This is a genomic window from Nitrospira sp. M1, assembly GCF_965152605.1.
This window is the reverse complement of record NZ_OZ224217.1, coordinates 4,053,490-4,282,710: the sequence shown is the minus strand read 5'-3', so window position 1 is coordinate 4,282,710 and position 229,221 is coordinate 4,053,490. Positions and strand designations below refer to the sequence as shown.

The 229,221-nt window shown below is 48.2% G+C and carries 218 protein-coding genes, 7 tRNA genes and 2 other RNA genes (1 of these 227 only partly in view); 85 read left to right on the top strand and 142 right to left on the bottom strand.

Annotated elements, in window-relative coordinates:
• The 13 genes from ACWHX8_RS19285 to ACWHX8_RS19225 form a co-directional block, all read right to left on the bottom strand.
• Positions 1 to 290, bottom strand: the 5' portion of a protein-coding gene (locus tag ACWHX8_RS19285; RefSeq protein ID WP_447969763.1) for a hypothetical protein. The gene continues 148 nt to the left of window position 1, outside the view; 290 of the gene's 438 nt are visible here — the first part of the coding sequence; the start codon lies at positions 288 to 290; its stop codon lies off the left edge, out of view.
• A 131-nt stretch (positions 291 to 421) separates the two neighbouring features.
• Positions 422 to 1,852 carry a c-type cytochrome gene (locus tag ACWHX8_RS19280; RefSeq protein ID WP_447969762.1) on the bottom strand — a complete coding sequence of 477 codons (1,431 nt, stop codon included), beginning with the start codon at positions 1,850 to 1,852 and terminating at the stop codon, positions 422 to 424.
• Between the two features lie 74 nt (positions 1,853 to 1,926).
• Positions 1,927 to 3,330 (bottom strand): MBL fold metallo-hydrolase, encoded by a 1,404-nt coding sequence (locus tag ACWHX8_RS19275; RefSeq protein ID WP_447969761.1) that lies wholly within the window; start codon positions 3,328 to 3,330, stop codon positions 1,927 to 1,929.
• A 33-nt stretch (positions 3,331 to 3,363) separates the two neighbouring features.
• Entirely contained in the window at positions 3,364 to 4,359 is a 996-nt protein-coding gene (locus tag ACWHX8_RS19270; RefSeq protein WP_447969760.1) for a hypothetical protein, read from the bottom strand.
• A gap of 17 nt (positions 4,360 to 4,376) precedes the next feature.
• Complete coding sequence (locus tag ACWHX8_RS19265) at positions 4,377 to 4,826, bottom strand: cytochrome c (protein ID WP_447969759.1); 450 nt, start codon at positions 4,824 to 4,826, stop codon at positions 4,377 to 4,379.
• Between the two features lie 76 nt (positions 4,827 to 4,902).
• Positions 4,903 to 5,421 (bottom strand): DUF1264 domain-containing protein, encoded by a 519-nt coding sequence (locus ACWHX8_RS19260; protein ID WP_447969758.1) that lies wholly within the window; start codon positions 5,419 to 5,421, stop codon positions 4,903 to 4,905.
• An 87-nt stretch (positions 5,422 to 5,508) separates the two neighbouring features.
• The gene (locus ACWHX8_RS19255) at positions 5,509 to 5,697 is read right to left on the bottom strand and encodes a hypothetical protein (RefSeq protein ID WP_447969757.1); all 189 of its coding nucleotides are present in this window, start codon (positions 5,695 to 5,697) and stop codon (positions 5,509 to 5,511) included.
• A 60-nt stretch (positions 5,698 to 5,757) separates the two neighbouring features.
• A complete protein-coding gene (locus tag ACWHX8_RS19250) occupies positions 5,758 to 6,351 on the bottom strand; it encodes a rhodanese-like domain-containing protein (RefSeq protein WP_447969756.1) in 594 nt (197 codons plus the stop codon).
• 697 nt (positions 6,352 to 7,048) lie between these two features.
• Positions 7,049 to 7,393, bottom strand: coding sequence for a DUF5615 family PIN-like protein (locus ACWHX8_RS19245; protein WP_447969755.1), 345 nt, complete (start codon positions 7,391 to 7,393; stop codon positions 7,049 to 7,051).
• Positions 7,393 to 7,809, bottom strand: a complete 417-nt coding sequence (locus ACWHX8_RS19240) for a DUF433 domain-containing protein (protein ID WP_447969754.1) — start codon at positions 7,807 to 7,809, stop codon at positions 7,393 to 7,395. Before ACWHX8_RS19240 ends, ACWHX8_RS19245 begins: the two co-directional genes overlap by 1 nt.
• A gap of 101 nt (positions 7,810 to 7,910) precedes the next feature.
• A complete protein-coding gene (locus tag ACWHX8_RS19235) occupies positions 7,911 to 9,299 on the bottom strand; it encodes a sigma-54 interaction domain-containing protein (RefSeq protein WP_447969753.1) in 1,389 nt (462 codons plus the stop codon).
• Positions 9,300 to 9,458: 159 nt separating this feature from the next.
• Positions 9,459 to 11,186: a hypothetical protein gene (locus tag ACWHX8_RS19230; protein WP_447969752.1), complete on the bottom strand. Its 1,728-nt coding sequence runs from the start codon at positions 11,184 to 11,186 to the stop codon at positions 9,459 to 9,461.
• Between the two features lie 91 nt (positions 11,187 to 11,277).
• Complete coding sequence (locus ACWHX8_RS19225) at positions 11,278 to 11,733, bottom strand: hypothetical protein (RefSeq protein ID WP_447969751.1); 456 nt, start codon at positions 11,731 to 11,733, stop codon at positions 11,278 to 11,280.
• A gap of 357 nt (positions 11,734 to 12,090) precedes the next feature.
• On the opposite strand from ACWHX8_RS19225, the gene ACWHX8_RS19220 reads away from it, so the two are divergent.
• Positions 12,091 to 12,264 (top strand): hypothetical protein, encoded by a 174-nt coding sequence (locus ACWHX8_RS19220; RefSeq protein WP_447969750.1) that lies wholly within the window; start codon positions 12,091 to 12,093, stop codon positions 12,262 to 12,264.
• A 219-nt stretch (positions 12,265 to 12,483) separates the two neighbouring features.
• Here ACWHX8_RS19220 and ACWHX8_RS19215 read toward each other — a convergent pair whose 3' ends face one another.
• Together ACWHX8_RS19215 and ACWHX8_RS19210 are read right to left on the bottom strand one after the other, a co-directional pair.
• On the bottom strand, positions 12,484 to 12,618 hold the full coding sequence (locus ACWHX8_RS19215; protein WP_447969749.1) for a hypothetical protein: 135 nt from the start codon (positions 12,616 to 12,618) through the stop codon (positions 12,484 to 12,486).
• Complete coding sequence (locus tag ACWHX8_RS19210) at positions 12,611 to 12,931, bottom strand: hypothetical protein (protein WP_447969748.1); 321 nt, start codon at positions 12,929 to 12,931, stop codon at positions 12,611 to 12,613. The genes ACWHX8_RS19215 and ACWHX8_RS19210 overlap by 8 nt, the downstream gene beginning before the upstream one ends.
• A 234-nt stretch (positions 12,932 to 13,165) precedes the next feature.
• Here ACWHX8_RS19210 and ACWHX8_RS19205 point away from each other — a divergent pair, with 234 nt between their 5' ends.
• On the top strand, positions 13,166 to 13,516 hold the full coding sequence (locus tag ACWHX8_RS19205) for a hypothetical protein (protein ID WP_447969747.1): 351 nt from the start codon (positions 13,166 to 13,168) through the stop codon (positions 13,514 to 13,516).
• A gap of 420 nt (positions 13,517 to 13,936) precedes the next feature.
• Entirely contained in the window at positions 13,937 to 14,122 is a 186-nt protein-coding gene (locus ACWHX8_RS19200; protein ID WP_447969746.1) for a hypothetical protein, read from the top strand.
• Between the two features lie 389 nt (positions 14,123 to 14,511).
• On the opposite strand, the gene uvrA is transcribed toward ACWHX8_RS19200, so the two are convergent.
• A complete protein-coding gene (gene uvrA, locus ACWHX8_RS19195) occupies positions 14,512 to 17,019 on the bottom strand; it encodes an excinuclease ABC subunit UvrA (protein WP_447969745.1) in 2,508 nt (835 codons plus the stop codon).
• A 204-nt stretch (positions 17,020 to 17,223) separates the two neighbouring features.
• Here uvrA and ACWHX8_RS19190 point away from each other — a divergent pair, with 204 nt between their 5' ends.
• Positions 17,224 to 17,775 carry a hypothetical protein gene (locus ACWHX8_RS19190; RefSeq protein ID WP_447969744.1) on the top strand — a complete coding sequence of 184 codons (552 nt, stop codon included), beginning with the start codon at positions 17,224 to 17,226 and terminating at the stop codon, positions 17,773 to 17,775.
• Between the two features lie 161 nt (positions 17,776 to 17,936).
• Positions 17,937 to 18,950, top strand: coding sequence for a Holliday junction branch migration DNA helicase RuvB (gene ruvB, locus ACWHX8_RS19185; protein WP_447969743.1), 1,014 nt, complete (start codon positions 17,937 to 17,939; stop codon positions 18,948 to 18,950).
• A gap of 93 nt (positions 18,951 to 19,043) precedes the next feature.
• Here the strand turns inward: ruvB and ACWHX8_RS19180 are convergent, their stop codons facing one another.
• The 3 genes from ACWHX8_RS19180 to leuC form a co-directional block, all read right to left on the bottom strand.
• Entirely contained in the window at positions 19,044 to 21,050 is a 2,007-nt protein-coding gene (locus tag ACWHX8_RS19180; protein WP_447969742.1) for a cation:proton antiporter domain-containing protein, read from the bottom strand.
• A gap of 270 nt (positions 21,051 to 21,320) precedes the next feature.
• Entirely contained in the window at positions 21,321 to 21,941 is a 621-nt protein-coding gene (leuD, locus tag ACWHX8_RS19175; RefSeq protein ID WP_447969741.1) for a 3-isopropylmalate dehydratase small subunit, read from the bottom strand.
• A gap of 53 nt (positions 21,942 to 21,994) precedes the next feature.
• Positions 21,995 to 23,398 (bottom strand): 3-isopropylmalate dehydratase large subunit, encoded by a 1,404-nt coding sequence (leuC, locus tag ACWHX8_RS19170; RefSeq protein ID WP_447969740.1) that lies wholly within the window; start codon positions 23,396 to 23,398, stop codon positions 21,995 to 21,997.
• A 548-nt stretch (positions 23,399 to 23,946) separates the two neighbouring features.
• Here leuC and mreB point away from each other — a divergent pair.
• The 9 genes from mreB (at position 23,947) to ACWHX8_RS19125 (ending at position 36,036) form a co-directional block, all read left to right on the top strand.
• Positions 23,947 to 24,990: a rod shape-determining protein MreB gene (mreB, locus tag ACWHX8_RS19165; protein ID WP_447969739.1), complete on the top strand. Its 1,044-nt coding sequence runs from the start codon at positions 23,947 to 23,949 to the stop codon at positions 24,988 to 24,990.
• 15 nt (positions 24,991 to 25,005) lie between these two features.
• Complete coding sequence (gene mreC, locus ACWHX8_RS19160) at positions 25,006 to 25,884, top strand: rod shape-determining protein MreC (RefSeq protein WP_447969738.1); 879 nt, start codon at positions 25,006 to 25,008, stop codon at positions 25,882 to 25,884.
• Positions 25,885 to 25,893: 9 nt separating this feature from the next.
• Complete coding sequence (locus tag ACWHX8_RS19155) at positions 25,894 to 26,400, top strand: hypothetical protein (RefSeq protein WP_447969737.1); 507 nt, start codon at positions 25,894 to 25,896, stop codon at positions 26,398 to 26,400.
• Positions 26,401 to 26,453: 53 nt separating this feature from the next.
• Complete coding sequence (mrdA, locus tag ACWHX8_RS19150; RefSeq protein WP_447969736.1) at positions 26,454 to 28,337, top strand: penicillin-binding protein 2; 1,884 nt, start codon at positions 26,454 to 26,456, stop codon at positions 28,335 to 28,337.
• Positions 28,309 to 29,445 carry a rod shape-determining protein RodA gene (gene rodA, locus ACWHX8_RS19145; RefSeq protein WP_447969735.1) on the top strand — a complete coding sequence of 379 codons (1,137 nt, stop codon included), beginning with the start codon at positions 28,309 to 28,311 and terminating at the stop codon, positions 29,443 to 29,445. Before mrdA ends, rodA begins: the two co-directional genes overlap by 29 nt.
• A 96-nt stretch (positions 29,446 to 29,541) precedes the next feature.
• Positions 29,542 to 31,104, top strand: coding sequence for an Rne/Rng family ribonuclease (locus tag ACWHX8_RS19140; protein ID WP_447969734.1), 1,563 nt, complete (start codon positions 29,542 to 29,544; stop codon positions 31,102 to 31,104).
• Between the two features lie 18 nt (positions 31,105 to 31,122).
• Positions 31,123 to 32,244 (top strand): DNA-processing protein DprA, encoded by a 1,122-nt coding sequence (gene dprA / locus ACWHX8_RS19135; protein ID WP_447969733.1) that lies wholly within the window; start codon positions 31,123 to 31,125, stop codon positions 32,242 to 32,244.
• Between the two features lie 38 nt (positions 32,245 to 32,282).
• Positions 32,283 to 34,718, top strand: coding sequence for a type I DNA topoisomerase (gene topA / locus ACWHX8_RS19130; RefSeq protein WP_447969732.1), 2,436 nt, complete (start codon positions 32,283 to 32,285; stop codon positions 34,716 to 34,718).
• Positions 34,719 to 35,325: 607 nt separating this feature from the next.
• The gene (locus tag ACWHX8_RS19125) at positions 35,326 to 36,036 is read left to right on the top strand and encodes a PEP-CTERM sorting domain-containing protein (protein WP_447969731.1); all 711 of its coding nucleotides are present in this window, start codon (positions 35,326 to 35,328) and stop codon (positions 36,034 to 36,036) included.
• A 225-nt stretch (positions 36,037 to 36,261) separates the two neighbouring features.
• Here the strand turns inward: ACWHX8_RS19125 and clpX are convergent, their stop codons facing one another.
• From clpX to ACWHX8_RS19105, 4 genes are all read right to left on the bottom strand, one after another.
• A complete protein-coding gene (gene clpX / locus ACWHX8_RS19120) occupies positions 36,262 to 37,521 on the bottom strand; it encodes an ATP-dependent Clp protease ATP-binding subunit ClpX (protein WP_447969730.1) in 1,260 nt (419 codons plus the stop codon).
• A gap of 27 nt (positions 37,522 to 37,548) precedes the next feature.
• A complete protein-coding gene (clpP, locus tag ACWHX8_RS19115) occupies positions 37,549 to 38,175 on the bottom strand; it encodes an ATP-dependent Clp endopeptidase proteolytic subunit ClpP (protein ID WP_447969729.1) in 627 nt (208 codons plus the stop codon).
• A 105-nt stretch (positions 38,176 to 38,280) separates the two neighbouring features.
• Positions 38,281 to 39,600 carry a trigger factor gene (tig, locus tag ACWHX8_RS19110; protein ID WP_447969728.1) on the bottom strand — a complete coding sequence of 440 codons (1,320 nt, stop codon included), beginning with the start codon at positions 39,598 to 39,600 and terminating at the stop codon, positions 38,281 to 38,283.
• 138 nt (positions 39,601 to 39,738) lie between these two features.
• Positions 39,739 to 39,821: transfer RNA gene (locus tag ACWHX8_RS19105), tRNA-Leu, on the bottom strand.
• Positions 39,822 to 40,019: 198 nt separating this feature from the next.
• Here ACWHX8_RS19105 and ACWHX8_RS19100 point away from each other — a divergent pair.
• From ACWHX8_RS19100 to recR, 8 genes are all read left to right on the top strand, one after another.
• Entirely contained in the window at positions 40,020 to 40,265 is a 246-nt protein-coding gene (locus tag ACWHX8_RS19100) for a hypothetical protein (RefSeq protein WP_447969727.1), read from the top strand.
• A gap of 24 nt (positions 40,266 to 40,289) precedes the next feature.
• A complete protein-coding gene (locus ACWHX8_RS19095; RefSeq protein WP_447969726.1) occupies positions 40,290 to 41,105 on the top strand; it encodes a hypothetical protein in 816 nt (271 codons plus the stop codon).
• 213 nt (positions 41,106 to 41,318) lie between these two features.
• Positions 41,319 to 41,408, top strand: a tRNA-Ser gene (locus tag ACWHX8_RS19090).
• A gap of 91 nt (positions 41,409 to 41,499) precedes the next feature.
• Complete coding sequence (locus ACWHX8_RS19085; RefSeq protein WP_447969725.1) at positions 41,500 to 41,874, top strand: VOC family protein; 375 nt, start codon at positions 41,500 to 41,502, stop codon at positions 41,872 to 41,874.
• Positions 41,875 to 41,899: 25 nt separating this feature from the next.
• Positions 41,900 to 41,999, top strand: an RNA gene (gene ffs, locus ACWHX8_RS19080) — signal recognition particle sRNA small type.
• An 83-nt stretch (positions 42,000 to 42,082) separates the two neighbouring features.
• On the top strand, positions 42,083 to 43,900 hold the full coding sequence (gene dnaX, locus ACWHX8_RS19075) for a DNA polymerase III subunit gamma/tau (protein WP_447969724.1): 1,818 nt from the start codon (positions 42,083 to 42,085) through the stop codon (positions 43,898 to 43,900).
• Entirely contained in the window at positions 43,900 to 44,226 is a 327-nt protein-coding gene (locus tag ACWHX8_RS19070; RefSeq protein WP_447969723.1) for a YbaB/EbfC family nucleoid-associated protein, read from the top strand. Before dnaX ends, ACWHX8_RS19070 begins: the two co-directional genes overlap by 1 nt.
• A gap of 18 nt (positions 44,227 to 44,244) precedes the next feature.
• On the top strand, positions 44,245 to 44,883 hold the full coding sequence (gene recR, locus ACWHX8_RS19065; RefSeq protein WP_447969722.1) for a recombination mediator RecR: 639 nt from the start codon (positions 44,245 to 44,247) through the stop codon (positions 44,881 to 44,883).
• Positions 44,884 to 44,967: 84 nt separating this feature from the next.
• Here the strand turns inward: recR and ACWHX8_RS19060 are convergent, their stop codons facing one another.
• On the bottom strand, positions 44,968 to 45,492 hold the full coding sequence (locus ACWHX8_RS19060) for a hypothetical protein (RefSeq protein ID WP_447969721.1): 525 nt from the start codon (positions 45,490 to 45,492) through the stop codon (positions 44,968 to 44,970).
• Here ACWHX8_RS19060 and ACWHX8_RS19055 point away from each other — a divergent pair.
• Positions 45,470 to 45,850: a hypothetical protein gene (locus ACWHX8_RS19055; protein ID WP_447969720.1), complete on the top strand. Its 381-nt coding sequence runs from the start codon at positions 45,470 to 45,472 to the stop codon at positions 45,848 to 45,850. The two genes, ACWHX8_RS19060 and ACWHX8_RS19055, sit on opposite strands and share 23 nt — an antisense overlap.
• A 103-nt stretch (positions 45,851 to 45,953) precedes the next feature.
• On the opposite strand, the gene ACWHX8_RS19050 is transcribed toward ACWHX8_RS19055, so the two are convergent.
• The 11 genes from ACWHX8_RS19050 to ACWHX8_RS19000 form a co-directional block, all read right to left on the bottom strand.
• Positions 45,954 to 46,550: a class II aldolase/adducin family protein gene (locus tag ACWHX8_RS19050; protein ID WP_447969719.1), complete on the bottom strand. Its 597-nt coding sequence runs from the start codon at positions 46,548 to 46,550 to the stop codon at positions 45,954 to 45,956.
• A gap of 309 nt (positions 46,551 to 46,859) precedes the next feature.
• Positions 46,860 to 47,765 (bottom strand): TraB/GumN family protein, encoded by a 906-nt coding sequence (locus ACWHX8_RS19045; protein ID WP_447969718.1) that lies wholly within the window; start codon positions 47,763 to 47,765, stop codon positions 46,860 to 46,862.
• Positions 47,766 to 47,954: 189 nt separating this feature from the next.
• Positions 47,955 to 48,557: a nitroreductase family protein gene (locus ACWHX8_RS19040; RefSeq protein ID WP_447969717.1), complete on the bottom strand. Its 603-nt coding sequence runs from the start codon at positions 48,555 to 48,557 to the stop codon at positions 47,955 to 47,957.
• A 32-nt stretch (positions 48,558 to 48,589) separates the two neighbouring features.
• The gene (locus ACWHX8_RS19035) at positions 48,590 to 49,186 is read right to left on the bottom strand and encodes a hypothetical protein (protein ID WP_447969716.1); all 597 of its coding nucleotides are present in this window, start codon (positions 49,184 to 49,186) and stop codon (positions 48,590 to 48,592) included.
• 78 nt (positions 49,187 to 49,264) lie between these two features.
• Positions 49,265 to 49,642, bottom strand: coding sequence for a response regulator transcription factor (locus tag ACWHX8_RS19030; RefSeq protein ID WP_447969715.1), 378 nt, complete (start codon positions 49,640 to 49,642; stop codon positions 49,265 to 49,267).
• Positions 49,643 to 49,940: 298 nt separating this feature from the next.
• Positions 49,941 to 51,947: a response regulator gene (locus tag ACWHX8_RS19025; RefSeq protein WP_447969714.1), complete on the bottom strand. Its 2,007-nt coding sequence runs from the start codon at positions 51,945 to 51,947 to the stop codon at positions 49,941 to 49,943.
• Positions 51,948 to 52,325: 378 nt separating this feature from the next.
• Complete coding sequence (locus ACWHX8_RS19020) at positions 52,326 to 53,528, bottom strand: ABC transporter permease (protein ID WP_447969713.1); 1,203 nt, start codon at positions 53,526 to 53,528, stop codon at positions 52,326 to 52,328.
• Entirely contained in the window at positions 53,525 to 54,733 is a 1,209-nt protein-coding gene (locus ACWHX8_RS19015) for an ABC transporter permease (RefSeq protein WP_447969712.1), read from the bottom strand. The genes ACWHX8_RS19020 and ACWHX8_RS19015 overlap by 4 nt, the downstream gene beginning before the upstream one ends.
• A gap of 33 nt (positions 54,734 to 54,766) precedes the next feature.
• On the bottom strand, positions 54,767 to 55,480 hold the full coding sequence (locus ACWHX8_RS19010; RefSeq protein WP_447969711.1) for an ABC transporter ATP-binding protein: 714 nt from the start codon (positions 55,478 to 55,480) through the stop codon (positions 54,767 to 54,769).
• 296 nt (positions 55,481 to 55,776) lie between these two features.
• Positions 55,777 to 56,931: an efflux RND transporter periplasmic adaptor subunit gene (locus tag ACWHX8_RS19005; RefSeq protein ID WP_447969710.1), complete on the bottom strand. Its 1,155-nt coding sequence runs from the start codon at positions 56,929 to 56,931 to the stop codon at positions 55,777 to 55,779.
• A 71-nt stretch (positions 56,932 to 57,002) separates the two neighbouring features.
• On the bottom strand, positions 57,003 to 58,508 hold the full coding sequence (locus ACWHX8_RS19000; RefSeq protein WP_447969709.1) for a TM0106 family RecB-like putative nuclease: 1,506 nt from the start codon (positions 58,506 to 58,508) through the stop codon (positions 57,003 to 57,005).
• A 219-nt stretch (positions 58,509 to 58,727) separates the two neighbouring features.
• Here ACWHX8_RS19000 and ACWHX8_RS18995 point away from each other — a divergent pair, with 219 nt between their 5' ends.
• Both ACWHX8_RS18995 and ACWHX8_RS18990 read left to right on the top strand, forming a co-directional pair.
• Positions 58,728 to 59,855: a Rieske 2Fe-2S domain-containing protein gene (locus ACWHX8_RS18995; RefSeq protein ID WP_447969708.1), complete on the top strand. Its 1,128-nt coding sequence runs from the start codon at positions 58,728 to 58,730 to the stop codon at positions 59,853 to 59,855.
• A 292-nt stretch (positions 59,856 to 60,147) separates the two neighbouring features.
• Positions 60,148 to 60,744: a Tll0287-like domain-containing protein gene (locus ACWHX8_RS18990; protein WP_447969707.1), complete on the top strand. Its 597-nt coding sequence runs from the start codon at positions 60,148 to 60,150 to the stop codon at positions 60,742 to 60,744.
• A gap of 103 nt (positions 60,745 to 60,847) precedes the next feature.
• On the opposite strand, the gene ACWHX8_RS18985 is transcribed toward ACWHX8_RS18990, so the two are convergent.
• The 7 genes from ACWHX8_RS18985 to ACWHX8_RS18955 all read right to left on the bottom strand — a co-directional run bounded on the left by ACWHX8_RS18985 (position 60,848) and on the right by ACWHX8_RS18955 (position 69,597).
• Entirely contained in the window at positions 60,848 to 62,263 is a 1,416-nt protein-coding gene (locus ACWHX8_RS18985; RefSeq protein WP_447969706.1) for an SEL1-like repeat protein, read from the bottom strand.
• Positions 62,264 to 62,908: 645 nt separating this feature from the next.
• The gene (locus ACWHX8_RS18980) at positions 62,909 to 63,331 is read right to left on the bottom strand and encodes a response regulator (RefSeq protein WP_447969705.1); all 423 of its coding nucleotides are present in this window, start codon (positions 63,329 to 63,331) and stop codon (positions 62,909 to 62,911) included.
• Between the two features lie 516 nt (positions 63,332 to 63,847).
• Complete coding sequence (locus ACWHX8_RS18975) at positions 63,848 to 64,555, bottom strand: response regulator transcription factor (protein ID WP_447969704.1); 708 nt, start codon at positions 64,553 to 64,555, stop codon at positions 63,848 to 63,850.
• A gap of 9 nt (positions 64,556 to 64,564) precedes the next feature.
• Positions 64,565 to 67,543, bottom strand: coding sequence for a PAS domain-containing sensor histidine kinase (locus ACWHX8_RS18970; RefSeq protein WP_447969703.1), 2,979 nt, complete (start codon positions 67,541 to 67,543; stop codon positions 64,565 to 64,567).
• Positions 67,544 to 67,904: 361 nt separating this feature from the next.
• Positions 67,905 to 67,978 (bottom strand) — tRNA-Gln (locus tag ACWHX8_RS18965).
• Between the two features lie 62 nt (positions 67,979 to 68,040).
• On the bottom strand, positions 68,041 to 68,703 hold the full coding sequence (locus ACWHX8_RS18960; protein ID WP_447969702.1) for a class I SAM-dependent methyltransferase: 663 nt from the start codon (positions 68,701 to 68,703) through the stop codon (positions 68,041 to 68,043).
• A gap of 141 nt (positions 68,704 to 68,844) precedes the next feature.
• Entirely contained in the window at positions 68,845 to 69,597 is a 753-nt protein-coding gene (locus tag ACWHX8_RS18955; protein WP_447969701.1) for an alpha/beta hydrolase, read from the bottom strand.
• Positions 69,598 to 69,702: 105 nt separating this feature from the next.
• Between ACWHX8_RS18955 and ACWHX8_RS18950 the strand changes: the two genes are divergently transcribed.
• The 4 genes from ACWHX8_RS18950 to ACWHX8_RS18935 all read left to right on the top strand — a co-directional run bounded on the left by ACWHX8_RS18950 (position 69,703) and on the right by ACWHX8_RS18935 (position 74,806).
• A complete protein-coding gene (locus ACWHX8_RS18950) occupies positions 69,703 to 70,509 on the top strand; it encodes a symmetrical bis(5'-nucleosyl)-tetraphosphatase (protein WP_447969700.1) in 807 nt (268 codons plus the stop codon).
• A gap of 353 nt (positions 70,510 to 70,862) precedes the next feature.
• Entirely contained in the window at positions 70,863 to 71,192 is a 330-nt protein-coding gene (locus ACWHX8_RS18945) for a hypothetical protein (protein WP_447969699.1), read from the top strand.
• Positions 71,193 to 71,594: 402 nt separating this feature from the next.
• Complete coding sequence (locus tag ACWHX8_RS18940; protein ID WP_447969698.1) at positions 71,595 to 72,503, top strand: ABC transporter substrate-binding protein; 909 nt, start codon at positions 71,595 to 71,597, stop codon at positions 72,501 to 72,503.
• A 26-nt stretch (positions 72,504 to 72,529) separates the two neighbouring features.
• Positions 72,530 to 74,806, top strand: coding sequence for an ATP-binding protein (locus tag ACWHX8_RS18935; RefSeq protein WP_447969697.1), 2,277 nt, complete (start codon positions 72,530 to 72,532; stop codon positions 74,804 to 74,806).
• A gap of 41 nt (positions 74,807 to 74,847) precedes the next feature.
• Here the strand turns inward: ACWHX8_RS18935 and ACWHX8_RS18930 are convergent, their stop codons facing one another.
• From ACWHX8_RS18930 to ACWHX8_RS18920, 3 genes are all read right to left on the bottom strand, one after another.
• On the bottom strand, positions 74,848 to 76,263 hold the full coding sequence (locus tag ACWHX8_RS18930; RefSeq protein WP_447969696.1) for a sigma-54-dependent transcriptional regulator: 1,416 nt from the start codon (positions 76,261 to 76,263) through the stop codon (positions 74,848 to 74,850).
• Between the two features lie 358 nt (positions 76,264 to 76,621).
• Positions 76,622 to 77,599, bottom strand: coding sequence for a hypothetical protein (locus tag ACWHX8_RS18925; protein ID WP_447969695.1), 978 nt, complete (start codon positions 77,597 to 77,599; stop codon positions 76,622 to 76,624).
• Positions 77,583 to 78,164 carry a D-sedoheptulose-7-phosphate isomerase gene (locus tag ACWHX8_RS18920; RefSeq protein ID WP_447969694.1) on the bottom strand — a complete coding sequence of 194 codons (582 nt, stop codon included), beginning with the start codon at positions 78,162 to 78,164 and terminating at the stop codon, positions 77,583 to 77,585. Before ACWHX8_RS18920 ends, ACWHX8_RS18925 begins: the two co-directional genes overlap by 17 nt.
• A gap of 20 nt (positions 78,165 to 78,184) precedes the next feature.
• On the opposite strand from ACWHX8_RS18920, the gene ACWHX8_RS18915 reads away from it, so the two are divergent.
• The 5 genes from ACWHX8_RS18915 (at position 78,185) to lipB (ending at position 82,656) form a co-directional block, all read left to right on the top strand.
• A complete protein-coding gene (locus ACWHX8_RS18915; RefSeq protein WP_447969693.1) occupies positions 78,185 to 79,636 on the top strand; it encodes a TIGR02710 family CRISPR-associated CARF protein in 1,452 nt (483 codons plus the stop codon).
• A 25-nt stretch (positions 79,637 to 79,661) separates the two neighbouring features.
• The gene (locus ACWHX8_RS18910; RefSeq protein WP_447969692.1) at positions 79,662 to 80,054 is read left to right on the top strand and encodes an acyl-CoA thioesterase; all 393 of its coding nucleotides are present in this window, start codon (positions 79,662 to 79,664) and stop codon (positions 80,052 to 80,054) included.
• A gap of 252 nt (positions 80,055 to 80,306) precedes the next feature.
• Positions 80,307 to 80,720, top strand: a complete 414-nt coding sequence (locus tag ACWHX8_RS18905; RefSeq protein ID WP_447969691.1) for a Fur family transcriptional regulator — start codon at positions 80,307 to 80,309, stop codon at positions 80,718 to 80,720.
• Positions 80,721 to 80,764: 44 nt separating this feature from the next.
• Complete coding sequence (locus ACWHX8_RS18900; RefSeq protein ID WP_447969690.1) at positions 80,765 to 81,844, top strand: cytochrome-c peroxidase; 1,080 nt, start codon at positions 80,765 to 80,767, stop codon at positions 81,842 to 81,844.
• Positions 81,845 to 81,936: 92 nt separating this feature from the next.
• Positions 81,937 to 82,656 carry a lipoyl(octanoyl) transferase LipB gene (gene lipB, locus ACWHX8_RS18895; RefSeq protein ID WP_447969689.1) on the top strand — a complete coding sequence of 240 codons (720 nt, stop codon included), beginning with the start codon at positions 81,937 to 81,939 and terminating at the stop codon, positions 82,654 to 82,656.
• A gap of 113 nt (positions 82,657 to 82,769) precedes the next feature.
• Here the strand turns inward: lipB and ACWHX8_RS18890 are convergent, their stop codons facing one another.
• The 10 genes from ACWHX8_RS18890 to ACWHX8_RS18845 all read right to left on the bottom strand — a co-directional run bounded on the left by ACWHX8_RS18890 (position 82,770) and on the right by ACWHX8_RS18845 (position 90,814).
• Positions 82,770 to 83,504: an SDR family NAD(P)-dependent oxidoreductase gene (locus tag ACWHX8_RS18890; protein WP_447969688.1), complete on the bottom strand. Its 735-nt coding sequence runs from the start codon at positions 83,502 to 83,504 to the stop codon at positions 82,770 to 82,772.
• Positions 83,505 to 83,882: 378 nt separating this feature from the next.
• Positions 83,883 to 84,176, bottom strand: a complete 294-nt coding sequence (locus tag ACWHX8_RS18885; protein ID WP_447969687.1) for a type II toxin-antitoxin system RelE/ParE family toxin — start codon at positions 84,174 to 84,176, stop codon at positions 83,883 to 83,885.
• Positions 84,154 to 84,414, bottom strand: a complete 261-nt coding sequence (locus ACWHX8_RS18880; RefSeq protein ID WP_447969686.1) for a type II toxin-antitoxin system ParD family antitoxin — start codon at positions 84,412 to 84,414, stop codon at positions 84,154 to 84,156. Before ACWHX8_RS18880 ends, ACWHX8_RS18885 begins: the two co-directional genes overlap by 23 nt.
• 309 nt (positions 84,415 to 84,723) lie before the next feature.
• Positions 84,724 to 85,482, bottom strand: coding sequence for a TIGR04282 family arsenosugar biosynthesis glycosyltransferase (locus tag ACWHX8_RS18875; RefSeq protein ID WP_447969685.1), 759 nt, complete (start codon positions 85,480 to 85,482; stop codon positions 84,724 to 84,726).
• The gene (locus ACWHX8_RS18870; protein ID WP_447969684.1) at positions 85,466 to 86,164 is read right to left on the bottom strand and encodes a TIGR04283 family arsenosugar biosynthesis glycosyltransferase; all 699 of its coding nucleotides are present in this window, start codon (positions 86,162 to 86,164) and stop codon (positions 85,466 to 85,468) included. Before ACWHX8_RS18870 ends, ACWHX8_RS18875 begins: the two co-directional genes overlap by 17 nt.
• Before the next feature lie 63 nt (positions 86,165 to 86,227).
• On the bottom strand, positions 86,228 to 86,683 hold the full coding sequence (locus ACWHX8_RS18865; protein ID WP_447969683.1) for a hypothetical protein: 456 nt from the start codon (positions 86,681 to 86,683) through the stop codon (positions 86,228 to 86,230).
• Positions 86,677 to 87,840 (bottom strand): 2'-deoxycytidine 5'-triphosphate deaminase, encoded by a 1,164-nt coding sequence (locus ACWHX8_RS18860; protein ID WP_447969682.1) that lies wholly within the window; start codon positions 87,838 to 87,840, stop codon positions 86,677 to 86,679. The genes ACWHX8_RS18865 and ACWHX8_RS18860 overlap by 7 nt, the downstream gene beginning before the upstream one ends.
• Complete coding sequence (locus ACWHX8_RS18855; RefSeq protein ID WP_447969681.1) at positions 87,840 to 88,967, bottom strand: KamA family radical SAM protein; 1,128 nt, start codon at positions 88,965 to 88,967, stop codon at positions 87,840 to 87,842. The genes ACWHX8_RS18860 and ACWHX8_RS18855 overlap by 1 nt, the downstream gene beginning before the upstream one ends.
• 54 nt (positions 88,968 to 89,021) lie before the next feature.
• Positions 89,022 to 89,270 (bottom strand): glutathione S-transferase N-terminal domain-containing protein, encoded by a 249-nt coding sequence (locus tag ACWHX8_RS18850; RefSeq protein WP_447969680.1) that lies wholly within the window; start codon positions 89,268 to 89,270, stop codon positions 89,022 to 89,024.
• Positions 89,271 to 89,362: 92 nt separating this feature from the next.
• Positions 89,363 to 90,814, bottom strand: coding sequence for a hypothetical protein (locus ACWHX8_RS18845; RefSeq protein WP_447969679.1), 1,452 nt, complete (start codon positions 90,812 to 90,814; stop codon positions 89,363 to 89,365).
• A 291-nt stretch (positions 90,815 to 91,105) separates the two neighbouring features.
• Between ACWHX8_RS18845 and ACWHX8_RS18840 the strand changes: the two genes are divergently transcribed.
• From ACWHX8_RS18840 to ACWHX8_RS18820, 5 genes are all read left to right on the top strand, one after another.
• The gene (locus ACWHX8_RS18840; protein ID WP_447969678.1) at positions 91,106 to 91,702 is read left to right on the top strand and encodes a YkgJ family cysteine cluster protein; all 597 of its coding nucleotides are present in this window, start codon (positions 91,106 to 91,108) and stop codon (positions 91,700 to 91,702) included.
• A gap of 7 nt (positions 91,703 to 91,709) precedes the next feature.
• A complete protein-coding gene (locus tag ACWHX8_RS18835) occupies positions 91,710 to 92,663 on the top strand; it encodes a phosphatidylglycerol lysyltransferase domain-containing protein (RefSeq protein ID WP_447969677.1) in 954 nt (317 codons plus the stop codon).
• Between the two features lie 87 nt (positions 92,664 to 92,750).
• Positions 92,751 to 93,563: an AAA family ATPase gene (locus ACWHX8_RS18830; protein ID WP_447969676.1), complete on the top strand. Its 813-nt coding sequence runs from the start codon at positions 92,751 to 92,753 to the stop codon at positions 93,561 to 93,563.
• 362 nt (positions 93,564 to 93,925) lie between these two features.
• Entirely contained in the window at positions 93,926 to 96,994 is a 3,069-nt protein-coding gene (locus ACWHX8_RS18825) for a PAS domain S-box protein (protein WP_447969675.1), read from the top strand.
• A gap of 18 nt (positions 96,995 to 97,012) precedes the next feature.
• Positions 97,013 to 97,771: a response regulator gene (locus tag ACWHX8_RS18820; protein WP_447969674.1), complete on the top strand. Its 759-nt coding sequence runs from the start codon at positions 97,013 to 97,015 to the stop codon at positions 97,769 to 97,771.
• Between the two features lie 57 nt (positions 97,772 to 97,828).
• On the opposite strand, the gene ACWHX8_RS18815 is transcribed toward ACWHX8_RS18820, so the two are convergent.
• Complete coding sequence (locus ACWHX8_RS18815) at positions 97,829 to 98,140, bottom strand: STAS domain-containing protein (protein ID WP_447969673.1); 312 nt, start codon at positions 98,138 to 98,140, stop codon at positions 97,829 to 97,831.
• A 301-nt stretch (positions 98,141 to 98,441) separates the two neighbouring features.
• On the opposite strand from ACWHX8_RS18815, the gene ACWHX8_RS18810 reads away from it, so the two are divergent.
• From ACWHX8_RS18810 to ACWHX8_RS18800, 3 genes are all read left to right on the top strand, one after another.
• Positions 98,442 to 98,780 carry a pentapeptide repeat-containing protein gene (locus ACWHX8_RS18810; protein ID WP_447969672.1) on the top strand — a complete coding sequence of 113 codons (339 nt, stop codon included), beginning with the start codon at positions 98,442 to 98,444 and terminating at the stop codon, positions 98,778 to 98,780.
• 205 nt (positions 98,781 to 98,985) lie between these two features.
• On the top strand, positions 98,986 to 99,864 hold the full coding sequence (locus tag ACWHX8_RS18805; protein WP_447969671.1) for an HAD family hydrolase: 879 nt from the start codon (positions 98,986 to 98,988) through the stop codon (positions 99,862 to 99,864).
• A 255-nt stretch (positions 99,865 to 100,119) separates the two neighbouring features.
• The gene (locus tag ACWHX8_RS18800; protein ID WP_447969670.1) at positions 100,120 to 100,749 is read left to right on the top strand and encodes a hypothetical protein; all 630 of its coding nucleotides are present in this window, start codon (positions 100,120 to 100,122) and stop codon (positions 100,747 to 100,749) included.
• A gap of 37 nt (positions 100,750 to 100,786) precedes the next feature.
• Here ACWHX8_RS18800 and ACWHX8_RS18795 read toward each other — a convergent pair whose 3' ends face one another.
• Together ACWHX8_RS18795 and ACWHX8_RS18790 are read right to left on the bottom strand one after the other, a co-directional pair.
• The gene (locus ACWHX8_RS18795) at positions 100,787 to 102,439 is read right to left on the bottom strand and encodes a DEAD/DEAH box helicase (RefSeq protein ID WP_447969669.1); all 1,653 of its coding nucleotides are present in this window, start codon (positions 102,437 to 102,439) and stop codon (positions 100,787 to 100,789) included.
• A gap of 303 nt (positions 102,440 to 102,742) precedes the next feature.
• Positions 102,743 to 102,976 carry a FitA-like ribbon-helix-helix domain-containing protein gene (locus ACWHX8_RS18790; RefSeq protein WP_447969668.1) on the bottom strand — a complete coding sequence of 78 codons (234 nt, stop codon included), beginning with the start codon at positions 102,974 to 102,976 and terminating at the stop codon, positions 102,743 to 102,745.
• Positions 102,977 to 103,319: 343 nt separating this feature from the next.
• Here ACWHX8_RS18790 and ACWHX8_RS18785 point away from each other — a divergent pair, with 343 nt between their 5' ends.
• The 3 genes from ACWHX8_RS18785 to ACWHX8_RS18775 all read left to right on the top strand — a co-directional run bounded on the left by ACWHX8_RS18785 (position 103,320) and on the right by ACWHX8_RS18775 (position 105,497).
• Positions 103,320 to 104,441 carry a hypothetical protein gene (locus tag ACWHX8_RS18785; RefSeq protein WP_447969667.1) on the top strand — a complete coding sequence of 374 codons (1,122 nt, stop codon included), beginning with the start codon at positions 103,320 to 103,322 and terminating at the stop codon, positions 104,439 to 104,441.
• Positions 104,442 to 104,715: 274 nt separating this feature from the next.
• Positions 104,716 to 105,165 (top strand): hypothetical protein, encoded by a 450-nt coding sequence (locus tag ACWHX8_RS18780; protein WP_447969666.1) that lies wholly within the window; start codon positions 104,716 to 104,718, stop codon positions 105,163 to 105,165.
• An 8-nt stretch (positions 105,166 to 105,173) separates the two neighbouring features.
• The gene (locus ACWHX8_RS18775; protein ID WP_447969665.1) at positions 105,174 to 105,497 is read left to right on the top strand and encodes an HNH endonuclease signature motif containing protein; all 324 of its coding nucleotides are present in this window, start codon (positions 105,174 to 105,176) and stop codon (positions 105,495 to 105,497) included.
• A 526-nt stretch (positions 105,498 to 106,023) separates the two neighbouring features.
• Here the strand turns inward: ACWHX8_RS18775 and ACWHX8_RS18770 are convergent.
• From ACWHX8_RS18770 to ACWHX8_RS18705, 14 genes are all read right to left on the bottom strand, one after another.
• On the bottom strand, positions 106,024 to 106,317 hold the full coding sequence (locus ACWHX8_RS18770) for a type II toxin-antitoxin system RelE/ParE family toxin (RefSeq protein WP_447969664.1): 294 nt from the start codon (positions 106,315 to 106,317) through the stop codon (positions 106,024 to 106,026).
• Positions 106,314 to 106,607 carry a type II toxin-antitoxin system ParD family antitoxin gene (locus tag ACWHX8_RS18765; protein ID WP_447969663.1) on the bottom strand — a complete coding sequence of 98 codons (294 nt, stop codon included), beginning with the start codon at positions 106,605 to 106,607 and terminating at the stop codon, positions 106,314 to 106,316. The genes ACWHX8_RS18770 and ACWHX8_RS18765 overlap by 4 nt, the downstream gene beginning before the upstream one ends.
• A 746-nt stretch (positions 106,608 to 107,353) precedes the next feature.
• Positions 107,354 to 107,644, bottom strand: coding sequence for a hypothetical protein (locus ACWHX8_RS18760; RefSeq protein WP_447969662.1), 291 nt, complete (start codon positions 107,642 to 107,644; stop codon positions 107,354 to 107,356).
• Complete coding sequence (locus ACWHX8_RS18755) at positions 107,641 to 108,309, bottom strand: nucleotidyl transferase AbiEii/AbiGii toxin family protein (protein ID WP_447969661.1); 669 nt, start codon at positions 108,307 to 108,309, stop codon at positions 107,641 to 107,643. The genes ACWHX8_RS18760 and ACWHX8_RS18755 overlap by 4 nt, the downstream gene beginning before the upstream one ends.
• Positions 108,310 to 108,505: 196 nt before the next feature.
• Positions 108,506 to 110,140 (bottom strand): B12-binding domain-containing radical SAM protein, encoded by a 1,635-nt coding sequence (locus ACWHX8_RS18750; protein ID WP_447969660.1) that lies wholly within the window; start codon positions 110,138 to 110,140, stop codon positions 108,506 to 108,508.
• Between the two features lie 5 nt (positions 110,141 to 110,145).
• Positions 110,146 to 110,913 (bottom strand): bifunctional demethylmenaquinone methyltransferase/2-methoxy-6-polyprenyl-1,4-benzoquinol methylase UbiE, encoded by a 768-nt coding sequence (gene ubiE, locus ACWHX8_RS18745; RefSeq protein ID WP_447969659.1) that lies wholly within the window; start codon positions 110,911 to 110,913, stop codon positions 110,146 to 110,148.
• A 135-nt stretch (positions 110,914 to 111,048) separates the two neighbouring features.
• Complete coding sequence (locus ACWHX8_RS18740) at positions 111,049 to 111,858, bottom strand: hypothetical protein (RefSeq protein WP_447969658.1); 810 nt, start codon at positions 111,856 to 111,858, stop codon at positions 111,049 to 111,051.
• Positions 111,859 to 112,073: 215 nt separating this feature from the next.
• A complete protein-coding gene (locus tag ACWHX8_RS18735; protein WP_447969657.1) occupies positions 112,074 to 112,613 on the bottom strand; it encodes a hypothetical protein in 540 nt (179 codons plus the stop codon).
• 258 nt (positions 112,614 to 112,871) lie between these two features.
• Positions 112,872 to 114,053, bottom strand: a complete 1,182-nt coding sequence (locus tag ACWHX8_RS18730) for a hypothetical protein (protein ID WP_447969656.1) — start codon at positions 114,051 to 114,053, stop codon at positions 112,872 to 112,874.
• Positions 114,054 to 114,205: 152 nt separating this feature from the next.
• Entirely contained in the window at positions 114,206 to 115,333 is a 1,128-nt protein-coding gene (locus ACWHX8_RS18725; RefSeq protein ID WP_447969655.1) for an acyltransferase family protein, read from the bottom strand.
• Positions 115,334 to 115,506: 173 nt separating this feature from the next.
• Entirely contained in the window at positions 115,507 to 116,367 is an 861-nt protein-coding gene (locus tag ACWHX8_RS18720; RefSeq protein ID WP_447969654.1) for a class I SAM-dependent methyltransferase, read from the bottom strand.
• Positions 116,368 to 116,448: 81 nt separating this feature from the next.
• On the bottom strand, positions 116,449 to 117,648 hold the full coding sequence (locus tag ACWHX8_RS18715) for a glycosyltransferase (protein ID WP_447969653.1): 1,200 nt from the start codon (positions 117,646 to 117,648) through the stop codon (positions 116,449 to 116,451).
• 92 nt (positions 117,649 to 117,740) lie between these two features.
• Complete coding sequence (locus ACWHX8_RS18710) at positions 117,741 to 119,615, bottom strand: ABC transporter ATP-binding protein (RefSeq protein WP_447969652.1); 1,875 nt, start codon at positions 119,613 to 119,615, stop codon at positions 117,741 to 117,743.
• A gap of 231 nt (positions 119,616 to 119,846) precedes the next feature.
• Positions 119,847 to 122,444, bottom strand: coding sequence for a glycosyltransferase (locus ACWHX8_RS18705; RefSeq protein WP_447969651.1), 2,598 nt, complete (start codon positions 122,442 to 122,444; stop codon positions 119,847 to 119,849).
• 660 nt (positions 122,445 to 123,104) lie between these two features.
• Between ACWHX8_RS18705 and ACWHX8_RS18700 the strand changes: the two genes are divergently transcribed.
• Complete coding sequence (locus tag ACWHX8_RS18700) at positions 123,105 to 123,641, top strand: redoxin domain-containing protein (protein ID WP_447969650.1); 537 nt, start codon at positions 123,105 to 123,107, stop codon at positions 123,639 to 123,641.
• 91 nt (positions 123,642 to 123,732) lie between these two features.
• Here ACWHX8_RS18700 and ACWHX8_RS18695 read toward each other — a convergent pair whose 3' ends face one another.
• Complete coding sequence (locus ACWHX8_RS18695; protein WP_447969649.1) at positions 123,733 to 124,089, bottom strand: TfoX/Sxy family protein; 357 nt, start codon at positions 124,087 to 124,089, stop codon at positions 123,733 to 123,735.
• Between the two features lie 418 nt (positions 124,090 to 124,507).
• On the opposite strand from ACWHX8_RS18695, the gene ACWHX8_RS18690 reads away from it, so the two are divergent.
• On the top strand, positions 124,508 to 125,218 hold the full coding sequence (locus tag ACWHX8_RS18690) for a DUF2490 domain-containing protein (protein ID WP_447969648.1): 711 nt from the start codon (positions 124,508 to 124,510) through the stop codon (positions 125,216 to 125,218).
• 75 nt (positions 125,219 to 125,293) lie between these two features.
• Here the strand turns inward: ACWHX8_RS18690 and ACWHX8_RS18685 are convergent, their stop codons facing one another.
• Together ACWHX8_RS18685 and ACWHX8_RS18680 are read right to left on the bottom strand one after the other, a co-directional pair.
• A complete protein-coding gene (locus tag ACWHX8_RS18685) occupies positions 125,294 to 126,268 on the bottom strand; it encodes a hypothetical protein (RefSeq protein ID WP_447969647.1) in 975 nt (324 codons plus the stop codon).
• Positions 126,269 to 126,654: 386 nt separating this feature from the next.
• Positions 126,655 to 127,053 carry a response regulator gene (locus tag ACWHX8_RS18680; protein WP_447969646.1) on the bottom strand — a complete coding sequence of 133 codons (399 nt, stop codon included), beginning with the start codon at positions 127,051 to 127,053 and terminating at the stop codon, positions 126,655 to 126,657.
• Between the two features lie 357 nt (positions 127,054 to 127,410).
• Between ACWHX8_RS18680 and ACWHX8_RS18675 the strand changes: the two genes are divergently transcribed.
• Positions 127,411 to 127,707: a hypothetical protein gene (locus ACWHX8_RS18675; protein ID WP_447969645.1), complete on the top strand. Its 297-nt coding sequence runs from the start codon at positions 127,411 to 127,413 to the stop codon at positions 127,705 to 127,707.
• 102 nt (positions 127,708 to 127,809) lie between these two features.
• Here ACWHX8_RS18675 and ACWHX8_RS18670 read toward each other — a convergent pair whose 3' ends face one another.
• Entirely contained in the window at positions 127,810 to 128,322 is a 513-nt protein-coding gene (locus ACWHX8_RS18670; RefSeq protein WP_447969644.1) for a hypothetical protein, read from the bottom strand.
• A 733-nt stretch (positions 128,323 to 129,055) separates the two neighbouring features.
• Between ACWHX8_RS18670 and ACWHX8_RS18665 the strand changes: the two genes are divergently transcribed.
• The 3 genes from ACWHX8_RS18665 (at position 129,056) to ACWHX8_RS18655 (ending at position 132,419) form a co-directional block, all read left to right on the top strand.
• Positions 129,056 to 129,373 carry a hypothetical protein gene (locus ACWHX8_RS18665; protein ID WP_447969643.1) on the top strand — a complete coding sequence of 106 codons (318 nt, stop codon included), beginning with the start codon at positions 129,056 to 129,058 and terminating at the stop codon, positions 129,371 to 129,373.
• A 322-nt stretch (positions 129,374 to 129,695) separates the two neighbouring features.
• The gene (locus ACWHX8_RS18660) at positions 129,696 to 132,152 is read left to right on the top strand and encodes an efflux RND transporter permease subunit (RefSeq protein WP_447969642.1); all 2,457 of its coding nucleotides are present in this window, start codon (positions 129,696 to 129,698) and stop codon (positions 132,150 to 132,152) included.
• 45 nt (positions 132,153 to 132,197) lie between these two features.
• Positions 132,198 to 132,419, top strand: a complete 222-nt coding sequence (locus tag ACWHX8_RS18655) for a DUF4177 domain-containing protein (RefSeq protein WP_447969641.1) — start codon at positions 132,198 to 132,200, stop codon at positions 132,417 to 132,419.
• 71 nt (positions 132,420 to 132,490) lie between these two features.
• On the opposite strand, the gene ACWHX8_RS18650 is transcribed toward ACWHX8_RS18655, so the two are convergent.
• A complete protein-coding gene (locus ACWHX8_RS18650; RefSeq protein WP_447969640.1) occupies positions 132,491 to 132,829 on the bottom strand; it encodes a YegP family protein in 339 nt (112 codons plus the stop codon).
• A gap of 253 nt (positions 132,830 to 133,082) precedes the next feature.
• Between ACWHX8_RS18650 and ACWHX8_RS18645 the strand changes: the two genes are divergently transcribed.
• Positions 133,083 to 133,925 carry an aldo/keto reductase family protein gene (locus ACWHX8_RS18645; RefSeq protein WP_447969639.1) on the top strand — a complete coding sequence of 281 codons (843 nt, stop codon included), beginning with the start codon at positions 133,083 to 133,085 and terminating at the stop codon, positions 133,923 to 133,925.
• Positions 133,926 to 133,947: 22 nt separating this feature from the next.
• On the top strand, positions 133,948 to 134,829 hold the full coding sequence (locus ACWHX8_RS18640; protein ID WP_447969638.1) for a DNA ligase: 882 nt from the start codon (positions 133,948 to 133,950) through the stop codon (positions 134,827 to 134,829).
• 25 nt (positions 134,830 to 134,854) lie between these two features.
• Here ACWHX8_RS18640 and ACWHX8_RS18635 read toward each other — a convergent pair whose 3' ends face one another.
• Positions 134,855 to 135,517, bottom strand: coding sequence for a hypothetical protein (locus tag ACWHX8_RS18635; RefSeq protein ID WP_447969637.1), 663 nt, complete (start codon positions 135,515 to 135,517; stop codon positions 134,855 to 134,857).
• Positions 135,514 to 136,842 carry a hypothetical protein gene (locus tag ACWHX8_RS18630; protein ID WP_447969636.1) on the bottom strand — a complete coding sequence of 443 codons (1,329 nt, stop codon included), beginning with the start codon at positions 136,840 to 136,842 and terminating at the stop codon, positions 135,514 to 135,516. Before ACWHX8_RS18630 ends, ACWHX8_RS18635 begins: the two co-directional genes overlap by 4 nt.
• A gap of 353 nt (positions 136,843 to 137,195) precedes the next feature.
• Here ACWHX8_RS18630 and ACWHX8_RS18625 point away from each other — a divergent pair, with 353 nt between their 5' ends.
• Both ACWHX8_RS18625 and ACWHX8_RS18620 read left to right on the top strand, forming a co-directional pair.
• Positions 137,196 to 137,552, top strand: coding sequence for a TRL domain-containing protein (locus ACWHX8_RS18625; RefSeq protein WP_447969635.1), 357 nt, complete (start codon positions 137,196 to 137,198; stop codon positions 137,550 to 137,552).
• Positions 137,549 to 138,046, top strand: coding sequence for a hypothetical protein (locus ACWHX8_RS18620; RefSeq protein ID WP_447969634.1), 498 nt, complete (start codon positions 137,549 to 137,551; stop codon positions 138,044 to 138,046). Before ACWHX8_RS18625 ends, ACWHX8_RS18620 begins: the two co-directional genes overlap by 4 nt.
• A 151-nt stretch (positions 138,047 to 138,197) precedes the next feature.
• Here ACWHX8_RS18620 and ACWHX8_RS18615 read toward each other — a convergent pair whose 3' ends face one another.
• Positions 138,198 to 139,082, bottom strand: coding sequence for an alpha/beta hydrolase (locus tag ACWHX8_RS18615; RefSeq protein WP_447969633.1), 885 nt, complete (start codon positions 139,080 to 139,082; stop codon positions 138,198 to 138,200).
• Between the two features lie 263 nt (positions 139,083 to 139,345).
• Between ACWHX8_RS18615 and ACWHX8_RS18610 the strand changes: the two genes are divergently transcribed.
• From ACWHX8_RS18610 to ACWHX8_RS18600, 3 genes are all read left to right on the top strand, one after another.
• The gene (locus ACWHX8_RS18610) at positions 139,346 to 141,007 is read left to right on the top strand and encodes a fumarate hydratase (RefSeq protein WP_447969632.1); all 1,662 of its coding nucleotides are present in this window, start codon (positions 139,346 to 139,348) and stop codon (positions 141,005 to 141,007) included.
• Between the two features lie 348 nt (positions 141,008 to 141,355).
• Positions 141,356 to 141,607 (top strand): type II toxin-antitoxin system Phd/YefM family antitoxin, encoded by a 252-nt coding sequence (locus ACWHX8_RS18605; RefSeq protein ID WP_447969631.1) that lies wholly within the window; start codon positions 141,356 to 141,358, stop codon positions 141,605 to 141,607.
• The gene (locus ACWHX8_RS18600) at positions 141,604 to 141,858 is read left to right on the top strand and encodes a Txe/YoeB family addiction module toxin (protein WP_447969630.1); all 255 of its coding nucleotides are present in this window, start codon (positions 141,604 to 141,606) and stop codon (positions 141,856 to 141,858) included. Before ACWHX8_RS18605 ends, ACWHX8_RS18600 begins: the two co-directional genes overlap by 4 nt.
• Before the next feature lie 226 nt (positions 141,859 to 142,084).
• On the opposite strand, the gene ACWHX8_RS18595 is transcribed toward ACWHX8_RS18600, so the two are convergent.
• A complete protein-coding gene (locus ACWHX8_RS18595) occupies positions 142,085 to 142,837 on the bottom strand; it encodes an SDR family oxidoreductase (protein ID WP_447969629.1) in 753 nt (250 codons plus the stop codon).
• 190 nt (positions 142,838 to 143,027) lie between these two features.
• Here ACWHX8_RS18595 and ACWHX8_RS18590 point away from each other — a divergent pair, with 190 nt between their 5' ends.
• Entirely contained in the window at positions 143,028 to 143,606 is a 579-nt protein-coding gene (locus tag ACWHX8_RS18590; protein ID WP_447969628.1) for a TVP38/TMEM64 family protein, read from the top strand.
• A 51-nt stretch (positions 143,607 to 143,657) separates the two neighbouring features.
• Here the strand turns inward: ACWHX8_RS18590 and ACWHX8_RS18585 are convergent, their stop codons facing one another.
• Entirely contained in the window at positions 143,658 to 144,683 is a 1,026-nt protein-coding gene (locus ACWHX8_RS18585) for a metal-dependent hydrolase (RefSeq protein ID WP_447969627.1), read from the bottom strand.
• A 325-nt stretch (positions 144,684 to 145,008) separates the two neighbouring features.
• On the opposite strand from ACWHX8_RS18585, the gene ACWHX8_RS18580 reads away from it, so the two are divergent.
• Complete coding sequence (locus tag ACWHX8_RS18580) at positions 145,009 to 145,551, top strand: FKBP-type peptidyl-prolyl cis-trans isomerase (protein WP_447969626.1); 543 nt, start codon at positions 145,009 to 145,011, stop codon at positions 145,549 to 145,551.
• Between the two features lie 176 nt (positions 145,552 to 145,727).
• Here the strand turns inward: ACWHX8_RS18580 and ACWHX8_RS18575 are convergent, their stop codons facing one another.
• Together ACWHX8_RS18575 and ACWHX8_RS18570 are read right to left on the bottom strand one after the other, a co-directional pair.
• Positions 145,728 to 146,768 carry a PKD domain-containing protein gene (locus tag ACWHX8_RS18575; RefSeq protein ID WP_447969625.1) on the bottom strand — a complete coding sequence of 347 codons (1,041 nt, stop codon included), beginning with the start codon at positions 146,766 to 146,768 and terminating at the stop codon, positions 145,728 to 145,730.
• 170 nt (positions 146,769 to 146,938) lie between these two features.
• The gene (locus ACWHX8_RS18570; protein WP_447969624.1) at positions 146,939 to 148,114 is read right to left on the bottom strand and encodes an NnrS family protein; all 1,176 of its coding nucleotides are present in this window, start codon (positions 148,112 to 148,114) and stop codon (positions 146,939 to 146,941) included.
• A gap of 236 nt (positions 148,115 to 148,350) precedes the next feature.
• Here ACWHX8_RS18570 and ACWHX8_RS18565 point away from each other — a divergent pair, with 236 nt between their 5' ends.
• Both ACWHX8_RS18565 and ACWHX8_RS18560 read left to right on the top strand, forming a co-directional pair.
• Positions 148,351 to 149,058 (top strand): ABC transporter permease, encoded by a 708-nt coding sequence (locus tag ACWHX8_RS18565; RefSeq protein ID WP_447969623.1) that lies wholly within the window; start codon positions 148,351 to 148,353, stop codon positions 149,056 to 149,058.
• Positions 149,059 to 149,393: 335 nt separating this feature from the next.
• Positions 149,394 to 149,885 carry a group I truncated hemoglobin gene (locus tag ACWHX8_RS18560; protein WP_447969622.1) on the top strand — a complete coding sequence of 164 codons (492 nt, stop codon included), beginning with the start codon at positions 149,394 to 149,396 and terminating at the stop codon, positions 149,883 to 149,885.
• A 36-nt stretch (positions 149,886 to 149,921) separates the two neighbouring features.
• Here the strand turns inward: ACWHX8_RS18560 and ACWHX8_RS18555 are convergent, their stop codons facing one another.
• Positions 149,922 to 150,803, bottom strand: coding sequence for a vitamin K epoxide reductase family protein (locus tag ACWHX8_RS18555; protein ID WP_447969621.1), 882 nt, complete (start codon positions 150,801 to 150,803; stop codon positions 149,922 to 149,924).
• Between the two features lie 149 nt (positions 150,804 to 150,952).
• Here ACWHX8_RS18555 and ACWHX8_RS18550 point away from each other — a divergent pair, with 149 nt between their 5' ends.
• From ACWHX8_RS18550 to ACWHX8_RS18540, 3 genes are all read left to right on the top strand, one after another.
• Positions 150,953 to 151,645, top strand: a complete 693-nt coding sequence (locus ACWHX8_RS18550) for a transposase (RefSeq protein ID WP_447969620.1) — start codon at positions 150,953 to 150,955, stop codon at positions 151,643 to 151,645.
• Positions 151,646 to 151,730: 85 nt separating this feature from the next.
• The gene (locus tag ACWHX8_RS18545; RefSeq protein ID WP_447969619.1) at positions 151,731 to 153,371 is read left to right on the top strand and encodes an acetolactate synthase large subunit; all 1,641 of its coding nucleotides are present in this window, start codon (positions 151,731 to 151,733) and stop codon (positions 153,369 to 153,371) included.
• A 608-nt stretch (positions 153,372 to 153,979) separates the two neighbouring features.
• Entirely contained in the window at positions 153,980 to 154,657 is a 678-nt protein-coding gene (locus tag ACWHX8_RS18540) for a GDSL-type esterase/lipase family protein (protein WP_447969618.1), read from the top strand.
• Positions 154,658 to 154,859: 202 nt separating this feature from the next.
• Here ACWHX8_RS18540 and ACWHX8_RS18535 read toward each other — a convergent pair whose 3' ends face one another.
• The 6 genes from ACWHX8_RS18535 to ACWHX8_RS18510 all read right to left on the bottom strand — a co-directional run bounded on the left by ACWHX8_RS18535 (position 154,860) and on the right by ACWHX8_RS18510 (position 164,183).
• Complete coding sequence (locus ACWHX8_RS18535; protein ID WP_447969617.1) at positions 154,860 to 155,855, bottom strand: NAD(P)H-quinone oxidoreductase; 996 nt, start codon at positions 155,853 to 155,855, stop codon at positions 154,860 to 154,862.
• Between the two features lie 256 nt (positions 155,856 to 156,111).
• Positions 156,112 to 156,435, bottom strand: a complete 324-nt coding sequence (locus ACWHX8_RS18530) for a P-II family nitrogen regulator (RefSeq protein ID WP_447969616.1) — start codon at positions 156,433 to 156,435, stop codon at positions 156,112 to 156,114.
• A gap of 32 nt (positions 156,436 to 156,467) precedes the next feature.
• Positions 156,468 to 159,710: a DUF2309 domain-containing protein gene (locus ACWHX8_RS18525; RefSeq protein ID WP_447969615.1), complete on the bottom strand. Its 3,243-nt coding sequence runs from the start codon at positions 159,708 to 159,710 to the stop codon at positions 156,468 to 156,470.
• A 12-nt stretch (positions 159,711 to 159,722) separates the two neighbouring features.
• Positions 159,723 to 160,799, bottom strand: coding sequence for a proton-conducting transporter transmembrane domain-containing protein (locus ACWHX8_RS18520; RefSeq protein ID WP_447969614.1), 1,077 nt, complete (start codon positions 160,797 to 160,799; stop codon positions 159,723 to 159,725).
• 31 nt (positions 160,800 to 160,830) lie between these two features.
• On the bottom strand, positions 160,831 to 162,525 hold the full coding sequence (locus ACWHX8_RS18515; RefSeq protein ID WP_447969613.1) for an NADH-quinone oxidoreductase subunit 5 family protein: 1,695 nt from the start codon (positions 162,523 to 162,525) through the stop codon (positions 160,831 to 160,833).
• 830 nt (positions 162,526 to 163,355) lie between these two features.
• Positions 163,356 to 164,183, bottom strand: a complete 828-nt coding sequence (locus ACWHX8_RS18510; RefSeq protein ID WP_447969612.1) for an SPFH domain-containing protein — start codon at positions 164,181 to 164,183, stop codon at positions 163,356 to 163,358.
• Positions 164,184 to 164,756: 573 nt separating this feature from the next.
• Here ACWHX8_RS18510 and ACWHX8_RS18505 point away from each other — a divergent pair.
• The 4 genes from ACWHX8_RS18505 (at position 164,757) to ACWHX8_RS18490 (ending at position 166,651) form a co-directional block, all read left to right on the top strand.
• The gene (locus ACWHX8_RS18505) at positions 164,757 to 165,179 is read left to right on the top strand and encodes an SCP2 sterol-binding domain-containing protein (protein WP_447969611.1); all 423 of its coding nucleotides are present in this window, start codon (positions 164,757 to 164,759) and stop codon (positions 165,177 to 165,179) included.
• A gap of 91 nt (positions 165,180 to 165,270) precedes the next feature.
• The gene (locus ACWHX8_RS18500) at positions 165,271 to 165,543 is read left to right on the top strand and encodes a hypothetical protein (RefSeq protein WP_447969610.1); all 273 of its coding nucleotides are present in this window, start codon (positions 165,271 to 165,273) and stop codon (positions 165,541 to 165,543) included.
• Between the two features lie 63 nt (positions 165,544 to 165,606).
• The gene (locus tag ACWHX8_RS18495; protein ID WP_447969609.1) at positions 165,607 to 166,149 is read left to right on the top strand and encodes a hypothetical protein; all 543 of its coding nucleotides are present in this window, start codon (positions 165,607 to 165,609) and stop codon (positions 166,147 to 166,149) included.
• 28 nt (positions 166,150 to 166,177) lie between these two features.
• Complete coding sequence (locus tag ACWHX8_RS18490; protein ID WP_447969608.1) at positions 166,178 to 166,651, top strand: HEAT repeat domain-containing protein; 474 nt, start codon at positions 166,178 to 166,180, stop codon at positions 166,649 to 166,651.
• A gap of 105 nt (positions 166,652 to 166,756) precedes the next feature.
• Here the strand turns inward: ACWHX8_RS18490 and ACWHX8_RS18485 are convergent, their stop codons facing one another.
• Positions 166,757 to 166,921 carry a hypothetical protein gene (locus ACWHX8_RS18485; RefSeq protein ID WP_447969607.1) on the bottom strand — a complete coding sequence of 55 codons (165 nt, stop codon included), beginning with the start codon at positions 166,919 to 166,921 and terminating at the stop codon, positions 166,757 to 166,759.
• A gap of 41 nt (positions 166,922 to 166,962) precedes the next feature.
• Between ACWHX8_RS18485 and ACWHX8_RS18480 the strand changes: the two genes are divergently transcribed.
• Positions 166,963 to 167,352, top strand: coding sequence for an STAS-like domain-containing protein (locus ACWHX8_RS18480; RefSeq protein WP_447969606.1), 390 nt, complete (start codon positions 166,963 to 166,965; stop codon positions 167,350 to 167,352).
• A gap of 148 nt (positions 167,353 to 167,500) precedes the next feature.
• Here ACWHX8_RS18480 and ACWHX8_RS18475 read toward each other — a convergent pair whose 3' ends face one another.
• The 13 genes from ACWHX8_RS18475 to ACWHX8_RS18415 form a co-directional block, all read right to left on the bottom strand.
• Entirely contained in the window at positions 167,501 to 167,917 is a 417-nt protein-coding gene (locus tag ACWHX8_RS18475; RefSeq protein WP_447969605.1) for a PIN domain-containing protein, read from the bottom strand.
• Positions 167,886 to 168,149: an AbrB/MazE/SpoVT family DNA-binding domain-containing protein gene (locus tag ACWHX8_RS18470; protein ID WP_447969604.1), complete on the bottom strand. Its 264-nt coding sequence runs from the start codon at positions 168,147 to 168,149 to the stop codon at positions 167,886 to 167,888. Before ACWHX8_RS18470 ends, ACWHX8_RS18475 begins: the two co-directional genes overlap by 32 nt.
• Positions 168,150 to 168,392: 243 nt before the next feature.
• Entirely contained in the window at positions 168,393 to 168,812 is a 420-nt protein-coding gene (locus ACWHX8_RS18465) for a hypothetical protein (RefSeq protein ID WP_447969603.1), read from the bottom strand.
• A 45-nt stretch (positions 168,813 to 168,857) separates the two neighbouring features.
• Positions 168,858 to 169,904, bottom strand: coding sequence for a PIN domain-containing protein (locus ACWHX8_RS18460; protein ID WP_447969602.1), 1,047 nt, complete (start codon positions 169,902 to 169,904; stop codon positions 168,858 to 168,860).
• 753 nt (positions 169,905 to 170,657) lie between these two features.
• Positions 170,658 to 170,825: a hypothetical protein gene (locus ACWHX8_RS18455; protein WP_447969601.1), complete on the bottom strand. Its 168-nt coding sequence runs from the start codon at positions 170,823 to 170,825 to the stop codon at positions 170,658 to 170,660.
• A gap of 467 nt (positions 170,826 to 171,292) precedes the next feature.
• Complete coding sequence (locus tag ACWHX8_RS18450) at positions 171,293 to 171,559, bottom strand: HigA family addiction module antitoxin (protein ID WP_447969600.1); 267 nt, start codon at positions 171,557 to 171,559, stop codon at positions 171,293 to 171,295.
• Positions 171,560 to 171,583: 24 nt separating this feature from the next.
• Complete coding sequence (locus ACWHX8_RS18445) at positions 171,584 to 171,874, bottom strand: type II toxin-antitoxin system RelE/ParE family toxin (RefSeq protein ID WP_447969599.1); 291 nt, start codon at positions 171,872 to 171,874, stop codon at positions 171,584 to 171,586.
• Between the two features lie 393 nt (positions 171,875 to 172,267).
• A complete protein-coding gene (locus tag ACWHX8_RS18440) occupies positions 172,268 to 172,540 on the bottom strand; it encodes a UPF0175 family protein (RefSeq protein WP_447969598.1) in 273 nt (90 codons plus the stop codon).
• 67 nt (positions 172,541 to 172,607) lie between these two features.
• Positions 172,608 to 172,895 carry a hypothetical protein gene (locus ACWHX8_RS18435; RefSeq protein ID WP_447969597.1) on the bottom strand — a complete coding sequence of 96 codons (288 nt, stop codon included), beginning with the start codon at positions 172,893 to 172,895 and terminating at the stop codon, positions 172,608 to 172,610.
• Between the two features lie 210 nt (positions 172,896 to 173,105).
• Positions 173,106 to 173,181 (bottom strand) — tRNA-Lys (locus ACWHX8_RS18430).
• A 276-nt stretch (positions 173,182 to 173,457) separates the two neighbouring features.
• Positions 173,458 to 173,533 (bottom strand) — tRNA-Arg (locus ACWHX8_RS18425).
• A gap of 163 nt (positions 173,534 to 173,696) precedes the next feature.
• Positions 173,697 to 174,611: a hypothetical protein gene (locus ACWHX8_RS18420; RefSeq protein WP_447969596.1), complete on the bottom strand. Its 915-nt coding sequence runs from the start codon at positions 174,609 to 174,611 to the stop codon at positions 173,697 to 173,699.
• A 4-nt stretch (positions 174,612 to 174,615) separates the two neighbouring features.
• On the bottom strand, positions 174,616 to 176,688 hold the full coding sequence (locus ACWHX8_RS18415; protein ID WP_447969595.1) for an ATP-dependent helicase: 2,073 nt from the start codon (positions 176,686 to 176,688) through the stop codon (positions 174,616 to 174,618).
• A gap of 157 nt (positions 176,689 to 176,845) precedes the next feature.
• On the opposite strand from ACWHX8_RS18415, the gene ACWHX8_RS18410 reads away from it, so the two are divergent.
• On the top strand, positions 176,846 to 177,709 hold the full coding sequence (locus ACWHX8_RS18410) for a hypothetical protein (protein WP_447969594.1): 864 nt from the start codon (positions 176,846 to 176,848) through the stop codon (positions 177,707 to 177,709).
• A 225-nt stretch (positions 177,710 to 177,934) separates the two neighbouring features.
• Positions 177,935 to 178,354 (top strand): hypothetical protein, encoded by a 420-nt coding sequence (locus tag ACWHX8_RS18405; RefSeq protein WP_447969593.1) that lies wholly within the window; start codon positions 177,935 to 177,937, stop codon positions 178,352 to 178,354.
• 71 nt (positions 178,355 to 178,425) lie between these two features.
• Here the strand turns inward: ACWHX8_RS18405 and ACWHX8_RS18400 are convergent, their stop codons facing one another.
• From ACWHX8_RS18400 to ACWHX8_RS18315, 18 genes are all read right to left on the bottom strand, one after another.
• Positions 178,426 to 179,283, bottom strand: coding sequence for a HEAT repeat domain-containing protein (locus ACWHX8_RS18400; protein WP_447969592.1), 858 nt, complete (start codon positions 179,281 to 179,283; stop codon positions 178,426 to 178,428).
• Positions 179,284 to 179,479: 196 nt separating this feature from the next.
• The gene (locus ACWHX8_RS18395) at positions 179,480 to 179,692 is read right to left on the bottom strand and encodes a hypothetical protein (protein WP_447969591.1); all 213 of its coding nucleotides are present in this window, start codon (positions 179,690 to 179,692) and stop codon (positions 179,480 to 179,482) included.
• 501 nt (positions 179,693 to 180,193) lie between these two features.
• Positions 180,194 to 180,655 carry a c-type cytochrome gene (locus tag ACWHX8_RS18390; RefSeq protein WP_447969590.1) on the bottom strand — a complete coding sequence of 154 codons (462 nt, stop codon included), beginning with the start codon at positions 180,653 to 180,655 and terminating at the stop codon, positions 180,194 to 180,196.
• A gap of 278 nt (positions 180,656 to 180,933) precedes the next feature.
• A complete protein-coding gene (locus ACWHX8_RS18385; protein ID WP_447969589.1) occupies positions 180,934 to 181,233 on the bottom strand; it encodes a c-type cytochrome in 300 nt (99 codons plus the stop codon).
• A gap of 159 nt (positions 181,234 to 181,392) precedes the next feature.
• Positions 181,393 to 182,298: a helix-turn-helix domain-containing protein gene (locus ACWHX8_RS18380; RefSeq protein WP_447969588.1), complete on the bottom strand. Its 906-nt coding sequence runs from the start codon at positions 182,296 to 182,298 to the stop codon at positions 181,393 to 181,395.
• Between the two features lie 93 nt (positions 182,299 to 182,391).
• Positions 182,392 to 183,306, bottom strand: coding sequence for a PfkB family carbohydrate kinase (locus ACWHX8_RS18375; protein ID WP_447969587.1), 915 nt, complete (start codon positions 183,304 to 183,306; stop codon positions 182,392 to 182,394).
• Between the two features lie 25 nt (positions 183,307 to 183,331).
• Positions 183,332 to 184,207, bottom strand: a complete 876-nt coding sequence (mtnP, locus tag ACWHX8_RS18370) for an S-methyl-5'-thioadenosine phosphorylase (RefSeq protein ID WP_447969586.1) — start codon at positions 184,205 to 184,207, stop codon at positions 183,332 to 183,334.
• Positions 184,208 to 184,243: 36 nt separating this feature from the next.
• Positions 184,244 to 185,257: a tRNA (adenosine(37)-N6)-dimethylallyltransferase MiaA gene (miaA, locus tag ACWHX8_RS18365; protein WP_447969585.1), complete on the bottom strand. Its 1,014-nt coding sequence runs from the start codon at positions 185,255 to 185,257 to the stop codon at positions 184,244 to 184,246.
• Positions 185,258 to 185,288: 31 nt separating this feature from the next.
• Positions 185,289 to 187,100, bottom strand: coding sequence for a DNA mismatch repair endonuclease MutL (mutL, locus tag ACWHX8_RS18360; protein WP_447969584.1), 1,812 nt, complete (start codon positions 187,098 to 187,100; stop codon positions 185,289 to 185,291).
• 65 nt (positions 187,101 to 187,165) lie between these two features.
• Positions 187,166 to 188,029, bottom strand: a complete 864-nt coding sequence (gene ybgF, locus ACWHX8_RS18355; protein WP_447969583.1) for a tol-pal system protein YbgF — start codon at positions 188,027 to 188,029, stop codon at positions 187,166 to 187,168.
• 234 nt (positions 188,030 to 188,263) lie between these two features.
• Positions 188,264 to 190,111: a hypothetical protein gene (locus ACWHX8_RS18350; RefSeq protein ID WP_447969582.1), complete on the bottom strand. Its 1,848-nt coding sequence runs from the start codon at positions 190,109 to 190,111 to the stop codon at positions 188,264 to 188,266.
• A gap of 38 nt (positions 190,112 to 190,149) precedes the next feature.
• On the bottom strand, positions 190,150 to 191,157 hold the full coding sequence (locus tag ACWHX8_RS18345; protein WP_447969581.1) for an OmpA family protein: 1,008 nt from the start codon (positions 191,155 to 191,157) through the stop codon (positions 190,150 to 190,152).
• A 47-nt stretch (positions 191,158 to 191,204) separates the two neighbouring features.
• Entirely contained in the window at positions 191,205 to 192,554 is a 1,350-nt protein-coding gene (gene tolB / locus ACWHX8_RS18340) for a Tol-Pal system beta propeller repeat protein TolB (protein WP_447969580.1), read from the bottom strand.
• Positions 192,551 to 194,101: a TonB family protein gene (locus ACWHX8_RS18335; RefSeq protein WP_447969579.1), complete on the bottom strand. Its 1,551-nt coding sequence runs from the start codon at positions 194,099 to 194,101 to the stop codon at positions 192,551 to 192,553. Before ACWHX8_RS18335 ends, tolB begins: the two co-directional genes overlap by 4 nt.
• 14 nt (positions 194,102 to 194,115) lie before the next feature.
• The gene (locus tag ACWHX8_RS18330; RefSeq protein WP_447969578.1) at positions 194,116 to 194,556 is read right to left on the bottom strand and encodes a biopolymer transporter ExbD; all 441 of its coding nucleotides are present in this window, start codon (positions 194,554 to 194,556) and stop codon (positions 194,116 to 194,118) included.
• The gene (locus ACWHX8_RS18325) at positions 194,553 to 195,257 is read right to left on the bottom strand and encodes a MotA/TolQ/ExbB proton channel family protein (protein WP_447969577.1); all 705 of its coding nucleotides are present in this window, start codon (positions 195,255 to 195,257) and stop codon (positions 194,553 to 194,555) included. The genes ACWHX8_RS18330 and ACWHX8_RS18325 overlap by 4 nt, the downstream gene beginning before the upstream one ends.
• 116 nt (positions 195,258 to 195,373) lie before the next feature.
• Positions 195,374 to 195,451 (bottom strand) — tRNA-Asp (locus tag ACWHX8_RS18320).
• A gap of 133 nt (positions 195,452 to 195,584) precedes the next feature.
• Positions 195,585 to 195,660: transfer RNA gene (locus ACWHX8_RS18315), tRNA-Val, on the bottom strand.
• Between the two features lie 189 nt (positions 195,661 to 195,849).
• Here ACWHX8_RS18315 and ACWHX8_RS18310 point away from each other — a divergent pair.
• Positions 195,850 to 196,641: a tetratricopeptide repeat protein gene (locus ACWHX8_RS18310; RefSeq protein WP_447969576.1), complete on the top strand. Its 792-nt coding sequence runs from the start codon at positions 195,850 to 195,852 to the stop codon at positions 196,639 to 196,641.
• 32 nt (positions 196,642 to 196,673) lie between these two features.
• Here the strand turns inward: ACWHX8_RS18310 and ACWHX8_RS18305 are convergent, their stop codons facing one another.
• Both ACWHX8_RS18305 and ACWHX8_RS18300 read right to left on the bottom strand, forming a co-directional pair.
• Positions 196,674 to 198,620 (bottom strand): LysM peptidoglycan-binding domain-containing protein, encoded by a 1,947-nt coding sequence (locus tag ACWHX8_RS18305; protein WP_447969575.1) that lies wholly within the window; start codon positions 198,618 to 198,620, stop codon positions 196,674 to 196,676.
• A gap of 342 nt (positions 198,621 to 198,962) precedes the next feature.
• Positions 198,963 to 199,301 carry a 4a-hydroxytetrahydrobiopterin dehydratase gene (locus ACWHX8_RS18300; RefSeq protein WP_447969574.1) on the bottom strand — a complete coding sequence of 113 codons (339 nt, stop codon included), beginning with the start codon at positions 199,299 to 199,301 and terminating at the stop codon, positions 198,963 to 198,965.
• A gap of 234 nt (positions 199,302 to 199,535) precedes the next feature.
• On the opposite strand from ACWHX8_RS18300, the gene ACWHX8_RS18295 reads away from it, so the two are divergent.
• From ACWHX8_RS18295 to ACWHX8_RS18275, 5 genes are all read left to right on the top strand, one after another.
• Entirely contained in the window at positions 199,536 to 200,117 is a 582-nt protein-coding gene (locus ACWHX8_RS18295; RefSeq protein WP_447969573.1) for an outer membrane beta-barrel protein, read from the top strand.
• A gap of 549 nt (positions 200,118 to 200,666) precedes the next feature.
• On the top strand, positions 200,667 to 201,092 hold the full coding sequence (locus tag ACWHX8_RS18290; RefSeq protein ID WP_447969572.1) for a GNAT family N-acetyltransferase: 426 nt from the start codon (positions 200,667 to 200,669) through the stop codon (positions 201,090 to 201,092).
• A 22-nt stretch (positions 201,093 to 201,114) separates the two neighbouring features.
• Positions 201,115 to 201,444 carry a hypothetical protein gene (locus ACWHX8_RS18285; protein WP_447969571.1) on the top strand — a complete coding sequence of 110 codons (330 nt, stop codon included), beginning with the start codon at positions 201,115 to 201,117 and terminating at the stop codon, positions 201,442 to 201,444.
• 920 nt (positions 201,445 to 202,364) lie between these two features.
• A complete protein-coding gene (locus ACWHX8_RS18280) occupies positions 202,365 to 202,925 on the top strand; it encodes a hypothetical protein (protein ID WP_447969570.1) in 561 nt (186 codons plus the stop codon).
• A gap of 433 nt (positions 202,926 to 203,358) precedes the next feature.
• Positions 203,359 to 204,111, top strand: coding sequence for a Tll0287-like domain-containing protein (locus tag ACWHX8_RS18275; protein WP_447969569.1), 753 nt, complete (start codon positions 203,359 to 203,361; stop codon positions 204,109 to 204,111).
• Positions 204,112 to 204,179: 68 nt separating this feature from the next.
• On the opposite strand, the gene ACWHX8_RS18270 is transcribed toward ACWHX8_RS18275, so the two are convergent.
• The 3 genes from ACWHX8_RS18270 to ssrA form a co-directional block, all read right to left on the bottom strand.
• Positions 204,180 to 204,623, bottom strand: coding sequence for a MauE/DoxX family redox-associated membrane protein (locus tag ACWHX8_RS18270; RefSeq protein ID WP_447969568.1), 444 nt, complete (start codon positions 204,621 to 204,623; stop codon positions 204,180 to 204,182).
• Between the two features lie 401 nt (positions 204,624 to 205,024).
• Entirely contained in the window at positions 205,025 to 205,606 is a 582-nt protein-coding gene (locus ACWHX8_RS18265; protein ID WP_447969567.1) for a DUF4926 domain-containing protein, read from the bottom strand.
• 426 nt (positions 205,607 to 206,032) lie between these two features.
• Positions 206,033 to 206,383, bottom strand: a transfer-messenger RNA (tmRNA) gene (gene ssrA, locus ACWHX8_RS18260).
• A 286-nt stretch (positions 206,384 to 206,669) separates the two neighbouring features.
• Between ssrA and ACWHX8_RS18255 the strand changes: the two genes are divergently transcribed.
• Positions 206,670 to 207,752: an ATP-binding protein gene (locus ACWHX8_RS18255; RefSeq protein WP_447969566.1), complete on the top strand. Its 1,083-nt coding sequence runs from the start codon at positions 206,670 to 206,672 to the stop codon at positions 207,750 to 207,752.
• A 23-nt stretch (positions 207,753 to 207,775) separates the two neighbouring features.
• Positions 207,776 to 208,096 (top strand): quaternary ammonium compound efflux SMR transporter SugE, encoded by a 321-nt coding sequence (sugE, locus tag ACWHX8_RS18250; RefSeq protein ID WP_447969565.1) that lies wholly within the window; start codon positions 207,776 to 207,778, stop codon positions 208,094 to 208,096.
• Between the two features lie 40 nt (positions 208,097 to 208,136).
• Here sugE and ACWHX8_RS18245 read toward each other — a convergent pair whose 3' ends face one another.
• The 6 genes from ACWHX8_RS18245 to ACWHX8_RS18220 form a co-directional block, all read right to left on the bottom strand.
• A complete protein-coding gene (locus ACWHX8_RS18245; protein WP_447969564.1) occupies positions 208,137 to 209,999 on the bottom strand; it encodes a GTP-binding protein in 1,863 nt (620 codons plus the stop codon).
• A gap of 2 nt (positions 210,000 to 210,001) precedes the next feature.
• Positions 210,002 to 210,802: a sulfate adenylyltransferase subunit CysD gene (cysD, locus tag ACWHX8_RS18240; protein WP_447969563.1), complete on the bottom strand. Its 801-nt coding sequence runs from the start codon at positions 210,800 to 210,802 to the stop codon at positions 210,002 to 210,004.
• Complete coding sequence (locus ACWHX8_RS18235) at positions 210,799 to 211,878, bottom strand: anthranilate phosphoribosyltransferase (protein WP_447969562.1); 1,080 nt, start codon at positions 211,876 to 211,878, stop codon at positions 210,799 to 210,801. Before ACWHX8_RS18235 ends, cysD begins: the two co-directional genes overlap by 4 nt.
• Positions 211,879 to 212,078: 200 nt before the next feature.
• Complete coding sequence (locus tag ACWHX8_RS18230; protein ID WP_447969561.1) at positions 212,079 to 212,804, bottom strand: phosphoadenylyl-sulfate reductase; 726 nt, start codon at positions 212,802 to 212,804, stop codon at positions 212,079 to 212,081.
• A gap of 30 nt (positions 212,805 to 212,834) precedes the next feature.
• Entirely contained in the window at positions 212,835 to 215,330 is a 2,496-nt protein-coding gene (locus tag ACWHX8_RS18225) for a sulfurtransferase TusA family protein (RefSeq protein ID WP_447969560.1), read from the bottom strand.
• Positions 215,331 to 215,443: 113 nt separating this feature from the next.
• Positions 215,444 to 215,899 carry an RrF2 family transcriptional regulator gene (locus ACWHX8_RS18220; RefSeq protein ID WP_447969559.1) on the bottom strand — a complete coding sequence of 152 codons (456 nt, stop codon included), beginning with the start codon at positions 215,897 to 215,899 and terminating at the stop codon, positions 215,444 to 215,446.
• 528 nt (positions 215,900 to 216,427) lie between these two features.
• Between ACWHX8_RS18220 and ACWHX8_RS18215 the strand changes: the two genes are divergently transcribed.
• Both ACWHX8_RS18215 and ACWHX8_RS18210 read left to right on the top strand, forming a co-directional pair.
• Positions 216,428 to 216,604: a hypothetical protein gene (locus ACWHX8_RS18215; protein WP_447969558.1), complete on the top strand. Its 177-nt coding sequence runs from the start codon at positions 216,428 to 216,430 to the stop codon at positions 216,602 to 216,604.
• A gap of 253 nt (positions 216,605 to 216,857) precedes the next feature.
• The gene (locus tag ACWHX8_RS18210; protein ID WP_447969557.1) at positions 216,858 to 217,151 is read left to right on the top strand and encodes a hypothetical protein; all 294 of its coding nucleotides are present in this window, start codon (positions 216,858 to 216,860) and stop codon (positions 217,149 to 217,151) included.
• Positions 217,152 to 217,229: 78 nt separating this feature from the next.
• On the opposite strand, the gene ACWHX8_RS18205 is transcribed toward ACWHX8_RS18210, so the two are convergent.
• From ACWHX8_RS18205 to ACWHX8_RS18195, 3 genes are all read right to left on the bottom strand, one after another.
• Positions 217,230 to 217,646 (bottom strand): hypothetical protein, encoded by a 417-nt coding sequence (locus tag ACWHX8_RS18205; RefSeq protein ID WP_447969556.1) that lies wholly within the window; start codon positions 217,644 to 217,646, stop codon positions 217,230 to 217,232.
• A 125-nt stretch (positions 217,647 to 217,771) separates the two neighbouring features.
• Positions 217,772 to 218,650 carry a class I SAM-dependent methyltransferase gene (locus ACWHX8_RS18200; protein ID WP_447969555.1) on the bottom strand — a complete coding sequence of 293 codons (879 nt, stop codon included), beginning with the start codon at positions 218,648 to 218,650 and terminating at the stop codon, positions 217,772 to 217,774.
• Positions 218,643 to 219,794, bottom strand: a complete 1,152-nt coding sequence (locus tag ACWHX8_RS18195; RefSeq protein ID WP_447969554.1) for a 4-phosphoerythronate dehydrogenase — start codon at positions 219,792 to 219,794, stop codon at positions 218,643 to 218,645. The genes ACWHX8_RS18200 and ACWHX8_RS18195 overlap by 8 nt, the downstream gene beginning before the upstream one ends.
• A gap of 146 nt (positions 219,795 to 219,940) precedes the next feature.
• Here ACWHX8_RS18195 and bcp point away from each other — a divergent pair, with 146 nt between their 5' ends.
• Complete coding sequence (gene bcp, locus ACWHX8_RS18190; RefSeq protein ID WP_447969553.1) at positions 219,941 to 220,516, top strand: thioredoxin-dependent thiol peroxidase; 576 nt, start codon at positions 219,941 to 219,943, stop codon at positions 220,514 to 220,516.
• A 101-nt stretch (positions 220,517 to 220,617) separates the two neighbouring features.
• Here bcp and ACWHX8_RS18185 read toward each other — a convergent pair whose 3' ends face one another.
• The 4 genes from ACWHX8_RS18185 to murJ form a co-directional block, all read right to left on the bottom strand.
• The gene (locus ACWHX8_RS18185) at positions 220,618 to 222,189 is read right to left on the bottom strand and encodes a sensor domain-containing diguanylate cyclase (protein WP_447969552.1); all 1,572 of its coding nucleotides are present in this window, start codon (positions 222,187 to 222,189) and stop codon (positions 220,618 to 220,620) included.
• Between the two features lie 1,089 nt (positions 222,190 to 223,278).
• A complete protein-coding gene (locus ACWHX8_RS18180) occupies positions 223,279 to 223,845 on the bottom strand; it encodes a hypothetical protein (protein WP_447969551.1) in 567 nt (188 codons plus the stop codon).
• A 95-nt stretch (positions 223,846 to 223,940) separates the two neighbouring features.
• Positions 223,941 to 224,405, bottom strand: coding sequence for a D-aminoacyl-tRNA deacylase (dtd, locus tag ACWHX8_RS18175; RefSeq protein WP_447969550.1), 465 nt, complete (start codon positions 224,403 to 224,405; stop codon positions 223,941 to 223,943).
• 30 nt (positions 224,406 to 224,435) lie between these two features.
• Positions 224,436 to 226,037, bottom strand: coding sequence for a murein biosynthesis integral membrane protein MurJ (murJ, locus tag ACWHX8_RS18170; RefSeq protein WP_447969549.1), 1,602 nt, complete (start codon positions 226,035 to 226,037; stop codon positions 224,436 to 224,438).
• Positions 226,038 to 226,312: 275 nt separating this feature from the next.
• Between murJ and ACWHX8_RS18165 the strand changes: the two genes are divergently transcribed.
• Both ACWHX8_RS18165 and ACWHX8_RS18160 read left to right on the top strand, forming a co-directional pair.
• Complete coding sequence (locus ACWHX8_RS18165) at positions 226,313 to 227,854, top strand: fused MFS/spermidine synthase (protein WP_447969548.1); 1,542 nt, start codon at positions 226,313 to 226,315, stop codon at positions 227,852 to 227,854.
• 132 nt (positions 227,855 to 227,986) lie between these two features.
• Positions 227,987 to 228,652 (top strand): CAAX prenyl protease-related protein, encoded by a 666-nt coding sequence (locus tag ACWHX8_RS18160; RefSeq protein ID WP_447969547.1) that lies wholly within the window; start codon positions 227,987 to 227,989, stop codon positions 228,650 to 228,652.
• A gap of 56 nt (positions 228,653 to 228,708) precedes the next feature.
• Here ACWHX8_RS18160 and ACWHX8_RS18155 read toward each other — a convergent pair whose 3' ends face one another.
• Positions 228,709 to 229,050 carry a hypothetical protein gene (locus tag ACWHX8_RS18155; protein WP_447969546.1) on the bottom strand — a complete coding sequence of 114 codons (342 nt, stop codon included), beginning with the start codon at positions 229,048 to 229,050 and terminating at the stop codon, positions 228,709 to 228,711.
• Between the last annotated feature and the right edge of the window lie 171 nt (positions 229,051 to 229,221).

Genomic DNA, 229,221 nt, shown 5'->3' with positions numbered 1-229,221 from the left:
ATAAGGCCGATCCCATCACCTGGGTTTCCTACCTTTTCATGAAATGGATCACGAAACCCTGCAAAGTAACTTGGATTTTGCTGGCCTCCTAAAATGTTCACTGCGCGTTGCATATGGGTTCGAACCCACGCACTGCCTTTTCGATGGGGGCCCAGCGCCTTCTCTGCTTCGGTGAGAGCGAGCTCCATTTGGGTATGCGTCTTTTCAATTAACGGCTTGATCTTGGCTTTCCAGTCGTCCGTTGCCAAGGATGGCCCTGCAAGACTCAATGCGAATGCGACGACCATCATACAGATGCCCCATTTGAAACCGTCTGTTTTTTACATGTGAGATCCATGTCGCTCTCCTTTTTGTGGTAAATGAATAATGTTGATGAATGTTCAAACATTTGAACAGTGAACCCGTTATTTTCGTCATTCTCTTATTGAGCAAGGTGCCTCAGATAATGAATGAGCTGCCAGATTTGATTATCCGGCATTCCCGGAAAGGCCATCATGCCTGTACCGGGTGAGCCATTTTTGATGATCCAAAACATCTGTCCATCAGAAATATCCTTCATGGTCTTTCCGCAGGTAAAGTTCCGAGGGTGTGGATTTAATGCCGCGCCCATTGGGCCGTTACCATCACCTTTGTCTCCATGACATTGTTTGCAGGCCAAGGGCTGTGCCGTTTCGTGAAACAGTTTTTCACCAGCCTTGATATTTTCCGGTGAACTCGGCAAGGGGTTCGTCAGCTTTCGAAACTTGCCTGGCGCTTGCTTGGTGTTACGTGGTTGTGGGCATACCCCTGATGGTCCGCCTACTGCTGACGCTGTGCTTGCGGTTTCGGGTGCACCTTTAAACGTGGTCTTTAAATAGGCAATCACATCGGCCACACCTTGCTTTCCGCCGATTGTCAGTCCCCAGTAAGGCATCAATGATGACTTCCCAACGCCTTTCCCACCGTAATAAATCACGTTATACAGATAATCGAGAGGAATTTTGTCAAAGGGAATATTGGCATGAACTGCCGGTTTGGGTTCTAACCCTGACGCCGCCGGGCCATCGCCCTTCCCTTCGGCCCCATGACATTGGGCACAGTACTCTTTGTATATCTGCGCTCCGTTTTCGACACGAGGATGGTCAAATTCCTCGCTTTTCCAAGGTTCGTAAAAGGGAAAGTCCTCGACGCCGCGTGTCGCAATAAACCCGGTGACATACCGGAGGCCGAGCTCACTCACATCGCCCACAAATTCCCCGCTGTGCGGGACGAAGTCCGGGGGATTGGAGTTAAAGCGATAGATCCAGTCGGCTTTGAGTCTTTGGCCCGAATTAAAAAACGATGTGCTTTGTGGACCGCCGGTCTGTTTCCCATCCACCATGATCTGGTGACAGCCGATGCATGAATGCTGCTTAAAGATTTCCTCCCCAAACTTTGCTTCTTGTTTGCTAAACGTGGCCATATCAATGGCGTTGTTCTTGACGCGTGGATCTTGGAGGTGTGTCTCGATGTATTCAGCTAGCGCTTGGGCTTCTTCGTCAGACACGGTCATGTGAGGCGTTGGCTTTTGGCTCTGATCCCATCGATATGACTTCTGGTACATCGTCGGCTCTTTGCCCGTTAGCCAATCGATCATCCAGTCTTTTTGAAATTTGCTGCCAGCCCACATGAGGTCTGGGGCCTGTATTTCAAATCGGCTTTGAGCTTGTCCTTTAATTTTGTGACACGTTGAGCAAACTGTGGTCAGCGTTTTTTCAGCCTGCTGCTGGTCGGCGGCCAACAGGGGTGTTCCGCTACCGAGTATGAGCAGGGCACTGCTCATACCTACTCGAACATAATTTAAAAATTGGTTGGATGACGACGCGACATACATGATTCTGACCTCCTAGTGATCAAAAGCGATGATGGAGAATCCCGCATAACGGTCTTCTGTTTACGGTTTCGTTGTTACCGAACTGTTGCGGTCGGTTCTGATTGAATTTTCCCCCAGGCTTCAATGCCTCCAACGAGATCCATGACATTGGTGATGCCATGTTTTTCCAAGAGACTGGCGGCGATCGACGAGCGATACCCCGATGCACAATGCACCACGATTTGCCGGTTTCGAGTCACTTCATCAACGCGTTTCTCTAGATGATTCACCGAAATATTCACGCTGCCGCTAATTTGTTTGCCCTTCCACTCCTGTTCATTCCGGACATCAAGCACAAGCGGGGGCTCAGCCGTTTGTAACTCTTCTGCTAGCATCTGGGCGGTCATTCGAACGGTGCGATCTACGAGGTCAACACGATGAGACAAGGCTTCCATTCCACCTCGCAAATACCCTGTGACCTGATCAAACCCAATTCGACCTAATCGCGTTGCGGCTTCGGGTTCACGTCCTGGTTCAGCAATAATGACAATACGCTTTTGAGGCGAAAGGATGATCCCAGCCCACGTCGCGAATTTACCGCCGAGCCCAATGTTTATGCTTCCCTTCAGATGTCCACCGGCAAAATCTGCTGGGTCACGGACATCCAATATGTGAGCCCCGGAGTTTTGTAATTGGAGCACATCGTCAAGGGTTAAGGGTTTCAGTTCTTCTTCCAGAACCTGATCAAGTGTTGGCCGTTCAGTCCGATTGAGCATAGCGTCATGACTGAAATATTTTGGGGCTTCTGGTTGGTTCGCGGTCACGAGTTGTATGAATTCATCTTTCTTCATTGGCTGTAAGGCATAATTGTATCGTCGTTGTATTGCCATGGTGGAAAAGGTGTCAGTGCTCAGATTTTTTCCACACATCGATCCGGCTCCATGAGCAGGATACACAAGCGTTTCGTCGGGTAACGGTAGAAGTTTGTTCTGTAAGGAGTCATACAACATCCCCGCTAACTCATCGGCGCTGACTCCCACTGAAGCCATGAGGTCTGGGCGTCCCACATCGCCAATGAACAATGTATCCCCGGTAAGTACCGCGTAGGGGATGGAACCGCTTTTCTTCAAATCATAGACGAGGATGGAAATGCCTTCTGGTGTATGCCCAGGAGTCTCAAGTATCTGAAGCTGGACTGTTCCAAGCTCTACGCGTGCGCCATCCTTGACTGATCGAAACTGAAAGTCAGCCTGGGCTCTAGCCCCGAGACAAATTTCTGCCCCTACTCGATCGCGCAACTCCAGATGTCCAGCCACGAAATCAGCATGGAAATGCGTGAGAAAAACGTAGCGAATCTCTAATTGCTGTTCTTTAGCATCTTTGACATATTGATCAATGTCTCGTTGTGGGTCGACGATGACTGCAGTCCGTGTTTCTTCGTCTCCAATCAAAAACGACGCATGCGCTAAACACTCTAAATAGTATTGCCTGAATATCATGGGAGGCCTCCTGCAATGACAGTCATTTGAGAATTAAAATTGATATGCCCCACCGATCCACACATTGCTATCAATAATCGTGCTTGGCTCAAAACTCGCCTTGCGCTGTGAGCGTTGATAGCCGACCGTGATCTGTACCGCTGTTGATAATTGATGTTTGACCTCAATGTCCCCTTGCCAGACATCTTCCGTTCCGCCGTTCCGTTCATCCCCAGCAAGGTCACTCGTCGAATTGTTCCGTTCGTAATGAAGGGCCAACCCCAAGATCGTATTCTCATACACGTCAACTTCCAGTTCCGTTGAGGCATAATGGTTGATGTAGGACACATCGTCACGAAATTGAGGCTGATGACGTCCGTCCGCGAGCCCTCGTTCAAAATGATAGCCTACCGTCAACGCTATCCCTGGTCGTAGTTCCCAATCCACGTGAGGCCCGATGGTCCAAAAGTGGGTATCTCGTTGCTGAAAGTCTGCGTTGTATAAACGAACGCCATAACGTCCCAACATGCGAAGTATGAGGTTATCTACAATTTCTTGCTCAATGGTCCCCGTCCAAAAATACGTGGTCACCCGTTCCTCCGCCAAGTTTTCACTTTCAGCTCGTCGATTCGTATTGTTCCCTAAACATAGATTCGGACCATAGTGATATTGCAGGCCTAGTGTCGTTTTTGAGGGCAATGTCTGTTTAAGTTGGACGCCATACGTGCCGTGAGTGAAACGCGAGTGCTCCTCAAAGACAAATCCCTGTCCACGAACAGTTAACGTCGTGGTCCCTAATTGAGAGGTAAACGTCTTTCCGACTGTAAGGACTGGCTCGAATACCACATCGTCCCCTTGATCGGTCATATCGATGACCGGTTGCGTCGGGTCTTCCTGTAACGACAGTCGTTGGGCGGCAGAAAAGAGGCTCACATCATCCGTATAAAAGACCGTCCCTTCCAGGTTGAGAGTCCATTCCGCTTTTGCGACTTCCCAAAACCCGATCGTCAAGAACCAGAGTGAAAAAAGAAAAACAGGAGTCTTCATCATGACTCATGGCATTCTTGTCAATCATGCTTCCCAAATGATCGTACGTACAAAAGGATGTGCCACGCCTCATCTTCCGTGAGGACTAATGGAATAAATGACGCCATATCGGTTCCTGGGCTCCCGTTTTTTAAAATCCAAAACAGTTCGCCATCTGTGCGTGCCGCCTGCCAAGCCGTATCTGTGAAGTTTCGGGGTAGTTTTCCGACAAGTCCCGGGATCTTGCCTAGACCTTTGCCGTCGCGGCCGTGGCATGTCACGCAAAAGGCTTTTCCCTCAAAAATCTTTTTCCCTTGTGCAATGGTTTCCGGTGATGATGCAAAGGGGTTCTGCCAGGATCGGGCTTCGGCTATTTGATCCTGCGGCACTCTGGGTTTCAATACGTCTGGATTGGCGGCCCCGCTGCTCATTGGCCAAAGGCTTTGAGCCAGAAGAGCACACACCCATAGCGTTCCTATTGTCCTAGGCATCACGAATACTCCTTACTAATTATGTGTTTGAGAGAACACAGGGAGAGCGTTCTGCTGCTCTCCCTGTGTTGTGGGGTTACTCTGTTCGAAAGACGTGTCCGAGCGAGGTGGGCGTTGAGACCGTTCCATCCGGGACTACCTGACCTTTGCCCCAGAGGTGGATGATCACGCCATCAGTTTTCCCAGCAGCTTCCGCCAAGGCTTTGACTTTGGCAGGATCTTCAACGTCGAGGATTTGAACGCGTCCGGTATCGATTTCAACTTGGTGATCATGGAAGGCTCGATTCCATTGAACTAACGGAACATTTTTTCTCGCAAGTTCTTTTGAAATAAAATACTCAATAGCCACAAGTTTCGCGTTGGCGTCGGTGGATTCGTATAGCTGACATTGCAGCAACTCATCTGAAATACCTTTGCAATAATGATGGTACGGTCCACCGACGGTACCATCTGCCATCATATGCGGAGCCTGGATATGAATATCATATCCATCGGTTGGCGCACTCCCTCCACTCATCGCGGGTGTCGTCATACAGCCCATGGCCAAAAAACTTAGAGCACAGAGATACATGACTGAACGAATTGATCGACGCATCGCAACCTCCTTGAAATAATAAATGAAACCTATCCGGCCCTCGGTCACACTCCTACGAGTATAGATGTTTTCATCGATGTTCCCAAATTACGCCACATTTTCTTTTTCTGATGTGAGGTACTTTCCCTTGGCCTCGGATAGCCGTTTTTGTAACACCAATGGATCAACGGATGATCCGCAGTTCAGGCAGCGCCAAATTGGCAAGTCAAAGATTGCCTCGTCTGGCCCGTATAATCGATCAAATATCATTAAGCCTTCGCATCGTGTGCATTTCATGATCTATCCTCCTTCTTCCTTATATTGTCAGACATACTCCGTTTTGCATCCTTGATCATCTCAGAGAACTACGCCTTCTCTTAATACCGGAGTTCTACGATTGTATGGCAATCTGGCCAATATCATGCCCATCAAACAGGAGTCGGTCCACCCGGCATGAATTAACCCAATTCCCGCTGCCGCCGGTACAACTAAGAGCCATGGATTCACCAATACCCCTAAGATGACTCCCGTCACGATCATCATTCCCGCACCGAGTCGAACTTGCCGTTCGAGTGACATCCCTTGTTTGCCGCGGATGACAGGCTTTCCGTCGGCAGTCCACTGTGTTATTCCGCCTTCTAAAATGCGGGTATTACGGATTCCATGAGCGGCTAACTGCTTATGCGCAAGTTTCACACGATTCTGAGTTCGGCAAACAAGCGTGAGTTCTTTGTAATTCTTGGCTGCCTCTACTAGTTCAGGTAAGGACGATTCCAGTTCAGTCAAGGGGATGTTCTTCGAATGAGGAATATGAACTTCTTCAAACTCGCCAGGCGTCCGGACGTCTACGATTAACTGGCTTGTGAAAGGGGTAGGATTCTGGTTCGAAGGAATATTGCCTTGTAATCCTTCTTGATGGAGGAGGTCTCGATCTTTCGTGAGTGTTTCCATGTATTCTTCCTTTTCACTTGCCTATTGTTTAGAAATTTTCCTACTCCTATGTATTGAGCAATGTATATGCCAAAGTCTTGTGTATGTTTTTATGGAATTAATTAAATAAAATCAATTGTTTATGTTGTGGTTGGCTTTTGTGATACCATGGCGTTAACAGTAAAACGTTAACTCGTTAACTTAACATTTTACTGTAATGGAAACGGAGGCTGAAGCCTTTGTCTGTACCGAGCGATATTGTGCGGAGTTCGGTTATAGCCGTTCCAGTTATGGAATCGGTTACATGTCGACCTACGGAATGCTGGTTATAGCCGTTTCAAATAACTTCCGCTGGTGGAAACGTTGTACCGCGCTGAGTTCGTTGTATTTTCCTGTTTGGAACGTATTTGGATTCGCTATAACCCTTCGTTATTGAACCGTCAACCGTCTGCCTGGCATCCAAGCGGGCATAACCTTCATCATGATCAGTTGTATCGCGCAGGGTTCGTTGATCAACCTCAGCTGGAACGTATTTAGTTTCGCTATAAAAGGTGAGAAGGTCTAACTCACGTCGCTCGTAATCCAAAACTTTTGAAGTTTTTTCCAAGGCGTCACGTGACTGACTCACAATAATTTAGCGGACTCGAGTTGGCGGCCATTGGTTTTGTGTAAGGCTGAGAGCACAAGATTTTGTTTTTCTTTATAGGTAGGTCTGTCCTTACAAAAAGTCCACGGTGTAGGGTGGAAGGCCTTGGGGATGCTTGGTAGCGTAGTTGGCAAGGGCCTTTGCCAACATACCAAATTGGTCTCCGGGAAATGTATAGGGAACGATTAAGACACCATGATGAGGTTTTTGCGTGTGAAAAGCTTGAAGGGTTAAGGAAATAAAATCGTTCCGATTTCTTGTTACGACACAACGCTGTTCCTCATTGGCTCGCATTAATTGTTGGGCATCAGACAATCCTTCGGCCTTGACCTCGTGCGCACTCACTGCATTGACACCTTTGGCACGCAATCGTTCAGCAATTTTCTGACTTAAATCTTCATCAAGATAAAACTTCACTATTTCTGAGAGATGAGAGCAGGAAATCGCTCGGCTAGTTGTTCTTGAGTCCAATTCCGATTGGCAACCATCGATTCTTGTATTTCTTTTGGATAGGTAGCGTAAAATCCTAGGGCAGCTCTCAATTGGGTTTCAGGCAGCCAATGGTATGATTTACGTAGGCGAGAGAGATCTTGATGAACACTATCGTAGACGGCAATCACTTCCCAAACATCAAGCCCTGTGCCGGCAATATGGGCCCGCCTCCCAGATGGACCATCAACAAATACGATTCCGGGACATCGTCGCATTTTCACAGCTTCGTTGACGAGTTCGTTGACCATTGCTGTAAAGTCACGCCCCGAAGCTTTGGCCATATCTTGAATAGGTTCCGCAATTTCCTTTGGAATGCGAAGACTTTTTTGAACTGTGGACATTCCTCACCTCTTTTTTATGGGATGCATTGCATTATTGTATAATACAGTGAAATGCACTGACCATCAAGTGGCATCATGTCCAATACTTAATTCCCTTGGGATTAGGAGCGTAAGGAGGCCTGAATTCCGTACTTTTGGAGTTTCTTCCAGAGAGTGACCCGGCTCATACCGAGTAATTTGGCGGCCTCGAGTTTTCGGCCGTTGGTTTGGTGAAGTGCTGAAAGGATTCGGTCCCGTTCTTGGTCATGTTCTGCTGAGAGGACCGGTGAGGATGTTGTCGGCGAAGATTTGCAGTCAGGCAGTCGAATTTCAGATGGGAGGTCCAAAAGGGTTAAGCAATCTCCTTCGACAGTGACAAAGGCATGTTCAATGGCATTGCGTAATTCTCGTACGTTTCCGGGCCATGAATATTTGACGAGGTGCTGCATGGCATCTTGCGCCATGTCGGTGACGGAACGCTGATAAATTATTGCGTACTCCCCGATGAAATGGTTCACCAGTAATGGAATGTCCTCTCTCCGTTCTCGCAGGGGTGGCATGGTGATCTCAAACACGCGAATGCGGTAGTAAAAGTCTTCACGTATGTCGCCGGAGGCCAGTGCTTTCTTCAATTCCTTGTTGGTTGCAGTGATCAGCCGTACGTTGACTTTGATCGCACGTTCATCGCCTACACGACGGACTTCTCCTTCTTGTAAGACTCGAAGGAGTTTGAGCTGAAGCAGCGGGCTGGTATCTCCGATTTCATCTAAAAATAATGTTCCACCGTCTGCAGCTTGAAACACGCCGACCTTATCGCGAATGGCTCCGGTAAACGCCCCTTTGACATGTCCGAAGAGTTCACTTTCTAACAAGGTCTCAGGAATCGCCGAACAATTAATGGCGAAAAATGGCTGATTTTTTCGACTACTGAGTGCATGGATGGCTCGAGCTGCTAGTTCCTTTCCCGTCCCTGATTCTCCTGTGACCAAGACCGACACGTCGCTTTGTGCGGCGAGACGCAGTCGGCGAAACACCTCCTGCATGACTTGGCTTTTCCCGACCAGTTGCTGAAAGGCATCACGGGACTTGGTTTGTTCTTCCAGGACCGCGATCTTTTCATTACTCAGAATAAATGCGGTTAAATCTGTAAATGTTCCGACCGCTCCTATTACGGTGCCTTCTTCATTGCGAAGGACAGAGACATTGCCATAGAGATAGAGTTCACGACCGTCTTTTCCAAGGACTTTGCATTCTTGATTGCAGATGCCCCAAGGGTAGGGTGTCGGGTTCTCCAAAAACTCTGTGAGCTTGCTAAACCCTTTACAGGTCTGGCCTTCCAGGACATGACAGGATTGTCCGATAACATCCTGGCTCGCATACCCGGTAATCCGCGCAGCTCCTGCGCTCCAGGCGACGATGTGCCCCTGGGCATCAACCGTGAACACGCCATCGGCCATGACATCTACCATGTTGCTTAAGATGCCAGGGTTTTTTCTAAAATCCAGTTCCATAGACCGTATCCCTGTAGAGTCAACTTCGTAGGGAGCGTACAGTTCTGTAGAGACTATACCGTATTCAGGTTCTTTCAAACCAAAACGGTCCTTCCCTATTCGGAAAGGACCGTCCTGGAAATTGGCCAAAAGTTGCCAATCGAATGGTTGAGACAAAGGCTATTTGGCCGCGACTAACGATTGGAAGGTCGGGTCGGTGTTGACAAATCCTTTGAGGGTGTCATTGTGGAGCATGTAGTCCCACGCTTCAGGCGTGGCCCCAGGTATTTGATCAAACCAATCACGTGACTGCGTTAAGAGGTCGACCATGGATTTTTTGTCGAGTGGAACACGAAACGCCAAGCTGTATGCCATGGCATACGTTGCGGTAAATTTTTCAAGTGGGTCTTCGGTCAATTCAAGCGCGGTACTCGCTTCTTCATACCCTTTGGTTAAGTCGGGGTCATCAAAGTGCCGATTCCACGCCACTTTGCCTATTCGTGACCACGCTAATTCCAGTAATAATCTGGCTCGAAGTTCTTTCTGGTCTTCAGGAATTTCACTCAGTAATTCTTGAGGTGAAGAAATCGAGGCCCGTTGATCGTTCGTCCATTGATACGCAATGCCTAAACGACGACGGTTTTCAAAGTCACCAGGTTGAAGGGACGACAAGACTTCCATGACCGGGATCATCCGATATAAATAGTCTGCTGCTTGGGGTTCAGTTTTGCCGCCCATTCCCATATCTAGGGATAAATCCATCCGATCAGTTTGCGATTGAACGGTCCAGTACAATTCATTAAACCGCTGAGCCAGGAGCTTCTTTTCGATGTGTACCCCGTGATTCCGTTCCCCGTAAGTCAGCAATCCGTTGTACAAGCGGTCTGCAAACACTTGCAGAGCGTCTTGATATCGTGGATTGACGAGCAATATCCGATTGAGCAACATCAAGGACTCTTCCTGGTTCGAGGTGGTCTTTGCTTCCTCGAGTCCTGCTTGTAGCGCATCTGGTGCGTCACCGGGGCCCCACCATTCGGTGGAGTGAGGCGCATACCCGCCAGCTTCGATTACAAAGGGGATGGTGGTGCCATGTGGTCCCTCCAACGGAATATCCAAAACCGCCTCATTCACAGGGAATCCTAATTCCTTGAGATTCGACAGGACGACCCATTTGACCTTCACGGCCTTCACAATGCCTTGTGGTTTTTTATAAGGCACTGCCCAGTCTTCCGCCCCTGACGCATTGGAAACCGGGGACGTCATGGGATTGGGGTAGGTAATTCGAACAGTCACTAAACTCGTTGGCGTGGCAAGGACAGGGTCACTCTCTTGAACCTTAAAGGAGGCATGAGGGATCGGGCCTACACTCAGTTTTTCCATGGAAAAGGGCGCGTCAGGTTGAAGAACCGAGATTTGATGCATGACAAAAAAGGATGGTGGTAATTGTCGGCTTCCTGTCTCAGCGATAAAAAATCGTTGAAAGTCTTCAAAGTCGACCACACGTCCTTTCCCTGGCCACACCGCGTCGAGTGCACGATCTTCCTGTTGAATCGCGCGGCTGTGTGCGTCTTCGCGGCGTTGGGTACACCAATCATAGACAGGATCCGTATCGGCAGGAAATTGGTCGTCAATAAGCTTACCATCTTGTTTCATCTTATAGAGGCAGACAAAGTCGTGTTGCCCTGCAACAATTCCATTGTCTTGAGATACCGCTTCGGCGTATTTTTGGACGGTGGTGAACAGCTGAGTGTCGTCCATTGCCGAGCTGTTCGCTACCCAGGCCAGTTGCCCCACGCTAATGAGGCTCATGGCGATTATCCATGTCACGAATCGGGAGTATTGATTACATTGATGGATCACTGGCATATGACATTTCCAAGATGCTTCTTGGTGTAAAGTCTCTTTCATCGACCGCAACTCCTTCCAACATATCGTTTGTACTTTGTCCTTACAGACCCTCTTATCACACTGCAAACCCTGGACTCTACCATACCCCTTCTTACTCCTGCACTACTATGATGCCCTGCATCACATGTCCTGGAAGATCACAAAGAAAGGGGTAGGTGCCGGTATTTTCTGGCGTAAACGAAATTTCCGTTTGACCGATCGGAGGCAGGAGGACACGGAGGAGGCCTTTGTTCCCAAATTGAGGGGCACCATTGCCGCTTACGTTATGTGTCGTTCCGAGGAGCAGTCCGACAGGTACAAACGCATGGAGTTCGGCATCTTTGTTCCGCAATATTATTCGAGTTTTTTGGCCGAGTTGTAAGGAAATCCTGTCAGGCTCAAACTTTCGGGTTTTGACATCGATGATGATATCGGTTGTCGGTGGGGTAGCCGTAGGAGGATTCGCTGCGAATACAGTCGGTTCCCCACCCCCGCTTATTGCGACGGTCAAAAACGTCATTATCAGGAGCGATTGTATGAAATGTGCATTCTTCCCAGGCATAGGCATAACTTCTCATTCTCCGTTATCTCAATATTTTTAGGTATTTGGGTTACGCTTTCTTAATTATATCCGGCGGGCTCCGAAATACGGAAGAGAACGTACGTTCCCATCACCGGGGTGTACAAATTCCGGCATACGCAATTGTTGAAGATGATAATCACAAATTGGGGGGAACCCGATAGAAACCGTATGACTGGTAGAGGAGGAGTCGCTGAAGACCGATTAAATTTGAACAAAACGACGGACGTGAAGTCAGCATGCGTGGTCCACCAAAAATCTCAAGAATCCTCTACTGACACCGATAACCCATGTAGAAAGAGCAGTCAAGGCTGTCATCATAAACATATAATAAAGAGTCGGCATATGTTTGGAAATTCAGTGGAGTTAGTTGTTGTCGGTTTCATCTTATTCCTGGGTATTTTTCTTTATGGCTGGATCGACTATCGTCGAACAATCCGCGTTGGAAATTTCGGGCTGGCCATGGTGAAAAGTCGCCTTAACGATACCCGTCAGCCTACTCGCACCCGTCGCCGGTAATCCTGTCGGCTATTCTGATTATTCGTGCGCAGACCTGCTGGGGCGTGACACAGGATAGTTCACCGAGACAGGCGCGTGTGAATTTCCTGGAAAGAAGATGGCAAAGCCCTCGTCCTGAGACCTGTCACGCGTAATTGAGCGACATGTCGCTCGCAAATGCCGTGGCTTATTCGAGAATCCGTTTTCGACCCTCTCCACCCCAGAAAAGTGTTTCGTCCTTCACTCTGACACCACGAACAGACCACTTTCATCGGAATCCTCACGCTTGACTTGAGTGTCAGCCTGAGAGGAAGCAATATAAGTTCCACGGTAATCATAATGGAAAAAATCTTTATATTCTATATAGTTACTCATAGATTTTCCTACTAGGAGCGTTAAATGCAGCCTCGATGAGTAGGACCAAATCATACAGGGTGAATCGTTTTCGATACAGGGACATGAGGATTATAGGCAAGGTCGATGTGCATGCTTTAAATTTCTTCTTCATGGGTGACGTCTTTGTCCCGGCCTGAATGTTGTAGTGACAGCCGAAATGTCGAACTAAGGTCACACGGCCTAACTCTTTGTTGATACGGTTGATTGTATTCAAAGCAAGAGCCCAGTATACTTGCAAGGTTATGAGCATACGAAATCGAGCCGGGGATTGGCAGCCAATGACGCTCGCCATCACTCCTGAGATGTGTGGAGTGTGTGGAGAGGGACTATCAAGAAATTTTACCTTGCTGCGGGGGGGATGGGAACGCTGTACGTTATGTGAGCGATTTGTTCACCATAGTTGTTTAGTCAGCGGAAAAATTTCTTTTTTAAAAGTACGCCCCAGGGTTTGTCTGTCATGTCAATCTGCATCAACTAGTTCCATGTCCGTTGCGCCTCAGGATCCTCACGCTTCGGCGCTCAAGTCATGAAGTCAGATGCACACGTTTCTTCCCTGATGGCCCCACGCCAAGGCTATAGCGCAATTTTCATTCGGTTCATCATTGCTCCCTTGCTTGGCCTGTTTAGTGGGTTTCATACGATGGACTTTATTGTGGGCGGCATCTACACCTGGCCGCAAATGAGCCGAGTCTTTGCGATGACGTTGGCGATTGTGATTCTCTCCTATGAGTTTGTGTATAAAGAACATCGGGAAGAGTCGACCGGTCGGCAGGGTTCATTGAGCCAACAGGGGCTGAAGTCTATTCTGTACTTCTGTGTGCTTCCGTATATGGTGGGCGTACTGGTCTTACTGTCTCTTGTGATTGTGGCTCAATAGACCATGGTGACGTCGTAATAGACATTCCTGACGTGCCTGCTCTTCTTGTGTGACGTCTTCGGGTTATAGCCGATTCCATGAACTTCCGTACTCTTGACACGTTGGATATCGCGTTGAAAGTCCTTACTTGGACACCTGTAATCGAGACATAAGAAACAGCCAGGTCGCAACCATGACTGCCCGTCAGGCCCATATAGTTCGCCCAACAACCGTGTCCAAGGCCACCTGTAATGGAGATATGCGTAGCCAGAACGATCACAACAACGATTACCTTTCAGGTGCAACCGGGTCGTTCAACGACCGTGTCCAAGCATACTGATGTATATGTGGATTCGCTATAACATGTTCAAAAATTGCCTTGAGGCCTGTGGGTTTACCAGAATTCTTGGCTGTGATTTTTCTTTTGATTAGGAGTGCGATATGAAGAATGTAGATATGAAGGTAGAGGGAAATACGTTGACGATTACGGTTGATCTTTCAAAAGACTTTGGTCCATCGTCTTCTGGAAAAACAACGATTATTGCGACGACTGAAGGGAATGTCAGCATTCCAGATCGAGAAGAGGTCAAGATTGGTTTGAATATTTATACGAAAAAGTCTTCGTAATCAATTAGTGCGACTCCAAATAATTTCCACTCAATGATTCCAACTCACAACATGATCTCATAGGTCTCGACGGTTGTAAGGTATGTGAGACGGCTATAACGTCCATTCGTTATAGCCGTGCCAATATGCTTCCGTCTGTGCGACGTGTGTTTTTGCGCTGTGCACATGATGTACATTCGGCTGGAAGTTATTTGGGTTCGCTATAGCCGTTTCAATTATAGCGTAACCGTATAACTCTAAGCCGAATTGATATCACGTACAAAGCGCAACCACATATGTCGTAGGAGCAAAAGATGAAAGGTACGGCTATAACTTCCGCATGTTTGAAGTTAGTAATCACGCGGGGTTAGTTCATCGACCTCAACTGGAACGTATTTGGATTCGCTATATTATTGAAATTCCTCCCGCAACGCGCGCCCTGTCCATGACTTTTCGACACTTATAATGTGAGCAGGTGGTCCTTCCGCGACGATTGTGCCTCCTCGAATGCCTCCTTCCGGACCCAAATCGATCACCCAATCCGCATTGCGTATGACATCCAGATTGTGCTCAATAATTAATACGGTGTTCCCGGATTCAACCAGGCGATTGAGCACTTCAAGGAGTCGTTGGATATCGGCAAAATGTAACCCGGTTGTTGGTTCGTCAAGAATATACAACGTTTTTCCCGTTGCGCGTTTTGATAGTTCTTTGGAAAGCTTAACTCGCTGTGCCTCGCCGCCTGACAATGTTGTGGCAGATTGCCCAAGCTTAATGTATTGCAGGCCGACATCGGCCAATGTTTGTAATTTGGTTCGAATGGATGGGAATGGCGCAAAGAATTCCAACGCTTCTGCCACGGTCATGTTCAAAATATCCGCGATCGTTTTTCCCTTGTACAATACATTCAGTGTCTCTCGATTATATCGTTTGCCTTTGCAGGCTTCGCATGTCACATACACGTCTGGTAAAAAATGCATTTCTATCTTGATTAATCCGTCTCCTTGACAGGTCTCGCATCGTCCGCCTTTGACGTTAAAACTATACCGTCCGGGTTTATATCCGCGAACTCGCGATTCAGGTAAGTTGGCAAACAGATCTCGAATGAAACTAAACAGTCCTGTATAAGTCGCTGGATTGGATCGTGGTGTTCTGCCGATCGGGGATTGATCGATATCGATGACTTTATCTAAGGTCTGGACACCTTTCAGGCTCTGGCATCCGTCGATTTTTGGTTTTTTCTGATAGAGCAGTTGCGACAGAGAATGAAACAGGACTTCGATGATTAAGGTGCTCTTTCCTGATCCTGAAACCCCAGTGACACAGGTCAAAAGTCCGAGAGGGATATTAGCGGTGATCGATTGAAGATTGAATTTATTCGCTCCCACGATACTCAAGGTGCCCTTCGCAGAACGTTGACGAGCCGGAAGGGAAACCTGAAGCGTTCGTTGGAGATATTTTCCGGTCAACGAATTGGAATTGTTCATGATCGCTTTGGGTGTTCCTTGGGCGATCAGGTATCCTCCTTCAACCCCTGCTCCCGGTCCTAAATCCAGTAGATGATCGGCTTCCAACATGGTCTCCGAGTCATGTTCGACCACGACGACGGTATTGCCCATGTCTCGAAGACGAAGCAACGTTTGGAGTAGGCGTTGATTGTCGCGTTGATGGAGTCCAATGCTCGGTTCGTCAAGTATGTAGAGGACTCCAACGAGTCCGGAGCCGATTTGTGTAGCCAGTCGAATACGTTGTCCTTCCCCGCCTGAGAGCGACCCGGCTGGACGATCAAGCGTGAGATATTCCAAGCCAACATTGATGAGGAAGTCCAATCGTTCTCGTATTTCTTTAAGAATCCGTTGGCCTATCAAGCGGTCGCGGTCACCTAATGGGAGGGCGTCGACAAAGTCAGCAGTATCCTGAACGGAGAGTTTTGTCACATCGGCAATAGACTGATCGGTAATTTTAATCGCCAAGCTTTCCGGCCTGAGTCGAGCGCCTCCGCAGGTTTGACAGGGATCTCGATGTGAATAATCCTCATGCTCAGGGCACATTCCGGTCATCGTGACTCCAATGCCATCGCATGCTGGACAGGCTCCGTGTGGGCTGTTGAATGAAAAGACTCGTGGAGTGATTTCCGGGTAACTGACTCCACATCGAATGCAGGCTGAATGTTCGCTATAGAGTGTGACCTGATCGTTGTCCGTGAGGATTCCAACTAATCCCTCGGCAAGCTTCAGTGCTGATTCGATTGAATCAGCTAGCCGTCGAGCGAAGGCTTCGTCGGCTTTCATGATCAGGCGATCTACCACAATTTCGATCGTGTGCTTCTGTTGTTTTTTTAACTTGATGTCTGTTGAAAGTTCGGTCATCTGTCCGTCAATGCGCGCTCGGATATAGCCGGCTCGTCGAGCATTGAGCAGTTCTTTGCGGTACTCCCCTTTTCTTCCCCGCACAATCGGGGCGAGAATTTGAAATTTTGTCCCAGTTGGAAGAAGCTGGATGGTCTCAACCATTTGCTGTGCCGACTGGGCGGTGATGGGGTCTCCGCATTGATAGCAAAATGGTCGGCCAATGCGTGCATAGAGAAGTCGAAAGTAGTCATAGATTTCTGTCACGGTGCCGACAGTGGAGCGGGGATTCCGACTCGTATTCTTCTGTTCTATGGAGATTGCGGGAGAGAGTCCTTCAATGGAATCAACATCGGGCTTGCCCATTTGTTCGAGAAACTGACGGGCGTAGGCGGAGAGCGATTCGACGTAACGACGTTGTCCTTCAGCATAAATGGTGTCGAAGGCCAATGATGACTTTCCTGACCCGCTCAGACCTGTAATAACCACTAGTTGATCGCGAGGGATTTCGAGGTCAAGGTTTTTGAGATTATGCTCGCGAGCTCCTTTAATGGTGATGTAGCCACTCATACATTCTAGAGTATACCATAGGACCGTAGACAGGTTTTGTCAGGGTGTCGACACCCGATCTGCCTCATTATTGACCGGACCTGGGGTGTTAGATACAATCGTTTTGAGCGTCTCCCCAAGGCAGGGTGACAGCTTGAGATCGTTCATGCCGCGTTTCCTCAACCATATTTCTGGAATTCTTATTTATTATTCTGGGGGCTACACATGACTCATGGAACTTACAAGTTTTTTGTTAGTGCGCTGATAGCCGGCCTCATGCTTCAGGCTTCTTTGGCTTTTGCGGCTCGGTATGAACTCACTCGCAACAGTGTCCAAGACCCTGAAAGTATCGACGCGGTAGAAGTGTCGTTATATCAAGTGAAATTGGGTGACCCCGAAACTACAGCCGTTGAGTTATTACTTGAAGAGAAGATTGCCGGAATTCGTGCCGAACAAGAAGGCACATTTATTTTGCTTTGGGACAAGAGTAAGCCGACCGGCGCAATGGCTGGCGTACGTATTGTTGACGGGAAAGTCGATTTAATTTTTATGAACGATCGGTTTAGCCATAAAGTGCGTGGAATTTTTCGTACTGTTCTGACGTCTAAAACCGCTCAAGAAATCCGTGAATTACTCGGTAATGAAGATTTTAAAAATGAGACCTTGATGGGTGCCAAACTTCTCTATGAAGAAAAAGGCTTCCTCGTGAATTTTCTTGATAGTAGCGTGAACGTTGAATTTTGTTTAGGCTGCTCCGATTTGTACAACTCATTTTGAGTTGAACGTCTCGCGGTAAGAGACGATACAATTTTCTCATTTTTCTCATTCAAGAATCCGTTTCCTTCCGCTAAGAGAGGAGTCCTTCTTCAGTGTGAACCTCCTCGTGTTTCAGCCTGTCAGCTCGTTGAAGCCAATATTTTCATTGGACCATCACTGCCATGAGTGAACGATTTCTCTCAACTCAGGCTCTTGAAGATGATCAGGGTCTTGAAGGTACGCTACGCCCTCAAAGTCTACGGGACTATATTGGCCAGCCACGCATGAAAGAGTCGCTGCGCGTGTGTATTGAAGCGGCCTCTCGACGGGGTGAAGCCCTCGATCATGCTATTTTTTATGGACCGCCAGGACTTGGGAAAACGACGATTTCCCATGTGATCGCCAATGAAATGGGGGGTACGATTCGTTCGACCTCCGGCTTGGTTCTTACACATGCGGGTGATCTCGCTGCCATCTTAGCTAATCTCCAACCACGAGACGTCTTGTTTATTGATGAAATCCACCGATTGCCTCCTGCTGTCGAAGAGGCACTCTATCCTGCCATGGAAGACTTTCAAATTGATCTGGTCATCGGTCAGGGGCCATCCATGCGGACCATGAAACTCGATCTTCCTCCCTTTACGCTTGTCGGTGCGACAACAAGGGCTGGTTCGCTGACTTCTCCACTCCGTGAGCGATTTGGGTTGGTCTATCGGCTTGACTTCTATTCTCCAGAAGAATTGCAATTTATCGTTACGCGAACGGCAGGACTTCTCGGTATTGAGATTAAGCCGGAAGCGGCTGCGGAAATTGCTCGCCGGTCACGGGGAACGCCACGAATCGCCAATCGGTTGATTAAACGGGCACGAGACTTTGCCGAGGTTGAGGCTGCGGGTGTTTTGACTCAAGTCGTAGCACGAGATGCCTTGACCTGGCTGGGCATTGATGATGCCGGACTCGACGAAATGGACCGAAAAATACTCTTAACAATTATCGAAAAATTTAAGGGTGGTCCTGTTGGAGTCGAAGCCATTGCTGCCGCAGTTCAAGAGGAAAAAGTCACCATCGAAGATGTCTACGAACCGTTTCTTATCCAATCCGGATATCTTGATCGCACAGCTCGTGGACGACAGGTCACGGATCTGGCACGCAAGCATTTTGGAGAATCTCACGGCCTCTTTTCACATCTCAGCTGAAACCTATCCTGCCCTCGCCAGAACAAATTCTAAAAGACGACTCTTGACCGTGGAACCCAGGGACAGTGTTCGTATTTCTGAAGAGTATACACTTTACGTCGGTAATATCGTTTGTATGTCAGAGATGAGTGCGATGGCTTTATGAATTTGTTCCCGAGATCCAAGAAGCACGAGGATATCTCCAGCTTCAAGAATGGTTTCGTTGGAGGGTTTGGACTGGGTGATGCCGTTTCGTGTCATGGCGACGACGACGGCTCCCGTTTTTCGCTGTATGGCTGTTTCCAGGAGTGAATGGCCCAGAGCAGGTGAGTCTTCCTCTACTCTCCAGGTCTCCACCTCCACATCGGCAAATCCACCTTTTCGAAAACGATGCGCCAGCGCCGGCAATTCTTCTCTCCGCAAAAGGGCGTATCCTTCACGTCGAATTTCTTCGGCCTTTTCAAAAATCATCGGCTTAGGAATTTTATAGCACTGCAAGACCAGCGTGAAAATTTCTATAGACGTTTCAAACTCTTCGGGTATGACTTCATTGGCCCCTAAGTCATGGAGTTCTTCTAATTCTTTCAAGTATCGAGTTCGGACGACAATATGAATGTGCGCATTCAGTTCACGAGCCAGTTGGACCGTTCGCCGAACGCCAAATGGATCCGACGTTGCGATCACAATGGCGCGTGCCTGTTCGATTTGAACCTGTTTCAGCACGGTTGGATTCGTGGCATCCCCATATTGAATGTGCACACCAAGGCCTTTGGCGGCATGAACCAGGTCGGCTCCGATGTCCAGGACAAGATAGGGAATTTCCATGTCTCGAAGAACGCGCGCCAAATTCCGTCCATTCAGTCCATAGCCCACAATGATGACATGGTCCTTAATTTTGAGGGGAGCTGAGGCGAGCACGCCAGACTCCTTGTGTCCAAACCAATGATGGACTCCTTGGAGCGCTTCTGCACGTTTGGCGAGTTTTGGCGCCCATTGAATGAGGAACGGGGTGATGATCATTGAAAGGACACAGACCGAGAGAAAGATGTTGTAGGTTTCCGCCTCAAGGAGGAGAGCTTGTCTTCCTTCTTGCGCAAGAATAAACGCAAACTCTCCAACCTGCGCTAACGCCACGCCAGTCAGAATTCCCGATCGTACTGGTGCGCCTGCGGCGAGGGCCGCACCAGCAGCGGTCAGAAACTTTGCAAGCAGCACCACGATGACCAAACCTAGGATCAGGACTGGGTGTGAAGCAATGACACGAAGATCAATCAGCATACCGATTGAGACAAAAAACAAGCTATTGAAGCTGTCTCGAAACGGAAGAACCTCAGCGAGTGCTTGATGGCTGTATTGAGATTCTGAAATCAGAAGTCCCGCTAAAAAGGCTCCAAGAGCGAGTGAAAGACCCGTCAGAGACGTGAGCCAGGCTGTTCCTAATCCTAAGACAATGATGGTGAGGAGAAACAGTTCTCGACTCCTAGTGCGCACAATATGTTCTAAGAGGTTTGGTGTGATGACTCGAGCCGCGACGACAATGAGTGTGACCACCATGGCAGATTTGATTAAGATAAATACGATGGCACTCATATCTCCTGCCTGGTCGTTTCCCAACAGTGGTGTAATCAAAATCATCGGAACCACGGCCAAGTCTTGAAAGAGCAGGATGCCAATCGTTGAACGGCCATGATGGGTATCCATTTCCCCCCGTTCCCCCAAGGCTTTGAGCACAATGGCTGTGCTACTCAAGGATAAGAGCCCGCCCCAAAAAATGGTTTCCTGAACGGAGAGTCCGATAACAACTCCTCCAATCGCTACGCACAGTAACACCCCGAATATCTGGACTGGACCACTGATAAGCAGCACTCGCCTTGAGGCTTTGAGCTGAGCAAGCGAAAACTCGATGCCAATGGTAAAGAGGAGCAGAATCACTCCAATTTCTGCCAGAACTTTAATCTGCTCGCGATCTGAAATTAAATTAAGGCCATACGGGCCGACAAGTGTTCCAGCAACAAGAAAGCCTGCAATAGAAGGTAGCCGGAGTTTTTGAAATAAAAAGACGACACCGATAGACACAGAGAAAATAATGAGGACATCTTGCAGGATGGAATGTTCAGGCATAGATTATTCGCTTGTTGTCACGTCGCGGAAGAAGGTTTCGGAAATAGTGTGCGTCATGCAAGTGTTATGGCCATGCAACACGAATGCTTGTGTGCGCCTTGCATCGTCATCTACAGGGCATGCGGCAGTAAGCCACAAGTGATGTTTTTCCTAGGCTAACCGTATCGTATTCAGATTCTAAAGAAAAGGATGCGAGGAATGTCTGACGGCCGTCAAAGGTACAAAGACCTTGAAGAAGAGGCTTTTGCCAATGGTGACGCAGAACGTAGGTTAGGCCATATCCTGATATAACCAAGGAGCTTCTTTGAGACGGCGGACTTCGTACGCATGGATCGCCTCGTGGCTTTGCAAGGTCAACCCTATGGCATCAAGCCCCTTGAGGAGAGAGTCTTTTCGAAACGGGTCAATGGCAAAAGTGTAGCGATCGCCATCGGGCAGAATCACTTGCTGTTCAGGGAGGTCGATGGTAACGGAATACGGTTTATGCCTGGCTTCACGATCAAACAGAGTTTGGACTTCTTGCGCGTTTAGCGTAACGGGTAAGATTCCATTTTGAAAACAGTTGTTGTAGAAAATATCGGCAAAACTTGGAGCAATGATGCAACGAAATCCATAGTCTAGCAATGCCCATGGTGCATGCTCTCTGGAAGACCCACAACCAAAGTTCTCGCCCGTTAAGAGAATAGTGGCTTTCTGATATCTGGGTTGATTGCTGAAGAACTCAGGGTCTGGAGTTCCGCCAGAGGTTTGCCGCCAATCAGCAAAGAGGCCTTCTTTCAATCCTGTTCGGTGAATCGTCTTGAGATATTGCTTGGGAATAATTTGGTCCGTGTCGACATTCAGTCGATTCAGTGGCGCTACTAATCCGGTATGAATGCTAAAAGGTTCCATATGTGACAACACCAGTCAAGAAAGATGAAATGATGAAAACGTCTACGTCAGATTTATGCCCAGTGGCGGATATCGGCAAAATGTCCTTCGATGGCCGCGACGGCTGCCATGGCAGGCGACACAAGATGTGTGCGCGAGCCTTTTCCCTGACGGCCTTCGAAATTCCGATTGCTTGTTGAGGCGCATCGTTCTCCAGGTTTGAGCACATCAGCATTCATGGCTAAGCACATGCTGCAGCCAGCTTCTCGCCATTCAACGCCAGCCTCAAGGAAAATTTGATCAAGCCCTTCTGTTTCAGCTTGTTTTTTGATGAGGCCAGACCCAGGTACCACCATGGCATGAACGCCAGAGGCGACTCGTTTGCCGGAAAAGTATTTTGCCGCGATTCTGAGATCTTCAATTCGAGAATTCGTACATGACCCAATAAATACACGGTCAATTTTAATATCCTGGATTGGTGTTCCAGGTTGTAAGTCCATATACGTGAGGGCTTGCTCCGTGGCATTCCGGGTTTTTTCATCAGGAAATTCTTTGGGATCGGGGATTTTTCCATCGACTCCCGTTACCATCCCTGGGTTAGTCCCCCAGGTGACTTGTGGGGCAATAGCCTCTCCACGCATTTCAATGATCTGATCATAGCGGGCATCTGGGTCGGTTGTGAGGTCTTGCCAGTGTTGTGTGGCTTGCTCAAGAAGGTGGCCCTTGGGCGATAGCGGTCGACCTTGAACATACGAGAGAGTCGTGCCGTCAGGGGCGATCAAGCCTGCTCGGGCCCCGCCCTCAATGGACATGTTACAGAGCGTCATTCGTCCTTCCATAGAAAATGATCGGATCACGGATCCCGTGTACTCAATGACATGGCCTGTTCCGCCACCTATGCCAATTTTGCCAATGATGGCTAAGATGACGTCTTTCGGGGAGCAGAATTCAGAAAGTGTCCCATCGACACGGACTTCCATCGTCTTGGGTTTTTTTTGAACAAGACATTGTGTGGCTAAGACATGTTCGACCTCAGAGGTGCCGATGCCAAAGGCCAAGGCCCCAAATGCTCCATGAGTCGATGTATGAGAATCGCCACAGACGATGGTCATGCCGGGTAAGGTCAGTCCTTGTTCTGGTCCGATCACATGAACAATGCCTTGACGAACATCATTCATGTCGAACAAGGTAATTCCAAATTCTTGGCAATTATCGGACAGCGTTTCGACTTGCTTGGCGCTCATAGGGTCGACAATCCCCAGTCGACGATCCGTTGTCGGAATATTATGATCGGGAACGGCTAGGGCTGCTGCGGGACGTCGAGGTCGACGACCAGCCATTCTCAATCCTTCAAAGGCTTGAGGGGATGTCACTTCATGGACAAGGTGGCGATCAATATACAGCAAGGTTGTGCCATCAGCGTCTTCTTGTACAACGTGCTGATCCCAAATTTTCTGAAAGAGTGTTTTAGCTGACATGGGCGATCCTAACGCTTGGGAAAATTATTGTGATTCTAATAACCCAATTTCCATATCTCTGGCAAGTAGGAGGGCCATCATGCATGCAGGTCTTTGGACATGCATGGTGCGAAAATCTTTTCGCAGAGTATGCACATGAAACATTCTTTCTTTGTCATAACTTATGGGATTTGCTATATTATCATCGACGACTGAGTTCAGGTGTATTGCCAGAGCTCTGCCAGGGCCTACTATTGTGTTTAGAAGCCAATCCGTTCACCAGTCTCATCCATCCTGGTCGCTTGTCCACAGCTCCAAATTTCATAAATGGTTGATACTTCGTCAATCGTAACCGTTGAGACTGAAGCGTTCATCCTATGTAAGTGAGGGGCGTGTGTTGGGTTTTTTTTGAATGGATGTCGATTCTTTGTTCTGAGATGTCTGGATGTCAAGCCTAATGACGCTGAGTAGTTTCAGTGAAAAACGGTGAGTAACGAATCAAGATGCAGAGGCATGGTCTTCACGACTCTCATGTTCTGTATGCGCGAGTGTGAGAAGGAACGTTTCGCATGGGATTTATAAGTAATTTTCTGAGTTTATTGTCGAGTGATATGGCGATTGACCTTGGCACGGCTTCAACGCTCATCTACATGAAGAACAAGGGCATTGTGTTGAATGAAGCCTCTGTTGTCGCCGTTGAAAATCCAGGGAATACCGTGCTTGCTGTTGGTGAAGAAGCCAGAAAAATGATTGGCCGGACGCCTGGGAATATTGTGGCGATTCGACCAATGCGAGAAGGCGTCATTGCAGACTTTGATATGACAGAGCAAATGCTTCGCTATTTTATTCACAAAGTCCATAAGCGTCACACGCTTGTCCGGCCACGAATTGTCATTGGCGTTCCCTCGCGTATCACGCAGGTTGAGCAGAGAGCGGTCAAAGAGTCGGCTGAACTCGCAGGTGCTCGAGAGGTCTATCTTATTGAAGAGCCTGTGGCGGCCGCCATTGGCGCGGGGCTTCCAATTACGGAACCTTCGGGAAACATGGTGGTCGATATTGGCGGCGGCACCACGGATATTGCGGTGATTTCTTTGGGAGGCATTGTGTACAGCGAGTCCGTTCGGGTCGCTGGAGACCAGATTGATTCTGCGATTATCAGTTACCTGAAACGAGAATATAGCCTCTTAATCGGTGACCATATGGCGGAACGCATTAAAATGGAAGTGGGGTCGGCCCATCCGTTTCCTGAAAAAAAACAAATGGCCGTCAAGGGTCGGGATCTTATTTCCGGGATACCGCGAACCATATTAATTAACGATACAGAGGTGCGAGACGCATTGCAGGATTCGATTGCCACGATTGTCGGAGCGATTCGGTTGGCGCTGGAGAATACGCCACCTGAACTCGCAGGGGATATTATCGATCGTGGGATTGTGCTGACAGGTGGTGGGTCCCTCTTACAGGGCCTCGATGCCCGGCTGCGTGAAGAAACCGCACTGCCTATTGTGACCGTTGACGATCCACTCACGTCGGTTGTGTTTGGCGTTGGGAAAATTCTTGATGAGCTGGCTCTCCTGCGGAGCGTGTCGACAATGTCATCTGTCCAGCGTTAATGATAGAGAGATGCCATGAGTAAGTCAGGTCTCGCGGGCATGGTCAGCTCTGGGGTACGGCGAGTATTTTTGGTCATTCTCATCGCTGCGGTCCTCGTGATTCTGTTGCTGCCTCGACAAACCCAAGGGCTTCTCGATGGCATTAGCCATCCTGTTGCGCAAATCCTCGCCGTCCCCATTCAAGGCCTTTCCTCGTTAGACTTCAGCATTCGAGACACCTGGAATCATTACCTTGCCCTACAGGGCGTGTATGAGCAAAATCTTCAACTTCAGGAAGAAATCGATCAATTACATGCGAAGATGAGCCAACTTCAAGAGCAAATGATTGTGTCAGAGCAACTGTCAGCTATGCTGGATTTTCAAGAACACGCGCTGATGGAAACGGTCGCGGCACGCGTGATCGGACGCAATGCGACGAATTGGTATCGGGCCATTATTATCGACAAAGGGAGCGAAGACGGGATTTTGAATGAAATGGGTGTCGTCGCGGCCACCGGGGTGGTCGGGCGTGTGGTGAACGTGAATCCTTCGACAGCCATTGTGCTGTTGTTAACGGACCCCAACATTGCTATTGCCGGAATGATTCAGCGAAGCCGTGATGAGGGGATTGTGCAAGGAACGGCACAAGGGTTTGTGCGCATGAAATATTTGCCGCCCTTGTCCACTATTGAAATTGGCGACGTGGTCGTCACCTCAGGGTTGACTGGAGATTATCCTAGAGGTCTTCCGATTGGTCGTGTCCGTCAATTGGAAACGGGCGATGCAGAGTTATTTCAATCAGCTGAAATTCACCCGATGGTGGATTTTTCTAAACTCGAAGGGGTTCTGGTCGTGACATCATCTGGTCAATTGGCAGATTCAGAACTTCTCCCAATGCTTGCTCCATCACGATAATGTGAGACTATGTACATTGTTTTCTATGTCAGTCTTCTCCTTGTCCTGGTGCCGATACAAGTGACTGTATTGGCTCAAATCAGTCCGTTGGGGGTGCACCCAGACTTGTGCTTGGTCGCAACGTGTTTGGTAGGATTTCTTTTTGGGAAAAGCCGTGGATTGGGGTTAGGGGTGGGGTTAGGATTTGTACAAGATTTATTTTCAGGTGGGGCGGGTATCGTCAATCTCATCACCAAAGGGATCGCAGGACTGTTGTCCGGGATGGTTGCGAAGACGCTTTCGAATACCACTGCACAAGCTATCTTTCTCCCAACCTTTCTCTTATCGTGTGCAAGTGGGGTCATTTCACTCATCTCGGCAAGACCGCAAACCGATTGGTTGTTGTTGATTCATGAGCTTCGAACGATTCTCTTGCCGCAAGGTCTGCTTGATGCCTTACTGGCTTTTGGCGTGTACTGGATGCTGAGTAAACTGAATTTTGTTGATGCTGGAGTGGATACCTCAAGTTTTCGATAACGAAGTCGTATGGCACGATACATTCATGAACCTGGGCGTGCAGACAAGCGAACATGTTAGAAAGCGATCAGCAAGCAAATGAATTAGTTGACATTCAAGGTCGATTGATTCTGATTAAGGTCGGGCTGCTCTTGCTCATCGCCTTACTGGGGCTTCGCCTATGGCAATTACAAGTTCGCGATGGGCATGAGTATCAAGAAATGGCCAAAGATAATCGTACCCGGTCTATTATGTTAGAGCCGGCGCGAGGCTTGTTGTATGATCGTCATGGCCAACTTCTCGCGAACAACGTCCCGAGTTTTAACCTCTATGTGTCACTGGAGGATGTCAATGATCGGGATGCGCTGGTTGCGGAACTGACAAATCGTTTACATTTTGCTGAGAAAGACTTGCTCGCCAAGCTCTCAGATGCAAGGCGAAACGCCACAGTCAAAATTAAGGGCGGCCTCTCATTGAAAGAAGCGGCCATCGTCGAGTCGCATCGCCTGACGCTTCCAGGAACATTCATTCAACCTGAGTATCAGCGAAAATACCCTATCGGGGGATATGCGTCGCATGTCATTGGATATGTTGGAGAGATTTCGGAAGCAAAACTGAAAGAGGAGGAATATCACGGACTTCATCAAGGCAGTATGGTTGGGCAGTATGGTGTTGAGCGAACCTATGACAAGGCGTTGAGGGGGGTTGCAGGCCGTGAGCTGTTAGAAGTTGATGCGCTGGGCCATAAAAAACAAACGATTTCTGTTCGTAAACCCAGTGCTGGTGATGATTTCTATCTCACGCTCGATATTCGCCTTCAACGTATGGCCGAGGATTTATTAGAAGACGAAGCTGGTGCCGTTGTCGCACTCGACCCTCGGACTGGAGAGGTCTTAGTTTTAGCAAGTCGGCCAAGCTTTGATCCGACTGCTCTATCTGGTGGCGTTCCCTTTGCTGAGTGGAAGGCGCTTCTGAATGACGCGAGACATCCGTTAACCAATCGTGCCATTCAAGGGCAATATCCTCCCGGTTCAACGTTCAAAATTGTGATGGGCGCGGCGGTCTTGGGTGCGCAAGCAGCCCAAAGCACAGATGAATTGTTTTGTTCGGGGGGATTTAAATTTGGCCGACGAACCTATCGGGATTGGAAGCGAGGGGGCCATGGGGCGGTCGAGTTGATTGATGCATTAGCGCAATCGTGTGATGTCTATTTTTATAAGTTAGGCAATCGAATGGGGATCGAGACTATTGCATCGTATTCTCGGCAGTTTGGCCTTGGTCAAAAAACGGGTATTGATCTGCCGTCTGAACGATCGGGTCTCGTTCCGTCTGCGGAATGGAAACGACGTGCAAAGGGCGAACCGTGGTATCCGGGTGAAACTATCTCGGTCTCGATCGGGCAAGGGTTTATGACGGTCACTCCGATGCAAATGGCACAGGTGGTTGCGGCAACCGCAATGAATGGGCGTATGGTCACGCCTCGGCTGGTGCATGCGATTCGGAAGCGTGGGACTGAAATGATGGAAGAGGTGGGCGCATCATCTAGCAGGCAAATTCCGATACCTCCGGCTGTTTTCAAGCAAATTCGTAAGGGATTGGAGGCTGTGGTTACGAAAGGCACGGCCAAACGTTCCCAGTCGGCTCTGGTTACCATAGCCGGGAAGACGGGAACCGCTCAGGTCGTCGCGTTGCGAACGGGCCCTGAAAAAGATATTCCGAAAGAGTTTCGTGACCATGCATGGTTTGTGGCCTATGCCCCCGTGGATGAACCGACCATCGTTGTCGTGGTTCTCGGCGAGCACATGGGGCATGGAGGATCAGCGGCAGCTCCTATTGCGAAAGAGTTGATTGAAGCCCATGTCAAGTTTACCTCAGGTGGGGACCTTGAGTCGGGCAACCAAGAAGAGACGTTGGAGTCCACTCCGGAACATGCACCAGAGTTATCAAGCGATGATTAATCGTCGGTTGCGTCGAGGGTTTGATGGGTTCGATTGGTGTTTTTTGGGAATCATTCTCGGAATTGTGGCCATAGGTATCCTTTCGATTTATAGCGTGACGCCGGCCAACCCTTCCTCTGGAATTCCCATCTATCTGAAACAAAGTATGTGGGTGGTGATCGGTTCGTTAGTCTTTGTGGCCTCCGCAGGGATCGACTACCATAAGCTTTCGCGGTTTTCTTATATTTTCTATGGAATAGGGTTGATTCTTCTGGTTGTTGTGCTTGTCGCGGGGAAGAGTAGCCGTGGGTCTCAACGCTGGATTCCCTTGGGCCCTCTCGCCATGCAACCGTCTGAGTTGGTGAAAATTCCACTGATCATGGCGTTGGCAACCTATTATGGGTTTAAACACCGAGTGGGATGGCTCCAACGTCTTGTGTTTCCTGGGTTGATCGTGTTGCCAGGGTTTCTCTTGATTCTGAAGCAACCAGACCTTGGGAGTAGTTTGAGTTTCTTGTCGATCTATATTGTTCTGGTGTTAGCCGTTGGGGTGAAGTCTCGAGCGTTTGGCCTGGTGGTCCTTACGGCCTTGCTGCTCTTTCCCTTTGCTTGGGGAGGGGTATGGGGATCATTGCACGGTTATCAACAGGAGAGAATCCTTAGTTTTGTTGATCCAAACTACGACCCTGGCGGAAAAGGGTATCATGGGTTACAGTCCAGGATTGCGATCGGTTCTGGTGAATTGCTTGGAAAAGGACTTTACGGAGGAACGCAGACTCAGTTTAAATTCCTTCCTGAAGGACATACGGACTTTGTGTTTGCCGTGTTTGCAGAGGAATGGGGGTTCCTGGGGGTCGTCGTCTTGTTGACGATGTATGCCGGACTGTTTTTGATGGGCTTGGAGGTTGCCGCAAAGGCGCGAGATACGCTTGGAGCGCTCATTGCCGTTGGGGTTGTGAGTGTGATTGCCTTTGGATTTCTGGTCAATCTCGCCATGACCGTGGGATTAGCCCCGATTGTCGGTATTCCATTGCCCTTGATGAGTTATGGGGGAAGTGCGACGATTATGACTTTAGCCGCACTAGGACTGCTGTTTAATGTCAAACGTCATCGATTGACGCTGACCTAAGTTGGCAAGACGTGAGAAAAGAAGTATGGTGAAAGGAAATTGTTGTGATGGTTCGATGCGATATCTCCCCCGACGATGAGGGGAGTGGAGGTGCTGATGGGTGTTGAGATTGCCATTAATGTGACTCGAGAAGAAACACGGGTGGCGGTGTTGGACAACAAAGTTGTAACTGAGTTGTACGTGGATCGAGCGAAAAAGAAGGATTTTGTTGGAGATATTTATACTGGCAAGGTCGTCAAGGTACTTCCTGGCATGCAGGCAGCCTTTGTCGATATTGGGTTGGATCGAGCGGCGTTCATGCATGTGTCTGATTTGTCGGTTGGTACGGAGCCTGGGGATACACTGATCGATAGTGAGGAAGATGAAAAAGGACCTGAAATGCCAAGGCCGCGTCGACAAACGGCTCGCCCCATCGAACAATTGCTGCAAGAAGGTCAAGAACTCCTCGTCCAGATTTCCAAGGGCCCGATCGGCACGAAAGGGCCAAGAGTGACGACCTATGTGTCATTGCCTGGCCGGTTTTTAGTCTTTATGCCAAATGTGGATCACATTGGTGTCTCTCGCCGGATTGCCGACGATGGAGAACGTGCGCGGCTCAAAGAAATTATGAAACGAATCCGATCTCCGGAATATGGATATATTGTTCGGACGGTGTGTGAGGGTGTGGCAGAGGAAGACCTTGCTTCTGACGTCAACTTTTTGAGCGCACTGTGGGAAGATGTCATCAAGAAATATGATCGAGAGCCGGCTCCTGCCCTGTTGCACACCGATCTGAGTTTGACGCTGCGAGTCGTGCGCGACCTGTTTACGAAAAAAGTGGATCGCTTGCTTATCGATTCAAAGCCGGACTTTGATGAGGTTAAAGACTTTGTTCGGCGCTACCTTCCTGAGCAGGCATCTCGCGTGCATCACTATGATAAGAAAGATGAAGGCTTATTTGATTACCTTGGCATTGAATTAGAGATTGCTCGTGGGTTGAGCCGAAAGGTGTGGCTGAAATCTGGTGGGCATATTGTGATCGACCATACCGAAGCCATGACGGTGGTTGATGTCAACACGGGACGGTTTGTCGGCAAACGTGACCAAGAAGAGACGATTCTCAAAAATAATCTCGAAGCAGCAGGGGAAATTGCCTATCAAATTCGATTACGAGGCATCGGCGGGCTTATCATCATTGATTTTATTGATATGGAGCGCGAGCGTAACCGTGACAAGGTGTATCGGGCATTTGTAGAAGCCATGGCTTCCGATAAGGCCCAAACGCGAATCTCACGTATCTCGGATTTGGGTTTGATTGAGATTTCCCGAGAGCGGGTCCGGGAAGATTTGCTTCGCACGCTTTCTGATGTGTGTAATGATTGTGAAGGACGCGGATACACAAAATCGGCCATGACAGTCATCTATGATATTTTTCGTGAAGTTCGAAGGGTGGGAAGCGCACGAGGCCAGCAACGTTTGGTCATCGGGGCGAATCCTCGAGTTGTGGAACTATTGTTTGACGCTGAGCATGTCGGCATTGAACAATTAGAGCAACAATATCATTGCCAGATTGCTGTGAAGGCCGATCCACTTCTCAATCTTGAGCAATATGACATTATGGTCGTTGGAGGAAGTCTTGACCGTGCTGAGGGACGAACGGCCGCAAGTCGATCGGCGTGAAGATGGATGAGGGAGGATTTGTCAGCATGGCTTGCGCTGCGGGCAACCAAAGGTGTCGGGGCTGGAACCGTCTCGCGACTGATACTGGGCTTTGGATCGCCGCAGGCTGTTCAGTCGGCCTCTCTTGAAGAACTCGTCGCGCAAGGCGTGAGTGCATCCGTGGCGAAGCGAATGCAACAGCGTCCGGATGATCACACGCTCAAGGTGGTCGAACGAGAAGTGAAGGCGATTGAGCAAGGCAACTTCTCTGTCATCACGATTCTCGATTCGCAGTATCCGTCACGCTTAAAAACGATCGCCGACCCTCCGCCATTGCTCTATGTGACAGGACAACTCAACGAGGTGGATCATCAGGCTATTGCGGTTGTGGGTTCACGAAACGCGACGCCTGCTGGATTGGCCTTCACTCGCACCTTGAGCTATGAGTTGGCATCAGTGGGATTGACCGTCGTGAGTGGATTAGCTCGAGGGGTTGATCTCGCTGCTCATCAAGGGGCGTTGGAATGTTCGACGGGACGGACGCTTGCGGTATTAGGGTGTGGCATTGATCGAACGTACCCTGCGGAGCATAAACCGTTACGCGAGAGGATAGAACAGCATGGAGCCGTCCTCTCAGAGTTTTCCCCTGGGGCTGTTCCCCATGGCTATCATTTTCCGCAACGCAATCGAGTAATCAGTGGAATGAGTCTAGGAGTGGTCGTGACTGAAGCAACTGAAAAAAGCGGGTCGTTGATTACTGCGCGTCTTGCCCTCGATCAGAATCGTGAGGTTTTTGCCGTGCCGGGAGCGGTCACGAATGAAACGAGTCGAGGCCCTCATCTCCTGATCAAACAGGGTGCAAAATTAGTCGAAGGTCTCGACGACATTCTTGAGGAATTGCTCCCGCAACTCGATGCCTCGTTTCATCATCATCTGAACAAGCGAGACCAGGTCTCAGAACAGAGCCCTACTCCAGTGCTTGCAGTGGAAGAGCAGGCGCTCTATAACTGCATTTCGTTTGACCCCGTGAGTCTTGAGGATTTACTTTCTCAGGTGGGGTGTTCCCCTTCCGAGGCTATGCGTGTTTTACTGTCCTTGGAGATGAAGGGGGTTATTCGGCAATTAGCTGGGTCTCAGTATGTTCGAACGTCTGTTCGATAACCAGTCAATCGTCTCTTGAAGAGGAGAATCTGTCAGTGGTGAAATCAGTCGAAAAAAAGACGTCAACAGCCAAAAAGACGTCAACAACGAAAAAGACCTCAACGGCCAAAAAGACGTCGACCGCTAAAAAAACGGCAACAACGAAAAAACCGCCTGCCGTGAAAAAAACGACCACAAAATCATCTGCTGGAAAATCTTTGGTGATTGTCGAGTCTCCGACGAAAGCCAGAACGCTGACGAAATATCTTGGAAGAGGATATCAAGTTATTGCATCGGTTGGACACATAAAGGATTTGCCGAAAAGTAAGCTGGGTATTGACCTCGATCATGACTTTCAGCCGCAGTATGTGGTCATTCGCGGGAAAACCAAGATTCTGACCGATATTAAAGCGCAAGCGAAAACCGCAAAAAATATTTATCTGGCTCCAGATCCGGATCGCGAAGGGGAAGCCATTGCCTGGCATATTGCGGAAGAACTCAGCGCCAAAGGCCATCAGGTATATCGCGTGTTGTTTAATGAGATTACCGAAACGGCAGTCAAGCGTGCTCTGGAGTCCCCTGGCGTGATCGACATGAAGAAGGTGAATGCTCAGCAGGCTCGACGAGTGCTTGACCGGATTGTGGGGTATATGTTGAGCCCGTTGCTATGGAAAAAAATTCGTCGTGGATTAAGTGCTGGACGAGTTCAATCGGTGGCGGTTCGTGTGATCTGTGAACGGGAGACTGAACGAGAAGCTTTTGAACCGGAAGAGTATTGGACGCTGACTGCAGCATTACAAGGGGGGAGTCCTCCACCCTTTCAGGCCAGGCTTCAAGACTTTCGTGGGGAGCGAATTGAAGTGAGAACAGCAGAAGAGGCCAATACCATCACTCAGGCCTTAGAATCGGCGACCTTTACCGTATCAAATATTGAGCAGAAGGATCGTCGTCGGAATCCGTCGGCTCCATTTATTACAAGTCGTCTCCAGCAAGAAGCGGCGCGGAAACTGAGGTTTTCTGCCAAGAAGACCATGATGCTGGCTCAACGTCTGTATGAAGGCATTGCCGTCGGTCAAGAGGGACAGGTTGGGTTGATTACCTACATGCGTACGGATTCAACACGAATCGCTCCTGAAGCGCAGGAAGAGTTACGAAACTATATTCAAGGCACATATGGCGATCAGTATCTACCTGCGAGTCCCAATGTCTATAAAACGCAAAAGGCCGCGCAGGAAGCTCATGAAGCCATTCGGCCAACGTCTGTCCAACGTCATCCCGAAAGTATTCAGGCATATTTGGAACCCGATTTATCGAAACTCTATAAATTGATATGGAATCGATTTGTGGCGTCTCAAATGACGCAAGGGCTTGATGTCGTCACGAAGGTTGATATTGCCGCGAATGCGTACGGGTTCCGTGCGACGGGAACCGTAGAAAAGTTTGATGGATTTCGTCGTGTCTATACGGAAGGCGTCGATCAAGTGACATCCTCGACTGTGAAAGAAGCGGATGCGGTGAGCGATGAAGATATTCGATTGCCGGAACTTGCGCTTGGTGAACAGCTGACGCTTGTGGAAAGCGAAGAACCAGGATTGGTCTCTAAGCAACATTTTACACAGCCGGCGCCTCGGTACAATGAAGCCTTGTTGATTCGAGAGCTCGAAGAAAAAGGCATCGGAAGACCCTCAACCTATGCCACCATTATCTCGACGATTCAAGACCGGCAGTACGTCGAAAAAGAAGAGGCGCGTTTTAAACCGACAGAACTCGGACGAATGGTGAATGATCGGCTGGTCGGACATTTCCCCGATGTCTTCGATGTGAAGTTTACCGCCAAAATGGAAAGTGAACTTGATGAGATTGAAGAAGGCGGAAAGGATTGGGTCTCAACGGTGAAAGAGTTCTACTCGCCGTTTGCGAAAGAATTAGGCGTTGCTGAAGAAAAAATGGAGGCGGTCAAAGGCAAAGAAGAACCAACCGAAATTATCTGTGAAAAATGTGGGAAGAATATGGTCATCAAGTGGGGGCGGCGTGGGTACTTTCTTGCCTGTCCCGGATATCCGGAATGTAAAACGACGAAACAGTTTACGAAGGATGAAAACGGTGCGATTCAGATTGTCGAAGAAGTTGCGGAAGTGACCGATGAGATCTGCGACAAATGCCAAAGTCCCATGGTGGTGAAACGTGGTCGGTTTGGGAGTTTCTTGGCCTGTTCGCAATATCCTGAATGTAAAAGCACGAAGCCCATTAAGCTTGGCGTGAAATGTCCTGTTGAAGATTGTAATGGCGATCTTGTGCAAAAACGGACCAAAAAAGGCCGCACATTTTTCTCCTGTAGTCGGTATCCCAACTGTAATTATGCCCTCTGGGATAAACCTGTGAAGCGAGCCTGTCCGAATTGTCAGGCGCCATTTTTGGTGGAAAAAATTAGTAAACAAGCCGGAACTCGGATCTATTGTCAAAAAGAGGGTTGCGGTTACGAAGAAACTGGATAGAGATAATCTCATGAGTCAGTCAGTTACTCAACGCTCGTGCATGTCAGCTATTGTGGCGAGTCCATGTCCTCCCTTCTCTCTGCCTTCTTAGAGTCCTCTCTCGCGAATCAACGGTACGCATGAAAAGCTTTCTGTCTTTCTTCCTAATTTGTTGAGCGTTCCGACGTCCGGTGAAAAAGTCACTCAGCAAGCAGCAAGCGATAGGAAACCAAGGGAACGGTCATAAACGTTCACCTGCACTGCTTCGCAACAGTGTGGTCGCTGTCAGAAAACCTGCCAATTCCCGCAGTGGAAAAAATCAAAAGCAACTATACGTGGAGAGTATCAGTATTCAAGAACATCCTCTATGTTGTGCAAAAGTTATGTGATCGCACCGCATCGTCATCCCATTCGGAAGAAACTTTTTTACACATAATCACGAATTGCTCCGCAATCACGTCTCCCCCATGCTGTTGCTCACGGTCTGTCTATCTCGCACAGATACATTCCCTTGTTATCTCAATACGTTAAATGTGATGAATAGTCTTGGCATTGGCATTGCTATTACATGCTATCTAGAGATTTTTACCATTTATTATATTTATCCAGGTTTAACGAGGAGGTCATTATGAGTATCACTCATTCTTCATGCGGTTTGAGAAAAGGCCTGACCGCAGGTTTCGCCGCGCTTGTGCTTATGGGCGGTATGGCGTCAACCGCTTCTGCCGGCTCTATCATCTTTCAAGACAACTTTGATCGGGGCTACGGAAAGTATAAGTACAGTTCCAACGTTGGGAACGGGTGGTATGAAACCGAAAAAAATTCCAATGATGTTGCTATTGTGAGCAATCATCTTCAGCTTCGGGATTCTCGCTCTGGACTTCCCGATGCGGCGGCATCTCGCTGGATCGATACACGAGGATATGACAATTTGTCCTTGATGTATGATTTTAAACCTCTGTCGAATTCTGATTATTCTGATAAGTTCTATGTTGACTTCCGAACGCTCGGAAGCAGCTCTTGGACGAATATCGCAAGTCATAAATTAGGTGGAAGTCGTTGGACTTGGAACACTGCGTCACTTGGTTCGTATGCGAATGACACCAAACTGCAGTTACGGTTTTGGACAGATGTCACAGACAGTTATTTTGGAAACTATGAAGGTACGTATATCGATAATGTACAGTTGATGGGTGACCCCATTGCCGCCCCAGCAGCTGTGCCTGAGCCAAGCACCATGGCGTTGTTTGCAACGGGCATGGTTGGAATGGGCTTGTGGCGTGCGCGACGAAACAAGAAGGAGCAAGCCGCTATAGCCGTTTCAAATAACTTGCGCTGATTCACACCTTGTACCGCGCGGAGTTTGTTGTATTTTTCCGTTTGAAACGTATTTGGATTCGCTGTAGTATCGAGTAATTGTTTCTTCGAGTTTGAGGTGGTACGACATACATGCCGGGAGAACCTTCGTTCTTCCGGCATATGTCTATGTAGGAGGCTGCGTCGAGAGGTATTGAGTGTGAGCGTGTTTTCGTATTCGAGTGAGAAAGAACCGAATTGGGTTGGCTTACGATCCTACGGCGGGTTTGACGCCTTTTGATTGATGCAACACTTTCATTGGTTCGCCGGTCCCCCGGATCACATCTTCCGTGATTAACACTTCTTCAATCTCCGGATGTGAGGGGATGTCATACATCACTTCCAGCATTTTCGATTCAAGAATAGCCCGTAATCCTCGAGCTCCGGTTTTTTGGATGTGTGCTTTGTGGGCGATAATGGCTAAGGCCCCATCCGTAAACTTTAATTTGACCTTATCCAGCATCATGAGTTTTTGATATTGCTTGATCAGTGCGTTTTTGGGCTGAGTCAATATTTGAATCAAGGCAGATTCATCTAACTCATCCAATGTGGAAAGCACGGGAAGGCGACCGATAAATTCTGGAATGAGTCCGTATTGAAGCAAATCTTCCGGTTGGACAAATGGAAGCAAGGAGATCGAGTCTTTGGTCCGTTTCCCTTTGGTTTCGGCTCGAAATCCCATACGTTTTTGGTTAAGGCGTTGCTCAATAATAGTTTCCAGTCCGACAAATGCTCCACCGCAAATGAACAGGATGTTATTCGTATTGACTTGAATAAACTCTTGGTGCGGGTGCTTCCGCCCGCCTTGCGGGGGGACATTGGCCACGGTACCTTCAATCAGTTTCAGTAATGCTTGCTGAACGCCTTCTCCGGATACGTCCCGGGTAATCGACGGGCTGTCAGACTTGCGGGTAATCTTATCGATTTCGTCGATGTAGACAATGCCATGCTCGGCACGTTCAACTTCATAGTCTGCGGCCTGCAGGAGTTTGAGAATGATATTTTCGACATCCTCTCCCACATACCCAGCTTCTGTGAGTGTTGTCGCATCGGCAATGGTAAATGGAACATCGAGATATTCGGCGAGTGTTTGCGCAAATAGGGTTTTCCCTGTTCCGGTTGGACCAATGAGGAGAATATTGCCCTTTTGCAGTTCGATGTCATCTAATTCGTTGGCCGCAATCCGTTTGTAATGGTTATAGACGGCCACGGAGAGAATTTTTTTGGCCCGTTCCTGGCCAATCAGGTATTGTCCAAGATATTCATTGATCTCAACCGGCTTGCGAAGTTTTGATGAGATTTCTTCTTTGGCCTCTTGCCAGTCTTCAGAGATGATGTCATTACACAGGCCGACGCACTCATCACAGATATAGACGGTTGGTCCCGCAATGAGTTTCCGAACTTGGTCGCGGGTTTTTCCGCAGAAAGAGCATCGGAGATTCGCGTCGGATTTTGTTTGTTTGGCCATCGTTGATACTATAGCTGGTGTCGATAATTACGAAGATTTTCCATTTGTCGTGTCACTGTCCGTCTTCCCTTGTTCTGGGCTGCGGCTGATGACTTCGTCAATCAGACCATAGGCCTTCGTTTCTTCTGCCGACATAAAGTAGTCCCGTTCTGTATCGCGGGCGATCTTTTCTAACGGTTGCCCCGTATGTTTCACCATGATTTCATTCAAGCGTTCTCGAATTTTCAGAATTTCCCGAGCTTGAATATCAATTTCAGTAGCTTGTCCCTGAAATCCGCCCATCGGTTGGTGAATCATGACTCGGGCATTGGGCAGGGCAAAGCGTTTCCCTTTGGTTCCGGCACAGAGGAGTAGGGCGCCCATGCTGGCGGCCTGTCCCAAGCAAATCGTGGTGATGGGAGATCGCACGTACTGCATGGTGTCGTAAATCCCAAGCCCAGCGGTGACACTGCCTCCCGGGGAGTTAATGTAGACATTGATATCTTTTTCTGGATCTTCGGCTTCCAAGAACAGCAGCTGGGCAATAATGACATTTGAAAAGACGTCATCAATGGGCGCACCTAAAAAGATGATTCGGTCTTTTAGAAGACGTGAGTAAATATCGTAGGAGCGTTCTCCACGAGTGGTTTGTTCAATAACCATTGGAATCAGCATACGGTCAGTTCCTCCTCAGGGCCTTTATCGGTTTGCGTATCTGGGTTTCTTAACAATTTCGTATGAATAGATCTACAAATTCTTCACGAGAGTTTCGCCTATAGCTTACCCCTGAACTACGGAAAATTGGTAGACTAATTGGAGCGCTTTCTCAGCAAGCAGACGTTCACGAAACTCCTCGCGTGATTGCTGGCCTCCGGCTTCAACCATTTTGCGCACTTCCTCTACCGGGAGCTTCACCTGCTGTGCCAGCTTGATCATTTCGGCTTCGATATCTTCGTCCTCGACGGTCAGTCCTTCTTTTTCCGTAATGCTTTCTAGGATCAATCCCAGCTTCACGCGTTTTTTCGCCTCGGGCTGGAGTTCTTGTTGAAGCTGTTTGGCTTCTTCTTGAAGCTTGAGTGGATCATCTGCGCCGCCTTGTCCTTTTTGGTGATCGCGAAGCAATTTTTGCCGGACCATGGTTTGCAGTTCACGTTCAATGAGCGGTTCAGGAATATCAAAGTGATGCATGGTCACGAGCCGGTTGATGATCTGTTCTTTATACCCATCTTCGATATCCCGTTTGAGCATCGTATCGAATTGCTCCCGGATCGCCGTACGGAGTTGCTCCAGGTTTTCATAGTCCCCGCAGTCTTTCGCAAATTCATCGTCCAACTCAGGGAGTGTTTGTTGTTTGATGGCATCGATTGTGAAGCTAAACGTGACGGTTTTCCCGGCCAGTCGTTCATCCGGGTGATTGGCGGGATACTCTTGTTTGATATCGACTCGTGATCCGGCAGTCTGTCCGAGCAAGTGTTCTTCAGCTTCCACTCCGAGAATGGGAGTTTTTGAGCCCATTTTGTGTAAATGGCCTGTCTTTTTGGTGCCTTCTACCGGTTCTCCATCAAGTAATCCTTCCAAGGTCAAAACGGCATGCATGCCGTCAGCAAGCACGGCACCCTCTGGGGCGGCATCAATTTGCGCATGCTGTTCTTGTAGATTCGTCAAGGCTTGCTGGATCTGTTCCTCGGTGACGGTACGAGCGTCAGGCTTTAAGGATATCGGGTTTGGTGGACGGTAATCGCCCAGTTTAATGGTCGGTTTAATGTCGACGGTTGCGGTAAAGGTAAATGGAGAGTTGCGCTGAATCTTGAGGCGTTCAAAAGGCGGGATATCGACGACCACAGGAACCACGCCTGCCTCTTTGACGGCTTGTTGGTAGTAATTGGGAACGATTCGTTGCACAACATCTTGCTCAACCATTTTCGCATAGCGTTTTTCCAGCACGGCAATAGGGGCTTTGCCTTGACGAAACCCAGGGATGCGGACTTGACGTTTGAGTTCGCCATAGACCTTTTGAAATTCATCATTGACGGCATCTTCCGGGACCTCAATCTTGAGAGCCCGTTTCACTGGTCCTAATTCTGTCATTTCCAATTTCATGGAGCAGTCACTCCTCTATAGCTAGCAAGCATATGAAGGGTTAAATAATGAGTGTATATCAAAAAATTGCTTAAGGCTAAGCCTTAAGGGCACTTCTCTTTCTTCCAATGGCCTCCCCTGATGATGTCGTGTTCGTTGTGGTGCGAGAGGGGGGACTTGAACCCCCACGGTTACCCACGAGATCCTAAGTCTCGCGCGTCTGCCAGTTCCGCCACTCTCGCATATTTTTGGCCATGGTCAATGACGAATCAGGCTCAAAGGTTGATTCTAATGGAAAATAAGGGACTTAGGAAAGCACAAAACCGTTAAATCTTCGGGATTTCCGTCTCTACCATCAAGATAACAGACTCCTGTTGGTCTAGACGAGTGAACGGCGACTTCTTGCCAGAATTTTCTGAGTAGAGTATGGTAGCAGCATTATGGCACTCAAAAATCTTTATCAAGATATCTATCGAAAGTTCATGGAAAGCCGTAAAGATCACAAGGGTTACGATTTTCAGCATTCACCGGCTGAAAGCGTTCCGCCTCGACAAGTGACATTCAAGGAAAAACTCAAGCCGTGGACGTTTAATCGTCCGAGTCGCTTGAGGAAGATTGCCCAAGAGCGAGATCAGATGCAGCAAGAAATCTTGGCTTTGAAACACCCACCTCAATCATCTCGTTAGGAATCAACGCGCTAGGATCAGTTCGTGGCGGAGTTCATTCAGGCCACCATTCAACTTTACACGCAGGCTATGCAGGCCACCGTCCGCTCGTTTCTGCGAGGATGGATCATGACGTTTGTTGTGGTGGGCTTTGCTCTTCTGATGCTGGTAGTGAGCGCGTTGGCTTCGTCGCTTGGCATGCTCGGCGGTTTGATTGCTGGGGCTGCGAATGCGTTCATCATTGGCGCAACGTTATATCTCATTGAACAGGTCGTCTTAGGGGCACGGACAATACAGTGGGCCGATATTCCACACAGTGCAGGGCAGTATTTCTGGGATGTCATTTCCGTGGGGTTTCTCGTGTGGTTTCCTCTCATGATGTTGCAAATGGCTTTGCAAGCCAATCCCTACCGTCCCGTCCTGACTACAGCCGTATTCTTTCTTGTGTTCGTCTTATTAAACCCGGTTCCGGAAGTGATCTATCAACGACGGCAAGGGTCAGCTATGGAAGTAGTACGGGAAAGCTATGAGTTTGTTATTGAGAACTGGATCGAGTGGTTTCTTCCGATTGCTATTCTGTTGGCCCCCTTTGGCCTATCCTTCTTTTTTGAATTTTCCAGTCAAGCCGGGATGAGGGGAGGCCTTGATTTCTTTCAAATCTTCACCGTGCCATTTCGTGTATTGACGGGCTGGTTTCAGTACTTAGGTATTTCAAGCGCTGGAAGTTCAATCTTGATTATCCTTTGTACCCCGATTCTCGGCGTGTTCATGATGATATTTCGAGGGCACCTGTTTTCAGCGCTCCATGGGTCCACAAGGCGGCAACGACAATTCCAGGCCCGCACACGATCTCATGAATGAAGAATGAGGAAATGGTATTGATAGCGGAAGCCCGCACACCCTATAAAATGCTTGCTTGTCGCACTGTAGGCCTCGTGGTAAGATCGCGTTTCCTGAGTGATGTAGGTATCTCAACTTCCTTGCTGTCTTCATATTTAATTTCGTGAGGAAGGTGTTGAGTTGTGCCAGAATGCCTTGGCGTGATACCAACTAAGAGCGTGTGTTGTCGAGTGTGGAGAGGTGCGAGAGTGGCCGATTCGGCGTGATTGGAAATCACGTGTGCCGGCAACGGTACCGAGGGTTCGAATCCCTCCCTCTCCGCCATTTTGGTTTACTGAAAGAACATTCAGTCTGAAACGAGTGGAATTCGACCCCAAGGGTCATATCATTAGGAGATCTACAAGAGGAAATCTTTATGGGATTAAAGATTACAGAAGTCGCATTCACAGGGTATCCGGTGTCGGACGTGCAACGAGCCAGAGAATTTTATGAAGGTATTCTGGGGCTGACCCCCGGTGCCATCGATGGAGAAATTCCTGGAATGCCGGGGATATACTGGGTTGAATACGCAATTGGGTCGCAAACCCTGGCCCTCTCAAATGCCTGGAGTCCATCGGGGCAGAGTGGGCCTTCGATTGCTCTGGAGGTGGATGATTTTCAGGATGCGATAAATCACTTAAAAGGGCATGGCGTGAAAATTGTGGCCGAGTGCATTGAAACCCCCGTCTGCCGTATGGCATTGATAGAAGACATGGATAGAAACGGAATTACAATTCACAAAAGAAAATGACGCATCACGTGCCATGAGATTGAGGGGCTGGGCCCTGTGCAACAGAATCCTGTGAACTCCGCCAGGTCCGGAAGGAAGCAACGGTAAGCAGGCTAGTCTGGGTGCCGCAGGATCACCTGGCCCCGATTTTTTTCACTGAAAAAGTCAAAATTACGTCTTCTGAAAACTTTCGGTCGTATTTAATTTTGCACTTTGATTTAGAAATCCTATGGAATACCAGGTTTTCGCCAGAAAGTATCGACCAGGTAGCTTTGAAGAGGTTATCGGACAACCTCATGTGGTTCAGACTATCAAAAACGCGATTGGGCGAGAGCGGGTGGCCCATGCCTATGTCTTTTCAGGCATGCGGGGCGTGGGAAAAACAACCGTTGCACGAATAGTGGCCAAAGCGTTGAATTGTGAAAAAGGGCCAACCGGAGAACCCTGTGAAGGATGCGCAAGTTGCGATGAGATTACTCGTGGTCAATCAGTCGATGTCATTGAAATCGACGGAGCGTCCAACACCGGGGTCGATGATGTACGAGAATTGCGAGAAAACGTCAAGTTTGCTCCGTTTCGTGGAAAGTATCGCGTCTACATTATCGACGAAGTCCATATGCTTTCCAATTCGGCATTCAACGCCTTATTGAAGACCCTGGAAGAACCTCCCAGTCACGCCGTCTTTATCTTTGCGACAACGGAAGTTCATAAGATTCCTGCCACTATTTTATCGCGTTGCCAGCACTTCACCTTTCGACGAATTTCGCGATTGGAAATTATTCGTCAATTGCAGCATGTCGTCAAAGAAACCGGCACATCCATTGAAGAACGCAGTCTGGCATCGATTGCCAGAGCCAGTGATGGCAGTATGCGGGATGCCCTGAGCTTACTGGACCAGGCTGTAGCATTTGGAGGTGATTCCGTACGCCATGAGGATCTCGAAACGTTGTTGGGCTCTGTTCCTGATGAATTGGTGCGAAATCTGATAGATGCTCTGGTTCAGCAAGATGCTGCGGCTGGAGTCACCTGTGTGGCACAGGCGTTCGATCAAGGGTATGAACTGCGAATCTATTGTAAGGAAGTTGTCGAACGTCTTCGAAACGTGCTCGTAGCTGCCGTGGTGTCTTCTCGTGAACACGTCCAATCATTGATTGAATTACCGGGTGAAGAGGTCGAAATCACCATTCGTCAAGCCCAGCAAGTGAGCGAAGCGTTTCTGCAAGAGGTCTTTCAGATTTTTTCAAAAACTGAGGATAGTCTTCGGATGAGCGCACATCCGCGATTTTTGTTGGAAGCTGCGGTGGTTCGAGCCACGCAATTAGGAAAGGGAGCTACGCTTGTGCCTCAGCAAGACGCCCTACCCATTTCCGCATCGTTGCCACGTCAGCAGCCTGTCCCTCCTCCAAGTCGACCCGTTCCTGAACGTCATCAAACACAATCCTCTGCCAAGCCTATTCCTCGCCGCCAAGATCCACCGCCTCAGTCGAATGCTCGCGTACATTCTCAAGCGGAACGCACGGCGACAACCCGTCCTGAACCTGTGAGCAAGCCTCTGTCGGCAAAGCCAGTAGGGAGCGTTGATGATTCGCACCAGCAGCAGGTCTCTAAGGTGGAACAGATGACGGCGAAATCTCCAGTCGACTGGGACTGTGTGATGGATCAGCTCATGAAGGAACATCCCAATATCGGCACATTTGTCGAGATGGGCACATTGGTACAAGTCGATCCTGAGCAGATTATTATTGGGTATCCCAAAAATGCTTCCGTTGCACGATGGCGAACCGATAAGCCTGAAAATCGAGCATTGGTTGCGAAGGTTTGTCAGCAGGTGTCAGGACATGCGGTAAATGTGCGCGTGGTTGAACTTGATGGCACTAAACCAGCCGCTCTGACGATCGGAGAGAAACGATCAAAACACCAGGATCAGGAAGATCAAAACCTTATAGACGAAGTGCGTGCCAACCCGATCGTAAAACAAACCCTTGAGAAGTTTGGGGGAGAAGTTGTCTCGGCCCACCGTGTTTCCCCAAAGGAGGAAAAAGCCTGATGTCAAAAAATCCATTTGGTAATATGAGTAATTTGTTGAAGCAAGCGCAAGCGATGCAAGAGCAAATGGGGAAAATTCAAGCGGAAGCCGCGACGAAGGAAGTGGAGGCCTCCGCGGGTGGAGGCATGGTAACGGTCAGAGTGAGCGGGGCCATGCAGGTTGTCAATGTGACGATTGATCCCGAAGTCATGAAATCCGAAGATCGCGATATGCTTCAAGATTTGTTGGTGGCGGCGACGAATGAGGCGTTGCGAAAAGCGAAGGATTTGATGGCTGAAGAGATGAAGTCGTTGACTGGCGGTATGGGCATCCCTGGTATGTTTTAGTCTCAACAGGAGGAGAACGTGTCAGGTACCATTGCAGAAAAAGGAGCAGGAGCGGGCCGTCAACATAGTGGATTTTTAGCGCGTCTCGCTAAAGAATTCCTCCGGCTTCCCGGCATCGGGCAGAAAACAGCGCAGCGGTTAGCGTTCCATATCATGAAGGCCGATAAAGAAGAAGCGTTGCGCCTAGCCGATGCTATTCGGGATGTCAAAGAGCGTGTAGCTTTTTGTACTCAATGTCGAAATATTGCAGAGGAGTCGCTGTGCGATATCTGCTTGAATCCGAAGCGTGACCGAACGAAAATTCTAGTTGTCGAAGAGCCAAGTACGCTTCAAGCTATTGAGCAAAGTAAGGCCTTCCATGGGTTGTATCACGTCTTATTTGGGGCGTTGTCTCCTTTAGATGGAGTTGGCCCGGCTGACATTCGAGCGCATGAATTGGAAGAGCGCGTGAAGTCCGGAGAAGTACAGGAAGTGGTTATTGCTACCAACCCGACTATCGAAGGCGAAGCCACAGCCATTTATCTCACGAAACTTCTCAAACCGCATGGCGTCCGCGTATCGCGCATTGCATACGGTATTCCTGTCGGTATGGACATTGAGTACGCGGACGAGGTCACGCTATTGAAGTCCATTGAAGGCCGGCGAGAACTCACATAATTCGTATCTCGTGAATCGTATCTCGTTAAAGAAATATGAAAAGATCTTTTTCGAGACACGAGCAACAAGCAACGATTCACGTTTTTATGTCATTGGAACTCCCAGCCAAATCGAAAACTGTTCTAGATCGGCTTGCCACTCTCGTTCGTAATGACTTTCGGTTTTCGCAAAGCCTACCAATTCTTTTACCGCCAGCTTACGAGTCGCTTCATCTTGAATCTCATCTGCAAATAACTTGGGTATCATAAACCCCTGAGTCAGTCGTACGAGATTTTCTTGCTCTTGAGTCGTGAGGGCAAGATGCTTCAGCGCTTTTTTCAATTTCCGTAACCCTGGGTCTCTGGCTTGATCAATGGCGCAGGCGAATAGCCCTCCGATGTTGTACCGCTCACTGGCGGAGAGTCCGTCTTTTTTCGTGGTCTGAGGTTTGGGTGATCGAGATGCTGTGGTGGCTCGTTTGCTGAGGGGTGTTGTTTGAATTTTAGCGGAGGGTTTTTTGGGGGTTGTTACCGTCCGTTTGGTGGACGGTTTTGTTTGGGGTTTGGACGCGATTTTCTTGAGTTTCGCTACTGTCGAACCGTTGGTCGTGGGTTTTTTCTTCGTCGACAAAGAACTGGATTTTTTTAAAGTCTTTTTGGGCGAAGCGGATTTTTTGCTCGCGTGTGCTGTCTTGGGTTTTGCCTTCGCAGCAGATTTCGGTTTTACCTTGGATGTCGATACTGTTTTGACACTCTTTGTTTTTGGCTTAGTTTTACTTTTGGCTAAAGATGTTTTTTTCGTTGCCGCAGTGGATTTTGGTTTAGCCTTTTTCGCCTTTGAGGAAGTTTTTGAGGATGAACTCTTCTTGTTCGACGAACGGGAAGTCTTCTTCTTCGCCATGAATACTCCTTTCCCTGGAGGCAGTGGTATGAGGGATTGTACGAATGATGTGGTTGTTTATTGTACCATCGACTGGGTGACACTATAACGAGCCATGACTTGATCGAGCAAGAAGCTAAAGAGAAAAAAGTACGATGACATGAAACTGAAAATACGCGGCGATTTTAGGATTCGTGGCGAAGAGTTTTTCGTCAAGGCGACACGCCGCTGTTCAAGACAATTTCGCAAATATGATCGAGCCGTTCTATGTGTTCGTAGGCTGACCAGGGGTCCGAGGCCATAGAGCAGACGCCATGGTTGGCTTGTCCGACGATATCGTATTCTCCAATTGGATTCTTGTCCGTCACGCCTAATGCCTTCGCGGTGGCATCCCCTAGTTCTGCGCTAATCGCTGGCAGCATCGGAACTATTGGCCCAATGCGGGTGTAGCGATAGATTTCCGGAAAGTCTTTGCAGATTTTCTGGAGATCGAAACCTCGGTACATGGCGGCGACGACATGGGTAGGATGAACATGTACCACTGCGCGCGTTCTGTTCATTCCTTTGAGTAGGAGATAATGCATATGCAGTTCTCCCGAGGGATTGGTCTCTTTCGGAATCTGCATCTCGCCATTGGCTAATTTAATTTTGATCATGTGTTCCGGGTGAACAATCGTTTTTCGCCATCCCGATGGCGTGATATAAATATACACGCTTCTCGCTCGCCGCAAGCTGCAATTGCCATCTCGTGACGTAATCCACCCTCGTTCATAACACCGTCGTAGAACATCGCCAATTGCTGTAATCATGAGTGTCTCGCTCCTTTGAAGTCTGGTGTTCGTTGCTCGTGAATCGTATCTTCTATAAGAAACTGCTGAAGACAATTGCCATGAAAGACTCGATTCGAAATGCAAGATATGTGTTGCTCACTGTATGCCAATTCCGGATGATTTTCCACTCTTGCTTTCTTTTCGTTCATAAGAAGACGTGAAAAAATCGTGAGGCGTCGAGTGGTAAAGACGGACAGTTTAACGACATGTCCAAACGAAAAGGAGACGGTGAGTATATGGTAGCTGAGAATCTTGGGCGGAGACTTATCTCCTAGGAGGAGGAATCGACTACAGTTGCGTAATGACGTACCCTTTTTCTTTCAGCAGTGCGAGCAGGCCTTGTTCGCCGATCAGGTGGAGAGTGCCGACCACGATCATCGAGGTTTCATTGTTCTGCAAGTATGATTCGACCTGCGGCAGCCAATTGTTGTTTCGCCGGATAATCAAGGCTTCGTACATTTCAGGGAATTTCTTCATTTTCTCTAACATCACTTCTAAGCCTTCAATTCGCCCATGGGTCCAGGAGTCGACCAATTGACGCGTTTGTTGCTCAAGAACGTCAATCTCAGAAAGCGTTTGAAGCAGGTACTGTTCCTGGGTATTCGGTGACAAGCCATCAAAGAGATTGAGTTGATACTCAACCGTTTCGAGACCTTCAATGGTTTGCCCCTGGACTTTGGCCTTCTGAAAGAAATGCTGATCGACGCCAAGACCTGTCTCAAACCCCAGTTTTTGTAATTCCACTATGGTGATTGTTGTGGCCAGCATCCAGGGTTTCATGCGGCTAAACAGTTCAATGCCATACCCATGTTTTTCAAGGGTTGTTTTGGTAAATGCAAAATTTTCTGGCGAAAGGACGTCCTTCAATGTGCGGCCATCGGTATACAGGCCTTTGGTGAGAGAACGTCTCTGCGCGAGAGGAGAAGATATTTCCTCAAGGTTCACCTCGAAAACAAGATGTGATGCTGCGCGGAACGCTTGATCAATCGTGTTGTGTAACGGGTAGTTTTCTTTTTTGAGCACATGGACCGACCCTAGGAGGTATGCCGTATTTTTCCCTGACGTTACGCTCCAGAGACAACTTGTCGCGTTATTGTGTGCAACGTCTTGCGCCAAGAGGAAGTGTGGAGAAAGGAGTTGAAATGTGAACAGGGCAAGACTGAGGAGGAATGCTCGTCGTTGCGGGAATGGCATACGTTATACCTTTTTAACTTGTTAGGCGAAATGGTCCGAATCTTCGCGAGAATGAACGGCAGAACCTGAAATGGATAGTGATGAATGATAAGATGATGGAGATATGTAGAGCATTTTCCTTCAATAACAAACACGGAATGTCGACGTGAACAAGAGGTATAAATTGTTAGGTGAAAAACTTAAGGTTAGTTACTTCGTAAGGGGAGCCGACTGTCCCCATTGTTCGGTAAAGACAAAATTTGCTAGTGGATGTCTAGTCCGCTCTGCGACTTCTCGTTCTCGTAGCTCGTCCGGTAATTGTTGGGGGTCTCCTATGTAGCCAATGGCGAGCCCCGTTACCGCTTCATGATCTTCAGGAATGTTATATAACGACTTGGCCTTGTCCGGAAAGATTCCAGCCATCTGATGAACCCCCAATCCTAGAGCCGTTGCCTGGGTGACGAGATTTCCTACGGCGAGTCCAATGTCATGATAGGCATGGCGATTGGGTTTCCCATTGTGCGCAAAGTTCAGTTTCGCTACGGTAATCATCAGAACTGGGGCATGTTTGGCCCACACTTGATTCGCATCTGCCAAACACGTCAGCATGTTATCGTGTGCGTCCTTTCGGTGTTTGGTTGCCACGAGAAATCCCCACGGTTGTTCATTGAAGCATGAGGCTGCCCATCGTGCAGCTTCTAAAAGGCTTTGGAGTTTCTGTACTTCGACAGCTTTGTTGACAAACGCCCTTGGGCTCCACCGTTCTTGCATGAGCGCATGTATAGGATACTGAGTGTGTGCGGGTTTGTTCATGCCACATTGTTCCTTCGTATGATGAAATGATATTAGCTGAAGTCAGGGTTATGCCGAGCGTGTGTATGAAACATCTCATCTTGTTCTGCGATCCTCCACATCAGGTCAGTTATTGGGGTGAGTTGGAGAAACCGAGGATGAGGTTGAAGGTCTGCCGTCAAATAAGTGGAATCGTCATTGTGCAAGCAGGAGAGATCCGGATCAAGCTCGTGTGAGGAAATCTTGTCGGGTAGCAATAAGCAGTCTGTATCCCAAAAGTACAGGTCGATCATTCCTTGAAAGTCAATGTCATGAAGTCGATGTTCTGCAACGGTCAAGCGCCTGCCGTCTTCTTGGTGAGCCAGATCGTCTTGAATTGCACAGTAATTTTTGAGGCATTCATAGATTAGGAGGCAATGGTAGTCATTCAGTCGGTACACGGTCTCTTGCGAACTGGCCAGGAGTAATTGTTCGATGGTGACGAGCGCACTGTAGGGTGAAAAGTTTTCAGATACCGTGCCATAGCCGGCTTCCCAGATGTCGATATCCTTTTCCGTTGAAATACGCGAAATCTCCTGACGTTCTAATTCCAGTGCGTCATGGAGAATGACTTGAAACGCCGGGTTCGGTTTCGTTCGAAAGTATAGCATCGTCTGTTTCAATGACGGGTCAGGAAATGTTGGCTTCTGTGATACAAGACGACTTGACCGTTGATAGTCAATCGTGAATCATGTTGATGATTCTGTCAACAGTGAAGCGGCGAATTCAACAAAGTCGTTAATCTTAAATGGCTTTTTGAACGCGTAATTGGCGCCTATCTGCTTTGCCCGATCAAGGAGATTCACCTGTGCGTGGTCACCGCCTCCTGAGATCGCGATAATTTTGATGGAGGGAAAGTCACGACGTAGCTCACGGATAGTTTCGAATCCTTCTTTTCCCGGCATTAAGATATCCAATATGACGAGATCCGAAGGCGATGCCCGATACTTCGCGATGCCTTCATTTCCTTCATACGCAATGTTGACGTGATAGCCGGCGACTTCAAAGGCTTCTCGAAGGACGCCGCACACCTGTTGATCATCGTCAATAACTAAGATAGATGGCATGATGACAGTGTTTGCGGTTCGGAAAACTTCCAGTAAGTGCTGCGGGTAGATTGTAACGCGTTCTGAATTAAAATGGAAATAAACGATTTATTAAAAGGAACACATTGGTATCAGACTGCAAGATGTGGAGAGGGTATGCTGATGGCTGGAGTCAAGCCTGATTCACATGCGAGAGGACGGTTTCGTTCCAGGGTTCCGAAATGCGTGTATCTGAAGGGGATATTATTGAGCGATGGTAGTGCGAGGCGATGTAGATGTAGTCAGGAGAATTCCTCGTTGCGGACTTGTATCCTTTCTCTCAAGCTGAAGGGGCTTTTTCTTTGTGGTGGGAGTAGTACGGTTGTTCGTCTAGGACATGCCGTACGATGGGGGCCAAGTCCCGGATAGCAAGCGGTTTCATTAAATATCCACGAATGCCCATTGACTTGGCTTTTTCCGCTGAGACCACATGACTAAATCCCGTGCAGAGGATAATCGGTAGTTCTGGCCTGATGCGAAGCAGTTCGCGTGCCAATGCATCTCCAGGCATGGTAGGCATGGTCTGGTCCGTGATCACTAAATCGAATCGATGGGGGTCGCTGCGAAATAAATCTAAGGCCTCCACGCTACTCGTCCGAATCGTAACCGAGTATCCCAGGTGCGTGAGGAGTTCCTGCCCAAGCCGGACGATGGTTTCTTCATCGTCGACAAAGAGAATACTTTCTTTTCCATTCGGGATGGAGGCTTTGGTAGAAAAGACATCCCATATGGCCGTTTGAATTGTCGGAATATACACTTCGATCTTTGTGCCAATTCCTGGTGCGCTTTCAACCAAGATGGTTCCACCATGTGTCGTGATGATGCCATGAACCACAGCTAACCCCATCCCAGATCCTTCTCCTGTCGGCTTGGTCGTGAAAAAAGGATCGAACATTCTCTCCACGACTTCAGGCGACATGCCCGGTCCACTGTCTTTTACAGTTAATCGGACGTATGGGCCCGGCTTGAGGTCAAGATGGTCGGATGACGGGGTATTGTGAATTTCTATATCTTCCAGGGTGAGGTCTAAGAGTCCGCCACATTCCCGCATGGCATATTCCGCATTGGTGCATAGGTTAACGATAACCTGGTGGATTTGTGTGGCATCGGCCAAGACCGTGGATTGCGAATAGATATTTTGCCGAATTTCAACGGTCGAAGGGATTGTGGCGCGAAGTAGCTTGAGGGCCTCCTGAACGACTTGGTGAATGTCGATGGATTTCCGTTCCTGTCCGTTTTGCCGGCTAAACGTGAGAATTTGTTGGACGAGATGTTTGGCCCGGTGTCCAGCCGTCAATACCTCTTGAAGGTTTCGATTGGTTCGGCTTTCTTTGGGTACCGTGGCAATTGCTAATTCGGTATAGCCAAGTATCGCTGTCAGGATATTGTTGAAATCGTGCGCAATGCCTCCGGCAAGTGTGCCTATGGCTTCCATTTTGCTTGATTGGCGGTATGTTCGCTCTGTTTTTTGAAGCGCTTCTTCAACTCGTTTTCGGTCTGTGACGTCTTCTTCTATGCCGGCAATCCGATAGATTTCACCTTCTTCATTTTTGATGGGAAATGCACGAGATTCGATCCATCGTATCGATCCGTCCGGTCGAACCACACGGTAGCATTCATGGTATGTCCCTTGAATTTGCGTTGGAATGGCCAGTTGGACACGTTCTCGATCCTCAGGATGAATGGCTGCAAGGAAGCTAGCCGGATCCTCGCAGAGACTGGCGCAGGTTCTTCCCCAAATGGTCTCATAGGCCGGACTGACGTAAAATACTTGGGTTTTGTCGGCAGATGACAACCAAAATACCTCATGGATGTGTTCTGCGAGTTGCCGGAAACGCTCTTCCCGTTCTTGGAGCGTGGCCGTACGTTCGGCAACCGATTCTTCCAGTTCTCTTGCGTATTGGTCGAGTTGACTGCGCATGGCACGGTCGACCTGACGCAGGAGTTCTCCCGGACGTTGGCCTTTTTCAATATAAGCAAACGCTCCGAGATTAACGGCATCTTTCGCCGAGTCCAATGAACTGTGCTCGGTATAGATGATCACGCGAATGCCTACTGCCGCTGTCTTAAGTTCTTCAAGAAGCTGAACGCCGCTACGGTCGGGTAGGCGGAGTTCAATGATGGCCACGCCAAAATTTTCTTGTCTGGCTTGTTCAATCGCTTCTTGAGCCGTTCCTACTCCGATGACGTCATATCCTTCATCCTTTAATTGGGCGATGAGTGCCGTTCGTTGGGCTGGTTCCTGTTCAACAATAAGAATGCGGGCTAGGCGAATACGCTTTGTCATGGAATAGTTCCTTCCATCATATAGCGAATCCAAATATACATCAGTATGCTTGGACACGGTCGTTGAGTGACCTGGTTACACTTGATGGGTAATCGTTGTTGTGATCGTTCTGGCTACGCATATCTCTATTACAGATGTCCAAGTAAAGACTTTCAAGGCAGTACCACATGCTTCAAGGGCACGGAAGTTCAATGAATCGTCTATATCTTATGTCGTGACCAATATTTTCGGTGTTGCACGTATAGGCAATCTTAGAATCATACCAGCCTTGATATGATCAGTCACTCTTTTTCTCCATCATCTTAATGACAGGGGGAAAATGAAGTCCGTTGGATGGGAATCACATTTTTGATAGGTAATGGTTGTTGGCAGAGGAGGTTATGGCGTATGAAGGGCGAGAACCGGATCAATGGATGCGGCATGTCGAGCTGGGATGAATCCTGAGCAGATGCCGGCCATGGTACTCACAAGTAGTGCTGCAAGTACGTAGTGAATGTGGGGATACACTGGAATATCTGGAATGAACGTCGGGAGGATTTGGACAATACTCAACCCTACTACTAACCCCACTACGCCTCCAATCGTAGCGAGGATCATCGATTCACAGAGGAACAGTCGATAAATTTGTCCTGAGGTCGCCCCAGTGGCCTTCAAGAGGCCGATTTCGGCCGTTCGTTCGCGTACGACCATCCACATGACGGTCATGATGCCGATTGCCCCCACAATCATTGAAATTCCGGCGATGATGGCGACGGCAACCGTAATGACATTCATGACGTTGTCCATCGTCTCAAGCATGGCTGCTTGGGTCACGATTGTGAAATCTTCCTCTCCTCGATGGCGATCGATTAGCCGCACTCGAATCTGTTGAATAATGGTCTCTAATTGACGGCCGAAGCCAAATGCCACCTGTATCTCCATGAGTTCGTCCATGTTAAATATTGTCATGGCCGAGGCGACCGGCACATAGATCGCATCATCAATGTCGAACCCCAGAAGGTTACCCTTCGGAGCCATGACGCCGATGATTCGAAAGCGGTACCCCGCAATGCGCACAAAACTCCCCAATGGTGAGGCGTCGCCAAAGAGTTCGGTTTTGAGCTTTGGTCCCAGGACGGCGACGGATTGTCGGCGAAATGGATCTCCCGGTGGAAGGAATCGGCCAGAGCGCACGGTGAATTTCCAATGTTCAGGCATATCCGCTGTCACGCCAAATACGGAAACACTCCGGCCTTTGCCCTCGGTCTCTACTCTGGCATTGCCGACTGATAATGGAACGACCCGAATGATTCCATCAAGCTGTTGGATGGCTTGAGCGTCCTGGATGGTTAACTTGTGCGTCGTGCCACCGAGGACGCCAGGAATGCCAACCGTTTGCGTTTTGCCTCGGGTAATGGTCAGGAGGTTTGTGCCGAACTGGGTAAATTGCGAAAGCACATAGCGGCGTGTCCCCTCACCAATTGAGGTGAGTAAAATAACCGTCATGACGCCAATTGCGATTCCAAGCAAGGATAAGGCTGTACGGGTTGGGCGTGTGGTGATGGCGCCAATTGAAAGGCGTAAGAGGTCTTGAAATCTCATGATGTGTGCCGTTCCAGGGCGTGGATGGGGTCAAGACGTCCAGCACGGCGTGCAGGAAGTAACCCAAATGCCACACCAACGATCAGTGAGACCAGGACAGCAGAAACAGATGCCCAAAGTGGAGTCGATGCCGGAATAGCCGGGTAGAGCGTGACCAACCCTTGTATAATGGTCCATCCTAAGGTGAGCCCAATCACACCTCCGGCCAAAGAAAGGATGATCGCTTCAATCAGAAATATCAATAAGATTTGCCGGCTCCTTGCCCCTAACGCTTTCAAGAGTCCAATTTCTTCGGTACGGTCAGAGACGGCTACCAGCATGACATTCATGACGCCAATCCCGGCAACGGTCAGGGAAATCAATCCGATAGCCGCCAAGCTAAATGTCAGAGCATTGAGAATAGATGAAAAGGTGCTGACGACCGACCCTTGCGTAATGCAGGTAGTGTCATCTTCTCCATGACGTTCAGTCAGGAGTGCAACGATGTGGTCGCATGTCGTTTCCAGGTCTGAGACGTTTCGCACTCGAAGAAGGATTCGATATAAGGAGTGACGGTTGAGAAGCTGCATGCCTGTCGCGACTGGGACGAGGACCAGGTCGTCCATATCCATACTCAGTTGAGTGCCGCGAGGTGCAAGGGTCCCGATCACTCGCATGCGCCAGTCTCCTACGCGAATCAATTGCCCCAATGGCGATGTGTCGGGGAACAGCTCTTGTGCGACGCGGTGTCCTAAGACCACAAGAGGGGCGCCTCGCTGAGGATCGCCTGTTGGAAGAAATTGCCCCAGCGCCATACGAAGATGGCGTGCCTCAAGAAAATCAGTCGTGGTTCCAACTATGGGAACTTGCCGTCGTCGTTCCCCGTAGCGAACCGTTTCCGTACCCATCGAGATAGGGGCGAGTAATTGAATTGAGCGAATGCTTTGGCGAATAACCTCGCTGTCCATAATGGTCAGGTCATGTGGGGCCCCGGCAAACCCGGGAATGGCGCCTGTGGTCTCGGTTTTTCCTGGTACCACAAGAAGTAAATTGCTTCCGATCGACATGAACTGGTTCACGACATAACGTCGCGCACCTTCCCCTAACGCAGTCAAGACGACAATGGCCATGATTCCAATGGCAATGCCGGTTACACACAAGCTGACACGAATGGGCTGACCTTTGAGTGCGGTAAAGGCGAACCTGACAAAGTCTCTAAGGGCCATGGATCATCCAGGTTAGAGAGAAGATCGTTCAGTTCATGGCGTTTCACGTTTGAGATTGCTGGAACTGGTGCGTTGTACAATGTGGCCATCACTGATCACGAGGATGCGTTCTGCGTGGTGAGCCACATTGATGTCGTGTGTGACAACGACAAGCGTATGTCCGAGAGCGTAGAGCTGATTGAGAAGCCCGAGTATCTGTTTCCCTGATTCGCTATCCAGATTTCCGGTGGGCTCATCGGCCAAAATGAGTCGAGGGTTCATCACGATGGCACGTGCAATCACCACACGCTGGCGTTGTCCGACAGACAACTGATCGGGACGATGGTGAGATCGGGCGGTCAGTCCAACCGCCTCAAGAGCCTGTGTCACCCGCTGTTGACGAACCTGAGGCGTGATGCCGGCAAAGATCATCGGGAGTTCAACGTTCCCAGCCGCAGTTAATCGTGGAATGAGATGAAATGATTGAAAAATAAATCCAATGAACGATTGGCGTAATTTGGATAATTCAACGTCGTTGAGCATGTTGATCTCTTTCCCGTTGAGTTGATACGAACCTTCCGTTGGACGGAGAAGGCACCCCAGTAAATTGAGTAGAGTCGACTTTCCGGAACCGGACGGTCCCATAATGGCCACGTACTCTCCAGGCTTAATGTGTTCCGTGATACTGGCAAGCGCATAAACCGGTTGATCGCCAACTTGATAAATCTTCGAAACGTTCTTGAGATTAATCACTTGTGCACCTGTCATAGAGCAATCGATTATAAATTCCCCTGCCATGTATGAGTCATGTCATACCCTTGAGGACTGAGACCTATCGTGCACAAGAACACCTGTCATAACATGTTCAATAAACAGTTCCCTTGACATAGTTAGAGTTATGTCGCGTGCTTGAGGACTGAGGCCGATCGTGTTTGAGCACACCTGTCATAACATGTTCAATAAACCGTTCCCTTGGCATAGTTAGAGTTATGTCGCGTGCTTGAGGACTGAGACCGATCGTGTTTGAGCACACCTGTCATAAAGCAATCGATTATGAACTTCCCTTACTGTCTATGACTGTTTTCCGCAATTCGTGCAGGGAGACCAACGTGGAGATCGGCTTGATCCAACGATGTAATCACCGCCTCCCCTTCTGAAAGTCCTTTCTGAATTTCCACGTAATCCCAATTCTTCAGACCCATCTGTATCGTCCGTTCCGCGATTTTGTCTTGTGCCACAGTCCAAACCTTCTCACCTTCGAGTACTGCCGTTCTCGGAATTCTCAGTACATGTGCTCTTTGAGAAAGAATAATTTCGACATCAGCCGAGGTGCCGGGTAGGAGGGTGGTGGCAAACCCGCGGTCGTCAAGTTCCACATCGATCTCCACGGTGCGGTTTTGCTCTTCAATATTTTCCACATACGGGGCGACTCGTACGACCTGGCCCATAAACGATTGCTTGGGGTAAGAGTCCAGGGTAATTCGTGCCAAAAGCCCTGGGTGAATTTTTGATGAATCGACTTCATCCATGGGAGCGCTAATATAAATCGATGTTGGATCGATGAGATCGAGTACGGCGGGAATGGGGACCCCAGGTGGCGCAGGGGTAGTCCATTCTCCAACTTCAACTTTGACGTCGGCGAGAATGCCCGAAAATGGCGCATAGAGGACCATTTTCTGAAGTTGAGCTTGGGCTTCTTTAATGCGTGTCCGTGCCCTCTCCACGCTGGCATCTGCAGCTTGGCAGGCAACGGCACTGGTTTGAGCGGTGCTGTACACTTTGTCGAGCTCATCTGTCGAAACCAATTCTTTTTTTGAGAGATCTTGAAACCGTGCATGCTCGCGTTGGGCACGACTAGCTTCGAGGCACGATCGTGTACGATTGGCTTGACTGACGACTAGTTCACGTTGAGCCATCTCAAGGTTTGATGCCTCAGCCGCATCATTAAGTCGCAGCAGGAGATCGCCTTTTTGTACGCGATCTCCCTTATCATGTGGAACGGAGACCACACGTCCCCCAATTTCCGAGGAAAGGTGTGCGCGTTGCCGGGCCTTGACAGTTCCTGCACGAGAGTTCGTGATGGTTTCCTCGACGAGCCCTGTCTCGACACGGACAACTGTGACGTCGACAGGGTCAGGGCTCAACAGCCAGGCGTTGAGAACCAAGACCGTAATCGCGAGGCTAATGAAAATCAGAGATCCAGATGCCCATCGTTTCATAGACAGAAGTGTATCATATCGTTCTAGGGCCCGTGCTTCGGATATCTGTTAGCCAAAACCACAGGTGAAAATTACGTAATCGAGGGGTGTAGAGGAAGTTGTCGAATCCCATCAAGCAGGACTCTCGTGGCAATGCAATCGTCTTCGTTATAGTCGAGAATCCGTTGTCGGATAACCTGATCGTTACTTTCAACCAAACGGTGAAACCATTCGATCGAGGCGGCACCGGAGGGATGGGTGTCCCGCCACAGAAACCCTAAATATTTAGCAAGCGATTTAATCGAGTAATCCCTCGTCGGCCATTCGGTGGCTTTGAGTACGACATCAAAGTAGAGGTCGATAGCCCGTTCTTGCGAAAAGAGTGTTTCAATGTCTTCGGCTGAACAGACCTCAGGATATTTCGTTTGAAGTTTCCGGTACATCGTCCGTTCATATTTTGAGTAGTAGTACACTTTGGAATGTGCATGTTGCTGAAGGTATTCAATGGCTTGAGCAAACGCGGTATGTTCTGATTCCTGAGTGGGTTTCTCGGCAAAGAATGCCACATACTGTTCGGTGGAGTTATCTTGATTGTGACGTTCAATAAATCCGTGCAGATAGGTGTGGTCGCGAAGAGGGTCGACTTCAATATCAAAGAACACCTCTGATGCATGAGGTGGCAAATCAACAACTTTCCGAAGGTAGGGACGTGCTTTTGCCCCTGCAGAGACGAGTTGGGCGCGGGCATGGAGTTTCTGCAGCGTCCCGATACCAATGCCGGGAATATCCGTTTTTTTGCCGTGGATCAGCGTGTCGAGAGTCGATGTCGCAAACCCTTGAATCGTTGAAAAATGAGTGCGCAGCGCGTCACGTTTGGAGCGACCTAATTCAGGCAAGAGGGTGAGGTCTTGCTGCTGTTGAAGATTGAGTAAGCAGGGGCGGTACCAATGACAGAGTTTACAAATTCCGCTACTGTACGCTGCTTGCGTCGTATGGGTTTGTTCAAGAATGTCATGAGCGCGTTGTCGAAACGCGTTATAGAGTTCCCACCAGGTTTGTGGCGTACGTGTGCCTTGCGGTTGCGAAAAATCATAGCGTATTTCTTTGCCATGTATATCCCAAATAAACGACCAGCGGCCAGCTGAAAATTGTAACCGTTCGAGAATATCCGTATACAACCCCAACTGGACGGCATAGGTTTTCTTGAGTTTGCCTTGGTCCTCATCGCCTTCTTCTCCTGAGCCAGATTTGATATCGCCAGCCACATATCCAGTGCCTTCTCGCCGGAGGAGGTCGGGTTCACCCAACAAATCATCTACGGACAATCGGCCGCTATAAATGAGTGGAACACGTTCTTTTATTGCGTCTCGGGTCCGCTGTTCCTTCTCATCTCCTCGATAGCGTGAAAGATCGAGAAACGGAGTTTCGAGCTTCTGGATGACCTCCTGCTCAAACAGGGTTCCTTTTTCCCACAAGAGCTGAATGAAGGCGTTTGGCTCGTCGCGTAAGGACGTATCTCCAAATGTATCGAGATATAATCGATGCTCACAACTGACAAGGTTATAGAGCATTGAGGCGGTGATGAAATGTGAGGGCATAGTGAAGTTCTGAAAGTGAGTGTAGCAAAATTCGGTGAAAAGAAAGAGGGGGTATGGGTTGTTCCGGCTGAGTAAAGCTTCATTCAGAGGGGTGTCCTTGGTTCAATTCCCCTATCCCTTCTGGCGTATTTCTGCTATATATGAGGTCCCCTCGTAAGTCTATCCTGTACGATTTTCGCATCTTTCCTCTCACATCTTTCCATCCTATTGGAGGGCTTCATGGTCCAGTCATCTCATGCACCCGAAGAGGTCAACAATGATCTTGTTGTTCCACTCTCCCTGGAACGTCACCGGTCTCACCTTAGCCAGACGAGTCCCACCTCGGATTTGAGAAAAACCGGGAGTCACCCGGATTATTGGTATCCGCTTGCGCGTACAAGAGATTTGAAGAAGGGCAAGACCCTCGGGGTGTCTTTTGCTGGCGATCCCATTGTCTTAGTTCGGACCGAAAGTGGAGCAATCTATGCACTGGAAGATCGATGTGCGCATCGACAAGTTCCGCTCCATTGCGGAGTCGTACACGGCGAACATCTTCAATGTGGCTATCATTGTTGGACCTACGATCAACAGGGAACGTGTATTGGTGTTCCGTATTTGAAGCCGGATCAGCCACGTCCCAATGGCGTGAGGAGTTACCCCTGTCGTGAAGCCTATGGGCTCATCTTTGTTTTTCCAGGAGCTGTGGAGAACCTATCGACTGTTGTGTTTCCAGATGTGTCGTTCGCAGGCAATCCACACTATAAGACGCGATACCTTGACCGAAAGGTGAACTGTCATTACTCATTTATGCATGAGAATCTCATGGATATGAACCATCAATTTTTGCATCGTCGTCTGATGGGTGGAATCCGAACGGTTTTTTTGGAACTTCGGGAACGTGCACATGCTGTGGAAGTTGATTATACGTTTTCGCGAGTTAAGGGTACGCAACCACTCGGAGAAAAACTCATTCTCGGCAGCTCGATTTCATCGGCTAATGGTCCGAAGCAGGATCTCATGACCATTTGTACGGAGTATCCGTATCAAACACTCAAATTTTGGACAGCTGGAAGTGTGGAGCCTGCCGTAAATTTATGGAATATCTATGTGCCGATCGATCGTGAGCAACGTGAGAATCACACCTTTGGTTTGATGATGATCCGAAAGCCTTCGATCCCAGGGCTTATTCATCTTTTGTGGCCGTTTATTGTATGGTTTACGAATGGAATCTTTGCCCAAGATCGGTGGATAGTTGAAGAGGAACAGCACGCGTTTGATCGTCAGGGAGCTGATTGGAATCAGGAAGTGTTTCCAGTCATTCAGCGTTTGCAATTGTTACTGCGTCGAGAAGGTGTGGGGCTGTCATAATTGTTCGGTCTCTTCATCTAAGGATATATGTACGTTGTGTGGGTATGACTTCTTGACGCGATGTGCAGGTATGACAACGTAACGGAATCTTTTCATGAATCATCAGCATGTGTGGGACGTGTGATGTATCAAGGAGGCTTCGGTTGTGTCGAGTTGTCTCGAACGTTGCACTTCGTATCAAAACTACCCTATAAAGATCATTACGGTTTTATTGTCACGTCAGGATTTTTTTCATCCAGACGTGTTTTCATTTTTTCTTAATACGATTTGTGTAGAGATGGAGGAACCACGTATGAAGCAACTCTACGTTGTAGTGGGAAGTGTGGTAGCTCTGATGTTAAATATTGAGTCCATGGGATACTCGCAAGCGCCTTCCGACGCACGCGAGAAAGACGTGGTGGGAGCTGAACGAGTTGCCGAGTTTATTCATACCGTTCTTGAGGCGGATCGAACGATATACACGACTCATGCTGTCGAGCGTATGCAAGAGCATGATGTTGTGCGGGCTGAGGAGGCTTGGGAAAAAGAAGCGGCGCTTCCATTGCCAGCTCAAATGCTGGCATTGTCCGGTCTGCTTGCAAAAAGCAAGGGAACGGGTCTTGAGTATCGTTTGATGAGTTTATGGCCTATCTACGAAAAAAATCGACCGGCTACGTGGTTTGAACGTACAGGCTTGGAGGCGGTTGAGGGAGATCCGAGTAAGCCGTTTACGGGTGTTATCGAAAAAGATGGGCATCGGTACTTTACGGCAATCTATCCCGATATGGCAGTGTCGTCTTCTTGTGTGAATTGTCATAATGCTCACCCGCTTAGCCCTAAGAAAAACTATAAACTCAACGATGTGATGGGTGGTGTTGTCATTTCATTCCCGCTATCCGAACATCATTAAACATCGTTCAGTATGAAACCCATGAACGAGGTTGGTGTGTCCGCCGTCACTGCTGGCCGTACGTTAGCGCCTGAGCTGAGAAGCATCCCCTTCTTGCAAAAGGCTATGATACGTCGACTACAGTATCTTCCTGAGAACGTGTCTTTGGGTTGTTCTTGCCTCTCCAATTTCGTGCCAGTTTCTGTGCTTGCGAAATTTGCTCATACGTCATGTTCGAGGTGAGCCCGGCCAGTCGGGATTGTGCTTCTTGATGTCCGTTGGCAGCGCAAAGATTGAGCCACATATGCGCGTGGATATAATCTTCTCGTAAGGCATAGAGATTCCCAAGCTTGAACTGTGCTTCCGTTTGTCCTTGGTTTGCTGCATGAGTGTACCACTCCATGGCTTTCTGATAATCCTGTGGGACGCCTTTCCCTCCCTCATGCATAAGCCCTAAGTGGAGTTGCGCAAGGGGATTGTCCTGTGTAGCTGCCAGACTATACCAACGGCTCGCTTCGAGAAAATCTTGTTCGACACCCTTCCCATTTTCATACATGTTCCCAAGCTGAAATTGTGCGACGGCATTTCCCTGCTCTGCGGCTACGCGGTACCAACGGGCGCCTTCCTCGTGATTTTCTGGCACGCCTTGTCCCAGCATACACATGTTTGCCATCCTGATTTGTGCAGTGGAATCGCCTTGTTCGGCGGCCATGCGATACCACAGGCTGGCTTCTTGGCTATCTTGCTGCACTCCGTGGCCTCGTTCGAACATTTCGCCCAGACGTAGCTGAGCCTGGGTTTCTCTTCGATCAGCCGCCATCCGGTACCAATGCATGGCTTCCGTGTAATCTTGCGGGATTCCACGGCCTTGTTCGAACATTTCGCCCAGACGTAATTGAGCCTGCGCATTGCCTTGGTTGGCGGCCATGCGATACCACAGGCTGGCCTCTTGATAATCCAGCGGCACCCCATGGCCTTGTTCGAACATTTCGCCCAGACGTAATTGAGCCTGCGCATCGCCTTGGTTGGCGGCCATATGGTACCAGTGGCTGGCCTCTTGATAATTTGGCGGGACGCCATTGCTCTGATCATACATTCGGCCAAGCCGTAATTGAGCTAACGCGTCTCCTTGACTGGCTGCGAGCCGGTACCAGTGGCTGGCCTCGTCATGATCTTGGGACACGCCATGACCCATCATATACATTTCTCCCAAACGCAGTTGCGCGGTGAGATTCCCCTGGTCTGCTGCTTGTTGATACCAATAACTGGCTTTTTCGTAGTTTTGAGGAACATCGTGGCCAATCACATAGAGTTCTCCCAACTGCACTTGTGCGTTAACATCTCCCTTGTCGGTTGCCAGTTTGTAGAGGCGTTGCTCTTGAATAGATGTGAATTGTGGGTTTTCTTCTTCACTATCGACCACATCTAAATAGGCGCAAGCCTGAAGCGAAAGAATGATACATGCGCTGATCAAAAATGTGTTCCTGGATGCATAGTGTTTTGATCGTGGACCCATTATGAGTATGAATGAATTGAACATATGAATGCTCCTTATAATATATGGCTCTTTACCCCCTATAAATGATGAGGTGGTGGGGTATGAGGTTTCGCAAGATGAGGAAATTGTTCGTGTCCATTAGTCTTCATATGAAAAGTAGGCGTATGTAGTGCATCCATGTACTATTCGACCTCGACATGCTTGCATAGCCGTTGGTCGAAATCTGCGACAAAAGAGGGGGGAGGGTAAGTCGGCACATTCATGGGTATCAATACATAAGTTATTGACAACGCACCGTAAATTTGGGCTAACGCTATTATAGTTAGAGGGCAATGTCAATTTTTATACGGTCAGATATATGACAGATGCCGAGTTGTAGGGGAAATATTTCTTCAGGCGTGCGTCAGTCCTATGGCCGTTTCAATCGGCTGGAAGTTATATGGTTTCGCTATAGTTGGGATTATGGAGCGGCAATTATTTGGATTCGCATTAGACATGGTAGCCATGTTTTTGCCATCCACGTCCGGGGAATCTCCGAACCACGAAGACTTTCGAGTAAACGTAGTGCTTCTTTAATCTGGGAGGAGTGGCTTTCTGGGGCTGAACGAACGGAAGCTCGTCGTATTATGAAGAAGCAACGTATTCAACACCGTTGAGATACCGTATGGGTGTTGCGAGTTTTACCCTTTAGCTTGGGCTCCCGCTCAGCTCACAGTCTGTCGTCGTCATGCGCTCCTTCATGAGCTGGGGGCACAAGATTTTATTAACCTCCAACATGAGCTCATAGTCTGCGAAGGGTTTGAGTAAGACGGCGCTCGCTCCAGCGTGTCTGGCCGCCTGGTGTATTTCGTGGTTAAGTTGACCGGTAATAAAAATAATAGGCGGTTGTTGCGCTTCAGGCATCTCCGCCAAACATGTGAGGAGCTTGAGCCCAGTCATGACAGGCATTTCATGATCGGTGATGACAAGGTCGTAGTGCCTGTTTTGTATGGCTGTCAGGGCCTCGGCCCCATTCTTGACTTCCTGGCAGAAATATCCTCGCATTTCGAGTCGAATGCGAAGTATATCCCGGCTGCTTGCATAATCGTCAACAATGAGAATTTTTTTCATACGATCATTTGCCTCCTCTCATCCGAATCGAAGCGCTTGAATACAGGGTCATTTGGTTATAGCCGTTTCCAATAACTTCCACTGATTGAAACGTTGTACTGCGCTGAGCGATAGCCGATTCCATGAACTTCCATACTGGGGTACCCCACAAATCCAGCGCAGTACGACACTTGAACCAATAGCAAGTTATTGGAAACGGCTATAGATAAAATCGTGGAACATTTTTTCCCATGAAACAAGAGTCTTGAGCGCTGAACCCCATGAACCATCTTCAGGATTTGAGTGTACGTGCTTTGGACATAAAGGTACCATTCCTAACAAGGCTCTAGTTCATAAAGATTTCATAAAGATTTCAGGAAGTGGCTGCGCCATGGTCTACGGGAATGTTCGTTTTCTCTTTATAACGTGGGACCGCCTGTCAGGCGGCGGCCGTAAGCGATTCGCAGGTTGAGAAGGAGAATGTGAACGTTCAGGGGAATAGAAAAGCGGTGAGACCTTGGTGTGGTGAGGAAGCCTTTATGGTTGCGGTTCTTGAGGATCGTGATTGAAACGATACCCGACGCCTGGATCAGTCAAAATGTATTGTGGCCGTGCCGTGTTGTGTTCAATTTTTTTCCTGAGCTGTCCAATAAATACTCGAAGGTATTGGGCTTGGTCGGCATAGGCATCTCCCCAGATTGCGGTGAGGAGTGTTCTGTGCGTCAGAACTTTGCCCGTGTACTGAATCATATATTTGAGCAGGTCGTATTCTGTCGGCGTGAGTTTGACGGGTCTATTATTTAACTGAACTTCACGGCGCTCAAAGTTGATTGTGAGGGCTCCGCTTTTAAAGACAGGTTCGGTTCCAGGGATCATAACGGTTCTGCGAAGTGCGGATCTGATCCTTGCCATCAATTCATCCATGCCGAATGGTTTCGTGACATAATCATCAGCCCCAGCTTCAAGCGCTTCAACCTTTTTTTGTTCATTTCCAATGGCTGAGAGAACAATGATTGGCACAGGAGAATGCAGTCGAATCCGGCGGGTCAGTTCAATTCCGTCTATCGCAGGGAGGATGAGGTCGACGATCACGACATCCGGCTGTCGATTAGCAATTGCGTCTAATGCTGCTTCTCCGGACTCGGCGGTCATGACGGCGTAGCCTTTGTTCTCTAAATTGACTTGTAGCGAACGACGAATTTGTGGCTCATCGTCTACCACAAGTATTCTGGCGCCTTGATTCATTATTTTCCTTTACGCTTTGTGTCGTCCTTCGAGCGTGAAAGTGGCAATAGACTCGGTTTGGGGTAGGATAAAGGTTATGGTTACTTCGGCTCCTGTTGATTTTGCAAAAATTTTACCCCCATGGGCCTCAATGATCCCTTTGCATATTGCCAAGCCCAAGCCGGTGCCTCGGATGGGCAACCCACGCACGGTGGGACATCGATAAAAGCGTTCGAATATCTGTTCGACTTCCTGTGCTCCAAGAGGTTCTCCTGTGTTTGAGACTTTGACTTCAATATGTTGATTCATAACACAACTAGCAATATGAATCGGTGAGTTTGGCGATGAGTATTTGATGGCATTATCCAGTAAATTGATGAGAACTTGTTGTATTTCTACAGCATCGACAAACACGGGAGGGAGATCATCGGGAATAGAGATCTCGATATTTCGAGGATGTATTGTCAACTCCGTGTGACGGAGCGCGCCTTCTATCAGTTCTTCCAGTAGATGCCATTCTTGATGAGGTGTCAGCGTGCCAGCTTCAATCTGTGACATATCTAACAAGTTATCAACCAACCGACTCATATAATTGATTTCATGATCGACTCCTGTGAGAAACTCTTGTTGGATGGTGTTCATCCCGTTTGGTGTATTCCCAATAATCGTGGATACCGCTGTTTTCATCGCAGTGAGAGGTGTTCGCAACTCATGAGACACTGATGAGAGTAAGGCTGATTTCAGCGCATCGCTTTGGCTCAGAGCTTCGATTCGTTTGGCTTCACTTTCTCGAAAGCGTTCTTCGGCAAATGTACGTTCGGTGATATCTTCTGAAATCCCAACAATCTTCACGACGGTGTCATTGCTGTCTCGAAGAGGGATAAAACTTTTGGAAAACACTTTCATGTTGCCATGTGTTTTTACCTTGAACTCGAAATCTACAGGCTCACCTTGTGCCGCTTGTGTAAAGTACCTCCTCATGAGTTCATGGTCGTCTTCATCTGCTAAGGAGAGATAGGAACGTCCAATGATTTGGGATTCGTCGTTGATGCCGATCATTTTCTGCCCAACTTGATTCATGGAGCTAATTATTCCGTTTAACTCAATCTCGTGAATGCAGAATGGAATGTGTTCAACTAAGGATCTGAAACGCGCTTCACTCGCTCGTAACTGATTCTCGATTTGTTTGTGCTCGGTAATATCGACATTGAGTCCATCGAGGTAGAGCAGTTGACCTGAATCATCGAAAATAAATCTTCCGCGGGCAAGAATCCACTTAGTGGTCCCGTCTTTGGTGATGATTTGATGTTCATTCTCATACGGCGTGTGATGAGCAAGTGCTTCTTGGACAATAGGCCAGACTCGCTCGTTTTCGCCTGGCGCCATTAATGAATCGTACGTGACATCTCCACTCAACAGAGCCGACGTTGGTAGTCCTGTGACGTCTTCGAATCCATCGCTGATATACATGACCGGCCATGTCTTCTTGTTGAGGCAACGATACGCAAATCCTTTGGGGAGTTGACCGAGGATGCTTTCAGTTAGATCTTTCCATTCTTGCAAAGCTTTTTCCGTTTCTCGGCGGCCTGTAACATCTTCACTCACAATCAGCACAACGATAGTCCCATCTTGACTGTACACGGCTCGTGCAACTTCTTTGACCCAGAGGACGCTGTGATCTTTCCGCACTTTACGAAATTCCCAAGAAAACACCGTTCGAGGACTCTCTACGCAGCCTTTAAATCGTTGCTGAAGGTAGTCTCTGTCATCGGGAAAACAGAGTTCGATGAGTGAGCAATCCACCAGTTCGTTAACGGAATATCCGAGTTGTTGCGCGCCAAACTCGTTGACCGACAGTACTGTGCCCTGTTTATCAACCGTGAAATACATGGACGGATTATCTTCATACAATGTTCGATACCGCTCCTCGCTTTGTCGTAGCGCCTCTTCTGCTCGTAACCGTTCGGTGATGTCTTCTGAGATGCCTAGTACGTATTCCGGGTTGCCATGTTGGTCAAACAAGGGGATTTTCTTTGTATGCAGGTGCCGGACTTGCTGAGATTTGGTATGAATAAATTCTTCTGGAATATCAATTAATCGTTGATGTAACAATGCTTCTCGATCTTTCTGTGTAAAGAAATCAGCCTCCTCTTTTGAAAAAAGGTCATAGTCATTTTTGCCAATGACTGCCTGTTGACTGTGCCCAGTGAGGACTTCACCAGATTGGTTAAAGCGAACGAATCGAAGGTCTTTTGCACTTTTGACGAAGATCATATTCGGGATATACTCAATGATCGAATTCAAGAACATTTCACTCTTTCGCAAGGCACCTTCGGCCCGTTTCCGCTCTGTAATTTCATTTTCTAACTTCTTGCCGTACCGTATACCTTGTGACATCACAAATATTCCCAATAAAGCAACTAACAGGGCAATGCTGGATTCCCATTTTACCATCGTCCACATGTTAGACTCGGAGTGAACATTTAAAAGTTTTACGGCATCGTCTGCGATGCTGATTGCTGATTCGTGTTGAGTCCGAAGCCTTTGAAGTTGTCGGCGGAAATCCGCATGGCCAGGAGATAGCAGGAGCAGTTGGTTGGCAGATTCTATGATTTTGTCGAAGTAATTTTGTTGTTCATGTAATTTAAGCATGACCTCGTGGGTTGGAACGACTGGGACTTTTTGGTGTTGATTCGTGACAGGATTCTGAGCGACGGCTTGCCCGTCTATGAGCGCATCGAGCGTGGAACGAATTATGGCTCTTGTTGAGGCATAGTCAACGGTGGCGTGTTGTGATGTCAGAAGCACTTCATTGAGGTGTTTTTGAAGGAGCATGCGTTGGCGACCTACGATGTCAATGAGCAGAGCATTTGACTGTTCGTTGTGGATCGTGATGATGGTATAGCCCAGCATGCCAAGGAGCACGCTCAGAAACATGACCGTAATGATGGTAAAGCGGCGTCCTACCTTTGAATTCCTGGTCGGCTCGTGAGCTGCTATTGTGTTCATGTTGAAACCCTTCTGTGGTGAAGAGGATTACACGATACTCTCGCTCTTTCGTCAATCGTTCAGGACAGTGTGTTCCAGTTAGATTGGTGTTCTCACATAGAATGACTCTCTCGTAAGAAGTGATGTATTGGGCAAATATCATGTCTTTGGTTTGTCTTATCATAAACCTGGCGAGAGGGGCTTGTACAACTGAGTAACCGATGATTCGTTGATGGCGTTTGAGTGAGCAGAACTCTCCCAGAAATTCTGAGAGTCAGTCCCAAGAATGAGTCAAATCGATGAGAGAGACGTGAAAGTGAAGTGCAGGAAGAAAAATTCAGATGAGACGTATGAACGCGACGTTGGATCGAAGGCAAAGAAGTGGCTGGGGGACCAGGAATCGAACCTGGGTTCTTAGAACCAAAATCTAATGTCTTGCCCCTAGACGATCCCCCAACCAAGACCCCTACATTAAGGCTTGAACCAGCCCGAGTCAAGATGTGAGCGAAGGGTTTTCGCTAAAACACTCGGCCTTCGACAATCCAATGCCGGTCATCTGGAACATCAAGGAGCAAACGACTCAAGTTGAGTTCAGCAAGATGAGCGGCGACATCGTCTTCGGTAAACGCTGCAAGGAGTGAATTGTAGAAGTCTTGTCGTAATTTTTCAGGTTCGTTGGCAGCATATTGATCAACCAGGGCTTGAGCATCCTCGGTCGATTCAGGGCGAATCAAATCCATGACCAAGACGGGGGCTCCTGGTTTTGCGATGGTTTTAATGACGTACCAGAATTGAAGTGGATTGGGCACATGATGCGCGAGACTGTTTGAAATAATCGCATCGACTTGAGTAGAAAATGTGGCATCTTGAACCCGTTGGCAGCGAAGTTCTATCCGCTCGTTTACATTCGCTTCATTAACCATACGTTGAGCAATATCAATCATTGGCTGGGAGGCATCAATTCCCGTCACTCTAAGGGTGGGGTGTGCCTGTGCCAGACGGATAGGGATATCCCCGGGGCCACATCCGAGGTCAACGACGTGGGCGTTTTCCAACTCATGCCCATGTGCTTGCAAAAAGCGGTCGACGAAACCTTGATTTTCTTCAGCGAAATTTGCAGAGGCATAGATGTGTGCTTGTTCGGGATCATCCATCAACTCAGGCTCTAGAATGCGATTCATGCGCGTGTCTCCATCAGAGTAGGGCTTTGTGGAATATATGGTGTGGCGCTTGACAGACCTTCATGGTTTTTGGAGGTTGTTCAGCATGTTGAGATGGTAGCGAGTCTTCTTAAAATGCGTCAAGCCGTTAGAAGTGAGTGGTCATGAGACGACCTTCTGAATGAAGGTAATCAGATGCTGGAAATATGTGCGTCCACCGACGAATGGGACGTCGTTATGACCGGCTCCTCGAACAGGGTACCAGTGTTTCGGCGGTTTGGCGGCTTCGTACACTTGTCTGCCGAATTTGATCGGGACGATGGCGTCGTCTTCTCCATGTATGACTAGGAGTGGCAAGGAAATGTCTGGAAGCTTTTCATGTAGATGAAACTGTGAATCCAGAAACCAGTGAGCCGGTAGCCCGAAATAGTGATGATTGGCCATCGCTTGAATAGAAGGAAAGGCACCCTCCAATATCAGTCCGGCTGCCGGACGTTGACGAACGATTTCGCCGGCGACAGCGGAACCCAACGAACGTCCGAACACGACGAGGCGTTTGGGATTGACCTTCTTGTGTAGACGCAGGAAGTCATAGGCCGCCAGGGCATCTTGATAGAGGCCTGCCTCTGAAGGCGTTCCTGTACTTTTTCCATAGCCTCGATAATCAAAAATCATGATAGAGAGACCATGTCGGTGAAGTTCGACAAGATTGGCAAGACGGTGACTGATGTTTCCGGCATTGCCATGACACCATAGCAGCACTGGTTGCTGTGGCCCTGCATCAACAAACCAACTAAACAGCCGTACATCGGAACTACTGGTAAGCCACACTTCTTCGAGCGGAAGATTGCTGGGTTGTGTCCAGCGTTGTTCGATCCAGGGCGATGGTTGAAAGACAAAGGTGTTGTCGAACATCGTGTATTGCGAAATTCCTATTTCACCCTCGGGGTCTTGTTTCCTCGCTCATATCACGCTACGTTGTTATCATCATAATTGCAAACGTTGATTCAATGGAGTGTCATGGCTACGTACGTCATTGGTGATATTCAAGGGTGCTTTAAAGCCTTACGCAAGCTGGTGAAGCGAGTAAAGTTTGATGCAACATGCGATCGGCTTTGGCTGGTTGGCGACCTGGTGAATCGTGGACCGGATTCTCTGGCGGTCCTTCGATATATCAAAGAATTAGGGCCGGCGGCTGTGACGGTACTCGGCAATCATGATTTGCATTTGCTTGCGATATGGGCTGGTGTCACCAAGTTACACCATAAGGATACCTTTGGAGAGATTCTCTCTGCCCCGGATTGCGACGAGTTGTTAACCTGGTTGCGTTTTCGTTCGATGATTCATTTGGAAAACGGATATCTCATGTTGCATGCCGGTCTATTGCCTCAATGGACGGCAACGCAGTCCGTGACGTTGGCGCGCGAAGTGGAATCTGCATTGCGGAGTAAGAATTTTGCTGAGTTACTGCCGTTCATCTATTTTCGTCACTCTCACCTCGTGTGGTCAAAAAACCTGTCCTATCATGATCGATTGAGTTTTTCTACGAATGTGTTGACGCGGTTACGGATGTGTACTGCGGAGGGTGTGCCGGATTTTTCGTTTAAAGGTTCGCCTGATCAAGCTGACGAAGGGTTGGTTCCCTGGTTTCAAGCCCCTGGACGATCGATTAATCATGAGGTCATCATCTTTGGTCATTGGTCAGCGTTAGGACTGTATGTTCACGAGAAATTGATTGGGCTTGATACCGGATGTGTCTGGGGCCGTGCCTTGACCGCCCTTCGGCTTGAAGATCGAAAACTCTTTCGAGTTTCCTGTGCAAAGTAAGACGTTCCTCTCTCCATTTTTCTCCAGTTTTATGGGTTGCTCTGGCCCCCCTGACCTTTTGCCTCCTCCATGACATTGAAACCATGATTCTTGCTCTTGGCAAGGGTCTTTAGGTGTATCTGTTTGGATAACAAGTGTATCTATTCAGATTCGTTGGAATAGGAAGGGTCGCAACACATTTCTCTACGATCCTAAAAACCCTTGAAGAACCGTTCTCTTTCGACCATTTTTCATGTGTTCGGCTTCGGCATCAGCCTTGCTTTTCCTTCGCATTGACGTACAGATTTTTATGCGATTGTAGGTGCTTGGGTGCCTGAATCTCTTATTAGTTTTCTGAAGAAGGAGAACGGGAAATGAAAAAAAAGTCTTATGTGAAAACGCAAACATCTCGAAAGCGTCGAACGCGGTCGATCCCAGGTTCACTCCCTGTGACTGAAGCTCAGACGATGTGGACTGCTGATGTGAAAATGCATGGCATTCACTCTCCTGCTGCCAGACGATGTCCGAAATGTCGAGGGTTGCTTACGGCTCAAGCGATTGACCTGACAACAAAAAACGACATACGATGTATCAATTGCGGATGGCAACCTCAGTGGGGAACGCGAGTGGTGACGGAGAGTGATGAAGTCAGGTCGATCCGTCAACTGACAGCGCAATTTTGCACGACAGGTTTGGTGTCATAATACTCTCATTCGGTGAAGGCGTTGCGGGGTGATATGAGGAATGGAGCCATGAATGCATATCATACTGCAATTGAATGAACAGGCTCTCGAGCGATGATCCCTGTTGAAGCAAGGACGCTGATGAGTCACGAAGACTGACATGAGTGATCAGGACGTGCGTACTCATAGACGATGAAATGTATAAGGATGAGGGATGATGCAGTATGGATAGCGCAAAACCCCTGTTCACGAAATCGTCATGGAGTGTTGGCTGTGCTTCCTCTATCTCAAGCGAGTCGATCGATCTTTCCTTGGAGTCGTACCCAGGGCCGGAATTCTTCGTTTCTACCTTTTAGATCACGCCAGCATGATCGTATAACTCTTGGCGTTGGGAAGGCCAGAGTAGGCTGTTCCCACTTCCTGATGGTCATTGTACTTTTTCTTGGCTGTCACTTTGGCCTTCTCACGCCTTCAGCCATTGCTAAATCGGTTGTGATCGTGCAGTCCTCGGATATTACGTCCTACGATCAAACCGCCAAAGCCTTCTTGAAAAACTTTTCTCCCTCGTTGCAGCAGGTCGAACGACTCTCGCTTCATGGAGATTTAAGCCATGGCGAGCCGATCGTTGAAAAAATTCGTTCATTACACGCAAGCTTTATCGTTGCCGTGGGTTTAAAGGCAGCCCTGGTTGTTCGGCAAGGTCTGCCGTCGATTCCGAGTATTTTTTGTATGGTCTTGGACCCGGCCAAATACGATCTCACCAAATCACGTATGGCGGGCATTGCCTTAGAGATTCCCTTCAAAGACCAAATCCAGTCACTGCAAGACGTATTGCCATCGGTGAAGCGGGTGGGTGTGATATACAACGCTCAAAAAACCGGGAGAATTGTAAAGGATGCGACATCCGAAGCCACTATCCTCGGGATGGAATTGGTTGCACGTGCCGTTTCATCGGAAAAAGACGTGCCTGCCTCGCTTCGAGCCATTGTACATGACATTGATGCCTTGTGGTTACTTCCCGATAGTACGGTCGTGACACCTGAGTCGTTTGATTTTCTCTTACGGACAACCCTTGAAGCCAATGTTCCTGTCATCGGGTTTTCTGCCGATCTTGTCAGGAAGGGCGCATTGTTGAGTGTGCATTTCAACTACGAAGATGTTGGAAAACAAGCCGCACGTTTAGCGGAACAATTTCTTGAGGGTCAACAATTTACGCCGGGGGTTATCGTACCTCCCGAACCGTTGCGATTAGCCATTAACCTGAAAACTGCGAATTTTTTAGGAATTACCGTCTCACCGAATGTATTAGACAGGGTTCATAAGATGTATTAATTCATGCAACGATTGCGAATGGGATTATGGGTCGTCATCCTTCCCCAGGAATGTTCTTCAGTAGCCTTCGGACCAAACTCGTCCTGTTTATTAGTTTGATCATCATTGGCGTCTGTTCAGGGTTGAGCTGGTATTTCGTCGATCAGCAGGCCCTCTCGATGGAGAAGGCATTACGGAAAACCGGGACGATCCTGATCAAAAATCTTGTCCATAATGGGCGATACGGTCTCATCACCCAAGATATCGTGTCTCTTGAGCAGGTGGCCGAAGGAGCCCTTTCGGTTGATGAAGTCGTGTATGTTGTTGTGACAGGACCTACTGGCGAGCGACTGGTTGAAGTCTCCAAAGGGCGTCTCGATGAATTGCATCGTGTGAAACGAACCCCAGACCATCCGTTGTACCCGGATATCACGTTGACAACAGCGGCACTTTCGGCCTTTGGAGACCAACCCATTACGACGGTGTTTACCGTCAATGAGCAATCAATACGCACTTCGACAACTCGTGTGAAGACCGGTCCCATGCTGGCTGAAGTGGGAAAGGCAGGAGAAACGCTCTATGACTTTGCCCTTCCCGTAAGACGGCAGGCGAGCCCTCAGCCACCATTCGGCCCCTTGTTGCTAGAAGATCAAGAAAACTCATTTTCCATCAGTGATGTCAAGCAGCCGTCTGAGGTCTATGGGGCTATCCATGTGGGATTGACGCAATTGTCTATGGTGAAAACGGTAGATGCCATGATCTGGAAGGTCACCGTCATGGCGGTCATTTTCATGATTGTGGGTATTGCCTTGACGACCATGTTGGCTAATCAAATCATTAGACCACTGCGAAAATTGGCTGGGGTAGCCAAACATATTGCAGCAGGAGATTTGTCGCATTCGGTCAAGGCTCGTACCCGGGATGAAGTTGGTCAACTGACGACGAGTATCAATCAAATGACTGTCTCCCTCAAGCAACGAGAGCAGGCGATTTCGACCTATGTCGAGACGATTACAAAACAGGTGTCGCAACTTTCAACGCTGAACCAGACTGGTGCGGCGATCTCGTCCACTTTGGATGTCGATCGGCTTTTAGCCACGGTGCTCAAACTCCTTGTCGACAATCTCGGGTTTGCGAGGATGGTGTTGATTTTTTATAAGCCGGAGGAGCATCTGGGCGTGGTTTCCCAGATTACGGGCGTATCGGAAGAACTAGAAGCCACTGTGAAAGAACTGAAGATTCCCATTCACGACGATGAGAGCATGAGCGCAGAGCTCGTCTTTCGTGGGAAGCCGGTCTTGGTCCAGGATCTTGAGACGGTCGTTGATCGGCTGTATCCGCCCGTTTTAAAGGCTTGTCGAGAGATTGGAGTGATCTCATTTATGGTCGCGCCTCTGAAAAGCCAAGACCGGATCCTTGGGTATCTTGGGGCCGATCGGGCTGACAAGCCCTGCACGCAAGAAGACCTAGATGTGCTCATGACTATCGCCAATCATGTGTCTGTGGCCATCGATAATGCGTGGGCATACCAAGCACTCGAACAGTTCAATCAAACACTCGAAGAGCGAGTTCAGGAACGGACCGAAGCGTTGCAACAAGCAAATGAACGTCTCCGTGAACATGATCGCCTCAAATCGATGTTCGTATCCATTGCCTCCCATGAACTTCGCACGCCGATGACGTCTATGAAGGGGTTGGTTGATAACATGCTCGACGGTCTCACCGGTAACCTCAATGAGCGGCAATCCTTCTATTTATCGCGTGTGAAGCGGAATCTTGAACGACTGACTCGAATGAGCAACGACCTCCTCGATCTGTCAAAAATTGACGCCGGAGTCATGCAGCTGAGTTGTGCGCCCATATCTGTGGAAGAACTGGCCCATGAAGTTGTTGAGGTGATGCAGCCGGCCGCTCGACAAATATCGCTGAGCGTGGGCTTTGATCACCATCTGTCTCTTCCGCTCATCCTCGGAGATCGAGATAAGCTGGATCAAGTCCTTACAAATCTCATCAATAATGCCATGAAATTTTCAAAGCCGGGGACTGATGTCCAGGTCGGAGGGCGTATTCGAGATGATCAGATGGTTGAGGTCTGTGTGAAGGACTCTGGTTGCGGTATTCCGTCAAATGAAGTTCCGCATATTTTTGAACGGTTTTATCGTGGCGAATCCGTGGTGGTAGAGGCTCGGGGGTCCGGATTAGGTCTCGCCATTTCCAAAAGTCTTGTTGAGCTCCATGGTGGGAAGATTTGGGTGCAGAGTGAGGTTGGGGAAGGTAGTCAGTTCTTCTTTACGGTTCCGGTTGCCGAGGTGACGACAGTCTGACGACAGGGCTCAAGTTTTACGTCGTCACACCTCCGCTGTCGCTAATTTGCAGAGGATTCGAGTTGAATATCCTTTTGTTTGAGAAGGCGTGACAGATAGGTTCGCTGGAGCTGCAAGAGGTCTGCGGCTTTTGTCTGACTCCAGTTGCTTCGTCGAAGGGCCTGCTCAAGAATGTGCCGGCTATATTGCTCAATGGCCTCATGGTAGGGCAGGTTTTCGCCATCTTGGAACGGATCGACTCCCCACGGGCCTAACCCCAATTGTTCGGAAACAATTTCTTCATCGATGCCCAGCACGACTGCCCGTGCAATCGCGTTGCTCAGTTCTCGAATATTCCCAGGCCAACTATAGGTGCGCATGGCCTTGATGGCTTCTTTTGTGAATGTCCGGGGTGGTCGTTTCATCTCTCGAAGATGATATTCCAAGAAAAATTCTGATAATGAAGTAATGTCATCAGGCCGTTCCCGTAGAGGAGGCAATGAGAGACTCACGACATTTAACCGAAAGTAGAGATCTTCACGAAAACGCCCTTCTTTAACGGCTTGCTTGAGGTCTTTATTGGTTGCGGCTAGGACTCGAATATTGACTTTCACCAATCGGCTTCCACCCACCCGATGGAATTCGTGATCTTGAAGGAGCCGCAGGAGTTTGGCTTGCAATGTCAATGGCATATCGCCGATTTCGTCTAGAAAGAGTGTCCCGCCGTCTGCTTCTTCGATCCGGCCCTTTTGTCGGGAATCTGCTCCGGTAAATGCCCCTTTTTCATGTCCAAACAGTTCGTTTTCAAGGAGCGTTTCGTTTAACGCCACACAATTAATGATGCTAAATGGCATGTCACGGCGAGGACTCCATTTGTGAATGGAGCGAGAAAATAATTCTTTCCCCGTCCCACTTTCTCCTAAGAGTAAGACGGTTGCGTCGCAGGAAGCCGCACGTTTGGCGAGTTCAATCATGGATTGGATGCTCGGGCTATTGCCGACGATGGTGTTATATCGACTTTCAACTTCAGTCCGAAGAGACGTGACTTGTTGCCTTAAAACTTCTCGTTCCATGGCTTTTTTGACCACAATCTCCAGATGGTCAAAATCGATCGGTTTTGTCAGGAAATCATACGCCCCCGTTTTCATGGCCTCCACGGCATTTTCAATCGTGGCATAGGCTGTCATCACGATAACTGGGAGGTCTATGGCCTGTGGATTTGGTTGCGATATCGCATGCTCGTGAGTCTGGTGAGCCGGGTTGCCCTGTGGGAATATATGATGAAGGACTTCGAGGCCAGTCATCCGTGGGAGTGTTAAATCAAGAAGAACGAGATGCGGGGCCTCAAGTTCTATGGCGTCTATGGCCTGTTTGCCGTCTGCCGCCGACACGGTGGTATAGCCCTGTCCTTCTAAGCGGTCTGTGAGCATGAGAACAATATCTGGATCGTCGTCAACAATAAGGATTTTCTTTTTCATGGCATATACCTCATCAAGGCGTCATGGGAAACTGTGAGCCGCGTCAGTTAAAATATAAATTAATGCAATAAATAAGCCGTATAATTTTCTATAGCCGACTCAATGAACTTCCGTTCCCCTGACACCTTGGATACCGCGCAGAAAGTCCTCACTTGAACACTTGTAAGAGACACATGAGTTTCAGCGAGATCGCAATGATGAGTACCCGTCAGACTCATCCGAATCGTTCAACGACCGTGTTCAAGGACACGATGTGTATTGAGATTCGCTATAGTCTGTCGCAAACGCAATAATCTTGCAAGTTTTTTTTTCGAGATAATGATGTGAGGGGGAAGCTTCTGGCCATGGAATTGAACGATTAGGGGGTGATCTGTTCAATGATTGCCGCGGCCAATAATGGAACCATGATCTCATGATGTCCGACCAGTGAATATCCCTGTCCTCCTTTTTGAGTCGGACGCCGTACGACATTCGTCATGGGACGATAGTGAGGGAGGAAGTCCATATTCACCGTTGTAATATTCTTCAATGATCGCCCGAGATTTCGGCTTAACGTCACCGTTTTGAGAAATACTTCAGGAAGCATAACGGCCGACCCGAGATTGATATACACTCCGCCTTCCATTTCAGAGACGAGAGAGACAAGCTTTCGGAAGTCAATGAGCGATCCTCCACCAATCGCTGGACCATTGGCTGATGGATGCATATGAATGATGTCAGTTCCCATGGCAACATGCACGGTTATAGGAACTCCTAATTTTTTCCCTGTCGCCAATATGCTCATTCGGCGGTGAGGGAATTGGCGAGGGTGTTTGGTGATATAGCGACCAACGGCCTCACCGATTCCAAGTTCTGCGTCCCATCCTTCCGTGATCGCTGAATTTAAGATATGACCCGTATCTTCGGCCATGCCGAATCGCCCTGAATTTATTTCGGCATCGACTTCTTCTGAGGTATGGCCAAGGTAGGCGAGTTCAAAGTCGTGAATGATGACGGCTCCGTTCACGGCGACGGCGGTGATGATGTTCCGTTTCATCAAATCGATCAGCACGGGATTGAGGCCGACTTTTGTTGGGTGAGCTCCCATGCCCAGGATGACAGGTTTTCCTCGTTCCCGTGCACGGACGATGGCATGCACGACGGCACGAAATGATTTCACCGCGAGGAAGTCTGGCAGTGTATCGAGAAAATTCTTGAAGCTTTTCCCCCGACGCCAGGAAGTAGAAAAATTGGAAATGTTTACCTTACTGTGGCGAGAGGAGAGCGGGTACGTCTGAATCTTGGAGAGATTCAGCGGTTTGACGGAGGTGGTTGTGTGGTTACGTTGTTTGGGCAAATAATCGCTCTTCGATGATTTCACATAACACATGACCAAGGGTGATGTGACATTCTTGTATTCGAGCCGTCACTGTCGAGGGTACCTGAAAGCTATAGTCCACCAGGTCCATGAGTTGCCCGCCGGTTTGGCCTGTCCAGCCAATCGTGACAAGTCCTCGTTCATGAGCGACTTGTACGCCTCGGAGCACGTTCGGTGAATTCCCGCTCGTGCTGATGGCAATGGCGACATCGCCTTTTTTCCCATGAGCTTCAATCTGTCTGGAGAAAATATCTGAATAGTCGTAGTCATTCGCAATGCAGGTCAGCGCGGCCATGTCGGTGGCCAAGGCCATGGCTGGGAGGGCTGCTCGGTCACGCTTATACCGTCCGACAAACTCCGCCGCAATATGGGACGCATCGGTTGCACTGCCTCCGTTGCCAAACAGTAAGACTTTCCTATTGTCGTGAAATGCTCGAATCATGGCCTGGGCCACATCGATGATCTGTTGCGCATAGGTATGCACGAACCGGCGTTTAATGTCGGCGCTCGTCTCGAAGGCCTCTACCACGAACTGTGTATCCATAATCTGAAGATTCTAGCAGGGTGTTCGGAAAATTTCACATCTTTCTTGAAGAAATCATACTTCTCGCTCTGCCGTTTCTGCCCGTTACGGGGAACGTCCGAAAAGCAAATGGCCAAAAGTTGGTGATGCACGATGGCGTTGCGTTGAGAAGAAGAATACTCACAACGATTCTTGCTGCCTGGTACGTAGAATGCTATAGTCGGTGCATTGTGAGTGTCGACGGGCCAGTCAAAGCCCTCCTTATCGCCATGGCGCAGGATCCTGCGCCAGCTGTGTGTACGCTTCAACGCTTAATTCCAGAGCGGTTGTGTTTTTTTCTTCCAGAGTCTAGTACGACATTGGTGGAATCCGATGTCCATCCTCAGCTTTCTACTATGCCGCAGAAATGGGACTGGATTCTTACGCCTGATCCTGAATGTTTTGCGCAGTCGCATAAAACGTTAGCGGAATTACTACCGAAAATTCTGAAGTCTTGGAACGTCAGTCCAGGTGAACTTGTGATTGACATTACCATGGCAACGTCGCCAATGGCCGCAGCGATGATGTTAGTTGGATTTCCCTATACAACCAAAGTTGTGACATTGGGCGTGGCGAGTGCCGATAGGCAATCAGATTCGAAGGTCATGGTGGTGGGAGAAACGGCAAGGGTCTGGACGCAGTGTAATCCATGGGATGAAGAGGCCATCTCCATTCGCCAGGAAGCTTCAGCCTATTTTAATCAAGGATCGTATGTCGTAGCTGGAAGGGTGTTTCGTCGCATCGAGGCTCGGGTGAGCGGGGGACTCAAGCCCTTGTATCGAGCGCTGTCCGACATTGCAGAAGGCTATCGGCAGTGGGAACAATTTCATTATCGACAGGCGTGGGAAAAACTCAAAAATGCGTACAAAGCGCTTGATTTGGCTTCCGCCTGGGGTGGACCCCAAGGAATTTCGTCTTTTCTGAAAAGTGTGAAAGAGAATATTCGGTTCCTCGAAAGCCTTGTCTTGGATCCGGCAGAAGTGAAACGTGCTCTGGCTCATGATTTATTGGCCCACGCGAAGCGTCATATCGAACAACAACATGATGCGGAAATTGCCATGCGCCTACTGTTTCGAGCCCTGCTTGCATCAGCACAGGCGCGTTTGTTTCATGCCTATCATATAAAAAGTTGGGACGTGACTCCTGAGCAACTTCCACAAGTCATGCAGGACATCTGTCGAAGTTGCTATATGAATGATGTGGATGGGAAGTACCGCCTTCCATTTCCCGTCCAGTTTCGTGTGTTGGCTGAACAAAACGATGTCATGGGACACAGGTTTCTTGCCGAATGGCCAAAGATGAAGACACTCATCGATGCCGCCGATCATGCGGTCTTAGGGCAAGGGTTTGAGCCCATTAAGGCCGAACGCTTTCACCAATTCTATGACATGGTGTTGAAGGTATCCGATGTACATGAACGAGACCTCCCTCAGTTTCCATCTATGACACTGTAAAATTTGCAGAACGGATGTTCGCGTGATGAATATCAGAATATATTATGAGGATACTGACTGTGGCGGGGTGGTATACTATGCGAATTATTTAAAATACTTTGAACGTGCGCGGACTCATTATTTGGAGGATCACGGGTATTCTGTTGCTGAATTAATTGAACAAGGGACGGAGTTTCGGGTCACGCATGCAGAGGTCACCTATACGTCTGCTGCCAGGTATGGAAACGACCTACAGGTTGAGACCATACTTTCAGCCAATCGCCGCATATCATTGACGTTTTCGCATGTCATTTATGAGCAGCATTCGCGTCGTGTTGTCGTCAAAGGATCGGCGACATTGGTCACCGTGAATAGCCAGGGAACGGTCAAGCGCCTGAGCCCAGAGTTGCTGAAAGGTCTTGGGTTGCAGCAGGAGTAGCAGCTGGGTTCCTGAGTATGGAAGGGGTTGTTATCCTATCAATACGACATAAAGGGCGAACCGTACGTTCGTGATGTTGGTTTTTGTCATGCGACATTCTGAGTAATTATTGAAAGTTATTCCGGAATGTCAGGGATCGTGCTCGCAAGTGGGATGCGCCTCTAAATAGTCTCTAGGGCCCAGTCTTTGGTCTTGACAGTTTCTATATTTAGAATTATTCTAAATATAGATTAATTATAAGAAGGTGTACAGATGCTTGATGCAAAGATTATTGCGGCAAAACTTGAAGAGGCGGGTGTGCAAGCAACGGCACAGCGCATCGCGATTTATCAATATATGGTGTGTAACGCCGATCACCCGACAGCAGAAGAAATCAAAGACTGGGCCGATCAGAATTTTCCGAAAATGAGTTTGGCGACAGTCTACAACACGCTAAACGTGTTAGTTGCTGCTGGGCTATTGAGAGAATATCGATTTCCTAATATGTCGAAAGTGATTTATGACTCCAATGTTGTCTATCACCACCATTTTCTTGATGACGAGACTGGCCAACTCGTTGATATCGATCCAGGCGTTGTGGAGGTAACGCCTAAACTAAAAAAAGAATTTCACATTTCTCAGATACAAATACTGTTTCGAGGAACAAGACAGACTGTACGAAAGTGATATTCAGGTATATTCGGGAAAATAATTCCAGAAAGGAGATTGCGATGAGAGGGCTGAAAGATCTACAGGCAAGGGTTTCACCGAGGAGTGGATTGTGCGTCAGAGACGGGCTGTATGCGGCATTCGTCGTGAGCCTTGTTCTTGTTTTTTCGACTCAACAGAGTGCTGCGGAGTCTTATGATCTTCAATTTCCTTTAGGGTTGAAAAAGGAGTTAGCGGTCATTCCGGACGACAATCCCTTGACGAAAGAAAAAGTCGAACTCGGAAAATTGTTATTCTTTGATACGCGTCTGTCGAAAAACGGCAGTATTGCCTGTGCCAGTTGTCACATTCCGAGTCTGGCTTTGACGGATGGTCAAGCTGTCTCAACGGGCATCCATCGTCAGCAGGGTGGCCGCAGTGCGCCAACGGCTATCAATCGTGTGTTCAGTTCCGGACAGTTTTGGGATGGACGGGCTGCAACACTTGAAGAGCAATCCGTTGGTCCACTCACAAATCCTGTAGAGCACGGGTTTGCGAATCATGAGGAAGTCGTGGCAAAGCTCAAGAGCATTCAAGGGTATGGGCCACTCTTTCAGAAGGCTTTTGGATCTGACATCTCCAGGCAAACGATTGGGAAGGCCATCGCGAGTTTTCAACGTACGCTCTTGTCAGGCAACAGTCCGTTTGACCAATACAATGCAGGGGGGAATGAACAGGCGCTTTCTCCCGAAGCGAAAAATGGCTTAACACTTTTTCGCGGCAAGGCGCTGTGTTTTACCTGTCACTCAGGAACCAATTTTACGGACGAGAAATTTCATAACCTTGGAGTGGATTGGGATCACGAACATGTGGATGTAGGCAGGTATGTGGTGACGAAGGACCCCAAGGATATTGGAGCGTTTAAAACGCCTACGTTGCGAGAAATTTCACGAACGGCACCGTATATGCACGATGGTCGGTTTAGCACCTTACGACAGGTAGTCGACTTTTATGCTCGAGGCGGAATTGATAATCCACGAAAAGATCCACTTATTCAACCGTTAAAACTTTCTGAAAAAGAAAAAGCCGATTTAGTAGAGTTTTTGCGATCACTGAATGGCGAGGGTTGGCAGGTGACTCCGCCGACTCACTTTCCCCAGTGAAGGTTGCCGTGATCGTGATGTCTCATTGACATACGTGAAGCGAAGACATTGATGTGGCAAGAAAGGTTTTCAAGGGTTCTGCAACGGTGAAGATGGCTAGACGATCAGGCTGTCTGTTGAATCTTTCTCATGTGCGGTACCAAGATGCCTGGGACTTTCAACGGGCTTTACTTCAAGAACGAGCTGAGGATCGCTGTGCGGATACCATGTTGCTGGTTGAGCATGAGCCAGTGTTTACATTGGGTCGAACGGCGAAAGACGAGCATTGGAAAAGAAGTCTTGAGTCTCTGGCAAGCCAAGGATTTGGGCTCTATCCCATTGAACGAGGCGGGTCCGTGACGTATCACGGACCTGGGCAAGTTGTGGCCTATCCGATTGTTCGGTTACGTGATTTCTGTCAGGGACCCAAGGCCTATGTTGGAATGTTGCAAGAGGTGATTCTTCGTGTCTTGGCTGAATGGAATATCCGAGGCAGGCTGAAGGAGAAATTCCCGGGAGTGTGGGTTGAGGAGCGTGGCTCTGACCTGACAAAAATTGCTGCGATTGGCGTTCGTATCACAAAGGGCGTAACCATGCATGGATTGGCCTTAAATGGGAATGTCGATCTGAAACCGTTTGAGTTCATTACGCCGTGCGGGATTGAAGGGTGTCAGGTGACCTCGATGAAAAAAATCCTTGGGCAAAAGGTAGATACTCATGCTGTACGAGAGCGGGTCGCCTATCATTTTGCTGAAGTGTTTGGGATCAAATGGACGGAGCGTCGTCACACACTTCCACGTATGAAGTCTGGTTCATGCCTGTCTGTCTTGTGATGAAAAAAAGTGCAATGTCTCAGAAGTCAAAGGTTCAAAGGTTCACGTTTCATTTCCTTACTCATTTAACTGGTAAACATGCTGTTGATCGTGTTTCCACGACCTTTTGTTTGTTATATCCCCCATCCTCCACTGATCTGAAGATTCGCCCCTGTCACATATCGTGCCTCATCGGAAAGTAGATACTGAACGGCTGAAACGATATCTGCTATCTCTCCGATGTACCCGACTGGAATTTTCTTTTCGATGCCATCAAGTTCACTTGCTGGAGAACTACCTGAATCAATATACCCTGGAGAAATGGCGTTAACGGTGATTCCGTCAGGCGCCAGCATTTTGGCTAAAGTTTTGGTCAATATTACGACTCCGGCTTTAGCAATATAATGAGCGGTGACATGAGATTGCGCTTCCATTTTGTCGACATTAGCCATTCCAAAAGAAATAATGCGTCCATACTGTCGAGTGCGCATGCCAGGCGCAACAGCTTGCGCGAGGTAAAACACGGGATCCAAATTATTATGGATCATTTCGCCCCAACCGGCTGGAGTCTCTTCAAATAAGTTCACTCGGTGATAAGGTCCGGCCCCATTAATAAGAACGTCAATCTGTCCCCAGGCGGTTTCCACCTGATGGACGAGGTTCTGTACCGATGCCGGGTCAGAGACGTCGCAGCGAATAGCCATGGCCCGGCCGCCCGACGCTTCAATCGTGTGTTTGGTGTGCTGGGCATCTTGCTCGCTTGTCCGGTAGCAAATGGCGACTGACCACTGCTTTGCGCCTAAGTCCAAGGCAATCCCCTGGGCAATGCCTCTGGCTCCACCAGTAATGAGTGCGACACGATTGGGCATATGTTCTCTCCTCTTGTCCAAGATTCTTTTTATGGAGCATTGAAAACTTTACGCAGCCGCATTGTCAGGATGCGTCGTTTGTGACGCGTCTCTTGGCTAAAAGATTTTTCTTGCTGGTACGAGATACACGTTACGATCTTGCGCGTTATGTATTTTGATGGTCGAGGGGTAACTCAAGACAAAAAAGGCTACAAACTGGCTTCATAAAGCTGCGGAACAAGGCTTCAAAGGCCCTGTTAAATAGGGGTACTCGGGTTGCCGTTTTGCCTTGCAAACAGTGTTGAAAGTGGTGTTGCGGCACTTAACGTATGATATTTCCCCTTCTGAGGTCTGTGGCATCTATTCAATTACGCTCATACTGGAATGGAAGAAGGCTATTCATGCTAGGTTTGTGATGGGGTCCTGTCCAGGTCCCAGAATTCGTGTGATACGAACACCAGTTTTGGTGATTGTGTAGTACACTGAATGCGGCTCATATTCATAACGGCGGTATTCTTTTTTTACGTGGGAATAATCTTTCCCCATCCTTGGGTTATTTGCCAGCGTTTCAAAACAGACTTCTAATCCATTGACGTAATTCTGGGCCGGCTCCAACCCAAAGTTGAGAATGGAATATTCATAAATCTTGTCAAACTCTCGCTCAGCCTTTTTAGTGAGCTGGTAAGTGGCCATTTTTTCGTAAACGCTTTTCTACATTTTTCATGATGTCAGGAATTTTCTGTTTGCTGATACCACTGGCTTCACCCTCTTCCAACATCTGGCGAAGTTGAAGGACAGCTTCTTGCCGTTCCTGATCGCGCCGGACCAAATCACGGAAATATTCACTGTCGTTATTGTATTGGCCGGACTGAATACGGGCTTCTATCCAGCCTCCCATCTCATCTGGCATAGCAATGGTTTTACGGATCATGGTCTTACCTCCTTTTCAGAACAGTATAACACAATGTATGAACAATTCATACATTTCCCCATGGCCGCAAGTTGTGTGGTACTAAGGATCTAACCCAACAAAGAGACGAAAAGTTGCACAGGATTTCGTCTACTCTGTTGAAATAATTATTGAATCGTTGAATTTTCAACTTCCGTTTTTTGTCAACTTTTGAGGGTCGAAAAACGGGGGCAATCAATTGCTGGATTCTTCAATAAAAGCAATTATGTATACAAATGGCTAGGCTGCTTTCAAACCGTGTGTTGATTTAGACCCAGCAATGGGATACGTCTATTCCCGATTGACTAAACGCGTTCCGAGGGTTTTGAAGACTTGCCCGGTTCGTGAAGAGACTGCCTTCTGCAATGAATTTGGAGATTCCTTGATGTAAAATTGCAAATCTTCAATCGTATCCAGGTCTCGTTGTACAGGTAAAAGGGTGAGTGAGAGTCCGAGATCGCTGGCCTTTTGCTTGGTGAGCGCAGTCACCTGATGCGTTGACCATGGAATATCGAAAAATAACTCAGGATTCGGTTTTTTCAAGCCAATTAAATAATATCCCCCATCGTGCGATGGTCCGATTACGACATCATGTTTTCGAAGACCTTGCACTGCCTGCTGGATAATTTCGCTGGAAATGGTGGGAAGGTCACTCCCAATCATGACCGCGTTCGTATAATTTTTAGTAAATGCCTCAGAAAATGCATGAGCCATTCGTGCGCCAAGATCGTCATCCGGGATTTGTTCCCACAGCGCTATGTGTTGTCTGGCCGAAACGGCCTGAAAAAACGGATGTTGTTGAGAAGGAGCACAGGCGAGAATACGATCAACGCCTTGGAGATTTTTGGTGCGTTCCAGCGTGTCCATGACCAAACTTCCGTGTAGCGTCGCGGCTTCATCCGGTGTGAGCGGTGGACACAATCGAGTTTTGACGGACCCTGGAACGGGTGATTTGGCGAATACAATCAACGCCGACTCGGGAGGCTTGGGAGATCTTCCCCTTTTGTTGTTGGGAAATTTCTTTTTGGAAGGTTTAGCGGACTGTGCCATAGAATTGGTGCAAGGTGTTTGGACTGACTCCGATCCAGTAGAGAAATCTCAGGGTCCACATGTGCAGGATCGTGCGCAGTGGCCCATGCTGTTCCCAGCGGCGAAAAGAGGTTGTGACTTTTGATCGAAGAGAAATCACCGGACCCACGTGCCTCAATCGAGAGCTAAATTCGATGTCTTCCATGAGCGGAATATCTGAAAACCCTTTCAATTGTCGGAAGGCCGTGTATCGAACAAACATGGCTTGATCACCCGTGAAAATCTGACTCCATCGAGAGCGCCAATTCATCATTCGGCTAATCAGCCAAGCATATCCGCGGTCCATTTCGAATTGCACATCAAAACGGCCCCCGACGTATTCTCCGCTGTGCATGGCCTCTTCAATACTCTGACGCGCCTCTTTGGGCAGGCGGGTGTCGGCATGTAAAAAAATGATGATATCAGATTGCGCGGATAGCCCCCCTGCATTCATTTGACACGCCCGACCTTTTGCCGTGGTCAGGAGTTGACCGGTTTGGGGGTAGTGTGTGGCAAGGTAGGTTTGAGCAATTTCACGCGTCCGATCCTGACTGCCTCCATCGACAATGATGACCTCATCCATGTGAAGCTGGGTTAAGTTGGACAGGGTGCTGGAGAGTGTGGCTTCTTCGTTCAGGGTTGGAATAATGACTCCAATCGTCATGGTCGTAGTCTGAAGGCGCCAGTACGTAATCGAGAAGCCCGGGATTGAAATATATGTGTCAGGCTATTGTCCGGAGGTTGGAGCCTTCTGAGTTTTAAACATGAAGTAGACGACCATCAATACCGTGCCCCAATATATGACGTAGATATGCCAAAAGAGGACCTCGCCAAAGTGAAAAAAGGCTAATCCGCATAATAGAGCGAAGGTGATGACCAGATAACGAATGGTGGAGTTTTCAATAGAAGAATGAGCCCAAAGTGCCATGCCGCCAAAATAAATAAACATTGGAAATACGGTAATTTCGGCACCCGTTTGTGCAGCGAGAAAGACTTGAAGGAATCCAATAAACACCATGGCTGAGCCAATCATCTTCATGGCGACACGCATTTGCAGATTGTCATTGTCATCAAGATCCTCGTTGCTCTGAGGTCGTTGTTGACGAACGGGGGGCGGCGGAGGCGGTGGTGGTGGCGTGGAAGTTGATTTTTGAGGATCTAAATCAGATGTCATGGTTACCATTTAAAGTGCTTGCTTAAGGTGAGTCCCTGTTGGTGATACGACGATCCCAATGTGGATCCGTATAACTTTGTGGGAAGATTCATGAGCTTTTCATAGATGACTTTGAAAAATGTTTGACCGTCATAAATAAGAAATGGGACATCGTGTGGGCGAACTTCTAGCACGACTTGCGTCCCTTTTCGTTTTGCCGTGACCATGCCAAATCCAGGGTCGAAAAATCCTGCGTAATGTGTACGAAGTTCTCCGCAGGCCGCTTCATAGGCCACCATTTCTGAGGCATACCCTGCTGGGACCTGGATTCGTTCTTTCGATGCGAGAATGTAAAACTCTTCGGGTTCAAGGAGTAGGGTATTCTTGGCATGACGGGAAATCGGTTCCCAAAAATCAAAGGCGGAATAATAGCCAATTTTTTGTAAATCAATCACATGGCTATTTTTTTTTGCGCGATAGCCAATGATGGCGTCACCCTCATCGGGAGACCCTTGAAGATCGACACTCAGAAACAATCCGTGGTTGAGGTGGATGTCTCGGGCTGGCAAGGACTTATTCGGACGATTCGCTTCTCCGTTTTGATAGAGCAACGGGGTTTTTCGATGCACCGCACGGAGATCGGAGTCCGAGACGGTCGGTCGTCCGATGCTGAGGCGCAATTGGTTCAACGATAACCCTGTTTGGACACGGATCGTAAACGAACGTGGGACAATTTCAAGATAGAGCGGGCCTTCATAGCCTGGACGGATTTCATCAAAGCCCACATTTCGGTTCGTAATGACCCGCGTAAAAATATCAAGCCGTCCCGTGGAACTTTTGGGATTTGTTCGTCCTCGAATATTTTTTGGTAGTTTGAGGTGTTCCAGCAGCGGGATGAGGTAGACATGGCCTTTTTCGAGGATTGCTCCGTCGGTAATGTCCATGTCATACATGACCAAATCCGATTGAAACGCCGCTTCCCAATGTGCGTGAGATCCAAATGTGTCGGGATGTTCAGGAAGGAAACTACTGATTAATCGGTAGGCTTTTCGCCCAAGCCGCAAATCAAGGCTTGCGGGTTGAAACTGTCCTTCGGTAATTGGAGTGGTCGAAGAGATCACGCCATCGGCAGCCAGTTCCTTGAGGCGCTGGTAAGGAAGAATCCCTTGTTTTCGTGGTCCCGGCATTAGAGGTCGTCCAGAGCTCCTGATCCGCATGAGGAACCATTGGTGGTATGCGCGCCAACCATTGGAAGCTCACGTTTGTTTCCTTGGTCTGGTTGCGGGTAATGATAGGTCTTATTTTCGTAGTTTTTAAGTACTGCGCCCTTCTCATCCAGGTGCAAGAGATAATCGCTGGGGAGAATTGGGATTTTTCCACCTCCACCCGGTGCGTCAATGACGAAATGTGGGACAGCCATCCCGCTCGTATGACCTTGGAGCGCTTGGATAATCTTGAGTCCAGTTTCCACCGTCGTCCGGAAATGGTTTGTCCCCTTCGTCAGGTCAGCTTGATAGAGATAATACGGTTTGACGCGGGCGAGCAACAGCTTGTGCATCAATTGTTTCATGATCTCAGGGTCATCGTTGACGCCTTTCAGCAGGACGGTTTGTGCGCCTAACGGGACCCCGGAATCGGCCAAGCGTCCGCAGGCTTCTTTGACTTCCGGCGTCAGCTCATCCGGATGATTGAAATGCAGATTCATGTAAATTGGGTGGTATTTCTTGACAATTTCACAGAGTTCCGGCGTGATGCGTTGCGGGAGCGTACCCGGAACTCGTGTGCCGAACCGTATAAGCTCTAAATGTGGAATCGTTCTTAGGGCTTTTAATATACGTTCAATCAAGTGGTCCGGCAGGAGTAAGGGGTCGCCGCCAGACAGAATCACATCCCGTACTTCAGTGTGTTCTCGCAGGTAGGCAATGGCCTGATCCAGTTCTCCCTTTTTTAAGAATCCAGGTTTTCCCACCAGTCGTTTTCTCGTGCAAAACCGACAGTAAATGGGGCATTGATTTGTGACCATCAACAGAACACGGTCGGGATATCGATGGACTAAATGGGGAACGGGACTATCGGTGTCCTCCTCCAACGGATCATCGGGAGCATCGATATCATCAATTTCGATGGCTTCAGGAACGACTTGCTTCCAGATAGCATCGCCCTTTTCTTTGATTGTCGCGAGCACTGTCGGTGTGATCCGCATGGGATAAGGGCCTACCACATCTTCGATTTCTTTGGGGTCAACGCCAAGATGTTTGGCTAAATCCTTCGGCTTCGTGATGCTGTCAGCAAGAATGCGTTTCCAATCGTCCATATTGAGTTCCTCACTCTATCGCAGTTCGCAAAATCCTCATCGAGTGCGTAATCGTTATGCGCCTTCAGAGGATTGAACGGATGAATGGTCATCAAGATACGATAAGATGTCGTGCGTTTCGGTGAGCACGGTTTCGTTATCGACTAATACCGGAACGTAATACTGTCCAGATACCTCATGGACCTCTGTTCGCGAAAGTTGAAAGTCTGGAACAATCACGCTGTCGTAGGCAATAGCAAGATCCTCCAGCTTCTTCGTGACTTCAATACATTCCGGGCACCAGGAAACATGATATAGCGTCATAATCTCTCTACAGGGTAAAGTGAAAGTTGCAATGTGCAAAGTGAAAAATTAAAGACCGAGAATAATTGCCATCATTTGGCCATTGACATTTTTCAGTTTTCATTATCTCTTGTCCCACATGGCATCATGACGGCATCACGCATGCCATGGATAATTTTTTTATCTTTTGGGCAAACAGTGGACAGTATCCCCGCAAGCTTCGCTTCATCACCCTCGACACAGTAGTATGGTGAAAGACGAACTCGGCCGGTCATCGTAGTCCAATCGCGTTGTTGCTCGTCATAGTACTCAACGGTGTAGAGTCGGCCTTTATGAAATTCTTGGAGGATGTAGGGCGTCGTGGAAAATGACTCCAATCCATGATCAATAGTCTGTGCCCACTCAGCTTGCGAATGGTCGTGACCAATAGTGACACCCCGACTTCCCCAAGCCAGTTCAGAAAATCCAGAGGGTTTCACAACGTATTGGCGCTCTTTTTGACTTGCCGTACCGAGCACACGCCAATCAGAAACCGGTTGCGTGCCCACTGTTAAGCCTGGGATGACTCCCATGGGCGGAATTGGTCGAGGGTCAAGTACCCATGTATGTGGCATAAGTCTTTGCAGCACCTGAAACGTTTCATCAGCCACGTGAGCTTTCCAATACTGTTCTAACATCGGATGGTGAATCAAGGCAAAAGCCAATTTTTCCTCAAGCCACGGCTTATAGGGTGGGGTCACAGCCGTCAACCCTTTCTTTGCAGCATACATCAATAGTTCAAATTTCGGTATATTCGGTAAATCAAAGAGCTCAAAAAAACGATACACAAGCGAAACCGGCCGTTCACCAAAGTGGGAAGGAAGGAACAGCCCATCATCGCGAAAGCGAAGATCCTGTGGGTGCACACAGGCCACAGCTAACCCTTGGTTTTTCAACTGAGCCGTGAGCCACTGCATTTCCGTGCGATACGATTCGGACTCATCCGAGACCACGATGGCAACCGTTGGTGAAGGGTCTTTTGCGCGGGAACGCAGTATGGACGCAAAGCCTTGCGGCAGTCCATCGGCCCCCCCAATGACATGTTCGCCCAGTTCGCCATACGTGTGTGCCAAGCTTCCAGTGAGGCCCATGCCGCCTGGAACAGAATCTAGTTCGGTCATGATCATGCCAGTGTCTGTTGGGATAATATCTGGCCGTATAACATCGGGAAGTACGTTTTTAAAGCGGTTCATCCTGGCAAAGGCAAGGAGAGCCTCAGGCTTGCCTTGATCAAAATACTGATGGATCCAAGCCGGTTGCTGACCTTTGACGCTTTCCAAGTATAGGCGATTCAAAGTCCGATAGAATGTCAGTAGGTGGTGGCCGAGCTGCTCAAAAAATGTCACTTCGGCTGGGGTAATGTGAAAGGGGGAACGGGAAATTCTCCAGGAATTGGCCTCGCCTTCTAGAAGTAAGCCATCTTTGATTAGGGCATTCCGAATGAAATCGTGCCGAGTTGAACCGTTTTTTTGCACGGTTGCACGAGAGATAGCTGGGCTTGGGGAAATTGTTCCCGTTGGTGTCATGAGATTATGCTTTTTTACTGGCTGAGTGGATTTCAAACGATGGAACCCCTCAACGTATAGAGTCGAGATATGAGGGGCTGTGTTCTCGTGTGCTCGTGTCGGGCATTTGGATTACGTTCGAGGGAACCTGTCTCCACAATAATGTTGCGGCTTACGTATAATCGTAACATGAGCCTTCCAAGTCTCACAAGGTAATGGGGTGAATGAAGATTGGTTCTTGCTCGAAAGCCCTCGCGACGATTAGGATGTTAGGCGATGAAAAACTCTTGATTTCTCAGTATTACGGTGGGTATGTCAACGTCAGCGGTTCCACAAATTGTTCCCTCTAAGGCTTGCTTGAATTGTAAGGTCTGTTGTCGATTCCCAGAGCCTGAGAGTTTTCTCCGTCCGTTTTTCACGAAGCTTGAAATACGGCAAGCGGTGAAAGGTGGGGTCGATTCAACCTTTTTCCCAAATAGAGAAGGTTGTCAAGTTGACGTTGTGCCGCACCCGTCAGGAGACGGCTATCTCTGTCCCGCGTTTGATCCTGAGACATCCCATTGTCGTATCTATAATGTTCGTCCGCTAGACTGTCAGATTTACCCCTTTGTTCTTATGTGGGATCAGCAGCATGAGTCGGTTCTTTTGGGTTGGGATACCAAATGCCCATTTTTGTGGCAATCGGAGAGCGAGTATGAACCTCTTCTGGATGTGTCGAGCCTCCCCGTCTTGCCAACGTTGCCATCTGAGATGATGAATGCCGCGCATCAGTTATGTGCGCAATTAGAAGACGGCGATTTGCCTTTGCGTATTAAAGCCTACCCACATCTCGTGACACCGTTTCAGTCCGATGTTGTGGTTCTTCACCCGTTGCCTCAACTCACGCACGCTCTTCGCGCCGTGGATTAATTCACACGTGTCACACCTGTTCACTCCGCTCACCGTACATGACCGTTTAAGGTTTGAGCAGGCATTGACGTGCTCACGCGAAGGCGGGACAACTTCACTGGCAACCTGGGCCTTTGCTCCGCATATGATTTGGCAGGACATGTTTGCATATGCATGGGCTGAAATCGATGGATGGTGGTGTCTGTTTGCCGAATATCGCGATGGGGTTTTCATGCCGTTACCTCCGCTGGGTCCCCTACCTCAGGGCGTGTCGCATACCTCTTGTGCGTTCAAGGACGTAGTGCAACATGTTCTTGAATACATGATGACACACAACAAAGGCTCGGCAGTGACACGGATCGAAAATGTACCTGAAGAGCTGAAGCCTCGATTTTCTGAATTGGGGGTTACCCTCCGAGAGAAAGATCCAGACTATCTGTATCGTCGTCAAGATCTCGTGGATCTGAAAGGTAATCGATATAAAGCGCCTCGGGCGGCCTCTAATCGGTTTTCGCGAGAGAATCGAGCGCAGTATCGATCATATGACGTGATGGATCGAGATGAATGCCTGGCGCTCTTTCATCGTTGGACTGCGCAGAAAGAAGCGCAGCATGTACGGGCCGGTACGCCTAGTGACATTCTGGCGCGATACATGTTGGAAGATGCCGAGCCATCGCATCGTTGTATCTTGCAATCATCGGACGCATTGGGTCTCGTAGGAAGAGTTATATGTGTTGATGGAGCGATTCGCGGGTATACGTTTGGGTATGAGCGATCTCCAGACGTTTTCTGTATATTGGCCGAGGTTGTAGACCGGACGCTCTCTGGGGCCGCGCAATTTTTGTTTCGAGAGTTTTGTGGAGACATGGAAGCATATCCCTTTATTAATACGATGGATGACTCCGGTCTTACGAGTCTCGCTCGTTCCAAACGGGCCTATCATCCCGTTCGTATGCTCTCCAATTTTATTGCAACTCCGTAATTGGTGCTTGTTCTCGTTCTTGGCGCCTCAGTATAATCAAGGTTTAATCTTACAACGGGAAGGTTATGACATGATGGGAAAATACGTATGAAGGGTCAAGAATTAGGGATTGAGCAATATCGGGTATCGGAGAAGCCGTTTTATGAGGAAGTGAACGGTGAGAAAGCCCTCTTACGAATAGCCGCTGATAGCAAAATGCCCGTTATGCTGAAAGGTCCGACCGGATGCGGCAAAACCCGTTTTGTTCAACATATGGCCCATGAGCTTGGCCGACCGTTGATTACCGTTGCTTGTCACGAAGATTTGACCGCGTCGGACCTTGTCGGCCGATATTTGCTCAAGGGGGAAGAGACGGTCTGGGTTGACGGTCCGTTGACATTAGGGGTCAAGCATGGGGCGATCGTGTATCTCGATGAAATCGTCGAGGCCAGGAAAGATACCACGGTGATCATTCATCCGCTCAGTGATGATCGTCGGTTTCTTCCACTTGAAAAGAAAGGCCAAGTTCTTGAGGCAGTTGATGACTTCATGTTGGTGATTTCATACAACCCAGGCTATCAAAGTGTTTTAAAAGAATTGAAGCAAAGTACGAAGCAGCGTTTTGTTGCGATTGAGTTTTCACACCCCCCGAAAGAGATTGAAGTTCGCATCGTTGAACATGAAGCACAGGTCACCCGTGATGTGGCGGTGCGTCTGGTCAAGCTTGGCGAAAAGGTTCGCAATCTGAGAAGCCATGGCTTGGAAGAAGGGGTCAGCACGCGGTTGCTCATCTACGCCGGTACGTTAATTCGTCAAGGTCTGCCGCCTGACCGAGCCTGTGAAGCGGCTGTCACGCGACCGATTACCGATGATCAAGATATGCAACGAAGCATTCAGGAACTTGTTAAAGCCATATTCTAGCCAGGTGTGATCGGGTCCTGGTAATCAAGAATGATGAATAGCTGCAATAGCCATTCGATGTTGTGGTTTGTTTTGTCTTTCCTCGTAGTCTTCCAATCTCTCATTCTAAAATTTCATCCTATAGCCGTTCCCATATACTTCCGTCTGTACGACGTGTGTTTTTGCGCTGTGTACATATTGTAATTCGGCTGGAAGTTATTTGGTTTCGCTATAGAGTCTAAAGGCAATTTCTTTGGTTGTCAGTCAACTCTCGTCCTTCATCATATGTCTCTCTATTCAATTTGTGGCGAATATTCAATCTTGGTACAGTTTCGTTCCATCAGACAATTGTATGTTTTTGGTACGAACATGAGGTGCGTACGATGCAGACGATAACGTTTCCTCGAATACCCGTCTCGCAAGGGTTCCTTGTTGGAATTCTCGTGGCGCTGACCGTTGTGTTCTTTTTACTAGATGTGTCGTTTCCACTTGGTGTGGCTGGAGGGGTTTCGTATGTGACCGTTATATTGATAACCGTATGGCTTCAGGGCATGCATGCGACTCTTGGAGCGGCGATTGTCTGTACGTGCCTGATAGTTTTGGGCTATCTCTTTTCACCCGAGGGTGGAGAGCGTTGGAGTGCTCTTACGAATCGAATGCTGGCGGTCTATGCCGTCTGGGTGACAGCTGTCTTGATGATCCAATGGAAGAATAGCGGACGTCGTCTCGTTGAAGAGCGATCGTTGCTCAGGCAGGTCGTCGACATGATTCCGCAGTGGGTGTTTCTGCAGTCGTCCGATGGGCAGATTCTGTTTGCCAATCAATCCATGGCAGATTCGTATCAGACCACTGTTGAACAATTAATGGTGAAGGAGCCTTTCGTCATCAGTGCTAATCCCGTTGTTGGGAGTAAACATGAGCAGCTGAATCATGAGGTGCTTAGCACTCTCAAGCGTCAACAACTCGTAGGCGAACATGTTTCGACCGTTGCTCAGGGACTTCGTATCATGGATTTTGCTAAGCAGCCCTGTCATGTGGTGGGGAAGCCTTGCGTACTTACGGTTGGCATTGATCAGACCGATCGCCAAACAATGTATGAGGACCTGCTGCTAACGCAACGCATATTTAACAATCTGTCAAGTCAAATTGCGATTGTGGATTCGCAGTATTGTTACCGACGGGTGAATGCCGCGTATGAGCGTCTGCACGGTATTCATCGTCATGAAATTGAAGGCATGTGGGTTCGAGACATGCTCGGGGAGGAAACGTTTTTCAACATTGTGAAGCCAAAGTTTGATGAGGCGCTGGCCGGCAAGGAAGTATCCTACGAGTCATGGTTTACCTTTGCGCATGTGGGTGAGCGGTATATGTTGGTAACGTATTCACCGCTCTATTCCGAATCGGGTGAGGTCCATGAAGTGCTTGTCGATTTGCGTGATGTGACGGAAAAGAAATATGTTCAGCGGGAGCTCCAAAAAATCGAAAATCGATTTCAAAAATATTTTGAATCCGGTTTGGTTGGGATGACCATTTCCTCGCAGGAAAAAGGTTGGACGGAAGTGAATGATCGCGTATGCGACATGCTCGGGTTCACTCGTCAAGAATTAGAAGAAAAAGATTGGAATGAATTTACGCATCCAGACGATCTACTCATCGATAAAAACCTCTTTGAGCAGGTCGCGTCGGGCGTCATTGAGTCCTATTCGATTGAAAAGCGATTTCTTCACAAGAATGGTTATGTGGTGCATACGAATCTCTATGTGAACAGTGTCTCGAATTCCTCGGGGACTGTTGAATACATCATGTCGATGCTTGAAGATATCACCAAGCGTAAGGAGGCCGAAGAGGCGCTCCGCACCAGCGAAATGACGCTCAAAAGTTTTTTCGAAAGTTCTCCGATGATGATGGGTATCGTCGAGCTTGTCGGTGATGATATTCTCCACATTTCCGACAGTGCGGCGACTGGCCGATTTTTCGGTGTCGACCATAAAGCCATGCAGGGCCGTTTTGCGAGTGAAATGGGGATTGCGGCTGCGGATATTAACAAGTGGATCGATCGTTACCGAGAAAGCCTGGATGCTGGCGGGCCAATCCGTTTTGACTATCAGCTCTATTTCCATGAACGTTCCTATTGGCTGTCGGCGAATGTGACACCGATTGATTGGGGGCAAGCACTACGGCCACGGTTTGCCTATGTGGTTGAAGACATTACAGATCGAAAACAATCCGAGCTGGCTCTTCAGCAGAAGGCGCTGGTGTTTGATACGATTTCCGATGGAGTCATTCTGACGGATTTAGAGGGGCGGATTCTTGATTGGAATCCAGGTGCGACGGAGGTATTTGGCTATGAAAAAGATGAAGTGCTTGGGCATACGCCAGTCATGTTGCACCACCCGGATGTGGCGGGCGTTCTGACGAAACAAGTGCTTGACACGCTTAAGACGGAAAAGTTGTGGCGTGGGGAAATTCAGTTTATTCGAAAAGACGGAACTCACGGTATTGCAGAGACGGTGGTCGTGCCTTTGTATGGACTTGATGGGACGATGATCGCGACCGTTGGCGCAAATCGTGATGTAACGGTTCGGAAACAGGCTGAACGGGAGTTAGAAGAGGCACTGAGAACATTGAGCAAACAGAATACGTTACTTCAGCAAGAGGTGGAAGAACGTACAAAGTTGGAGGAAGAACTGCACCGCTATACGGCTGGTCTTGAAGCTGAAGTCACACACCGGAGCGAGCGTATTCACGAACTTGAGCAACGGCGCATGCAAGTTGAAAAACTCGCATCATTAGCCCAGGTTGCTGCTGGAGTGGCGCATGAGATTAACAATCCTCTTGCCTCCATTGGACAAGCGATGCTTTTGGTGAAGCAGGCCGTCGATCCAGCCCATCCGTATTTTGAATACACCGGACGTATTGATGAATGTGTCAATCGGATGGCACGTATCGTGCGGCATATGTATGATTTGTATCGCCCCCAACAGTCGGAGCTGGTGGTGCAGAACATTGTGCCAATAGTAGACACGGCTATGAATATTATGTTGCCAGTTGCAGGGAAATGCCAGGTGTCTATAAAATCTCTGCTTCCCCAAAGCGCGATTCATGCTGAATGCCTTTCGACAGAGCTGGTGCAGGTTCTCTGTAATTTAATTCAAAATGCCCTGGATGTATCGGCTCCAGCGCAAGTGGTGACGGTGAGCATCATGGTGAACGAACAGACGCTGGCCTTATCGGTCTCAGATCAAGGGGCAGGTATCCACCCAGATATCGTCTCACATATCTTTGAACCGTTTTTTACGACAAAAGGCAATCAGGAGGGGCAAAGTCTAGGGTTTGGGTTAGGGTTGTCGGTCTCCCGGAGTTTGGTTGAGTCGATGGGCGGGATCCTAGACTGTACGTCGAACGGAATGCAGGGAAGCGTATTTACGGTGACGCTCCCGCTCGCGCAATAAGTCAAAGGAGGATTCGTCATGGACATGGACGGCACGATACTACTGGCTGACGATGAAGAGACGTTTGCAAAGGCAACGAAAACGCTTCTCGTAGGTGAAGGATATCAGTGCGATACCGTCGGAGATGTACGAGAACTTTCTTTGGCATTAGAGGAGAATGACTACGATTTACTCATTACGGATCTCAAGATGCCTGGAAATCGCGTAATGGAGATGGTGGATGAGATTCAGACTCGTTCGAAGATTCTCCCGGTCATTGTCGTGACGGGGTTTCCCTCCCTTGCTTCAGCCGTGGACTCAGTCCGCCTGAATGTTCTTGAATATATTGTGAAGCCGGTCGACTATCCCCGCTTACTTCAATCTGTTCGAAAGGGAATTGCCTTCAAGCGTCAATTGCAAACGGTCCGCTCGGTTCGTGTGTTAGCGCGACAGCGATTAGATGAGTTGGAAGATATTGAGCATGCGCTGTTGACATTTAAGAATATTGATGAGGCACCTTCAATCGATACGATGACTGACGAGTCGCCTGTCTCGAAACTACAAGGGCAACTTGAGGAGGTTGTGACGTATTTAAAGACCCAGTCTACCTCTGCCGGGCAACCACAGGCTACGGTTCCTCAAACTGCCGTGATGTCCGATTATTTTCAATTACGTGAAGGAATTTATGAGGCCATTCAGGTGTTGCAACTGACCAAGGGAAGTTTTCGATCCAAAGAGCTTGCGAATCTCCGTCTCAAACTTCAGGATCTTCTGAAAGAAACATCTCCCAATCCGTAGAAGGTATGGTGGTTCGTTGTATCCGTGTTGGTCAGAGCGAGTACGCTGTAGGGGAGTTTATTGTGATGGGGTTACTGGAATGATATCCGTGATTTTCAGAAAGTCTAATGTCTGCTTCACAGGGCCGTCGGCAACACAGAGGCTTAAGCCTTTGTGAGGGGTTTCACATTTTTGATGAGCGACCATCAACAGGCCTACCGCCGTACTATCAATAAACATCACCTTCTGTAAGTCGATCACGATTTCTTTCGTGTCTTCTTCTAGAGCCAGTTGAAAGGCCGAAAGAAACTCATGGCGCTTTTGTGAGTCAAATCGACCCCAGAGCGTGATTATCGTGCGATTGTTTTCGGTAGTGAGTGTATAGTCCATGTTGCATCACCAGTGAACACTCGGCAGGGCAGATCTCTCGCATTTCTGTCCACCAGTGATGAAACTGCTGCGTTCTTAAGAACTTGTCGGTTGCATCTGCTGCTTCCTAAAGAACTTGTAACCCAGCTGCTGTGATTTGTACCCTTCTACAGAGCCGATGTCAAGATATTGTTATTATCAAGCATTTTCTTATGTGGATTCGGGCTAGTCTTCCCTGCGTAGCCTTTAATGTTATCGTCCAACACGCCGATAAGAAAGAGAGGGACACTTATCGAGACACGTGTTTCAGCGGAGCATGCCCATGATCCCGAAAATATTGAATGATCCACTGTACCAGTTGCTTCGTGAAGGGAAAGTGAAAGATTTTAATGACCGGCGGGCGCTTGGAGAGAGCATTGATTTGACAAACTGTGACTTTCGAAACGTTGATTTGCGGGGCTTGGATGCGAAGGGACTCGACTTGCGCGGTTCCTATTTTCGTCAGGCAGACCTTCGTGGGGTGGATCTCTCTGAAGCACAATTAGAAGGCGCGAGTATTAACGGTGCACATATTTCTGGAACCTATTTCCCTAAAAACTTGAGTGCAAATGAGATTCTTCTCTCGTTTCAACATGGGACTCGAATGCGGTATTCATCTTAACGCATCTCGAAACCGCCCACGGTCCGATGGTGTCGGTCCTACCAAAAATCTAAGTCAAAAGATTTGAAGCTTCAAGAATTCACCCTTCCTACCATCCGTTTCATGTGAAACGTGTCATGCCTTTGTCTAATCGAAGTTCACGCATTGACACCATTTTACTTCTCAACTTACACTCCAATTCCAGTACGATGTTAAAGGAGTATCGATGACGCATCCACACAATATTATCGCAATTGTCTACGATTTTGACCATACGCTCAGCCCGCACTATATGCAGGATCACACGATTCTTCGGCATGCGGGGATCGATCCCAAAGAGTTTTGGCCCAGTTGCACGGCATTGATACAAGCAAAGGGCTATGATCAAGAGTTAGCCTATATGAAGCGGATGCTTGAGCATGAGGCCATTCGTGCGCTGTCGAACCAGGATTTGAAAAACATGGGAGCCGACCTGACATTCTTCCCTGGGGTGCCGGAATGCTTTGAAGAACTGAACGCTCTGTTTACCCCGCAGGAGTATGAGGAACTCGGAATTCGATTAGAGCACTATGTGGTGAGTTCAGGACTGAAGGCCATTCTCGATGGAAGTCACATTGCAACGTATGTGAAAGCCATTTTTGGGTGCGAGTTTGACGAAGATAACGGACATATTAGTTTTCCAAAGCGTACGATCAGTCACACGCAGAAGACACAATTCCTGTTTCGGGTCAATAAGGGGCTGTTGGATTTAGATCAAGATGTCAACGATCATATGCCTGAAGAGATGCGCCGCGTGCCATTTCGTCATATGATTTATGTCGGGGATGGACCGACGGATGTCCCATGTTTTACGCTCATGAAGAAAAACGGAGGATTTGCTGTTGCCGTCTATAATGCGGAAGATGACTCTCGACGCTCGTTTGAGAAATGCTATCAATTGGCTCACCATGCTGAGCGAGTGCATTTTATGGCGCCGGCGGATTACCGGGCAGGAAGTCATTTGCGGTTAATCCTGGAACAGCATGTCAAGGAAATTGCGAACGGGGTACTCGAGGAACGTCGGCAAGGGGTGGAAAAAGCTCGTGTTGCCGCACCAACGCCGTAATCCTGTTATGTATCAATCGTGAATAATTCGAGCATTTCTATCTGTGAGCGATGTCTGACGAGTGTGATAGCCGACTTATGTCACGTGCGCGAGTTGAGAGTTTGTCCGGCGCGGAGTTCGAGGGCTTTTCCTGTTTGGAGTACATGTGGATTCGCTCTATCCTCGTATTGTCTACGACTGTTGAGGTAACATAGGAATAGCAAGAAGAAATATTTCAGACCTTCTCTGCTATCTATGAAAGTCGGGAGGTGCGATATGGGTTTCTCGTATACACATCACATACATCATAATCTTCAATCTCGGTCCTGGATCGTACGCACGTTTCTGTTTGTTCTGGTTGGTATCATGATGATAAGCCAGCAATTGTTGGCTCAAGACCCCTTTGGACCTATTACGCCGTCTCAAGACTTAATGCAGGACTCTCCAAGCCTTGCCTTTGATCAGAAAAATTGGAAGCGGCCTCAAGGAGTCTTTTCCTGGATTGCCATGGCGCGTGGCTATCAAACTCCATGGGATTCACATGGTCGGCCAGGGTGGCTAACCGATGATGCCTATGTTGAACCCGTTGATCCAGGAGTTTCAACGTTTCCCCCAGACACACCGGAAATTTTTATCGTTTTCGAAGGACAACCGCTTGATGCGCCAGGGCAGTTTGCTGCGGCATGGCACCCGCTCGTCGATGGAAAGCCCGTTGGCAAAGAGCCGTTGGGGCAAGATGTGATTGAATTAGAAATGAATCAACGATATGGGTACTTCATCATCTCTCCGCCAAAAGAAAAGTGGGACCCTGGACAATATCTCGTCAATATTTACTACGGAAGTCCAGGGCAAGCGTTGCATGCAGTCAACATAATGGGAACCATGACGTTCACGATTCAAGAATAGGGTGTTGCGGAGCTTCTAGGGAGCATGCTGGTCAGACTTAGGTTTTGCGTCGTCCTTTCTTGAACCCATGCTCTACCCACCGTTCGAGCAGTTGTAGCCGTTTTTTGAGTTGACTAACGGTTGCCTGGTTAATTGCCGTTCCTGTCGCGTCCTTCAATGCTGCGTTGACTTGCCAATGGTCAAGGCGATCTCGGCGGGTTAACTGAGATACCAGTTGTTTATGGCGATCGCGCAATGCGTTTTTTTGTTCGTAGAGAGTCAGTTCAGGCTCTGGTGCCACTACGGCAACTGATTCCTTTGCCTCGACCTCAGTCGTGGGTGGGGGTGGTCGGAAGAAGTTCTGTTGCGACTCAGGAACTTCAGGGTGTGTCAGGAAAAAGGCCCCTCCAATCCATTCATCCGCATGAGCGACTCCACCTAATGGCTCAAAATCATCTTCCTGACTTTCTTTTCTGTTCGATGGAGCGAGAGGAGGAAGGTCAAAGAGCGAAGATTGCTCCTTTAAGGCATGACTTCGTTCTTTCGTAATCTGCTTAGCAAAGCTCACGATTGTCGGATCCTGTGAAATATACAGGTACGACTTCCCATCCTGGCCTCCATCTTCGTTCACTCGAACAAATCGTCCTACGACTTGGCGAAAGTACATCTCCGTTAAGACATTGGTGGCATAGACCCCGACCCGCAACCGGGGGATATCCACTCCTTCGCTGACCATGTTCACGGCGACTAACCACCGGTGCCGGCCACGAGCAAACCGTTGGATCGTTCGGTTGGCTGTCGGATCGTCCGAGACCGCGACTTGTGCCCGTTCTCCTGTGAGGCGTTGCACCAGGGCGGCGATATCTCGAGCATGACTTTGGGTCATTGCCACAATGAGCCCTCCGGCATTGTCATGGCCCGCCGTGCGGACAGTGGTAAGGCGGTCGTTCGCATCCTGAATTACCTCTCCCAGCCAACTTTCTTGGAGTAATGCTGTCCGGAGCCGTTCACGACGCCATGGTTTTTTGACTCCATCTTTAAAGGTGGCGTGTACCGTTTCTCCACGAGATGTCCAAGCCAGTTCTCCCTCATACGACGGAAAAATCACCGGTCGACAGACGCTATCTCGAAGGGCTTCAGGATAGCCATATTGAAAGTCTGCGATACTGCGGCGGTCCTTGTCGTAACGGACGTACGGGATAGGGCTATCGTCGGTGCGGAATGGGGTGCCAGAGAGTAGGAGTCGCTGAACAGCCGAATGAAACGCGACCTGTAAGGCCTCCCCCCATTCTTTCCCTTCGCCGGCATGATGAATTTCATCAAAAATTACCAGGGTTTTGCTTCGAAGAGATTGAGCTCGATAGCGTTGAGGTTCGAGGCAGACTTGTTGATAGGTTGTGGCCAGTCCATGAAAGTCGGTCGCTTCTCTTTCCTGTTGGTTAGACGATGCAGGATCAAGATGGAGTCCTTCAAGGTGAGCGGCTTTGGCCCACTGTTCACGTAAATGTGTCGTCGGACAGACGACAACGATTCGATGAGCCCTTCCACTGGTCAGTCCATCGTGCGCGACACGTAATGCCAAGCGCGTTTTTCCTGCACCTGGGGTGGCAACGGCTAAAAAGTTTGCCGTGGGATGAGAGGAGATTAATTGAAAGGCCTCTTCCTGCCAGGGGCGCAACGGAGAAGTCCAATGTGGTAGAGCGTGCGGCATTGAAAGCGTATGTTTTCGAGTTTTGCGGTAAACAAAAAAGGCGATACGATACGGAATTTGAGACCTGAGCGCAACTGGCGATGATGATTGGAATCAAATATGAATGTCGGAGTTTTTCGTAGTCTAGGGTTTTTTGTTCTTGGATGTCGTTGTGTCGTCGTTCATATGTTTAATGAATGATCAGTCTTGGTTAATTTTGAAGCCAGCATAACAGAGTAAAGTTGGCCTCTTGATCAATTTCAATGTCGCATCTGCATCAGTTTTCGTGAACAAACTGATTGCTAATGCTGATCAGTAACTTTATCACGAATTTCTGTCTCGTCGAATGATCGAAGCGGCTTCTCGAGGGGTCTTGAGTCCTAATAGCCGTACTTGAGCCAAAACCTGAGAAGGCGTGAGTGGTGTGTGAGTTTCCACACTCGATTCGATAATAGCCACGACTTCTCCTTGTAGAGATCGGTGATGTTTTACAGCTTGTAGACGAAGTCGTGCCATCAAGCGATCTGGCACGTCTTTAATCAACAGGTTTGTAGGCATGACCAACCTTTAGTTTGCATCTATTTTAGAGCAAATGTACTGTATTATTTTCTGCCAGACAAGAATATCAACAACAAACATTTCATCGTATCAGAGTGTTGTAATAGAAATCTTCTGGGTGCCTATCCTTGACTAATTTGCTGCGACGATATCCAATAAACACAAAAGAGGTGGGTTGAGAAAGCGTGTACCTCATGGGTAAGCCAAGCGAACTCCAGGAAGGTAACGGAATTCGGTATTCTGATACACGGTCTCGTCGAAATAATGGAGTCGATTAATAATCCTGTCTAATTTCAAAGATAAAGTTTCTCTCCACTTCTGAGTGGATTGGAAAGAACTCATCATGTCAGAAGTATGCTTCCTCCCATGGGCTGGAATTAGTCAAAAACTTTCAATTGGTCATGTAAATGTTGTGCCTTGGAAAGATGTCCGCTCACGCGTTTCTACAGCCGATCAAAAATATTTAGACACCTACTTTAAGCGACACCTTAATTATGATGGCCAGCCTATTCAGCATATAGCGCTCCTTTTCGTGGGAGATAATCCGATCAAGCAGCTGAGTGAGGAAGAGTGTAGGGTTATCAGACGCGCCGTCGATGCTCTTATTTTTGCTGCGGTCACAACTTCCCTGAAAAGGATAGTCGAGAGTGGTAACATGACTGGAGGCTTTCCTAACAGTGAAAGGTTTCAACTTGTCTTTCAACGATTCAATTATTCCGACGAGTTCGTTGCAAATAGGAGTGGAGGTACGCTTCACATACGGGAGAAGGAGAGTTATCATTGTTATGCCCCTTCTGACGCAGGCAGCTCGTGTTACTTGCCCAATGAAGAGCTACTCATGGCGTTGGGGAAACTTCTAACTCGTCCAAGGCAGGCGCACAAGAAAGACCGAATTTACCGAGCATTGGAGTGGTTTCGATTCGCTCACTCTGGCAACGACCAAATCAGTGATCTGTCTCGAGTCGTTATGATGGCGACCGCCTTCGAGATTTTGCTCGAAATAGGCCCAGGGTCACAAAAGCGGAAAGAAATGACCGAAAAACTTGACACCCTCACCAGGTTAGATAATCTCAAGAAGAAGACGATCAAATTTGGCAAAAAGCCAAAACAGAAGCAAAAGGTAAATGTCGTAGCCGCATGGATCAACATCTTCTACAATCTGCGTAACAAAATCGTTCACGGAGATAAAATAAAACCACGTCAACTCGAATGCCCAGTGCCTAATGTTTCGTGTCTAACGCAGTTACATGTAGCCGCACTTGTCGTTTGGGAGTCAATGAGTTGGGAATTGTTTAGCGATAGACTGCTCGGCCACGAGGATAGAACATATGCCAAATCTATCTCTCGCCTATGCGGGGAGAAACACCCTAAAGAAACGTTTGTCCGTAAAGCATTTGCTGTTAGGTTCGGACTCAATGAGTATCACACAAAAATGTGCTGGACGAAAACTTCGCAGAGCCCTTAGCGTTAGGGCAAAATGTAACCGACTGCACTATTTGGATACATAGACTCATCTGACCTCTTAATCACGCGTTTAATGACTTCGACCAAAAAGTAGAATATACTGAATAGCCTTGCCGCATTTGTCATTTTCAAAGTATTCGGGAATGTTTCTAAGTCACAAGAAACATGAAGAAGTTGAGGAATCGTGGTTAAGATGATTTGGCATTGCAGGGATATACTGCATACGCAAGTGAGCTATACTAACTAATATATCCGCTAGTTCAGCTGTATCGGAAATGGCCGACACCCGTCCAACGCCAGTAAAGATGCACCGTGCGGTCTACCTTTGTCTACTCGGCGTGTTTGTACCATCCAAGTTGGTTGATGAAGAAGAGAAAGACAGCGCCGCCCGAAAGAACTTTTCAAGTCCGCCAGTGTCGATCCATCACGCTTACATCGTGCGGCGGGCGTTCTGGAATTCCTTCGGTCTCGTTCTAGCGTCGCTTGCATCGGGATATCTTCTCGGCCTTCTGTCATTCTGGATCGCTGGAACGCCAAGGCAATCTGTCATTTTTGCGATGCAGATTGTTGGCGCGTCGATTCTTCTTTGGGGTACTCTTTTCGTGCGCGGTTGGGAGGTACAAACGTACTGCGGTGTCACTCTGACCGAACGAGTAAATCAGTGGCTCTATCGTTTTCTCTATTTTGGCGGAACGGCAGTTATCGTGTGGTCGTTGACATGGTAGTCGGGTAAATGGGTCGAAAGTTACGCAAAGTGATTTTCCCGCGTAAAATGGTTGATGACCTCCTCCGTCCAGTGCCACCGGCTCTGTTGCGTCTGTCATCGATTCTGCGGAGTAAAATTGAGACAGAGCAGATCGTACCGGCAGCTGAAGGTGGACCTTACACGATTGATAACGCCATCCCAGTCTGTTTCGAATGTCATGCTGAAATTCATAGCTACAACGACAAGCATCCCCGTGGGCGAAAACTTACGCAGGCTGAGCTCAAACGCCACAAAGAACAATTGCTAGAACTTTGCAAATATAAACCTGAAATGTTTCTTTATGCGGCATGAGAAACCGATGTCTTCCCTCTGCAGGCGTTAATTGACGAACTTGAGTTCAACTCGATAGTGTCTATGCATACCACCTCCGATGATTTGGGATTCCCGTTCCTTAGATGAACAGTTTTGACGAGCGACACGAAAGGTGTAATTGCTACCGTAAAAGAGAAGCTCAAAACGGCGATTTTGGATGCCTATGCTGTTGCAGGTTTATCCAACCAGCAGATTTTAGGAAGTTAGTATGGGCCACGCACTTAGCACAGGGCTAATGCGGTGAATTAAACCAGAGAATACCTCAAAAAGCATCTCCGCTAATATCTGTGGCACAAGAGGCATTGCTTAGCTTCCTTAGTTCAGAATATCGCCCCAGCTAACATCCAGTGCTGTGAGCCTGCCGAGCTATTGATTTAACCGGGCGCGGAGAAGCGGCCCTTTCTCCTACACCTGTCAAACACATTGTGTCGCTAGCCGCTGCCAGGGGGCATTAGTTGTCAGACCAAGACAAAATGTAATCAACTACCCCATTCCGTTACTTCAATTATTCAAATAACGCATCTACATCGCGTGCACCGTGGTATACATGGATGATTTCAACCACATTGTCCTCCTCCAACACCCGATAGAAAATAATGTACTGTTCTAGGGGAAAGCTTCTCACATCATTACGCAGATCAGGACGCAGTCGTCCTAAAAAAGGGCTTTGTGCCAAGGTCTCGCATTTTGATTCAATCAGATCAATAAACTGCCCTGCATGTTTCTGGCTATCGGCTGCGATGTATTCGTAGATTTCTTCGAGATTGCGAAGAGCGTCAGGCCGGAAACGAAGGATCATGCTTTGCGCGTCCGCTTCTGGTGTCGGTCCCGAAGCGAAGCAAACACGTCATTAGCAGTTAGAGACGCGCCGCCCGTGTTGATGGCATGGTCGATCTTTTCCTTGAGTTCAAGCAATTGCTGAGCACGGAGGCGGTCTTGTGTCTGAAACAAGCGCAAGGCTTCTCGGATTACTTCACTGTTTGAGGAATAGTCTCCGGCCCCTACTTTCTCGCGTACCATTTGCGCCATTTCACGCGGCAACGTAATGCTGAGCTTTTCAGCAGGATGGGGCGGGCGTTCAGTACTCATGAATCAATTATAATATAAAATCCTACTCTATACCACTGCATATTTCGTATTAGTCTACCTTATTTCAGTTATATGGGTGACAAATTCTGTTTCTTTACACATGCTATCGTAGAAACTCCGAACAATCACGTAGATAATGAGATAACAATCGTAATGGCACCTCAAGCAGTGGGATATTTTTCAGAAGTTGGCGACACATAAAATGGATCTCGCTGAGCAATTAAAAAAATTAAAGCTCAGACGCATGCTGTCTCACCTTTGCTTCACCAAATTTACCCAAAAGGCCAAATGAACAATGTTCTGTTGAGCTATGCCTACCCTACAATATTTCTATTGCGGGATATGAGGTATCAGGAAGAATACGTTGGAGTCGCGGTTGAAGTATTCTGATCTGAATCTGACTTTCGAGTCTGTATAATCTCTTCGAGTGTCAGTAACGCATTCCGGTCGGAGTTGGGTTAAAAGTCTTTGGAGAGACTGGATTGTGTAGGTGAGGCACTGCGCTTGTGTCACAATTCGGCTGGGACTGTCGGCCTTTGCTCAGGAGGAGTACGAATTATGATCTTCCAATTCCATGCAACGTTCTAATCAGACTTTCTCCGAAAATACAGTACCTCTATAAGAAAAGTGTGACAAAGATGGCGATATTCAATAAACACAAAGGTTTTTGATTCGTGGCATGCTTCAAGCCTGAGTTTAGATTGGCCTCAAAATATAACGGAGTTCGATATGTTGTGACACGACGATCATTCAAAACGGCGGATTGGTTGTGGTGGCGGAGGATATTGGCCAAGTTTTAAATGCCAATAGGCCCAGGAGCGGGGATCGAAAATCCCAGGTGGAGCCTTGGCAAGGACTTCGCGTAAGTCATCATCGGACAGATACTGTTTGATCACTTTCATATCCTCATGCGTTCCATATGTCATTGCATAGGTGACAAACCGGATTGGATCAGTTAATGCTTCTTCCGGTTTCTCAAACCAGATGACTCGTTCTGCAACCTTTACTAATTCATCGGTCAGAGAAAGTGCTTTCATCGTTCGTGCCTCTGGCCTTGACTGTGGTCGAGCTCGGGCAACTGATCTAGATCAACTGTGCGCACCGCATGCAGTAACCGTTCTTTGTGGTGAATCGGAACAGTCTGCAAATTTCCATCTTCATAATAGGACAGTGCTTTTAATGTCAGCTGCGGGTTAAATGACGGGCCGTATATCAACTTGGCGGCGGTCAGCGCTGTTGGCAAATCCGTCGCGTCCTTCTCAAGCATCGTGGCCATATCAATGTAATCTTTTGCTTCTGCCCGTTGCTGTACCACCGCCGCTTTCATTCCGGCTAAATCAAGTAAAGAGGCAATTTTCACTCCATTATCGTGAGCGATAAGAGGATCATTGATTGGTGAAAGGTTTGGTACGCCGAAAAACGAGATTTGTATCAGGCCACCACGCTCAACAAGACATGTGAGAGTATTCTTGGCTTGCTGTATAATTTTTGTGTCTTGTAAGAATGGTAAGGTTGTTAAGAGGTCTTGCGGTTTGACTGCTTGGAAAGCAAAGTCTATGGAATGACGATGTCCGATTTGTAAGGCAATTGCGGTTCCGCCATAGAGCGTAAATGATCCTGGCAGATCAAGAAGTTCATCCCACAAACGGCGTTGTGGGGACGGGAGAATGTCTAGATGAAGGCCGTTTGTTGCCATGGTCATTGAGTTTTGTTGTTCATGTCTATGAACCATATAACAAGGCTGGCGTGAAGGCCAATTTTATCATGCCCCATATTTTAGCAAAAGATGTCATGTCCTACCCTATTCCGTTACGCCGAATATTCACATAACTTCACACATTTAACTTCATACATCGATCTGCAGATTTGGAGTAAGAAAACTGTCGTTGTATGAGATATTAGGAGGAAGGCGTCGGTGTTGGAGATGGCGTAGACTGTTTGGAGTCTTTCGGCTTCCGAGTCCGCAGGATTTCTTCGAGCGTCAGGAGCGCGTCCCGTCCGGAGTTGGTTTCAAACCCTTTGGAAAGACTGGAGTCGGCGTAGGTGTGGCCATGTTGTTGCGTGGCGCTTTGTTGGCTGAGGCTGCCTGACCATTCTCGCGGGTCGCGTGAGCCGTGTTTACGACTCCATGCCGAGAGACAGGCTTTAGCTATGAGTTTGTTCAAGGGAGCTGGATTATACAGAAGCTTCTTGATATTCCATGGTGTGAGGCTTAAGGGGTTGTACCCTGCTGAAAGGTAGCCGTCGGAAAGTAGGCGTTCTTCAAGGTCGGTGTTGGGTTGCACGCCTAAGAAAAACATGAGTGGAAAGACACGATCTTCTCCGAGGATCGAGGCTACGGTTTTGTACGATTCGATACTCTGTAGAAGTGTTTCTTCGGTTTCTTCTGGAGAATTCAATGAATAGTTTAATATAACTCTTCCCTTAAACCCTGCCTCTTTGAGGTGCCGGCATCCGTCATAGAGATGTTCAAGCTTGAAGCCCATGTGCAGGCTATTGAGTACCTTTTGAGAGCCTGCGGTGATCGCGACTTCCAAATCGCCAACGCCTGATTTTACCATTAGTTTCGCAAGGTCGGCATTGATGAGTGAGGTTCGGACATAGCCGGACCACTCAATCTCTAATTTTTGTTCAATAATCCGTTCTAAAATTTCGGTGCATTGAGGATACGCGTCTTTGCCGGTGATGAATTGCGCATCGGTGAACCAAAACCGGCGGGCGCCCCATTGGTGATAGTATTGCGCAATATCCTTCACGACATTTTCTGCAGGTCGGTAACGCACACGCTTGCCTTCGATGTAGGGATACAGGCAAAAGGCGCAATCGTAGGGACAGCCGCGTTTGCTTTGTACGCCAATCGACTCGCCGATATATTCTTTGTACTGTGGGAAAATTGTCGTGAGATACGGGATATCGACGGTCAAGGAATCAAGTAGTGCCGGTGTATTCTTCGTGCCTTTGGTCACCACGCCATTTTCTTTGACGATAAACCGTTCTTCACTCAAGGATTCCCCATTCAGGACCTTCAGAATTGCGTCTTCTCCTTCGCCGAGAATCCCAATGGTGCCTTCAGGCAATTTCCCGATGAGTTGGTCGGCAAACGCCGTAAACGCTCCGCCGCCGATCATGATCTGCAGGGAAGGAAATTTTTTGCTGATCAACCAGGGGTAGGAGAGGTTGCTCCGAATATCCATGTAATAGCGATAGAGGTTATGCAGTCCTTGAAAGGATGCCACGATCCGTTTGAGCGGATTGCTGGCGTAGTAAAAGTTGAAGGCATGTTCCAGCGAGGCATCGCCTTCGTGCGGTGAAAAAATTTGAATATCGCGCCAGGAAAAGCAGATAAGTTCTGGCTGAAATGACGTCGTAACATCTTGCAATACCTGTTGCCGTTCGTGCAGCGGATAGAGGGAGAGGTCGAGGATATGTTGCCGAACCTCGGGCCGTCGCCGATGGATAAAGTCTGCAAGATAGGTAATCCCCGTTGGATAGACTTTCTTACAGGGGAGAAAGACGTAGAGAACGGAATTCATAGAGGTTATTTTACGGCAATGTGGATGGCCACGATGCCGCCGCTAAGATTTTTGTAGTCGACTCGTTGAAAGCCGGCTTTCAATAACAGTTCACGGAGGCGCTCTTGATCGGGAAACGTCCTGATGGAAGCCGGGAGATATTCATAGACCCCGGTGCCGTCACGGGCCACGACCGTTCCAATCCAAGGCAGGAGTCGAAACGAATACCAATCGTACAGATTGCGCAGCACCGATGTGGTTGGCTGAGAAAACTCGAGACACACAAATTGTCCGCCTGGTTTGAGGACTCGTCGAATTTCAGTAAAGGCTTGCGAGCGATTTCCGACATTTCTAATGCAAAACCCTGCTGTGACGGTGTCGAAGCTTTTATCCTGAAACGTCAGATGTTCGGCATTCATTTGAAAGCAGGAAATTCGGTGAGCTAACCCTTTATTTTTGACCTTATTGAGACCGACTCGAAGCATGGCTTCGTTGAGATCTGCGGCTACGACCTGTCCGGCCTGTCCCAGTTGCTGATCAAGGAGGATGGCTAAGTCTCCAGTACCGGCACCAAGGTCCAAGGCTCGACCGCCTTTGACGCTCGAAATGTACTGCATCGCTCGTTTTTTCCAACGATGATGGAGGCCGAAACTCAGTAGCGAGTTATTCAGATCATAAAACCCCGCGATAGCTGTAAACATACGTTGAACCGCTTGCTCACGGGCTTGACCTGTCCAGGTGGAAACCGATTCTGGAGTCTCGGGCTTAGGGGGTTGTTCGAGCGTTGGAACCATTCAGAGGAGGTAGCACTGGCTTTCGAGGTTTGTCAAGGATAATTAGAGGAACATTGCCAATAGTCAAACACATCGTTCTCCTAACTCGTTGTTCGTGCGACATATTTCACAGTGGAAGGATTTCAATAGGTCTCTTTAGACTCTCTTCCAGACGCTAATGATCGGAACGTCAGCCCGTGGGAACAGTGGTGGAATCGGTTGAGGTTGGCTCTTCAGTCGGAGGCCGCTTTGTAGGGCAAATTTGCAGGCCCACTGTGCCTCATCTTCTCCATGGTTCATCATCAGAACAAATCCTTCCGTTCTGAGGCTTTCGGTCATCCGTTCAAACAGGCGCTGAGGTTGAAAGATTTTGAGTGGCAATCTCCAGGCGACCAAGGGTTCAGGCTTCACAAAGGGGTAAAAGCAGGTAATCCCATCGGCAGAGCCGGTAAAGTCACAGAAGTCCATGACCGTGTAGGAGGTATTTGCGAAGGGGCGGATATAACATTGTGCGTAGTCAAATCGACTATAGAGGTTGGTGTACACCCGATATCCCTCGAGTTCAATCCCCTGAAGTTGGCGAGGTTGAAAAAAGGCATGGAGGGCTGGAGCATAGTAAAAGTTCAGTGATCCCACATCCACCAGTTCTTTGTCATGGTCAGGCTCCCAGCCAAACTTTTCCTTGGTTTGGTCAAGCAAGTCGAGATACTCATAGTTTTCCAACGTCGTTGAAACATGATATTGATCTTCAAAGTGAACCCCATACTTCACTTGAAGCGATCTGATTCGTTGGTGCTGGTGGGGTGTCAGTGTTTGAGGAAGAGTATGGGCAGGTTGTTCGTCATAATGACGGCGAATCCATGTGAATCCACGGGAAATTTCATACCAGCACCGGTAATAGGTTGAACGCAGACGTAGGAGTGGTGAGAGAGGGGGCGATACGAGTGATGAAGAGAAAGGTGTCATGCCAAATTCCTCACTTCTGCAGCCATCGGATGGTGAAAATCAGGGAATTTCTGAAAAGCTGTGTCTCGTTCATCACTATAGACCATGTCGGTCAAAGAGATTTTTTCCTAAGCCGAAAAAGCGGGAAGCTGGTAGCGAACCAGAAAAGACAAAGGACTATGATGTCGTGATAGGCCAATCAACGAACTTGCCCAAGCCTGTTAGCAACTATTTTGTCAGATACGCAGAATGATGATTGTTCTGGTTTGCCACAAGATGGCCACGGCAGCTCCTGTGAGCACGAAGAATATTATGACGAACAAAAATGCCGTGTTGAGCCTGTTTGTTTCCTGTTTTGGGGAGACAGCCTTCGTGCTCTGATCGATCACGAAATGCTTGTTGTTTACGAGCGCTGTTGACTGAGGCATGTCCGGATGGGGGAGTAGTCGAAAGGACAGGAGTGGATGGTCCTGAGAATGGAGGGCTTCTGGAATAGCCGTGTACAGACGGCCGAGGGGTGTAAACTTTACTTCATATGTGAGTGATGACAAAAGTGTCCTGAAAAATTTGGCAGCGGTATGTAGTGAGGATGGTTCAAGATCGAAGTCTTTTACAGGTTCGAGGGAGACGGATTGTGCCGCTAGTGGGATTTCTGAAAGGTTGTCATGAGCAGACGGAGTTTCAGGGCTGGTGGCTTGTTCGATGTCTGCTGCTTCGATACCCATCGGCACAGCTGCTGCCGATGCGACGTAGAGCATGCTGAATGTGAACGTCATGAAAAAGGTTTTGCAGATACTCATCAAAACGGAAAGGCCGTGAAGTATGTCTGTCGGTCAATGGGGTCAGTTGAAGTCTTAGGGGGTAAAGATGATCGTTCCATACTCACGCTGGGTAAATCAAGTGGACATATTGAAGCCTCCGTGATAGGCCTTACCGTAAAAGTCGAACGTTGGGATGGCGTATTCTTTGAGTGCCTTCGGAATGGGACGATTGGCGAAGTCAGGCGACGGTGTGATACGTGGATAGGCTTGTGCCTAGCGGGGTGGTGGAGGTCGATACCGAAATGCCCACACGGCAATGTATTCGTCGGAGATTGTGGGTTTTTCAAAATGCAGGAAGACCTCGGTTGCGGGGTCGTATTGTGTGAGATAGTTCATGCCGAATAGCGGTGGACTCTGTACGGGAAGTTTTACCCACTGTTGTTCTTGGCTTTTATACAGAAACGTCGCGCTTTTGCCAGATGAATTTTCGTATGACGTTGGTGAGTCATTCGCTAAATACAAAAGGACGTGATGATGGGTTCCATAGGCAACGGCGGCTCCGTTGCCGGGAAGAGGAGGTTGATCGACATTGACTCGTTTCCATTGCGTGGCCTGTGATGTGTAACTCCACAATTCACGGCTATTAGAGTTGTTGCCCAATGATAATAGTGTGTTGGCGAAGGTATCGTACGTAAGACGCAGATGATAGCCCGGTATCGATGAGGCTGAATGCGTTGTCCATGTGTGGGATCTGGGGTCATAGTGGTAGGTACGTTTCCCATCATGTCCGATAAAACGCTTTCCTCGTGAGTCCCACGCGAATCCTCCTGCAAACAACTGGGGTGTTGGTGTTTTGATTAACTTCCAGGAACGTGTCTCAGGATTGTAGTGCCAAGTGACAGGTTTGAGGGGTTGCCTAAGTTCTCCCTTATCTTTTAGTTGTTGCATGGCTTGTGTGGCATGTTTGGGAAATCCAACAAGCACGAGAGTCTTTCCATTCGGATCATAATCCCATCCATCAAATGTATGCATTGCCCATGGGCGATTGCTTGTGGTGATCGGATAGCCTTGAGGCGTTACGCGATAGTTATCTAGTGAGTCAGGGGCATAATCCTGACTCCAGCGGAGGTCCGTGAGGCTGAGTCTGTACACGCTGTTGTCATAATCCTTCTCGTGCGTATCGGCTCCAAAGAAAAAAACGACTCGTTGATCTGATGCGAGGGCGGAAGCTCCGTGAAAGACTTTTCTGGGTGAGTCGCCACACGTCGGTACGTTGATCCATGTATTTGTTGGCAATGTGTTCCAGTCAAAAAGTGGACACACGTTTTCTGACTCAACCTGCGCATGGTTTGTCGAGGCGTGGCCGGTTGCACAGACTGTTGTCGTCAGGACAAGAAGCGCGCAGAGCGTACTGAGGTTTCGTAGGGAGTGAAGGTTCGAAAAAAGTCTGAGCATGGGTGACGAAGCTGAGTGTGTACTCCTCATTACTTTCAAATACAGGCCGCCCTTGGTCTAGGACGAATGAGTCTGCGCTGACACTGCGTCACTATAACTCCTAAGACATGCTTATTTATATGTTGAAGTCATTGGGAACGAAGATTTCTTGCCTAGCGTTTTACTGAAAACCTAAATTCTTGACCTTGAGGTGTTGAGTGAGGTCTTGTGTGTGGGGGGGGGCTTGCACCTGAAGACGAAAAATATTTCTTGAGACTATTCACCGGTTTTTCGACAAAATGCCAGGATAGAGATGCGATAAGTATTGTGGAGGTCATCAGGATGATCACGTGAACCAGCAAGTTTCCCGGCTGTGGGAATCCTCCAAAGTCGTAGAGTGCCCACGGAATGAAGAGGTGATACAGGTAGATACCGTAACTGATTTGTCCAATATAGATAAGAGGCTTCCAATTCATGAGAGCACCGACAGGTCCATGAAAGCCTTTGGCTGCCCCCGCCACCAACCAGACGCAGGCAATGGAAAGCAGTGTCGTGTCAAACACATAGAAATAGCGTTCGTTCATCAATATGGGCGTCACAATCGGAAGAAACAGAAAAATCCTACGGCCGGTGTTTTGGAGTACAGGCATTTCTCTATTCGTGTGAATCAGCCAAGCTAAAAGCGCTCCCCAGCCCAAACTATCAATTGAGGAGAGTGTCGACGTATAAAATTCAACGTGATCATGTGACTCCACAATCGAAAACAATCGATAAGCCGGTCCAGCGAGAATTGTCAAAAAAATGGACCAGTGGATGTGGCGTTTTGCTACAAAAAAGACGACAAACGGCCAGAGAAGATAGAATTGAGCCTCCACGGATAATGACCACAGGTGTGCGGTCGTCAAGGGAAAAAACCCAAGCGTCATAAAGAGGAGGTTTGATGTGTATGTCGCATACCACCACGCCCCAGAAAGGACGTCTGGGTTTCCTGCAAGTAACGTCAGGAATAATGCACAATAATACACTGGTAGGATCCTGAGCATGCGTCGTGCGTAAAACTGATAAAACGCAACCCCTTTCCCTTGTCCTGTTTGTTCAGATCTGTTTCGTGAATCAAGGAGAATGCCGGTGATCAAGAATCCACTCAACACAAAGAAGAGCCTCACGCCATAATACCCCAGCCCTAAAAATTCGCTTCCCGGATAAAAGTGATGAACCAGCACGGCTAGAACCGCAAGGGCACGCAGTGAGTCTAGCTGAGACATATACCGACTCGTAGGTTGTCGTGTTGTTGTTTGCATATGCCTGTCTCACGAAACTCAACGGTTTTTCGTATGCTGTTGAGTGTGTGTCTATGTTGAAAACATACCCGATGGGTTAATGAAAGAGGGCATGATTGTTTGTTGGGCGAGCGTTTTCATCAGTACGAAATCTGGAAATTGCGGATGCCGTACCGTTGACGTGGATGTGATACTCAGGGTTTTTGGAATACTACGTGTCCCCAAAGCCAATCGTCTTCCCAAACCTGCTTGAACCCGTGACGCTGTAAACAGGCAAATGTCGGTCTGAAGTCCTGAACAATGTGTTGCGGCCGGTCTTCATCTATTTCAGAGGCCAGACGGGCAAACAGAAATCCACCTGGTTGTAATGCATCAGAGAGTTGCTCGATTGTTTCGACAGGATCAACTAAATGTTCAAACACATCCAAGGCCGTCACCAAATCAAAGGCGTGCCTCGGTAGCGAGTCTCTTTTAAGGTCGATAAATTTCGCGGGAAGTGTTCGTGTCATCAGTCGCCACTGACTAAACCGTTGTAATGGTGAGCTAATATCGGCCAACGTGACTTCCCGTTCATCACGGGCAAAGAGAATGCCGCCTGACCCTACTCCAGCGCCAAAGTCCAAATACTGTTGGCATCCGTGGTTTCTGGCAAATTCCAAGGCCGTGACGTAGGCAAGAGGCGAGGAGTCTTCCGTTAAGGTGTGCCACCACATCAATTCGTAAATTGTGGTGTGACTTTCGTCATAAAACTGTTCGACGGACTTTCGGTCATTCACGCCAACCTTATTCTGCCATTCGGCTTTGAGGGCAGGTACCGCTAATTGGCAGCGGTTTCGAATCTCGGCCATGTCGTCACAGTTTATGTATTGTCCAATTTCCCAGAGCATGCTGTGTTGAAGGTCTGGTTGGTTTTCCAAGCGCAGTGCGTCGTTCCACATACTGCGGTAGGTATCCAGCAACCGTTCCTGTTCAATGTAACAGGCTGATGAGCTGAAGTTGTCTTGGTCGACACGTTGCCACAATTCCTTCACTTGGTCTGGCAGAAGTTTGAGCATGGCGTCCCTCCATTCATGAAATATGGTTGTCGTTTGTACGGGTTGCACGGGAAGGGGCATTGACCCGTTCAGCATGTCTTTCTATGACTCACTGGAAGTATTCAGTGCGTGCTCGATCAGTTGGGTAAGCACGATGTCTGAATCAAAGTGTTCTTCGGCTATCACGCGAGCGGCCTTGGCGTGCTGCGAATAATTGGCCGTCACCTCGCGTATGGCGGTCTCGGCTTCTTCGAGGTTTGCGTAGGCCAAGAGCCCTGTTCCAATCGGGAGTATTGACGAGAATGCCGTATCTTGCGTGACGACCGGTTTGCCGGCTGCGAGGTAGCATGCACTTCGACTACTAAACCAGCCGCTCCGCATCGCCACGTACACATGTTTGGCCGGAGTAAATTCACCGAGTGATTCTGCGATGAAGTTCTGGTATTGCTCTGGTGTGCGGCTCACGCTTTCTCCCTCTACCACGTGCCATCCGTGATCGCTCAATTGTTGTAGAGGGGCGTTGCCTCCACCCACGGCGACGGTGAATGGGAGGCTTGTGCGGTTCGGTAGTTTCAAGACCTTTTCGAATTCAGGTCCCTTTCCATGATATTCCACGTTTTCATACATCAGCCTTCCCTTAAACGGGTTCCATGTCATGACCGTCGTCCATGACGTCGAGGGAAGATGTCTTTTAAGAAGGTGTCCCCATACATCTAACACGATCGGGACGCGTGTGGTCTTCCAGGTCAACCCCATCTTGGGAATACGGCAATCGTGAGCATGTATATTCTCGGCCAACGTAAAATACGTATCGTGGGCTGTCACGGTTTCACACCATTGTTGGACATTTTGAGACCATGCTGGCCGTTCGCTCATGACGATTTGATTGTAGCCAGGATCTGTATCTAGAAAGACTTTCATGCATTGCGGCGAAAGATTGTCTGGAATCTTGCAAGCACCGCTGATATTCAAGAAGAGGTCGGCCGAATTTGCGATCTCAGCAAACGTGTGTTGGCCCATCCCGAAGTGTTGTTCGCGTAAGTGGACGTATTGCCATTGTTCTTGAAGGTCAGGAGCGTAATGTTGAAATAACTGATGTATAAACTTTGTGGAATAAATGCCTTCTGGCACATTGGTTTTTTTGAGAGGGTGGTAAGGCCAGCATGATGAATCTTCATAGTAATAGACGTCATGTCCCAATCGTGCGAGACCAATGACATATTGCAGATAATCCCAAGCCACCCCTCCAATTGGATAGAGGCCGATCAAGCCTGTCACGATGATGCGTAGTTTCTGATTCATGTTATGAATGTTTTTGCATTGGTTGTTATGGGGTTCCTGCACCACGCCGCTATTCACGTCTCCAAGAGTCACGTGTGTGTGTTGAAATTGAGTTAGATGGGAACTTCACGTGGGGTCATTGGTTGAATGCCAACTTGCGTGCAATACAGGCGAGCGTAATGTCCTTCTAATTGTAGTAAATCTGTGTGGGATCCGCGTTCGACAATCTTTCCGTCTTGAAGGACCACGATGTGATCGGCATCCCGCACGGTTGACAGTCGATGTGCAATGATCAGCGTTGTCCGGTCTTTCATGAGTCGTTGAAGCGCTTCCAGCACATGTTGTTCGGTTGTTGAATCGAGAGCGCTGGTTGGTTCATCAAGAATGAGGATTGGCGCGTCCTTAAGAAACGCACGCGCAATCGAGATGCGTTGTCGTTGGCCGCCTGACAGCGTGATGCCACGTTCGCCAATGTGCGTTTCATACCCCTGTGCGAGAGACAGGATAAAATCATGTGCGCCTGCGGCTCGTGATGCGGCTTCAATCTCGTCATGCCTGGCGTGGGGGCGACCGTAGGCAATGTTTTCGCGAATGGATGAACAAAATAAGACAGGTTCTTGTAAGACCAGAGATATGTTTTGCCGTAAGGATTCTAATGTCAGATGTTGAACGGGAATGCCGTTGAGTCGCAGTTGTCCTTTCGTCGGATCATAAAATCGCATGACAAGATTGACCAAGGTAGTTTTCCCCGCGCCGGAATGGCCGACGAGTGCGACGGCCTGTCCTGCCTGGATTTCCAGGCAGATATCGTGTAGGACGTCTTTGCCCGAGTTGTAGGCAAAGCTCACATAGTCGAAGGTAATCGGACCGGCAGTTTTTTCGGAGAGCGGAATTGCGCCTGCCTGATCTCTGACGTCTGGAATTCGATGAAGGATATTCCGTACGCGGCTTGCGCCTGCCGCCGCATTTTGAACCGTTGCTGCGGTGTAGGCTAATGTTTCCAGTGGTTTGTACAGCATCGTTAAATAGGAGACGAGCAAGACGATGTCTCCGACGGTCAACACGCCCTGCAGTACCCGCCATGCCCCGATACCAATTACGGCTGCTGTGCCGACGGCCAGTAAAATTCCGACGAGTGCTTGTGATCCGCTCTGCAGTACCGTCAATCGCAACGTGGCCTGAAGACTGGCGTTGGCGTGATGACCGAAGCGTTGACTCTCTGAGGCTTCTCGTCCAAACGCTTGCACGGCACGGATTGACGATAAGGTTTCCTGGACTCGAGTGCTAATATCGCTGTCACGTTGTGCCGCTCGTAGTGATCGGTCTCGCATGGGGCGATCCAATTTTCGAATCAAGATCAAGAGCGGGATGCCAATAGCCAAGGCCACCAGCGTCAATAACCAATCAACAAAGAGCATGATGCCGGTAATCCCGAACAATGTGAATGAGGACAGCAATGCGGGAATGAGCCCGGTGTTGAATAAGGCCTGGACGCAGTAGGTATCCCATGTCACTCGATACAGGGAATCCCCGACTGTTGTTGTATCATGGAAGGTGAGAGAGAGCCTTTGCAGGTGATCAAAGAGACGGCATCGCAATCTGAACACCATACGAAGGCCAACGGCTACGAGGATATAGGTGCTCAAGACCGTCAGCCCACCCATGACAAGTTGGATCAGTAAAATTCCAGTACAGAGAATGAGTAGGAGCGCAGTGTCCCGATCAGCAAATAGCCATGGCATCAATTGGGAAGCCCAGGTGGTGAGGTCCGCTATCATAGCTGGGGCTTCGTGATTTCCCAGTACCGAGTCGACGACGAGTTTCAATGGCCATGGTTGCAGCAAGGCAAACGCGGATCCTCCGAGGAGGAGTAAGACGCCCAGTAGAATTTTGACTTCTTCCCCGCTTCCACACAGGCGAAGGAGCCAGGCTGAGAGTTGCCACGTACTCGTATGTTGCCGTGTGTGCTGGGTATCGTGATGTATCATATGTATGCTATAGCCGATTCCATGAACTTCCGTATCTTGAAGTCCTTCATTTCGCAGGGAAAGTCAGGGTGGCTCAACGGAAATGTATGAGGATTCACTATAGTTGTATTTTCCTGTTTAGCACGTATTTGGATTCGCCATAGTCACACTGTGATGATGTCGGTTTCATTGTGTTATTGCCGTGCAAGCGTCGAATCCCAAACCATGATCAGCTCGTGGAATGCCTTCAGATTAATCGACAAGTACTGCAGGCTCAGGAAATAATGATTCTTGTTCTTCAACGATAGACTTTTGGTGCGTATGGCATTCGACGGTGGCCAATAACCCCTCCTTGGTGGCGAGTGCCGCTGATGAATACTCTTGTTGAGTCCTGAGCGAAAGGAACAGGAGCGCGCTCATCAAGATAGTGCCAAATATCCATGCCTGGTCGATCAGCGCCCATGTCCCCAATAACCCGAGTACGGCAATGCCTGTGACGGCAATTTTTGAATATATTGGCCAGGTGCGGCAATGAATCAGTTGTTTCCCTTTTCCATGCTCTTCAATCACCATGCGGACACGGCTACCTCCGAGTACGCCAGGTTTGATATATAAGTCCCATCGATCAAAGTCGTCACCTCGGTGAACCGCCATTCGTTTTTCCTGAATGATCGTCTCGATTGTCTCTAATCGATCAGAAGAAGCCTGCCAATGTTCACTCCATGCGGTAAACCGATGGGATGATGGAAGAAGCAGCTTTTCAGAGAGATGTGTTCTCCAAGGCGTTAACCCTGAGGACAACCGTCCTGTTAACCGTGCGATCGGTTGGAGCAGGTGCAGTCCTGTCGTCACCACTTTCGATCGAAGGCGAAGAAGAGGTGAGTGCGGCACTTCAAACGGACTTTTCTTCGCTTGCCGATAGGCCAAGAACACCCCAGTTCCTAGTGCGCTGATCAGGAAGGGAATGGCCAGTGCTAATGGTGTCCAGATCACGCCACTGATTGAAAGAATTGCCAGGATGACGATGGCTAAATTCCACTCAGGCATCTGGAGGATGGAGAGTGTGGTTGAAGGATTCCCCTGATACAGCAGTTGAAAGGGTGCGCTTCCCCACACGCCGTGGTAAATGCGTGATGTTCTCCATGCACATGGATTGGCACTGCCCTTGCCATACAGTCTTCCTTTCCATGAGAGGTGTCCGGCGACATTGTATTTTTGCGGCCATTTTTTTTCTAACAAAGCTTCGGCACGACCATACCCGCGTTGTTGTTTCCAGTATGCACGAATAGAATTTCGTCGATGGTGCCAGACCTGGGCCGATGCGTGAAATCCAATCGTCCATCCTTGTTCTTGTAACCGCCAGCATATATCTACGTCATCGCCTGCGGTGCGGTATTGTGGATCGAATCCGCCGATGGCTTGAAGGTGGCTTGTTCTGAACGCCATATTGCATCCAGGAATATGTTCTGCCAGCTGATCGTCTAAGAGGACATGAATGGGGCCACCGGGTGCATGAGCCACACATTCAGCAGTCCAGCCGTCGTCTTTCGGGGGCAGGTTTGGTCCTCCGATGGCGGCATGTGAAGTTGTGAGGAACATATGTGCGAGATAGGTAAGCCAATGCGGATCAGGATAGGCGTCATCGTCGGTGTAGGCGATGATTTCGCCCGAGGCCGCCTGCATTCCCGTGTTTCTGGCGTTGCTTAACCCCTGATTGGTGGTGCTGATCACGCGGAAAGGATACTCTCTCGCGATGTCTTCGGTATTGTCAGTTGATCCGTCGTTGACGACAATCACTTCATACTGTGGATAGGCAAGTTGCTGAAGAGCTTCGAGGCAATCACGGATGGTTCGCGATCCATTGTAGCTACACACGACGACAGAAATGTTTGGCCATTCTTGTTGTGGACGAATCGGGAAATCTTGAAACGCGTGTTCAACCGCCGTCAGAGCTGGTTTGGGCTGTCGTAGGCGGTCGGTTAACCCGAAGTCCCAATCTTCGATTTCTTGGCCGCCGCAATACCATTCGTCGGTCCAAGCAAAGGCAAACGCTCCGGCACCTCCGGCGGCCCCGACGGTGCGAATCTGCCAGTCGAGAACCTCGGCTTGTCTGTCTTGACCGTTTCGCAGACTGTCTAACCCAATTTCAGCAAGGACTAGGGGACGCTCTCCGGCAATATTCTGCAGGCGTGCAAGGTAGGCGATGAGCACGTCTTGTTGTTCGAGGTACACATTGAAGCAGGTAAAGTCCAGGAATGGCAGGTCCAAATATTCGGTTGTGGGATAGTTGACATACGTGACGAGCCCTTCAGGATCTTCGGATTTGACGATGGTGTAGAGTTGTTCAAGAAAGCGTTCGATTTTTTGTTGTCCATACCATCGAACGATTGGGCCCGGTATTTCGTTCGCCAATGAATAGGCCAACACCGCAGGATGTCCGGCGCAGCGTTGGATCGATTCCCGGACACGGTGCTTGATGGACTGGACAAGTGTTTTGTCATCTAAGAAGGTGACGAACTGATCCCACCATAGTCCAACGAGCACCAGGAGCCTGTGGTGAAACGCAAGATCCAGCAGCCAGCGTGGCGGCAACGTATAGGTGCGGATGGCATTGAATCCATGCGAGGCGATGCGAATAAAATCTTGTTCGACTGCGATGGGATTTGGGAATAAGTCCCCTTCCACATTAGGCCGAAACGTGCCATAGGTAATCCCTCGAATCCACAATTTCTCCTGGCCTCTATACAAAAACTTTCCATGGATCCGTGGGCGTTCTACATTAGCCGACGTAGATAAGGGAACGTCATCTTGGTCAGAGCGAAATGATAAAATTGGATCATGAAACAGCATGAATAACAAACCCCCTGAATGAAATGTAGTACATGCGGGTCCGAGAACAAGCCATCATTTTGTTGAGGTTGGTGATGCGTTGTTATCATTATTGACCCACGGCTGAGGAAATGTGTATGTGAGAGCCTCTATGCGATCTATGTGGCGAATACAATGAACAGATGCTGTCGGACGTAGAAAAGGAAAGAGATCGCAAGTGCTGTCAGCACTAGTTAAGGCAATTTAGATACCATGGTTCTGGAAGCGAATTTTGTGATGATATTGTTTGAAAAGTGAATAAATCCTACGACATGTAGTGTCGTGACTTGGGCTCGTCGTTCAAAGCCTGTGGGCGATTACCCTTCACCAAAATCATACTTTGGATGGATTCGCAGTCACTGAAATTACGTATCTATATGCTTGGTGAGTACGTATATATAAGTATTTGTTTATATTTATTAACGATGGTTAAATCTCGCATGAAATTTATGAGTCATGAGGAGACAGCCATTGGCAAAGTCGGAAGATTCAGTCAATCTGTAATATATTTTCCGATTTCATGACCATACTCTCAGGTCAGGTTCTTCATAAGATGATGGCAGGTATTCAACCAGGCGAGAAGCTGTTTCCTGGTAGTGGGAGACGTGTGACATGATTAGAAGGTATGAAAGGAGCGTGTAGATGCGAATTCAATCATTGGCGATATCAGGGGGGATGATTGCGTGTTGGGTGTGTGTTGTGACGTTGTTGTTCAATAGTTCTCCAGCACATGCTCGAGTTGGGGCTCAAGCACCTGAAATTAGCAATGAAACGTGGCTTAACTCGGAGCCCCTTCGCTTAGCAGACCTTCGTGGGAAAGTCGTGATGGTGGAGTTTTGGACATTTGGATGTTGGAATTGCCGCAATATTGAGCCCTATGTAAAGGCGTGGCATGAAAAATATGCAGCAGAGGGGTTTGTCGTGATTGCGATCCATTCTCCAGAGTTTCAATATGAACACGATGTGAGTCGAGTTGAAGACTATATCAAGAAGAAACAATTACCCTATGCTGTGCCGATTGATAATGATTTTACAACGTGGCGTCTATTTCGAAATCGGTATTGGCCAACGCTTTATTTAATTGATAAGAAGGGTATGATTCAGTATACCCGAATAGGCGAAGGTGCCTATGAAGCTACTGAACATGAAATTCAGCGGTTGCTGGCAGAAGAAAATTGACAAGTCCCAGAAAAAATCCGCAAACAATGAAAAAAGATCAGTGATTGACACATGAAGGAGACAGAAGTATTTCATGAAACTTCCGAAAAGGTTACGGTGAGCGTTTCTTGGATTTTTCCCGTTTCTTTGAGGTTGATCGAAGCGCGGCATCATAAGAACGTGTGCCCCATGCCGCAGCTTCGTCAGGGTCATCGAGGATTTCCTCTGGGGCCATGTAATAAGACATTTTTACGACTTTGTCGCCCTTACAGTATTCAAATGGACCTAACCCCCGTGCCTCAAAGTCTTTAGCTAATTCGGCGTCAACTTTCAGATACAGAACGTCATCTGCCACAAGTCCGAACATCGTTTTTTTGAAATAGATCCCGTACCCTCCGAACATTTTTCGTGCGTGAATGGGGCCAAAGCGAACGAAAATCTCCTGAAGGTATTCAATAAATTGGTTCATGTTATTCGACTCGTTGTTGTGTCAGGTTAATTCTACGGCCTATCACGATTACAGTGTAACTGATGAGAACGTCAAATGGAGATATAGAACGGTCAACAATGAATGCTCTAACGTTCTCGTATCTTTATTTGATGTGCTATAGATGACGGCGTTTTCCGTTATCAATTATAGAGGACAAGTACGTTACGTTTTATTGCCGTGCGAGTACATAAGGGCTCGTTGATGTCGAACGCCATGTGTTACATGTTTTTCATGCCTACTATCCAAAGATCATAATCTTCCAGGATGGAAAGCCGATAAGTAGGAAAGATTTTATGTGTGTATTGTTGTGCAGGCGGTGGGCGGGCGGATGTACTCAATGCCTGAAAGGCAGCTGCTCGGCATTTGCCAGGACATACGTTAACAAAGGAGGGTGCACTTGAAGGTTTATCGAAATTTCACGAAGATACGATTGCAAGCCATGTTGCTGATGTTTCTTGTTGTCGTCGGCTTCGGAACTGAAACTGTCAGGGCAGAAACTGATCATGATGGCCAGCTCTGGTTTCCGATTTACAATCGATTGCATTTGCCTGGAAACTTTCTTGGCTGGGTTGAAGTCAATCCACGGTTCGGGGACAACGTGTCAGAGATTGATCAACTCCTTCTTCGGCCAGCGATTGGCTATAAACTTTCCGAGTCATTCTCTATCTGGCAAGGCTATGCCTGGGTGACCAACTACGAACCGCAGTTTCGTGATGAGCATCGATTGTACCAACAGCTAAGTTTTCGGCATGCCTTTACGGACTTCAGAGTTTCCAGCCGAACACGGTTAGAAGAGCGATTTATCCGGAACGCACGAGGAACGGCGCTCAGAGCTCGGGAGATGGTTCGGGTAGATGTCCCATTTGGAGCGGAGAAGCGTTGGGGTGTTGTGGTGTATGATGAAGTGTTTGTGGGGCTCAATACTCTTCAAGGTGGACCGGAGTCCGGGTTCGATCAAAATCGAGCCTTTCTTGGAATCAGTCATAAATTAAGTGATTCACTGAGTGTGGACTTCGGTTATCAAAATCAAGCCATTAACAGACAAACAGGACCGAATGCCATGAATCATATTATTTTGATGCAATGGTTTGTCGATTGGGGCAAGTAGGACACAGGGTTTCCTCTCGCGTACGGGTGTTCATCTCGAAGGCAAATGAACGTGTGTGCATGACAGGTGGAGTGCCTAGCGCCATTGCCAACTCTCGGGAAGGAAGGTGTACAACTCAATCATTAAGCGAGCGCCGTAGGTCGGGCCGAAGTCTTTGCTGTTGAGTTGATCGTTCCAGGTTTCAAGGGTAAAGGGATGGGCCCGTATAGCCACGGAGTAAAAACGTTCTTCAAGTGAGTCGCCCAAGACATCTAAAAATATACCGGAATCAAGAGTCACGCCAACTTCAACCTCAAAGAGCGGAAAGTGATCCTCTCGCATCCACCCATAGCTGACTGATCCCTGTGCAATGTGTGATTCCGGCGCCAGCGCACGAAGTGCAGCGCCCTCCCATACCCTTGAGTATCGATACATTCCTGAAAAACGCAGTGGGCCGAAAACTGAAACCCACCAGGGTTTCTCCTCACCGGATGGGCCGTGGAGCATTTCGATTGGCGACCACCGGCGTACGCCCATTCGTCCGAAGACCTCATGATACAAACTGCCAGACGAGACTCCCAAACCGGCAAATACGATTCTGTCCATCGAGCCAAGCGAAAACCATCGATTCAAGGTGCCGGTGATCATAAAGTCTGTTTGCCGACGCTTTTCGCGAACCGGGACCTTGGGGATGCCTTTCAACGTTTCATGGACAACTTGGTTTTGGAGGTAACGTGTAGGTTGATCGCGTGTTGGGCCGGCCCCAACCGTGAGATTCGTACTCCAGCCTTTCAAGCGTTCGAGATGTTCGGTCCAACTAAACGTAATCTCGTTAAGGCCGATGGTTTCTCGGATATCGTTAAATCGTTCCCCTTCGCCATTAAACTCAGTAAACCGATTTAAGGTCAGACCCAGTTGCAAGGCCGGATATTGGTCGGGATAGGCGAGTCCTCCCCAATGCGCATTGGGCGCAGGTGCTTCAGCGTGGACGACGTGATGAGACAAGAGAAGTACGAATAATGATGCCGATACATAGCCAATTCGACGCGCGTGTTTCACAATATTTCGCATAATGAGAATTGCCTGTTTATGAGAAGATGAATAGGACTGTCCTGGCGTCAGCTACCTGCATGCCCTTATTGAACATTTCCGGGTGAAAAGAATCCGTTTGTATTACGCTATCAGGTAGTCGGCGCTTGCTTGCCGTGTGAGTCGAGGGGGAGGTGACGATTACGTACAGACTTAACAGCAATTGCCACTTATAATATTTTTAAAAGAAATTGTCCAGCCATCACCTGAGTGTGTCGGTCTGCTCTTTGAGAGCCATGACATGCGGCAGGTTATAGGTGTGGACGGATCTTAAAGGGGGTCGGCTGGATTGTGAGGAACGATAGGATTGTATGCTTGGTGAATGGTGCAGATGTTATTTCTGTTGTCGACACCCTAATTGGTGGAGGTCAGGTCTGTGAAGATTCAATCGCTTCGCCAACAGTGACAACCAGTTCTCGAAAATTACACGGTTTATCAACGACGGCATAGGCTCCGAGTTCCATTGCCTTCTGCTTGTCTTTTTGTTTCAACACTCCACTGAGCATGATAACTGGCGGGGCTGTTCCATTATGATTGCCCGTGACTCGTTCGAGGAGTCGTAACCCACTGAGTATTGGCATGTGGTAATCGGCAATAATGAGGTCTGCGTGGTTTTCTTCTAGCCAGGCTAACCCTGCAGCTCCATTTTCAGATTCCGCGCATTCATAACCGGCGGACTCTAATGCTGCTCGAACCGTTCTTCGAACGGCCGGCTCGTCATCAACGATGAGCACGCGTTGTTTTCTTTCTTCAGTAGGACGGACCATCCTATGCGCTCGTCAAAATCTTTATGAGATGAAAAATAAAGAATGATTGCCTCGTGTTTCGTTAAATATACTGTATTCTTCATGGGCTTGGCTATTATTATCCTACCTGTTTCCATACGAGAATGAGAGGAGCCTTGTTCATATTTGGTCATTCTCCAATGGGATAGTGCCTAAGTTTTGAGCAGATTGTTGAGCTGTGTACTCTATGCCAATGGAAAACTGCGCCTTGTCGTTTCTTCCGATGGCGTCCTTGTGTTGTGAATGTTTGTACTATTGCCTCTCCAAGAGGAATGAATATGAGTACGAGATGAATACCGTGGATACTACGATTCAATTTGGGAAGGTTTCAATGTCATCGTGAGGACGTGTCGCAAGTATCGAGTCATCTGGGGTTTGCTGTGGGTCTGGCCTCCTATCGCGATACTACTGTTTAGTGCCAGTTGTGCCAGTGTCGATTTCGGATTGTATAAGCCTGGAGGAACAGAAGAGGACTTTAGTCGCGACGAAACTGCTTGCCGGAAAAGCCTGGGATTGGGAGGAGAGAGTCGTATCGATCCTTCGCAGATCTTGGTCTTCTTTATCCCGCGTTACAAAGATGAAGTGAGAAGCTGCTTGCAAGAGAAAGGGTGGAGACTGCGTCCATATGGGACATGATCTGCAGCTCTCGTGTCTTGTGTAAAGACATGACGGGTTCTTTTGTATTCATGCATTCCCTTCCTCTCGCAGCGGTATACGCGTGGGCGTTCATGGGCATTATTAATATCCTGCCGATTGAGTGAGTTGAGTCATGTCAAAGATATGATACGGCACAATATCACACGGAGCCCCATCGCCTTGTTGATCAATCCACATGTCAAATGCTCCATCATGATCGCCATCTTCCCAGTATAAGAGAGGAAACTCTTTGGTCTCGACGACGGTATTCCAATATTCATTGTATTCTGACAACACAATCTGACGGGCAGTCTTGTAATCGATCGTTCCATTTTGTTGTCGCGAATACGATCGGGTATATAAGCCCGTGATGATATTCACATCTTCGTTGACGAGAAAGTCTTCTTCTGGCTCTGCGTGTAAGGTTTTGCGGTGGGGTGTTGTGTGGGTGCGTGTGTCCGATGTTTGGACCCAGGCACATTGACTGGAACGATCATGTAATTCATTCGGGCCAGCCCGCGCCGAGTCCATCCCTTGGGCTGGTGTCAGCAGCAAGATTCCTAAGAATATACCAGTGAGTATTGCGGAGTGTGTTTTAGGGTGTAGCTGTTTCATGATCATGTCCTTTCTGTTGTACGAAGAGAAAGATCTCCGTTTGGGGCTTTGGTGTTTGCTTCGTAGTAGCGCTCATGAATGTATAGAGCAACCTGTGTGCCAGGAAATGTTTAGGCCCTTGCAGTGGGGCCGGAGAGAACGCCCTCATTGGACAAACAGTGGCTTAGCGTGTGGTCTATGCGAAGAAATCAGGAAGGCCCTTGCTTGCATGTGAGCAGAAATTCTTCGCGAATCTCGGTGGGTTACGTGAGGGATTGGTCTGTGAACGCGATCGTGGTTTCGGTCTATTGTTTCTGTCCAAGAACATAATCGTCATGTCATTCACGAGCACTGGCTCGCAGCCATTCTGGAGTCACGATGCCTGTCAGTTCAGTGTCTGGCAACGTGACGGCCTGTCATCCATGTCAACGACATATCTATTGGTATACGAAATTGTATCCGATTCGATACAACGGCTGTAGTCGGGAGAGCATGGCTAACTTTCTGTTATGAGCAGTCAATATTTTTGCATCTCTCGTTTCTCTATGGTGTGGATGCTCGATGTCGAATTCCTGAATAGAGAGAGATGGAGATCGAGTCAAGCTGAAGGGACATGGTGCATTTTATGCATTTACAACATATAGGAGAAAACAGCGAGACTGGATAGGCGCTTGAAACGTGTGAGTTTCAAAATTGAAAGTCTCTCGGTGAATAGCACGACATGAATTATCCACCTACTGACTAAGGGGGTAACATGTTTTCCACGCTCATCCCATGCTTGTTTGCAGCCTATCTTTATGGCGGGTCCACGATGGCGGCGTATGATTACAAGCCTGTTCACATTGCGCCGCCTGAATGTCAATTCAAGGCCTATATTACGGACAACAACAACTTCACACTCATCCTGCTCAACCCAAGCCTGGCGACCACGGATGCTGCTCAGATTCGGGTCGAAATTCCTATGCCGAAAAGCGATGGCTGGAAACGATTTCAATATTGGTGGGGGTCTGACCGTGCCTATATCGAAGGAAAAGAGGTCTTCATCAAGCATGGACCTGTCAGTGTGTATTAGGCATAATCGTGTAGAAACAGGTTTGGGAAAATAATCGTGCGACTCATGTGAAAACTCCCTGTTTCCAGAAATATTCTGTTACAGTAAGTTCTTCAGTGTATTTTCTCTCGTCAGACGTTTCGTGTGTATTTTCGCTATTGAAACCGGCAAGCTGCGTGTGGACACATGCAACTTGCGTTGTCAGTGGATGAACTCGTTGGTTGTGCGATAAGGCTGTGAAGCTTCATCGACTTCTACCACGAAAGGTAAAGATTTTCGCTTCTGTATGATTTCTTCGTTCGTCAGGTTCTACAAAAAGACTGTTATCGAGAAGCCGCTGTTTGTGCTAACAGTCATCTTTCTTCTGTTCGCGTTTTTCATCACCTACAGCACTGAGCTGAAACTTGATGCCTCATCGGAATCGATCGTGTTGGAGAACGATCAGGATTTGAAGTATTACCGCGCGACGCTCGATGCCTATGGATCAGATGACTTTTTAATCATTACCTACTCGCCCCAAGCGGATGTGTTCTCGCCGAGGTCGCTTACGGAACTCAAGTCCCTGCGGAATGAATTGTCAAAACTCGAACGTGTTGAATCCGTGGTGACGGTCTTAGATGTCCCCTTATTAAATAGCCCGAAGGTGACGATTTCCGATCTGACAGATGGAGCCCCGATCCGGACGCTGGAAACTCCTGGAGTCGATGTCGAACTGGCCCGCCGAGAATTCTTGGAAAGTCCGATTTATCGAAACAATCTTGTGAGCCCTGATGGACGAACAACGGCACTGCAAGTCAATTTTAAAGCTGATGAGCAGTATCAACGCTTGTTACGTGCCAGAAATCAGCTTCGCGAAAAGAAGATTGAATCCGGTTTGACGACCGAAGAGCAGACGACATTAGAAAAATTGTCCGCGGAATTTTTGGAGGCTCATACACGCGTCATTGAAGCGCAAAGCTCGAATGTGCAACGCATTCGGAAGGTCATGGAGCCATTTCGTGAGCAGGCGCAACTCTATCTTGGCGGGGTCCAGATGATCACGTCAGACATGATTAGCTTTATAGAACACGATATTGTTGTGTTTGGATTGGGAGTCACCGGTCTCTTGATTTGTGCGTTGGCACTCTTTTTTCGAAAACTCAGGTGGGTGCTGATTCCGATGTCTTCATGCCTGATTTCTGTCAGTCTCATGGTGGGCTTGCTTGGGTTTTTCAACTGGCATGTCACCGTGATCTCGTCAAACTTTACCTCGCTGCTCCTCATTGTCACCATGTCATTGACGATTCATCTAATCGTACGGTATCGGATTTTACGTGAACAATACCCAGAGAAGAATCAGCAAACCATTGTCTTCGAGACGATGAACACGATGCTCATGCCGTCGTTCTTTACGGCAATGACGACAATTGTGGCGTTTTGTTCGCTTGTCGTCAGCGGCATTCGTCCAGTGATTGATTTTGGGTGGATGATGACGATGGGTATCGCCTTGGCCTTTGTGCTCAATTTTCTCTTCTTTCCGTCTGTGCTCTCACTCATCCAACCTGAGCAGATTGTGGCTCGACGGGATTTAACAAGAAAATTTACTGCTGGCATCGCGTCATGGACTCTTGGACATGCGAAAGTGGTGATTATCGGGTGCGTGGTGCTTGTTGTCATCAGCATTGTCGGTATTTTTAAGTTAAATGTCGAAAATCGTTTTATCGATAACTTTAAAAGTTCAACGGAAATTTACCAAGGTATGGAATTGATCGATTCGCAATTAGGCGGGACGATTCCTCTTGATATTATTATTGAGGCGGATGATGCCTTTTATGCATCACGAGAGAACGAACAGGAGGAGAGCGATCCGTTTGACGATCCCTTTGCCGAGGACGGCACAACTGACGAGATCACCTATTGGTTTAATGGAGATCGGTTAGCGGTAGTTGAAGAAATTCATGATTATTTAGAGCAGCTGCCTGAAGTGGGAAAAGTTCTCTCTATCGCAACTGGCATGAAGGTCTTTAAGCAGCTCAATGATCAGAAAGTGCCGGAAGATTATGAATTAGCCGTACTGCGAAAATGGACACCAGACGATGTCAAAAATGCGCTGATGAATCCCTATCTTTCTCCCGACGGGAATGAAGTTCGGATTACGATGCGTCTCATTGAATCCGCCCCGAACCTTCAGCGAAAAGAACTGATTGAACGGATACGGTCCTACCTCGTTGATGAGATGCAGTTTGCTGAAAAGCAGGTACATCTGACGGGAATGGCGGTGCTCTACAATAATTTACTCCAGAGCCTCTATACGTCTCAGATTCTGACATTGGGAGTGGTGTTCGTCAGTATTTTAGTCATGTTTATGCTTGCCTTTCGCAATCTCGCCATTTCGTTCATCGCAATTATTCCGAATATTCTCGCGGCGGGAGTGGTGTTGGGGGTTATGGGTTGGGTCGGTATTCCGTTGGATATGATGACCATCACTATTGCTGCCATTGCCATTGGTATTGGCGTCGACGATACGATCCATTATGTGCATCGATTTCAAGTGGAATTTCCCACCTATCGGAACTATAGAGAAACAATACAGGCGTGCCATAGCAGTATTGGTATCGCCATGTATTATACGTCACTGATTATCACAGCGGGATTTTCAATCTTGGCTCTCTCAAGTTTTATCCCCACGATTTATTTCGGTGTCCTCACAGGAGTGGCTATGCTCACGGCACTCATGAGCAATCTGACATTACTTGCCGCATTACTCTTAGTGTTTAAACCGCTTGGACCAGAACAGAAGCTGGAGCATGCCAAGGTCTAATGTAGGACAGAGTGGGTTGAGAGTTTTCAAAAGGAACGTCAGGCAATGGCCATCGCTCGTGAATACAAGGTCGAAGTGATTACTGAGGGCGTGCTGGGCAGTTTACTGTTCGGAGCCAGCAAGCTTCCGATTGAAAAAATGGAAGAACGAATGAATGAGCTCGGTCGGCAGGGCTGGGAGGTGACCTTTATGGTGATCGAAAAAAAGCGACTGCTGTTATTTTGGGAGCGGGAGGCTGCGGTCATTACGTTTTCACGCGCACGGTAGTCAAAAGTTTCCATCCCCTTTCTTTCGATGCTGAAAGGGGACGGACACCTCTTCATGTATCTGAAGTACCATCAAGCCGATTCAATAATGGCGGCTGGTGCGGCTGTCATCACGGCTTGAATGCTCTTTTTCATTGATGGTTTGGACGCATACATTTCACTTTTCCCGATTGGTTGCATATTTTTGGCAATCAACACGAAATAGTGCTTCCCATTTTTCGCGACCTTCTCTTCATACTGCTTCGCAAGCTTCGCGTTGGCCTTCACTGATGCAATGGCTCGACGGCATCCCGACGGGGAGTGGTAGCCTTGACTTGCCAGAATAATTTCTCCGCTCCGGGCTTTTAAGCGAAAATACGCTTTCCCATTCTTTCCCTTAAACACTTCAAACTTCGGGTGCTTCATGGCCATAGGAATTCTCCTTTGGTTGATCTGATGAGATACTGGACCGTACCTAAGTAAACGTTGAATGCTATTGTGCCATGATCATATGAAATTGCAAAGCCCCGCTACAATTCCTTCCTCTCGTTTTGCTTGACCTCGACTCCCACGAAATCAGATACTCCTGCTTGAGATACGCATGACGTATCCAGCAATGCGTCAACGTTTTACGTTCTAAGGCATGCGGACATCACCGCAGTGCGTCAACATATATGGAGGACACATGAGTGCATACACAACGTATAATGATGTCGCAGTTCCATCGTTCATGTATGGAACGGCATGGAAAAAAGATGCGACGGCTCAACTTGTTCAGCAAGCGGTGACATCGGGGTTTCGGGCGATTGATACCGCCAATCAGATTATTCACTATCAGGAAGCGCTGGTGGGTGAAGCCTTATTGGCGTTGGCCGAACAGGGGGTGAGGCGGGAGACGCTTTTTTTGCAGACGAAATTTACTCCAGTGAATGGGCAGGACCACCGAACCCCGTATGATGTCGCTGCCGATATTACGACGCAGGTTGAACAATCGTTTCAACGCTCGTTGGAGCATTTGCATACGGAGTATGTCGACTCCTATGTGCTGCATGGGCCCTATTCGCGTGGAGGATTAGGTGCGGAAGATTGGGAAGTGTGGACGGCCATTGAACGTCTCTCTCAATCAGGTAAAGCAAAAACGATTGGTGTGAGCAATGTCAGTGCTGGACAGCTCCGTGTGCTCTGTGAGAAGGCAGAAGTTAAGCCCATGTTCGTGCAGAATCGCTGTTACGCCGTCTTGGGATGGGATAAGGAAGTACGAGAAATTTGCGATGCGCACAAGATCATCTATCAAGGATTTTCGTTATTGACGGCGAATCAGGATCTTTGGGCCGATGCGCAGATTCGGGCCATCGCAGAGCGGTTAAGTCTTGGCCCTGCACAAGTGATTTTTCGATTTGCGCAGCAAGTTGGCATGCTCCCATTGACAGGGACGACAAACCAGCAACATATGAAAGAGGATCTGGATGTTGAGAAATTTTCCCTGTCCCCTGAGGAAGTGCAGAGTATCGAAATGATTGCCGTTTGATTATCTCGTTGCGGTGAACCAGATGATGCTTCTTGCCGTACGATGTGGCTGTTCGTTACGCAAGGTCTGGTTTGTGTTGTTCCTCATGCTGCTTGGTGTTGTGTCCTGGTCTGCCGCCGAGACCAAGGACAAACCTGCGCTGATGTTGGCTGAGGTGTATCAACACGGTATTGATGTCAGCCAATATTGGGTGAGTGAAAAACTTGATGGAGTGCGAGCCCGGTGGGATGGTCAGCAGCTCATTTCACGAGGAGGAAACGTGTTTGCGGCTCCCGCTTGGTTTACGGAAGACTTTCCTGCTGTTGCTGTGGATGGCGAGTTGTGGTTGGCGCGCGGGCAATATGAGAAAACCTCTTCGATTGTGAGAAAACACGAACCACATGAGGGATGGCGGAGTCTCCGTTTGATGGTGTTTGATCTGCCGGAACATGGCGGTGTTTTTGACCAGCGCGTGACGGCCATGCGGCGTATGGTTGAGCAAACCGATTCTCCCTACCTTGCTATGATTGCACAACAGCTGGTGAAGGGGGAAGAGGCGTTACGGCAGCGGCTTTCGGAAGTTCTCGAGCAAGGTGGCGAAGGCGTAATGTTGCATCGTAAGATGGCTCGGTATGCACGTGGTCGAACTCACGATGTGCTCAAATTGAAGCCGTTTCTGGATGCCGAAGCAACGGTGATTGGCTACCGGCAGGGCAAAGGTCAGTTTGCCGGTCAGGTTGGGTCGCTCCAAGTTCGAACCGATCAGGGAGTGGTCTTTTATGTTGGTAGTGGATTAACGAATGAGCTAAGACGTCATCCTCCGCCTCTGCACAGTCGAATTACATTTCGTTACCAAGGATTGACGAAAAACGGTGTTCCTCGTTTTCCGGTATTTCTGCGAATACGGAAAGAGCGGCCTGAATAGACTGTGCTTTGAGGTTTTGCAAAGACTAATACCCTTCCCGCTTTATATATCGATTCATGAGAGATACCTTGTCCCGTTCGCATGTCCGTGTGAGCAACTGATGATGTGAGGCCGAATCAGTTGCCGCATCCAGATGCCATTGCTGGCAAAGCTGTATCGTATACATAAGAGAGGCTGCCGTTTTGAGCAAAGCGAATCCATATTCATAGCGATCATTCTCTTCCTGCGACAAACGTCTTCCGCTCAGGGTCTTGAGTGCCTCTACAGTAAAAGGGGTGAACTCCCATTCTGGCTGTTGTAACTTTGCGAGGCCGATTGAATCTACAGGCTTGGTACTTCTTCCATGGGGATCTTGGGCAAAGGTCACGAGCCCACGTTGAAATTGCGGATTATGATGTAACGACTCATGAAAATACGATCGCCAGGGTTGATCCGCTAAATCCCTGTTCACGGCTGTGACGACGTCCTGGTTCATGGCTCCGTTCACTGAATGTCCTTGCACGATTCGTCCAGCGTTCAGTAGTTCGGGGTGGTCATCGCCCATTCTATCCGGATAGGCCAGCGTGCCCATCATGGGCGAAAGTTGCAAGGCCATGTAATCACGAAAATGGACCTGTTGGTATTCGGCTAAGAGTTGCTGAAGGGTCCGTTCATGGCAGAGATGGAAGGGGTAAAAGAGTACGTTCAAGATACAGTCGGTATACGGTTGGTCAGCTTTGACGATTGATCGAGAGCTAGGCGAGCTCCTTGACGACAACCTTGAATATAGGCGGTTTCCGAGCGAGCACAGGCTTGAGTACGTTGCTCTGGTTTGGCATAGAGGGTGAGCAGTTCTTCTCCGATTGCATAATGGCAATCACGTTTATGTTGTTCGGGTATCTGTCGACAAAATTCAAACGCATTGTCCGAAGCTCGACCAGACACGTTAAGGAAATTTTTCACAACACCAGCAAAGCAACGATTTTGGTATGCGGTCGTTCCTAATTGGCAAAGGTGAGCCGACTGTTCAATGTTCCGCAAGGTGTGGCCGGATATGTCTCTTCCCATACTTTGGTAGCATGTCGGCCTCATGCCCTCCGGGGCTTTGTCGCATTCGCGAAAGGCCTTCGCGAAGTCGTACTTCGTTAAGTGTAAAATAATCGAAGTTTGCATCATGTAACATTCTCGCAAATACTTTTCATCAAGGTCCGAGCATGGATACAGGGGATTGTTGGGTTCGATAAGTTTGACTTTCTTGTGCTGGGTGTTCTTGCCATGATGACCGCTATGTTGTTGCGAGCCGTTGATGCCAGTGATCACGCCTTCCATGAAGACCCCACCATAGCAAGACTGTTGATCCCATGCCGTGTTCAACGTGTCGCACATGGCTAACGCCTGTTTGATGTCATGATTGAGATGCATCGTCAGGCCATGGCCTAACCCATGAAAACAATTGAAATATGCGAATCGTCCTTTTTCTTTCTCCAGTTTGGCGTCGCAGATGGCCACCACATCATGTGGTTGAATATGCGGTTTGCTGGTGAGATAGGCTTCCAGCGCACCGTGATAACATCCCGATTGATGGGCAGGCGTGCATTGCGACATGACAGCGGTGACGTCCTTGAGGTGATGATAGGACATCCGTCCGACATGATGAGTGAGATTATGGGCTTCGCGTAACGCCGCGTGATCCTTCTTGACGATTTCTTCGATTACTTGAAGGGCTTGCTCCGTTCCTAGTTTTTCCAAGACGGTTTCCAATGTCTTTTTGTAACAGGGAATATTCTCGTAACAGGTTCCATGAGGAGGAGTCCCGGGAGCGGCTGATGGTTCAGGGGTGATATGAAGATGTTGAGGCTGCGTTGGGGATTCAGCCTGTTCTTTGACTGTCGTTGTCTGGCTTGTGCCCGTGTGAGGTAAGAGACCTCCGATGATCAAGAACATGCCAAGGCTGAACGCCAGGCGTTGAACCCACTGGGTGGTTGTCCGATTCACTCTGTGTGTGTTCAAGAATCCCTGAGTCTTATGTATCATGTGTGTCAGTGGTTGTGAGTATCTATGCGTGATCAAGACGGGCTGTTATATCTCGAATAGCCTGCAACATGGCATGTTGCCTTCCCGTTGAAAAAAAATGAATAACAAATGTGACATGAGACGTGTGTGGAGTCAAGTGTCGATGACGTAAAACCATCCTCTCTCTGTTGCTTTGCTCTTAACTTGGCAACATAGATGAGAAGGATTTCAGAATGGGGCTTTCTTGAATCTCGTTTCTCAATTAAGCTAAGCACAATGCTGTTGATCAGTGATGATGAGTGCCGGGACGCAAAGGTGGATGCATGGCACCGTCGAGATTGTGAATCGTTCTTTTATTTTGGAGGCTAGGGAGAATGCGGAAACGACAATTCACGACAATGCTGGTCATGTTGGTTGGCTCGATGTTGCTGAGCGGGTGTCTATACACCGATATTCAGGTGCCGAGAGCGTATCGTTCGGCAAGTCCGATCGATGTAAAAGCCAAAGCCACAGATAACGTGGTGATTGGGGAAAGTTGTAATCGAGCCGTGTTATTTTTAGTGGCCTGGGGAAATGGAGGGTATGTGGGAGCTATAAAGAATGCCTTGGCGAACGAACCCACTGGTTCCATTCTTTATGATGTGCATGTCGATGTCAAAGCCACGGCGTATGTCTTTGGCTTGTATACGCAGACATGTACTGTCGTGACGGGAAAAGTAGGCTCCGTATGAAAGTCGTTCTCATGCTGATGGGGCTGTGTGTGCTTGCCTCTGGATGTTCCTCGTTGCAACGATCGGCCTACGAAGCTCGTTCTGGCCTGATTTTTGTTGGAGGATTCGTGTTGTATTATGACTCTGAGGCACCGCTATCCTATCAAACCCTAACGCACAATGAGAGGCCTGACGATGTGGTTTCAGTAGGAGAAGTCATGGGCGATAGTTGTCAGCATGGGCTCTCCATTCCCATTATCTTTTCCGCGACAGACCGTCTGAGCGTTTCAGGGGCTAAGGGGGACGGAAGTTACAAGAAAGCACTGCTCCATATCAAAGAGCAGCATCCAGATCTGACAGGATTATATGACGTCAAGGTAGATGTGCATAAATGGTCCATTTTGACGTACAGCCGGGAATGTACGGTTGTGGTGGCTCAAGGATTTACACGCCCAACTGCCAAGGATCCATGCGGGTATCATCTAAGTGAAAGAAAAGGGGTATCTCGTAGGTAAAAAACGTATCTCGTCGTTCGTATCTCGTATTTCGTAAGAAGAATCTTTTGTCTTTTCTTCACGAGATACGCTTCACGAGCAACGAGCGACAATTCAGGAACGACCTACCTACACCGTCGCTGGAGGACTTTTTCAACATTCTCTAGATTTCCTATTTAGTCATTGGAGAGGCACAGGCCAAATGCGTATTGAGAAACGACAGCACCCGGGCTTCGTAGTCTGCCGGTGCAAACTGGTATATGTCTTGATGGTGGGCTCCTTTTACGAGCCAGAGTTCTTTCGGAGAATTGGCCGCCGCAAAGAGGGCTTTTGTTTCTGACGGGAGTGTATGTTGATCGCGTGTGCCTCCTATCACAAAGACAGGGACTTCTAGAGAACGAATTGAATCGATAGGGCGAAGCTCTTTGAGGTCTACCCCATATTGTAGCTGCAGCTGAAAGAGCAGGGGATAGGCTAGGAATGGCGAAAATGTGCCAACGCGCTGACGAATGCGGTTCATGACAGCGTTTTCAAGTCTTGAATTTACCGCCTCGAGAATCAGAACATCTACGTTGAGGGCGGGGCCATTTAAGACTGCTGAGACACCTCCCAATGAAAACCCTATGAGACCGACCGGATTCGATGGGTTTTGTTGTAAGGCAAATTGAACTGCGGCTTTGACATCGTCTTGTTCCAGGTCTCCAAACGTGATGGTTTGGCCTTCGCTTTCCCCGTGAGCTTGAAAATCGAACAGCAATAGTGAGTACCCGGCCTTGCGTAAGAATGGCGCTCTACCCGCCATACTCGCACGGTTGCTACGAATGGCATGCGTCAGGATCACGGTACCGCAATCGGAACGTCCTGGTATGTACCAGCCAGCCAGACGTTTCCCTCTAGAATTAGAAAAATGTACGGATTGAGCCGGTAACAAAGTCGAGGGCGTAACGATCGTGGCTGGGGCAGGAGCCATGAGCCATGCTCCAGTCCAATACGTCCCTGCAAGCAGTATGAGGATAACCAGAAAAGAACCTAATAAAAAGATTTTGAAGTATTTCATAGATCTAGTGCACAATAGAATTCGAAATAATTCTGAGAATCCATTCATTCTACCCGAAACACATGTAGGATAAGTTCAGCCAGGCAAAAATTGGCACAAAAACACTTTTCGCGAGATACGAAATACGAGCAACGAGCAACGCGCCAAGAATGTTGGCAACCGACTTTTTCAACAGACGCGCCTTGCCAAAAATGTAGGGCAGCCATTACCGTAGAGAATCTCAACAGTCCTATATTTGTACGTTTATTGAAGGAGTCAACATTATGGCCGAATTTCACTATCAAGAAATCTTTGAACATGCAGTCGATAAAACCAAATATCGCAAACTGACGTCGGACTATGTTTCCACGGCAAGCTTTGAAGGTAAAGAAATTTTAAAGGTGAAATCTGAGGCCCTCACTCTCCTCGCACGTGAAGCCATGGATGACGTCTCGCATTTACTTCGAGCCAGTCATCTTCAACAGTTGGCGAAAATTTTAGATGATCCCGAAGCCTCGGATAATGATCGATTTGTTGCGTTGGAATTACTGAAGAACGCCAACATCGCCGCCGGCCGAGTGCTACCAGGTTGCCAGGATACCGGTACGGCCATTGCTCTCGGCTACAAAGGACAACAGGTTTTTACAACTGGCGATGATGCGGAAGCGCTCTGTCGTGGAATTTATGACGCGTACGATCAACGGAATTTGCGCTATTCGCAAATGGCGCCGCTTGATATGTACACCGAAAAAAATACCGGCAATAATTTGCCAGCGCAGATTGATCTCTATGCCGAGTCTGGTTCGAACTACCGTTTTCTGTTTATTGCCAAAGGCGGGGGGTCAGCGAATAAAACCTTTCTGTATCAGGAAACCAAAGCGCTGCTGAACCCGAAATCTCTGATGCAATTTGTCGCGGAAAAAATCCGTACCATTGGGACCTCGGCTTGTCCACCCTATCATTTGGCATTGGTGATCGGTGGTATGTCCGCGGAGTTTACTCTCAAGACTGTGAAGCTGGCCAGTTGTCATTATCTGGACGATCTCCCCACGTCCGGGAATGATCTGGGCCGTGCATTCCGAGATATCGAACTGGAAAAGGAGATTTTACAACTTTGTACAGAGACCGGCATTGGTGCGCAATTTGGAGGAAAATACTTTGCTCATGATGTGCGCGTCATTCGTCTCCCACGACATGGCGCGTCGTGTCCTGTGGGACTGGGTGTGTCGTGTTCAGCCGATCGACAGATCCTCGGCAAAATTTGTAAAGACGGCGTGTTTCTTGAACAACTTGAAACCCACCCAGCCCAATACCTTCCTGAAGTAATGGAAAAAGATTTGGAAGGGGAAGTGGTAAAGATCAATCTCAAGCAACCAATGGCCAAAATTTTAGAAGAACTACGCAAGCATCCCGTTGCCACTCGTCTCTCATTGACTGGCCCTATCGTCGTTGCTCGGGATATCGCACATGCACGACTGAAAGAACGTTTGGATTCAGGTGAAGGCCTGCCTCAATATCTCAAAGATCATGTCGTGTATTACGCTGGCCCTGCGAAGAAACCGGAAGGCCATGCCTCGGGCTCGTTTGGACCCACCACTGCAGGACGCATGGATTCCTACGTGGATCAGTTTCAGGCCGCAAGCGGAAGCATGATTATGCTGGCCAAAGGCAACCGTTCTAAGCAGGTACGGGATGCCTGTGGCAAGTATGGCGGATTCTATCTAGGCTCCATTGGCGGTCCTGCCGCACGACTTGCCGAACACAGCATCAAAAAAGTCGAAGTGCTGGAATACGAAGACCTCGGTATGGAAGCCGTCTGGAAAATCGAAGTCGAAGACTTCCCCGCCTTCATCGTCGTGAACCACGAGGGGAAGGATTTTTATGCTGATCTTGCGGATCAACGGCCGCCAGCGTTAGTTCAAGTTGGAAATGGAAAGAATAAGTGAAGTAGGTTTGCGAGGCCTTGAAGTCGTTTTCCAATATGACATTTCATTGTCGGACTGGAAGCTGCCCTTTAGTCAACACGTCAAATAATGGAAAGCTGGTTCTTCTCAGAATAAAGCTGTGACTATATAGAGTGGCTAATTTGGGACTCGAAACATTGCCATGAGACGACCAATAATAAGTAGGGTCCTTTCCTGATTCCTCATTTTCATGTTCATCTCTATTCTCGAATTATAAGACTGCACCTTTTGCCTCTTTTGGTTTGACTGTTAGATCTCAGCGGTTGCACTGGACAGGTCTCAGCATGACATGTACAATATCACGTACAATTAAATTTGGAGGCTAAGCACATGGATGCCATTACTTATTCTGCTGCGCGAGCTAATCTTGCCAGTACGATGGACCGGGTGTGTGATGATCATGAACCTTTGATCATCACACGTAACAGTGAGCAATCTGTTGTCATGCTGTCTTTGGAGGACTATAAATCTCTCGAAGAGACCGCCTATCTTCTTCGTAGCCCAACGAATGCTAAACGTCTTTTGTCTGCAGTGGAACAATTAAATGCTGGCAAGGGAGTGGCACGGAATCTGGGCAAGTGAAGCTGATTTTTGCCGATGAAGCATGGAAGGATTATCTGTATTGGCAGAAGCAGGACAAAAAGATAGTTGAACGCATTAACAAATTAATCTATGAAACACAGCGTGAACCGTTTGCCGGTATCGGCAAGCCTGAACCTTTAAAACATGCACTTTCTGGATTTTGGTCTCGTCGTATCACCGATGAACATCGTATGGTGTATCGCATAGAAGGCAATGCGTTGCTCATTGCCCAGCTTCGTTATCATTATTAATCTGCTTCTGACCTCAATACACAAAAAACTCGCGCTCCATGCTCCGTGAGACCTTCTCACCCGTGCAACTCAGGCTACAGGGGAAGGGATTACACCGACAATGAGTCGAGGGTTGGAATTTGTGGCCGCTAGTGGTGCCTATCGAAATCTGCGTTCTATGAAAGGCAAAGTTGGACTCAAGTTAGATTTAGAAAAACTTCGGCAGGATCAATGATTGCCTCTCCCCTTAAAGCTGTGTCATTCCTCCGTCGACAGTGAGATCGATGCCCATGATGTAAGAGGAATCATCCGAGGCTAGGAACAAGGCGGCCTTGGCGACTTCTTCGGATGTTCCCATGCGTTTCATGGGATTCTCACCGGCAAAACCTTCTTTGATGCCGCCAACAGCTTCTTCCGGAAATCCCAGTTTATCAAAGATTGGCGTATCAATCGGCCCTGGGGCGAGGGCATTGACTCTGATCTTGTGTTCATAGAGTTCGCCCGCCAAGGTTCTAGCGAGACTGCGCACGGCGGCTTTCGTGGCGGCATAGACATTGGTGGCGGGAAACCCTTTTTGATCGGCAATTGAGGTGTTGAAAATAACCGATGCGCCTTCATTCAAGAGCGGCAAGGCTTGTTGCACATTAAAGAACAGGCCTTTGAAATTCACATTCACCATCTGGTCGAATGTGGCTTCATCCATTGACATGAAGGGGCCAAAGGTCGCTACTCCTGCATTGAGAAACAGCACATCGATCTTCCCAACGTCTTTTTGGATATTGGCATAAAGCGTGTGTATATCATTCATATTCCCGGCATCCGAAACAAACCCGATACTGGTTCCTCCGATATCTTTAACGGCGTTGTCGACGGCTTCTTGCCGGCGTCCCGTAATGACGACGGTGGCGCCTTCATCCTGGAAGAGCTTGGCGGTGGCCAAGCCAATGCCGCTGTTTCCTCCCGTGATGACGGAAACTTTTCCTTCAAGTTTGTTTCCCATGACCTCTCCTTTTTTCGTGTTGTTCGTGGTCACCCTAAAATGTCAGGATCATGCGCTACTGTCAACTTTCCTAGGCAGATGAGCTGTCGGAAGGCACGATGAGAAAGAGAAGAGGGTTATTTAATTTGTGTATAATGACAGCCGACTCCAATACGTGTTGTCTGTATTTCTCAAGACGTCAGTCTTCTCTATGTCTCTTGTGTTGACCACTGATCCGAAGAAGAAGGTTCTGTATATTATCGTATTCTTTGTGTTGCTCTACCTTATCGTAGAAGCCACAGGCCTGCGTTCAAAGCTTTCACCAGAGACGATTAAGGATCTTTTTCTTGAACATACCTTCTGGGGTCTCGTAGTCTTCTGTGTCGCCTTCAGTATTGGTAATCTCTTGTATGTGCCAGGGTGGGTGTTTTTGGTAGGTGCTGTATTCGCGTTGGGGAAAGAATGGGGCGGCGTGGCGACAATTTCGGCTGCCATGTGTTCGGCAACTGTCAGCTTCCTTTTGATCCGCGCTGTCGGTGGTTCGGCTCTTCGCAGTTTCAACAACAAATGGGCCGACAGGATATTCAGTCAATTAGACGAACGTCCGATTCTTTCCGTAACGCTCCTGCGCATCCTTTTTCAAACGTTACCGGCTTTAAATTATGCGTTGGCGCTTGCCGACATTCGCTTTCGACATTATATGCTCGGAACGATCCTTGGGTTACCTCTTCCTATTTTTCTCTATTGTTATTTTTTTGAGGTGATTTTTCAGCACCTACTCAAAGGATAAGTGTCATAGTCATACTGACCGTTCTTTCGTGCTCTCTAATATGTAACATGCTTATTTGGGGGCATCAGGTAAATCCGCCTTAGGCGCATCCCATATTCGTTTCCACACCCAGCGAAGCACCTGTCCCCAGTTCGTGGTCGAGGCTCGTCTTGCGCCGGCAATTGGTACTATGCGTGCTTGCTGATTGGTCCCGATATTAAAACTAAACGCATAGTTTGGCTCCATTCCCATGCGAAGATCGGAGATGACAATGAAATTGTCTTGCTGTCTGATTCCCCAGAAGCCTTGCGTGAACCACTGCAGCCCTTCGACGGGTTTATGTGTTGTGAGTGTGTCTAGAAAATGCCGGTCACTCGGAAAATATGTGAGCTGAAGATCTGTGGAGGGGCGGGCAATCGAGTAAAATCCTTCTGCATAGCCGTCCTCCTTCATAATGAGTATTCTCCAGAGAAGCGTGTTGATCGGGGTCGGTTGAACGAGCATCTGCGTGTAGGGAATTTGTTGTGTGGATAACTGTTCCTGTGCGAAATGTGTGACATGCCATTTAGCGACGACTGTCCACGATAAATATAATGTACTGAGTATTAGGCCGAGTGTGTTCGCTGTATGTCCAAGGCTTTTTTTTCGGCTCATGATGAGTGCGCCGATCACCCCAAGTAGCAGTGGTGTCGTATAGACGGGATCAATGATGAAAATCGTAGACCACATGATTGGATGATTGGAAAACGGCCAGAAGAGTTGTGTGCCGTATGCCGTAAAACTGTCCAGCAGCGCATGAGTGGCAAAGGCGAGATAGACCAAAGTCATCCACCCTCGTGTATGGTTGGCGAGTTGTGGGTGGAGTCGACGAATGATCCATACCACGCAGGGTGTGAGAAGGGCTAAGGTGAACAAGGAATGAGAAAACGACCGGTGCGAAATAAAGGACGTTACTGGGTCATCAAACGGAATGAAGACGTCAAGGTCGGGAATGGTGCCGCAGATTGCTCCCCACCCAATAGCTTTGTTGCCAACTTTTCGTCCCAGGGTTGCTTCTCCTACTGCAGCTCCGAGTGCGAGTTGAGTTAAAGAATCCACGGTCGTGCCCTTGTCATCTCACGAATCACCATATTCCGCTTTTTGGGGGAAATTCTCATACTTCAGCATCTTATCAGAGGATAATGGTCTTTGTGGTCCATTCCGATGCAACAGGCCATGAAGGGCGCCCTTAGCAAGGCACCTTGATTCATGGGTTTCCACCTAGTGACCTCATTTGCCTACATAGCTATGCCTGCCATTATCTGATAAATTGGTGATGACTATTCGTCCCTAGTCTGGATCCGTTCGCTTTCCCCCCCTCCCTCGTTCGCGATCCTTTCCAGCCTACGCGGCGTTCACACCTTTAATACGGAGGATTCATCTCATGGCATTGCATTCATTGGCCCTTCGGGTTGCATGCTGTTCCATTTTCATAGCCGGAACATTTGCGACATCGGTCCAGGCCCAAACAGCAGACGACAGTTCAGCAATGACGGTTTCTGACGGGACAACAGTTTCGATGGAATACACGTTAACGTTAGAAAATAAAGATATTGTGGATACGAATGTTGGAAGAGAACCTTTGAAGTTTACTCAGGGTTCCCACCAAATTATTCCTGGCTTAGAAACCGCTCTTGAAGGCATGAAAAAAGGGGAGAGTAAGCAAGTCACGATTGAAGCAAAAGATGCCTACGGAGAGCCAAGAGCAGAAGCCATCCAAGAGGTTCCTATCGATAAAATTCCACCTGAGGCCAGAAAAATTGGAGCTACGCTTCAGGGAAAAAATGCACAAGGTGGTGTTGTCCATCCCCGCGTGAAGGAAGTGAAAGAGCAAGTGGTGGTCTTGGACTTCAATCATCCATTGGCAGGGAAAACGCTTAATTTTGATGTGAAGATTCTGGATGTTGAGCCGACAGCTACGCCGTAATCCAATTCTCGCTCAATCCATTCTTTAACGCGGACCTTGCTTCTCAGCGGGGTCCGTGTTTCCTTCTTCGGGCATTCTATGCGGTAAGCGTCGTGAATCAGTTGTTGTTTTTTCTACCCTGCTGGAAGCCTCTTTACTTTCGCCTCACTGGATTCACTCATTTTCGGAAAATTCCGTTATGGTTCGACGGCTATATCGACAAAGGCCGGAAAACTATCGGCTCCTTGAATATCCGTCACGCGCAGTTTGAATCGAAATATTCGAGTCGATTCGACGTAGGGAGCAAGAAAGCTGGCTTTTGCCGAGTACGGGTCAAGAAGAGGAACGTTACTCCCGCCAATTTGCGACCAATAGTACTGAAGCGAGCCGCCCTCTGGGTCAAAGCTACGTAGGGCGTTGAGTTGGACTCGAGCGCCAGATTGAACGGATTTATTCTTCCCTGGGTCAGCCACTGGAGATTCATTGGGTTCGTCTTGAACTTCCACGACGACGGCAAGTGAGGCTTCTTTTCCACGATTTTTCACCGTAATGGTCGTTTTTCCGTTTCCGACCAATTGCATGAGGCCGTCAGGGTTAATCAACACAACCTTCTCATTGGAAGAGTGGTACGTTGTGCCGGAGGATTGCCTACGGATGGGGCGTGTAATGCCGTCGGCAAAAATCCCGATGACGGGAAGCTCGGCGATCGTGCCAAGAAAGTCAACCTTATCGTAGACCGTGGCTCCAGCAGCTCGTCCAAAGGCAAGGGGTTTGTTAGTTTGAAAATCAATTTCGATTAATTCGGCTTCCGGCTCGATCGTCAAGAAGACTTCATCAAAAATCGCCCATTTCTCATCATGAAACTGTCCTCCTGCCCGGTCTCCGACGGCAAGTAGGCGTAATTGACCGATGGCGGTCTCTGGAATCTTGATGGTTCCGCCAAAGGGAGGATTGTCTGATTGAGTGGACGTCCGCGCAAGGTTTTCATCGATTGATTCCAGAAGCATATCTTCATGTTCCCAATACCAATAGAATTTTGCTTGAATTAGGTTACTGAGGTCTTGCGGGTCCAGCCGCACGGTAATCTCTTGCCCTGGTGTGAATGTGCTGTCGTTTGTGGGTTCAAGAATCGTGAAGGCCAACCCGTTCCCGCCAATGAACAAGGTCATGCCCATGGGCAGGACAAGAAACTTTAGAATCCAAGAGGCAGAGTGATGATATGTGCATGGAATAAACATCGGCAGTTCTCCGAAAGCTCAGTCAATGGGTCGGAGAATGCGATAGCGCGATTTCCCAAACCCGCTTGAGGCTTTTCTCTATATGTTGAATGTAGTGAGTGACGCGTCATTTTGTAGACCTTTTTAACAGTATTTTCAAGCACTCACATCTCTCATTATCTGAAATAGGACTAGTGTTCGTCCAGGCTCGGGCCTAACAGTATGGGGCCATAAACTATGGCAAACAGCACATACGCTCCACTCCAACAGGCAGCAGCGACGTGTAGGAGTATGTCGTCCGGTAGTGGTAGGCTTGGCCCGAATATGCGTAATATTGCGCCGATGTTGATGAGGAGGTAGATCAAGACGGTTGAGGCATTCGCATGTTTGGGGCGGCCAGTATGCCCTAGGCTAGCTCTGGTCATGACGGCCAAGGTCATGACCCCAACAGCTCCAGTCGTGAGTGCATGCAGGGCATCTTCTATCGACAGCCCGATTCCTAGGATTGCCCCCCCAAGGATTAGAAGCGAGAGGGCTAGCCATGCATATCCAATGTGAAGAATGAACACAAGGGGTTCAGGCCAGGTTACCCACCCTTGCCAGCGTCCCAGGCGAATGAAATTGATCATGCCTGCTAACACAAATGCTGTACCGGTCACGAAAGGTGGGAGTGACGCCACCCATGTTATTGCGGCGATTCCAACGAGAGCAATCGAGAGGCTATCAACAAAAGAAAACGGTGGAGACTGTTTCGACAAGCCGTGTTCGTCAAGAAAGTCTTCGGTAAAGCTCGGGACGATGCGTCCACCAATGAGCGTAAGAAGCATCATAATGAGCGCAAGCGCGATTCGTGCTGCAAGGTCGGTGTCGGTTTGGCTGAGCATTCGTGTATGAAATAAAATATTCGCGCCAGCATACACGCTGATGATAATCCCCATTGGTAGGCGATTCCACGCGCCAGCGGTCACGATCTCGCGCCACACGAATCCAGCCACCATAATCAGAAAGGCTCCATCAACAATAGCCACAAGAAGGGGGGGGAGCCAAGATGTCCCCATCGCGAGACGCCCAGCTAGCCATACGCTCAGTAGCAGCATGAGCGGATAACCACTCAGCGGGGGACGGTCGGTCCAGTTAGGAATGGCTGTCAGAAGAAACCCAGTGATCACGCATGGCAGAAACCCAAAGACCATTTCATGTACGTGCCAATCACGAGATGGATAAAGAAATTCAATGTCTGTTGCTCCGGAAAGAATGAGAGTCCAGAGTGGAATGACGATACCGGCAAAGAGGGCGGTGCATAAAAAGAACGGCCGAAATCCGAACGACAACAATGCGGAGCCCTGATAGGTGGGGGTGTCGTTCATTGGTTCAGGGTTATGATAATAGTCATGTATGTGGTTTGACGCATTTGTAGTATACAGTATTGATTGGAGGAAGATGAGGTACTCATGTATTGACGGAAAATTATGAATGGGCATTCAGTATTTTCTGAAATTCTACCTGAACGCTACGCGAAATGATTCACAAAAGTTTCAAGCTGTGAGAAGACAGTCTCGGTCAATGATTGTGCCGTTTCCACACGTCTAAAGGTATTACACGTATGAATACTTCCATTCACGCTGTTTCATTTTCTGGGTTGCTGTGGGCATTCGTGCCTGCGGTTATTGTGATTGGCATCCTGTATCGATGGACTGTTGATGGGCAAACCGCGGTGTATGCTGTGACGCGAATGCTCATTCAATTGCTGTTGATTGGATATGTGTTGACGTATATTTTTGAATCCGAACAAGCCTGGGTGATTGCGTGCGTGTTGATTGTGATGTTGGGCGCTGCGAGTTGGATAGCCTTGCGTCCTGTAAAGAATAAGCAGCCGTACTTGTATCGAAATGCCCTTGGTGCCATCGCGATAGGCGGAGTTTCAACGCTTGCTTTGGTGAGCCAGATGGTGTTGGAGCTCCAGCCTTGGTTTTTTCCCCGCTATGTCGTGCCGCTTGCGGGGATGATTTTTGCCAGTAGTATGAATACCGTGAGTCTGGCTGCAGAACGGTTTGAAGCCGAATGTGAGAAGGCCTGTTCGTATGTCGAAGCGAGAAATGCGGCTTTGCACTCCTCGCTGATTCCTGTCATCAATTCGTTATTGGCAGTTGGACTGGTGTCGTTGCCAGGAATGATGACCGGGCAAATTCTCTCCGGTGTCTCTCCTCTTGTGGCCACAAAATATCAAATCATGGTCATGTGTATGATTTTTGGATCATCAGGGATATCTGCGGCGCTCTACCTTATGTTCGCAAAAGCACGAACAGCATAAATTCAGCTAGGTGCCTTCAGGTAAGCTACGGTCGTCGCTGCCATAAACAGAGATTCACAGATAGCAGGCAGAGATGTGATCGTGTCCGTGTGGCGATTGAGGCATTTCCACAGATTCGGAAAATACGAAGACCTGTGTGGTACGATGATGGTAGTGAAGAGGCTTCGTATCGAGATCTACAGTCGAATCAAACTTCATGATTACGAGGCTGACTGCTCCCTGCGCGGTGTTGTCGTCCCATACTTGGCAGGACATAGGCCGCATGATGTTTTAGTCACAGTCGTCGAGGGTCGCTCAAGTTCAGAGATCACTATTTACTCATAAGGAGAATGTTTATGTACCGAAGTTTTCTGCATCGTTACGGAATTATTGTCGGCCTGAGTGCAGTGTGCCTTTTGGGCGGGGCATTTCAGTCCACGAGTTTTGCCAATGAAGAAAAATCACTCTATGAACGTCTTGGCGGTTATGATGCCATCTCAGCTGTTGTGGATGTCTTTTTAGTAAAAATTTGGGATGATCCGGTCGTTGGTCGATACTTTATTGGGATGGGAACCGATACCAGAAACCAATTACGACAAAAGAACAAAAATCTCTTATGTTTTAATACTGGTGGGCCTTGTAAAAAAATCAATCGTCCATTAGAGACGACACATGAAGGTCTTGGGATTACAGACAAAGAGTTTGATATCGTTGTCAAGCATATCGCATCGACGCTTAAGGAATTTAAGGTGCCCCAGAAGGAATTTGATGAAGTGATGGCTAAAGTCGGCGGCCTTCGACCCTATGTGGTTGATAAGAGAATTGACGGGCCTAGCAGCAAGTCCTAAGCAACGCCGTCCCTAATTGTCCGTTTGAAAATGTCGCTATTCGTCGCTAGAGTCGTCTTCCCAGGCGAAGTCGGAGGCCGCGGCGAGTGAGCGTGGGGTTTGTAGGCCGGTGTAGCGTTGCTCACCGATAATCCAGGTGGGATAGCTTCGAATTTTTTCTTTGGCGCAAGCCGGCGTCAGCGCACTACCGCGTCCACCAGAGCTGCATTCCACGTAGGGGAGTCGCGTTGCTGAGGCTTCAAACACTTCCTTCTGCTCCTGACAGCGAGGGCACCAATAGGCACCATAAAACTTTGCGCCTGAGTCGTTGAGGTGAATTGCCAAGGCTTGGAGTTGTGGATCTTCCGGTCCTGCCGCCGCGCTAAATACTCCGCTATAGTGTAGGTGCAACACGCCGACGATAAGCAGGGCTACGACCGTGGCCTCCTTCACGGACGTCACCCAGTCAGTCGGGCGTTGTGCAATCGCCAGGGTCATTATGGTTGTGATGATGGCAAACGACGCGAGACAGTAGGGGCAGGTTGCCTCAATCTCCAGCACCGAGACGATCGTGAGGTACGCGCTGATGGCAAACCCGCAGATCGCTACAAATACAACTGGACGCCCATAATTGGATTTCGCTCGGCCGTTCCAGATCAAATTAGCCAAGAGGATGTAGGTGAGCAGGCCATAGAAGGCCATGGGAATGCCGAGCAGCGTCGACCAGCGGCTGGCTTGCACTAAATCGCATCCGGATCCCTCGCTACAAAAGGCTGGATGGTCTTCGAACCATGCAACATACGTGAGGTAGGCGGTCAGCAGGATTCCGGCCGCTGCGAGTACCAGCAGCGCTATATTCAGCGGAGGAATCGAATTTGATTCCGGAGTCGAGGCCTGTCCGGAGCTAACGGTCTTTTTGAGTTTACTTGGTTTGGCCATTGAGATAAGGCAATAGACATGAACAAGACAATCAATTATGTATGTATACCATGCGAGCGCGCGCAATACAATAGAAGTGGGGTCAGACTCGACTTCTATGCTATATTGTGCTATGTAACGATCATGGCTTTAACCTAAGAGGTGATTGTATGGCGCGCTTGCCTCGTTTTTTTGCTCCAGGCTCTCCCTTGCATGTAATTCAGCGGGGGAACAATCGTGGAGACATTTTTTTCAATACATCCGACTATCCGATGTATCTCCAATTTTTAGAGGAGGCGTCCGTCCGAAATGGCTGTGTCATCCATTCCTATGTGTTGATGCCGAATCATGTGCATCTTCTCCTGACTCCTGAGCACCCAGAGAGCCTGCCCAAGACCTTGCAATCGCTGGGAAGACGATATGTGCAGCATGTGAATGCCACGTATCATCGGACTGGGACGTTGTGGGAGGGGCGTTATCGTGCCACATTGATTGATAGCGAGGCCTATCTCCTGACCTGTTGTCGCTATATTGAATTGAATCCCGTCCGAGCGGACATGGTCGTTCATCCGCGAGAATACCTCTGGTCAAGTTATCATGGTCATGCAAGTGGCAAGCGGGACTCACTCTTGACGCCTCATGCGTTATATCGAGCGTTAGGGCGAACCGCTGAGGAACGACAGAAGGCGTACCGTGCATTATTTCGTCATCATTTGAGCGGGGAGACGTTAGATGAAATTCGAGAAGCCACGAATAAAGCTTGGGTGTTAGGTCATGAACGGTTTAAAAATCGATTGGCAAAAAAAATGAATCGGCGCGTGTCGCCTCTGCCCCGTGGCCGCCCGCGACTGGGGTCGGAATAAGATGAGCGCACACTTTTTTTGAATCACAATTGTTTGAAGAAGGGTTCGTACCATGGGTTTGTCTACTCGTAATGATTCTCCGTCGATGAAAGCGTCAGATTTGCTTGTGCAGTCATTAGAGGCGGAAGGGGTAGAATATATTTTCGCCCTTCCCGGTGAGGAAAATCTGGATTTTCTGGAGTCCTTGCGATCCTCCAGCATCAAGCTCGTGCTTACGCGTCATGAACAGGGTGCTGCCTTTATGGCAGCGACCTATGGTCGTTTGACCGGTAAGGCTGGTGTGTGCTTAGCGACTCTAGGACCAGGGGCCACAAATTTAACCACACCGGCAGCGTTTGCAAATCTTGGCGGGATGCCATTGGTCATGATTACTGGCCAAAAGCCAATTAAGCAATCCAAGCAAGGACAGTTTCAGATTGTTGACATCGTGAGTTTATTCGCGCCGATTTGCAAAATGACGAAACAAATTGTCCATGGCAATACCATTCCCGCTCTTGTCCGTGAAGCGTTTCGTCTCGCAGAAGAAGAGCGTCCCGGGGCTGTCTTGTTGGAGTTGCCGGAAGATATTGCTGCCGAAGAAACCACCGAGCAGGTTTTGCCTCCTCATGAGCGATATTATGCCGTCGCCGATGATGCAGTGTTAGATAAAGCCGTAGCGCTCATTCGTCAAGCGACTATGCCGTTGATGTTGGTCGGAGCCGGGGCGAATCGCCAAGACGCTCGTGACGCTTTATGCGAATTTGTACAGGCAACACGGCTGCACTTCTTCAACACGCAAATGGGGAAAGGCGTGGTTGATGAACGTTCAGAGCTGTTTTTGGGTACAGCGGCGTTGTCTGCTGGTGATTATGTGCACTGTGCGATTGAACGCGCCGATTTGATTATTAATGTCGGACATGACGTCATAGAAAAGCCTCCATTTTTTATGAAAGTAGGTGGAAAGAACGTCATTCACCTGAACTATAAATCTGCACAGGTCGATCAGGTGTATTTCCCGCAGGTCGAAGTGGTGGGTGATTTGGCTCGTTCCATTCGGCGTCTGCAACAAAAGCTTGGCGGTGATGTGCCCTGTCAGTCATCATATTTCCAAAAAATCCGTGGCGAAATCGAAGCGCACATTTCGGAAGGGGCTCATGACGCACGGTTTCCTGTCATTCCACAGCGTGTTGTCGCTGATACCAGAAGCCTCATGGGCGAACACGATATCATCGCGTTAGATAACGGGATGTATAAATTATGGTATGCGAGAAACTATAAAGCGTATCAACCCAACACGGTGCTTCTCGATAATGCGCTGGCTGCCATGGGGGCGGGCTTGTCTTCGTCCATGATGGCCTCGATGCTGTACCCGGACCGGCGGGTCATGGCTATTTGCGGTGATGGCGGATTTATGATGAATAGTCAAGAGTTGGAAACGGCTGTTCGCTTGAAACTCAACCTGGTGGTAGTCGTGTTGAACGACAACGCCTATGGCATGATTCGTTGGAAACAGACCAGCTCAGGCTTTCAAGACTGGGGCTTGGATTTCGGGAATCCCGACTATGTGAAATACGCTGAAAGTTTCGGAGCGACCGGTCATAGGGTTGAAGCGGCAGACGCATACATTCCCATAGTAGAGAAGGCGTTCAAAGCAGGAGGAGTTCACCTGGTTGATATTCCGGTTGATTATTCTGAAAACCAAAAAGTCTTGATTGATGAGTTGGCAGACAAGGTCTGTTTACTATAAACAACAGAGCAGAAAACGGCTAGCATTCTACGCACTATAGCGAATCCAAATAAGTTCCAAAGAGGAAAATACCACGAACTCCGCGCGGTACAACGGGGATACAAGGAAGGTTATGCCCGCCTGGATGACCTACAGGCGATTGACGGTTCAATAACGAAGGGTCAATCAGCATTCAGTACGAGGACATATAGATTCGGCATAACTGAAACGGCTATAGAAATTGTTGTCCCGTTTGATCGGCAAGTTTACTGTAAGGGTATTGTTTAATTTTCCCTAAACTGCTCAGTTGAGTTTGCTACGACTCGTCTCGCCAGTCTCGGTTGCTTGTTGAATATGTGAGATTCGAGAGAAGGAATCTTAGGGTCACAACTTTTTTTATTGTAAATTAGTCAACAGGAATTAGACTCTACCTGCTACTGTCTTGGCGTTTAAGAGGATAGGAGATGAGGTTTTCTAGGTCCCGAGTATAGATCGTAAAACCACAAATGAATACACGGGGATTCATGGCTGGAAAAGGATCCATTGTCCTTCTGGTAATGTGCTTGGTCATTTTGGCTGGTATAGTGGTCATATCCTGGCGGGGACCCATTGGAACGGAAAACACAATAATGCCTCTGGGGGATTCTCTCACGCAAGGCTGTTGCCAAGTTCCTTCCCGCGCTTGTGATCTCGGATACCGCCATCCTCTCTATCTTCAATTAACCCAAGCAGGTTATTTTGTGAATTTCGTGGGAAGCCAGCACCACCCTCAGGACGACTGTGCCTTACCTGGCAATTCAATCGATTTTGACAGTGAACATGAGGGATATTATGACAAGACAGCTGACTGGATTAGGGATAGAGTTGTGGAGTTTCTTCAGGCGAATCCAGCGGAAATCGTGCTTCTACATATCGGGACGAATGACCTAAGGTCTGGTCAAGATCCCCACGAAATCGTAACCGAAGTAAGCCAGATTCTCGATGAAATTGATCAGTATAGCCAAGACGTTACGGTGATTCTCGCTCTCATAATCAATAAGGTGCCAATCAGCTCTATTTACAAGCAATATAATACCCAGCTTGCGGCGATGGCGCAAACGCGTATCGCTAGGGGCGATAAACTCATTGTTGCGGATATGGAGACCGGCGCAGGCATTGACTACCATCTTGAAGGTGACGGGGGAGACTTTTTCGATAGTTTCCACCCTAACAACAACGGCTACGCAAAAATGGCAGATGTGTGGTATGACCACCTCAATCTATTACGGGATTCCCTCGCAGCATCAAACCGGCCGCTCCACAATTAACCTTCTCGCCTCTCCGAGTTGTTTGTCACCGACTACCGTGCGATGGTCGATCGCAAAAGATGATTCGATAAATGAATTCATCCTATTATTAAAAGCCTCAGATTTCAGTCTTGAATCTGGAATACGAATTTACGTTCAACTTGACCAAAAACTGTATAAATCTGAAGCGTTCTTAATGTTGTCCGTTTATCCCGTTCTAGGGTTATCCTCTCTCGATGTTTTGCACATCTAACACAATTTTTCCGATATTCCGATTGTCTTCCATGTAGCGGTGTGCGTCCGACGCTTGAGCCAGGGGAAAGACGGAGTCGATCACTGGCCGCATAGTTCCCATAGCCAAAGGCGTGAGCCACTGCCGTGAGAAGCGTCGTGTCATTTTAATTTTTTCATCTATCGATCTTGTCCGTAACACTGTCCCGTGCACAGATAGTTGCTTCGTTATCAATGCTCTCAAATCGGTTTCCTGTGTGTGTCCACTCATTAGCCCAAAGAGCACTAATCTTCCTTGTTGCCGCAAGCAGTGAAAATTTCTTTGCCAATTGACGGCACCCACGGGATCCACAATGAGATGTGCGCCGTGTCCGCGCGTCTGTTCTTTCACCCATTCGGTGAAATCTTGCTCTTTGTAATTGCAGCCGGCTGTAGCGCCGAGTTGTATGGCCATGTGTAGTTTTTGTGCGGTTCCCGCAGTGACCAATACGTGCGCGCCAATCGAGCTGGCCATTTGTATTTGTGCGGTTCCTACTCCGCTACCGGCTGCATGAATGAGTACGGTTTCGCCGGATTGGAGCGATCCACACGCACATAATGTCTCCTGAGCGGTGAAAAAGGCTTCTGGAATTGCCGCAGCTTCGATGTACGAGAACCTCTCAGGGATTTTCATCGCGAGCCTGTAATCGACTACCGCTTGTTGGGCGTACCCACCGCCCCCTACTAAGGCAAAAATGTATTCTCCTGGAAGAAATCCCCGGACAGCCTCCCCGCATGCCAGGACTTCTCCGGCCAATTCTAGGCCCAAGATATTGGATTCGCCTAGAGTTGGAAGATATTTGCCGCGCCGTTGCAGGAGGTCTGCTCGATTCAAGGCCGTTGCCTGAACACGTATGAGGAGTTGATGCGCATTCGGCTGGGGATTAGGCACGTCAGTCAATTGTAATACCGAAGGGTCGCCAGGCTCTGTATATGTAATCGCTTTCATCCCGCCTTCGTTTACAACTGGACATGAGTTGGATTTGCTATCGTTGGGAGTCCGATTTGGAATGGATTGGGATACGCTTGTACTGTGTGGGAGTGCCGGCTCTTGAGTGTTGTGTGGATGTATGACTATAAAAATGCTCGGCTAGGAACAGGACGATCTAACAGAAAGGTCGCGGGAGTGATGACAAAGAAGCAGATGCGTGTGCACGCGCTCGAATGGTAGGCCAGCTGTGAGGTGACGCCGTGACGATCCTTCTTCAGTCAAAGTGATCTTTTCTGAGCACAAAAGCATCGATGACAAAAACGCTTCCAGAATGACGTTCCAGAAACGGCTTAAGCCCCGACAGTATGAGCTCGACCTTTTCCTCCGGCACCACGGTCAACACCATTTGCAGACTGCTTGTGTCATTAAACATCAAATGTCCTTCGTGGAACCCGCTATGTCCTTTTCCCGAAAGGTTGCTGAAAATCGTATAGCCACTGGCTTTGATTTGATCGAGCACGTCCGTCACGAAGTTAATGTGCTCGCCATCAATGATGACTTTGATTTCTTTCATCGGGTACAGCTTGATGGTACTCATGATGTCCTCCTAGCCCTCCTCAATCTAATAGATTACTGAATACGTTGCCAATCGTTCCGCGAATCATGAATAAAGAACTCCCTGGAGGCTGGATCGAGAGCCACGAGATTGATCCAATGATTGCCGATGAGGCGTTGAAGAATATCATGCCGAGCAATGATCATACTAATTCGTTCACGCGGTGCCTCGATAATCACGAATAATCGCATCGGTTCGTGATAGGGTTTGTCCCCATCAAGAACTGTTTGGACTGGCAAGCCAACACAGATATCACTTTGGGACCCATACATGACTCCGATACGGCTGACCACATTGTGATAGACCTTGCTCCCGGCACCATACACGTGTGGGTCCACCGTGGAAAAATAATGCTCCATGTTGATCCAATTGCCTACGATCATCGGTGCGGTCATGATGATTTCCAAATATTTTCCCGCCTCGTCTTGCGAATAATCGTACGAGTGTAAAAACGTTCGCCCTTCAAGATCAATCCCTTGCGTAAGAAGTCGTCTTCCCACAATAAATGTGGTATGTCGAGAAAGGCCCCACTCGGGCCGAACTTGAGACCAATCGATGCTGCGTTGTTTTGTCCGTTCAGCGGCCTCATCCAATGATTCGCAGCCTTTGTCGTCGGGTAAGCGAGTAAGCCGTTCCCGACTATTGCGGCGTGTGGCTTCCGACAGGTCGTGTTGCAATCTCAGTAAATCTTTGCGATGGGTGGCCGGGACATCTTCCAAATCAAACAACTCCACTTCGTCTGTCGTGGTGTCGTGTTGACCCGGAAGGAAATGCGTATCAGGCGGAATATGAATGCCTTTTTGCGCCAGAATTTGTCTCACCTGTGCTTTGTTGGCCATCGAGGCAAACGTGCGTGCATTGGAGACCCCGTGGTTTCCTCCACAGGCTCCACAATCTAACGCCGACTCAAATGGATTGTTATCTGAAATGCTGCCGTGAGCACATACGAGAAAGAGTCTGGAGAATGTTTTTGTGGATCCAATAGCCCGAAGAGCGGTTTCCACAAAAAGCGCTTGTTCCGTGATGGTAAATCCCGTCTGTGTGATGCGATGCATCCGATTAGTAACGGCGCGGTCGTGTACACCATGGCTTCGTAAGTCTTCAATAAATTGCGTGTAGTCAGATTCCGTCCACTGGAGTTTGCTGAGTAATTCCTCGTCCTCGCCCGGATCAAAAGCCATTTGGTCCAATGCTTGCTTGCGTAGTCGTTCAACTTGGTCATGAGAAACAGCCATTCCTGGTCGGCCGCATTGTTCGATGAGCATGCGATAGATCGCTGCGCGGTGCTCTGAGGCCACCATTTCCTCTGCTTCCTGGGCGGTCAACTTGTCAACAGTCAACGTCGTCCCAAGAGGAGTGTCAAATCGCTCTGAAAACCAGGACGTGATCCGTTTAAACCACAAGGGGCTCAAGGTTTGACCAAACAGCCGAAATCCGAAAAACCAGCCAATGGCTTCGACCATGATATAGGGTGTGATGACATTCTCTTTTAAATCATGAAGCAGGGTATGCCCGGTTTTGGCTAATTGCTGTCGTTCCAGAAATTGTTGAGCCGCCTTGGCTTGATAGGCTCGAGGAATTTCTTTGATAACATGCTTGGGCTTAAGCAGCACCGGACATTGATCGGTTTCTAACTCGCTACCAAACCCTTGATAGGAAAGAGGAACGCCAAAAAATCCGGCAAATCCAAAAGTCTCATTCCCTCCGACCTCTTCGAAATGTCGACGAAAACCTTCGGACCGAACATCGATGCAGAAAACCCCTTGAGCCAACGGACGTGATTCAGCGGGTTCTTCCTCTGACTCATCGATTTTTGCGAGCTTCTCAAGATTCGGAGCAAACCCTGGGAGAAACCCTTTGATGAACGAGAGTTCGAAAGCTTTCAGCCAAATTGGCCCATGGTGTACCTCAGGAAACTGCGACACCCATTCCAAGAGTCCGACCAACGTTTCTTGAGGACTCGCGATTAATTCGTTGACAGAGAAGTCAAGGGATTTGGCGAGATGCAATGCAATTAAGGCCTTTTGGTGAATGTCTTGTTCTCGGCGAATGGACTGCCATGTTTCGCTGATGCGGACGGCATTTTGGTCCAGTTCAGCAATCGGTAAGGGGTGTTGCACGAAATATGAAAGCCCAAGATCCTCGACAATCTTTTCCGGCAAACCTGTGAGCTTCCATTCCTTGTACAGTCCATATCCAGAGGAGTGGCTCTCGAGATAAGACTGAATGGCGGGGTAGGTTCCTGGAATGCCAAGCTTGTCTTGGCAAGCCAATGCGACCAGTTCTTTTTCGTAAAACAAGCGCACCGCGAGGTATTTGACCAGATCAATGCGATTGGCATTTTGCCATTGATAAGCCAATTGTTCAGAACGCCACTTGATGAATCCAGCCCATCCTGAAAGCTGGGAAAAATGCATGGTGAAATAATCCATCCACAATTCACGAGGGATGGCCATGGCCTCGAGACATTCGATAATGGCATCTTCTGATTGATCCGGAAGATGTTGAACTTTTGACTGCCATTGTGCAATGCCTAACATCGAACCAGACTGATCTCTCTGGGCTAAGGCTTTCCATCCACCATAAAAAGTTTCTTCTCGAAAAGGCATAGACCAGGGAGCATGCCCTTCATCCAAAAAACCGCCACACCATTTGATGAGTTCATAGTTCGTGAGATCCTGAACCGTGGTGCCCAGTGTTTGATCGCACCAGGCGGAAAGGATGTAGGACGACGCAAGTTCCTTTCGCTCCGAAGCGGCATGATCATTGAACGAAAACGTCGGTGGTTTAGCTTGGTACAGCACGTGGAGTCTCTCAATGAGCGTCTTCACGTCCTTGTCGTCTTGATGCGCTTGCAAAAGGGCTGAAGCGACATCCGGAGCGGTGTACCCGGTTCCATTGATGAGAATAGAGCGCAATGCTTCGAGATGAGAAACCTTTCGATTGTCAATAGCGATGAGTTGATTGTCACTCTGATCTTTTAACGCTTCATCAATGGCATCTAAGGTAATGCGTCCTTGCTGGTAATAACTCCGGTATTCGGTATTGGTGAGATACCCTTTTCCACCAAGAAATCTTGTGCCTTCCTTTATGGCCTCATCAAATGACAAGTGTTCTAAGCCGTGCAGGGGATTATGGTGAATGAAGGTTTGCATCGGCCAATAGTGGGAAATGGGCTCTCCCGCTAATTTAACCAGCGAGAGAACTTCCGTTCGCTGTCCGCCTCTTGATTGTTCGATTTCTCTTACTTCAGCCACAATTAATACTCTTTAAAAAAATAGTCCTGTAAAACCGGCTGCAGCAATCAGCAGACTCAAAGCGCTGATTTCCCCGGTGGTCAAATCCGTGTAGGGAATATCCGGTCTGGCTTTTCCAAAAGCCGTTTGATGCATTAAATGTGAAAAATACCAACTCCCCAACATCCACACGAAAAAGATGATGAAGCCAATGATGACAAGGGAAACATCTTGATGGTCCGTTGTCGGCAGGGAAGGCAACCCTGACAATATCGGAACAATCGGAAGCACCACAGCGATGCTAATCAGAATTATCAACATCACTCCCAGTCGCGGCATGGCTAAGGCCAAGCCTGGCAGGGTTCCGATGGTATGTGATCCAAACCGTTGTTGAATGCAGTGATACGTGAATAGCAGGCCCGTCATCACGAAGGCAATGGTCACCCCAAATGGTATGAGCCATTGGGAAAACGTCGAGAACACGGTAGACAGTCCCCACAACAAGGAGACTTGGGCGATGGTTGCATAGGTGAGCAATGGTCGAATTTGACTTTGCCCTAAGCACTTCATTGAGGAATATAGAGCACTGACTACGGCTAACCAGGAAATCGTCGATAGCATGCCTTCTGACAGGAAATTTTTGAGTTCCATGAGCTCAGCCAACCCGAGAGAAAGGAAGACAGTCGTCCATAAACCAGACATGGCTCCAGGAGAAGAACTCACGAGTGAAGCGAACGGGACATGCAACGGAGGAAGAGGGATAAGTATCGTTGTGACAAACAGCCCGGCGACCATGGTCAGAGAATCATCAGAGAAGGAAGCCACGAGGGTCAGAACAATCGCTAATGCAAATTGAACGAGACTGATCGTTTTGAACAAGGTGGTCTTGCGCGACTTCAAGAGCGAGTAGGCCGCAAACCCAAGAACCCCAACGAGGCAATACCGATTGATGGGGGAGGGTGTCAGTAACGTTCCAACCCCAAGCCCCGACACCGCAAGTATTTCAACAAGTGCCGTTGACGCATGTTTTGAGCGATGTTGTCCGACGAACGCACACAGCGCTGAAAGAAGAATCGCAACAGCTAATATTATGGTATCTTCAACGTTCATGACAGTCGCAAATGCTTTCTCTTCTTACGCTTTAATACCGGTGGGCGATTTTTTGAGCCCATTGAAAGAGCGTGTTTCCCCACCTCTTGTAGATGAAATCCACATACAGCCGGTTAATCAACAACACATACAATTTTTGCAGTATGGCTTGCCCCTTCTCTGCATTGAAAATCTTTTGTCCTTTGGCACCGGTGTAGGCATAAATCCACCCAACGAAAATTAAGACTGTGGAGACGACAATGAGCATATCAAACACGATTGGATTCAAAGCCGCAGCAAGGAAGAAGCCATTTGCCACTCCCGGTTCGGGGTACAGAAAATGGGTAAACGCTTCCCCTGCCCACAAGTAGGTGAATCCGATGAGAAATAATGCGGCAATCATCGCACTCGCCACTTTCCAGGAAGCCACGGCATGCAATCGATACAAACTGAAAATCGCTTGCGAGGCGGTCACCCAACTAAAAAAGAGAAAGATCACGGCCCCATGAGCATCTTCAAGCGGGACTTCCAATAGATCATGCGCCACCATCACAATAATCAGCGGCATAATCAACGTCACGAGCATTCCCGTGATCCAAGTGGCTTGGGCAGGAAGTTTCGTTGGCGCATGACTGGAAGATTCAGGAAACTTCGGTTCGTGACGAGCGGCGTGAATAACATTGCCCGCACTGAGAAAGAGCGAGGCTTTGAACAGCCCATGCGCAATCAGATGGAAAATAGCCAAGGCAAAGGCCCCAAGCCCACATTCCATGATCATGTAGCCCATCTGGCCCATCGTGGAGTACCCGAGCGTTTTCTTAATATCATTTTGGACGAGCATCATCGAGGCTCCCAAGACTACGGTCAGGGCGCCAATCACAAATACAACATGAAGCGTGTTGGGTGAAAGCGCATAAAGCGGTGCCAGTCGATTGAGAAGGAATCCTCCTGCGTTGATGATCCCTGCATGCATGAGAGCTGAGACCGGGGTGGGAGAATCCATGGTATCCGGCAACCACACGTGCAGAGGAAATTGGGAAGATTTTGCTATGGCGCCAACAAAGATCAGCAACGTAATGATAGCGACGACATTCACGTCGAAGAGATTTCCTGGTAGCAATGAAATCATATGAGATTGTTGTGCCGCCCGCTCAAAGAGTTCGTTAAATTCAAGCGTACCGAAATATTTGTACGTCAGAAAAATCCCACACAGAAAAGCGACGTCTCCGATGCGATGCACCATCAATGTCTTAAACGCATTCTGGTAGGCGGGCATATGCTCATAATTAAACGCGAGAATCAGATACAGGGTCCAACTTAAGAGCTGCCAAAACACGAACAGCATTAATAGGTTGGGGCTGGAAACCAGCGCAAGAATGACAAAGGTCATGAGGCCCAGTAAGGCAAAGAATCGAACATAGCCTGAATCGCCATCCAGATATCGAACAGAATAGACATGAATCACAGTGCTGACACTGGTAATGAGCACCATCATCACAGCCGTCAGTCGATCGACGAAGATCCCAACACGAAACAAGCCAGAAGCTTGGTCTTGAATTGGCCATAGGGTGACATGAATGGTGTCCCCAGTGCTTACGGTATACAAGGTGACAATAGACAGAAGACATGCCACGCTTGTAGCCGAAATTCCGATGGTCGGCACGTAGGCGGTCAGGCGTTTGCCGCCGACGCTCATAATGAGGCTAGCCAGTAGTGGAAGTAACGGAATGAGAGCTGCGATACTCATATCATCCTATTCGTGTACTCTGCCCATGAAAAGTTTTGTCGTCGTTGTGAGGTCATAGTGAGTTCATCGGCACATTGAACACGGTCGTTGAGCAAGCTAGATGTACTTGAGCCCTAGCACATATATCAAGGGGCCAGAAAGTTAGTGAACGGCTAGAAGGGACGCTTGAATGTGCTCCCTCGACCAGACGGTCACAGACCGTGATTTTGTACAATACTGTATCCACACAAATCTTGGGTCTAATGTATCAACCTTGTTGGTAAGGTTCGCAACTTATTTTTGGACCTAGAAAATGAGGCCGGCAAGGAATTGCAATGAGAGCCTCTGAACCTGGGGGTGACATAATGGACTGACGCGCTTGCTAGGTCTGTAGTCCCTATGGGTCTTTTGTGCTGGAGACATGATAAGAAACATAAAAGATGAATGACGCTCCCTATCCACCACACTCCTATATGTGATCAATGTGCAAACGAAGAAGAATGAAGACGACATGCAGGTGGTTGGATAACATGATCGTTACACAATGTGAATAAACAACGGGAACAAACGTGATTGTGTATTCTACTATACATTCCTTATGACCTTATGTAGATAGGTCTTCTTGCCTACGTTAGCCTGACATGTTTTGTTCCGGTCGCGTAGCATTCTGGCCCTCCAGTACTAGAAATATAGACACAGGAGGTCCCGATAAGATTGTCGCATTCTGGCTTCCCAGAGGTACATGTAAGGCAATTATTGTTCTATGGTGTGCATTGTGATTCGCCAAAGCGTGTTTTCGGAGCGTATGACAACCACTTCATGTACGCCATTAACAACGCTGTATTGCCTAGCTACTGTCCTGCAATGGCCGGTATGTTGATCCCTCCGCGCTCAAGGCCCATGATGACGGTCAAGGCTGACGGTGCATGTTGCACGATTTCCTTCTGCACTTCGATACGACGCAGGTCGACAAATTCTAGGGCCGTTAAGCCGAGAGATTCCCGATAGGCTCTGTCAGCGATCCCGCGTTGTCTTTCAGCTTTCTCACGTTCTTTTTCCGCCTTCTGGAATTCCCCCATTGTGATCTTGCGTTGTTCTTGAATGATGGTTTGCGTCGTCTGATCGACTACGCCTTGTGGAGGAAGGATGCTCCCGACAACCACGCGATTCAAGCGAACGGGGATGCCCTGCTTCCCAATCAGCTGCGTTTGGACCTCTCGTGCAATGGCATCCTGCAACTTCGCTCGTATGGTTGGCTCGGTTGTGAGCTGAAAAAGGGGGTATTTTTGCACTTCTTCTCGTACAAAGGTCCTAAAGGCTTCTTTGACATTGTGTTGATACCAATCGGGTCCATACTTGGAAATCAGTTCCGGCGACCGCCCTTCGATGACATTGGCGATCAGAAAGGCATCGAATGATACCGGAGCGTTTTCGGCTGAAATGATATCGAAATGTTCCGAGTATTGAATCGGGCGAATGTCGACGGGGATGACTTTCGTCGTCGGTGCGGCGATCACTCGACCAGTCTTGCTTGGAACAGGATCGACACCGCCATGGCCGAAGAAGAACGGTTGTTCAACTAATACCCCTTCATGCCCCGCGTCGATTGCAACGCATCCCATGCTCATGAGTCCAAACCCCATCATCAATCTTCCTATAAGTAACGTTGTCTTGATCATTTTCTCCTCCTTCCATATGAAAGGGTGATGTATGAGTGACAGCCGTTTGTAATTCTCTTTTCACGTGCATTATTCGTGAACACAGTTCGACGATTGGGCCAGCGTGTCGGCACATGGCATTAGACTCTCTTGAATTATATGCGGAACGGTCTAGCCATGTCCCAGCCGTCTCCCCACAGTGTTTGTATGGCACGAGACTTGATCCTACTGTTCTCAAAATACAGGACTGTCGAGACTGTATGGGTTATCAAAACTGATACGAAGTCGTATCTGTTTCGATACGTTTCCTATTATCTCCAAGGCGGCAGTTTTTATATGTTCTCTGTTCGATATTGACGCAGTATGTACTTAATGCAGGGATATTTAAAAAATAAGCAAACACAATACGTGATGGGCTTGTCTTTTGCAGGAATATTTCCATGAGGGATTTGTGGATGTTGAGGTCTCATCCACATTGACAGATTCATGACAACTGCGGGCGGGATGAGAATTAATGTGAGTAGGGAAAAAACAATTCCTATCATGTAAAGGGAATATGTCTCGAGCAGGCTACTACAAAGAGAAGGAGTTGCCATGGCTTCCTATCAACAGCAAGGACAATCAGGCATGATACGACAGGCGGATGTTGGGGGAGTAGTCGATGAATTCATGCAGACTTTTCCTAACTTATTTGGGAGAAAACGAAAGACACTGCAAGAGTGTTTCAAGCGTATGGCGAGATCACTGTCAAACGCTCGGCGATCCGGTGCGATTCAATTTGGGATTCGTGACGGGAAGAAAATGAGCGACTGGTGTCTTACGATGACGCCTGAGGGATGTCAGGTCGCAGAGGCGAAAATAGAGCACCCGACATTGGAGATCCTGACAGATAAGGTAACGTGGATGGAAGTGGCGAACGGGAAGATGGCACCGATGGAAGCGTTTGGGCAAGGGAAAATGCGCGTGCGAGGAGATCTGCAACTGGCCCGGGTGTTGGTCAGGCGTCTTCATCGATAATGCCTGCCTGCATGTGCAAGACTGGCTGCTGGTACGACGTTGGTATGACACACTATTCTGTTTATGGTGTATTACGCAAGGAGTCATGACGATGGCAATGATCACTGGAACCGTTGATTGTTTTCGTGTTTCTGAAGGTTTAGGGGGAGTCACCATCCGAGATGCTTCAGGAATGACAGAGACGTTGCTCCTCTGGTTTAACCCTGGCGGTGGGTCAGGAATTCCTCCACAGCTGACCGCGTTTACCCGTGTGCTCCATAGTATGTGGATCTCGCAACTACGTGATGCGCATGCCAACGGGTTGACCGTGACGATCATCCACCCTGAGAATTCAGCCGAAGTAACATCCGTCCAATTAGGATGACGTGGGCGGGAGTCCTTATCCGTCGGACGAGTGTACAAGTCGAGATGACGAAGGGATAGTCAAATGATTTTACCCGTGGCGATTGTCACACTGGCCGGCACAGCCCCAGACCTCCGCAGAGATCTGGATGCAGCCAATCTGATTTGGGGAAACGATTGCGAAGTCTGGATTGAGATCGTTGACACGATCGTGGTGAATCGTCCAGAACTATTGGTTCTGTCGCAAGAAGATTGCAGGGGAGTTGGTCATGTTGTTAGTGACGAAGAGGACGAACTCTTTGCCATTGGCCGGGACCTTGGTTCAGATGTGGTGGGCTACTATATCCAATCCTCAAGTTCGAGTGACTCCCTCCTTGGTTGTGCGGCACATCCACCAGGACGTCGGGGCTTCTGGGTCCGTCACGATACAACCCTCGATTTTGTGTGGGCTCATGAACTTGGGCATGTCGTGGGTGATAATCCTCATATTCCTGATAGTGATAATCTGATGCATTCTGGCAGTCTGCCTTCGACAAACTTGCCGCTTGATTTGAATGAGGAGCAATGTCGAAGGATTGTAAACGATCCAGCATTACTTTCAGTTGAATCCATCGCGTTGAATTTGTAAGCGCACGCAGAGGGGACAGCATATGGTCATGGACACGCTCTCGCCAGAACTTAAGCAAGCACTTGAGTCATTTGAAATGGAAGAGCTTGATATCATGATTGAGAGAAAACGCCTTAGAGACTTTAAACAACTTCGACGTCTCCTGGCATTGGATGCTTCCGTAAAACCGGAATACCGCCAACGGGCATTATATGCTCTAGGTCGATGGGGTGATCCTAGCATCGTGAAGGATATCGTGACATTGCTTCCGGAGCTTCCAGAGTCGCATTGTATCACCGGACTCGAAGCTCTCAGTCGGTTAGGAACCACGGCAGCGCGCAAAACGGTTAGACTGTTTGCCGACAATCCCTCACCGCACATACGCAAAACGGTGGTAGAGGCATTGACCCGCCTCGGGGGTCGATCGGAAATAGCAAGGCTTCAGATGATTGCGAAAACGGACAAGGTGCAATGGGTTCGGGAGTTAGCGCAAAAACGGCTTAAGACCGCGCTTCAACGGTAGACGCTGTGGCTGCACTCTGAAGGTTACTGACGAAAGGTTAAAGTCAAGCATTATTTATTTCAGAAGTTTTTGCAGTTGCCGGTCTTTGGCTAAGCGTACTTTGAGTCAATTGGCATGCCATTCGGCGTTGAAGCGGTCGGAGGTATCAGCCAACAAGGCCAGAAAGTACTGGCATTGCTCATCAGCGGTGAATACTTTTCGGCGGCTGGCCCCACGGTTCATCACGTGATACCACGCCCCCTTAAATTCAATGCGAAACGGTCTAGCCATAACGCGTCAGTATACCTTTTCCCAATACGATAAAACTAGATTTGACCCTAAGTACGTGTCGCCCGATCGATTTAGGTGATATTTTTATAGCCCGACCTGGTTGGTCTTTCATTGACGCAGAACTTCAGAGAGCTGATGCTGAGGGGGGATTTAAAGTAAGGCAGGAATGTGTCCATACGGGAGGTCGTGAGCCAGCGAGACCATTTCGTAGAAAGTTGGAATCTCTCATTCAAAACTCAGGGGAACCTTTGATTTTGAATTTTGAGGGGATTGCCTCGACGTCAAGCAGTTTTCTTGACGAACTACTGGGACGCCTCGTGCTCACACTTGGCGATGAAAAATTTCGACAATTTATCTCTATCGTTAACATGACACAAACCATTCGGAATATGGCAGATGTCGTTATTATGCAGCGACGTAGAAATAGTTAGAAGCGGCTTACCCCAAATGGGAGTCACGGTGCTTGTTTTATCATATAAAGTTTTCTGTAGTTTTCCTGAGCTTTGTCTTTGCTCAAGCCATTGAATGTGTTGGGCGCTTATCACGTAGGCATGCGTACTTCCTCTTTCGACGGTCTGTCTAAGGGGATTCCCAACGTGTGTTGAGCCGACTGAAGTCCTTCTTGTCGAAGGTGTACACGAGAGAGTTTTGTTCTTTCGCTCTGGATGCCAGATAGCAGTCGACGAAATCGATTTTCGTGGATGCAAACGAGCGTAGTGCGATCAGGATGATAGTCTTTTCTGGTCCTTTTACGCCCTTGAACCCGAAAATGGCCATGAGTTTTTGGGCAATTTCATTTCGAGGTACCTCGTAAAATTTCTCAAGAGTCCATATCATCTCAGCCACGATCATTGGGGCAATCTCGATATCTTCTGTTCCTGCTTCAACACGCTCCATAAGGGCTGTGGCTTTTTCGGCGTGATGTGGATCATCGCCAATTAAGTATCGAAGGAGAACATTCGTATCAATGAGATGTGGTTTCTTGGGCTGTGGCAACGGCTACCTTCCTTTTGGTTATCTCTCGAATGTTTTTGTTCAAATGCTTTTCTTTGGCAAAGTGTCGTAATGATCCGGCCAGGGCTTTGGCTTGTCCCTTGGGGATTCCTTTCAGCTTTACGTCGTCTTTTTCGACAATGAAATCGACCGCGTCGCCTTCTTTAATTTTCAGTTTTTCTCGTATCTGTTTGGGGATTGTGATTTGTCCCTTGGATGAGAGGGTTGCTGCCATATCTTTACCTCATAATAAATCTTTACTATAAATTATAGTAAGGATCATCTTGAAACGTGTCAAGTCATTCGAAGCTTGAAAAGCCTTAAAAACTGTTTGCACGGACTCAGTCAAAGGGTTAAGTCAAGTTTTATAAGGTTGACGCACTTTTGTGACTCCTGGTTCCGGGCTAGTCGTGCTTCAAACTGGCGGATACTGGCGCTCGCGCTCGCGTAGTGTTTTAACCCAAACTTCCGTGCGATCTCACTTAATTTCATGTCCGCTTCTTGTTGATAAATGTACATCGTCATGCCTCTGCCTGGGTTGCACGACGTTCGCCCTCTTTTCAAGGCCCAGACGCTCTTTGGCTTGACATCCAGGCGTCGACAGACTTACCTCGACGATTCGATTAACCGTTGGCCTGACTCGCGCCTCACGCAGGCCTGGCACATCAATATCTTTATTCCGTAGCTTAAGGGTTTGCTTAAACGCATCGCTCCCAAGAATTGGTGGCTGTTTCTTTTTCGCATAAAATGTTCGTATTTCTTCATCGATCCCTTCAGCCACATACGCCTTGTACGTTTCAACCCGTCGACGCGTGGCAAATGCCCTCAAAATATACTCGCAGGTGAGCCATGAGGGATGAGGGTGTTGACCGATATAGGCTGGATAACTGGACCACATGAATTTCGTTTTAATAGGGGGTTGCCCTCTTAAATACTAATAATCTTATTCATTTCTTTGTTTAGATGCAGGCACAACTAAATCTCTTGCCTTGCCCATGTCAATGACACGTGCTGCCAAACGGTCATTTGTATCCTTTTCAATGATATGTGAGAGATTTTCAACAACCTTTTCAACTGTTTTTTTAGGTAATGCAGTATTTTTAACAAGTTCCGGCATGGATTGTTTTTGTTCATAATAAAGATGACCCAAAACCAATTCCTCTTCAGACGACAAACTTTCGAAGCTCTTATAGAACCTCCCTCGACCTTCAAATTGTTCTAAAGTTCGTTCTCTGATCAGTTTTTCTTCTTGGATTTTCTCAGCTGGCGTTACCTTGATATTGGCTTTTTTCATTGCTTCGGATAATCTATTGGTAACTTCGATATTGCGTTTCTTGCTGACTCGTTCCTTGAATTCCTGTCTAAGCCAATCATTGATTATCGGTTTACCGTTAAATTCCTCACCAAAATCTTTGTCACGGGTGACGATAACGATATTGCTACAGTACTTTTTTGCATTTGCACAAGATATTACCCATTCCCAATTTACTGCATCCCCTATAGATAGATCTGAACCTTTTCTTGGTGGATAACCTAAAAGGAATCGTTTTCGAGCTAGTCTTCTAATTGTAAATCTGACTTTGTTTTCTCTCCTAAGGTTATAGTCGGAATCAGCTTTAAAAATACGTTGTGTACATTTATAAACTGGATCAGACAGAGTGGGAGTTGTAAGAACCTTTCCCACACGTTTCTGCAGGTCTTGAGCGAGGCGCTGTATGCTTTGTTCATTCTTGCGAAGTGCAGCTGCCTGTTTAGACGAACTTAGAAAAGCTGGAAATTGCTGATTCTGTATTTTTGCTTTTAGATCTCGATGAGCCTCAAGTATGACCTTCTGCCGATTTTTCTTGAATTCCATTTCAACTTGATGTGTCGTGACAAGTATATCAATATGAGATTCCAATTTAGTGAGTATGGAAAGATCTTTTTCTCCACCAGGGACTCGATAGAAATCAAGGTATACATTTGTATCTACGAAAATGAGAGTGCTCAATTTAATTCTCCAGCTAGTGTCCAAAGTTTAGTATTGGCATTTTGTAAATTAATAATCATTTCAAAATAGTAGGGGTGGATTGCTTTTACGCTTAATGTAGCGTCAAGCCCAGTTTTATCGTTTTTATAGTCTTGGGAGCAGATCTAGTTTTATAATGTTCAACCATTGATTTGTTGGAATTGTTGGTCTTTTCTCAATTGTACATCGTTCTAGTCCAGACAACTTGGATAAACCCAACTACAGTAGATATGGATAAGAATTTTTGCAGAATTATTTACGATGTCAAGTAAATCCATCAAGATTTATGGAATGTAAGGCCGCTGATATGGAATGAACCGTGTCAGAGTTAAATGAAGCGATTGTTCTTATCGTTTACGAAGTCTCGAATGGTCGGAAAAGGCCTGTTGAGGATGCGGGGAAACGTCAAACATCGATTTGATGTTGAGTCAACTCACTACGCTGTTTTGCGGCGCTTTACGGCTTGGCAAGGTCGTATGTGACCTGGAGGTTCATCCACAGCTTCGCGGAGGTCCCCAATTCTTTCGCAAGATCTAACCCAGATTCGCCCGCCTCAATAAAAATGGATTAGGTCAAACAAACGTAAGTCATCGATAAAATTGGTGGATCGTACAGGGATCGAACCTGTGGCCCGCTGATTTAAGATTCGTATCTCGTTATTCGTCGCTCGTATCTCGCATAAAGAGCTTCTTTGAAATACCATCCATGAATAATAAAGAGGACAAGGGGACGTATTCATTTTTCAAATTCGCTGTTGGGAAAAACCTTTGCAGGATTGGGATCGATAAGTACGAGGTTCGTGCCCGCTTTCGCCCTGGAGTAGTACTTTCCTCTGACAACACCCTTTAATTGAGAAAAGTCATATTCCTCTCTCATTTCTTGTTCTTCAGATCCCTTGTTCATAACACTCTCTTTCTCGTCTGGTCACTACTCGAGCGCTGATGATCCTGCTTGAGGGTTCAGCAATATGGGAGTTATAGGTTGGCGATTAGGTTTGTTGCTAGGGTCGAACACTTTCAGGTAGACGCGATAAGATTTCATCAAAGGTTTTGGGGTCAGATCTAGTTTTATAATGTCTAGCCATTTATTTGTTGGAATTGTTGGTCTTTTCTTAATTGTACATCGTTCTCGTTCAAACACTTGGATAACCCCAACTACAGTAGATATGGATAAGAATTTTTGCAGAATTATTTACGATGTCAAGTAAATCCATCAAGATTTATGGAATATAAGGCCGCTGATATGGAATGAACCGTGTCAGAGTTAAATGAAGCGATTGTTCTTATCGTTTACGAAGTCTCGAATGGTCGGAAAAGGCCTGTTGAGGATGCGGGGAAACGTCAAACTCGATTTGATGTTGAGTCAACTCACTATGCTGTTTTGCGGCGCTTTGCGGCTTGGGCAAGGTCGTATGTGACCTGGAGGTTCATCCACAGCTTTGCGGAGGTCCCCAATACTTTCGCAAGATCTAACGCCGAATCGGCGGTAATCCCTCTTTTGCCCTTAATGAGTTCGTTGAGTCGGGTGCGGGTCCATCCTAGCTTCTGAGCAAATTGGGATTGATTCATCCCAGCAGGCTCAAGAAATTCTTCTAGCAGCATTTCTCCAGGATGAAATGGATTTTGAGGTTGCTTCATACGTTTCCTCCGTTCACTTAGTATTCAGTGATAATCCACAATCTGTACATGACTTGCATTTCCTCCCTCCCACTGAAATACCACACGCCATTGATCATTAATTCGAATAGAATACAGTCCTTTCGAAGTTCCCTTGAGTGCTTCTAGCCTGTTACCAGGAGGAACACGCAGATCTTTCAACTCGGCTGCTTCATGTAGGTACAATAATTTCCTTCGTGCAGCGCGTCGCAATTCTTGAGGGAATCGCCGCGTTTTGGAGGAATGGACATCGTCGAATAAATCTTCAGCAAGCTGATTCCCGAACCGCACAATCATTGTTATATGTTATCGGAACATGATAACAATTTCAAGGACTCTAACAACATGAAATGGCCTTTGTTTCTCCCCTCCCTAGACGTTGTGCCAATCGGTCAATTATTAATCTATCTGTCGCTGTTTTCTCGGTGAGCCAATCTGCCTTTTGAATAGTTATAGCCGTTTCAAATAACTTCCACATGCTTGAAGTGAGTAATCACGCGGGGTTAGTTGATCGACCTCAGCTGGAATTTATTTGGATTCGCTATAATGCCCCAGATTTATTCTTTCCTGAAGTCACGATTTCTTGATAAACCTCGGACGGAATTATTGTCTGCTTGGTTAGATTTTGAAGAAGTGGAAGTTGGTTTATGCGTGCGAGTGTGATGAGGGGGCTGGAATCAAGAACCAGAATCACTGAGGAGGTTTTTCTTGAGTCCCTAGTGTCTTTTCATCTTCTTCTAGATCTTTAAGCGTTGTATCGAACCAGGGTATTCGATATTGGCTAAGAAGATTAGGGAACTCTTCTCGTGGCACATGCAAGAGTTCTGCAGCTTTTGCGCGGCTTATTTTACCTTGGTGTAGCAAGTCCATGACCAGTGCCTGACGAACCTCATGCTTGGCTTCTTCTTCTGAGCCTAAGCAAGCTCTTAATTCTGGAGGGATTTCAACGTGCAGTGACTTCATATGTATTCAACCTTTAAGTGCATTTTATCAGTATATTTAGTAAAGAACCAGCAGGTCTAGTTGTAATTTAGCTTGAAAGCAGGCGTTTCAGTTTCATTTCTGGTTGGGGGTGCGCCCACTTCAAATTCTCTGCAATAAATACTTCTGTTTTTGCCATGGCATTATCTTCGGCTGCATAGAGGAGAATCCCTTCCCGCTCGACAGTGGCTGGGAGGGAAGAAGGTGCTTTTCGTTGACTTTCGAACTCTTTTCTCGTCAAAACCAAAATATCTTTAGAGGCCCCTAATCCTGTAAGGACTCTGAAGGCTTCTTGATCGCGCCGATATCTAGGCAGTGCAGAATCCTGGAGCACCATAAGCAGGTCATAGTCGCTGTCGTACTTGCCGCTCCACGTGCAACGGAGCCAAACAGGTAGATGCTTTCCGGGTGAAATGCATTTGTTAATCGTTGCACAATTTCAGTGAGGATGGAGTCGTGGAGGAGTTCTTCAGCGTGTTTCGATATGACAGCCATACCTTAAGTTTTTATATGCTCAGGCAGTGTCTTACGCTTACGTTGAAAAAATTGGTGGGTCGTACAGGGATCGAACCTGTGGCCCGCTGATTAAGAGTCAGCTGCTCTACCAGCTGAGCTAACGACCCACCGGAGAGGATGTTGAAAAAACCCATCAGCTGCGTTCTCGTTGCTCGTTCTTCTCGACGTACTGGAAAGTACGCCTCGAAGCTCTCGCTGCCTGCGGCCTTGCTGAGTGGATTTTTTGAACATCCTCCAGATTAGAAGCATATTAAAAAATCACAAGCTAAAATCTTGTTGTTTGTGCCTGTGCGCTGTAGCGCTCCGGCGCGCAAGCGTATCTCGTATTTCGTGAAAAGCAAAGAGAGTTTTTACGAGATGCGAGCAAGGTTTCATGTTTTTCATGGTGCGCCTGGCAGGATTTGAACCTGCGGCACCTGGCTCCGGAGGCCAGTGCTCTATCCACTGAGCTACAGGCGCAAAATCCTTTAACAAGCAAAAATTGAAGCTAGCATGGATTAAATATCGAAGTCTAGCTAGTACGGAAGGTGGGGTAAAGCCGTACCAGTAGTCTTTGAACTTCCTCGTATTATCTGCGCTGTGCCGGACAGTATTGTTTTGCATGGTATTATTGGGTTTCGCTTTACTCACAAGATGGTGGTGGTTCGCTCGTTGCCTGGGCTTTTTCCGTGACGGTGGTCGAGGCTTGGACAACTGCTGACGGCAATTTGAGAATATCCGTCAGGATTCGTTCGACGTCTTGTGCGGTCATGCCATTCGATGGGGCAATGAATCGTTTACGAGCCACACGTCGTTCTTCTGGGTCGTCTGGTTCGTAATAGCCTAAAAGTTCTCCGCTTTGCGAAGCTTGGGTGAGTCGTTGAGTCCATTCGTTTACCGCCTCAGGGTTCCATGTTGCGTTGGTCATATCACCTTTGTGAATTTCCAGTTTGCTCCATATGGCCCACCCGACAAAGACGGCCCACGTTTCATTGAGGACTTCCCAGGCGTCTTCTTTGGAGAGAAACCGTAATTCGGTGGCGGCTTTTCGTTGGCGAATGGGGTTGATCCGGACAAAGCGATAGTGGCAGCGTAACTGGTCATTCGCTAATTTGAGCATAGCTTGCCCCGTTGGGCTAAGTGTCTTGGGATCAGATGCAGAAAAGAGAAAGTCTAGATAGGCATGAAATAATTCATGATAGAGCAGGCCGAGATCGTGGTGGGTCATGCGATTCAGTTCGGCTAAGACTCCGCCGGCTTTGTTGAACGAAAGACGCATATTGAGGATCATTCGATGGTCTTCGGGATGATATTCCGCAGCATAGGTGCGGAGGTCTTCAAAGACCACGGTGACAAATGTCGGGTCGATTTCTTTAAGGAATTCCGTTGGCAAGCCATGGGCCTCGGCTTGCTCGATCAGTGCCGGCCATGGGTGTTGGGCTGGTGTTGGTGGTACCTGACCTTCGGCGGCCCATATTGGCTGAGACGCAAACGTTATGAGGAGGCTTATCGTTAGTGTGAGGAAGGTGGTTGCTGCTTTGGGTCGGCTCCACGTCATCTTGTTAACTCCAATGATATGTTTGATCTTCTTCGATGAGATTCCAGGTTTCCAAAAACGATGAGGGGATATCATCGAGAAATCGTGAAGGTTTTGACAAGACCGATCCGGTCATTTTGTCATAGACATTGATGGGATAGGTGAGAAACAATTCTTGTTTGGCGCGAGTAATCGCGACATAAAGGAGCCGCCGTTCTTCTTCGAGTTCATCATCCTCAGCGAATGAATATGCAGAAGGAAACCGTCCATCAACCAACCACATGACAAACACGCAGCGCCATTCCAGGCCTTTGGCTGAGTGGATGGTTGAAAGAACGAGACGTTCGTTGTCGCGGTCCGGAGCCTCAATGTCAATGATGCTTTCGTTTGGTGGTTCGAGCGTAAGGTCAGCTAGGAAATCGCTCAATTGGTGATATCGTTCGGCCATGACGCTTAAATGTTCTAAGTCGCGAATGCGTTTGGGGTAGTCATCATATTGATCTTTGAGGATGGGCAGATAGTATTCCATAGTTTCGCTGATGAGTTCGGCTGGAGTCAGGGTGTCGTGTTCCGCGATGCCTTCGAGCAGTGTTGCCAAGTGCCGAAGGCCGTGGGCTGATCGTCCTGTTCCGTTTTTCAGTATATCGTAGGGTTGTGCAGTATTGACGAGTGCCGCGAGGACATCTTTGGCTTTTTTCGGGCCGACACCTTCAATTAAGAGAAGGATGCGATTCCAGCTGACGGTGTCGAGTGGATTATGTATGACCCGAAGGTGAGCTAAGAGGTCTTTGACATGGGCGGTTTCAATGAACTTGAATCCCCCTCGCTTCACAAATGGAAGATTGCAGCGGGTAAGTTCCAGCTCAAGATCGAAAGCATTAAAGCTGGATCGGAACAGGACGGCTATCTCATCAAGCGCGACCCCTTCTTCTCGAAGTTCTAAAATCTTTTGGGCGATAAATCGCGATTGCGCATTTTCTCCAGTGGCTTGCACCAGAACGGGGAGCGGTCCTTCCAGTTTTTTGGTGAACAGTTCTTTCGTATACTTTTCTGGCGCCTGTTCAATAAGGCGGTTGGCAAGTTGTAGCACGGGTTGTGTGCTGCGGTAGTTTTCTTCGAGTTTGTAGATTGTGGTATCGGGAAACAATGTGGGGAATTCCATAATATTTCGGAATGTAGCCCCTCGAAAGGCATAGATCGACTGCGAGTCGTCGCCGACCACCATCACATTGTCGTGGGTGGCAGCGAGCTTTCGCACCACATCGGCTTGTAGCCGGTTGGTGTCTTGATATTCGTCGACTAAGATATATCGAAAGATTTGAGAGATATTGTGACGAGCGGTTTCATCAGTATGAAGCAGTTCACGAAGTTTGACGAGTAAATCATCATAATCCACCAGTTGACGCTGACGTTTGGTGGTTTCATAGGCCTGCTGGAGTTTGGTGAGTTCCTCTAAAAATTCACCAAAATGGGCATAGTCATTCAAGAGAATATCTTCTGGGCTTTGTAAGGTATTGGCACTTTTGCTGTAAATATCGGCAATGGTGCGTTTTCGGGGAAACCGTTTCCCGACATCATTCAGGCCCATTTGGTTGCGTAAGAGATTAATCAGATCTTCGGAGTCTCCACGGTCGAGAATCGTAAACCCAGGCTCTAGGCCAACGGAACGACCATGGCGCCGCAAGAGGATATTGGCGACAGAGTGGAAGGTGCCTCCAGCGACCTGTTCGCTTCGGCTTCCAATGAGATACCCTACGCGGTCGAGCATTTCTTGTGCCGACTTACGCGTGAAGGTGAGCAGGAGGATGGACGCGGGAGGAATCCCTAAATCAATAAGGCGAGCAACCCGATAGACGAGCGTTCGTGTTTTGCCACTGCCCGCTCCAGCGATGACTAGCGCGGGGCCATTGACCGCTTCGACGGCTGCTAATTGTTGAGGATTTAACTCTTCCGCATAGTTGAGGGAGAGTGTCGGTGTCGTTTGTTCGGCCGCAGGTCGTTTTAATACGTAGATTTTGGGGTCAGGTTGGAGAGAATCCATAATGGCTCGTGAATCGTCGTTCGTCTTTCGTTTCCCGTCTTGCACTTCACGCTTCACGAATGACGCTTCACGTTTTCCCCAGACGAGATACGTTTTTCTAGCACACGGGTTCCGGGGTTGCAACGTACGAGGGCTCAATCTTCCGCGACCTTGGACAGGTCTGGAAAGTATGCGGTATACTTTTCCTTTATTATCCCTCATGTAAGGCGGCGTTATGAAATTGCCAGAAACCTATGGGTCGATCTTGAAAGATCTTGCAGATACGATGCTCGGTGTTGCCAGAGAATCCGTGGCGTTGATGAAACGAAGCGACCAGAAGCATTCGGTGAAACTCAATCGTACGCAAGAGTGGGAAGTCTATTTAGAGTTCCTCCGCGTACAGTTTAATCTTATTGATCGTTTATCTGCGTTCCATATTCCGATTCAAGATCAAAAAGAGTTTATGAATAGCCTTGAAGATTCCGTAAGCGTGCAGTTACGCACAAATTTAGCCCCGACCATGAGTGCCGCTGAAATCGATGACATGGAGGTGACCTTAGCGATTGGCAAGACGGTATCCGAAAGCCGGCAGATTTATGAGCGTTATAAATTTGTGGTGACTGAAGAAAGTAAGGATCGCGATGATTTTTTTCAAGCGTTTGCTGTACGAGTCGCTGGTAAAATGGAGGCATCGGGGAGTAAGGAGCTGACATCTGCTGCTATTTTGTGTGCAAGTTCCGTTGTCCCAGCTTTGAACAAACTGTTTGAGGATGCAACAGCGTTATCATCTCAGTCCAAGGGCGCAGAGTCTGTAGAACAGGAAGTCGGTAAGCCTTCCGATGTATCTGCGGCGACCTCACAGGATGACTCAGGTAAGGCTCAGGCCATTACCCTCGTTCGTGTGATGTCAAAAATTTCTGGAGAAGAGATTGATTCATGGTGGGGCATTCATCCACAGTTCCAGCGTGACCTTCAACCACAGGAAGCCAAAGAGTTAACTCAGCATATGAATCGTGTGACTCGCATCATTGGTGAACGTTTCGCGGTGGTGGCATCGCTTGCTCAATCAAGCGGAGATCAACCCGTGGGGAATGCCTAATCCACCAAAAGTATTTGTCAGCATCGCCTATCCTTGGTACTGTGATCTAAGAAGAAGGTTCTTGGTCAACTCGTTAAGCCTGTTACGACGTGGATTCACACATCCTGTGGCCGTTCCCAAAGCCGTTCCTCTCAAATTTCCATAATCCTGACAAACGTGGGTGTCATGGTGCGTCATGATGTTACGCTTCTCAAATAGCCTGTAATGCGGGGGTGTCTTGTGAAGATGTTGTTCTTCTTGGTCGCGTTTGTTGCCGTCTTTAGTCTTGGATACTATGCAGGGCAACGTCCCGATGAGATAAAGCAAAAGATTCGTGAGTTATCAGGAGACGTGATTGAACAGACGATTGGGTTAGATCAAAAGCTTTCGTTGCGCCGGGAGTTTCTGCAGGCAAAGGCACGACTCATTGAAGGGAAATCGAAGTTACTGGATCATCAATATAAAAGTGCAGCTGAGGAATTAGGGCAGGCATTTGAGCATTTAGGTAATGCAAAGGCCGTTGAGAGGAATGGGCATGTGGGGAAACGAGTCGAAGAGCTTATGTTCGAAATCCTTGAAGCGCAACAACGGCTCACGAAAGGGGAAGGGGTCTCACGAGAAACGCTTGACCTGGTTCAGGCCAAGCTGGACGAGTTACTTCCGTAGTTTCCCAGGGAAAATGAAAGGACGGTCTCTAGCGACTCTTCTTGTTTCTTGTCTGAGGCTTCTTTTTTGATTTAGGCATTCACCGATTGTTTTTTCCACGAACTCAGCATTCGCTCGATTCGCATTTGAACGACGACATCCGGGTCTTTTAACAATGGTTTAATGGCGTCACGTCCTCGATCGTCACCGATCTTTTCTAAGGCGGCTGCAGAGGTTAAGCGAATCCACCAATCATCACTTTTGAGGTTTTCGATAAGTGGGTCGATGGCTGCTGGGTCTTTAATGTCTCCCAGGGCAATAACCGCCTGTTTTCGTACAAATTCATCTTTATCACTGAGCGCATCAATGAGTTTTTCTACCGCTGGCTGTCCAAGGTCTGCGAGTGCCTGGGTCGCATCATCTTTGAATTCATCATTTTTGAGCATGGAAATCAGCGGGGCAAGAACGCGTTCATCGTTTATCTTGCCCAGGGCCTTAATCGCATGCTTTCGTGCGTCCCAATCACGTAAATATCTCAGTAACATGTCAACAGCTGGTGACCCAATCAAGGCCACGGCTTCGACTGCGGCTTCCCGGACCTGCCAATCTCCATCTCGCAAGCATCGGACGAGCGGTTCGATGCATCGCTCATCGCCCATTTCCCCCAAGGTAATGACCGCTTCTTGTCGAACTACCCACTCGGTGTCCTGAAGTAAGTCAATCTGGATATCAATTTCATCTTTGACTTTTTCTTCTTCAAATTCCTCTTCGGCCTCTTCCTCGGTTTCTTCTTCTGTCGCGCTCGCTTCGACGGGTGGGGTGTCGTCTTCGGCGGTAACCGCATCAGCGACTTCGTCGACAAATTCGTCACTGACATCACTTTCTATTTGATCTGTCTGAGCTTCTATTGTTTCTGCTTCGTCTTGTGAATCTTTTGCCTCGTCACTCATTTGAAATTCCTTCCTTCACGCTGTCGGTTTCAACCGGTCAAGGTTGTGTGGTCTTCTTGTTGAGGTGAACCTTGAATGGGTTTCCCTAGACAGAATTCACGTTTCTTGTGCTCAACTTATAAGCAAATATTCCCCTGGATCCAAGCGAGACATGAAAATGGAGTCGCTGAATCCGAATCGAGCAGGTATCTTGTCCTTACGATTCTGCCGCAGGTGTTTTTGTGGCAGCCGCTTTGGCTTCTCTGACTTTCACGCCTCGGATTTTTCGTTGAATGCGCTTTAAGCGCTTTCGAAGAGATCGAACCGTTCGGTCTCCCTGAGGATTTTGATTGTTTGCCCTCTGCCCTTGGACTTTTTCCTGCAACATTTTCTTATCTTCATCCAGTGAGCGTGTCTTGGTTTTAGCCATGCGAATATTGTGCTCCCTTGTACAGTGAGATGGATACAAACGCTACTCTAGCGAAACCAAATAACTTCCAACCGGACTTACATCATGTACATAGCACAACAACACATGTCGTACAGACGGAAGTATATTGGAACGGCTATAGCAGTCTAGTCAAGAAATTCAAGACCTGTCAATATTATAGCGACTTCATATACGTTTCAAATAGGAAAAGACCACGAACTTCGCGCGGTACCATGTTTCAACGATCGGAAGTTATAGCCGCCTTTAAACTTTCGCTTGTACGACGTGTGTCGTTGCGTTCTGTCCGGGCTGTCAATTCAGCAGAACGTTATGGGATTTTGCTATAATTGAATCGGCTATAACACGCACATAGTCCATTTCTTGAGTAGAGATAAAAAAACCCTGTCCAGAATGAAGCTGGACAGGGTTTTTCAGTGGTTCTCGTAAAGATTAATCAATCGAGGGTCGCATTATTCTGGCTACTCTCGATGAAAAATTCGTTTACTTTTTGCAGAGACTACGCTCGTAAGCAATCACTTTCCAGGTTTCTTCGTCATTGATAGCGCTTGGATTCAGAGAGACCATCCCGGTTCCAGGACTGCCGTGCTTAATGACCCAGAACATTTCGCCATCTTTCCGTTTTTTATGAAACTTGCAATTCGTGAAGTTCCGAGGACCTGGAGTCAGGACCGCTCCGGCAGGCCCGTCCCCTTGGCCGGATTTGCCGTGACAGTTAACGCATGTGCCTTTTCCTTCATAAATCTTCTTTCCTTCGGCAATGATTTCAGGTGAGGCTTTCTTCGCCCTCTTGTAGAGGTCGGTTTTCATTTTTTTAGCCTTCCCTCGCTCAGCGGCTGGAACGCGAGGTTTAAGCGGATCCTTTTCCGGTCCAGCTACAGCCATACCTGCGGAGAGAAACAGCACAGCGGTTAACAGCACAGTCGCACGCAAAAATAGCTTCATGAAGGCCTCCTTACACTTAACATTAAAAATTAGAACCACGTTGGCAATAAGCTGATCTTACTTTACTACAAAGTCTGTTCTTTGAAGGTTAGACTTCGTAAGTTGTGAGAAAATCACAGGCTTTCCAATATATCAACCATATTTTCTCGCTGTCAAGGAAAGATCTCAACGCGAGCAGTTATATTGAAATTAATATGCATTCAAGAGTGTTTTTCGTATAAATGATGACCATTCATAAGTAGAAATAACCAACCATCAATTTGCCCGCATGTCCTTGGTTACTTTTGACAAAATGTTCGAAGGTACGGAATGACTGTCCAGGCCTCGTCCTCGGTAATTGATGGCACCATGGGGGGCATAGGCCAACTGCCAAATTTGATGACATAGAATAGTTCGCCATCTGTTCGCTTATGTTGAAAGAGACAATTGGTAAAGTCGCGCGGGAGTACTGGGAGGAATCCTGCGGAAATCCCATTACCTTTTCCACTTTTTCCATGACAGTTCACGCAGACGCGCTCGTAAATGTTCGAGCCGGCGTCAAGCAATTCGCTCGAGACATTTTTGGAGTTTTGATACATCGGGGCCTGGAGGCTTCTGTAGTAGGCGCGATGCTGGATCGGAACACGAGGTTTGAGTGGTTTGTGTTCTGGGGGTAAGGCGAAGGCAGGGCCAAAAGCTATGAATGTGAAGCATAGACAAAACGTGCTGATGCTGAGGTTCGTTCGCTGGCTCGTCATTTAGGGTTTTAAGACAACTTCTCTTACAACTTGTCCAGGCTTGCCGAATGGTCCTCGGGGCTCTCCATTAAGCTTGACGACAGATCCGGCTGCATTGCCCAAGGTGAGGGTAAATTGCTGTTGTGCTTTCCACGTGGCTGTCTGGCCAGGTTGTAATAGCGCTTCTTTCGGACTGTCGTTGTCAGACTTCACGACAACCCAGGTGAGTTGTGTAGCTTGAATTTCAAGGAGAAGGGGGTCAGTTGGCGTTGAAATTGGCTCAGCGGGGGTTGACTGCATTGGCGTCTCTGGCACGGGTGGTGGTGCTATTGTAGGAAGTGAATTGAGAGTCGGTTGAGGCTCTTGGTCGGGGGAGGGCTCCTCTTTGATTGGCGAATCCTCGAGTTCCGTTACCTCTGTCTGGACGTCGGATTGTTCTGCAGTCGGTCGTGCGCTAGGAGCTAATTCCGCATTTTCCTGCTCTGGTGGTGATTCAGGCGGTGGAGAGTGTTCTTGTTGATTGGGTAATAAGAAGCCTAATGCGACCAAAATGATAATGGAGATGATAATAACGAGATTCCGGTTGAGCTTCCCGCGCTTCTCTTCTTGAATTTGGAGTTGAGCTTGATGCTGAGCTTTTTGCCCTTCCTGGTAATATTCACTGGAACTTTCCGAAAATCGGCGCAACGCATCTTCTTCGCTGATACCTAGGGATCGTGCATATGTTCGAACAAATCCCCGTGTAAAGACTCGTTCAGGTAATTGCTGAAATGCTTCATCTTCTAAAGCTTGGAGGAATTTGGATTGAATTCTCGTGAGCGAGGCAACCTGATCGAGGCTCAGTCCTTGGGTTTCTCGAACTTTTTTGAGATAGACCCCAATCGAGTCAGACGAGGCCATAGTGGGTTCATCTTGAAGGTTGCTCATCTTGAGGCTCTACAGTATTTGAACACGACAGCATATCTTGCCACTTCCTCATAGAGAGGGAAAAGCAAGATATGCCTCAAAGAGTCGATGGCGTTATGAAAGGTCGTCAAAATGAGTTAGTCGTTTGAATTCTCGAAACCGATCGTCAATCTGTTTCCGGTCTAAATGGCGAAGACGATCCAGGCTAAAGGCTTCGACATTAAAGGAGGCCATGACACTGCCAAAAATGATGGCTCGTCGTAACCCTTCGTCCGTCAGGTCTCCGGTTGAAGCCAAGTGTCCCATAAATCCACCGGCAAACGTATCGCCAGCGCCGGTTGGGTCTTTGACTTGTTCAAGTGGAAAGGCCGGAGCGCCAAACACCTGTTTGCCAGTAAACATCAATACGCCGTACTCACCTCGTTTGATGATCAGGTGTTTAGGGCCCTTCGCCAGAATATGTTTGGCAACCTGAACGAGATTCGGGTCTTCCCCGAGCGCGCGGGCTTCCCCGTCGTTGATGATTAGAATATCAATCTTTTCTAAAACTTTCCAGAGCGCATCACGTTTCCCATCAATCCAAAAATTCATCGTATCGCAGGCAACGATCGATGGCCGTGTCACTTTATTCAGGACATCCATTTGGAGGTCGGGATCGATATTCCCAAGAAACAGCATATTGGGTTGGCAATATTTTTCCGGAATTTTTGGGCGAAACGTCTCCAACACATTGAGGTGTGTTTCGAGGGTGTGCGCTTCATTCAGCTGGTAGGTGTATTCTCCTTTCCAGCGAAAGGTTTTTCCGTCCCGTCGTTCTAGGCCATCCAGATTAATGCCACGTTCTCGTAAAAAAGCCAGATGCTCTTCCGGAAAATCTTCTCCAACAACGGCAATCAAATCCACGTCTGTGAAAAAGCTTGCAGATGTTGAAAAATAGGTTGCGGATCCTCCTAAGACATCATTGGCTTCCCCGAATGGTGTCCGGACCGTATCGAATGCCATTGACCCAACCACTAACAGTTTCCCCATGATTATCGTATCCCTTCGTCGTGTGTTATGAGCTCCATTGTCGAGCAAAAAAGAGCTGATATCGTTTTTTGATGGATGATGGTATGGATTTCGGTGCTGTGACAAGCGCATGTTCTAGTGCCGTTTGACATGAGCAGGATGGTGTGTCTGGTGCCAATCTGATTGATGCTTTTAATACCTGCTGGGCCACTTCCACATTCTTATGCATGATTTCAAGAATAGCCCCAACTGACACCGCTTCTTCGGTTTCGTGCCAGCAGTCAAAGTCAGTCACTAATGCCAGTGTGGCATAACATAATTCGGCTTCCCGTGCCAATTTTGCTTCTGGAATATTGGTCATGCCGATGATGTCCACGCCCCATTGTCGATAGAGCTTCGATTCAGCTTTTGTGGAAAACTGTGGGCCTTCAATGCACACATAGGTTCCACCAAAGTGAACCGTCGAGCCGACCTCTTTTGAAGCTTTTCCTAGTGTGGAGGAGAGCGTGGAACATATTGGATCAGCGAACGATACATGGGCAACAAGTCCTTGATCAAAGAAGGTGCTTGAGCGCTGTGTGGTTCGGTCTATGAACTGATCCGGCAAGACGAGGTCGCCAGGCTTAATTGTCTCTTTCATGCTGCCCACGGCACTAATGGACAAAACTTGCGAGACTCCTAACGACTTTAGTGCGTAAATATTCGCGCGATAATTGATGGAGGTAGGTGAGATTTTGTGTTCGCGACCGTGTCGGGCTAAAAACGCTACACGTCGGCCTTCAAGCACACCAAGAATAATACGATCGGAAGGTCGTCCAAACGGCGTTTTAACCTGTACGTCACGGACTCGTTGAAGCCCGTCCATGCTATACAGTCCGCTTCCGCCAATAACCGCGATGTCGGCTTGAGATTTGCGAGGCATAAATTAAAAAGGACTAAAAATACAAACTCCCAGATCCTAGTTTGCTGATGAAGCCATATGTGTGGAGTTGTAGGCCTCTCCATGATTAAGTGTGGATAAGAATGAGTGTACATGGCCGAGAATACGGTCGGCGATGTGTGTAGGAGATTCGTATTTTTGTAGGTCAAGCCACGTGACATTCGGTTCTTTTCGAAACCATGTCAACTGACGCTTGGCAAAGTGCCGTGTGTCGCGCTTGAGTGTGCAAACGGCTTCGTCATATGGGCAGTCTCCGTCGATGAATGCTGCCATTTGACGATAGCCCAAGCTTTTCATGGAACTCAGTTCACGATGAAACCCTTGATCAAGTAATTGTTGGGTTTCTTGAATGAGACCCTTTGCAATTTCCAATTCCACGCGTGCATCAATGCGTTGATAGAGGCATTCGCGTTCCATGTTCAGCCCAATAATAAGTGCGTGATATGGCGCTTCTTGAAACCCGTGCCTGTGATGCGCTTCCGAAAGTGGGACCCCCAGAGCGTGATAGACTTCGAGTCCTCGCTGCACTTTCACATAGTCGTTCGGATGCAATCGTTTGGCTAACTCTGGGTCAACCAGAGATAGTTGCTGATGGACATAGGCGACTCCTTTTTCGTGTGCCTCGCAATCTAATTGTTTTCGTAAGTCCCAATTGGCTGCCGGTCCAGACCAGAGTCCGTGCAGCAGGGCTCGAATGTAAAGGCCCGTCCCTCCTGCGATCAAGGGAATCTTCCCTTGTTGGTGTAATTGTTTGATAGACGATGCCGCGTGGTCTCGATATTCGCCAACATTAAAATGTTCGTCAGGGTTGACCAGATCAATCAATTGATGGGGCACTCCCTGGCGTTCTGTCATTGTTGGTTTATCTGTCCCGATATCCATTCCTCGATAGACTTGCCGAGAGTCTGCCGTGAGTATTTCGGTCTCAAGAGCCTTGGCGACTTCGATGGCGATCCGGCTTTTGCCGATGGCCGTCGGGCCTATCAGGGCGATGACGGGTTTGGATGGTGGCGTGGATGAAACGGAGCGCATTATCGTTTGTAACACATGTGAGGGGGGATTCTCATGCACGGCCAAAGATTTTATCAAGCTCGTGAGGCGAAAAGCGTAACGCAATGCGTCGCCCGTGCGGACAGGTCATTGGATACCCTTCTCTGGCCCAATCTATGACCAGGGTCTGTATTTCGGGTTCGCTCATTGGACGTCCAGCTTGCACGGCACTTTGGCAAGCCATCGAGGCCAAGACGGCCCGAACTTTGGTATCCATAGAGTCCTGAGACTTCCATTCGGCTAGATCGTCAAGCACGTCTTGAATTAACGCACCGTACGACATGGCCGTGAAGATGGCAGGGACGGCTCGAATGACAAACGACTTGCCCCCAAACTGTTCGATGTCTAAGCCTAATTTCGCCAATTCTGGTAGATGTTCAACGAGGAGATCACACTGATGAGGTGGAAGGTCGATGGGTTCTGGAATTAACAAGGGTTGGGTTTCTATACGGCGATGGTGCCAAGCCTCCCACAGTCGTTCGAACAGCACTCGTTCGTGAGCAGTGTGCTGATCGATGATTTGAAGTTCGCCATTTACCTGGGCGATGAGAAATGTTTGATGAATCTGACCAAGCGATACTACCTGTAGTTCATCTGGTGCTGGCGTATAGGCATGATGAGATTCCTGGGATGTCGGCGTTTGAAGCGTTTCACGACTGGTTGCTGCGGATTGAGTCATTTCAGGCATAAACAGAGACGTTGTGGCTTCTGAGCTGGATGTCTTTTCTGGCACTCGAGACACAGGTGATGATGTGGTGTGAGAAACAGTCATGGCCCTGTCAGGAAATGGTTCGGCAGGTTCCAGCCCGATATTGGCGGTGGTCTGCTTTTTCAGTGGCTGTCGTATTGCGGCCTTGATGACCGCATGGACCACATCTCCCTGCGAAAACCTTACTTCACGTTTTGCCGGGTGAACATTGACGTCGACGGCAGTGTGAGAGATATCAAGAAAGAGTACAAAGGCTGGATGCCGGCCTTTCGGTACAAATGACCCATACGCTTCGTAGGCAGCATGTGTGATCGTGGTATTTTTAATCGCTCTTCGATTGACGAAAATTTCTTGAGGGGTTCGACTGGCCCGGGTATGGTAGGGGCTAACAGTCAATCCGGTGACTCGAATTCCGGCATCTTCATAGTCGAGAGGCAGCATTCGGTCGATTAATCGGGTGCCGTAAATTTGGACTAACCGGTCGAGGCGAGTGAGTGTTTCAGGAAAATCAAAGACCGTGTGCGCATTATGCATCAAGCGGAAGTGTACTGTGTGATGGACCATGGCGGCCTGTTGAACCACAAGGGAAATTCTCGAAAATTCGGTTCCAACAGATTTCAGAAATTTCAATCGCCCAGGAGTATTAAAGAACAGATCTTTGACTTCTACCTGTGTGCCTTGCGGGGCGGGTTGTTCTTGGGTTGACCATGCCACTGCGCCTTCCGATTGAATTTCTGTCCCGACGATGGCTTCTGACGATTGTGTGAGGATTCGAAATCGTGAGACGGAGGCAATGCTGGGCAGAGCTTCTCCACGAAAGCCTAACGTTTGTATGTTCAGTAAGTCGGATTCATTGCGAAGCTTACTTGTGGCAAATCTGTGGCAGGCAAGTTGTGCATCGCGTGCGTTCATGCCGGTGCCATTATCCGTCACGCGGATTAGTTGTCGGCCTCCTTGCTCAATGGCAATGGTGATCATGCTGCTGCCTGCATCGAGGCTGTTGTCCACAAGTTCTTTGACGACGGCAGATGGACGTTCGACGATTTCTCCAGCCGCAATTTGACTGGACACGGTTTCGGGCAGGATTTGAATGTGACAAGAAGATGTCGTCTTCACGGTGCTAGATTTCGTAACGAAGAGTCGAGGTTAGGTCAAGAATAGGAGTGTCTTGGACTTGTGATTTACTGGATTTTCTCGATTTGCTCTTTGGCTAATGCGGCTTCCGACGAGTTGGGGAATTCTCGGATGACACGACTCCACAGTTCTTTGGCTTGTGATTTTTGGTCACTTTCCTTCTTGACAAATCCTAACTTTAATAAGGCAATGGACACATATTTGCTCTCTGGATATTCCTTGAGGAGATGCTGGAGCGTTTGTGAGGCGGCATCATATTCTTTTCGAATGTAGTGTGAATCCCCGAGGTAATAATAGGCCTGCGGGGTCAACACGGCAGTAGGATATTGTTTTAAAAACCGACTAAACTCTACTGCCGCCCGTTCATACTGGCCTTTCAAGTACACTTTGTATGCTGAACGAAAAACCGAGGCCTGGCTGTTGGGGCCCTGCTTGCTTTGTCCATTGACATGGTTTTGGGTTTTTTCTTGATTGGCTTGCTGGCCAGAAGCATCTTTCTTCTTGTCAGACAGAATAACTGGTTTAGTCGCAACATTTCGTTGTTGCTGAAGAATATTGTCGATCCGGGATTCTAGGGCTTTTGCACGAATAGAAAGGTCTTGATCTCGTCGTTGAGCCGACGAACGAGATTGTTCAATTTGTTCGCGGAGGCTTGAACTCGTCCGTTCAAGTTTGTCAAGTAAGTTTCGAGTATCGACACTCGCCTCTTCTTCAGTTTTAATCAACTCTCCCACCAGAAAGTCATGTTCATCGACCTGTGACTCGAGGGTTTCAATGCGATTGATATACTGCCGTTCGCGTTTTTTAAAATCCCCTTGTTGAGACTCTAAGATTTCGACTTGTTTTTTGATATCAGAAAGATTGAGGTCGGCCGCACACCCACTGAGGCCAAGTGCAAGGCTCAGAAGCATGCTAAGTACTTTTATGTGATTGTATGTACGCGTGTATTGCTGGAAATCCATCTGCTCACCATTTGTTGAACAAAAAATGGCGGCCTCACGGAGCAAGACCTCTCTCCTAAATATTTTAACAGGAGAACGACAAAAGAGAAAGGGCCATCGGAGTCCCTAGCATGGTTGTCTACAGGACTTTTCACAAGAATCGAGGCATTTATGACATAATACGATAGAACGCAACGCAGCTTCCTACTTCTTGCCTCGACTGCTCAAGAGATTGACACGTTTTGCTAGTTCAGATAGACGGGATTCGTGTTGGTCAACGCGCCCTCCGAGTTTCGTTCCAATCGTATTGACGACATCGCGAAGTTGATTGAGGCTTTTTGTTAACTGATTTAAGTGGGCGATATTGGCTTGAGAGTCTTCTGATGAGCCTTGAGAGCTTTGGAATGTTGTCAGTGCTTGGTTGAGTTTTTGGCTTTGTGTCTTGATTTTTGATCTGAGCACACTATCCACTTGCTCCAGAGCTGCGGCAACAGACTGAATGCTGGCATTGACTTCATCGAGATGGTTGTTCATGGCCTGTCCGTCTGCGTCAAGTTTGCCGACCAGTCCTGATTGATGAACTTCAAGCTCTTTGAGGCGGGTATTCATGTTTTGTAATGCTTTTCGCATTTCGTTTGAGGATTGAGAGGTCGTTTGAAGCGTGGAGAGATTGGACTCAAGATCGCTTTTGACTTTCTGGATTGTGTTGATGGTTTTGGACAGGTTATTGATCTTCTGTTCTTGGTTATCGAGTCGTGAGCGCAGGTCGGCATTGGTATTTTCTAAGGCTTGCGTGACGGAGGTGACGCTCGTATTGACTTCTGAGAGATGGCTGGACACACTTTTCGTATTGCTCTCCATTTTTTGAGTAAGGTCTGCCTGATGTGATTCCACAAGATTGAGTCGTTCGTTTAACCGTCCGGACTCTTGCATGAATTTGTCCCCCCGTTCACCTAACAGGCCCCCGACAAATTCCTGTTTTTCTTTCAGTGAGCGCACGGCTTGCGTCAATTCATCAACCTGGTTGGTGTTACTCTGTGTTTGTGTCTCGATGGTTTCAACTTGACCTTGTACCGCTTGGTTCATGGACTGGATGCTCGCTTGAACATCTTTCTCTAAATACCCTCGTAGCGCTTGCGTGTCAGCGTTCAATTTTTCCGTCAACGAGTTCACATGGGTTTCGAGTTGCTTCAGGCTCGTTTCCATGGTCGTGACTTGTCCTCCCACAAGTGTTCCCGATTTTTCCAGTGCGCCCCGGATTTGTTCGACAGATGCTGATACATCTTGAAGGTTGGTGTGTTGCGTGTGAACTTCGGCTTCGAGCGAGGTGAATTGGCTCTCCAGTCCAGTGGCCGTACTATTGAGTCCATCGATTTTTTGTTCCAACTCGCTTCGCAATTCTGCATTAGCTTGATTGGCTCGTTCTGTTTCCTGAACCAGTTGACTTCCGAGCCCTTCCATCGATTCCTTGAAAGAGGAAAGCGACGCTTGAAAGTCGGATGCCTGCTGGTTGCGAGTTTGGCTATCTTCGTCAATTTGTTTGATCAATGAGGTTAATTGGCTTTCGGTTGAGACGGTTTTGGAGTCAAGTGTTGTTTCATGTTCATCAACTTGAGTCTCGAGTGTTTGAAATCGGGTATTGGCCTGAGACGCTTGCGCATCGAGATCTTGACGGATGGTCTTTAAGCGAAAGTTGATTTCTTCAATGTCTCCAGTCAACGTGGTCAGGTCAGCTTCTCGCAAGGCTTTGAGCTCTTGCCGTATTTCAGCGCGTGCCCGAAACAAGTCTTTCATGGCCGCACTTTGTTGAGCCTGTAAGGATTCAGCTTCTTCTCTGTTTGTAGAAATGATTTCCTCGAGTTCTTGTTTCCCTTGGTTTAGCTGTGTGATCTGATCTTCCAAATCTTTCTGCACTCGTGCGAGGTCGGCCTTTTGAGCCACGCATCCCGAAAACACAAGAGCCCACAAAGTAATGACAAGGCCGATGAGGCAGGTATGCAGTTTGGACAATGGTCGGCACGAGTGCGCAGGAGTCAGAATCGAGTTCATCATGAGTGCGTAGTACTCCACTTATAGGCTCGAAGATATTATTATGGGTTTTGAACGAGCAAATGGCCCCGACGGTTGAGTTGGTAACAGACTTCCGTGGGGTCAGAGCAAAATGGTTTATCTTGTCCATATGAAATAATGGATACTCTTTCTGGGGTGATACCGAGCTCAACAAGGTAGTCACGAATGACGCCAGCTCGCTTTTTCCCTAGCACCAGGTTGTAGGCTTGGGTGCCTCGGGTATCACAATGTCCTTCAACCAAGAGTTTGGCCTCATCCTTTTTGTGAAGCCATTCTGCTCCTTGTTCCAACGCGTGCCGGCCTTCCGACGTCAGGTTCCAGCTATCAAATTCGAAAAATACGTCAGTGAGTCCAGCCGCTAAGGCTGCCGCTTCTTCTTCTTTGATTTTGTCAAATTGTTCGCCAAATGTATCGGAAGGGTCGGCTTTGGCTACAGCAATATTTCCAGGCATTTCTTCGATCGGTAATGCTGATTCCCCTTCGCCGTTTTGCTCTCCGAATCCTGAAGCCATCGAGTCATTTGAATTCTCGAATGCGACAAGAGGAGGGAGATCGTCGGTTTCAGGATTGCCGAGATTTGAATCACTAGAATTTGATCCTCCCAACCCATCTTCGAATGAGGGGGATTGCGATTGAATGCCTTGTTCGGCATTTTCGAGTCCTTCTCCTTGATTCTCATGTGGGCTGGTTCCCGCATCGAGACCGGCAAAGAGATCATTTTCTGGTTGAGAATCTGAAGCTTGATTCAATTGGGGGGTCTCATGAGTGAAGTCGAGGGGCTCAAGGTCGTCGGATAAAGATGCAGCCGTACCATCGACGTTTTGATTATCCAGTCCAGATTCATCAAGCCCTGAGCTTTCTAAGCCACTCTGGTCATTAGAGGCATCCAGATCCATGGCCAATTCCTCCTCGCCTGGTGAACCTGACATGGTCGAGACGTGGAGATGTTTTTTCCCGCAACCAGCACTTATCAATATCAGTATGCCCAAAATAAGTATGATCGATGATGTGTGATACGTTGGACGCATAATCTGTGCTCCTTTTGCTGAAGATCGCTTCGATGGCTGAATGCCGGTCACAACGGTGACCACGCTGGAGAGCTATGGTGAGTCCCTCCTGATGTTATCTGTTCTATGTCAGTCCCGTCACTATTGATGAGATAGATATGGCTTTTTCCTCTTCGTATCGAGCTGAACGCTAAGTGCCGCCCGTTAGGGGACCATGACGGGGAATCGTCAATGCTTGGTCCAGACGTGATCTGAACGTATCGACTTCCATCAGGGGTTATCCGGCATAGTTTAAATCCTTCTCCTGAAATTCTACACACAAACGCAATCCAATCGCCACGGGGGGACCAGGTTGGGGCAGCATTATAATCTCCTTTAAACGTCAATCGCTGTATATTTGATCCATCAGCATCCATAATATAGATTTGCGGGCGCCCCCCACGGTCGGAAGTAAACGCGATCTTTGTCCCGTCTGGAGACCAAGATGGCGAGAGATCCGCGCTTCGATGAGAGGTAATCTGCTGGACCTCCATGGTCTCGAGGTTGAGGGTAAAGATATCTGAATTGCCTTCCTGAGCCGAGGCATAGCTGAGCTGTTTCCCATTTGGAGAAAACACTGGGGTAATGTTCAAGCTTGCTGGCTGAACCAAGATTTTTTCCTTTCCTGAGGATAAGGTTCTCTGGATAATCTGTTGTTTTCGTTCACGATAGGCCGTATAGACCAAGGATTTTCGGTCGGGAGCCCAGGTAGGCATCAAATTTAAAAAGCCATCTGCCGTGACCTGTTGTGGACCATATCCATCGTAATCCATGACAAAAAGTTCTCGTCCGTTTCCCTCTTCAGAGACATAGGAAATTTTGGTTCTCGCGATTCCTGGCTCGCCGGTATATCGATAGACCAGCTCGTCGGACCACCGATGGGCCATGAGACGGACGAGGGGATCTGTCACTTTCAGCGAAAAGTACCGTTTTCCAAGAAGAAATTCTTTGGTTCCCGAATCGTGGGCGCAGGCGTCAAAGACTAGTCCCATGCCACCATTTTCGGTTCGGCCAATCCCAACTCGTCCCCAGGTCGAAACCGTCACGCCCTGGCTTGAGGCTTCAGTGTTATTCACTGGGCTTACGCATTGACTCTCGGCGAATTGCCCGGGCTTCAGAGGGAGGTCTACGGGAGAAAATATTTGAGATCGTGTGAGGTCTGCTTTGAGTACAGGAACGACCTGTTCATGTCTGGCCGGTGATGTCGCACCATCGATACCCCCGCTGCCAAATTCCATGACCCAGATTGGGATACGTTGAAAGTCTGGTCTCGAGGCTTCAAGGAGCGCGTCTTGTGCAAGTGAGGAAGGGGTCATCCACACTTTCCCAACAGTCAAAACGGTAAGAATGAATACGAGACTGATGATAAATCGAGTCATGAGAGAGACTCCCCTATTCTAAATTTGTAAAGAAGGTCGAGATGTGATGATTTCAAATCTTTAGGGAATGGCGGAAGCGGGCTTGCGGCTTTGACCGCTCGCTTAGCGGCCGCGTCGTAATATCCGTTTCCAGATCCCTGTTTTATGCCAAGATTGATGACTTCGCCTGATGGCAGGACTCGAAACCGTAAGATGACTTGAGGGTGATCTTCGTTGAGGGATACGCGAGGCGCAACCCATTTTTGCTCGATTTTGGCTTCAATCAATGCCAAATACCGATTTTGACCGGCCGAATTTTTAGGGGTGCCCGATCCACTCGACGAAGACTCTGGTTCTGGCGCTGCCTCGACTTTGACCTGTAGCCTTTCCTTGAGAGATTCAATCGGGGCGACATCAGGAATGGTCAGCTTGGCGAGTTGCTGGTCGATTTCAGACCGTAAAGATTGAGTCCTTGTGGTATCAGGTTTGCGCGGCGACGCTTGCTGTTGTGGTTCAATTGGGCGTCGTGGCTGTTGCTTTTTTGTTGGAACCGAACGTAACTTTGGAATTTTCACGGTTCCGAGGACTTGCTTTAATGAATCGGCTAGACGTTCCTGTTTGACTGGCGGTTCGTCAATGTTTTTCTTCGTCGGGTTGGTTCTATCAAAAGGCGTATGAGTTGGAGGCGTGGCCAGCTTCGGTTCCTTGCGCGGTTTTTTGGTTATGGACTTCTTTCGAAGCTTCGGGACCTTGACTGACTGAATGGTTTTCCGAAAAGAGTCTGAAAGTTTTTCGGTCTGTGGCTCTGGACTCTCTTTTCGTTTGGCTCGTGTAAATGGCAGTATCGGTTTTAATATCGGAGCTTCAGGTGGTGCCTTGAGCGATTGACGAGCTTTCGTCGGTTTTTGTTGAGCGCTTGTTGGTGCTGGTGGTTTAGGTTGAGGGGTGGTGGTCTCCTCTTGTTTGGGAGTTGGCGGTGGTTTTGGTGCAGGGTCAGGAATTGATACGTAGGGTTGTGGCGTAAGACGTTGTGCGCGTGAGAGTTTTGGGGCTGTTGTCGGCAGCTTAATAGATTCTAAGGCATTTGGGGGTTCAGGTTTGGCCTCTGTCGGTGGGGGAGGTGGTGTTTCGGCTGGGACAGGTCTCGATCGTTCATTGGGAACCACGACGGACTTCACGGCTCCCGAGAATGAATCTGAAAGTCGTTCAGATGCCGATTGTGTTGGGAGCGGTGCTAAGGGTTCGGCTTTAGGTTCTGGGGGACGTGTCTTCGCTTTCGGTGGTGGAGTTGGAGGTGCTTGAGGTTGTCTGGGCTTCGGTTTCGATCTGGTTTTTGCTGGAGATTTTGCCGGAGGGGCTTCAAGATCAGAGGGATTGATCAGCGACACTTCATACGAGTGGAGAGGTTGTTCAAGGGTTGGTGCAAACCTCAAAGTAGTCAGAAAAATAATAATCAGAGCATGAAGCGCCAACGAGCCGGCAATCCACCATCGAATCGAAGAGTCTTCGTCAGGAATGCTTGACGAGACCCCCAATGAAATGAGATTGGCTGAACTGGCATGTGTCATTGGTGAGAGGGCGATTACGAGGCGTTTCTAACCGCTTGTCTTTCAATCTGCTCTGATGACTTTGGTCCTGTCACCATCCCTAGCCTCTCAATCTTAGCGCCCTTGATTTCATCCATGACTTGGACGACCGTTCCGTAGGGAACCGTTTGATCAGCTCGAAGATAGACGGATACCAGAGGGTTTGCTGCTTTTGCTTCACGGAGCTTTGCCCCAAGTTCGATCGGACTGATGGTCTCATTCCCTAGGAAGAGCGTTTGGTCTGGTTTGATGGTCACCACCAATCGTTCTTGGGCTTTGATGTTATTGGACGAGGATGTGGGAAGCGTAATATCAAGGCCTCGATGCAGCATGGGAGCCGTTACCATAAAGATCACGAGGAGGACCAACACCACATCAACGAGCGGAATGACATTGATTTCTGAAAGAAATCGTCGATTTCGTGATTCGGAAGTCATTGTACGATTTCGGCTGGTTCTTTGGTTTCTTGATTGAGTTCTTGGACAGAATTCAGAAACTCGATGCCAAACGCTTCGACACGAAAAATCGTCTTTCTAATTTTAGCAAGGAAATAGTTGTATGCAATGACGGCTGGGATGGCGGCAAATAAACCGGCTGCCGTGGCAATCAGGGCTTCTGCAACACCTGGCGCGACAGAGGCAATACTTGCGGATCCCTGTACGCCAATTTCGCGAAACGCGCTAATGATCCCAAGAACTGTTCCTAGTAGTCCGATAAACGGGGTTAAGTTTCCCGTGGTGGCGAGAAAGGGCAAATATGCCTCTTGATGACTAATTTGATTTTGAATGATGTGTTGAGACACTTTTTCCAAGTACTGCTGTTCTGGAACCCGATAGGGTTGAGCATTCTCTAGTTGGTGGCTGGTATTTAGAAGGTCGGAGGTAGAAGGGAGACGATCAATAATGCCCAAGTAGACAGCTGCGCTAGGACTCGCCTCTAAATCTTGAGCCTGAATGCGAAGTTCGTTGACTTCCTGTTGCCGTACCTCATAGGCTCGTAAAAATTGCATATCTTCTTCTTCAATGGTCCTGAAACGTTTCCATTTATGTACAATGATGGCCCAGGATACGACGGAAAAGATCGCGAGCGTGAGCAGAATCACGATTGAAAGTGACCCGAGGGAGCTAAGCAATTCCATAGGATCTGCAAATAACATAATCGGTATCTCTGCCTCCTACTGACGATAGGTCGTTGTTGAATCTAACCAGAAATGCTGAAACTCTCTAGGTAAGGTAGTCTCAAATGTGGAATGGATGGCGGGGCCGACGGGATTTGAACCCGCGACTTCCAGATTGACAATCTGGCGTCCTAACCTGGCTGAACGACGGCCCCGTTTAATCCTTGGCAGGGCAGCATGCCCCTTCATTAGTCACCGAGGAAGAATAGTTGATACGTAGTCTAATTGATTGTTGGGGTTGTCAAGATGTTAGACTTGCAACATCCGTAAGCATTTACACGCATCGGCTGGTAGGCGGAACAGGGATCGAACCTGTGACCTCTGCCGTGTAAAGGCAGCGCTCTCCCAACTGAGCTATCCGCCTAATTTTCAAATGAAAATACTCGACGACTTCACAATTATATCAGTCACTAGGTCGTTGTCAACTAGAGAGACTATCTGTCACTAAAGATTTGACATGTATCGTATGGGCAAGTATAAGCACGACCAGTCTGTGAGGTCGTAAGAAGACCCTCTGCCACGTATGCCAACCTTCTGATTAGGACCGGAAATTATGTATAAGATAAAAACTAACGCGCCCGAAAGCGGAATCATAGATGAAACGGAACTTCTGAGTCGAAAAGACCATATTTTGCTTTTCGTTGAACAAAATCGAAAGCTTGTCTTAGGAGGGGTGTTTTTCATCGTCATGGCGGCCGGCATTGGCGGGGGCGTGATGTGGTATGAACATCGTCAAACGCAAGCGGCATGGGAGTTGGAAGGGAAAGCCCAGGTACATTATCTGGATCGTTCACTCGATGATGCAGAACAATCAAAAGAAAGCGTGAGCAAGGCTGCCGAGCTGTATCGACAAATTCTCAATGAGTATCCAAGAACCGATCCTGCGAGAAATGCTGTCTATCTTTTAGGGAATAGCCTGATGGAGCAAGGGGACTATAGCGGTGCGATCGGGGCCTATCAACGATTTTTTGAGCAATATGGTCGAAACACGATGTTGGGAGGGCTTGTCCGTCAGCGATTAGCGTATGCGTATTTACTTAATGGAGACAAGGAGAAAGCCTTGCAAGAGTTTACAGACATCTTGGCTGCTCCAGATGTCTACAATAAAGACCAAGTGCTTTTTGAGTTAGCGAAGCTAGACGAGGCTGATGGGGTAATGGATAAGGCGTTGAATCGATATCAAGAATTATTGGAGCAATATCCCACGTCTCCCTATGCCAGTGAAGCATCACTTCGCGTCCAGGTCCTATCTCCAGAAGAGGAAGAAACGGCGTCTACGGAGCCTGCCGATCCCATTAAAAGTGAATCGACAGATGACGAGAGTAAAAAAGCTGAAGGCGAATAATGGGTGATGTGTTGATGCGAAAAGCCGGAAGCCTATTGGCTGACGAGCAGGAGTTTTCCAGCTCTGATCACGCTTGTGGTCAGATTGTTCAATACTTTTAAGTCTGTCACGCTTACCCGAAACCGTTTGGCAATTGTCCAGAGGCTGTCTCCTCGACGAACGCGATACCACTTTGTCTCATTACTGCGCGGAGTTGAAGCTGGGGCTTTCCCCCTTACCTGTAATTTATCTCCGACATGGATGAGGTGTCCGGACAAGTTATTGAGATTCTTTAGCGAGCGTGTCGTTGTTCCAAATCTTTTAGCAATTTTTGATAAATTGTCCCCCCGTCGTACTCTATACCATCGAGACTTCAAATCTATCGGGGCATCTTTCTCTCTGACTCTGAGGCGGTCCCCAACACGGATAAGGTTCCCGGAAAGCCTATTCAGGTTTTTCAGAGCCCTCACCTTCATCCCGAATCGTTTAGCCACCACGGAAAGGCTATCGCCGTAGCGGACTCGATACCATGTTGTGGCTGGCGGTGGGGGTTGCGTCCATGGCTTGATACGGTCATGTTGTTTTTTGACCAACGGCCCCGTGCCCGCGGGAACCTTGAGTGGATAGCCCTTTCGAAGAGCCGGGACAATGCTTCGACGAAGTTCTGGGTTTAACTCTCTAAGATCCTCAAATGAAATCCCCGTTGTCTTGGCTACAGCCTTGAGGTGTACACGTTTATGCATCAACACTTCATCATACGAATAGGGGTCAACCTGTTTGACGATAAACCCGTAATCAGTCGGGTGTGATGCTATGAGCGTGGCTGCGACAAATCGAGGGACGTATTCTTTCGTTTCTCGTCGTATGTACCAGGTGTTGCGAATTTTCCAGAAGTCACGACTACCGGTTCTTCGAATGGCGCGACTGATCTTTCCGCCTCCGGCATTATAGGCCCCGAGTGCCAATGGCCAAGAGCCAAACCGATCGTACAGGTCACGCAGGTGATGGGCGGCGGCGATGGTCGACTTAACAGGGTCTCGGCGTTCATCCACATACCATGTCACGTTCAGTCCGTACATTCGGCCTGTGGCTTTCATGAACTGCCAAGGGCCTGAAGCTCTGGCACGCGAATAGGCTCGTGGATTAAAGCCGCTTTCGACAAGTGAAAGGTGTCCGAGTTCCGTTGGTAACCCAAATTCTTTGAAAATTTGCTCAACGAGATCTTGATATTTCGCATATCGATCTAGATAGCTTTGAAATCGTTCTGGGATACCATTTTGAAAATAATTTAGATTGCGTTCGACATGACGATTGAGTACGAGAGGCACTGTGCCATAGGGGTGTGTAAGTGTTGCAGGTGCATAAGGCCTGTCATGTCGGAACAGTGGCTCATAACGCTGTAAGGGGTTGGCTAAGGTGCGTTTAGCATTTTGTTCTGTTAATTCAAGGCGTGTCCAGGTTTGAGAGGTCCCACTCGCTAAGGTGGGAATGGTGAATTCAAGATTATATTCCCGTCTCGATGTTCCCGTGGGTTGAGAGTGGGTCTCAACGGATCTTTGTTTCACTCGTTTTTCAACGCGAGCAGAGTGTGATGCGGGTTCTGACTTGTCATGGGATTGAACGGAATTGATGTGTGTCTGCGGATATCTCGATCGAGAGTCTTGAGCGTGAGAATTATCTACGCTTTGTGACCACGGTGTTGGTAGCCCAGGTAGAGGAGTGACCGACGATGGTTGCTGTGAATTCGTCGGCTCCGTAACCGCTTCTTTTGCCATTCGATAAGAGGGAAGGTCTTGGAACAGGTCTTCATGTACTGTATGACCAAAAATTGGTTCAATGCGGTCATGCGTAACGGAATGGGGGGTGGAGCGATGATCAAGGCTTTGGGCAGACTGTGCAAAGGTTGGCGCAGCAAAGCATAGTCCACACCCGAATACGGCAGTGAGGGATGTTAAAGACAGTCCACGACCCTTCGGGAATTTTTTTAGCAACTTGGTCATATTGTGAGACTTTTCGGTTATTTCCTGTACAACTTTACAGCGTACTAAGCATTAGAAAAATTGTCAATGTAAACGATCAATTATAAGGGGAAGCTGGCTTCGCATCAGTGGCCGTCTCTGCATGACGTTAGGGGTAGTTATTGTTGTGCAATGCTTGTTGTTGTGGAAAATTTGACTTCAGATGCGTCAAGCACTCTGGATTTGGTCAAGAAGATTCATGTCCGTCTTTCCACATCATACCGCATACCGCCTGCCTTCAGTTGTCATTCGATTCCCCAGTAAGTGTTAGTGAAATTCGAATCTTTAATTAGGTCTTGCTGGTTTACGCTCAGGGATGCAGTATTACTCTTGAGTCTTGAAGGCGCGATCAGCTTTGGCAGCCATAAAAAAATCGCTTTCTGTTAATCCCTTGATCTTATGCGTCCAAATTTCGACCGTACATTTTCCCCAGGCCAGGTGAAGGTCGGGGTGGTGCCCTTCAGCTTCAGCTACCGCTCCCACGCGATTCACAAACGCGAGAGCTTCCGCAAAGTTATTGAACGTATACGTGCGTTCAATGTGACCTTCCTGATTCAATTCCCACTCTTTTTCTAATTGCCCTAACAATTCTTGAACTTTGGCTGTCTCTAATGCCGGGACTCCGCCCCTGCAGGGTACGCAGGATTTATCTGCCAGACTCATCGTGATTTCTCCTTTGTATATAAAAGAATGAACACTGGGGTGAAATTATAGATGGATCGGACAGCTCTTCACAATTCAAATGGATTGCAGGTTTTTCAGTCAGTGCATGGGGTTTATCGTTTTACCCCCTCGAATGGGGAATTGAGAAAGAAAAAATGCACACGTACATATGTATGGGGACTACAGGTAGGCCATTTTACACTGCTGATGAAGCATAAAGGAGATATCATTTTTATGAAGAAAGTCATGATGTTGTTCGGTCTTTGCGTGATCGGGTTCAGTGCATCAATCGCGTTCGCTGAAGAGTCTTCAGATTTTGCCCGAAAAGGGTTCTATATAGGTGCTGGTGGTATTTACGCCATAGAAAAATTCAACAGAACGGGCCCTCTCTCCTTTGATGATGTTGCGGGATTTAATCTGCGAGCTGGCTATCGCCTCCATCCGCATATTGCAATCGAAGCGCAGGGAGAGCGAACGACGGGCTTTGGCGTGAAGCAATTCAAGGGCGATATAGAAACCTGGACGGCGACGCTTAATAGTAAGTTTTTCGCCCTCACCGGACGAGTCCAACCCTATGGACTACTAGGAGTTGGTGCAATGAACGCCACAACAGATGGATTCTTAGTGTTTGCCGACTCTAATGGCAGACCATCGAGGAATGAGACCGATGTAGTTTTTCGGTATGGCGGAGGAGTGGACTTCTATCTCACAGAAAACTGGGTTATAGACATTGAGGGGGCTTATGTTGACCCTCGAGGAGACATCAATTTCATTAACTATATTTCCGTTGGTGGTGGTCTTCAGTATCGTTTTTAAATATTGAAGACATGATCACTCTATTAATAGGTTGACGATGCCCATAGAAACGCTCATTGTATTTTATGGAATCTTTGCCCCCTATATTTTCGTTGCGGTCGCTATTGCCGGATGTTATCTGCATGCTTTTCTATTTAGATCGACGTCCTGCGAGGCCGTTCCCGCGCATAGAAGTGTGTTTAATCTGAAGGCACGTGATGTGCCGAAACAAGTCCGTCCTTACCTGTGAAACCTAAAAAGAATGCCCCGCTGCAATAGCGGGGCATGTTTCTGGTCCTTTATTAGATCGATTTCCTCGCCTCTCTTTGAACCTTTCCCCGATTCATACTAAGCCAAACCTAATAAGATCTGAGTACGAAGTGTGTTTCTTCGAGCCTGCTTTCTACTGATACGTCATGCAAGGAAACCTCAATATTCTTAATGTAACTTGCGACGTATCGATTATTGACAAATAGGCAGTTGTTACGACAATTTCCATGTAAAATTTTATGTGATCAAGCTTCCTGAAGAGGCTTTGTATTCGTTGTCATAAATATTGGAGGCGCTTGTATGCCAAATCATGCTAGATCAGATGAGGAAATCGAACGATGTTTCGATGTCATGTTAGAGTTACGAACTCATCTGAAAAGAAGCAAATTTCTGGAGACGATTCGTGAAATGGGAGCGGAAGGATACAAGTTGGCATATATCGAAACCGACGGTGATGTAGTTGCAGTCGCTGGTTATAGGATATCGTGCAACTTATTGATGGGGAAACACCTCTATGTTGATGACCTGGTCACAGCCAAAACGCAGCGATCGCGAGGCCATGGCGATGTGCTAGTGTCATGGCTGCGAGAAATCGCTGTAGAGCAGGGATGTCATTACCTTCACCTTGATTCAGGCACGCATCGTCATGAAGCCCATAAGTTTTATTTTCGACGGGGATTGAAGATCACGAGCTATCATTTCAGTCAGCAGCTGATGGTCGAGTAATCGTTTCATCTAAGGAATGCTCATGAAAAAACTTCATATTGCTATTGGTGTTTCCAATATCGACACATCCGTTGAAGAGTATTCTCATCGCTTTGGAATGGAGGCTGAGATTGTTGTGCCAGGTCAGTATGCATTGTGGCGCACTCAGACTCTTAATGTGTCCATCCGCAAAGTTGCAGATGATGTTGTAGGACAGATACGTCACTTGGGATGGGAAGATCCTGAAGCCATGGCCTTTACATCAGAATATGACATCAATCATATTCTATGGGAAAAATTCAGTGCAACCCAACAAGCTCAAGAGATTGAACAAACCTGGCCAGGAACAGGTTATAAACCTAAATTGCTATGAAGCGTTGCGGTAGAAGGACGATGAGCAGATGTCCTCTATGTTTTGCGAGAGAATTCCTTGGAGTTTGATTCCCTTCCCTCTTTTTCATTCCACGTTTGAGTAGTTCTTTGTTGGGTTGTTGCGACGCTACCGTTGTCTTGATTTTTTCTTTGATGACGTTTTGGTTTTCGCGCTGGACGTTGTTGTAGCCTTTGTCGCTTTGGCCGCATCATTTTTATCCGTCGTTTTCTTCGAAGATTTCTTTTTCTATAAATGGGTAACGGTAGCAAAACGTATTTCCTAAAGATATTCGTTGGAGTCCTTTATTATGTAGCTGTTAGCAGAAACTTCTTTATTGACAAGTTCGGCTTTGGCTAGATTTCTTTGTCCCGTACTCGATCATATGGATGAATTGTCTGTTTGTTGCTTGGAGGGGCTTGGCCTTGTTATAGCCGTTTCGAATAACTTCCACATGCTTGAAGTGAGTAGTCGCGGGGGGCTATAGCCGATTCACTGAACTTACGAACCCTTGAAGGTTTTGACACCGCGTTGAAAGTCTTTAGGGATTAACTGGACCGAATTGAGATTTGCTATAGTTGATCGACCTCAGCTGGAACGTATTTGGATTCGCTATAATCTATGGTCTTGGCATGGCTTTTCATGATTTTATGATGAGTTTAGAGGAGGGCTCAATGGATGTTTTCCCAAGTTCTTGCGTTGTGAGGTCTTCCCACAATAGGATACTGTTTTAAATAGAAAATTTCGTGTGAATAGGCCAAGTCGTTGGTTGACATTCTGTTTTTATGACAGGTAGACATGTGCTAGGTCATGCCTGTTCGAAAAATACACTAGCATAAACCGAGTCCAATTTGAGTATGGAAGTCGGGTATTATCGGTGGCTGCAATGAATCATAAATATCCATGGATGTTAGGGTGACTCTATGCCGGTCAATGTATTGAAGAAAAATGGGGCGAAAATGAGCCTCCGAGAAGCACAGGATAGAATTGAGAAGCTCAAGAGTTTGATGCAGAGCAGTAATCCGCATGAAGCCGCATTAGCAGCCTCGCGTTTGCAAGTATTTGATGTCGAGACAGCCAGATATCCAAAGCGAGAGCCCACTCCTTCCGAGACACCAGAGCGTGTGGATGTGAAGAGGGCGACGGTGATCATTGAAGTGCTTGATGATGTGCCGGAACGACCACATCATGACCTTGGTGTCGTTGAGGTTGAGCAACCTCCAAAGCAGAAAAAAGTAAACTGGGAAGCGTTGCATACTGAACTCAGAGATCGCGCTCAACAAATTGGAGCTGATGTGCTTGTGAATATCCACTTGAAAGGGACGTTGAAGCAACGGATATTATGTGCGACCGCGCTACGCTATCTTACCCCGGTAGAACTTGATGAAATCCAACAAGAAACGAAATATGAAGATGACGAGAAGGCCTATAGGGAAGAGCAAAAAGAGCGGCGGGATGAATCATTAGCGCATGGGATCGACTAATGACCGAGGGACGCACCATTTCGAAACCTTGCGATGTTTGATGAACCGTCATGCGAGAGTGACGAAATAGTATAAGGCATTTCGCCTGCTTCCATTTTGTATGATTGTCCTTTCATAATCAAAAATCCTCCCAGCTTGTTCAATCCTCGTTTCCTGTTCTTCTCAAATCATCATTGTCCTGAAAAAATACAATAATTGGCACATTTGTTTGGTATAATCCAATGATATTGTGTTGGTCGCACTTTCTCTCTTTTTGTATCTTGACATACTGGCGTATGCGTAAAAGAGGAAGTCTCCAGATTGTTCCGCGTTTCTGATTTACAATTCTTTGAGGTGTGTGTTCCGGACTTATGTGTCTTTCTCTTTTCATGCTCAAAGGATTGTTGTTTGTCGAGTCATAAACGATCTCGTGATTTTCTCACGGAGGTGCCCGATGAAAAAAGTGTCTTGGGGGCTAATGCGAGGAGTGATGATGGTATGGTGCGTTGTGAGCATTCCGGCTGTGGTCTATGGGAATGCAGAGCTTGTCGAGACAGGTCGTCTGTTAGCAAAGTTATTGGATGCGGGACGAATAATTATTGGGCATAATCAGGCTGTGATCAATGACCCAAGTCGGGGGGACAAAGGATTTACTTCTGAAGTGTTTGAAGCGCAAGTTATGGTATTTTTCCAAAAGGAAACTGGAGTTGATTTACAGAGCTTGCAGAATGCCGATGTTCCAGCTCATGCGAAGCCTCTTTTAGCGCGTCTGCTGAGCGTCAGCAAGGAAACGGTCGCCAGTTATCAGGCGGTGATCAATATTCCAGGAGTCAAATACAAAGGGTTAATTCCAGCTACCTTTGGAACTGAAACAGCGAAGCGATTCCGGAATTGGTCGAAGATCTACCTAAAACAAACAGCTCCTGATCATTTTCTCAGAAATCCTCAGAATAAGGCAGATGGGTATGAAGCAGAGGTTATGAAGGTCTTTGCGGCATCGTCACCTCGTGACCGGCAAGACATTTATAGCACGACGGTTGATGAGGAGAGCAGTGTTCGTGTGCTCATGCCACTCTACTATGAAAAATCCTGTCTTTCTTGCCACGGAGGCCCGAAAGGTGAAAAAGATATTTCAGGCTATAAAAAAGAAGGGGGACATGAAGGTGAATTGGCAGGAGCGATCAGTGTGAAATTGCCTCTTGATTAAACGAATGTATTTGTTTACACAGAAGACGTCTGAAGGCCATCCTTTCCCAAATGGAAAGGATGGCCTTTTTACTTTGGAATCTGTGTTAAAGAAACTTGAATAGAAGCGCTTCGTGCCACATAGGCCAACAGCACACACAGGGCAACCATCACCAAGTCTTCGATCGGAGAAAACCAGTTCAACGGTCGTGGGAAAAAGACTCCGAAGCACCCACAATTGTCTAGGTTCAACCCACGGAACAAGGTGACAGTCATCCATCCTGCGTAGACCAGGTTCATCACGGCCGCGGTCATGGCACTGGTTGTTAGATGCCACCCTGAGAGGATCCAAGCACCTAGGACAAACTCAAAGGCAGTGACTGAAATGGCAATAGAGTAAAGAGTCGATTCAGGAAATGCCTGATAGGTTTTCAAAACATCTGCGAAACCAGGAAGATCTAAACTCTTACCTAACGCAGAACCAAAAATGATGCCGCCAATCAGAATCTGAAGAACCCACCTCAGTATCTTCATAAGTTATAGCGAATTCTAATCACTTTGAGATGATCACCTTACTGACTCCGCGCAATGACACACGTCAAATGTCGGCAGTTAATTAAAACGGCTATAATTCTCTAGACTTCAAAGAAAAGCCCCTGAGCATTAATACCACTCCGAGGCTTGGTTAATCAGGGTGAATGTACCATAAAAGTTCATGGCACCTGTTCTCAAGATCTCACGGCTTTACTCTACGTCGCAGAAATCAGAAGACTGATTAACGTGGTTGGGTGAATTGCACGAAGTTATTATAGAAGAAGGTTGACCCTAAGGGGATATGCTGAGAGGGGCTACATCGCAAGATTCAAAGGGGAGGGAGGGAAGAGGTAATTCAAGAAATGACTCTATCTGCCTATCACAGGGAGAATGGCTTCTAACTAGGATGTCGAACCTGCAAGTTCTCGCGCATGAGCAATCTCATGCCTGTGGACTGGTCGAACTTGCGCTGCTAGCAGGGTGACAACCGCAACTGTCTCACCATCCAAGGTCGTAAACTCCACTTCATAGCCCTTCCCTTCTTGATGAACCAACACAACAGTTCCAATATCTCCTTTCTGAAGCCTGTGTTCGGGAATATCGCTATCTAATATGACATCTTCTAACTCCTGAATCATATACATCCTCCGTTTTATAGGATAGGCAGTGACAAATCTTGGTGATTGCCTCCCTTCATCCATAAACCATACCGACCTAATTTGCAATTCCTGGCCATTTGGCGCCGTAAGGTTTCCCTCAATTACATAACGAGTGCCGAAAACTGTCTCTTCCGTAACAGTCACATCATTATCCTTGGCATGTTGCTGAAGGGCTTGCGCAAGCGTTTTCCACGCAGACACTTCGAAGCCAAATGTTGAGAAAAACCTCGCTTTACCTCTTCCAGCTCGATGAGTTGAAGATAGCAGATACTTCACGACCTTGGACTGAGATATTTCTAAACGATCTGAATGCGGCAGTTTCATTGTATTAGCGATTCAGAATCGGCTCTCTCTAACAGTCAAATCGTGTTTTTTACTATTACTGCTCGCCGGCGACACTGCACGAACGAAAGTCGAATCTCAAACTTTGTCCAGTTTGTAGATCCCCAGCCAATTCCGACGACACCATGTTTTCGAAACTCAGAAGCCGCATGTGCGCCTGTTCTGCACGAACCATCCACTAAAGTAAGCCCGGATGGTATTTAGTGGATTGCGCTATGATGCGTTTCAACCGGCTACAGTTTATTGCGATTTCTACGAGGTAGTGTGACAGTGCCTTCTCCATCTATGAGTCCTGCGAAATACGCGACACAAGCCGGAGTTCGATGGTTTACTTGTTTATATTCCATTGCAATTCTTTCTGATTTCAATAATAGATTGGCCTCTGAAGCGTGTGCCTCAGAGGCCAATTGGTGGAGGTGGCGGGAATCGAACCCGCGTCCGAAGACATTCAGCGCAACGGCCCTACGTGTGTAGCTGATGATTTGTTATTCGCATTCGCCCACGCCCATCAACCGGCTTAGAACGTTTGCTAGCCCAGAAAGTTCTCATCCGCCACCGCTGAGCACCGGTATTGGACCAGCCTGCAAAGTGACGCCTCTTCCCGGCCCGCAGGCATGATCGAGAGAGACGCCGCGGTCAATTAAGCCGCGAGAGCCAATGGTTCGTTGGCACTTAATGGTTTCCCGAAGGTTTAACGAGACTCCGAGAGCTCGACACGCTCCGTTGACCTCTTGATCCCCGTCGAAGCCAGTCACCCCCTTTGATTGAGTTGGCAAGACAGTTATTTCTTTTTAATATAGCTCACTATTCTCACTTTAGCTAGATTAGGTAAGACTGAGGTCTTGATACAAAAATTCCCGATGGTTTTATACCCTTGGGGTCGGATGTGGACATCATTGTGGCGATGAGCATCAGCTTATACAGAAAATCTCTTCTGTTTCATAATTTTCTTGACTACGGAATATTATCCGGATAATATTACCTTGTGAGGGAAATTATAAAGAGATTGTTTGAACTCAAACTTCCTAAAAGTCGATCCGCTTTTTTGTGGGGACCCCGTAAGGTTGGTAAAAGCCATTGGATTTCCAATACGCTTAAACCTCGAATTCTTATCGATTTCCTGAAGACCGATGTGTTTGCGGATTATGCATCCCGTCCTTCATTACTGAGAGAACGGTATCAAGATCACAAGGGTCTTCTTGTCATTGATGAGGTCCAGAAAATACCTTCCATCTTAGATGAAGTGCATTGGATGATAGAGCATACTGCTCTTTCTTTTCTGTTAACCGGCTCGAGTGCAAGAAAGCTTCGACGTGGACACGCCAATCTTCTTGGGGGACGGGCATGGCGAAAAACCATGGTCCCGCTTTCGTATCTTGAAGTCAAAGGATTTGATTTAGCACGCATCATGATCTCTGGTCTGTTGCCTCCCCACTTTCTTTCACCTGATCCCATAGAAGATCTCAGGGCGTATGTTGGTGATTATCTTAAGGAAGAGATCGCGGCGGAGGCTCTGACGCAGAATATCCCAGCCTTCACCACATTTTTACGGGTGGCCGCCATAAGTTCCAGCGAGCTGATCAACTACACAAACATCGCCCGCGAAACCGGCGTGTCGCATAAGGTGGTTCGCACGTATTTTGATATTCTTGAAGATACCTACCTGTGCGTTCGTCTGCCTCCATGGAAGAAGTCCAAAAATAGACGAATGATCCTCACAGAAAAGTTCTACCTTTTTGACGTGGGGGTCACGAACTATTTGGCTCGACGTCAACCACGGCTGGGAAGCCGGGAGTTTGGGAAATCTTTCGAGCAGTACATCTTGATGGAACTTCGGGCGTATCAAGCCTACGAGAATCCCGACCTGCCACTGTACTATTGGAGGACGAGTACAGGCCAAGAAGTGGACTTTATTGTAGGAGAAATGGATCTCGCAATAGAGGTAAAAGGATCGTCACGTGTACACGAAGGCGATATCCGTTCCCTCGAAATTCTACGGGAGGACGGTCCCGTCAAACGTTGTCTTGTGGTTTGCCTTGAGAAGGAACGGCGTACTATTCGTAAGGGCATTGATATTGTTCCGTGGGATGATTTTATCCGGAGTCTGTGGGACGGGGAATTTTTTTGAGTGAGAAGAACGAGGAGAAATATATGGCATGGATGTTTTTGCTCATTGCGGGATTTTTTGAAATCGTGTGGGCGATCAGTTTGAAGTATACCGATGGATTTACCCGTTTGTGGCCAAGTGTGGCGACCGTTGTGGCGATGGGGATCAGTATGGTCTGTATTTCTTTTGCGCTTCGCTCGATACCAATGGGAACGGCCTATGCGATGTGGACAGGTATCGGGGCTGCGGGAACGGTCATTGTCGGGATGGTGTTGTTTGATGAGCCACGAGATGCTGTGCGTTTGTTGAGCATCGCCGCAATTCTTGTTGGAATTATCGGATTGAAACTGTCGTCGCCCTCGTGAAGTTGGCCTTGACTGTCTTGAGGGGCTGCACTCAGCAGGACTAGATTGAGAATTGAAAGGCCGGTTGGGCACCTACGGACTCTGCCAGGATTCCTATTTGCTTCAATGTTTCGATAATTTGTCGAGCTCGAGCATCGAAGTCCTCTGGTCCAACAAAGGTTAGGGTCGCGTCAGGGAGCAGGCTTTCCTGTTCTTTCGACATGTAGATTGTAATGACCGGCGTGGGATTGATGAGTGTTTGAATGGCCTGAGCAATCGTTCCGCCAGGAAGCGAGAAGGGATTTGTTGTAGAAAGGACGAGCAGCCCGGTATCGGTAAGAAGCTTTGCGACTTCACCGTAGCGACGCACGGCTTCGGTCGCGTTGGTTTCACCGATGTCGGCATCGAGCCCACGGCGAAGGTTTTCTGCATCTAACAAATAAGCATGTCGACCTTCCGCGACTAAGACCGATTCGAGTTTGCGGGCTAAAAAGGCTTTCGCTGTCGTGTCGGGACCAGTAAAGAGAACCACGGCGGCACGATGGCCGTAGTGTTGCGCACGTTCCTCTGGGCCAATTTCCCCCTTGACCCAGGCCGAATCGCGTTCGCGCGCTTCTGTCCTGAGGCCTTCCTGTTCGTCTCGTATCATTTCGGTGATAATGCCGCCACCGGACACATCATATTCATCCACTAAGACAAATCGCCCAGTGTCTTCGGATGTGGTATAGGTATCAAAGGCAAGAGGCGCCTTGGTGCGAAACGTCAAATCGGCAACTTCATTCCGTTGGACGGATGTGGAGGTTTGCCGGTCATCTAGGTCGTTGGCGTTGACAATACGATGAATCGTAGAGACTTCGCATGGAACTTCCCGTGTGGCGAGCCGTAGATTATACGTACGATTTCGTTCTAAGGGACGTTGGCCCAGCCAAAAAACATTGGCTCGAAAACTTGTCGAGACGAATGGGCCTTGATGCTCATGCGCAGCAATTTGTCCACGTTCGACGAAAATTTGTTCATCCAATGTGATGCCGACGGACTCTCCGGCTATTGCCTGCATTGGAGCCGGGTCGACGTTGAAGGCTTCGATGGTTTGAATAACCGCCGACTTATTTGACGGGGCAAACACGAGGCGATCTCCGACTTTTAATTGTCCAGCCGTGATTCTTCCAACAAGGATTCGTCGTGCATCAAATTTATAGACATCCTGGAGGGGAAGGCGTAGTGGTTGTTCGGTGTCGGCCACGTCAAGCGAGAAGTGTGACAGTGAATCTAAGACGGTCGGTCCCGTATACCACGGAGTTTCCGTTGCATTGGTCGTGATATTGATGCCTTGTTTCGCGCTTGCGGGAATGATGTATTGCGGGATAACGTTCAACTGAGCGAGAAACTCCGTATATTCTTTTTCAATCCCTCGAAACACGTCTTCACGATATCCCACCAAATCCATTTTGTTGACTACAACGGTGACTTGCTTGACGCCTAACATGGAAAGCAGAAGTCCGTGCCGTTTGGATTGATCTTTCACCCCTTCAAGAGCATCGATGATCAGGAGCGCGGCCTCGGCTCTCGCCGCTCCGGATACCATGTTTTTTAAAAATTCTTTATGACCTGGTGCGTCAATGATAATGTACTGCCGGTTTCCCCAGGAAAAAAACGTTCTGGCGGTGTCGATGGTAATGCCTTGCTGTTGTTCTTCTAGAAAGGCATCAAAAAGAAATGCATACTCAAACTCTTTCCCCTGTTGTTGGCAGATGGCCTGAATTTTTTCGATTTTTCCGACGGGGAGCGTTCCGGTATCGGCGTACAGACGACCAAGGAGTGTGGACTTTCCATGATCCACATGTCCCACAATGACAATATTCATGGTTTCTTTAATGGGATTGTCGTTTGGCATGTCTTGAGAAGCCGATGTGGTGCCCGTCATGATTACATGTATCCTTCTTTTCGTAATTGTTCCATTCCACGACCTTCGTCTTGAGCGCGGCCAGCCCGTTCGGCCACCTTACTATTTTTTAATTCGATAATGACTTCATCCACATTTTTCGACGTCGATTTCATAGGGAAAGTGCACGGCTCGCATCCCAAGCTTCGATAGCGTTGTCCCGTTCCCTGATCAAGGTACAGCGAGTCCAGGAATGGAATATTTTCCAATTTAATGTATTCCCAGATATTGATTTCCGTCCAGTCCAGGAGAGGATGAATACGAATATGTGTTCCAGGTGGAAAGGAAATTTTATATTGATCCCATAATTCTGGAGGCTGATCACGAAAGTCCCATTCGTTATTTTTATCGCGCGGAGAAAAGTATCGTTCTTTCGCGCGAGTGCTATCTTCGTCTGAGCGGACACCGAGAATGATTCCGGTATAGCCTTTTTCTTCGAGTAGGAGTTTCAACCCTTCGGTTTTTAACGCCGTACAGCATTCGACCCGACCTCGTGTGTGGTTCATGCCTTCCGCCAACGCTTTTTTATTTTGTCCAATGACTAAGTTGAGTCGCCATTCACGTGCGAGGCGGTCGCGGTACTCAATCATCGCTGGGATTTTATAGCTGGTATCGACATGGAGGAGGGGAAATGGGACATGTCCAAAAAACGCTTTACGAGCAAGCCAGAGCAACACGGTCGAGTCTTTGCCCATGGACCAGAGCATGCCCAGGTTGTCGAAGTTTTTGTAGGCTTCCCGAAGAATAAAGATGCTCTGATTTTCCAGTTGACGTAAATGTTTCATGCGGGAACGGTCTCCGTCGGGAGGTCAAGGTTTTCAGTCGATAGGGATGGCGGTGCAGTCAGGGCTTGCAGTTTTTTGAGCGCCATTCCTGAGTTCAGTGATTGTTCTGCCAGGGGAGTAGCCTGGACGAGTGACGAGGCCTTGCCGGCGGCATACAAGAGCAGCGCCGCATTGAGGATGACCCATGCTCGGTAGTCACCTCGAACCTTATTCTCAAGAAGTTGAAGGACAAGGGAGGCTTCCTGTTGTGAAAGCAACGTGTGGTGTGCATTGGGCAAGGCGGAGTGTCCCATGGCTTGGAATGACCCAAACGACATCCCAATGTCCTGAGGGCGAATCATGAGTCGGGTAATGTGCTCGTTTCGAAGTTCACGAGCTGGAGTCGCTGTGGATATCGACAGCTCCGGAGCGCCTTCCACACCTTGAAGAACCATCACGCGAGGCGTGCCGAGCATGTGCAAGGCTTCAATCATTTTGTCGAGATACGGTGGATGCGCGATCCCGATGACTTGCGAAGACGCTCTGGCGGGGTTCAGCATTCTGGCGACTTGATGAGCAAGATTTTGAACCCCAAATTCATGACGCAAATCAAGTAGTTTGGCCAATGGCGGATGATAGGTTTCAAGGTCGAGATAGGCGAATTGAAACTGAGTCAATTGTTCAACCGGCTGTGCGATGGAAATACCGAGTTGTTGCAGAATGTCTGGTACGGTTGAAGCCGCGGCGGCGTTACTTGTGCCATGTATCAGAATCGGTGCCCCGGCGGCGGCGGCAATGAGGGCAGATGCGACAATGGCATGACATGTGTCATGCTTCTCTCCGTACATTGGCAAATCGACGACTTGTGTTGGTGATGGAACCTTAAGTGGTGAAACATATTGTCTTGCTGCAGCGGTAAATGACGCGAGTTCCGAGATGGATTCCGTTTTAATCCGCATGGCCATCAGAAACGCACCAATTTGGCCAGGCGTCGCTTGCGACTCAATGATCGTACGCATGGATTCCTTGGCTTCGTCCCAAGTTAAGTCCTTGGTCCGTTTGTGCCCTTTCCCTATTTTGGCAATGAATTGTTGCATATCAGAAACTCACGTATCTCGTCGCTATAGCCGTTCCAATTTACTTCCGTCTGTACGATGTGTGTTTTTGCGCTGTGTACATGATGGAAATTCGGTTGGAAGTTATTTGGTTTCGCTATAGTATTTTGTATTGCATTTATAAAAAAGGTTCCAATCTTTCACGAGCAACGAGCAACGAGCAACGTTTTCTGATTTCAGCCTTACGTCTTTGGCGGATGCAGTCCACATTCGGTTTTGGCAAAGTTTTTCCAGCGTCCGGATCGTGGATCATCGCCGGGCATTACGGGTGATGTGCAATGTGTACACCCAATGCTGGGGTAATTGTGTTCATGGAGCACATTATAGGGAACGTCATTGGCCTTGATGTAAGTCCAAACTTGTTCCCATGACCATGACGCCAATGGACTCACTTTTACCAGTTGAAATGTATTGTCCCATTCAATTATGCCCGTGTTAGCTCGAGTTGGTGATTGCTCACGTCGAATGCCCGTGATCCAAGCCGTATAGTTTTTGAGGACTCGTTTGAGTGGTTCAAGCTTGCGGAGTTGGCAGCATTGATCTGGGCGTTCTGTCCATAATGCTTCGCCATATGTTGTGGCTTGCGACTCCGGCGTGATGAGTGATTTCATCTGAATGACTTGATCGGTTTTGAGCTGATACTTCTCCACGATCCGATCACGGACCTGATGAGTCTCAGGAAATAAAAAGTCCGTATCCAAATAGAATAATGTGGCATTGGGATTGTGGCGAAACATCATGTCTGCAAGAACGACATCTTCAGCCCCGAAGCTACAGGCGAGGATGATGTGGGGCGCATATTCCTCAAACGCATATGCAAGAATTTCTTGAGGAGACTGCGTTTCCAGTTTCTTGTTGAGCGTGCGTAGATGTTCCGTATCGGGTTGAGTCTCTAGTGAGTGGTGCATGGTTTGTTCACGTAAAAATGTATGTTGTTATTAGGCGTCAACTTTTTCTACTAAAATTTTGAAGTGTTGCTGCTCGCCGTCGAGGGCTTCTTCCGTTAAGATTTTGTGGCCATCGTTTCGAAGGCTCATGGGTACATTCTTAATGGGATCTCCCGCATCAAGCCACACTTCGAGTTGCTCTCCTTCATCCATCATTTCCATTTTCAATTTCGTTTTCACGTAGTTCATGGGGCATGCCACTCCCCGTAAATCATAGACTTGGGCATCGGAAGATGGTTTCTCCGGCGACTCTTGGGTTGTACTCTCGGCTGGCTGTTCTTCGCCCATTTCGACTGGAGCAAGTTTTAGGTCTTGCCCAATTTCTTCTGTAGCTGTTCGGCAGGCCTCCACAAAACCTCTCGAAAAATCAAGGTTGCGTTGAAGGAACTCAGTTGAGGCATCCTTAGAGCCGAGATCATCTAAGTGGGCCGTGAGGTTACGATACGCTTCCGGCATCAACCCTTTTGCCGTGACAAGCCGGTCATATTCAGCCAAGGTGTCGGCATCGGTGTTCGGGTCCATTCCTTCGGTCACTAAAATGGCTTTGGCTCCAGCAACCACGGCGCGATAGGCCTTATTCGTTGCGATGCCATACTGATGTTTTTCTGCCAGAAGTCGAGCATGATAGAGCTCTTGCTCGGCTTCGAGCATACGGTTATCGATCATTTCCAAGGCACCGCCGGCACATTCTCCCGGTCCAAGATCTTCAACCGAAAATTCTTCATCGGCTTCCCAGTCAAAATAATACTCGGAGTTTTCCGCGTAAGCCGGAAGCAACGTATGGGGAATCAACTCTTGTTTTAATTTGGCCTTGCCCATTCGCGCGATAAAGGCTTGCAGGCTTTCTCCGGTTTCGCGATCCTTCCGATAATAGTCCAACAGATGTTGAATGGCAGCCGGGACATTTTTCGCAGGCACTTTGACGATCAGCTGTGCAATTTTGGCTGTGCCATTGACTTGTCCCCCGAGGTGCAATTCGTACACGGGGGCAATGTGATCGCCAATGCGTTTTCCAACACCATGCAGTCCAATCGTGGCGATATGATGTTGTGCGCAGGAGTTGTGACATCCGCTGATTTTAATATCCACGCCTTTCAGGTCAGGAGGGGTTTCCCCTGCCGGGAATAATTCCGATAGCGACCGGGCGAGGCCTTTTGACGATGTGATGCCTAAGCCGCATGTATCTGTCCCCGGGCAGGAGACAATATCTTCGATCCCTTCTGCGCCCGGTGCTCCGAGACCTTGAGAGACGAGAGCCTCATAGAATGCTTCAATACGTGCTTCGGGAATCCACCGAATAATCATATTTTGACTAATCGTGGTTCGAATGTTGCCGTTGGCATAGGTTTCAGCAAAATCGGATAACGCGTATATTTGTTCGGTAGTCATGTCGCCGGAAGGGAGTTTCACGACAGCCGTCAGAAAGCCTGCTTGACGTTGTGCGATTACGTTGGTTTTTCGCCATACGTCAAAGCGTGTCCGAGTCTCGGATGACCCGTTAGAGGCTTGACCAGCCCCATTTCCATTCGTGCCATTCTCAGGCGTTCCATTGCCTGCTTTAGTAGGCATAATCAATGGAGCCTCATCTTGATAGGGCAGAAGGGTTAAGCCTGATGTGGTAGCCCCTGCTTTGAGCAAGGTGTCATAGGCTTCTTGCCATTGCCTCTTAAATTCTTCAAATCCAAGTTTGTCGATCACAAATTTCATGCGGGCTTTACTACGATTTTTTCGGTTGCCCAAGTTATCAAAGACTTTAATGCAGGCTTCAATGGATGGGAGTAGTTCTTCCATCGGGACAAACTCTCGAAGGAGTTTTGCCACACGAGGTGTCGAGCCAAGGCCACCGCCTACGACCATTTTAAAGCCGATAGTTCCTTCGGCATTTCTGCTTGCGAGAAGTCCGACATCATGGATGGGCGTTAATGCACAATCTGACTGACATCCTGAGAATGCAATTTTGAACTTCCGTGGAAGACTTTGTGTGAGCGGATTACGTAACAGGTGTCGAGCAATGGTATTGGCATAGGGTGTGACGTCAAAGACTTCTCCTGGACAAATTCCAGCCAACGCACAGGCGGTGACGTTGCGAACGGTATTGGCGCAGGCTTCACGGGTGGTCAACCCAACTTCAGCCAGCATCCGCATGATTGTACCCACCTTAGGTAACGGCACAAAGTGAAGTTGTATATCCTGGCGAGTGGTGACATGTCCCACGCCAGTGGCGTACGTATCGGCGATTTCAGCAATTCGACGGAGTTGATTCGCTGTGAGACCACCAAAAGGAATCTTAATCCGTACCATTTGCACATCCGGTTGGCGTTGTCCATAAATACCGAACTGCAAACGAAATGGCTTGAAAATATCGGCAGGAGTTTCTCCGCTTTGAAGTCGCTGCACTTCGTCTTCGAACGTTTCAATTTCTTCTATAATTTCTTGAGGTATAGGAGCCGTCTTAATTTCTGGTTTGGCGGTTGGCAAGGCACTCATTCTGGACCTCCGGTGGCCGTTCGTGTGTGTGAAAGAAAAGGCAACACTGATTGTAAAAACAAAAATGACAACGACAGTGAATGTCTGGACATAGTTCTACCTTAAAAAGAAGGTCAAATGTGATACATCAACACACGTTTATCTTCGAGTTCTTGATATTGCTCCACTAGGGTTTGTAACGAGATCGAACGGAGAATTGCAAGTTCAGCGTCATGGAGCTGTTGCCAAATTCCCGATAACAAGGCGTCATGCGCGTTTGGCATTTCTTGATGACCATTTGTTGAGCCATTGTTATTGAATGACGGCGTCGATCCATTGATGGCTTGAACAATTTCAGCAAGAGAGGTGTCTGATGGTTCCTTGCGTAAGATATAGCCTCCTTGAGCGCCTCGATGACTCGTCACAAGCCCAGCCTGTTTCAGGGCACTGAGAATGTGCTCAACAAATCGAGCTGGGATGGATTGGTTGTGAGCAATAGCCTTGGCTTGGACCGGCGAGGTGCCATATCGAATCCCTAGTTCCAGAGTAGCCATAATGGCATAGGTCACTTTTTGAGAAAATTTCTTCATTTTACATTAATTCATACTATTCCTATCGGAATTAGGTATATTTTATGATGAGTAGGATTGTTGTGTCAAGAGATGCCAATTCTCCTTCACCCTTCCGCTTAATAGTCCTTAGGAGGCCGCCGATAATGGTATAGGGTCAGTGTTTTCTCAAGGGGCAAGGTTTTTACTCTAGAACAGGTATTTTCTGTCACTGTAGCGAAACCAAATAACTTCCAACCGAATGTACATCATGTACACAGTGCAAACATAGAGGAAAGTTATGCCCGCCTGGATGCCCTGTATACGATTGACGGTTCAATAACGAAGGGTTATAGCGAATCCAAATACGTTCCAAACAGGAAAATACAACGAACTCAGCGCGGTACAACGTTTCCACCAGCGGAAGTTATTTGAAACGGCTATAACCAGTATTCAGTGGATCGACATGTAACTGATTCGGCCTAACTGGAACGGCTATAGATATGGCTGTACTGGGTAATCCACAGGCAAAAATTATTGGGATTCGGTTAATTTGAGGAGAATATGAGTATGGATGAGGAACAAATTATTCAATTAACAGTTGAAGGCCAAGAGTTCATATTTAAGAAAACCATTCAAGACGTTTTTTACCGACCTGCGAATGAATATGGTGAGTGGCGAACAGGGATACCTCAGGGAGCCGTCTGGTCAGATGTGCAAGCTCTGTTTGACGATTGCTCTTATTAAGTACGTATTGCAAATATTATTACTGGTGCTGATCTCACGCTTCTTTTTAGCACGGATATCTACACCACTACTCTCCGCCCTTAGAAGCCTGCCAGTCGGCAGACATTTCAACTACTATATCCCTTTATTGGCCAATTTCGATGTTCCTTTTTTCTTGACCGAAAAGTGTGGTATCTCAAATCCTCCTGACGAATTTTCGGTGTGTCGTACAGTCAAGAAGGAATGCGAGAAATGGTCGAAGGGAGTCTAGGATATGAATGATCACGAAAAACACCTTTTAGTGCTGGCCCATGCATTGGCCCATCAAGAAAACGAGATACACTTTCTCAAGGCAATGCTCTTAGAAAAAACGCAGATGCCGATCGAGGAGTATCAGCGTGAGCAAGAGGAGTTTTGGGAGAAGTCCAAACATTACAGAATTTACGAAACCTTAAGAAACCTTGAAATTCTTCAGGCCGATATCGAGAAGGTTCCTGAAGATATGGACCTTGGTAAGTACATGGATCATCTCCGTTGGCCCAGCGATCCTTCTGATGAGACGAATTAGATGTTTCCAGGGGAGGCCGCGCGAGCCGTTCTGTGGTTCGTCTGAATCGAGTCGTATTGAAACGCTGGGGCGGGAAAATTATCGAATTGGATTTACGGCTAAATAGTCACAGATGAATGCAAACACCAGTTCATCAAGATGTTGAGAAATGGTGTCGAGTCCGCCTACGGTTAACACACCTTGTTCCCAGGTAATGGCATGTCCGCCTTTGGCATCATGAATTAAGGCCACATGTTGGTGAACTTCCAAGTCGATTCGGCAGGCAAAACGTTTTCGTTCTAAGGGAAGGGCTGCTAAATTTACATAGAGATAGGGTTCTCCCGGAAGCTTGGCGGCTTCTTTTTCTTTCACAATACGAATGCCGGCTGTCCCGAGTTGCCCTTCGACTCGTGACCGTATGTCTCGACGCGTGACCGTTCCTTTAAGTTCTGCCCCCAAATCTTCTACGACGACATAGATGCCTTCCATGCCTTTCAACGACTTTCTTTTCAACATAATACGCCTTATCTCCTCATGGCTCGATCCAACAGTGTCTCATCGATTGGCTTGAATGTGATTGTCAGGTGGGGTGATCTTACCAGAGGCTTGTTGCGAAATTCTTGCTTTCTTTTTGTCTCGATCTACAATCCGAATTTTTTTCGAGCTGTCATGGTCAATTCGTCGGTTGCTCCAAACATGATCAGCCAAACTTGTTGAGGGAAGTCGTATCGTTCCCCGTTATTGAATGATTCCAGAAACTCATTCAGAGCTGTATGGTGTTGCAGGTTGTCACATGCGTGATCATCGAACACGCATTGGTTGATGTAGTTTTTCAACACGTGTGGTTCTGAGCCTGCGATGGTATGTGGGAATTGGAGTTTCTTGACTCCATAGGGAATATGAAGATTATCTAAGGTCTCTGTGATGTCCTCTGCTGTGATATAGGGCCTGCGGGTATCTGGATAGACTATTTGGTTATAGAGGTTGTAGAGGCGATGATACAGCGCATCGGATGAGGCCAAATAGATGAGGGCAACACCATTGCGTGGATCGAGAAGCGCCTGTAGTTTTTTCGTGATGTCTTCTAATGCTTCGTGCTGAACACAGTATAACGATTGCAGGCACCAAATAATCTGATAGCCCTCTGATGGGCAGCGAGAACGTTCGAGGGATTCTAGAGTGGTGTCTAGCGCCGTATGTGGTGTAAATGGAGGGGCGAGGGTTTTCTTTAATTCATCTAAGCTGTGTTGAGAAGGGTCAAGATAATCGTAGCGCACGCGGATGCGATCCGAAATGTGTGAGCCGAGCATCGTGGGAAATTTCCCGGTCCCACATCCGACATCAAGGAGCTTTATGGGAGAATTGAAGGACGAAAAGAACTGGCTAAAGTCGAAAGCCTTGATCAGCTCAGAATAATCGCGTTCAGCGACCTGAAACCAAAGCTCCTTTTCGAGTGTCCCGTGTTGATAGTAGCGTGTCGATAGTTCATGGTTGAGGTTGGCTGCGTTCATATCAGACATGTGAAAACCCTAGTGCAGTGAGTTGTTCCCTGAGTTTTGGCGCGGTTGAGGGAACGTTCACGTTCGTTCGATGGAATTCCCGCCGGATGGGATAATGTTTCCTGAGACCATCAAACAGTTTCGCTCTCTCGTCTTTTGATTCATGAAGGAGCGCCTTCATGCGTGCATGGTCGGCTTCGAGATCATAAATCTTGGTCGTGAGCATTCGCAGGTCTTCTTCCATGCTGTGTGAAGGGTCGACCGTCAACATGGGGACAATAGGGTCAGGGAGGGAATGTGATGGGTCCCACCGTGGGGCAATGCCAAGATGTTGGCATAGCGCTGTGTAGATCATGTATGTTCCCATGGCTTTGCCATCGAGAGAATGTCCAGCGATATGGGGTGTGCCGATCGTGACCGCTTCGAAGAGGTCCCAATTGATGCGCGGTTCATGCTCCCAGACGTCGATGACGGTTGGCCCGATGCGTTTGCGTGTGATGGCCTCGAGCAATGCCTGCGTTTCAACCACCTCTCCGCGTGAAGCATTGATCAATATCGTCGATGGGTTCAGATAGGCCAGCGTGTCGCGGTTAATCAAGTGATGAGTCGGAAAAGGTCCATGCTGTGTGAAGGGAACGTGGAGCGTCACGATATCGCATGCGAGAGTTTCTTCGAGAGCGTGATGATCAATTTCATCAGTCTCTGCCCGTAATGGGTCATTAAGGATTGGCTTCATGCCTAATGCTTCGGCTTTGTGCTTGACCAGTCGACCAATGTTCCCAACACCCACAATTCCGATAGTTTTTCCAGACAGTTTGAAGTTGTGTTGACAGGCTAAGATGAGTAACGCGGTGATGACATATTCGGCAACAGAATTGGCATTGGAGCCTGGTGATGAGGCGAATCCAATATTCTGAGAGTGGAGATACGATGAGTCGATATGATCGACTCCTGCAGAAGCCGATCCGACAAATTCAACAGTGCTGCCGCGTAATAACGCCTCATTGATTTTGGTGATGGATCGAACGAGAAGGACATTGGTTGCTTTCAGGCTGGCCGAGGTAATGGATCGTCCCGGAAGCATCGTGATTGTTCCTAATGTGGAAAAGGCTTCCTCGACATAGGGGATGCTTTCTCCAGCGACGATGGAAATGGGGCGTGTCATACGTGTTGTTCCATGTAAGCCATACTGTGCACTTCGATGGTGGCAGTCTATATAATATGTTTCATGTCTTGTTGGCAATGAAGAAGGGAAACCCTGAAGCATTGTAACAATTATTATTCATGAATTTTTACCAAAGGGAGTGATTGATGAAAAAGGCGACGACGGCAAAGAGTCAAGCTTCAACACAGGGAAAAAAGTCCGCCAAGGCGACCAAAGCTACTAGTTCCAAAGCAGAAGCCTCCCCCGCGGCTACGTTGAAAGTTGGGCAGAAGGCGCCAGCCTTTACGCTGTTAGATGATACGGGAAAGACTGTGAAATTATCTGACCTCAAGGGCAAAACGGTTGTGTTGTTTTTTTATCCCAAAGACGATACGCCTGGTTGTACGAAGGAGGCATGTTCATTCAGAGACGGGTTGCGTGACATTCGAAAACGTGGAGCCATCGTATTGGGGGTGAGTCCAGACTCAGTGGAATCGCATAAAAAATTCTCGAAAAAATTTGAATTGAATTTTCCGCTCTTGAGCGATGTCGACAAGAATATGTTACAGACATATGGTGTTTGGAAAGAGAAGTCTATGTATGGGCGTAAGTATATGGGTGTTGAACGGACCACTTTCATTATTGATGGAAAGGGGAAAGTTGCCGCCGTGTTCCCGAAGGTGAAAGTGGAGCAGCATTTTGATCAGGTGCTTGATGCGTTACAAGAGATGTCCGCCACATAATAGTCAATGGCGTAATCATATTTGAGATGTGAAACGCATACCTATCGCCTTTAGGCGTGTCATGACATGACGGGCTGTGAATCCCATCAAGTCACTGCTTGTTACTTGATGGAGTGACTCTGACGATGGTGGGAGGCGGGTAGGGTTTTATAGGCGGTCCAACGATCACGTCCTTGAGACTTTGAGGCATACAACGCCTGATCGGCAGCTCCGATCATTTCGTGTGCCGACTCAAATATATGTCCGTCTTCAAGCGTCGCAATGCCGAGCGATACCGTCACGGCGAGGGATTGGTTTGGTCCAACATCATGGGTGTGGAGACGAAAGGCGGTATTGATTCGATTGCAGACAGTCTCTGCCATCGGGCCATTGACTCCTGGCATCACTACGAAAAATTCTTCTCCTCCATACCGTCCGACTATGTCGGTATTCCGTGTTTGCGCTTTGAGAATTTCCGCGACTGCTCTGAGAATATTATCACCGTGTTGATGGCCGTAGGTATCGTTGACTTTCTTGAAATGATCCAAGTCGACGAATAAAAAACTCAACGGAGCGGTATTCATCGATGCTGCTTCAAACGTGGTCTCGATCACTTCGTCTAGATATGAGCGATTGTACGCGCCCGTCAGCGAGTCTAAGCGACTGGATTCTTCCAAGTTGTGATAGCGAGTTTCCAAAATGACGGTATTATGCTTCAATGCTTCCACTTGTTTGAAGGCCTGCATATTTCGAATTAAGAGTGCTTCTTTTGCGGTTTCCAATAGTGTCTCTGCTGACAGGTTGTCTTGAATTTTGCATTCAAACAAGTCTTCAGATTGAGACACGAGTCCCTTCAGTTTCGTGAGGATTTCGGTGAACGTTTCTGGTGTAAATCCCAGCCACTCTTTCCCTTTTTCCGAAACATCAACAACCTGTTGTCCTTTGGCATGTGTCAGGTATAACTCGGCAATCATGCCGGAAAGTGCGACGCACCGAATAAAGTGTATGCGATCATCCGTGGCGGGCACGCGCTCAGGATCATCACTGGCACTGATCGCCAGCTGTAGTCGTTCTGGGAGATTCCAGTTGCCGAGCAGCCAGCCCCCGACTGCGGCATGGGTCGTCCCAATGTGTTCTTGCTCATAGGCAATGACGTGGCGATGAGATGTCTGGTTGAACGTGGGATGTTTGTACAATTTGGGGAGAACTCGATCCAACGCTAACATGCCGATGTCTTGCATGAGTGCGGCGGTAAATAGTTCCTCGAGTGATACCAGTGAGCTTGCCTCCCCAATGGCTCGAGAAATCGAGGCCCCAATTAATGCGCGTTGCCAGTACTGTGGGTAATTCAGGCCATTCGTTTTTTCACCACGAAAAGATTTCACCAACGAGAATGAGAGGGCTAAGGCAAGAATTCCATTGAGCCCGATAATGAGCGTGGCTTGCGCTAAGGTTTCAACGTTTCGTCGATTGGCGTAGAGAGGAGAATTGGCGACGCGTAAAATTTTGATGGATAATGCTGGGTCCATCTGCAAGATCTTAGCGATGGCTTGAATGTCCGCTTCCGGATCATGAGCCAGCTGAATAAGTTCCGATGCGACCTTGGGGGGACTCGGTAGCGTCGAACAGGCTTTCAGTTTTGATTCAAGGTCTTGATGCATTGTGTTCAGAGCCCAGTCTGGCACATAGGCCATCCTTCATCCATTGGTATATCTATGGTGTAGGTCTATCATGAGCGAATAATCTTAACTGCGGTCCTCTCGGGCGATACACGACTTTTTTCTGGGGCAGATACGACTCGAGGAAGGAGTCGTAGCCTGCAGTCTTTTCTTTTTTCGGTCAATTTTGAGGAAAAATTAACGATATAGCGGATCAAAATACACATCAGTATGCTTAGGCACGGTCGTTAAAGACTCAGCTGAGCCTAACGAGCACTCATTGTTGTGATCTGGCTGCAACTATTGCCTTGTACAGGTGTCCTTGGACACGGTTGTTGAGTGACCCAGCTGAGCCTGACGGGCACTCATTGTTGTGATCTTGTTGTAACTCAGTGTGTCGATTACAGGTGTCCTTGGACACGGTTGTTGAGTGACCCAGCTGAGCCTGACGGGCACTCATTGTTGTAATCTTGTTGTAACTCAGTGTGTCGATTACAGGTGTCCTTGGACACGGTTGTTGAGTGACCCAGCTGATGCTGATGGGCACTCATCGTTGTGATCTTGTTACAACTCAGTGTGTCGATTACAGGTGTCCTTGGACACGGTTGTTGAGCGACCCAGCTGATGCTGATGGGCACTCATCGTTGTGATCTTGTTACAACTCAGTGTGTCGATTACAGGTGTCCTTGGACACGGTTGTTGAGCGACCCAGCTGATGCTGACGGGCATTCATTGTTGTAATCTTGTTGTAACTCAGTGTGTCGATTACAGGTGTCCTTGGACACGGTTGTTGAGTGACCCAGCTGAGCCTGACGGGCACTCATTGTTGTGATCTTGTTGCAACTCAGTGTGTCGATTACAGGTGTCCAAGTGAGGATTTTTAACGCGGTATCACATGCTTCAAGAGTCGGGAAGTTATAGCCGTTTTTTTAACTTTCGCATGTACGATGTATGTTGTTGCGCTGTGTATGTAATGTACATGCGGTTGAATGTTCTATGGTTTCGCTATAATTGAATCGGCTATCTATCGATGAGCAACATGGGCAACCGATAAAGCCCAAGGTTGCTTGAGCTTCATCGATCATTTGTCAAAAGACATGTGGGAGGAGGGGCCAAGAAAATTGATTAGTTCAATAAGATGTCTTTGGCGTGCGTATACGAAGGGCTTTGCATTCGATTAAGGTCTAGCCGGACAAACCCCAATCCTGCAACACACAGTTCAAAGTTTGTTGAGAGGGCTTGAAAGAGCGCTGGCGGTTCTTTGTCTTCAGAGCGTTGGCATGTGGCGACTATTCCGTATGAGCGTTTTCCGGCTTTGACGTAATCGACGAGAAAGTCTTTATGATGAATGAGTCCAGAGCATTTCATGCGACTCAGATATTCTGGGAATAATCCCGCCATAAAGAGCGTCAGGTCTCCAATGTGGCGATGGACGTCTCGCTCTTTGTCTACATCAGAATCTTGGTTGAGGACTTCTGCTTCATAGAGTAATTCAACCACGGTTTCTATGGTTTGTCCTTCTTGGTTTTTAATCTGGGCGAGTTGATCGACATGTGCAAATTCAACAAGCAAGTTGGACACGTATTCGGTAACTTGAAAGTCTGGCCACCCTAATGCTTCGGAAAAGGTACGTTCGGTTAGGGCACCAAAGAGCTGTCGAAGGGGGTGGTGTTCTGAGACGGTGGTTTCCATAAAATGAACCTCCCTGGCACAGGTAGAATGACAATGCGTACATTGCCACAATCGATTCCTTCTGTACAAATTTATCGGTCTTGTCTTAAGCACTCTTAATAGTTATTTACTCCTTCATTCTTCTGCGTATCAAGTACGAGTGTGACTGGCCCCTCGTTTTCGAGTGACACGACCATGTTTGACCCAAAGATGCCATGCTCGACATGAATGCTGTGGGCACGAAGGTTTTCAATGAATAATTCATACAATGCTTGCGCTTCATCTGGAGGCGCGGCCTCTTCAAAGCTTGGACGCCGTCCTCGTGTCGTATTAGCCAGGAGTGTAAATTGAGAGATCACTAAGGCCGAGCCGTTGATGTCTCGGATGGATTGATTCATCTTTCCAGCTTCATCGGAGAACAATCGGAGTACTGCAATTTTCTCTGAAAGCGAATCGGCATGGTAAGGTGTATCACCACGAGCCACTCCCAAGAGAATGGCCAGTCCTCGACCAATGTGGCCAACAACCTGATTGTGAACTTCCACGCTGGCCTGTCGAACCCGTTGGAGGATCACTTTCATACTGGGTCTCCTCTCGCCCGTTTCCTATGCTCACATTCGAAGCTTTTTTTTCACGATCTGCCAAATGCCCGATAACTCTTCTGACTTCAGCAAGAGATGCGTGCCGAAGTACCCTACCATGCTGACTCCGATCCCACCCGCGAGTATGCTGATTTTCATGATGAACATTCCTGTTTGTTCCCATACCGTTAATTGAGCAGTCCACAGGCAGACGAAGGCAAGAGGGAGTAAGGCTATAGTCGTTCGACATACTGATTTTGCGAGGCGTGTCCAGTTAAGCCCTCCAAGCCGACGGGTGAGAATCGTAAGCAGGATGCACGCATTGAGCATTGACGCACAGGCTGTAGCCAATGCGAGGCCAACGTAGTCAAGGGATTGCATGAGGATAAGGGCAAGCGCGATATTTGCGCACATGCCCACGACCGCAGCAATGGCAGGGGTTTTGGTATCCTGAAGTGCGTAAAAGGCCGTGGCCAGGATTCGATATCCAGCAAATGCCCACAGTCCAAAAGAGAAGGCGAATAACGCGGCTGCTGTTCGCGAAGTATCTTCAGCCGTGAAGGCTCCATGTTCAAAAAAAATGTGGATTATCGGTTCCCCCAATAACATGAGTCCAAGCATGGCAGGTAAAATGATAAAGAGAATTGACCGTAATCCATAGTTGACCGTGTCCCGAAGATCATCCAGTGATCCACTGGCGGCCTGTGTTGACAGGGTTGGGAGAATGGCTGTTGCCAGCGCGACGCCGAAAATGCCAAGCGGAAATTGGATGAGACGCATCCCATAAAACAGGTACGTCGGACCGCCTTCGAAGTAGGAGGCGAGAATTGTACTCACTGTTAAATTGACTTGCGTGACAGATAAGCCGAGCAAGGTGGGGAGAATCAATCGTCCCATTTGCCTGACGCCAGGGTGTCCTGGCTGAAATTTCCAGGTCAAGAGGAAGCCACGTTTGTAAATGGCTGGCAATTGCATGACGAATTGTGCAAGGCCTCCAACCACGATGCCAATGCCGACTCCGATAATTGGTTGTTCGAACAACGGAGTGATGCCCAAGGCAAACGTAATCACCACAATATTAAAAAATACCGGAGCAAGAGCAGGCACTGCGAATGCACGAAGGGCGTTCAAAATCCCCATCGCGAGTGCAGCTAAACTCACAAACAGGAGATAGGGGAACATGACCTGGGTGAGTAATGTCGTGGTGGCGAGTTGAGCCGCTTCGCCATGAAAGCCAGGGGCTAGGAACCACACAATACTGGGAGCCGCGAATATGCCGATTAACGTTACGAGTGTGACAATGGTCAGGAGTGTGGTGAATGCTGCACTCGCCAGTTCCCATGCTTCTTCTTTTGATCGCAGTGTATGATATTCGGTAAAAACCGGTATGAAGGCAGAAGACATTGAACCTTCAGCGAAGAGTTCTCTGAGCAAGTTGGGGATTCGATACGCCACGTAGAAGGCATCGGCTGCTGCGCTGGCTCCGAACAACTGCGCAATGACCACATCACGTATGAAGCCGAGGATGCGGCTACTAAAAGTTGCGGCGCCAATGACTCCGGCAGCACTCGTGACAGAATGGGTCTCTACCTGGCGGGCAGGTGTGTGAGGTGTTGTCTGGGGATCAGACATTCTACGATACTAGCGGAACCTTTCGAAGGAATCTACGGATGAGTCGATTGAAGGTTGAAGTCATGTAGTCGTGCGTGATTTTCCGTACACGCCATGTTCTTGGATAGAAGGACAATGGTTTTTCTTGATATAAAAACATTTTTTGAATTTAGAGGTGCCTCTAAGTCCTCATAGGGGTTGCTATGTGTAGGCGCCGGGACCCGTTCAGTTTGTGAATTGACACCTAGGAATGGTTGCTTTAGCATCCAGACCTTTTCCAAATAATTCCAGTGAACATGCATACGTCATCTGATCAGCGACGATTTCCTACGCGCCCGTGGTGTTTTGGCACGGCCTTTACGACTGGGGCGATTGTTATGGCGCTCGAGATTCTTGGGAGTCGTCTCTTAGCACCGGTTTTTGGCAGTTCCTTATATGTGTGGGGAGCCCTCATTGGGGTTGTCCTGGCCGCGATGAGCAGCGGGTATGCCGCAGGGGGATGGCTTGCAGATCGACGGCCTCCCGTGCTTGTGCTTGCACTCCTTCTCCTTGCCTCAGGTGCGTGGACTCTCCTGCTCGCCTGGGTCGGGCAGCCAGTTGTCTTTACCGTTTCACGCTGGCTCGCCGATCCTCGATGGGGCCCGTGTCTCGCTTCCAGTGTGTTATTAGCGGTGCCGGCATTTTGTCTGAGCGGTGTGCTCCCGGCTTTGCTGCGGCTGGCCATCGCCGATATGGGGCATTTAGGACGTCATACAGGGAGTATGATTGCCGTCTCAACCATTGGAAGTTTGGTCGGAACATGGGGAACCTCATTTTATTTGTTAACCTGGCTTGGAAGTGTCACGCTTGTGGCGCTCTTAGGGGTTGTTCAAGTGGTCGTAGGGCTTGTCTGGGGTTGGTGGGCTTGGGGGCTGCGATATACGCGTATGATTCCGATTTTCGGGCTGGCTCTTCTTGGAGGGTGGGGGAGTTTTCACCCGATTTCCGTCTTACCCCCGGCGTTGTATCAAGAAGACAGTCCTTATCAGCAGGTGCGAGTGCGGGATAATGATTTATTTCGATTCCTCATTTTGAATAATACATTTCATGCAGTCATGTGGAAAGTGGCTCCAACCACTCTTGCGCTTCCCTACAGTCAGGTGATGATGGGGCACCTTCCATTAGTCGAGAATCCGAAGCGAGGGTTGATTCTCGGACATGGTGGGGGCTCTCTCGCCAAGTGGCTGGCCCAAGAGTGGCCAGACTTAGAATTGGATGTCGTTGAGATGGATCCTTCTGTGGTGCATGCGGCTGAGCAGTTTTTTGACTATCAACCGCCTGACAATCATCATGTGTATATCCAAGATGCGCGTACCTTCTTGGGTGGGACTCCCGTGCAATACGACATTATTTGGGTTGATGTGTTTGCGCGGCATCTCATTCCTTTTCATGTCACCACGCAAGAATTTTTTGCCGAACTTCGTGCACATCTCACAACCGATGGAGTGGTGGCCGTCAATCTCGCATCCTCTGACGCCAAACCGGATATTCGTCGGGCGCAGGCTGTTCTCACAACGATGCGAACCGCTTTCCCAGATGTTGAAACCTACAGCGTGGCGGGACCGACATGGTTGTCGACGGACTCTGGTGCCGTGAATCTGATCTTTTTTGCTGGGTCGCCTGTTGTTCGAATGCGCGATGAATTGTTTGCGAAGACGCTCGCGTCTTTTGTCAGTCAGAACCGGTTACCCTCTGAAACCTTGAGCTTCTTCCAGTCGGCGCCTCCCGTTCATTTGGAACCTGGCATTACGTTGACCGACGATTATTCTCCCTTAGATGTCCTTCAAGGACAGGGCTAAGTACGCGATTTTTTTAGAGTTAAGTCCCCTGATATTCCAACCGAGGGAAGTGTGTGACGTAGGTTTGGCGTGTATGACTCCTGCTGTCAACATACGTATTGTTATTCACAACCAGTAACGGAGTGAACCGAAATGTGGCCTCGTATTTTGCCATTTGGCGTGTACATGGGATTTATTGCCTTCAGTTCCATGTTAGCCATGCTCTTACCCGTCGGTGACCACACTCAAGATCTCGAGCTGTGGTTGTATCCTGTCAAAGTTCTTGTGGTTGGCGGGTTACTGGTCTTTTTCTGGTCGCGATTTGAAGAACTCAAAAGCCCGATGATTGAAAGCTGGACGGAAGGGTTATCGATTGTCGGTATTGGGATACTCGTGTATGTCTTGTGGGTTCGGATGGATTGGTCCTGGGCAATTCAGGGTGAAATGACGGGGTATAATCCATTTGAACATGAACAGGGTATGGCGATGTTGTTGGTGGGCTTTCGGTTATTCGGGGCATCCATTGTGGTTCCGGTGATGGAAGAACTCTTCTGGCGTTCTTTTCTCATTCGATGGATTATCGATAATCGTTTTAATGTCGTGCCCCTGGGTACGTTTACGATCGGCTCGTTCGCGGCGACTGTGGTCTTATTCGGTCTCGAACATAATTTATGGTTGGCAGGCATGATGGCGGGGGCCCTGTATAACGCTTTGTTATACCGCACCCGTCGGCTTTGGCCATGTATTCTTGCTCATGGCCTGACGAACTTTGTGCTCGGCATTCATGTGCTCGTCACAGAAGAATGGCAATGGTGGTAGGGATGAAAGAGGAGAAAGACTCTTGAGAGACTAAAAGCCTTTCTCCTTCTCTGCACTTATGCGGAAGATGCGGCAAGTTCTTCTTGTGTCGGCCAAAACTTATACCGAATTTGCGGTAATTGTGCGCCGTCGAAATTCGGAATATCATACAAGCAGCGATCAACAATCACGACCTCATCATGGGTAAACTCAAAGGTCTTACGTGACTTGTAGAAATTGTCGAGTATGTAATAATCGCCAGCCTTTGGCCTCTCAAGTAATGCTTCATGCATTTTCTTGAACACGTCGGTGTCAGTTCCTGGCACTCGGCCGTTATTACGCTCAACACACCACTTCATAATTTCAGCCACGCCGTACATACTGAGTTCGATTTTTTTCTTCTTGCTATCAGACATCATATCCTCCTTCTCAATTTTTAGAATCATCTCTATACCACATTCATCTGCGTGTCTCCAAGTCATAGGTCTAACGATAAGTCCGTGAGCGAGACTTTATGTCTATTTCAGGCTAACTTTATGGGCCTATACGGGAAGATATTGTTTTACAAGGACCAGGAAACTTCGTATACT

Bases quoted from the DNA above. Each gene is read 5' to 3' on its own strand.
- ACWHX8_RS19280 (WP_447969762.1), bottom strand. From the start codon at position 1,852: ATGTATGTCGCGTCGTCATCCAACCAATTTTTAAATTATGTTCGAGTA.
- ACWHX8_RS19275 (WP_447969761.1), bottom strand. From the start codon at position 3,330: ATGATATTCAGGCAATACTATTTAGAGTGTTTAGCGCATGCGTCGTTT.
- ACWHX8_RS19270 (WP_447969760.1), bottom strand. From the start codon at position 4,359: ATGATGAAGACTCCTGTTTTTCTTTTTTCACTCTGGTTCTTGACGATC.
- ACWHX8_RS19265 (WP_447969759.1), bottom strand. From the start codon at position 4,826: ATGCCTAGGACAATAGGAACGCTATGGGTGTGTGCTCTTCTGGCTCAA.
- ACWHX8_RS19260 (WP_447969758.1), bottom strand. From the start codon at position 5,421: ATGCGTCGATCAATTCGTTCAGTCATGTATCTCTGTGCTCTAAGTTTT.
- ACWHX8_RS19255 (WP_447969757.1), bottom strand. From the start codon at position 5,697: ATGAAATGCACACGATGCGAAGGCTTAATGATATTTGATCGATTATAC.
- ACWHX8_RS19250 (WP_447969756.1), bottom strand. From the start codon at position 6,351: ATGGAAACACTCACGAAAGATCGAGACCTCCTCCATCAAGAAGGATTA.
- ACWHX8_RS19240 (WP_447969754.1), bottom strand. From the start codon at position 7,809: ATGTCCACAGTTCAAAAAAGTCTTCGCATTCCAAAGGAAATTGCGGAA.
- ACWHX8_RS19235 (WP_447969753.1), bottom strand. From the start codon at position 9,299: ATGGAACTGGATTTTAGAAAAAACCCTGGCATCTTAAGCAACATGGTA.
- ACWHX8_RS19230 (WP_447969752.1), bottom strand. From the start codon at position 11,186: ATGAAAGAGACTTTACACCAAGAAGCATCTTGGAAATGTCATATGCCA.
- ACWHX8_RS19225 (WP_447969751.1), bottom strand. From the start codon at position 11,733: ATGCCTATGCCTGGGAAGAATGCACATTTCATACAATCGCTCCTGATA.
- ACWHX8_RS19220 (WP_447969750.1), top strand. From the start codon at position 12,091: ATGTTTGGAAATTCAGTGGAGTTAGTTGTTGTCGGTTTCATCTTATTC.
- ACWHX8_RS19215 (WP_447969749.1), bottom strand. From the start codon at position 12,618: ATGAGTAACTATATAGAATATAAAGATTTTTTCCATTATGATTACCGT.
- ACWHX8_RS19210 (WP_447969748.1), bottom strand. From the start codon at position 12,931: ATGGCGAGCGTCATTGGCTGCCAATCCCCGGCTCGATTTCGTATGCTC.
- ACWHX8_RS19205 (WP_447969747.1), top strand. From the start codon at position 13,166: ATGAAGTCAGATGCACACGTTTCTTCCCTGATGGCCCCACGCCAAGGC.
- ACWHX8_RS19200 (WP_447969746.1), top strand. From the start codon at position 13,937: ATGAAGAATGTAGATATGAAGGTAGAGGGAAATACGTTGACGATTACG.
- uvrA (WP_447969745.1), bottom strand. From the start codon at position 17,019: ATGAGTGGCTACATCACCATTAAAGGAGCTCGCGAGCATAATCTCAAA.
- ACWHX8_RS19190 (WP_447969744.1), top strand. From the start codon at position 17,224: ATGACTCATGGAACTTACAAGTTTTTTGTTAGTGCGCTGATAGCCGGC.
- ruvB (WP_447969743.1), top strand. From the start codon at position 17,937: ATGAGTGAACGATTTCTCTCAACTCAGGCTCTTGAAGATGATCAGGGT.
- ACWHX8_RS19180 (WP_447969742.1), bottom strand. From the start codon at position 21,050: ATGCCTGAACATTCCATCCTGCAAGATGTCCTCATTATTTTCTCTGTG.
- leuD (WP_447969741.1), bottom strand. From the start codon at position 21,941: ATGGAACCTTTTAGCATTCATACCGGATTAGTAGCGCCACTGAATCGA.
- leuC (WP_447969740.1), bottom strand. From the start codon at position 23,398: ATGTCAGCTAAAACACTCTTTCAGAAAATTTGGGATCAGCACGTTGTA.
- mreB (WP_447969739.1), top strand. From the start codon at position 23,947: ATGGGATTTATAAGTAATTTTCTGAGTTTATTGTCGAGTGATATGGCG.
- mreC (WP_447969738.1), top strand. From the start codon at position 25,006: ATGAGTAAGTCAGGTCTCGCGGGCATGGTCAGCTCTGGGGTACGGCGA.
- ACWHX8_RS19155 (WP_447969737.1), top strand. From the start codon at position 25,894: ATGTACATTGTTTTCTATGTCAGTCTTCTCCTTGTCCTGGTGCCGATA.
- mrdA (WP_447969736.1), top strand. From the start codon at position 26,454: ATGTTAGAAAGCGATCAGCAAGCAAATGAATTAGTTGACATTCAAGGT.
- rodA (WP_447969735.1), top strand. From the start codon at position 28,309: ATGCACCAGAGTTATCAAGCGATGATTAATCGTCGGTTGCGTCGAGGG.
- ACWHX8_RS19140 (WP_447969734.1), top strand. From the start codon at position 29,542: ATGGGTGTTGAGATTGCCATTAATGTGACTCGAGAAGAAACACGGGTG.
- ACWHX8_RS19125 (WP_447969731.1), top strand. From the start codon at position 35,326: ATGAGTATCACTCATTCTTCATGCGGTTTGAGAAAAGGCCTGACCGCA.
- clpX (WP_447969730.1), bottom strand. From the start codon at position 37,521: ATGGCCAAACAAACAAAATCCGACGCGAATCTCCGATGCTCTTTCTGC.
- clpP (WP_447969729.1), bottom strand. From the start codon at position 38,175: ATGCTGATTCCAATGGTTATTGAACAAACCACTCGTGGAGAACGCTCC.
- tig (WP_447969728.1), bottom strand. From the start codon at position 39,600: ATGAAATTGGAAATGACAGAATTAGGACCAGTGAAACGGGCTCTCAAG.
- ACWHX8_RS19100 (WP_447969727.1), top strand. From the start codon at position 40,020: ATGGCACTCAAAAATCTTTATCAAGATATCTATCGAAAGTTCATGGAA.
- ACWHX8_RS19085 (WP_447969725.1), top strand. From the start codon at position 41,500: ATGGGATTAAAGATTACAGAAGTCGCATTCACAGGGTATCCGGTGTCG.
- dnaX (WP_447969724.1), top strand. From the start codon at position 42,083: ATGGAATACCAGGTTTTCGCCAGAAAGTATCGACCAGGTAGCTTTGAA.
- ACWHX8_RS19070 (WP_447969723.1), top strand. From the start codon at position 43,900: ATGTCAAAAAATCCATTTGGTAATATGAGTAATTTGTTGAAGCAAGCG.
- ACWHX8_RS19050 (WP_447969719.1), bottom strand. From the start codon at position 46,550: ATGATTACAGCAATTGGCGATGTTCTACGACGGTGTTATGAACGAGGG.
- ACWHX8_RS19045 (WP_447969718.1), bottom strand. From the start codon at position 47,765: ATGCCATTCCCGCAACGACGAGCATTCCTCCTCAGTCTTGCCCTGTTC.
- ACWHX8_RS19040 (WP_447969717.1), bottom strand. From the start codon at position 48,557: ATGAACAAACCCGCACACACTCAGTATCCTATACATGCGCTCATGCAA.
- ACWHX8_RS19035 (WP_447969716.1), bottom strand. From the start codon at position 49,186: ATGCTATACTTTCGAACGAAACCGAACCCGGCGTTTCAAGTCATTCTC.
- ACWHX8_RS19030 (WP_447969715.1), bottom strand. From the start codon at position 49,642: ATGCCATCTATCTTAGTTATTGACGATGATCAACAGGTGTGCGGCGTC.
- ACWHX8_RS19025 (WP_447969714.1), bottom strand. From the start codon at position 51,947: ATGACAAAGCGTATTCGCCTAGCCCGCATTCTTATTGTTGAACAGGAA.
- ACWHX8_RS19020 (WP_447969713.1), bottom strand. From the start codon at position 53,528: ATGAGATTTCAAGACCTCTTACGCCTTTCAATTGGCGCCATCACCACA.
- ACWHX8_RS19015 (WP_447969712.1), bottom strand. From the start codon at position 54,733: ATGGCCCTTAGAGACTTTGTCAGGTTCGCCTTTACCGCACTCAAAGGT.
- ACWHX8_RS19010 (WP_447969711.1), bottom strand. From the start codon at position 55,480: ATGACAGGTGCACAAGTGATTAATCTCAAGAACGTTTCGAAGATTTAT.
- ACWHX8_RS19005 (WP_447969710.1), bottom strand. From the start codon at position 56,931: ATGAAACGATGGGCATCTGGATCTCTGATTTTCATTAGCCTCGCGATT.
- ACWHX8_RS19000 (WP_447969709.1), bottom strand. From the start codon at position 58,508: ATGCCCTCACATTTCATCACCGCCTCAATGCTCTATAACCTTGTCAGT.
- ACWHX8_RS18995 (WP_447969708.1), top strand. From the start codon at position 58,728: ATGGTCCAGTCATCTCATGCACCCGAAGAGGTCAACAATGATCTTGTT.
- ACWHX8_RS18990 (WP_447969707.1), top strand. From the start codon at position 60,148: ATGAAGCAACTCTACGTTGTAGTGGGAAGTGTGGTAGCTCTGATGTTA.
- ACWHX8_RS18985 (WP_447969706.1), bottom strand. From the start codon at position 62,263: ATGTTCAATTCATTCATACTCATAATGGGTCCACGATCAAAACACTAT.
- ACWHX8_RS18980 (WP_447969705.1), bottom strand. From the start codon at position 63,331: ATGAAAAAAATTCTCATTGTTGACGATTATGCAAGCAGCCGGGATATA.
- ACWHX8_RS18975 (WP_447969704.1), bottom strand. From the start codon at position 64,555: ATGAATCAAGGCGCCAGAATACTTGTGGTAGACGATGAGCCACAAATT.
- ACWHX8_RS18970 (WP_447969703.1), bottom strand. From the start codon at position 67,543: ATGAACACAATAGCAGCTCACGAGCCGACCAGGAATTCAAAGGTAGGA.
- ACWHX8_RS18960 (WP_447969702.1), bottom strand. From the start codon at position 68,703: ATGAATCGCATTCTAGAGCCTGAGTTGATGGATGATCCCGAACAAGCA.
- ACWHX8_RS18955 (WP_447969701.1), bottom strand. From the start codon at position 69,597: ATGTTCGACAACACCTTTGTCTTTCAACCATCGCCCTGGATCGAACAA.
- ACWHX8_RS18950 (WP_447969700.1), top strand. From the start codon at position 69,703: ATGGCTACGTACGTCATTGGTGATATTCAAGGGTGCTTTAAAGCCTTA.
- ACWHX8_RS18945 (WP_447969699.1), top strand. From the start codon at position 70,863: ATGAAAAAAAAGTCTTATGTGAAAACGCAAACATCTCGAAAGCGTCGA.
- ACWHX8_RS18940 (WP_447969698.1), top strand. From the start codon at position 71,595: ATGGTCATTGTACTTTTTCTTGGCTGTCACTTTGGCCTTCTCACGCCT.
- ACWHX8_RS18935 (WP_447969697.1), top strand. From the start codon at position 72,530: ATGGGTCGTCATCCTTCCCCAGGAATGTTCTTCAGTAGCCTTCGGACC.
- ACWHX8_RS18930 (WP_447969696.1), bottom strand. From the start codon at position 76,263: ATGAAAAAGAAAATCCTTATTGTTGACGACGATCCAGATATTGTTCTC.
- ACWHX8_RS18920 (WP_447969694.1), bottom strand. From the start codon at position 78,164: ATGGATACACAGTTCGTGGTAGAGGCCTTCGAGACGAGCGCCGACATT.
- ACWHX8_RS18910 (WP_447969692.1), top strand. From the start codon at position 79,662: ATGAATATCAGAATATATTATGAGGATACTGACTGTGGCGGGGTGGTA.
- ACWHX8_RS18905 (WP_447969691.1), top strand. From the start codon at position 80,307: ATGCTTGATGCAAAGATTATTGCGGCAAAACTTGAAGAGGCGGGTGTG.
- ACWHX8_RS18900 (WP_447969690.1), top strand. From the start codon at position 80,765: ATGAGAGGGCTGAAAGATCTACAGGCAAGGGTTTCACCGAGGAGTGGA.
- lipB (WP_447969689.1), top strand. From the start codon at position 81,937: ATGGCTAGACGATCAGGCTGTCTGTTGAATCTTTCTCATGTGCGGTAC.
- ACWHX8_RS18890 (WP_447969688.1), bottom strand. From the start codon at position 83,504: ATGCCCAATCGTGTCGCACTCATTACTGGTGGAGCCAGAGGCATTGCC.
- ACWHX8_RS18885 (WP_447969687.1), bottom strand. From the start codon at position 84,176: ATGGCCACTTACCAGCTCACTAAAAAGGCTGAGCGAGAGTTTGACAAG.
- ACWHX8_RS18880 (WP_447969686.1), bottom strand. From the start codon at position 84,414: ATGATCCGTAAAACCATTGCTATGCCAGATGAGATGGGAGGCTGGATA.
- ACWHX8_RS18875 (WP_447969685.1), bottom strand. From the start codon at position 85,482: ATGGCACAGTCCGCTAAACCTTCCAAAAAGAAATTTCCCAACAACAAA.
- ACWHX8_RS18870 (WP_447969684.1), bottom strand. From the start codon at position 86,164: ATGACGATTGGAGTCATTATTCCAACCCTGAACGAAGAAGCCACACTC.
- ACWHX8_RS18865 (WP_447969683.1), bottom strand. From the start codon at position 86,683: ATGGTAACCATGACATCTGATTTAGATCCTCAAAAATCAACTTCCACG.
- ACWHX8_RS18860 (WP_447969682.1), bottom strand. From the start codon at position 87,840: ATGCCGGGACCACGAAAACAAGGGATTCTTCCTTACCAGCGCCTCAAG.
- ACWHX8_RS18855 (WP_447969681.1), bottom strand. From the start codon at position 88,967: ATGGACGATTGGAAACGCATTCTTGCTGACAGCATCACGAAGCCGAAG.
- ACWHX8_RS18850 (WP_447969680.1), bottom strand. From the start codon at position 89,270: ATGACGCTATATCATGTTTCCTGGTGCCCGGAATGTATTGAAGTCACG.
- ACWHX8_RS18845 (WP_447969679.1), bottom strand. From the start codon at position 90,814: ATGACACCAACGGGAACAATTTCCCCAAGCCCAGCTATCTCTCGTGCA.
- ACWHX8_RS18840 (WP_447969678.1), top strand. From the start codon at position 91,106: ATGTCAACGTCAGCGGTTCCACAAATTGTTCCCTCTAAGGCTTGCTTG.
- ACWHX8_RS18830 (WP_447969676.1), top strand. From the start codon at position 92,751: ATGAAGGGTCAAGAATTAGGGATTGAGCAATATCGGGTATCGGAGAAG.
- ACWHX8_RS18825 (WP_447969675.1), top strand. From the start codon at position 93,926: ATGCAGACGATAACGTTTCCTCGAATACCCGTCTCGCAAGGGTTCCTT.
- ACWHX8_RS18820 (WP_447969674.1), top strand. From the start codon at position 97,013: ATGGACATGGACGGCACGATACTACTGGCTGACGATGAAGAGACGTTT.
- ACWHX8_RS18815 (WP_447969673.1), bottom strand. From the start codon at position 98,140: ATGGACTATACACTCACTACCGAAAACAATCGCACGATAATCACGCTC.
- ACWHX8_RS18810 (WP_447969672.1), top strand. From the start codon at position 98,442: ATGATCCCGAAAATATTGAATGATCCACTGTACCAGTTGCTTCGTGAA.
- ACWHX8_RS18805 (WP_447969671.1), top strand. From the start codon at position 98,986: ATGACGCATCCACACAATATTATCGCAATTGTCTACGATTTTGACCAT.
- ACWHX8_RS18800 (WP_447969670.1), top strand. From the start codon at position 100,120: ATGGGTTTCTCGTATACACATCACATACATCATAATCTTCAATCTCGG.
- ACWHX8_RS18795 (WP_447969669.1), bottom strand. From the start codon at position 102,439: ATGCCGCACGCTCTACCACATTGGACTTCTCCGTTGCGCCCCTGGCAG.
- ACWHX8_RS18790 (WP_447969668.1), bottom strand. From the start codon at position 102,976: ATGCCTACAAACCTGTTGATTAAAGACGTGCCAGATCGCTTGATGGCA.
- ACWHX8_RS18785 (WP_447969667.1), top strand. From the start codon at position 103,320: ATGTCAGAAGTATGCTTCCTCCCATGGGCTGGAATTAGTCAAAAACTT.
- ACWHX8_RS18780 (WP_447969666.1), top strand. From the start codon at position 104,716: ATGGCCGACACCCGTCCAACGCCAGTAAAGATGCACCGTGCGGTCTAC.
- ACWHX8_RS18775 (WP_447969665.1), top strand. From the start codon at position 105,174: ATGGGTCGAAAGTTACGCAAAGTGATTTTCCCGCGTAAAATGGTTGAT.
- ACWHX8_RS18770 (WP_447969664.1), bottom strand. From the start codon at position 106,317: ATGATCCTTCGTTTCCGGCCTGACGCTCTTCGCAATCTCGAAGAAATC.
- ACWHX8_RS18765 (WP_447969663.1), bottom strand. From the start codon at position 106,607: ATGAGTACTGAACGCCCGCCCCATCCTGCTGAAAAGCTCAGCATTACG.
- ACWHX8_RS18760 (WP_447969662.1), bottom strand. From the start codon at position 107,644: ATGAAAGCACTTTCTCTGACCGATGAATTAGTAAAGGTTGCAGAACGA.
- ACWHX8_RS18755 (WP_447969661.1), bottom strand. From the start codon at position 108,309: ATGACCATGGCAACAAACGGCCTTCATCTAGACATTCTCCCGTCCCCA.
- ACWHX8_RS18750 (WP_447969660.1), bottom strand. From the start codon at position 110,140: ATGAATTCCGTTCTCTACGTCTTTCTCCCCTGTAAGAAAGTCTATCCA.
- ubiE (WP_447969659.1), bottom strand. From the start codon at position 110,913: ATGGTTCCAACGCTCGAACAACCCCCTAAGCCCGAGACTCCAGAATCG.
- ACWHX8_RS18740 (WP_447969658.1), bottom strand. From the start codon at position 111,858: ATGACACCTTTCTCTTCATCACTCGTATCGCCCCCTCTCTCACCACTC.
- ACWHX8_RS18735 (WP_447969657.1), bottom strand. From the start codon at position 112,613: ATGACGTTCACATTCAGCATGCTCTACGTCGCATCGGCAGCAGCTGTG.
- ACWHX8_RS18730 (WP_447969656.1), bottom strand. From the start codon at position 114,053: ATGCTCAGACTTTTTTCGAACCTTCACTCCCTACGAAACCTCAGTACG.
- ACWHX8_RS18725 (WP_447969655.1), bottom strand. From the start codon at position 115,333: ATGCAAACAACAACACGACAACCTACGAGTCGGTATATGTCTCAGCTA.
- ACWHX8_RS18720 (WP_447969654.1), bottom strand. From the start codon at position 116,367: ATGCTCAAACTTCTGCCAGACCAAGTGAAGGAATTGTGGCAACGTGTC.
- ACWHX8_RS18715 (WP_447969653.1), bottom strand. From the start codon at position 117,648: ATGAATCAGAAACTACGCATCATCGTGACAGGCTTGATCGGCCTCTAT.
- ACWHX8_RS18710 (WP_447969652.1), bottom strand. From the start codon at position 119,615: ATGATACATCACGATACCCAGCACACACGGCAACATACGAGTACGTGG.
- ACWHX8_RS18705 (WP_447969651.1), bottom strand. From the start codon at position 122,444: ATGCTGTTTCATGATCCAATTTTATCATTTCGCTCTGACCAAGATGAC.
- ACWHX8_RS18700 (WP_447969650.1), top strand. From the start codon at position 123,105: ATGCGAATTCAATCATTGGCGATATCAGGGGGGATGATTGCGTGTTGG.
- ACWHX8_RS18695 (WP_447969649.1), bottom strand. From the start codon at position 124,089: ATGAACCAATTTATTGAATACCTTCAGGAGATTTTCGTTCGCTTTGGC.
- ACWHX8_RS18685 (WP_447969647.1), bottom strand. From the start codon at position 126,268: ATGCGAAATATTGTGAAACACGCGCGTCGAATTGGCTATGTATCGGCA.
- ACWHX8_RS18680 (WP_447969646.1), bottom strand. From the start codon at position 127,053: ATGGTCCGTCCTACTGAAGAAAGAAAACAACGCGTGCTCATCGTTGAT.
- ACWHX8_RS18670 (WP_447969644.1), bottom strand. From the start codon at position 128,322: ATGAAACAGCTACACCCTAAAACACACTCCGCAATACTCACTGGTATA.
- ACWHX8_RS18665 (WP_447969643.1), top strand. From the start codon at position 129,056: ATGTTTTCCACGCTCATCCCATGCTTGTTTGCAGCCTATCTTTATGGC.
- ACWHX8_RS18655 (WP_447969641.1), top strand. From the start codon at position 132,198: ATGGCCATCGCTCGTGAATACAAGGTCGAAGTGATTACTGAGGGCGTG.
- ACWHX8_RS18650 (WP_447969640.1), bottom strand. From the start codon at position 132,829: ATGGCCATGAAGCACCCGAAGTTTGAAGTGTTTAAGGGAAAGAATGGG.
- ACWHX8_RS18645 (WP_447969639.1), top strand. From the start codon at position 133,083: ATGAGTGCATACACAACGTATAATGATGTCGCAGTTCCATCGTTCATG.
- ACWHX8_RS18640 (WP_447969638.1), top strand. From the start codon at position 133,948: ATGATGCTTCTTGCCGTACGATGTGGCTGTTCGTTACGCAAGGTCTGG.
- ACWHX8_RS18630 (WP_447969636.1), bottom strand. From the start codon at position 136,842: ATGATACATAAGACTCAGGGATTCTTGAACACACACAGAGTGAATCGG.
- ACWHX8_RS18625 (WP_447969635.1), top strand. From the start codon at position 137,196: ATGCGGAAACGACAATTCACGACAATGCTGGTCATGTTGGTTGGCTCG.
- ACWHX8_RS18620 (WP_447969634.1), top strand. From the start codon at position 137,549: ATGAAAGTCGTTCTCATGCTGATGGGGCTGTGTGTGCTTGCCTCTGGA.
- ACWHX8_RS18615 (WP_447969633.1), bottom strand. From the start codon at position 139,082: ATGAAATACTTCAAAATCTTTTTATTAGGTTCTTTTCTGGTTATCCTC.
- ACWHX8_RS18610 (WP_447969632.1), top strand. From the start codon at position 139,346: ATGGCCGAATTTCACTATCAAGAAATCTTTGAACATGCAGTCGATAAA.
- ACWHX8_RS18605 (WP_447969631.1), top strand. From the start codon at position 141,356: ATGGATGCCATTACTTATTCTGCTGCGCGAGCTAATCTTGCCAGTACG.
- ACWHX8_RS18595 (WP_447969629.1), bottom strand. From the start codon at position 142,837: ATGGGAAACAAACTTGAAGGAAAAGTTTCCGTCATCACGGGAGGAAAC.
- ACWHX8_RS18590 (WP_447969628.1), top strand. From the start codon at position 143,028: ATGTCTCTTGTGTTGACCACTGATCCGAAGAAGAAGGTTCTGTATATT.
- ACWHX8_RS18580 (WP_447969626.1), top strand. From the start codon at position 145,009: ATGGCATTGCATTCATTGGCCCTTCGGGTTGCATGCTGTTCCATTTTC.
- ACWHX8_RS18575 (WP_447969625.1), bottom strand. From the start codon at position 146,768: ATGTTTATTCCATGCACATATCATCACTCTGCCTCTTGGATTCTAAAG.
- ACWHX8_RS18570 (WP_447969624.1), bottom strand. From the start codon at position 148,114: ATGAACGACACCCCCACCTATCAGGGCTCCGCATTGTTGTCGTTCGGA.
- ACWHX8_RS18565 (WP_447969623.1), top strand. From the start codon at position 148,351: ATGAATACTTCCATTCACGCTGTTTCATTTTCTGGGTTGCTGTGGGCA.
- ACWHX8_RS18560 (WP_447969622.1), top strand. From the start codon at position 149,394: ATGTACCGAAGTTTTCTGCATCGTTACGGAATTATTGTCGGCCTGAGT.
- ACWHX8_RS18555 (WP_447969621.1), bottom strand. From the start codon at position 150,803: ATGGCCAAACCAAGTAAACTCAAAAAGACCGTTAGCTCCGGACAGGCC.
- ACWHX8_RS18550 (WP_447969620.1), top strand. From the start codon at position 150,953: ATGGCGCGCTTGCCTCGTTTTTTTGCTCCAGGCTCTCCCTTGCATGTA.
- ACWHX8_RS18545 (WP_447969619.1), top strand. From the start codon at position 151,731: ATGAAAGCGTCAGATTTGCTTGTGCAGTCATTAGAGGCGGAAGGGGTA.
- ACWHX8_RS18540 (WP_447969618.1), top strand. From the start codon at position 153,980: ATGCCTCTGGGGGATTCTCTCACGCAAGGCTGTTGCCAAGTTCCTTCC.
- ACWHX8_RS18535 (WP_447969617.1), bottom strand. From the start codon at position 155,855: ATGAAAGCGATTACATATACAGAGCCTGGCGACCCTTCGGTATTACAA.
- ACWHX8_RS18530 (WP_447969616.1), bottom strand. From the start codon at position 156,435: ATGAGTACCATCAAGCTGTACCCGATGAAAGAAATCAAAGTCATCATT.
- ACWHX8_RS18520 (WP_447969614.1), bottom strand. From the start codon at position 160,799: ATGAACGTTGAAGATACCATAATATTAGCTGTTGCGATTCTTCTTTCA.
- ACWHX8_RS18515 (WP_447969613.1), bottom strand. From the start codon at position 162,525: ATGAGTATCGCAGCTCTCATTCCGTTACTTCCACTACTGGCTAGCCTC.
- ACWHX8_RS18510 (WP_447969612.1), bottom strand. From the start codon at position 164,183: ATGATCAAGACAACGTTACTTATAGGAAGATTGATGATGGGGTTTGGA.
- ACWHX8_RS18505 (WP_447969611.1), top strand. From the start codon at position 164,757: ATGGCTTCCTATCAACAGCAAGGACAATCAGGCATGATACGACAGGCG.
- ACWHX8_RS18500 (WP_447969610.1), top strand. From the start codon at position 165,271: ATGGCAATGATCACTGGAACCGTTGATTGTTTTCGTGTTTCTGAAGGT.
- ACWHX8_RS18495 (WP_447969609.1), top strand. From the start codon at position 165,607: ATGATTTTACCCGTGGCGATTGTCACACTGGCCGGCACAGCCCCAGAC.
- ACWHX8_RS18490 (WP_447969608.1), top strand. From the start codon at position 166,178: ATGGACACGCTCTCGCCAGAACTTAAGCAAGCACTTGAGTCATTTGAA.
- ACWHX8_RS18485 (WP_447969607.1), bottom strand. From the start codon at position 166,921: ATGGCTAGACCGTTTCGCATTGAATTTAAGGGGGCGTGGTATCACGTG.
- ACWHX8_RS18470 (WP_447969604.1), bottom strand. From the start codon at position 168,149: ATGGCAGCAACCCTCTCATCCAAGGGACAAATCACAATCCCCAAACAG.
- ACWHX8_RS18465 (WP_447969603.1), bottom strand. From the start codon at position 168,812: ATGTGGTCCAGTTATCCAGCCTATATCGGTCAACACCCTCATCCCTCA.
- ACWHX8_RS18455 (WP_447969601.1), bottom strand. From the start codon at position 170,825: ATGAACAAGGGATCTGAAGAACAAGAAATGAGAGAGGAATATGACTTT.
- ACWHX8_RS18450 (WP_447969600.1), bottom strand. From the start codon at position 171,559: ATGAAGCAACCTCAAAATCCATTTCATCCTGGAGAAATGCTGCTAGAA.
- ACWHX8_RS18445 (WP_447969599.1), bottom strand. From the start codon at position 171,874: ATGATTGTGCGGTTCGGGAATCAGCTTGCTGAAGATTTATTCGACGAT.
- ACWHX8_RS18440 (WP_447969598.1), bottom strand. From the start codon at position 172,540: ATGAAGTCACTGCACGTTGAAATCCCTCCAGAATTAAGAGCTTGCTTA.
- ACWHX8_RS18435 (WP_447969597.1), bottom strand. From the start codon at position 172,895: ATGGTGCTCCAGGATTCTGCACTGCCTAGATATCGGCGCGATCAAGAA.
- ACWHX8_RS18420 (WP_447969596.1), bottom strand. From the start codon at position 174,611: ATGACGTGGAGCCGACCCAAAGCAGCAACCACCTTCCTCACACTAACG.
- ACWHX8_RS18410 (WP_447969594.1), top strand. From the start codon at position 176,846: ATGAAATTGCCAGAAACCTATGGGTCGATCTTGAAAGATCTTGCAGAT.
- ACWHX8_RS18405 (WP_447969593.1), top strand. From the start codon at position 177,935: ATGTTGTTCTTCTTGGTCGCGTTTGTTGCCGTCTTTAGTCTTGGATAC.
- ACWHX8_RS18400 (WP_447969592.1), bottom strand. From the start codon at position 179,283: ATGAGTGACGAGGCAAAAGATTCACAAGACGAAGCAGAAACAATAGAA.
- ACWHX8_RS18395 (WP_447969591.1), bottom strand. From the start codon at position 179,692: ATGGCTAAAACCAAGACACGCTCACTGGATGAAGATAAGAAAATGTTG.
- ACWHX8_RS18390 (WP_447969590.1), bottom strand. From the start codon at position 180,655: ATGAAGCTATTTTTGCGTGCGACTGTGCTGTTAACCGCTGTGCTGTTT.
- ACWHX8_RS18385 (WP_447969589.1), bottom strand. From the start codon at position 181,233: ATGTATCAAAACTCCAAAAATGTCTCGAGCGAATTGCTTGACGCCGGC.
- ACWHX8_RS18380 (WP_447969588.1), bottom strand. From the start codon at position 182,298: ATGAGCAACCTTCAAGATGAACCCACTATGGCCTCGTCTGACTCGATT.
- ACWHX8_RS18375 (WP_447969587.1), bottom strand. From the start codon at position 183,306: ATGGGGAAACTGTTAGTGGTTGGGTCAATGGCATTCGATACGGTCCGG.
- mtnP (WP_447969586.1), bottom strand. From the start codon at position 184,207: ATGCCTCGCAAATCTCAAGCCGACATCGCGGTTATTGGCGGAAGCGGA.
- miaA (WP_447969585.1), bottom strand. From the start codon at position 185,257: ATGCGCTCCGTTTCATCCACGCCACCATCCAAACCCGTCATCGCCCTG.
- ybgF (WP_447969583.1), bottom strand. From the start codon at position 188,029: ATGCTTCTGAGCCTTGCACTTGGCCTCAGTGGGTGTGCGGCCGACCTC.
- ACWHX8_RS18350 (WP_447969582.1), bottom strand. From the start codon at position 190,111: ATGATGAACTCGATTCTGACTCCTGCGCACTCGTGCCGACCATTGTCC.
- ACWHX8_RS18345 (WP_447969581.1), bottom strand. From the start codon at position 191,157: ATGCGTCCAACGTATCACACATCATCGATCATACTTATTTTGGGCATA.
- tolB (WP_447969580.1), bottom strand. From the start codon at position 192,554: ATGACTCGATTTATCATCAGTCTCGTATTCATTCTTACCGTTTTGACT.
- ACWHX8_RS18335 (WP_447969579.1), bottom strand. From the start codon at position 194,101: ATGACACATGCCAGTTCAGCCAATCTCATTTCATTGGGGGTCTCGTCA.
- ACWHX8_RS18330 (WP_447969578.1), bottom strand. From the start codon at position 194,556: ATGACTTCCGAATCACGAAATCGACGATTTCTTTCAGAAATCAATGTC.
- ACWHX8_RS18325 (WP_447969577.1), bottom strand. From the start codon at position 195,257: ATGGAATTGCTTAGCTCCCTCGGGTCACTTTCAATCGTGATTCTGCTC.
- ACWHX8_RS18310 (WP_447969576.1), top strand. From the start codon at position 195,850: ATGTATAAGATAAAAACTAACGCGCCCGAAAGCGGAATCATAGATGAA.
- ACWHX8_RS18305 (WP_447969575.1), bottom strand. From the start codon at position 198,620: ATGACCAAGTTGCTAAAAAAATTCCCGAAGGGTCGTGGACTGTCTTTA.
- ACWHX8_RS18300 (WP_447969574.1), bottom strand. From the start codon at position 199,301: ATGAGTCTGGCAGATAAATCCTGCGTACCCTGCAGGGGCGGAGTCCCG.
- ACWHX8_RS18295 (WP_447969573.1), top strand. From the start codon at position 199,536: ATGAAGAAAGTCATGATGTTGTTCGGTCTTTGCGTGATCGGGTTCAGT.
- ACWHX8_RS18290 (WP_447969572.1), top strand. From the start codon at position 200,667: ATGCCAAATCATGCTAGATCAGATGAGGAAATCGAACGATGTTTCGAT.
- ACWHX8_RS18285 (WP_447969571.1), top strand. From the start codon at position 201,115: ATGAAAAAACTTCATATTGCTATTGGTGTTTCCAATATCGACACATCC.
- ACWHX8_RS18280 (WP_447969570.1), top strand. From the start codon at position 202,365: ATGCCGGTCAATGTATTGAAGAAAAATGGGGCGAAAATGAGCCTCCGA.
- ACWHX8_RS18275 (WP_447969569.1), top strand. From the start codon at position 203,359: ATGAAAAAAGTGTCTTGGGGGCTAATGCGAGGAGTGATGATGGTATGG.
- ACWHX8_RS18270 (WP_447969568.1), bottom strand. From the start codon at position 204,623: ATGAAGATACTGAGGTGGGTTCTTCAGATTCTGATTGGCGGCATCATT.
- ACWHX8_RS18265 (WP_447969567.1), bottom strand. From the start codon at position 205,606: ATGAAACTGCCGCATTCAGATCGTTTAGAAATATCTCAGTCCAAGGTC.
- sugE (WP_447969565.1), top strand. From the start codon at position 207,776: ATGGCATGGATGTTTTTGCTCATTGCGGGATTTTTTGAAATCGTGTGG.
- ACWHX8_RS18245 (WP_447969564.1), bottom strand. From the start codon at position 209,999: ATGACGGGCACCACATCGGCTTCTCAAGACATGCCAAACGACAATCCC.
- cysD (WP_447969563.1), bottom strand. From the start codon at position 210,802: ATGAAACATTTACGTCAACTGGAAAATCAGAGCATCTTTATTCTTCGG.
- ACWHX8_RS18235 (WP_447969562.1), bottom strand. From the start codon at position 211,878: ATGCAACAATTCATTGCCAAAATAGGGAAAGGGCACAAACGGACCAAG.
- ACWHX8_RS18230 (WP_447969561.1), bottom strand. From the start codon at position 212,804: ATGCACCACTCACTAGAGACTCAACCCGATACGGAACATCTACGCACG.
- ACWHX8_RS18225 (WP_447969560.1), bottom strand. From the start codon at position 215,330: ATGAGTGCCTTGCCAACCGCCAAACCAGAAATTAAGACGGCTCCTATA.
- ACWHX8_RS18220 (WP_447969559.1), bottom strand. From the start codon at position 215,899: ATGAAGAAATTTTCTCAAAAAGTGACCTATGCCATTATGGCTACTCTG.
- ACWHX8_RS18215 (WP_447969558.1), top strand. From the start codon at position 216,428: ATGGATGAGGAACAAATTATTCAATTAACAGTTGAAGGCCAAGAGTTC.
- ACWHX8_RS18210 (WP_447969557.1), top strand. From the start codon at position 216,858: ATGAATGATCACGAAAAACACCTTTTAGTGCTGGCCCATGCATTGGCC.
- ACWHX8_RS18205 (WP_447969556.1), bottom strand. From the start codon at position 217,646: ATGTTGAAAAGAAAGTCGTTGAAAGGCATGGAAGGCATCTATGTCGTC.
- ACWHX8_RS18200 (WP_447969555.1), bottom strand. From the start codon at position 218,650: ATGTCTGATATGAACGCAGCCAACCTCAACCATGAACTATCGACACGC.
- ACWHX8_RS18195 (WP_447969554.1), bottom strand. From the start codon at position 219,794: ATGACACGCCCCATTTCCATCGTCGCTGGAGAAAGCATCCCCTATGTC.
- bcp (WP_447969553.1), top strand. From the start codon at position 219,941: ATGAAAAAGGCGACGACGGCAAAGAGTCAAGCTTCAACACAGGGAAAA.
- ACWHX8_RS18185 (WP_447969552.1), bottom strand. From the start codon at position 222,189: ATGGCCTATGTGCCAGACTGGGCTCTGAACACAATGCATCAAGACCTT.
- ACWHX8_RS18180 (WP_447969551.1), bottom strand. From the start codon at position 223,845: ATGGAAACCACCGTCTCAGAACACCACCCCCTTCGACAGCTCTTTGGT.
- dtd (WP_447969550.1), bottom strand. From the start codon at position 224,405: ATGAAAGTGATCCTCCAACGGGTTCGACAGGCCAGCGTGGAAGTTCAC.
- murJ (WP_447969549.1), bottom strand. From the start codon at position 226,037: ATGTCTGATCCCCAGACAACACCTCACACACCTGCCCGCCAGGTAGAG.
- ACWHX8_RS18165 (WP_447969548.1), top strand. From the start codon at position 226,313: ATGCATACGTCATCTGATCAGCGACGATTTCCTACGCGCCCGTGGTGT.
- ACWHX8_RS18160 (WP_447969547.1), top strand. From the start codon at position 227,987: ATGTGGCCTCGTATTTTGCCATTTGGCGTGTACATGGGATTTATTGCC.
- ACWHX8_RS18155 (WP_447969546.1), bottom strand. From the start codon at position 229,050: ATGATGTCTGATAGCAAGAAGAAAAAAATCGAACTCAGTATGTACGGC.